Below are 230,686 nucleotides of genomic sequence, written 5' to 3'. Positions count from 1 at the left end.
AGCTTTCCGGCGATCGCGGCGAGGTGGTCGGCACGCTCACCGACCGAGGTCGCCGACCAGGCTCCGAAAGCGGCGCGCGCGGCCGCGACGGCGGCATCGACGTCGGCCGCGGTGCCGGCCACGACTTCGGCGATGACCTCGTCGTTCGCCGGGTTGATCACGGGTATGCGGGTCGTGCCACCCGAAACCGCCCACTTGCCGTCGATGTAGTTGCTGTCGTGGATCTGCATGGTGTCCCTTTTCCGGTTCAGTAGTCGGCGTCGGAGTAGACGATCAGACCGCGAAGGTTCTTGCCGTCGAACATGTCTCGGTAACCCTGGTTGATGTCCTCCAGGCGGTAGCGAGTCGTCACGAGCTCGTCGAGCTTGAGATTCCCCGAGCGGTAGAGATCGAGCAACCTGGGTATCTGGGTGCGGGGCCCGACGCCTCCGAACACGGCTCCTTGCACCCGCTTCTGCAGCAGCGTCAGCTCGAACAGGTTGAGGTCGACGGTCGACTGGGTGAAATCGCCCATGCCGGTGACGATCACCTGTCCGCCCTTACCGGTCAGGCTCAGCGCCTGCTGGATGTGTTCGCCTTTGATCTCACCGACCGTGATGATCGAAACCTGGGCCATTTTTCCCCAGGTGAGGTCGGGTAGTTCAGCGGCGGCCGCCTCGACGGACGCGAAGGTGTGGGTGGCGCCGAACTCGAGCGCCTTCTTCCGCTTGAAGTCGACCGGGTCGATCGCGACGACAAAACGGGCGCCCGCGAATCGCGCACCCTGCACGGCGTTGATGCCGACCCCGCCGATCCCCATCACGACGACGGTGTCCCCCGGCCGGGTGTCACCGATCTCGGTCGCCGAGCCCCAACCGGTGGAGACACCGCAGCCGAGCAGCGCAGCCACCTCCAGCGGCACGTCATTCTCGATCTTGACCACCGACGCCTCGCTCACCGTGACGTAGGGCGCGAAGGTGCCGAGCAGGCACATCTGGATGACGGGCTGACCGTCGCGGGTGACCCGATAGGTCTTGTCGGCGACGGACAGCCCGGTCAGCAGACCGGCGCCCTCGTCGCAGAGGTTCTGAAGCCCGGTGGCACACGACGGGCACGTGCCGCAGGCCGGGATGAAGGCGAGCACGACGTGATCGCCTTCAGCGAGCCCGGTGACTCCGGGGCCGACCTTGGTGACCACGCCGGCCCCCTCGTGGCCGCCGAGGACCGGCATGAAGGGCACCGGGCTGCTGCCTGCGACGACATGTGCGTCGGAGTGGCACAGGCCCGATGCCGCCAACCGCACCTGAACCTCGCCGGCAACAGGATCGCCGAGCTCGACCTCACAGATCGTCCAGGGGGCGTCGATCTCCTCGACGACAGCTGCCTTTACCTTCACGGAAATCTCTTTTCTCGTGGTGCCGGACACACTATCGGGCGAACTGAGATGTGAATCACTATTCGCACCGTAGAGGCACGGCGCCGACTCCCCGAGCCCGGGGTCGAGGTGGGCAGCCAGCGCCGATGACGACACTGCCGCTGGATAGGCTGATCCGGATGAACCTCGACGGCAATCAGACGTCCATCCGTGAGGCGATCGATGCCGGGCTGCTGGCCGGCGCGGTCACGCTGGTGTGGCAGGCGGGCAACTTGCTCCAAGTGAATGCCTCGGGTTACCGCGACGTCGACGCCCGGCTGCCGATGCAACGGGACACCATCTTCCGGATCGCCTCCATGACAAAGCCTGTCACGGTGGCGGCAGCGCTGGCCCTGGCCGAGGAGGGCAAGCTCGCTCTGAACGAGCCGGTGACGCAATGGCTGCCCGAGCTGGCCGACATGCGTGTGCTGCGGGAAGCGCGGGGCCCGCTGGATCGCACCGAGCCGGCGCTGCGGCCCATCACCTTCGACGACCTGATGACCCACCGCAGCGGGCTGGCCTATGTGTTCTCGGTGCTCGGACCTCTCGCGTCGGCCTACGGCAAGCTGTCGCTGCGTCAGGATCAGGACCGCTGGCTGGCAGAAGTGGCCGCATTGCCGCTGGCCCATCAGCCCGGGGAGCGCCTCACCTACAGCCACTCCACCGATGTGCTGGGCATCGCGCTGTCCCGCATCGAGGGCAAGCCGCTGTCACAGGTGCTGGCCGAGCGGATCTTTCAGCCACTGGGCATGGCCGATACCGGATTCTCGGTCGACGCGGCAGGCCGGCGGCGTACCGCGACGATGTACCAACTGACCGCCGACAACAAGCTCACCCACGATGTGATGGGGCCGGCACCGATCACCGATCCCCCGTTCTGTACCGGTGGGGCAGGATTGTTCTCCACGGCCGACGACTATCTGAAGTTCGCCCGAATGTTGTTGGGCGACGGCATGGTCGACGGTGTGCGGGTGCTTTCCGGGGAATCGGTGCGGTTGATGCGGACCGACCGGCTGACACCCGAGCAGAAGCAGTTCCAGTTCCTCGGTGCACCGTTCTGGGTCGGCCGGGGTTTCGGCCTGAATTTGTCGGTCGTGACCGATCCGGCGAAATCGCGACAGTTGTTCGGCCCGGGCGGGCCGGGCACGTTCAGTTGGCCCGGCGCCTACGGCACCTGGTGGCAGGCCGACCCGTCAGCAGACCTGATCCTCATCTATCTGATCCAGAACCATCCGAATCTGGGCGTGGATGCCGCGGCGATCAGCGGTAACACGTCGCTGGCGAAACTGCAGACCGCGCAACCCAAATTCGTCCGGCGCACCTATCAGGCGCTCGGGCTCTGAACGTCTGATCGATTCGGGGTCACAGCCGCTGCACATACGCTGTGGCGCATGACGCAGCCCACCGTTCTTGTCAGCGGCGCCGGGATCGCCGGACCCGCACTGGCCCATTGGTTGAGCGATTACGGGTACCGGGTGGTCGTGGTGGAATCCGCTCCCGGTATCCGGCCAGGCGGGCAGACCGTCGACCTGCGTGGCGCCGGTCGCGACGTGGTGACCCGAATGGGCCTGATGGACGAACTACAGCGCCGGTTGATCGAGCAGAAGGGAATCGCATGGGTCCGGGCCGACGGCACCCGTCGTGCCGAGATGCCGGTGACGGCGTTTCACGGCAACGGCGTGGTGTCGAAACTGGAGTTCCTGCGCGGTGACCTGGTGGACGTGCTCTACGAATACACAAGGGCACGCGCCGAATTCCGGTTCGACACCCGCATCACCGCGCTGCGCCAGACCGACGATGGAGTTGAGGCGACGTTGAGCGACGGCGCCATGGTAACCGCGGATCTGGTGGTCGGCGCCGACGGACCGCACTCCGCGGTTCGGCGGCTGGCGTTCGGACCCGAGGAGCAATTCGTCAAAATGCTCGGCGGTTACAACGCCTGGTTCACCGCCCCCGACACGGCCGGCCTGGACGGCTGGTACCTCATGTATCAGGCGCCCGGGCTCAACGCGTCGATGCGCCCGGCCCATGACCCGGCACTCTGCAAGGCCGGTTTGGCGTTTCGGTCCGGGCCCCTGTCGTTCGACCGCCGCGATCCCGACGAGCAACGAACGCTGCTGGCAAGACATTTCGCCGGCGCCGGCTGGCATTGCGAAACGCTGCTGGCCGCGGCGGCAGACGCCGGCGACTTCTACTTCGACGCCTTTCTGCAGGTGCAGATGCCCACCATCTCGAACGGCCGGGTGACGCTGGTAGGCGACGCCGGATACTGTGCCTCACCGTTGTCCGGCATGGGTACCAGTCTGGCGCTGGTCGGCGCCTACATCATGGCCGGCGAACTCGGTCCGGCCGAGTCCCTCGATACCGACAAGATCCCGGATGCACTGACGCGATACGAGGCACTGATGCGGCCTTACATCGACCGGTGCCAGGCCCTGCCGCAAGGCGTTGACGGATACCTCCCCAAATCGTCCAGCGATGTCGTGCTGACCGCTCAGGTGATGAACTGGATGCAGCGCCGGCCGTTCCGTGGGTTCGCCGAACGCAAATGGTTCACCACCGCCGATGCGGTCGACCTGCCCGAGTACCCGTAGCCGGCGCGCTGAGGCAACGCTAGGCGCCCGCCCGGTCCGCGGACGCCGCGGCCAACTTGGCCTCGGCGATCCGGTAGAAGCCGTCGAGCGCGGGCTCTTCGATGCTGAGGTATTCGCACACGACGTCGCGGGCGACCCCGGCGTCGCGCAGCCGCAATGCCAGCGAGTACGGCAACGGAAGCTGCCGGAGCGCCCGTTCGTGTTTCTCGCCCTCGTCGGCCATGCGATCCAGCATGCGACGGCTCAGCGGAGCCGGACCGAGTAACCCCCTACCCGAATCATCGGTGCCGTCGGGGTAGCAGGCCGATCAGTTCGGCCCGGGTGGACGCGCCGGTTTTCGCCATGGCGCGGTAGATGTGTCCCTCGACGGTGCGCACCGAAAGATGCAACCGGTCGGCGATGGCCCGGCTGGACAACCCCGTCCCGATCAGCATGGCGATCTCGCGTTCACGGTCGGTCAAGGGCAGATGCGCCGCGGCAGCGAGCAACGCCGGCGTGGCCGCACCGCCGCACGCCTCGGCCAGCGCTGTGGCCCGGCCCGCCGAAGCCATCGCCGAGCCGCGCATGTCCTTTCGCCGAAACGCCACCGCGGCCAGACCTGCTGCGTCGGCGGCTGCCACCAGATCGCCCAAATTCTCGAACTCGATTGAGGCCTTTGCCAACCCGTCGCCGTCATCGTGGGCAAGGGCGCGGCACAGCGCGGCCGCGGCACCTACCCGTGGACCCTCGACCAGCCTGGCCAACTCATCGAGCCGGTGCGTGCGGGTATGGTCTCCGAACTGCGCCGCGGTCTGCAGGCACCACACCTCCGCCGCCAGTTGCCCGTTGTCCCTGGCGGTGTCGGCGGCAGCGAGGGCGATCTGGACAGCCTCCGATACCGCGCCTTGGGTCGCAGCGACCCACGCCCGCACCAGGGAGTGTTCGTAGGTGAGGTAGCGCCAGCTGGCATGACGGCAGTCATCGAGTTCGGCCAGGGCGGCGTCGTCTGCCAGACCCGCGATGGCCAGTGCCGTGACCCTGGGCAGGTGAAACCGGTAGCCGAAGCCGTTCGACTCTCCGGCGGCCCGCATCATCTCGACCGCCGGGTCCAGATATCCCGACGCGACGGCAAGGTCACCGGCTCCGAAGGCGGCCCGGCCTGCCAGCGCGACACCGAACACCTGTGCCGCGCCGGGCCGTTCGGCGGCTCGACGGCTCAGCTGCCCGGCCTCCTCGCGCGCCTCACGGATGCGACCGGCCAGCAGCAGCGCGCCGATGTGGGCGTCGGCGATGACGAAGCGGGTATGTGCGGCATCGAAGGAGTTGTCCGTGATGCGGTAACCGACGTGCGCTGCGGCCACTGCGTCGTCGGTGCGCCCCGCGTCGCCGCACGACGCGGCCACCGCCCACGCGGTCACCGCGCCGACGATGGCGGGCAGCGTGTCCAGATCCAGGCCTTGGGATGCGGCCTTGGCGCGCTCAGGATCGCCGTGTGCGGCCCAGTGCACCGTGTAGAACGCGTCGATCGCGGCCCGCGCGTCCGCCGGGATGTCCGCCGCCGCATCATCGGCATGTCGTTTGGCGCCGGCCGGATCGGCAAGGGACCAGAGCATGTTGGAGGCACGCAGGAAAGCCAGCCGGGCGCGCCCGTCGTCGGTGAGCTCGGCGGTATCGATCGCGTCGAGCACCGCATCCGATTCCTCACCGCGGCTCAGCCATGACAATGCGTGCGCGCGAATGAATTTCGCCTCTGGGCCGGCGCCGGCGGTGATGGCTCCGTGGGCCAGCCGGTCGGCCAGTGCCAGATCGGACAGCCAGACGGCGCCTTGCGCGGCGCGGGTCAGCAACTCCGGATCGACCGGCAGATCGGAATCGAGCATCAGTGTGGCGCGCCGTACCAGCACCGGCATGGCGTCGCTGTCTCCGCGATCTCCGAGCGCGGTGGCCACCGACCCCCGCAGCCGACGCAATCGAGCGCCCGCCAAACGGTTTCGGCGGACCTCGGCGTAGAGCGGGTGAGCGACACGGACCTCGTGGTCGGCGGTGTCGATCGTGATCAGTCCGCGCGCCTCGGCCGCGGCCACCGAATCGGCATCGGTGATCGCTGTCAGCTGATCCAGCTGGATCGGCTCGGCGACCGCCAGCACATCGACCACTTCGCTGACCTCCGGAGGTAGCGAGCCGATCCGCGTCTCGATCAGTTCGACCAGCCCGGGCGGCATCACCGGATCCCCGGTCCACCGCCAGCTACCGTCGCGGCGGGCGAGCCGTCCACGGGTGACTTCCTGCTCGACGATGTTGCGCAGATACAGGACGTTGCCCCGCGTCAGGCGCCACAATCGTTGCGCTGCTTCGGGATCGAGCGGGCCGTCGAGCACTGCCGTCAGCAGCCGGGTCGACTCGTCGCGAGACAGCGGCTGCAGATCCAGCCGCTCGAACCGGCCGCGGTCCAATGCCGTGAGCACCTCGGCCGGTACCGCTGTACCGGTGCGCACGGTCAGCAACAGCTTGGCGGCACGACGCTGCACGATCTGCTGCAAGACGAAACCCGACAACCCGTCGAGCAGGTGCGCATCGTCGACCCCCAACAACACAGGCCGGCCGCTCGAATCGGAGGTCAGGCCGTCGATCACCCGGCTCACCAACTCGGCGCTGTCGGCATCCGAAGTGCCCACCCACCGGGCGAAGGTTCCCAAGGGCAGCGCGCGGCCGGCTGATGTGCCTACCGCCCAGCGCGTTTCCTCCCCCTTGGCGCCCGCCGCCGAGAGCGCCTCACGGGCGATGCGGCTCTTGCCAACCCCCGCACTTCCAAAGACAACCACCCCGGACAGCTCGGCGGAGGCCAGCGCGGCGTCGATGAGCCGGGTCTCCTCCAACCGTCCTGTCAGCGGCCAGGCGAGTCGCACGCATCGACATTAGGCCGAGGCGCTGTCGTTAGCAGCGGTAACGACGAACTTCGACGTCGCCACACACTGGGTGCGGCACGCGCGTGGTCAGCGGCCGGTGGTCCCGTCGATCAGTTCACGCAAAATGTCGGCGTGACCTGCATGGCGACCGGTCTCTTCGATCATGTGGGTCAGGGCCCAGCGGACACTGGCCGCGGGGCGCCCAGGCCTGGATCGGGGCAGCGGTGCCGCGAGGTCGGCGCAGTCGTCGAGCACCGTGTTCGCGCACTCAACGGCATCGCGATAGCGGGCCACCACATCGGCGACGCTGTCTGACGGTTCGACGGAGAACGTCGCCTGCCAGTCGGTGACGTCGTCCCCCAGGAAAATCCACCGTTCGACGTAGGTCAGGTGGTTCAGGAGGCCGAGCAACGTGGTCCCCGACGGCACCGAGAACGTCCGGGCCGTGGGCTCGGGCGCGCCGTCGACCTTGGCGGTGATGGACGTGCGGAGATAATCGAGAAATCCCCGCAGCACCTCGGATTCGCTGTTGCCCGTGCGCGGCGGCGGGCTGTCATGCCTGCGGTGCTGAGCTTTGTGCACGCTGCCCATTATCGGCACGGTGTCGCACCAGGGCACGAAACTTGCTGTTCCGGCAAGGTGGCAGCTCAACCAGCGACAGCGGCGGTGCCGCTCAACCAGCCAGCGCCTGGCGGGCGTAGGCGCGCACATCGGCGTCACCGTCCTCCAGGGCTGCGGTGAGTGCCTGGCGGGCCGTCGACTCGAAATCCGCCCATCGGCTCAGGCTCAGCACCGCGGCCTTGCGGACATCCAGGTGCTGGTCGTCCAGCGCCCGCGCCAGAATCGGAACCCCCACCTCGGGCAGCGCTCCGGCCAACGCCCGCGCCGCGCCCTGACGGATCTGCCAGGCGGACTCGGTGAGCGCCTTCTCGACGCTCACCACGTCCTCGTCGGTGCAGCCGACCGCGCCGAGTGAGGACAGTGCCGCCGCACGCACCAGCGGATCGGGATCGCCGAGCGTCACCCGCACCGCCTCGGCGCCGGCGCGCAGGGTCGCCAGTCCGCCCACCGCGGCGATCCGCACTTCCCGGTTCTCGTCGGTGGTCGCCGCCGCCACCCCGGTGTGGTCATCAACCGACACGAGGGCCCGCACCGCCTCGATCCGCACCCGGTGGTCGCGGTCGGTCGATGCCGCCCGGTACGCCTGGCCATCCCCGACGCGCCGCGAACTCAACAGGTACACCGTGACCGCGCGGACCACCGGATCTGCGGAGTCCAGCCGCTCGACGAAAGCCCCCGGATCGGGCAGGACCTCGACGAGTTCACGTACCGCGTCGGCGGTTTCCCGGCGCACCGCGGCATCGTCGTCGTCCAGCGCGGCCACCAGCGTGGGCTGGTACCCATCGGGCAGATGCTCGACGAGCGTGGCGACCGCGGTGCGCCGCACCCCTGGATCCGAGTCGGCCAGGTATGCGCTCAGGTCCTCCAGTGAAGGCTCCTCCATGGCCAGCACCGCGGCGATCCGCGGTGACGGCGGTTGCGCAGATCCGGCGGAGCGGACCCGGGAACGCTCGGCGGCCGGGGCCCGGCCACCGTGCAGGTGGGGCTGTTCGACGGTGGTCACCGGATCCTGCGAGGTCAGGTGGTCCAGCTCCGGCACTGCGACGAAATACGGTGCCACCGGACGCTTTACGAAGTTCATGGTGCCGTCGGCACCCTTGTAGAGGTTGAGGTGGTAGCGCCACTGCGCGTCGTCGCGCTCGGGCAGGTCGGCCCGCTCGTGGTACAGACCCCAGCGTGATTCGGTGCGGGTCAGCGAGGACCGGGCCGCCATCTCCGCGCAGTCGCGGATGAACGACACCTCCGCGGCGCGCATCAGCTCGTGCGGCGTGCGCGCCCCGATGCCCTCGACCTCGGCCACCATCCGTTCGAACGTCTGGACCGCGATCGACAGCTTGGTGGCGGTCTTCGGCGGTGCCACATAGTCGTTGACGAACCGCCGCAGCTTGAACTCGACCTGCGGTTGCGGCGGGCCGTCCGGGTGCCGCAGTGGCCGGTAGATGAGCTCGTGGGCCTGGGCGATCTGATCAGCCGGCAGGTCCTCGGGCGCGGCAACTTCCGATACCGTCGAGGCCGCGTGCTCACCGGCCAGATCGCCGTAGACGAAGGCACCGATCATGTAGTTGTGCGGTACACATGCCAGGTCCCCGGCCGCGTACAGACCGGGCACTGTGGTGCGGGCGTGTTCGTCCACCCATACGCCCGAGGCGGAATGCCCTGAGCACAAACCGATCTCGGAGATGTGCATCTCGATGTCGTGGGTGCGGTAGTCATGCCCGCGATTGGCGTGGAACGTTCCGCGGGTGGGGCGCTCCGTGGTGTGCAGGATGTTCTCCAGCGTGGTCAGCGTCTCATCGGGCAGATGGCTCACCTTGAGGTAGATCGGTCCGCGGGCCGATTCGATCTCCTCTTTGACCTCGGCCATCATCTGACCCGACCAGTAGTCCGAGTCGACGAATCGCTCCCCCAGCGCGTTGACCTGATAACCGCCGAACGGGTTGGCCACGTAGGCGCATGCCGGGCCGTTGTAGTCCTTGATCAGCGGATTGACCTGGAAGCACTCGATTCCGGAGAGTTCGGCGCCGGCGTGGTAGGCCATGGCATATCCGTCGCCGGCGTTGGTGGGGTTCTCGTAGGTGCCGTACAGATAGCCCGATGCAGGCAGCCCGAGGCGGCCACACGCTCCCGTGGACAGGATCACAGCCTTGGCGGCCACGGTGACGAATTCGCCTGTGCGCGTGTTGAATGCGGCCGCACCCACCGCCCTACCCTCATGGGTGAGCACACGCACCGGCATGAACCGGTTTTCGATCCGGATCTTCTCGCGCATCGAGCGTTGCCGCAGAACCCGATACAGCGCCTTCTTGACGTCCTTGCCCTCGGGCATCGGCAGCACGTAGGAGCCGGATCGGTGCACCCTGCGCACGGCATACTCGCCGTGCTCGTCCTTCTCGAACTTCACTCCGTAGCGCTCGAGCCGCTGCACCATCGCGAATCCGCGGGTCGCGGTCTGGTAGACGGTGCGCTGGTTGACGATTCCGTCGTTGGCCCGGGTGATCTCGGCGACGTAGTCCTCGGGCTCGGCCTTACCGGGAATGACGGCGTTGTTGACACCGTCCATTCCCATCGCCAGTGCGCCGGAATGCCGCACGTGGGCCTTTTCCAGCAGCAGCACCTGGGCACCGTTCTCGGCGGCGGTCAAGGCCGCCATGGTGCCGGCGGTGCCGCCACCGATCACCAGTACGTCGCAGTCGATCCGGACGGCGTCTGAAATATCGGGAATCTCGGTCAGTTCGGTCATGGTTGCTCCAGGGCGGCAATGATCTCGGCGCGCAGCGCGGATCGTTCGGGATGGTCTGTTCGGGGCCGGCTCACCTCGATGAGGGCGCGCAGCGGCTGCCCGGCCCGGCCGAGCACCGCGACGCGGTCGCCGAGAATGAGGGCCTCGTCGACGTCGTGGGTGACGAACACGATGGTTGTCGGATGGGCCTTCCACGTATCGATGAGCAACCGCTGCATGGCGGCGCGGGTCTGCGTGTCCAGGGCGGCGAACGGCTCGTCCATCATGACCGCCCGGGGCGCACCGGCCAGCCCCCGCGCGAGTTGAACCCGCTGCCGCATGCCGCCGGAGAGACTCTTCGGCAGGTAGTCGGCGAATCCGGACAGTCCGACTTCGTCGATCCAGCGGTCGGCCCGCTGCCTACGGCTGTTACGCGGCTCGCCGCGGAGCTGCAGTGCCAGTTCGATATTGGACCGCACCGTGCGCCACGGCAGCAGCGCGCTGTCCTGGAACACCATGCCGCGGTCCCGTGAGGTGGTGGTCACCGGGTCTCCGTCTGCCAGCACCCGGCCCCCGTCCGGCCGCAGCAGTCCGGTCAAGGCACGCAACACCGTGGACTTGCCGCATCCCGACGGGCCGGTGAGCACCAGGATCTCGCCTGGTTCGACAGTGAGGCTCAAATCGTCGATCACCGGAGCGCCCGTGTAGGACAACCGGATTCGGTCGAGCTCCAGTCGCATCCCCGTGCCGGCAAGTGTCGTGGTCATCGAACGCTCTCCCCACCGCGCGGCAGCCAGCGGGTGGCGCGCCGGCCGATCAACTCGACCGCCGCGGCGGTCACGAATCCCAGCACGCCGATCGTGATGATGCCGACGAACACGTCCGGGTAGTTCAGCACCGTGTAGGCCTGCCAGGTGCGGTAGCCCACTCCGAGGCGACCCGAGATCATCTCGGCCGAGATCACACAGATCCAGGCCACCCCCATGCCGACCGAGAGCCCGCCGAACAGGCCGGGCAGGATGCCCGGCAGCACCACCTGGCGCAGCACGTCGAGACGGCCGCCGCCGAGCGTGCGTACCGAGTCCTCCCAGATGGTGGGTAACGCGCGTACCGCATGCCGGACGCTGACCATGATCGGGAAGTAGGCGGCCAGGAACGTGATGAACACGATTCCTGCCTCGTCGCTGGGAAACACCAGGATGGCCACCGGCACCATGGCGATCGCCGGGATCGGCCGGGCCAGTTCGGTGAGTGGTCCGAAGACGTCGGCGATCAACGCGGTGCGCCCCAGCAGGATGCCGGTGACCACGCCGACCGCCGCGGCGATCCCGAAGCCGGTGAGGATACGGATCAGTGACTGGCCGAGGTCCAGCCAGTACTCAGGTGCACTCAGCCGGTTCCCCAGGGCCGCAACGATTTCGGTGACGGTGGGCAGCGTGTCGAACCGCAGCCCGAGCCGAACGTCATTGGCGGTCAGCAGCTGCCAGAGGATGACAGCGCTCACCACCGAGGCCAGGCGCACCAGGCGATGCGGCCACACCGACGGCGCACGGCGGGAACGCCGTGCTTCCGGCACGACCGGAACACCGCTGACCGTCAACGGGGCGGCATCGGTGGTGGTCATACCGCACCAGCCAGGGCTTGCCGGTAGTCCACGATCGCCGCACCGGGATGCGCGGCGGTGTAGCGTTCCGCACCGGCCGGGGTGCCGAACGGTAGGAAGCCTTCAGCACCCGGGCCCGGCAGGCGCACCCACACGGCCTTGTCGGCGAACCATCGGGTACCCAGTTCGGCGTCGCTGACATAGGCGGCGCGCACCTTCTTGCCCTCGCCTTCGGCCTGCCGGATCGCCTTGAGCAGGCACACCGGCGTCGCGGCCGCCGTGGTGGTGTCCGAACCGTCGAGCCACAGTTCGCCTGCGGTGGCGGGATTGTCGACGGCGGTGTGGCACACCGGGTCGGTACCGCTCAACGCCGACGGGTTGGTGTTCGAGCCCAGCGTCTTGTCGTAATCCTGGCCGCGCGCGGAGAACGCCGCCCGCAGCGGCGCGTCCTGCACGAAACCGGTGACGTCGAGGTCGGCGAAGTTGTCGATCGATTTCAGGTACGGCACATCACCTTTGAGCGCGTTCACCAGTGACGGCTTGAGCGTGGTGTCGAAGGACGTGCCCCCGGGTCCGTTGTAGAGGTAGACCACCTCCTGCGGTAGCCCGCTGCCCTCGGCGACGATGCGGGCTGCCTCCAACGGCTTGGTGTTGAGGAAGTCGGTGGCATCGAGTTGGGCCTGCAGGAACGCGTCGAGAACCTCGGGGTGATCGGCCGCATACGCCCGGCGGACCACCACGCCGTGCAAGGTCGGATAGTCGAGTTCGGCGCCGTCGTAGAGCAGCTTGGCCTTGCCCTGGTGCACCAGCAGTCCCGGCCACGCGACGAACTGCGAAAGCGCCTGAACCTGGCCCGATTCCAACGCCGACGCACCGACCTGCGGCTGCTGATTGAGCACCTCCACACCGGTCTTGGCGTCGATACCCGCCTTGCCCAGGGCTTGCACCAGCATGCCGTGGCCGGCCGACCCCACGCTGGCCGACACCTTCTTGCCGGCCAGATCGGTCAGTGTCTTGGCCGGCGAATCCGGGGGCACCACAACCATGTTGAGCGCGCCTTTGGGGTTGTACCCGGTGACCGACACGATCTCGGTCTTGGCGCGCTCGTTGGCCTGTGTCTTGGACCCGTTGATGAGCATCGGATAGTCACCCATCGAGCCGATGTCGATCTTCTCGGCAACCATCTGTGCCGTGATCGGGGCGCCGGTGTCGTAGTCCTGCCACGTGACGTTGTACTTCGTGCCGGTACGGGTGGTGATGTCGGCCAGGCGGTGTTCCAGGTAGCCCTGGGCGCGCAGCAATGTGCCGGCGGTGACGGTGTTGATGGTCTTGGACTGGTAGCCGACGACGACATCGACGGTGTCCGCCGATTTGGTCGCAGAATCGAGAGAGCATCCGGCCGTGGCGAAGGCCAGGCCGGCAGTGAGGGCGATCAGGGCTGATTTCACTTCGGTCCTCTAACGGATGAGGTAGGGCATGTTGACTGTGACGGCACCGGTGGGACAGCGGACCGCACAGGGCCCGCAGTACCAGCACTCGTCGACGTGCATGTAGGCCTTGCCGTTGTCGGGGTTGATGGCCAGCGAATCAAGCGGGCACACATCGACGCACAACGTGCAGCCCTCGATACACAGGGACTCGTCGATGGTCACCGGGACATCGGCTCGTTGATTGACCAGCGTCATGCGTCTCTCCTAATAAGGTTGCCGCGCATGGTGATTCGGTCACCACGCATCCGGATGTACTCGAGGTCCACGGGCCTGCCGTCGTCCAGACTGGTCAGTCGTTCGGCCATCAGCAGCGCCGATCCGGCGGGTAATTGCAGCGTCGCGGCGGTATGCGGGTCGGCCGAAACCGCTTCCAGGGCAAGGCTCGCCCCACCCAGCCGGCGCCCGCTGACCCGCTCGATGAGCGCGAACACGTCGTTGCTCTCCAATGGGTGGGCGATCACCTGTTCACCGATGTCGGGTGTCAGGTACGTCAGGTCCAATGACAGCGGCAGATCGGCGAGATAGCGCAGGCGCTCGATGAACACGACTTGGGCGCCCGGCTCCAGCCCCAGCTTGCGGGCCACTGCCGGCGGGGCTGAGAGGCGCTGCACGGCACGCACTTCATTACGGACGTCGCCGTAGTCCTTGAAGGTCTCCTTCAGGCCCACCAATGCGTCGAGGCCGTGATCGTACTTGCGGGCCGCGACATGGGTGCCCACCTTGGTGCCGCGGTCGATCAGACCCTCGTTCTTGAGCACCGCGAGGGCTTCCCGGACGGTGTTGCGGGAGACGAAGAACTCGGCGGCCAGTTCCGCCTCGGCGGGCAGGGCGTCGGAATACGCCCCCTCGTAGATCTGGTGACGCAGCACATCGGCCACCTGGCGCGCCTGGTCGGCGCGGGCGCGGCGATTCGGTAGCGCTATCGGGGCGGGGTCGGGAGAAGCTGCGGGCTGCGGCACGCACATCACGGTAAGTGCGGGTCGTGCGCCGTCGCGCGGCGGCGAATCCGGCCTCGAAGCACGTTAACTGATTGCGCCGCCCACCGGTGACCCGTACCAGGTCGAACCCGGTACCGGACGGTCATTGCGCCACCTGCGCCCGGCGAAGAATTTACAAATCGCGGTGATCGGAAGTCTGCCGCGCACTAGTGGCGGACCGCCAGGGCACGCCGCGCCGCCAGGTCGAGCAGGTAACCGAGCATCCCGATCACCACGATGACAGCGACCACCTGGTCATAGGCCAACTGGTCGCGGGCGTTGAGCACCTGATAGCCCAAACCGGAGCGAACACCCAGCATCTCGGCCGGCACCAACACGACCCAGCCGATACCGAGGGCGACCCGCATCCCGGTCAGCACATGCCCGCGCACCGCAGGCAACACGACCGCCCTCAGCAGCTCGATGCGGGTGGCATGAAACGAACGCGCCACGTCGAGGTAGCCGGGCTCGATGGTGTGCACACCGGCTGCCGTATTGATCACGACCGGCCATACCGCGGCCGCGGCGATCAGAAAGATCACCGGCTCGTTGCCGATCCCGAACACCGCGACAGCGATCGGCGCCCACGACAACGGTGAGATCATCCGAAGGAACTGGACAACCGGTGCACTCGCCCGTTCTGCCGCGGCGCTCATTCCGATCACTAGCCCCGCCGGTACCCCGATGACCGCCGCGACCAGCAACCCGATCAGCAGCCGCCAGAGGCTGATGCCGGTGTCAGACAGCAATACTCCTCGGCTGAGCAGATCCGCGAGGGCAGGAAGCACCCGCTGCGGTGCAGCCTGACGCAGCAACGATCCGGGGGCGCTGATCACCGCGGTGACCAGCCACCAGACCACAACAGCGACCGTGACCGCGCACAGCGGTGGCAGCACCCGTGACCACCCGGTCGATCGGGCCGCCGGTTCCAGAGATCCGACTTGGGTCATGGTCACAGTGGTTCCACCTGTTCGGTTCTGGTGAGGTCGACGGTCAGGCCGAAAGCTCCTGGACCACCTTGTGCAGCAAGGGATCTGCGGACGAATACGTCGTCGACGAGATCTGCGTGTACCTGGTCGCCGTCGATGCGGTCGAGAAAGCGCCGGTCACCGTCGACGACGGTCCCGTCCATGGCGTCGACGAGTCGGCGGGTGAAGCTCGGGAACGGGAACGGCTGGAAGCCGAGCCGCTGGGGCCGCCAGTCGGGATGCATCAGACGCCCGGGCGGCTCCGGATAGGTCAGCGCCAACCGAACCGCAGGCACCGGTTGTGGCAGGTAACGCCCACCGGCCAGATCGGCCGCCGCGGCGGCCCGGTTCGCATCGATCCAACGCTGCGCGGCCACGACGCCGTCGGTGAGCGCCTGCACGGCCTCCGGGTGCCGCGCGATGACGTCCTCGCGCGTGACCAGGACACAGCACGCGTGATCACGCCAGACGTCTCCGAGAAAGGTGTGGATCCGTCCGATCTTCTTGATCTGCGCCATGGCGTTGAAGGGATCGGCGACCACATATCCGGCGATTGATCGGTCAGCCAGCGCGGGCACCATGTCGGACGGGCTCATCACGATCAGCTCCACGGTGCGGTTGGCGCGGGATGCGCTGCGCCGCACCACGGGCCGCAACCCGTGTGCCCGCAACAACTGCTGAAGCACGATGTTGTGGATCGACCACCAGAACGGGATTGCCACCTGCGATCCGGCCAGGTCCGACAACTCAGCGATGTGCGGCGCCACAGTGAGCGACGATCCGTTGGTGTGATTCCAGCCCAGTACGCGCACCCCGCCGCCCAGGGTGTACCGCAATTGGACGGCCATCGGCATCAGCAGGTGGACGACATCGACATGGCCGGTGACGAACGCCTCGGCCAATGCGGCCCAGCTACGGAACAACACCGGCTTCCCGGGACTCACCGCGCCCGGCCGGTACAGACCCGCGCGGTGCGCCACGAGCAGCGGGGCAGCATCGGTGATCGGCAGGTAGCCGACCCGCAGACCCGCGTTGGCCCGGGCAGGTTCCCGAAGGGCGGCGTGGGCGAGGTCCGCCACCCCGAAGGCACCACCGGCCGCCGCCAGCCCGACGGCACCGTGAAAAAGTTGGCGCCGCGACAGCACCGTGCTCATCAGGACGCCTCGGTGGAGATCCGGTAATGATCGAGCACATCTCGGCGCAGCGTGTCAGCGTCGGCACGGTAGCCATCCGCTTGCCATTGCCGCCGGATGATCCCGTCGTCTCCCAGCAGCATCACCCGATGTGCGAGCAGCAGCGCCTCGTCGACATCGTGGGTTACCAGCACCACGGTGATGTCCAGTTCAGCCGCCAGTCCGGCCAGCCAGTGCTGCAGATCAGCGCGCGTGGCCGGATCGAGGGCGCTGAAGGGCTCGTCGAGTAACAGCAGCCGCGGCCGCGTCGCGACGGCCCGCAGGATGGCGACCCTTTGCGACTGCCCACCGGAGAGCTGGTCGGGATAACGGCCGGCGAGGCGCTCAAGCCCGAAGCGCACCATCAGCTCTCGCGCGTAGCCGACATCGAAACTGTCCCGGTGGGCGGCGAAGCGCTTGGCGTACGCCACGTTGGCGTCCACCGTGAGCCACGGCATCAACAGCGGTTGCTGGAACACCACGCCGGTCTGGGGCCGGGTGCCGTCGCCGGTCCAGCTGATCGTCCCACCATCGAGCTCCTCGAGGCCCGCCAGCACCCGCAACAATGTCGATTTGCCGCTTCCGCTACGGCCGAGAACCGCGAGAAACTCGCCTTCACTGATGATCAGGTCGATTCCCGCCAGCACAGCAGTCGACCCAAAGGTCTTGACGCCAGCCGCTATTCGTACCGCGTCAGTTCCCACCGCAATTGTCCTTCCGATGGAGATTGGATCGGCAGGAACGCCGCTTCACGCAACCGCCGGTTGGCGGCGCTGCTCACCGCATACCCGGCACCACCAGCCATGGCCGACTCGAGCCGAGTGGCGTCGACCGCCAGCACAGCGGTGTTCAATCGCAGCCGGATCAGCTCCGCGGCACCGGCGCTCGCCGGTGCGGCAGCCAATCTGTAGAGGGTTCGCCGCATCTGGTTCGCTCGGTCTGTCAGATCGCTGAGCTCGGACTCGAACTGCGCACCCAACCCGCCTCGCGCGTCGGCGGCACCGGTGAGTGCCGCGCGGGCGATACCTGCGCAGAACGCCGTCTGTAACAGCAGGAACGCCGGGCGGATACGCGCCACGAACCCCGACAGATCGGTACTGATGACGCGGCGCACCGCGACGCGATCGAGCCGCAGTGACGACGACGCTGTCGCACCCAATGCCATCAGTTCCGGCGGCGGGTCGATGGTCACGCCCTCCGAATCGGCGTCGACGACCGCGACCAGGGTGTCACCGTCGGCCTTCCGGGCAGGTACCACGATCAGTGCGCCGTCGAACAGGTTGGAGGCCCAGTGGATCGGTCCGCTCAACGCCACCCCGCCGGAGTGCGGCGTGGCGACGACCGGAAGGGCCGCCAGGCCGGCAACGTGTTTGAGGGCTGCGGCCATGGCCGTCACCCCGACACGTTCGCCACGTGACACCGCGGTGAAGGCTTCGTCGTCGCCGCGTTCGGCGTGATGCAGGTAGTGCAGCACCATTCGATGCGCCCACGCCGAAAAGCCCACTGCCAGGCTGTGTGTGGAGATCGCATCGATGATGTACACCATGTCGGTGAGGTCATCGCCGAACCCCGGTTCGAACAAGCCGGCCCGACCGAGTGCCGCGATCTCGGCTCGGACGTCGGCGTGTCCGGCATCGAGCGCGGACGCCCGCTCGGCGATGGATCGACCCACCTCGCCGAGGGCGGCGCGGATGTCCGCGGCCACCGGTGCCGTCATGGCTGAAAACTCTCCAACCCGTGCAACCGGTCGATGGGGGTGCTGACGGCTTGCCTGGCCCGTCGCACGGACGCCTCGTCGGCCGCGTCGTAGAGACACAGGCACTTGTCCATGTCTTCGCGCACATAGGTTCGCAGGAAGCTGACTTCAGGGACATCGGCGTACTTGGGCGCGTTGGCCTTCTTGCGCGCCAGGTAAGACTCCATGTCGAGCTCGGCGGGCAGATCCCATTCCACCAGGTATCCGGCTGAGGGCCGCGCGGCCTTGACTTCGGCGAGGTCCGCGCCGACGAGGCGCACGGCATCGGGGCCGGTGACCTCACCGTGGGCGAACTCGGCCGGCTCGAAAACCGCCGGGGTACCCGCGGCAAACTCGGCAATGACGAACAGCCGTTGACCGCCCCGGGTCACCTGGGCTTCGACCAGCTCGCCACCGGCGCGGTGGATGCCGGCGTCGACGTCTTTGAGGAGCTGCTCGACCGGCGCGGGTTCCGTTGCGCTCACGGCAATCTCATAGAGGTACAGCTTCGGTTCGGTACTCAGATCAGATGATGTCGCCACGTCAGCGACAGTGGCATAGACAGACAGGTCTGTCTATTGGTTCGCCGTCGGTTACGCTGCGCCCATGAGTTCCACCACTCGCCCGCCCGCCAAGGTGGCGGCTGATTCCGCGAGCCCTTCAGGACCCGCGCAGCGATTGCTCCGCACCGCGTCCAATCTCTTTGCAACACAAGGAATCCGATCGGTAGGCATCGATCAGATCCTGCGCGAGGCGGGCGTCGCGAAAGCCAGCATGTACAGCTCGTACGGCTCCAAAGAGGCGTTGGTGCTGGCCTACCTGAACGATTTGGATCACCGTGATCGCAAGCGATGGGCAGACGCCGTTACGGGCCTGGACGACGACATCGCCAAGGTGCTGATGTTCTTCGACCTGGCGATCGGCGCCGCCCGCACCCGTGACTTCCGGGGCTGTCTGTATGTCAATGCGGCCACGGAGTTCCCCGGTGCCGAGCTGGAACCCATCCGCGCCCACAGAGATTGGCTGCGCACCACCGTGGTCGAGCTGTTGACGGCCGCAGGGGTGGCAGACCCCGCCGCACGAGCCGATGAGATCCAGCTGCTGTACGACGGAGCGCTGGTGAGCAGCAAACTTCAGCGCTCGGTCGCGCCGATCGAACTCGCGCGCCGGCTGGCCCGAGCGCGCGTCGTCCCAGACTGACCGCGCAGGCTACGACTCGGCTGTACCGGCTCCCCGGACGGCCTGCGAGGCGGCCCGGATCTGCGGGGTCACCAACATCACCTGGCCCAGCACGCCGTTGACGAATCCCGGCGAGTCATCCGTGGACAGCTCCTTGGCCAGCTCGACGGCTTCGTCCACGGCGACGGGCTCGGGAACGTCCTCGGCGTGCAGCAGTTCCCACACCGCCACCCGCAGGATGGCCCGGTCGACGGCGGGCAGCCGTTCCAGCGTCCATCCCTGCAGGTGCGCGGAGATGAGGTCGTCGATGTGCGCGGCGTGTTCGGTCACCCCGCGGGCCACCGACACGGTGTACGGGTTCAATGGGCTGACATCGTCCTGGTCTTCGGCCAGCGCGGCGCGGCCATCGGCCACCGCCTCGGCCGTCAGACCGCGCGCCTCGGCCTCGAACAACAGGTCGACGGCGCGCTTGCGGGCCTGGTGACGGCCCCGGTCACCACGGCGGTCAGGCATGGTCAGCCATTCACGCGGCCGAGGTAGCTACCGTCGCGCGTGTCGACCTTGAGCTTGTCGCCGGTGTTGATGAACAGCGGAACCTGGATCTCGGCGCCGGTCTCCATGGTGGCGGGCTTGGTGCCGGCGCTGGAGCGGTCACCCTGCAGGCCCGGCTCGGTGTGGGAAACCTCGAGCTCGACGGACACCGGCAGCTCCAGATACAGCGGAACACCGTCGTGGAAGGCGATCTGCACCGGCAGACTCTCCAGCAGGAAGTCGGCCAACCGGCCGACGAGCGCCTCGGACAACGGATGCTGGTTGAAGTCTTCGGAGTCCATGAAGACGAAGTCGCTGCCGTCGCGGTACAGGTAGGTGGCGTCGCGCCGGTCCACGGTGGCGGTCTCCACCTTCACACCGGCGTTGTAGGTCTTGTCGACGACCTTGCCGGACACCACGTTCTTGAGCTTCGTCCGCACGAAGGCCGGACCCTTACCCGGCTTGACGTGCTGGAACTCGACGATCTGCCACAGCTGTCCGTCGATCTGCAGGACGAGCCCGTTCTTGAAGTCGGCAGTCGATGCCATGAGGGTGCAGCTCCTAAGCTTTTGTCACAAAATGGCCAGTTCCTTGGGGAACCGGGTAAGCAGGTCGGGTGCCGCCTCGCCGACGACCAGGGTGTCCTCGATGCGGACACCGCCGCGATCGGGCAAGTAGACACCTGGCTCAACGGTGACCGCAGAGCCAGCAAGCAGTGTACCGGCGGCGGCGGCATTGATTCCCGGCGCTTCGTGGATCTGCAATCCGACGCCGTGCCCGAGGCCGTGACCGAAGTTGTCGCCGTAGCCGGCATCGGCGATGACCTGGCGTGATGCGGTGTCCACCGCACTGAGCGAAACGCCGGGCGCCAGCGCTTCGCGTCCCGCCTGCTGTGCGGTGGCCACAAGGTCATAGATGTCGTGCTGCCACTGGGCCGCGGGGCCGAGGACGAACGTGCGCGTCATGTCCGAGTGGTATCCCTCCACCAGGGCACCGAAGTCGATCTTCACGAAGTCACCTTGCGCCAGCACCGCATCCGTGGGCCGATGGTGCGGGATGGCCGAGTTGGCGCCCGTCGCCACGATCGTCTCGAATGACGGCCCGTCGGCTCCGTGGGCGAGCATCAGCGCTTCCAACTCGTTGCGCACTTCCCGCTCGGTACGGCCGGGCCGCAGGCCACCCCGCTCGACCAGATCGGTGAGTGCCGCGTCGGCGGCCTCGCAGGCCAACCGCAGCATCGCGATCTCTCCGGCGTCCTTCACTTCGCGCAGGGCCTCCACGGTGCCCGCCGCGCGCACCCACTCCACGCTGTCGCCGGCCGCCTTTTGCAGTGCGGTGTAGGCGTCCACGGTCACCACATGGCTCTCGAAGCCCAGCCGCAGCGCCCCGCAGCGCGCGGCGCGGCCGGCCAGGTGTGAGCCGCAGGCCCGCTCGATGACCACCTCGGCGTCCGGGGACTGCTGTGCGGCCTGAGTGCGGTAACGCCCGTCGGTGGCCAGCACCGGTGTGGCGTCCTCGGCGAGAACCAGCAGCGCGGCGTTGGAACCCGTGAATCCGGACAGATAACGCACGTTGACCAGGTCAGTTACCAACAATGCGTCCAGACCGGAGTCGGCCATTCGACGCCGCAGCCGATCCCTGCGCTGGGAAATAGTCACGGTCTGTGACGCTACTCGCTACAGTGTGCCCCCATGAGCAAGTGGTTACTGCGCGGAGTGGTGTTCGCAACAGCGATGGTGATAGTTCGCCTACTACAGGGAGCACTGATCAACGCCTCGCCGGGTAACGCCACCTGGTTCAGCCTCGGCCTGGTCACGTTGTTCGGGATCGGGGTCTTGATCTGGGGTCTGGTCGACGGCCAGAACGACGCCCGCGCCAACCCGGATCCGGACCGGCGTGCCGATATGGCGATGATCTGGCTGATCGCCGGCCTGTTCGCCGGTGTCGTCAGCGGCGCCGTGGCGTGGTTCATCGGGTTGTTCTACAAGAGCCTCTACACCGACGCCCTGCTCAACGAGATCACCACGTTCGCGGCGTTCACCGCGCTGCTGGTGTTCCTGCTCGGGGTCGGGGGCGTGACCGTGGGCCGCTGGCTGGTGGACCGCAAGGCCCCGCCGATGCCCCGCCAACGCCACCATGGCCTGGCCGCCGACGAGCGTGCCGACACCGACGTGTTCGCCGCTGTCACCGCCAACGGCGCCTCAGAGAACACCGACGCCGAAACCACCACCCCGGTCGACTACCCCGACCAACCCAAGCAGTAGCGACGCCCGCCCGCGAGGGCGGAGCAGAATTCAGGCGCGAGTGGCGCGGGCGGTCAGGCCCGCGCCACTTCTGCGTATGCGGCCGCCAACAGGGACGGATCCGGGCCTTCCAGCCGGCCCGGCTTGGCCAGTCCATCGAGCACGACGAACCGCAACACCCCCGAGCGGTTCTTCTTGTCGCCCGCCATGTAGTCCATGAGTTGCGGCAGTGCGTCGCCGTCATAGGTGACCGGCAGCCCGAGCGCCGTCAGCACGCTGCGGTGCCGGTCGGCGGTCTCGTCGTCCAGGCGCCCGGCCAGCCGGCCCAACTCGGCCGCGAACACCAATCCCACCGACACCGCGGCGCCGTGGCGCCACTTGTAGCGCTCGCGGCGCTCGATGGCGTGCGCCAGCGTGTGCCCGTAGTTGAGGATCTCGCGCAACTGCGATTCGCGTTCGTCGGCAGCAACCACCTCAGCCTTGACCGCGATCGCGCGGCGGATGAGTTCGGGCAAGACCGTGCCGGTGGGATCCAGCGCCGCCTCCGGATCGGCCTCGATCAGGTCGAGGATCACCGGATCGGCGATGAAGCCGGCTTTCACGATCTCGGCCATCCCGGCGACAATCTCGTTGCGCGGCAATGTCTCCAGAGTGGCGAGGTCCACCAGCACCGCGGCCGGCTGATGGAAGGCACCGACGAGGTTCTTGCCGGCGTCGGTGTTGATCCCGGTCTTGCCGCCCACCGCGGCATCGACCATGCCGAGCAGGGTGGTGGGCACGTGCACGATGTCGACGCCTCGCAGCCAGGTGGCCGCAGCAAAGCCCGCGACGTCGGTGGCCGCTCCCCCGCCCAGGCTGACCACAGCATCCTTGCGGCCAATGCCGATGCGCCCCAGCACTTCCCAGATGAAGCCGACGACGGGCAGCTCCTTGCCGGCCTCGGCATCGGGAATCTCGATGCGGTGGGCTTCGATTCCCTTGTCCGCCAGGTGTTTCCGCACAACTTCGGCGGTCTGTGTCAGCACCGGCTGGTGCAGTATCGCCACCTTGTGCCGGCCCTCGAGGGTGTTCCCCAGTTCGCCGAGCAGGCCGGTTCCGATGATGACCGGATACGGCCGGTCCACCAGCACCTCGACGATTACCGGGTCAGTCATCATTACGCTCCGCGTGACGAGCGGCCAGGGCCGCGGGGGTGGGTATGGCGGTGGATCGGGTATCGGAGGTGGTCGTGGCGGCTTCACCGGCTTTGGCCTCCGAGCCCGAGGAGGCTCCGGATGCCGGACCGCGCCGCCACGGCGGGCGACGTCGGCGCCGCTTGCCCGCCCTCGGCTGTTGAGTCTGCTTCTGGGGCTGTTTCTGGACCTGAGGATTGTCCAGCCGCGTGACGATCGTGCGCACCACCGCGCCGGGGTTGCGCCGGTTGGTGTTGATCCGCATGGTCGCGACCCGACGGTAGAGCGGCACCCGCTCGGACATCAGGGCACGGAATTTCTCGGCCCGGTCCGGCCCGGCCAGCAGCGGCCGGACGGTGGAACCGCCGGTGCGGCGGATCCCCTCGGCCGCACTGATCTCCAGGTAGACGATGGTGTGCCCGGCCAGCGCGGCCCGCACGCCGGGGGTGGTGACCGCGCCGCCACCCAGGGACAGCACGCCGTCGTGGGTGGCCAGCGCCGAGCGGATGACCTCTTCCTCGATCCGGCGGAACTCCGCCTCGCCGTCAGTGGCGAAGATGTCGGCAATGGTGCGGCCGGTGGTCTCCTCGATCGCGGTGTCGGTGTCGAGCATCGTGAGGTTCAGCGCCTTCGCCAACCGGCGGCCGATGGTCGACTTGCCCGAGCCCGGCAGGCCGACCAGTACCGCCTTGGGGGCCATCAGCCCAGGGCCTGCGCCGCCGGCTCGCGCTCGGAGACGGCCCGCAGGTAGGCGTCGATGTTGGCGCGGGTCTCGCCCAGTGAGTCCCCGCCGAACTTCTCCAGCACAGCGCGGGCCACGACGAGCGCGACCATGGTCTCCACCACGACACCCGCGGCCGGTACCGCACACACGTCGGACCGCTGGTGAATCGCGACGGCTTCTTCCCCGGTCGCCATGTCGACGGTGGCCAGCGCGCGCGGGACGGTAGAGATCGGCTTCATCGCGGCCCGGACGCGCAGCGCCTGGCCGTTGGTCATGCCACCTTCCAGGCCACCGGCCCGGTTCGTCGAGCGCAGGACTCCGTCGGGGCCGGGGTACATCTCGTCGTGCGCGACACTGCCGCGGCGGCGCGCGGTCTCGAAGCCGTCACCGATCTCCACACCCTTGATCGCCTGGATGCCCATCACCGCGGCGGCCAGCTGGCTGTCGAGGCGGTTGTCGCCACTGGTGAACGAGCCCAAACCGATGGGCAGCCCGTCGACCACGACCTCGACGACACCGCCCAGAGTGTCGCCGTCCTTCTTGGCGTCCTCGATCTCGGCGATCATCAACGCCTCGGCGTCCTTGTCGTAGGCCCGGACTGGGCTGTCGTCGATCGCCTCCAGGTCGGAGAACCGCGGCGGCGGGCCGTCATAGGGCTTGGATGCGCCGATGGAGATGACGTGTGAGACCACCTCGACACCGAGGGCGGCGCGCAGGAAGGCCCGGGCCACGGTGCCTGCCGCCACCCGTGCGGCGGTCTCGCGAGCGCTGGCGCGCTCGAGCACCGGGCGGGCGTCGTCGAAACCGTACTTGAGCATGCCCGCATAGTCGGCGTGGCCAGGGCGGGGACGGGTCAGCGGTGCGTTGCGGGCAACGTCGAGTTCGGCGGGATCCACCGGGTCCGGAGACATCACGGTCTCCCACTTGGGCCATTCGGTATTGCCGATCTCGATCGCGATCGGCCCACCCAGGGTGGCACCGTGGCGGACCCCGGCCAGCACGGTGACCTGGTCCTGTTCGAACTTCATCCGGGCACCGCGGCCGTAGCCGAGGCGACGACGCTTGAGCTGTGCCCCGATCTCCTCGGAGGTGATGGGCACGCCGGCAACCATCCCTTCGAGCATGGCGACCAGGGCGCGGCCGTGAGATTCACCTGCTGTGGTCCAACGCAACACGAGTGTCATTCTCCCACGTCGGGCTTGGCCTCCCGAAATCCGTGGTCAAACGTGACGACTGCGACCTACTGCCGTTGCGGCTGTTGCGGTGTGTTCTGGTGCTGCCCGTACTGATACCACCACTGCGCGTAGGCCTCGGCCTCATGCACTTGCTTGCGCAAGGTGGCCCGTGCACCCGCGTTGCTCAGCAGCGACAGCCAGTTCATGAACAAGATCGACAGGAAACTCCACCAACCCAGGACGAGATTGTGGCGCTGGGCGCTGGTCAAAGCGGCCTCGCACTGTTCGGCAGTCCCGGTCACCACACGGGTCTGGTTGAACCACAAGATCAGCAAGCCGGTGTGCCGAGTCGCCTCCACGCGAAAGATCGGAATCGCGGGCGGCGGCGGATACTGCTGTGCGGCCTGGTGCCAATGCGGTTGTGACATGCGAAACCCCCCGGGCGACGTGTTGGCGGTGATGAGCGTAACCGCGGATTCCAGGTGGCCTCAGCACCAAATTCGTCGTGCGGCGCGGGCACCGCGACTAAGCCATCACCAGGGCCACCGCGGCCGCACTGGCCGCGCACATGGACGGACCGTGGGGCACGGTCGGGATACCCCGCACGGCAGCGCCCACCGCCAGAACCCCGGTGCACATCGGCGCGGCCAGAGCGGCCAGCAGCCACACGTCGACGCCGAACGCCCCGGTCATCGCGCCGAGCCCGACTGCGAGCTTGACGTCGCCGCCACCCATGGCCCGCGGCGAGACCGCGTGCACCGTCAAATAGAGCGCTGACAGCGCCGCGGCTCCCGCCAGTGCTGCCGGACCACGGCCGGCCAATGCCGCCACCACCAGAACCAGCAGCGCGCCGGGAAGCGTGAGCCAATTCGGCAATCTCCTGGCCCGAACGTCGAACACGCTCAGCGCCACCAGCCAGCCCACGCCGGCGGCAGCCATCACCCCCGCCCCCATCAACCGAGGCTAAGCGCGACCGGCGCCCCTCGAATGCGCTTCTTTGCCGCCTCAGTGCGTCCGCAACGCGCTCGCCACCTCACCCACGGTGTCGGCGAACCCGTCGAAATCGACGTCGGGGCCCAACGGTTGGAACACCAGCGTCTGGGCGGGGTACCCGGACGCCGCGGCAGCGATCTCATCGACCGTCCCGCCCACGCCGTATCCGCCGGCCGCCAGTCCCCGCTTCACCGCCTCGTCGTCGAGACGTTGCCGCCCGGCGGCTCCGGGCACGCACGCCAGGTACTGCACCGTCGCGAACTCCGCGGCGCTGTCGCGGTCGGCCCGTCCGGCAGCGACGTGACCGAACGATTCCCTGGCGGAATCCGGGGTGTTCAGGCTGTCGACGATGACGCCGTCGGCGATCTCGCCGGCAAGCCGCAGTGTTTTCGGCCCGGTGCCGCCGATCAGCACCGGAACCGGTTGGCGCGGAACCCAATCCAATCGCACGCCATCGAGCCGCACGAACCGTCCCTCGGTGCTGACCAACTCGCCGGCGAGCAATCTGCTCAGTGCACCGTGGTACTCGCGCAACAGCGTGAGCGGGGACGGCACGGCAGCGCCGGCCTGACGCATCCACTCCTGCACCCCGTGACCGATCCCGACGCGGAGCCGGCCGGGATAGATGGTGGCCAGAGTCGCGATCTCCATCGCCGTGGACACCACGTTGCGCAGTGGCGCCGGAAGCACACCGATCCCGACGGTCAGCGTCTCGCTGTTGGACAGCGCGACCGCCGCCTGGGCGATACCACCCTGCAGGAAACAGTCCTCCCACAGCCAGAGTTCGTCGATGCCGGCTCGTTGCGCGGCGGCCGCGGTGCGGGGCAGGGTCTCGGGTGAGCGGTCGGGACGAAACACCACCCCGACTCGGAGCCGGTGGTCGGACTGGGTCATGGTCGCCACCCTACGGTTGCCCCGGCGCCCGCCCGGAAATTCGCTTGCGGCGGTATGACACGGTCGAGTCGTGCGCACATTGGTCACCGGCAGTTCGGGCCACCTCGGTGAGGCGATCGTCCGTACCCTCCGCGCCCGCGGTGAGGATGTCGTGGGTATGGACATCCGGACCTCGCCATGGACGGACAGGGTCGGTTCTGTCACCGATCCCGAAGCGGTCCGGGCGGCGATGACAGGTACCGACGTGGTTTTGCACACCGCGACGCTGCACAAGCCGCAGCTGGCGTTCGTGCCCGGGCAGGCTTTCATCGACACGAATGTCAGCGGAACCCTGTCGCTGTTGGAGGCGGCCGTGGACTCAGGTGTGCACGCTTTTGTGATGTCTTCTTCCACAACGGTTTTCGGCGACGCGCTGGTACCCGACGCTGAGCGACCGGCGGCCTGGATCGACGAGTCCGTGACACCGGTGCCCAAGAACATGTACGGCGTCACCAAGGCCGCGGCCGAGGACCTGTGTCAGCTGGCCCACCGAAACCACGGGTTGGCCTGCGTGGTGTTGCGGGTGGCCCGGTTCTTCCCGGAAGGCGACGACAGGCCAGATGCCCATGAGGGCCGGACCGACGCCAACGTCAAGGCCGATGAGTACGCGACCCGCCGAGTTGCGTTGGAAGACGCGGTCGACGCGCATCTCCTGGCCGCGGCCGCCGCCGACCGAATTGGATTCGGCCGCTACATCGTCTCGGCCACCACCCCGTTCCTGCCACAAGACCTGGCGGGGTTGCGGACGGATGCGGCCGGGGTCTTCGCCCGGCGGGTTCCCCGCGTCGCCGAGGTCTCGACGCGGCGCGGCTGGCGTTTCCCCGCACGCATCGACCGTGTCTACGACAACACCCTGGCTCGTGCCGATCTGGGCTGGTGTCCCAGATACGACCTGGCGTCGATCGCCGAAATGGTGGACGCCGAGGGCACGGTCGAGACCCCGCTGGCCCGTCTGGTCGGATCCAAGGAATACCTCTACAGCCCCTACCACCGGGGAACGTTCGCCCCGTGACGACTCAGCCCAACGCGGCGCGCATCGCCTCTTTGGGAGCGGGCATCCCGGTGAACTGCTCCACCTGGGCGAAAGCCTGGTTCAGCAGCATCTGCAACCCGTTGATCGCCTCACCGCCCGCCGCCTCGACGGCTGCGGCCAGTGGTGTCGGCCACGGGTCGTAGATGGCGTCGAGCACGCGGGGCACCACCGCCAGCGTGTCCGCATAGGCGGCGGCCGCCTCGGCCGGGATGGTGCTGACCGCGGCATCGGCGGTGGCCGCCGCGTCGGCCAGGGCACTGGAGCGGATATCGCACCAGCTGCCCTGAGCTCCGCATCGGCCGGCCAACTCCACCAACCGCGACGCCTTGGCCTCATCGCGGGCCACGATGGTGATCCGCTGCGTACCGAGCTCCGCCAGGGCCACCACGGCAGCCGGGGCGGTGCCGCCCGACCCGATCACCAGTGCCGAGTCGCCGGCCGCGCCGAGCGCGCCCACCACCCCGTCGATATCGGTGTTGTCGGCCCGCCAGCCGCCTGTGGGCGTGCGGAGCAGAGTGTTGGCCGAGCCCACCAGCTCGGCGCGTTCGGTGCGTTGATCGGCGAACTCCAGAGCGGCGAACTTGCCCGGCATGGTGACCGAGAGGCCGACCCATTCCGGGCCGAGGGCACTGACGAAACCCGGCAGTTGTTCGGCCATGCACTCGACGCGTTCATACGTCCACGACGTCAGGCCCAGCGCGCGGTAGGCGGCCAGATGCAGCTGCGGAGAGCGTGAGTGCGTGATCGGGGAGCCCAGAACGGCCGCGCGGCGGCCTCCTCCGTCTTGCCTATCGTGCACTGTCCAGGACACCGTTGTGTTGCGCCTGTTCGATGTTGGCCAGGTGTTGGTCGTAGTCGCGGGTGAACAGCGTGGTGCCCTGCAGGTCGACGGTCACGAAGTACAGCCAGTCCCCCTCCGCCGGCCGCTCGGCCGCGGCCAGCGCATCGGTGCCGGGTGAACAGATCGGTGTCTGCGGAAGCCCTTGACTCATATAGGTATTCCACGGGGTGGTCTTGGCGCGGTCGTCATCGGTGGTCGCGACTTCCTGGCGATCCAGCGGGTAGTTGACGGTCGAGTCGAACTCCAGCTTGCGGTGTTCGGACAGCCGGTTGTAGATCACGCGCGCGACTTTGGCGAAGTCCTGCGGCTTGGCTTCGCGTTGCACCAGGGATCCGACGGTGAGGATCTGATACGGCGACATCTGCATCGCCGCTGCGGTGTCGAGCAGACCGCTCTGTGTGTAGAGCGTGGCACTGCCGGCGATGAGGGTGGACAGGATGTCCTGCGCCGTCCCTGCGGGGTCGACGTTCCAGGTGCCGGGTGCGATCAGGCCCTCAAGCCGCCGGTGGTCGTTGGGCATCGCCGAGACCGGAGCGATGGCCCAGTCGGGTACGGCCAGCGCGGCCGGCGGTGCGGATTGTGCGGCCGCCCGTAGCTCGTCGACCGGTATGCAGCGTTTTGCGCCGTCGAGTTCGACGCAGGAGGCCTGCGAGATCAGCGTGAAGATGCCGTCGGTGACCGACTTGGTCTTGACATCGGAGATGTCGTCGAGTTGGCGCCCTTCCGGGATCGTCAGCTTGCCCACCCGGCTGCCCGGATCAGCCAGGCGCTCAACGGCATTGGCTGCCGGTATCTCGGTGCGCACTTTGTAGAAGCCGGGCTGGATCGCCGAGATCGCCTCGTTCTTGTCCGCCGCGTCGACGAAGGCCTTGATCGTGGCGACCACTTTCTTGTTCTGCAGGGTCTTGGCGATGGCTGTCGTGGAATCGCCGTCGTGGACCTGGATGACGACATCGGCCACGCCGTCACCCGCGTAGTCGTCGGCAGACCCGGACATGCTGTGCCACAGCTTGGACCCCAGGAACACCGCGCCGATCACCACCACGATGAGTGCTGCGATGGACAAGCCCCGGGTCGCGCGTCGCTTACGGTCATTGCGCGCCTTGCGAGCCCGCTCAGCCTTGCTCAGCCCACGCCGCGGTGGTCCGATCGCCTCGGGCTTCGCTTTGTCGGCACCCCACTTCTCAGCCATCCATGCCCTCTCTGCGCGCAGCCAGAGCCGCACGTCGCTGATCCAGCCAGCTCTGCAGAATGCCCACCGCAGCGGCCTGGTCGATCATCGCTTTCTGTCCCTTTGCCCGAACCCCCGCTTCGCGCAATGCCCGTTGAGCCGACACAGTAGTGAGCCGCTCGTCGGCCAACCGCACCGGTATCGGGGCGATCCGGCGGGCCAGCAGATCAGCCAGATCGACGGCGTCGACGGCGGAGGTGCCGGCCCGATCGGCGAGCGTGCGGGGCAGTCCGACGACGACCTCGACGGCCTCGTACTGACCGATCAGCGCCACCAGTCTGCGCAGGTGCTTGCCCGAACGGTCTCGTTTGTCCCGCTGTACGGTCTCGACCGGGGTGGCCAGGATCCCGTCGGGATCACAACTGGCCACTCCGATCCGAACGGTCCCGACGTCGATGCCGATGCGCCGTCCGCGTCCGGGGTCGTCGTCCCCTGGGCGGTCCGGTAACCGGTCGTCGACCGTGTCGGACACGAAGCTAGCCCCGGCCGATCTCGGCGCGCAGCGCGGCCAATGCCGCGTCGATACCCGCCGCCCCCTTACCGGAACCTTGTGCCATGTCCGCCTTGCCGCCCCCGCGGCCATTGACCGCAGCGCCGAATGGTTTGACCAACTCGTTGGCCCGCAGCCCCAGATCCTGAGCTGCCGGGTTGACCGCCACCACGAAGGGCACCGCGTCGTTCTCGCCCTCGGCGATCAGTGCCACGACTGCCGGGTCCGAACCGAGCTTGCCCCGGATGTCGCCGACCAGGCTGCGCAGATCTCCTGCCGACATGCCGCCGGCCATCCGTTGTGCGACGAGCCGCACCTTGCCGATGGTCTCCGCGCCCGCGGCGGCGTTGGCCGCCGCGGCCCGCGCGTTGGCCAGCCGCGCCTTATCGAGTTCCTTCTCGGCCGCCTTGAGACGCTCGACCAGGTTGGCGACCCGGGCGGGCACCTCTTCGGAGGGCACCTTGAGCGACGAGGCCAGGCCCGCCATCAAGGCGCGCTCCTTGGCCAGGTGCCGGAAGGATTCCAGGCCGACGTAGGCCTCGACCCGGCGGACACCGGAGCCGACCGACGATTCCCCGAGGATGGTGACCGGGCCGATCTGGGCCGAGTTGTGCACGTGAGTGCCGCCGCAGAGCTCCAACGAGAAGGGGCCGCCGATCTCGACCACCCGAACCCGGTCGGGATAGTTCTCCCCGAACATCGCCATCGCGCCCATCGCCTTGGCCTTGTCCAGTGCGGTGACAAAGGTGTTCACCCGGTAGTCGGCCTCGACGGCCTGGTTGGTCACTTCTTCAATCTGTGAGCGCTGGTCGTCGGTGAGCGCGCCCTGCCAGTTGAAATCGAACCGCAGGTAGCCGGGGCGGTTCAGCGAACCGGCCTGAACAGCGGTGGGCCCCAGCACCTGTCGCAGCGCGGCGTGCACCATGTGGGTACCGGAGTGACCCTGGGTGGCACCGTGGCGCCACTTGGGATCCACCGCGGCGGTGACGGTGTCACCCTCGACGAACTCCCCGGACTCAACCGACACGCGGTGCGCCCACAAGGTTTTGGCGATCTTCTGCACATCGGTGACGGCCGCCTTGGCGGTGGCCGACGACCCGGTGCCGGTGATGGTGCCTTCGTCCGCGATCTGGCCGCCCGCCTCCGCGTAGAACGGGGTGCGGTCCAGGATGAGCTCGATCCGCTCGGCATCCAGCCCGTCGTGGGTCACCACCGGGACCCGCTTGCCGTCCACAAAGATACCGAGAATCCTTGCATCAGTGGACAATTCGTCGAAGCCGGTGAATTCCGTCGGGCCGGAGTCGACCAGCTCGCGGTACGCCGAGAGGTCGGTGTGAGCCTGCTTGCGTGCGGCGGCGTCGGCCTTGGCCCGTTGACGCTGCTCGGCCATCAACGTCCGGAAACCCTGCTCGTCCACCGACAGCCCGGCCTCGGCCGCCATTTCCAGGGTGAGGTCGATCGGGAAGCCATAGGTGTCGTGCAGGGTGAACGCGTCACTGCCCGACAGGACGGTCGCTCCAGATTTCTTCGTTGCGGCGGCGGCATCGTCGAACAGCCGCGAACCTGACACCAGGGTGCGGTTGAACGCCGTTTCCTCGGCCACCGCGATGCGCTGGATCCGCTCGAAATCGGCGACCAGCTCGGGGTAGGACGGGCCCATGGCGTCCCGCACGATGACCATCAGGTCGGCCATGATCGGCTGCTCGACCCCGAGCAGCTTGGCGGCGCGGATGATGCGCCGCAGCAGGCGGCGCAGCACGTACCCGCGGCCCTCGTTACCGGGGCTGACACCGTCGCCGATGATGATCGCCGCGGTGCGCGTGTGGTCGGCGATGATGCGGTAGCGCACGTCGTCCTCGTGGCTGCCCTCGCCGTACCCGCGGGGCGCCACGGCGGCGACGGCGTCGATCACCGGACGCAGCAGATCCGTCTCGTAGACGTTGTCGACGCCCTGCAGCAGGCAGGCGACGCGCTCGATACCCATCCCGGTGTCGATGTTCTTGCGGGGCAGCGGCCCGAGGATCTCGTAATCCTCTTTCGAGGTGCCCTCGCCGCGCTCGTTCTGCATGAACACGAGATTCCAGATCTCGATGTAGCGGTCCTCGTTGGCCACCGGGCCGCCCTCGACGCCGTATTCCGGCCCGCGGTCGTAGTAGATCTCCGAGGAGGGGCCGCACGGCCCCGGGATGCCCATCGACCAGTAGTTGTCGGCCATGCCCCGGCGCTGGATGCGTTCGGCGGGCAGGCCGGCGACCTCCTGCCACAGCTCGATCGCCTCGTCGTCGTCGAGATAGACCGTTGCCCACAGTTTTTCCGGATCGAACCCGTAACCGCCCTCGGACACGGGGTCGGTCAGCAAGCTCCAGGCAAGCTCGATGGCGCCCTTCTTGAAGTAGTCGCCGAACGAGAAATTGCCGGCCATCTGGAAGAAGGTGTTGTGCCGGGTGGTGATGCCCACCTCGTCGATATCGGGCGTACGGATGCACTTCTGGACGCTGGTGGCCCGGTCCCACGGCGGGGTGCGCGCGCCGAGGAAATAGGGCACGAACTGAACCATGCCGGCATTGACGAACAGCAAGTTCGGGTCGTCGAGGATCACCGAGGCGCTGGGCACCTCAGTGTGACCCGCCTTCACGTAGTGATCGAGGAAGCGCTTCCTGATCTCGTGTGTCTGCACGTCGCCTCTGTCCTCGTGTTCGTGGGTGGCTGAGGTTGCGCGGGCAACCACCAGTTCGACCGCCTTACATTACCGTTCTGCGCATTCGCCCCGAACAGGGCGACAAGCCTCACGCCCCCAGAAAGCTCAGCCGCACCGAACGTTGCGGGTTGTCGCGGTTGAGATCGACCAGCACCACGCTCTGCCAGGTTCCCAGCAGCGGGTTCCCGGCCTGGACCGGCAGGGTGACCGACGGCGACACCAGGGCGGGAAGGACGTGATCTGCGCCATGGCCTCGCGAACCGTGGCTGTGCCGGTAGCGGTCGTCGCGCGGCAACAACCGTTCCAGGGTATCGAGCAAGTCGTCGTCGGAGCCGGCGCCGGTCTCGATGATGGCCACACCGGCCGTCGCGTGCGGGACGAACACGTTGCACAGGCCATCGCGGTGCGCGCCGCAGAACTCGCGCACCGAATCGGTGAGATCGACGATGCGCCGCCGCGAGGTGTCCACGTCGATCACGTCGGTATCCATCGCCCCAGCCTACGAGGCTTCCGCCACCCCATTGCCACCTGCGACGCAGCGGAGGAAGGTGGGAGTGGAACCGGTGGCGCCGCCGGGGCGCCACCCTCTTCAGGGAAGAGGTGGATCGTGTTCGCACGTTCAACCACGATCGCAGCGCGCACCCATGCCATCAACGCCGGCATCGCCCATTGCCGCGACGAGGTCATGCCCGCCCTCGACGCCGTGGACGGTTGTGTGGGCTTGTCTCTGATGGTGGACCGGGAGTCGGGCGAGTGCGTCCTGACGACGGCCTGGCGGTCCCAAGATGCCATGCATGCCAGCGCGGCCGCGATAGCGCCGATGCGTCACCGGGTGGTGGAGATGTTCGCCGGCACCGCGGAAGTCGACGAATGGGAGATCGCGGTGGTGCATCGCGAGCAGTACTCCGGACCCGGAGCCTGTGTGCGGGCCACCTGGCTGCGGACCCGTCCCGAACTGTTCGACCGAGCGGTGGACTTCTACCGGACGTCGGTGTTGCCGGCGATGGAGGACCTCGAGGGCTTCTGCAGTGCCAGCCTGATGCTCGACAGGGCCTCGGGCCGCGCGGTGTCCTCGGCCACGTTCGACAGCGCGGAAGCGATGGACCGCAACCGCGATCAGGCCAGGGCATTGCGGACGGACCGACTGCGTGACCTGAGCGCCGATCAGCTGAACGTCGGCGAGTACGAACTCGCGCTGGCGCACCTACGGGTTCCCGAGATGGCCTGACCGAGTACAAGTCCCAGAATTGACGGCACCGTTTGAGCGGTGGTCGCCCGGGGTATCTCGTTGCAGTCCAACTCAGCCCTGGAGGAAAAATGACCATCACCGGCATCATCAGCGCGATTCTGATCGGCATCGTGGTCGGCCTCATCGGCCGGCTGATCGTCCCCGGCAGACAACCCATCGGGATACTGGTGACGATCCTGGTCGGCATCGTGTCCGCATTCATCGGCAGCGCGATCGCGCGTGCGCTCGGCATTCCGACGATGACCAACGGCATCGACTGGCTCGAACTTCTCGTGCAGGTCATCGTCGCCGCGATCGGGGTGGCGCTGGTCTCGGCGATGATGGGACGCAGAAAGACAGGCCTGCTGGGCGGCCGGCGCTCCGGCCTGCTCCGCTGACGTCGAGTCCGCAGTGCAAACGGTCCCGCCCGCTCTCCGCGGCCGGGACCGTTTGCACTGGGCACCGTTTCGTTCAGCGAGCGGCCAGCAGCGTGTCGAGGCGTTCGTACCCCTCGGTCATCCCGCCCTCCATACCCGAGGACAGCAGGGCATCACGAGCTTCGGTGTTGGGGCAGATCGAGCGTCCGCGCAGCTGACTGCGACCATCGCCCAGATCGTCGAACCACAGGTACTCGATGTTGACCATGTCTGGGGCGCCTTCGAATTCGAAGGTCTGGATGACGAGCTCATTCGGGCGTACCACGTGATAGACGCCGTTGAAAGCGTAGCTACCGGACGCGTCCGAGTGCTGATAGCGATAGCCGCCGCCGGTACGGAAATCCCAGTGCTCGATCCACATTTCCAGTCCGTGCGGTCCCAGCCATCGGGTGACCAGCTCGGGCTCGGCGTGGGCGCGGAACAGCGCATCCACCGGTGCGTCGAAAGGGCGGGTGAACTCCATTGCCAGGGTGTCGACAGGTGCAGTGAGATTGAGCGCGTTCGTCATTCCGGTTTCTCCTCGGGCTTGTCGGTCGGTTTCGGTGGCATTCCGGCGAGCAGGTCATCGAGCCTGCGGTAACTGCGTTCGGCGTCGAGCCGATAGCGGTCGATCCATGCGGTCAACCCCTCCAGCGCGGCCGCGTCGAGATGGACCGGCCGACGCTGTGCGTCTCGGGTCCTGGTGACCAGACCCGCCTGTTCGAGCACTTGAATGTGTTTGGAGACAGCCTGTTTCGTGATGGCGAAGGGTTCCGCCAATTCGTTGACGGTCGCCGGTCCACGGGACAGACGTGCCACCATCGCTCGCCGGACCGGATCGGCCAGGGCCAAAAACGCCCGATCCAGGTTTCCGTCGACATCCCCATCACGCTCCAATAATCAATCTTTCCGTTGATCAACCAATTGATTGACTACAAAGTTAGGGCTACCTTCAGTGCGTTGTCAAGGCCCGGACGGGCGGAACTCAGCGACGGATGCGGCGAATGATGGCGCGCAGCTTGTCGACCCGGCTGGTCAGCTCGCGCTCGAAGCCCCGACCGGTCGGCTGGTAATAATCCACACCCATCAAGTCATCTGGTGGATACTGTTGTGGGACAACGCCATCCGGATGATCGTGAGCGTATTTGTAGCCCACGGCGTTGCCGAGTTTCTGCGCTCCCGAGTAATGCCCGTCCCGCAGGTGCGGCGGCACCGACCCTGCCTTGCCCGCCCGGATGTCGTTCATCGCGGCGCCCAGGGCTGTGGTCACCGCATTCGACTTGGGCGCGGTGGCCAGATGCACCGTGGCGTGCGCCAGCGTCAACTGCGCCTCGGGCATCCCGATCAACTGCACGGTCTGAGCCGCGGCGACGGCGGTCTGCAGCGCGGTCGGATCGGCCATCCCGATGTCCTCGCTGGCCAGGATCATCAACCGGCGTGCCACGAACCGGGGGTCCTCCCCCGCCACCAGCATCCGGGCCAGGTAGTGCAACGCGGCGTCGACGTCCGATCCGCGAACCGACTTGATGAAGGCGCTGACGACGTCGTAGTGCTGATCGCCGTCGCGGTCGTAGCGCACGGCCGCCTTGTCCAACGACTGCTCGATGATCTCGACGGTGACGACGCCACCCGGCGCACCGGCTGTTTCCGCTGCCACCTCCAACGCGGTCAGCGCCCGCCGCGCATCACCGGCGGACAGTTGTGCCAGGAGGTCGACGACCTCGTCGGTGACCTCGACCGCGCCACCCAGACCTCTCGGGTCGGCGATCGCGCGGCGCAGCAGGAGCTGGACGTCCTGCGGGGCCAGTGGCTGTAGCTGCAGGATCAGCGAGCGCGACAGGAGCGGCGCGACCACCGAGAACGACGGGTTCTCCGTGGTGGCCGCGACCAAGAGCACGACGCGGTTCTCCACCGCCGCCAGCAGCGCGTCCTGCTGGGTTTTGGAGAAGCGATGCACCTCGTCGATGAACAGCACGGTCTGTTCACCGTGGTGAACGAGGGCCGTCCGCGCCTTTTCGATGACGGCGCGGACCTCCTTGACGCCGGCGCTCAACGCCGAGAGCGCCTCGAACCGTCGTCCGGTGGCCTGCGAGATCAACGAGGCCAGGGTGGTCTTGCCGGTCCCGGGCGGGCCGTACAGGATGACCGACGCCGCTCCGGACCCCTCCACCAGGCGGCGCAGCGGCGAACCGGCCTGCAACAGATGGGATTGGCCGACGACCTCGTCGAGGCCGCCCGGGCGCATCCGCACCGCCAACGGTGCCGACGAGCGCTCGCGCGAGGAGCCGACCAACCCCGTGCCGGGCGCAGCGAGCGCGCCGGGGTCACCCGGCCCCGGGTCACCTGGCACGTCGAACAATCCGTCGGACACGCCTTCTGCTTACCACGCCGCCACGACGGCCTACGCCGGTGCGGTGACGAAGTCGATCAGTTCCTCGACCCGGCCGATCAGCGCGGGCTCCAGATCGTTCCAGTCGCGAACGCGGCCGCGGATCCGCTGCCACGCTCGCGCGATGTCGGCCTGGTCCTGGTGCGGCCAACCCAGCGCCTCACAGATGCCGTGTTTCCACTCCACGCTGCGCGGGATGGTCGGCCAGGCCTTGATCCCGAGCCGTGCCGGTTTCACGGACTGCCAGATGTCGACGAACGGGTGCCCGACCACCAGCGTGTTCTCACCGCCTGGGCCCCGTCGCACCGCGTCGGCGATGCGCGCCTCCTTCGAGCCCGTGACGAGGTGATCGACCAGCACGCCGAGCCGGCGGCCCGGTCCGGGCGCGAATTCGGCCACGATGTCGGCCAGATCGTCGACTCCGCCCAGATATTCGACGACGACGCCCTCGATACGCAGATCGGCACCCCAGACCTGCTCGACGAGCTCCGCGTCGTGCCGGCCCTCGACGTAGATGCGGCTGGCCAGCGCAACCCGCGCCTTGGCCTTCGGCACCGCGACCGATCCTGACGCCGTGCGCGCCGGCGCCGCGGCCCGCTTGGGCACCACGAGGCTCACCGGCTTGCCGTCGATCAGGAAGCCCGGGCCCATCGGGAACGCCCGGACTTTTCCGCGCCGGTCTTCGAGCTCGACCCGGCCGCCCTCGACCCGTACGACCGCACCCACGTATCCGCTCTGAGCGTCCTCGACGACCAGGCCCTTCTCGGCGGGCTGTTCCTTCGATCGAGTCAGCTTGGGTGTGTGCGGGTTTCGGGACAGGATGTCGGAACCGTAGCGATCAGTCACGCCGCGATCCTAAAAACGCCCGCGGCGATAACGAGGTTGCGACATACGATCGTGATCGTGCTGTTAGATCGGCCGACCGCCGACGGCATCGCCGACGGAACCATCTCGCTGGTGCTGCGACGCTGGGACCGGCCCCGGGCCAAGCCCGGTGGAACCCAACGCACCCAGGCCGGCACGATTCGGATCGAGTCGGTCACCGAACGCGCGGGCGATTACCGGGTCACCTCCGCGCAGGCCCGCGCGGCCGGTTATCCGGATGCGGCGACGGCGCAGGCTCAGCTCGACCGCAGGCCGGCCGGACACACCTACCTCATCGGCGTCTCATACCTCGGGCCGGACGAACGACCGGACCTGGCGGCCGACAACGAGCTCACCGATGCCGACGTCGCCGCGATCTCTGCCCGGTTGGCGCGCTGGGACGCCGCCACCGAACCATGGACGCGTCAGTACCTGGAGTTGATCGCGGCCAACGAGACCGTCCGCGCACCCGATCTGGCGGCACGCGTAGGCCTCGAGGTACCTCGCTTCAAGCGTCGCGTGCGCCAGCTCAAGGGGCTGGGCCTGACCATCAGCCTCGACGTCGGCTACCGGCTCGCGCCACGCGGGCGCGCCTACCTGGCAGCCACCAGGCTCAGTCCGGATTCGTGAACCGGGCGAGCACGATCCCGCCGACGATCATGGCCAGCGCCAGCGTGCGGCCCGCGCCCAACGGGCCACGGTGGATCACCACACCCAGTGCGATGGCACCGACCGCACCGATGCCGGTGAAGACCGCGTACGCGGTGCCGACCGGCAGGCCGCGCATGGCCAACGACAGCAGATAGACCGACAGTGCCCCGATCGCCACGCAGATCACGGTGGGCAGCGGACGGGTGAATCCGTCGGTCGGCTTGATGCTCTGCGACCAGGCGATCTCGACTGCCCCGGCCAAACCCAGTAGCAGCCAACTCATCTCGCGTACTCCTCGGCGAGGTTACGCGCTTCGGTCAGTGCGACGGTCAGGGATCTGTCGTGTGCATCGCGGAACTGGGCCAGTGCCGGATCCACCCGCGCATTGGCCATCTCGGCATTGATGAACACGGTGTCGGTGACGGCGTAGTGGCCCGCGAAGAAGTCACGCAGGAACCGTTCCTGGTAATCGAATGCCGCCTTGGGCGACCCGGGCGAGTAGGCGCCGCCGCGGGCAGTTGCCACGACGAAGCGCCTGGGCGCCAGGGACATTCGAGGAAACGTCACTTGATCCAGCCACGCCTTCAGAGATGCCGGTATCGAGTAGTTGTACATCGGGGTGCCGATCAGGACGATGTCCGCCGAGCGCAGCTCGTCGAGCAGCGGCCGCACCACCGCCCACGCGTCCGCCTGTTCCGGTGTGCGCGCCAACTCGTCGAGCCGGTCCAGATCGGTACCGCCCGCGGCCAGCACCGCGTCACACAGTTCCGTCCAGCCCTCCTCGATGAACGGCACGGGATCACAAGCGACATCGCGGTAGAGGTATCGCCCGTCGGGCCGCGCGGCGCGCCATGCCCGGGCGAACTCGGCGCCGATCTGGCGACTGATGGAGCTACGGCGAGCGCTGGCATCGATGTGAAGAAGTGTGGTCATGGCAACCTCTGCGAAGTTAAGTGGACGGTTCGTCCGGTTCAGCATGCCGGTAACCGGACGATTCGTCCAATTATTTCGATCGTCGGTTACAGTGCAGTGGTGGACATCGGCGTAGACCTGCTGGCGACCGACAACGCCGGTGCCGAACGCGTCGGCACCGAGCGCGCGGATGCGGCACGCAACCGAGCCAAGATCCTTGCCGCGGCAGCCACGGTGTTCGCCACCCACGACCCGCGGACCGTGACCATGGACCACATCGCGACCGCCGCCGGGGTCGGGCGCGGAACGCTGTACCGGCGCTACCCCAGCACGGCGGCCATCGCGCTGGCCCTGCTCGACGAGCACGAGCGCGACCTGCAGCAGCAGCTGATCTCGGGAGACCCACCACTGGGACCGGGCGCCGCTCCCGCGGAGCGGCTCGCCGCCTTCTATTCGGCCATGGTCGGTCTGCTGGAAACGCACGCAGACCTGGCGCTGGGCGCCGAAGCCGGGGGCGCGAGGTTCACGACCGGCGCATACGGCTTCTGGGCAGCGCATGTGCGTGCCTTGCTGTTGGAAGCCGCTGTCACCGAACCGGATTCGCTCGTCGACGTTTTGCTGGCCCCGTTGGCGGCAGAGAATTTCACCCACCAACGCACACGTGGGCTCAGCGTCGAACAGATCGCCGCGGCACTGTCCCGGCTAGCTCACGCGGTGATCTCGTCCACGACGGTGTGAACGAACCGCATCTTCTCCAGCACGGCGGGTGCCAACACGAACGGGTACAGATCGTCATGCCCCATCGACCGGTTGACCATGTTCAGCGACCACGCCAATGGCAGCCACATCTCGATGAGGGTGTCGAAGCCGGCGGGTCCCAGCAGCCGCCGCCCGAACGTGGCCCCAGAGGGAGCGAACCCGAATGCCGCCGCGGTGTCCAGCGTGTCGCGAATGTGCAGATAATGCGCGAAGGTTTCGGCCCAGTCCTCGGCGGCATGCATCGTCGCGTACGACGAGACGAAGTCGTCCGTCCAGCCTGACGGAGGCCCGTCCCGGTAGTGCCGGTCGAGCGCCGCCTGGTAGTCGGCGTCGGCATCCCCGAACAGTTCGGTGAATCGCGCGCGGTAGTCCGCCGATGGCGCCACCAGACGATAGAAGTAGTAATGGCCGATCTCGTGACGGAAGTGGCCCAACAGAGTTCGGTACGGCTCGTCCATCGCGATGCGCAACTGCTCGCGGTGCACATCGTCGCCCTCGGCGAGATCCAGTGTGATGACACCGTTTTGATGGCCCGTGAACACCTTCTCGAACTCGCTGGAGAGCAGGTCGAAGGCCAGACCGTACTCATGGTCCTCATCACGGCCGACGATCGGCAGCCTCAGTTCGTACAGTTCGGCGATCAGCCTTCGCTTGGCCTGCTCGGCCTCGGCGAACGACGTCATCGCCACGGTATCGGTGTCGGCGGGACGGGTCCGGGTGAGCCTGCACGACACACAGAACGGGTTATCGCCGATGCGCACCAGCCAGTTGCATTCGGCCAAGTGCATATTCGCGCACAACCGGTACTGATCCTCATCGACCGCACCGGCGTGGCCGCCCCCTTCGGTGATCACGAGCAGCGCCATGTCATCGAGCGAGAAGCCCAGCCGACTGCGGCACGACAGGCACAGGGAATTCTCGAACGCCAGACGCTGGCCACACTTCGGGCAGTTGAAATCACGCATGCAGCAACCGTCCCCGATCGGGCGGGCACGGCGCCACGTCGACCGACACCTCGATCACGCTACTGTCAGAATCCGTGTAGATGATGCCCCGCAGCGGCGGTATGTCAGCGTAATCACGGCCGAATCCGGCCACGATGTAGCGCTCGTCGACCATCTGGTCATTGGTGGGATCCATCCCGAGCCAGACGTTCTGCGGCGTCCACACCGAGGCCCAGGCGTGTGTGGCGTCCACCCCGATCATCCGGTCCTTGCCGGGCGGCGGATCGGTGGCCAGATAGCCCGAAGCGTAGCTGGCGGCCAGGCCATTGGCCCGCAGACAGGCGACGGCCAGCCGGGCGAAGTCCTGACAGACCCCCTCACGGGCCGCCAGCACCTCGGCAACCTGGGTCGACACCGTCGTCGAACCCGACCGGTAGGTGAAGTCGGCGTAGATCCTCGACGTCAGGTCACGCAGCACCTCGATCAGCGGCCGGCCGGGCACGAAACTGGGTGCGGCGTAATCGCGGACCGCGTCGGTGATCTCCGGCGGTGAGAGGTCGAGGGTGAACTCGGCGGCCAGAGCGCCGTCGCCACCGACCGGGCGGGCCAGTTCCCATGGCGCCTTGGCCGACGCACCCGAGTAGTGTTCGGGCCCAAGCGGGTCCACCTCCACCACGGAATGACTGGTGATGGAGAGAGTGCGATGGTGTTCGGTGACATGGAAGTACGAGCTGATGTTCCCGTAGGCGTCGCGGCCGGTGGACATGTCGGCCGCATCCGGGTCGATCACCAGTTCGTGCGAGAGACAGCGCTGCCAGGCCAGATCACGCGGAGTGAGAAAACCGCGGCCGTAGGAACTGGTGACAACGTCGGAATAGCGGTAAACGGTGCGATGGGTGATCTCGTAGCACCGGGTTTGCGCGCCGCCGGTGAGGACGGTCATGGCACCACCCGCCGTTCGTCGGGCCCCCACAGCGGCTGCATCCCGCCGGGCAGTGACAGGTGCGCCGCGGTGATGACAACCGAGAGATCACGAAGACCGGTATGCACACCGTCGAGTAGACCGGCCAATTCGGTTCGGGTGCCGTCCTCCGCGATGCCCTCGAGGTCTGCCGGGTCGACCCGGCGCAGCCGGATGGCCAGTTCGTCGACCAGGCGTTCGGCACGCGACGAACCCGATGATCCGGGCAGGGGCTTGAGGTCCGAACGGATGCGCTCCAGCTGGAAGATCAACGATCTGGGGTTCTCCGCATCGAAGAGCAGCAGTTCGGCGACCGCGGCGACGCTGAACTGTCCGGGATTACGCCGCCGATAGATCACCGAGGATTCACAGACGACCAGGGACGACTCCGTCAGCGCACGCTCGGCCGCGGCGCCGCGCATCGTCGTCATGGTGGTCCGCAGCAGCGCGGTCAGCGCCAACCCCCGCTCGATCCGTTTGCCGAGATCCATCATGGTCCAGCCGATGTCGTGCACCATCGACTCCGCGGCCACCCCGGACAACGCCAACATCCCGGCCAAGGTGCGGCTGTGCGCAGTGGAGAGATAGCCGTCTGCGGCTGTGGGCGACTGGGGTGGGGTGACCGAGGATCGCAGCACCGCACGTTCGACGCCGGCCAGCACCATCCAGGTGTCGTTGGACATCTGGTCACGAACCGCCCGGGCCGCCAGTCCCAGGCTCTCCACCGACTGGGCGAGCGAGCCCGGCCGATGCCGGTCGGCGGTGGCCGACCACAGCGTGCTCGGCGCGATCGCGACCATCTCGTGGACATCGGCACGATCGCCGGTGTCGGTGCCCGTCATCGAGCCGACCGCGGCCAACAGCACCGGAACACACTGGCTTTCGTCGACATCCCGACGGTAGCGGTATTCGTGGTAGCGCTCCCGGGTGACGGTCAGCAGCCGCGCGGTGCCCTCGGCGCGCTCCGCGTACCGCCCCATCCAGAACAGGTCGGCGAGCACACGTGGCGAGCTGACCGCCCCGGTCGGGCTCGGCACCGCAGCCGGCGAGGCCAGCTCGACGGAGATCGTCGGGGTGCGCTCGGACGTGACCCGTTGCGGTGTCTGCACCCAGACATCTTTTCCGGCAAGGGTGTTCATCCGGTATGCGGCAGCACCCGGAGCCACGACGTAGCCGAGTCCACCGATCATCGGCGCGTAGCCGCCGCGCTGGGCCACGGTGAAAAGCCGCACGCCGACATTGCCTGCCGACAATCCCTTTGACCGGTAATTGGTTGGTGCGGTGGAGAACTGGGGCAGATCCTGCCCAACCCACTGGGCGGGATCCGATTCGATGCGCGCGGCCAGGTTGTCCCGATCCGCGGCCGAGAGCAGCGGCCCGACAATCGTGGCGCCGCCGTTCACCGGCCGGATCAGCAGTGACGACAGCTTGGTGAGCAGATGCGAGCGCTCGATGTCGATTCCGCCCCAGTACATCGGGGCGGTGGCCAGGTGCGGCGTCTCATCCAGCAACAGCTCGGCCAACTGTGGCAAAAACCTTGCCAGACCGGGACTTTCCAAAATTCCACTGCCCAGCGTGTTCACCACCGTGACCGAACCTCGGCGCAACGCCTCCACCAGACCGGTCACGCCGAGCCGAGAATCAGGACGCAGGTCCAGTGGATCGACATACTCGGCATCGACCCGACGCAGCACCACATCGACGCGTTTGAGGGTGCCCAGTGACCGCATCCACACGGTGCCGTCCCTGACCACCAGATCCGCACTCTCCACCAGCGGGAAGCCGAGCACCCCGGCCAGGTAAGCCTGGTCGAAGGCGGTCTCGGAATGGATGCCCGGACTGAGCACCACGACCGTGGGCTCATCGGCGGCCTCGGGAGCCGCGTCCAGGAGCGCCAGGCGCAACGCCTGAGCCCACGGCGAACACGGGCGCGGCCCGATGCGCTCGTACAGGTCTGGGGCCGCGTGCGCGATGACCCGGCGGTCGGCCAATGCGTAGCCGGCCCCGGAGGGCGCCTGTGTCCAGTCCGCATTCACCATGAACGCCCCGTCGCCGCCGCGGCTGACGTCGCAGCCGTGCAGGAACAGTTGGTGCCGTCCGGGGAGCACGATGCCGCGCGCGGCCCGGAGGTATCCGGGGTGGGCGAACAGCAACCGGGCCGGCAGGACCCCGCTGGTGATCGAGCGGCGGGCGCCGTACACGTCGGTGAGCACCGCGTCGAGTACCCGTGACCGCTGCACGAGGCCCGCTTCCAGGCAGTCCCAGTCTGCCGCCGAGATCACCAGGGGCAGGGCGTCGAGGTTCCAGGGGCCCGGCACCGCGGTGCCGTCGTCGTCGGTGACCACCTCTCCGTGGCGGTCCACCTGGATGTAGGTGATGCCGTCGTTGTCGACGAGGCCGCGCACCATGGCCCGAAGCCTGTCCAGCCCGTCACGGCCCCGTTCGCCGACCCCTTCGGCCAGCTCACGCCAGGTCGGCCTGACTTCGCCCGAGCTGTCGACCAACTCGTCGTAGCCCGCACCGAAACCGTCGTCGCGTACGTCGAACAACGGCCGCTGGGCCCTGGAGCGGCGGTAGGTGGCCAACAACCCGTCGACATCCGTCACGGCGGCGCGGTCGGGCACACCGGGAGCCAGGGCAACACCGGTGTCTTGAGCGGACTCCGGTGAGCCATTCGCGCGAAGAACCATCAGTGAAGAACGGTACGCACTCGACGCAGGTCCAGCCTGGCTGGCGCACCGAGACCAGCGGATCGCCGCCCGGATTCGGCCGGATTCGGCCGGCGCTGGTTGAATTCAGTGAACTGACCGACCGAAGGGATGTGGCCGCCCGCGATGTGGAGCACCGTGCTGGTGATGGCCGTCGTGGCCGCAGTCGATCCCCTGAGAGTCGGGGTCGTCGCATTCATGCTGTCGCGGTCTCGACCCCTGCGATTGTTGCTGCCCTTTTTCCTGTTCGCGTTCACTGCCAACATCGCGGTGGGTGCCGCGGTGGTGTTCGTGTTCAAGAACACCAGCGACGACGGCGGACGCACCACACCCCCTGCACTGGAGATCGGTATCGGCGTCGTCGCCCTGGCGATCGCCGTCCTGTCCGCGACAGGTGTGCTCGAACGCCTGGTCAAGCAGGTGCGTGCGCGGCGAGCCGTGCCGGCCACGGTAGGTGAGCACGGCACCGATCGTGATGCGCCGCTGACCGAGGACGCGGTGCCGGCGCTCTCGAAACTCCCGGCCGGGATGCAGTCCGCGCTGCGCGGCGAGGCGCCGTGGGCGGCCGCGCTCCTGGGCCTCATCAACGGCTTCCCCACCCCGTACTACGTCGCCGCGATGGCAGCGGCCCTCACCTCGGGCGCCGCCTTGGCCGAGCAAATGGCCGCCCTGGTCGTCTTCAACGTCGTGGGCTTCCTCGCGGCCCTGATCCCGATCATCAGCTTCTGGGTCGCCCCGGACTCCACCCGCGCGGCCGTGGAGCGGATCTATGCGTGGATGGGTACCCACCACCGACTCGTGGTGGCCGTACTCGCCGGGGCGGTCGGTGTGTTCTTCGTCTCGATGGGTGTCAGCCACCTGTGACGGCGCGTCGCGCCATGGTGCGCCGGTAGACCGCGAGGACGAGAACCCCGGCGACGGTGATTCCCACCAGGTTCACCACCAGCTGCAGGACCGAATTGCCGGCGACACGCCAGTCGCCGACCGTGGCCGCCACCACTGCGAACCCGGCGGCGGGCACCGTCGTCACCGAGATGAAGACACCGACCAGGGCCGCGGATTTCGCCGACACCAGCGAGAGCATCCCGGCCGCTCCGGCCAGCAGTGCGACCACGAACGAGAACGGGCCGACCTGGAAGATGAAGTCGACCTGGGTGAGTTCGCTGAAGCTGGTCAGCTGCACCCAGCCCAGCGCCTCGAAGCCGAGGGTGGCCAGGCCGGTGACCACCATGGCCAACGGGAAACCGATCAGCAGTGCCGCCCCGGCGCGGCGCGCCAGTGACATCCGGCGCTGCACGAGCGCGACCGCCAGTGCCGCCAGTGGCCCGAACTCCGGACCCACCACCATCGCGCCGACCACGGTGACGGCCGAATCGTTGATCACGCCGACAGCCGCGAGCAGACAAGCGATGCACAGGAACATCACGAACGTCACGTTGAGGCTGGATTCCTCGCGCGTCCGCGAAACCAGCTCGTCCCAGATCACGGCATCGCCCGCGTCCCCATCGGCGGCGTCCTCGGCGTGGTGGGCAGCGGTCGACAGCACGGTGTCGAGCGGTTCTATGGTGATGGCACCGAAGTGGTGCACATCAAGGGATTTCAGCCGCTCGACGACATCGTTGGCGGCTTCCCTGGCCACATCCGCGGTGATCTCGTCGCCCGCCGGGTCGATCGCGGCACCGGCGTGCACCACGACATGGGTGACGCCGGGTTCACCGTGCAGGACGTTGAGGACGGGCCCGCGCAGATCCGTCGGCGCTATGACGCGTAAGTGCAGCACCGGCCGAGAGTAGCGCCACCTGTCGTCACGAGTTGGGGCGTTCGACGCGCACGACGAGTTCCTCGGCCGGCACGTGGTGTCCCTCATCGCAACGGATCTCGACCCCGGCCAGTGCCCCGCACCCGTCGTGGGCAAGCCGCAGGCCGGTGTCGCCCAGATGTTTGCGTCCCCACTCGAACATGGCCCAGACCACCGGCATGAAGTCGGTTCCGGATTCGGTGAGTACGTACTCGTCGCGTTCCCGCTGACCGGGTTCGCGGTAGGGCTGCTTCGCCAGCAGTCCGGCCGCCACGAGGTCGGACAACCGCGCCGAGGTGGCCGCCTTGGTGATGCCGACCCGACGGGCGAAGTCGTCGAACCTGGTGGTTCCGTAGAACGCCTCGCGCATGATCAACATCGCCGACTTGGTACCCGCGAATGCCATGGTCCTCTCGATCGGACAGTGCCCAACCGCCGACCAGGCATCACGGTCGGCCAGCTTGCCCTGCAGCATTCCCACGGAATCAAACCCCATCCTGAGTTGTTCTAACTATACCCAGGTGCTATATCTGGGTAGCCATAACAATACTCAGCGTGGAGCATCAGGAGGCGGACATGACCGGATTTGCAGGCCGCGACGCAGTCATCGTCGGAGCGGTCCGAACCCCGATCGGCAAGGGCAAGGCCAACGGCGCACTGCACGGCGTCCTGCCGGCGGATCTGCTGGCCCACAGCCTGCGGGAGCTGATCACCCGAACCGGCGTCGACCCGGCACTCGTCGACGACGTGATCGCCGGAGCCGTCACCCAGGTGGGCGACCAGGCCGTCAACATCGCCCGCAACGCCCTGCTGGGCGCGGGCTTCCCGGAGAGCGTTCCCGGAACCACCGTGGACCGTCAGTGCGGCAGCAGCCAGCAGGCGATCAGCTTCGCCGCCCAAGGCGTGCTGGCAGGCGCCTACGACATCGTCATCGCCGCGGGCGTGGAATCCATGTCAAGGGTGCCGATGGGCACCTCGGTCTTGCCGGGCAGCGATCCCTTCGGCCTGGCGTTCGCCGAGCGCTACTCCGAAGGTCTTGTCCCGCAAGGGATCAGCGCTGAATTGATCGCGGCCAAGTGGGGTTTCTCCCGCGCCCAGCTCGACGAGTTCTCCGCAGGCAGCCACGAGAAGGCCGCCCGGGCCACCAAGGACGGATCGTTCGACACCGAACTCTCCCCCATCGCCGGGCTGAGCACCGATGAGATCATCCGCCCCGGCACGACGGTGGACACCCTGGCCGGGCTGAAGCCGGCGTTCTTCAACGAGGCGTACTCCGCGCGCTTCCCACAGATCAACTGGGCCATCACCCCGGGTAACTCGTCGCCGCTGTCCGACGGCAGCGCGGCCGTCATGATCACCAGCGGCGAGACGGCCAGGAAGCTCGGGCTCAAGCCGCTGGCCCGCATTCACACCACCACCGTGGTGGGCTCGGACCCGCTCTACATGCTCACCGGCGTCATCCCGGCCACCGAAAAAGTTTTGGCGCGTGCGGGTTTGACGCTGGCGGACATCGACCTGTTCGAGGTCAACGAGGCGTTCGCCCCAGTGGTGCTGGCCTGGGCCCACGATGTGGGAGCGGACCTCGCCAAGACCAACGTCAACGGCGGGGCCATCGCAATCGGACATCCGCTGGGCGCCAGCGGAGCACGCATCATGACCACCCTGGTCAATGCCCTCGAGCAGCGGGGTGGGCGCTACGGGCTGCAGACGATGTGTGAGGGCGGCGGCATGGCCAACGCCACCATCATCGAGCGGCTGGACTAGCCGAAAGTTGGCTTGCGTGCGAATTTCACGTGGAATCTCGCACACAAGCCGACATTCGGCTCAAGCGCGGACCAGTTCGAACAGCGGGATGGCCCGAGTGGTCTTGGACTGGTATTCGGCGAACACCGGCGCGGCCTCGATGATCTTGGGGTAGGCGGCGTCGCGCTCCGCATCGGGCAACTCGCGGGCGATGACGTCATACGCCTCGGTGCCGACCTCGATGTGCGCCTTCGGGTTGGCCCGCAGATTGTGCACCCACGCCGGGTCTTTCGGCGCCCCCGCGTAGGAGCCGACGATCAGCATCCTGCCGTCGACGTCGAGGTAGGCCAGCGGTGACAGTCGTGGCTGACCCGACTTGGCGCCGGTGGTCTGCAACAGCAGCAGGTTGCCGCCCTCGAACGCACCGCCCACCTTGCCGCCGTTGGCGCGGAATTCTTCTACGACATTCCGGTTGAAGTCATCGAGTGCCGCAGTATCGGTGTGGAACTTCTCTTTGTCGATCTCGGTCATGACGTGACAAGCCTCTCTGGTGGGATGTCTATTCCCGGCTACCGAGATTGCAGTGAGGGACAAACTCCGCGCTGTTCCTGTCCCTGAATACAATCTCGGCGATACACCGGGTCAGCGGGCCGGTTCGGGCGGCTGCGCTGCCTCTTTCGGCTTGGCGTCTATTCCCGATTCCTTGCGCTGCTGCGGGGTGATCGGCGCAGGCGCATCGGTCAGCGGGTCGACGCCGCCGCCCGACTTGGGGAACGCGATGACCTCGCGGATCGAGTCCACGCCGGCCAGCAGTGCCGTGATGCGGTCCCAGCCGAAGGCGATCCCGCCGTGCGGGGGCGCGCCGAAGGCGAAGGCGTCCAAGAGGAATCCGAATTTGTCCTGGGCCTCGTCGTGGTCGATCCCCATCATCGCGAACACCCGCTCCTGGATGTCGCGCCGGTGGATACGGATCGACCCGCCGCCGATCTCGTTGCCGTTACAGACGATGTCGTAGGCGTCGGACAACGCATTGCCCGGATCGGTGTCGAAGGTGTCCTCGGATTCGGGCTTCGGCGCGGTGAACGCGTGGTGCACCGCCGTCCAGGCACCCGAACCGACAGCCACGTCGCCCGAGGCCGTCGCCACATCGGCGGGCTCGAACATCGGGAAGTCCACGACCCAGGTGAACGCCCACGCGGTCGGGTCGATCAAATCGAGGCGCTTGGCGATCTCGATGCGGGTGGCGCCGAGCAGCGCACGCGCCGAGCGGGCCGGGCCCGCCGCGAAGAACACGCAGTCACCGGGCTTGGCGCCGACATGGGCGGCCAGGCCGTCACGCTCGGCATCGGTGAGGTTCTTGGCGACCGGACCGCCCAGCGTGCCGTCCTCTCCGATCAGCACGTAGGCCAACCCCTTGTGGCCGCGCTGCTTGGCGAATTCCTGCCAGCCGTCGAGGGTCCGGCGCGGCTGCGATGCCCCGCCCGTCATCACGACGGCGCCCACGTACGGCGCCTGGAACACGCGGAACGGGGTGTCCTTGAAGTACTCGGTGCACTCGATGAGCTCGACGCCGAACCGCAGGTCGGGCTTGTCCGAACCGAATCGGCGCATTGCCTCGTCATAGCTGATGCGCGGCAGCGGCAGCGGCAGCTCATGGCCCACCAATGCCCACAGTGCGCGCAGCACCTGCTCGGCAATGGCGATGACGTCATCGGCGTCGACGAAGCTGAGCTCCATGTCCAGCTGGGTGAACTCCGGCTGGCGGTCGGCGCGGAAGTCCTCGTCGCGGTAGCAGCGGGCGATCTGGTAGTAGCGCTCCATGCCCGCCACCATCAGCAGCTGCTTGAACAGCTGCGGGCTCTGTGGCAGTGCGTAGAAGGAGCCGGGCTGCAGGCGCGCGGGCACCAGGAAGTCACGCGCTCCCTCGGGCGTCGAGCGGGTCAACGTCGGGGTTTCGATCTCGACGAAGTCATGCTCGGCCAGCACACCGCGGGCAGCCGCATTCACCTTGGAGCGCAACCGGATTGCGTTGCCAGGGCCCTCACGCCGCAGGTCCAGGTACCGGTATTTGAGCCGGGCTTCCTCGCCCGCGGTCTCGTCGAGCTGGAACGGCAGCGGCGCGCTCTCGGCCAGCACGGTCAGAGAGGTGGCGTTCACCTCGATCTTGCCGGTAGGGATCTCGGGGTTCTCGTTGCCCTCGGGACGGGCCTCGACGACGCCGGTGACGGCGACGCAGAATTCGGCGCGCAGCCGGTGGGCGGCGGCGAGCACATCACCTTCGCGGAACACCACCTGCGACACGCCTGATGCGTCGCGCAGATCGATGAAGATGACGCCGCCGTGGTCACGACGACGCGCCACCCATCCCGCCAAGGTGACCGTTTGACCGGCATCCGCGGCCCGCAATGAACCAGCGGCATGACTGCGCAGCACGAAAACTCCTGAATGTTGAGATCAGACGGGTGGTGACGACTGACCAGTCTAGAGGGGGGCGCGTCGTCGGTATCTTGGCGATGTGGATGAGCGCTCGCGCGAAGACCCAGCAGCCCTGAACTCCCCCATCGCGGTCATCGGCCCGGGTGCCATCGGATCCACCCTCGCGGCACTGTTGCATGCGGCCGGCCGGCCGGTACTGCTGTGTGGACGGACCCCACGTGAGGGGATCGAGGTCCGGCCCGACGACAGAGAGCCCATTCGGGTGCCCGGCCCTGTTCACACCGATCCGGCTACGGTCGGCGGCCCGCTCGACGTGGTGTTTCTCGCCGTCAAGGACACCCAGAACGCCCAGGCCGCCGTCTGGCTGGACCGGCTGTGCGACGAGAACACCGTGGTGTGCGCACTGCAGAACGGCGTCGAGCAGGTCGAACGGGTCAGCGCGGCCGGCCGCAACACCGACCAGGCCCACGTGGTGCCCGCGGCGGTGTGGATCTCGGCGGAGCCCCAGCCCGGCGGATGGGTGCGGTTGCGCAGCGAGGCCCGGCTGGTGCTGCCCGACACCCCGGCAGCGGCCACCGTCGCCGATGCGCTGCGCGGCACCGCGATCACCGTGGAACGCGACCCCGATTTCCGCAGCGCGGCCTGGCGCAAGCTGCTGGTCAACGCCGTGGTCGGGTTCATGGTGCTGGCCCACCGCCGCTCGGGCATGTTCCGCCGGGACGACGTGGCCGCGCTGGCGCGACGCTATCTGACCGAATGCCTGGCGGTGGCCCGCGCCGACGGCGCCCGCCTGGGAGACGAAGTGGTCGACGAGATCGTCACGATGCTCGCGTCCTCGCCCGAGGACCTGACCACCTCGATGCTGACCGACCACCAGGCCGGCCGGCCGCTCGAGTGGGACATCCGCAACGGCGTGATCAGCCGTAAGGCGGCCACTCACGGCCTGCCCACCCCGATCAGTGACGTGGTGGTCCCGCTTCTGGCGGCTGCAGGCGACGGGCCGGGCTGAACCGCCAGTAGACACTCTCCCTTAGGGTGTCTACCCATGGCCCGGACCTACCAGTGCGAACGCGTCGAGTTGGACTTCATCGACAACGCGCCGTTCCGCTTCGTCAGCACCGTCGAGCTCGACATCACCCCCGAGCAGCTGTTCGAGGTGCTCAGCGACGAGACCTCCTGGCCGCATTGGGCCACCGTCATCACCAATGTGGAGTGGACCAGCCCCGAACCCCGCGGCGTCGGCACCACCCGCACGGTCACGATGCGCGGGCACATCGTCGGCGACGAGGAATTCCTGGCCTGGGAACCCTTTTCCCACATGGCATTCCGATTCAACACCAGCACCTCCAACGCGATCTCGGCCTTCGCCGAGGACTACCGCGTGGTGGAAACGGCCGAGGGTAGCCACCTCACCTGGGTGATGGCCATGAAACCCAGCGGACTGGCCGGCCGGCTCGGCATGACCGTGGCCCAGCCGGTGATGGCGTGGCTGTTCCAGCGGTTCCTGCACAACCTCCGCCGCTATACCGACGAGCGTTACGGCAAGTAGGCCCGTCAGCCCAACGCCTCCCACACCACGCGCCGCGTCGCGTCCGGATCGGCGACGGTCTCGTCGCGCGTGGACCGGATCACCCGGGTCAGCCGCTGCCCGACGTCGTATTCCGGCCAATCGGCGACCTCGGCCCGGGCGAAATCCAGCCAGGTGCGTTGCATCCGCCTGCCGACCGATGGCTGGACCCGGCGACCCAGCGGATGCAGCTTGCGCCCCAGATACGACCCGTAGCTGTGCTGGATGTGCACGATCTCGCTGCCGTGAGTGGCGCCCAACCCCAACACCTTCAACGTCCACGTGGTGTGGTCGAACCGGTACGCGTGCGTCGGCGCCTGGGAACTGTAGGCATCGGCGAACGCCCACGTCGGCGCACCGAACATGACGTCGGATCCGAACGCGATCAAGGCGCGGCGGCGCGGGAAATCCGGATAGGCCGCCAGTACACGGTCGCGCTCATTCGGGGCATGACGGCGCAGATAGTCCTCCACCCCGGCCAGTGTGGTCGGCAACATCGGCGGTTTGCCCCAGGCGAACATCGACGCCTCGTGACTGTTCGTGCCGATGATCAACGGCACCGCCGACACCGCACCCGTACGTGCCGCCTCGACGGGGTGCAGCGGCAACAGATCGACGCCGTGGGTCAGCCCGTAGGCCAATGTCGGAGTGTGCTGCGCACTCTCGAGCTGCAGCTGGCCCGCGGCGCGGCGCAGCTGACGTTGCGGCAGCACCTTGAGCTGCTCGGCCCCGACGCCGAGCAGCTGCATGAAGCGACGCGATTGACGGGCCCGATCTTCGCGGTCGGCGATCAGCGGCAACGCCGGACTCTGGGCGATGGCCCGGGCGAACAACCCGTCGGCCGCCGGGCTGGCCAACAGGGCCAACACCGATGTGGCACCGGCCGATTCACCGAATACCGTCACCTGCCCGGGGTCGCCGCCGAATGCGGCGATGTTGTCGCGGACCCACTGCAGCGCGGCGATCTGGTCGCGCAAACAGAGGTTGTCGTCGAAACCCTCACCCAGGTCACCGAGTTCGAATCCGCCGAACACGCCGAGCCGATAGGTCACGTTGACGACGACCACGTTGCCGTTGGCCGCCAGCCGCGAACCGTTGTACAGCTGCAACTGGCCGGCGCCGTAGACGAACGCCCCACCGGGGATCCACACCATCACCGGCAGTGATCCGCTCGTGTCCGGGGACCAGACCGTCACGGTCAGGCAAGCCTCGTCACGGACCTTGGGGTCGTCGCGGCCTCCCCCGACGAATGAACGGCCCTGTGGCGGCAACGGGCCGTGCTCGATGGAGTCGCGGACACCGGTCCACGGCACCACGGGCTGCGGCGCCATGAATCGCAGGGCTCCGATGGGCTGCTGGGCGTACTCGACACCCCGCCAAACGCTGACCCCACCTTCGCGGGTGCCGCGTAACCGCCCCAGCGAGGTGTGGGCGATGGTCGAATGTTCCGCAACGACGGACACGTCTGAATCGTAGTGTGAAAAGCTGAACGGGCTGTTGAGCACGCACCTACCGGCGAATGCGATGGAGTGACGGGATGACCTTCAACGAGGGTATGCAGATCGACACGAGTACCACTTCCAGTTCCGGGGGTGGCCGCGGCCCTGGTCGTGGCATCGCGATCGGCGGTGGGCTCGGCGGTTTGCTGGTCGTCGTGCTCGCGATGTTCCTCGGCGTGGACCCGGGCACCGTGCTTCCCCAGCAGCAGGAGATGCCCACCAACGGAGTCGAGGCCGAAGGCTTCGATCTGAGCCAGTGCAAGACCGGCGCCGACGCCAACTCCAAGGTCGAGTGCCGCGTGGTCGCCACCGGTAACTCCGTCGACGGGGTGTGGTCGCAACTGCTCAAGGGATACACGCGTCCGCAGGTCCGGCTGTTCAAGGGTCAGGTCCAGACCGGGTGCGGTCCGGCCACCAGTGACGTGGGGCCGTTCTACTGCCCGGTGGACAAGACGGCGTACTTCGACACCGATTTCTTCCAGGTGCTCGTCGACCAGTTCGGTTCCAGCGGCGGCCCGCTCGCGCAGGAGTATGTGGTGGCCCACGAATTCGGGCATCACGTGCAGGACCTGCTGGGGGTTCTCGGCCGGGCTCAGCGTGACCCCGAGGGCGCCACCGGCGCGGGGGTGCGCACCGAGCTGCAGGCCGACTGCTATGCCGGCGTGTGGGCGCACTACGCATCGATCACCCGACAGGAGGGCACCGACGTGCCGTTCCTGGAACCGTTGAGCGACAAGGACATCACCGACGCGCTGTCGGCGGCCTCCTCGGTAGGCGACGATCGCATCCAGAAGCAGGCCACCGGCCGGGTCAACCCCGAGGCATGGACCCACGGTTCTTCCGAGCAACGCCAGAAGTGGTTCACCGTGGGTTATCAGACCGGTGATCCGAACAAGTGCGATACCTTCGCCGCGAACAACCTTGGCTAGGGCCGCCACAGCCGTCGACACGGCAGCCGAACGCTATCTGGACACCTATGCGCGCCTGGACCCGTGTGCCGCAACGGAACTGGGTATCACCGGTCACGACGACGACATCACCGACTATTCCCCGCACGGAGTGACGGCGCGCGCCGAGGCCGCCAAGGCCACCTTGCGTGAGCTCGACGGGATCGAGCCCGTCGACGAGGTCGACGTGGTCACGGTGGCCGCCCTGCGGGAGCGCCTCGGCGCGATCGTCGACGTGCACGAGGCAGGTCTGGATCTGGGCGAGCTCAACGTCATCGCCTCGCCCCTGCAGACCATGCGCGACGTATTCGACCTGATGCCCAGCGAAACCGAGGAGGACTGGGCACTGATCGCGGCGAGGCTGGCGAAAGTGCCCGAGCGGGCCGCCGGTTACGCCGATGCATTGCGCGAAGCGTCCAGCAAGGACCATGCGCCGGCCCTGCGCCAGGTCACTCGCGGGGTGATCCAGGCCCGCCAGATCGCCGAGCTGTTCACCGAGATGGGTACGGGCGCGGTACCGGGAAACCGGCGACTTCAGCAGGAGTTGCGGCAACACGCCGACGCCGCGGCTGAGGCTTACCGGCAACTGGGCGATGTGCTGCGGGAGGACATCGCCCCGCATGCCCCGCAGTCCGACGCCTGTGGGCGCGACGCCTACGGTCTGATGTCACGGTTGTTCCTGGGCACCTCCGTCGACCTCGACGAGGCCTACGAGTGGGGTCTGGGTTTGCTCGATGCCGTTGTGGCCGAGCAGGAATCGATCGCCCAGCAGCTCTATCCGGGGGCCACGGTGGCCGAGACGCTGCGCCGGCTCGACCAGGAGCCGCGATATGTCATCAGCGGCACCGACGCGCTGCGGGAGTGGATGCAGGAACTGTCCGATCGCGCGGTGGAGTCACTGGCCGGCACCCACTTCGACATCGACGGTCCGCTCCGCACCCTGGAGTGCCGGATCGCGCCGACCCAGACGGGCGGGATCTACTACACCGGACCGTCCGAGGACTGGTCGAGACCGGGACGCATGTGGTGGTCGGTGCCGCCCGGGGTCGAGGAGTTCCACACGTGGCAGGAAACCACCACGGTGTTCCACGAAGGCGTCCCCGGACATCACCTGCAGATCGGCCGCGCCGTGGCGCTGGCCGACAAACTCAACCGGTGGCGGCGACTCGGCTGCTGGGTATCGGGCCACGGTGAGGGCTGGGCGCTGTACGCCGAACGGTTGATGGCCGAGCTGGGATGGCTCGACGATGCCGGCGACCGGATGGGAATGCTTGACGCGCAGCGGTTCCGCGCGGCCCGGGTGGTCATCGACATCGGTGTGCACTGCGGCCTGACCGCGCCCGACGGTGAGGTCTGGGATGCCGAACGAGCGTGGAACTTCCTGACCTCACACTCGGCGATGGCCGAGGAGAACCTGCGCTTCGAGCTGGATCGTTACCTCGGCTGGCCGGGGCAGGCACCGTCGTACGCCATCGGGCAGCGGATCTGGCACGAGCTCCGCGACGAGACCCTGCGCCGAGGATCGACGTTGCGGGAGTTCCACAGCCGCGCACTCGATCTGGGTGGCCTGCCGCTGGATGTGCTCCGATCGGCGTTGACCGCGGATTGACCGGCAGAGAGGCTGGTGCCATGGCATTGGAGCCCGACACCAAGGACTGGACGTGGGTGCTGTCACGGGCCTGTGATGAGTGCGGCTTCGACCCGACGGCAGTGCACCCAAGCGAGGTGGCCGGCCTGATCCGCGATGACGCGGCGTTGTGGATCCCACGCCTGCACGGCCCCGGGGTGTCGGTCAGGACCCGGGCGGACCGCTGGTCGGTCCTGGAGTACGGCTGCCACATCCGGGACGTGCACCGGATCTTCGAACACCGGGTACAGCTGATGCTCACCGAGGACGATCCGCGGTTCCCCAATTGGGATCAGGACGCCACCGCGATCGCCGACGACTACGGATCGCAGGATCCGGGAACCGTTGCCACCGAATTGTTCGAGGCGGCCGGCATCGTCGCCGAAACCTACGACCGCGTGCCGGCCGACGCCTGGTCACGTCGCGGGCTGCGCAGCAACGGCAGCGAGTTCACCATCTCGACCATCGCGATCTACCACCTGCACGACATCGTCCACCACGCGCACGACGTCGCCACCATGTGACGCGGTTCACAGCAGAAGGTTGTCACGGTTCTACCGGTCAGCGGTGTCTGAGAGGGTGACAACCGACGGCAGGGGGGGATCACCTGAACGCGACCGAGGTATTCGCCGAGCAGCGCCCGCTGCTCTTCACGCTGGCGTACGAGATTCTGGGCAGCGCGGCCGACGCCGAAGATGTGGTGCAGGAAAGCTACCTGCGCTGGATCACGGCGGGAGACGTCACGCACCCGCATGCCTATCTCGTCCAAATCGTCACGAGGCAGGCCCTCAATGCCCTGCGCACCGGCAAGCGCCGGCGCGAGCATTACGTGGGCAATTGGTTGCCCGAGCCGATCCGGACTGCCCCAGACGTGAGCGAGGATGCGGTCCTCGCCGAATCGGTGTCGATGGCCATGCTGCTGATCCTGGAGACACTCGGCCCCGACGAACGGGTGGTGTTCATCCTGCACGAGGTGTTCGGCTACAGCCATCCCGAGATTGCCCGCATGGTGGAGAAGTCCGACACCACCGTGCGCCAGATCGCCCATCGCGCACGCGAACACGTGCGTGCCCGGCGACGGCGGTTCATGCCCGAGCCCCAATTGGCGCGTGCCGCGGTCGACAGGTTTCTCATGGCTGCCCACACCGGGGACATCGACGGCCTGATCGCGGTGATGGCCCCCGGGATCGTTGCCGTGTCCGACGGCGGAGGTCACGTGGCCGCCGCGCGGCGTCCGGTCGTCGGCCCACAGCGCGTCGCACCGTTCATGGCAGGGCTGGGCCGGGGCGCCATGGCCGGTTCCGACGTCTCGTTCGGGAGCTACAACTCGATGCCGGCCGTGTTGTTCTGCCGCGCCGGGACACTGGACTCCGTGCTCCTCATCGAGGTGACCGACGGACTGATCACCGCCCTGTACGCGATCCGCAACCCCGAAAAACTGCGCGACGCAGGCTCGATCCGCACCCTGACCCGAAAGAAGGTGGACTGATGCAGACCGTCACCGTCGAACGCACCATCGCTGCCCCGCAGCACCAGGTATTCGACTTCCTGAGCAACGCAGCCAATTTCACGCGCTCGCCTCTGGTGATCCGGCAGCGATTGGCCGAGCCGGGCCGGCAAGCGCCGTATGGAGAAGGAGCGCTTCGCATCCTGCTCTGGGTGATCGGTTGGTTCCGGGAACGCATCACCGCTTACGACGCCCCTCATTCGTTCGACTACACGGTGGAGCGCAGTTTCCCACCGTCGGAACACCGGCACGGCCGGGTGGAATTCGCCGCGGTGGACGGCGGCACCCACGTGGTGTGGACGACGACGTTCCGGGTGAAGTTTCCGCTCATAGGCGGGATGCTGACCAGCTGGGTCGGCCGGCCCATGCTCACCCGCGTGTTCAACGACGTGCTGGATGCGGCCGCGGCGGATCTCGTCAAACGCTGACCAAATTGAACACATCTCGTTAATGTGTTCAAATGCCCCCGGCGGAACACACGGTGCCCGTGTCGCTGCTGAGTGCTGCAACTACCACGTTAAGACGTTATGGCCCAAGGCAGTTCAGCCTCACCGCAGTAGCCGAAGTCGCCGGTGTATCCCGCGGCACCGCCCACAATGCGCTGGGCAGTCGGGACAATGCCATCAAGGTCGCGCTCGATCATCTGTCATCCGGATTCATCGAGTCGATGGCCGCCGCGCTTGACCGGGAAAACACTCTGACCGATCAGGTGGCGGCCGCGGCGGTACTCGTCTGCGCCCATCGCCAGCACTCCGACTCGGTGGCGCCTCGCGGCATCAACGAGAGCATCCTGGTGTTACTGCTGCGCAATACCGGCGACGATCTGATGCGACGCTCGATCGAGCTGTGGAAGCCGCGGGTCCGGGCCGCCCAGAAGCGCGGCGAGGTCGGCGCGGGTGTCGCACCGGCGCGGGCCAGTGAATGGATCGTGCGCCTGCTGTTGAGCTTCGAACTTCTCCCACCCATCGGCGTAAATCTCGACAGTCCGCGTTCGGTGAAACGATTCGTGTCCGACCACATCGTCGTCGGCCTGACCGGAAGGCAGTAATGCGCACGCCCGATTACGAGGTAGCGATCATCGGCGCCGGACCCGGCGGCATATCCGCGGCACATCTCTTGCGTCAGAAGGGCATCCACGACTTCGTCATCATCGAACGCGGAAGCGACTTCGGCGGCACGTGGCGCGACAATCACTACCCCGGCCTGGCCGTCGACATTCCCACCCTGTGGTATCAACTGTCGTTCGCCCCGAACCCGAACTGGACCAGATTCTTCGCACCCGGCCCGGAGATCCAGCGATATCTTCAGGACACCGCGACCAGCCTCGGACTATACGAACGCCTGCGTCCCAACTCGGAGGTCGTCCGCCAGCAGTGGGACGACGATCAGGGCTTGTGGCGACTGCAGATCCGAAACGGCGTGTCGGTGACCGCACGTTTCGTCATCAGTTCGGTCGGCGGGTACGTCAACGCCAAGAACACCGTCGACATCGAAGGCGTCGAAGAGTTCACCGGAACCATCCTGCGCCCGAACGCCTGGGACGACAGCTACGATCCTCGCGGCAAACGCATCGCGGTGATCGGAACGGGATCCTCCGGCGTCCAGATCACCGCCGCGTTGTCCGCCGAAGCGGCCAATCTCGATGTCTACCAACGCACCCCGGCGTGGGTGCTACCCAAGGTCGACTTCGACATCACCCCGCGGATGCGCCGGCTGTTCCGGTTGCCCGGATTCGTCCCGCTCGTCAACGCGGCCGGACGGCTGGCGATGGACATCTTCATGGTCGCGCCCATCGTGCACATCTTCTCCCGACTGCCCGACAAGGTGCTGCACCGGATCATGCCGCTCTACGACGGGTGGTCGCGGCTGCTGTACCGGCTGCTCCTGCGCGCGGTCGTCGAAGATCCGGCGACCCGGCGAAAGTTGGTGCCGCGCTATGGCATCCTGGCCAAACGGCCGGTGATCTCGAGCGCGTTCCTACCGGCGCTGAACAATCCGCATACCAACTTGATCACCACACCGATCCAGCGGATCACCGCGACAGGGATTCGCACCATCGATGGTGTCGACCATCCGGCCGATCTCCTGGTCCTCGCCACCGGCTATGAGCTGTGGATCGACCCGGAGACGTATCGTCCGGACACGGTGCTGGGCGCATGCGGCTTCGACCTGGCGCAGTACTACCGGGCGCACGGACTGCGGAGTTACGCCGGCACGGCCCACCCGCGTCTGCCCAACCGGTGGGAGATCGTCGGCCCGCTCGGCTTCGTCGGCTTCGCCTGGCCGGATTATGTCGAGACCGTCGCCGCGCACGCCGTGCGGATCATCGATGAGACCCGGCACCGCGGCGCTCAGGTCGCCACCGTCAGCCAGGACGCGTTCAACCTGTGGAATGCCCGGATGCGCCGGGACGGCCGCGTCGCGCATCTGTACTACACCGCGGCCTCCGGCCTGAACACCTATTTCGTCAACTCGCAGCACGAAACCCCGTACTACCGGCCGCAGACGATCACCGGATCTCGCCAGTTCGCCCGGCATTCCCCACTGTCCGACTACGAATTCACCACTGTCCGCATCGCGGCATTACCCGAGGAGCAACTCGCATGACCACCCCATTGGCCGGTCGGGTTGCCTACGTCACCGGCGCCGCGCGCGGTCAGGGCCGCTCGCACTGCGTACGGCTGGCCCGCGCCGGCGCGGACATCGTCGCGCTCGACGCCTGCGCACCGGTCGCCGCACACAACGGATACGCTGCCGCCACCCCGGAGGACCTCGCCGAGACGGTGGCATTGGTCGAGGGCGAAGGACGCAAGATCCTGGCCCGTGAGATCGATGTGCGCGATGCCGAAGGCCAACAGCGCCTCGTGGCCGACGCGGTCGAACAGTTCGGCCGCCTCGACATCGTCGTGGCCAATGCCGGCGTGCTCAATTGGGGCCGGTTGTGGGAGATCTCGGCCCAGCAGTGGCAGGACATCCTCGACATCAATCTCACCGGAGTGTTCAACACCGTGCAGGCGGTGGTGCCACCGATGATCGCGGCGGGGAATGGCGGGTCCATCATCGCCGTCAGTTCGGCCGCCGGTATCAAGGCGGTGCCAGGCTGCGGTCACTACTGCGCCAGCAAGTTCGGTGTCGTCGGACTCACCAATTCACTCGCGGTCGAGCTGGGTGAGTTCGGCATCCGGGTCAACTCGATCCACCCGTACGGCACCGACACCCCGATGGGCAACGACCTGTCGATGTATCAGATGTTCGCCGACCATCCGAACTACATCCACAGCTTCTCCCCCGGCGCGCTACCGACGGATTCACTCGCCCCGCCCGACACCATTTCCGACATCGTGGTGTGGCTGGCCGGCGATGCATCCTCGTTGGTGACCGCCGCCCAGATCCCCGCAGACAAGGGCTATTTGAAGATCTGAGCGGCGAGCACCGGACTCACAACCGCGAGTGCGCCGAAATACTCGTGTCGGTGGTGCGCAGCGGACGGATCAGCCCGTCCTGGCTGAACGACGCGATGAGTTCACCTTCTTCTGTGTGCACCGCACCGCGCACAAACGACATGCCCGCCCCGACCTGGGTGCTCTCGTGGCTGTAGAGCAACCAGCCATCCCAGCGGGCCGGCTCATGGAAGCTGACCGTGACCGTCATCGGCGCGGTGGAGACGGTGAGATGCGCCTGAGCGGTACCGATGCCCTCGTGAGCGCGCATGGTCGTCGAAATACCCAGGTGCCCGGTGAAGTACGCGATCAGGGCCTTGGCCAGATCGTCACGGCTCGGGATGGGGTCGTAGTGCAGCCAGGCGTACAACTCGGGCGGGCCGACCTCGTCGGGACTGTTGACGTCCACGACGTCGACCAACCGAAGCTCGCGGCCGATCATCGGCATCGGCGAGAGGTTCGAGTCGGCGGGGCCCGCGACCTCCGGCCGGGGCAGGTGATGACGGATCACATCGCCGGAGGGCACATCGGTGAAGACCGTGATGGTGATGCAGCGCTTGCCGTTCTGCGACGCGGCGACCACCGCGGTGGCCGTCGAGCGGCCCTCACTGATCACATCGATGTCGAGTTCCACCGGCGGCCCGACCATGACCGCGCGGGCGAACACCGCGTGCGCCGAGCGGATCGACTTGTCCGGAAACCGTTTGGCCACCGCCACAATGGCGGCGCCCAGTATCTGGGTCCCTTCGACCACCTGGCGCTCGTCGACACCGGCGATGCCCGTCTGCACGGTGAAGCGGTTCTCCCCCGCGGGTTCCGCATCGAACAGATCGAGCAGCATCTGCAACGTCCACTGCGTGGGTTCCGCCTCTGTGGGTGCCTCAGATTCTGCGGTCATGTCCATCCTCTCTTTCACGCGTTGATCACTGTCTCGGCGAATTCCGAAATAGTTTGCGGTGCCGCGAAATCGGCGAACCACACGTAGAAGCGTTCGACACCCTGAGCCGACAGCCCGGCGAAATGGGCAACGAGTTCCGCGGCGTCGCCGCATACCAATCCGTCTCCGAGGTGCCCGAACAGCCGGGTGCTGCGTTCGGTCACCGCCGAGCGGTCAGCACCGCGGCCCACGAAGCCCACCATCTGTTGCAGGGAGACCCGCACCGAGCCCACTGTCGGCAGCAATGCCGGCAGTCGATCGAGCTGATGTGACGGAACGTTCCACCAATCGGCATGGGCACGCACCAGTTCCATCATGCGCTTCCCGGTTCCACCGAGTACCAACGGAATTGGATGGGCAGGCCGCGGGGTTTGGACTCGTTCGTCGTCGCCGTCCCAATACTGCTGCAGCCGCACCAGATTCTCACCGAGCCTGCGTACCCGCGCCGCGGCATCACCGGTCTCGATACCGAACCGCTCGAACTCCTGCGGCCACGAACCCGATCCCAGCCCGAGCTCGAACCGGCCACCGCTGGCCGCCGACAATGTGACGGCCTGCTTGGCCAGCAGTGCCGGATGCCGGAACGCGTCGCACAGCACCAGATGACCGATCCGCAGCCGCTCGGTGCGGGCCGCCACCCAGGTGGCGACAGTCATTGCCTCCCAGATGCTTTGGTTCGTCGCGCCAGGCGCTTCCAGATGATCGATGAACGCGATGCCGTCGAATCCACTGGCCTCGGCCATGCGCGCCCGCTCGACGACATCGTCGACGCCCAGCCGCACCTGCGGCAAGAACAAAAACCACTCACTCAATCGCAACCTGCCTACGGCTTCTACAAAAACGGTAACGTCATTCTCGCAAGTGCAGCATGACGGAGGTGATGGCGCAATGGCTAGGCCGGCCGAACGAACATCCGAAGGTGCGCGCGCCGAGGCCCACGCGGATCGGGCCCGCCGGTTCATGAAATCCGCACTCGCCATCCTGGGCGAGACCGGTCGTACCGACTTCACCGTGCTCGAGGTCGTGGAACGCTCCAAGACCTCATTGAGATCCTTCTACCAGCACTTTTCCACCAAGGATGAGCTGCTACTGGCCCTCATCGACAAGATCATGGCGGAGTCCACGCAGCGCTGGCGCTCCGATACCGATGGGCTGACCGGGCCCGAGGCACTGCGGGCGCTCATCGAGCGGATCACCATGCCGGCCTCATCGAGCACGCAGGACAGCATCAACCGCGGGTTGACCTTCTACAACGACCATCTCGCCGAGTCCCTACCCCGTGAATACGCCCGAGTGCTGACACCGTTGCACCAGCTCATCGGTGACATCATGCGGCGCGGAATGGACTCGGGGGCGTTCCGCTCCGACGTCGACATCCAGAGCACCGCTGCCCTGATCATGCAGTCGGTGCTGGGCGCGATGCGCCTACGTTCACTGGGCGTGGAACTCAACGGCGCACCGATCGACGGCGAGCACATCTACCAGTTCTGCCTGCGCAGCCTGCTGGCGTCCGATTCCCCGGCCTGACCTGCGCCTTCACCCTGTTTTGAGCGATCGCCCGAATGGGCTCGTCCACGCGGGCAATCGCGTGGTAACGTCATTACCAGTTTCGGAAACCACACTCTTCCAGGAGGCGAACATGCCGTCACGCGAGCTTCCCTATCCGGTGTTCGATGCCGACAACCACTTCTATGAGCCCAAAGAAGCGCTCACCAAGTTCCTGCCCGATAACCGCAAGGGCGTCATCGACTACATCGATGTCCGCGGTCGCACGAAGATCGTGGTGCGCAACCACATCAGCGACTACATCCCGAACCCGACGTTCGAGGTCGTCGCCCGGCCAGGCGCCCAGGAGGAGTACTTCCGCCACGGAAGCGGCGGCAAGAGCTACCGCGAGGTGATGGGCAAGCCGATGAAGGCCATCCCCGCCTTCCGCAATCCCGAAGCGCGCCTAGAGGTTCTGGACAGCCTCGGCCTGGACTACACGATCATGTTCCCGACGCTGGCCAGCCTGGTCGAGGAGCGCCTCAAGGACGATCCGGACCTGATCCTCGACATCATCCACGCGCTCAACGAGTGGATGTACGAGACGTGGCAGTTCAACTATTCCGACCGCATCTTCTCCACGCCGGTCATCAATCTGGGTGTCGTCGACCGGGCCCTGGAAGAACTCGAATGGTGCCTGGAACGCGGCGCGAAGACCGTGTTGGTCCGCCCCGCCCCGGTACCCGGTTACCGCGGCACCCGTTCGCTGGGATTCCCCGAGTTCGATCCGTTCTGGGACGCCTGCGTCAAGGCCGGCATCCCGGTGTGCATGCACGCCTCCGACAGCGGCTACGCGCAGTACCTCAACGATTGGGAACCGGCCGACGAGTTCCTGCCGTTCAAGCCGACGTCGTTCCGGATGGTCGCGATGGGCAAGCGGCCGATCGAGGACACCATGGCCGCCCTGGTCTGTCACGGCGCGCTGACCCGCAACCCGGATCTGCGCATCCTGTCGGTGGAGAACGGCGCCTCGTGGGTGCCATACCTCTTCTACCAGTTCAAGGACGTCTACTCGAAGATGCCCAACGAGTTCCCGGAAGATCCGATCGAGGCGTTCAAGCGCGGCGTGTACGTGGCCCCGTTCTGGGAGGACGACTTCAAGCAGATGGCCGACCTCTGCGGTATCGATCGCATCATCTTCGGTTCCGACTGGCCCCACCCCGAGGGACTCGCCGATCCGATCAACCTGGTCGACGACCTGCAGGCGCATGGCCTGGACGACGAAGGCGTGCGAAAGGTGATGGGCGGCAACCTGGTCGACCTGTTCAAGGTCGAGAACAAGAAGGTGTACCGGCCCGATGTTCCTGCGCTCGTCCTGAACTGATCTAGTCCTCCTCACAACATGAGAAGCTGAGCCGACTCCATGACCGATGTGGCAAATCCCGAACAGATGCTGTTCACCTCCACCGCGCAGGCCTTCCTGGAAAAAGAAGTGCCGCTGAGCCGGGTGCGTCAGTTGCATGCCGACGGCATCGCATTCGACACCGGGTGGTGGTCTCGCGCAGCGGAATTGGGTTGGGCCAGCCTGCTGGTACCCGAGGAACTGGGTGGTGGCAGCCCGTCAGGTGACGGCGTGACCGACCTCGCCCTGCTCGCCGAACAAGCGGGCCGGACGGTGGCTCCCGGTCCGTTGCACCCGGTAAGCACGGTGTTGGCCGGGCTGGTGGAAGCACCCGGCGGCCACGAGGAATTGATCGAATCGCTGGTGTCCGGTGAGGCAGTGGCGTCCTGGGCGGCCTATGAGCCCAACCGTCCGTTCGGAGCGTTGCAGTCCCCCACCGGTGTGGCCACCACAGCCACCCGCACCGGATCCGGCTATCGGATCGACGGTGTCAAGGACCGCGTCGAAGCCGGCGACCAGAGCGACACGGTATTGGTGGTTGCCGTCTGTGACGGCGAGATCCGTCAGTTCGTGGTGCCCACCGACGCACCCGGCGTGACGGTCACTCCCCAGAATTCGGTGGATCTGGTAAAGCGCTACGCCCGTTTGGTGTTCGACGGTGTCGAGGTCGGCGAATCCGCCGCGGTGGGTACCGCCGAGCAGACACCGGACATCATCGAACGGCAGCGCCAGGTGGCCCTGCTGCTGCAGTGCGCAGAAATCGTCGGAATCCTCGACGCGGTGCTCACGATGACCAATCAGTGGCTGGCCGATCGGCACAGTTTCGGCCGCCCGCTGGCCTCGTACCAGGCCCTCAAGCATCGCGCCGCCGACATGAAGATGTGGTTCGAAGCTGCGCGGGGCACCACCGCCGGCGCCGTCGCCGCGGTGGCCGAACGTTCACCGGAGGCGCCGAAGCTCGTCAGCGTCGCGAAAGCCTATGTGGCCGAGCGTGCTCCGGTGATGCTGCAGGACTGCGTGCAGCTCCACGGCGGCATCGGCGTGACATGGGAACACGACCTGCATCTGTATCTCCGGAGAGTCGCCCTGTACCGGGCGTTCTACGGCTCACCCGAGGACCACCACCGCGCGGTGTATGCACTGAGCCGCAAGACCCGCGCAGCTGAGGAGATTGGGGCATGACCGACACCGTGAGCACCACCGCGACCACAGAGTCTGTCGAAGAGTTCGCCCTGCGCGCCCGGACCTGGCTGGCCGAGAACATGCCACCCATCGACCCTGAGAATCCACCCTTTTCGGTGCGCGCGGAGACCGAATCCTGGGAACGCGCGAAGGAACTGCAGAAGCGACTGTACGAAGGTGGATTCGCGGGCATCTGCTTCCCGCGCGAGTACGGCGGTCTCGGCCTGGACTATGCGTATCAGAAGGCATTCAACGACGAGTGCCTGAACTACGAGATGCCGCTGATCCTCAACACTCCGTCGTTCACCATCTGCGGCGCGACGATCCTCGACATGGGCAGCGAAGATCAGAAGCGCCAACGCATTTCGGCGGCCATCCGAGGCGACGAGGTCCTCTGCCAGCTGCTCTCCGAGCCCAGCGGCGGTTCGGATCTGGCCGGCGTCATCACCCGCGCCGAACTCAAGGGCGACACGTGGATCATCAACGGCGCCAAGACGTGGAGCACCAGCGCGTTCGCCGCCGACTACGGGCTGATGCTCGCCCGCACCGATTGGAGCGTGCCGAAACACGAAGGCCTCACCATGTTCCTGGTGCCGCTCGACGCGCCAGGTATCACGATGCGCCGCATCACCGAGGTCAACGGCAACGAAGAGTTCTGCGAGGAGTTCTTCGACAACCTGGAGCTTCCCGCCGACGCCGTGGTCGGTGAGGTCAACGACGGCTGGACGGTCGCCTCACGCCAGTTGCACCACGAACGCCGGGCAGTCGGTGGCGGATCCGAGTTCGCCAGCGGAACGGGGGCCGAGAACGCGAACGAGATGCCGCCCGATCACGTCGGCCTGGCCGAGGCCACGGGGCAGGGAGACGACGCCAGGGTGCAGGACCTGGCGGGCCGTGCCCTGGTGCGACGCATCGTCAAGAAGCAGCTCATCGACCACGTCGGCAGCGCCATCGCGAACGGCTCGCTGCCACCGAATGCGGGCACCTTGATCCGGCTCTTCCACGCCGAGACCACCGAACTCGAGGTGGACACCGCGCTGGCCATCGCCGGCACGGCCGGGGTTGTCGACGAGGGCACCGATGATGTCCCCGGCCTCCTCGACATCGGGGTGCGCTACTTGTCCCGCCAGACCGGGTCATTGGGCGGCGGCAGCTCGGAGATGGCCCGCAACGTGATCGGCGAGCGGATCCTGGGCTTCCCCCGCGAACACTCGGCCGACCGCGGTGTGCCGTTCAATCAGGTCAAGCGCAACAAGACCTGACGTGTCGGGGCTCAGCCGTCAGAACAGCGTCGGCTGCGCGGCCGCCGGCTCCTGCGCGATCGGTGAAGCCGGCACCGGCATCATCCGCGCCGTCCGCGCCAGACCGTGACGGGCAACCATCGGAGCGACGCGCGCCCGCAGCATGTCGCGGTACTCCGCGGGCAGGTATGCCCCACGCCGATACAACCGCTGGTATTCGCCCACCAGGTCAGGGCGTGAGCGTCCCAGCCAGTCCATGAACCAGCCACGCGTGGATCCCCGCAGATGCAGCCCGAAGACGGTGACTCCGCTCGCGCCGGCCGCGGCGATCCGGCCTAGCAGCGCATCGAGATGCTCGACGGAATCGGTCAGGTGCGGCAAGACCGGGGCGACCATGACATGACACTGCAGGCCCGCGTCGCGGATCGCCGAGATCAGGGCGAGGCGCGCTTGCGGCGACGGGGTCCCCGGTTCGACATCGCCGTGCAGAGCATCGTCACCGACCGCCAAGGACACCGCCACATTCACCGGCACCCGGTGGGACGCGTCGACGATCAGTCCGAGATCTCGACGCAGCAACGTGCCCTTGGTGAGGATCGAAAACGGAGTTCCTGAATCTGCCAGCGCAGCAAGGATTCCCGGCATCAGCGCGTAGCGGCCTTCGGCACGCTGATACGGATCGGTATTGGTGCCGAGCGCCACCGTCTCGCGCGTCCAGGACCGGCGACGCAGCTCGCGGGCCAGCACCTCGGCGACATTGGTCTTGACGACCACCTGAGTGTCGAAGTCCGTGCCGTGGTCGAAGTCGAGGTACTCGTGGGTCGGACGGGCAAAGCAGTATCGGCAGGCGTGGCTGCAACCCCGATAGCCGTTGACGGTGAACCGAAAAGGCAGCATCGAGGCCGCCGGCACCTTGTTCAGCGCCGACTTGCACAGCACCTCGTGGAACGTGATGCCCTCGAATTGCGGTGTGCGCACGCTGCGGACGAAGCCGAGCCGTTGCAGACCGGGCAGTGCCCCGTCGTCGACATCGATACCCTGACCATCCCAGCGCACATCACCATCGAACGCTTGTTCGATGGTGATGTCAAGGTAATTCCACCCGTGTCGAACTCGGGAACCAGAGCGGAACAACCCCCGCCCCAGCCGGGTTGCCAGCAGTGGGCCGGCGAGCGACCGGCCACCGTGCACATCCCGGCAACTCGCGATTGGACTTGTACCACAATGACATTCACACAACCGCAACCCGGCCCGGTCGTGTTCGGCCGGGCCGGCGCGACGTTGAGCCATCAGGTCCGCCCCGGCACCGGAACTCCCCTGGTGCTCGTCCCGGGAGTCATGGCCGACGCGGCGACGTGGCAGCCGGTGACCGCCGCCATCGAGCTACCCAACCCGGTGATCACCCTCAACCGCCGTGGCCGGGCTCCCAGTGGCGCCGTGGGCGCCGGCTATGCAGTGGGCGTCGAGATCGCCGATCTGCGCCACGTCCTCGACAAGCTCGGCCATGCCCACCTGTTCGGGTGGAGCTACGGAGCGCTCATCGCCCTGGAAGCCGCGCTGGACACCACCCAGGTGCGGTCGGTGACCGCCTACGAGCCGGTCAGCCGCCCCTTCGCCCCGGATGTCGTCCCCCAGCTCCGCCGCGCCATCGCCGCCGGGGACCTCGATCAGGCGGTCACGCTGATCAACACGGAGGTCTCCGGATTCTCGGCCGACTACGTCTCCGAACTACGACGCAGCCCGGCTTGGCGGGTCCTCCGGCCGCTCGCCGCCCCATTGGCCGACGAACTGGGCGCGATCAATTCGCACCGACCGGCCTTCGGCAGCTATCGACACCTCGACATCCCGGTGACACTGCTTCTCGGGGCCCTGAACGAGAACCGAGCGCCGTACGGTACCGCCTTTGCCCCGTTCGCGGCGGCGCTACCTCAGGCGAATCTCGTGCGGCTGCCGGGGCAAGGCCACCTGGCGCACGTCGAAGCACCGGCAGCTCTGGCGCGCGCGATCACGGCTGCAGTACGGGAAGCCGAGGCCGGCAGCTGAGACTGGTGCACCGATGCCGCGGTTTCGGGTACGGCATCGGTGCGCGCCATGGGCGCGTGCCCAGTCAATCGCACTTCGGACCGGAAGCGGAACCGCCCGTCGTGCACATGACTATCGAACAACAGTTCGAGTGCGCCGTCAAGGCTGATCCCAGTGCGTGGGAACGTCGCGGTTGGCCGCTCGCTACCACTGACCGAGCTGGCAGCGCGGGCTGTAGGGATGGTCGTTCTGGACCGCGATCTGACCGTCGACGGCGATCTCGCAGTGCGCGTTGGGCTGGGCCTGGCCCCCGTGGGTCGTGCTCGCGACAGTGAAGATCGCCCACTGCGGGTCGGCAAGCGTGGTCTCGAAGACCCAGGGCGCGTCGGGACCGACGTTCACCGTCGCCTTCTGCAGGTACTTGTACGCGTCTGCGTTGTAGGCGTCTTTGCTCGCAGGCTGCGTCGTCAGGTAATAGAGATCGAATTCGTAAGGCGCGCCGGATGTGAGCGTGTACTTCACCTGATGGCCTTGGGCCGCCGGTTCCGCATACGACGTTGCGTTGGAGACCGCCATACCCGCAGCCGCCAGAACCAGCGCTGCACCGACCGTGGTTGTCGCTTTTCGCATGTTCCTCATATCCGTCATATCCCAGCAGGCTACCGCCTTGTTACAGGTGCGACTAACGGGTCTGATGACACCCCGTCAACGGCAAACCAACTCGGTCTAGCTTGAGGTTAATTTGTTTGTCACACACAGACATTTCCCAGTAACAGCGGCGTTCTAACGTCCCGACTCGACACCTGCACTCCGGTGTCAACCTCTTGCACGCTGCGGACCGCGATCGGCCGAGAAGCGCTGCCATTCAAGGGAAAGGTCGCCAATGCGAGTTCCAGGACGTGTCCCGTTGCGCCGGTCAACGTTAGCCGCAGGGAGTTTGATCGCGATAGCGAGCCTGCTACTGGCCGGTTGCGGCAGTCGAGCGAGCGATACCGACACAGCAAACGCAACCTCCTGCGTGGACACCTCCGGCCCGAAGATCAAGGTCGGATCCTTGAACTCCCTGTCGGGCACGATGGCCATTTCCGAGGTGACGGTGCGCGATGCGATCAAGCTCGCGGTCGATCAGATCAACGCCAAGGGCGGCGTCCTGGGCAAACAGATCGAGCTGATAGGCGAAGACGGGGCCTCCGAGCCAACGGTGTTCGCCGAGAAGGCCGAGAAGCTGATCAGCAGCGATTGTGTCGCAGCGGTGTTCGGGGGTTGGACCTCCTCGAGCCGCAAGGCCATGCTGCCGGTCTTCGAGAGCGCCAACGCACTGCTGTACTACCCGGTGCAGTACGAGGGCCTGGAGTCGAGCAAGAACATCTTCTACACCGGCGCCACCACCAATCAGCAGATCGTGCCCGCGCTGGACTACCTCAAGGAAAAGGGCGTCAAGTCGCTCTACCTGGTGGGCAGTGACTACGTGTTCCCGCAGACCGCCAACCGCATCATCAAGGCCTACGCAGCGGCCAACGGCATCGAGATCAAGGGCGAGGACTACACCCCGCTGGGCTCGACGGACTTCTCCACCATCGTCAACAAGGTCCGCTCCGCCAATGCCGACGCCGTGTTCAACACGCTCAACGGCGACTCCAATGTCGCGTTCTTCCGTGAGTACAAGAACGTGGGCCTGACGCCCCAGGAGATGCCGGTGGTCTCGGTGTCCATCGCCGAGGAAGAGGTCGGCGGTATCGGCGTGCAGAACGTCACCGGCCAGTTGACCGCGTGGAACTACTACCAAACCATCGACACCCCGGTGAACAACGCCTTCGTCAAGGCGTACAAGGACTTTGTCAAGGATCCGAAGAAGCCGACATCGGATCCGATGGAGGCCGCTTATGTCTCCGTCTACCTGTGGAAGAACACCGTCGAGAAGGCCAGGTCGTTCGACGTCGCGGCCATTCAGGACAACGCAGGCGGCGTCAGCTTCGACGCGCCGGAGGGCAAAGTGACCATCAATGGCGAGAACCACCACATCACCAAGACCGCTCGCATCGGCGAGATCCGCCCCGATGGCCTGATCTACACGATCTGGGAGTCGAAGGGCCCGATCGATCCCGACCCGTACCTGAAGTCCTATCCATGGGCTGCGGGGCTGTCCGGCTAGACAAGCATGGATATCCTCATCGGCCAGCTGGCAACGGGATTGAGCCTCGGCTCGATCCTGTTGCTGGCCGCACTTGGCCTCTCACTGACCTTCGGCCAGATGGGCGTCATCAACATGGCGCACGGCGAGTTCATCATGGCCGGTTGCTACACCGCCTACGTGGTCCAGCAGCTCATCACCAATGCCGGCGCATCACTGCTGATCTCGCTCGTGGTCGGCTTCCTGGTCGGCGGCGCGATGGGCGCACTGCTGGAGGTGACGCTCATCCAGCGGATGTACGGCCGTCCGCTGGACACGCTGCTGGTCACCTTCGGCGTCGGCCTGATCCTGCAACAGGTGGCCCGCGACATATTCGGCGCGCCCGCGGTCAACGTCGTTGCTCCGCAATGGCTCTCGGGTGGCATCGAGATCTTCGGCGCCGTGGTTCCCAAAACCCGGATCTTCATCCTGGTTCTTGCCGTCGTGTGTGTCGCCGTCCTTGCCGCCGTTCTCAAGACCAGCCCGATGGGGCGCCGGATCCGGGCGGTCGTGGCCAACCGGGATCTGGCTGAGACCAGCGGCATCTCGTCACGCAAGACCGACATCACCACGTTCTTCATCGGATCGGGTCTGGCGTCGGTCGCCGGTGTGGCGCTGACGCTGATCGGCTCTACCAGTCCGACCATCGGCCAGAGCTTCCTGATCGATGCGTTCCTGGTGGTCGTGGTCGGCGGTCTCGGCCAGATCAAGGGCACCGTGATCGCGGCGTTGACCCTGGGCTTCCTGAACTCGTTCATCGAGTACAGCACCACAGCGTCGCTGGCCAAGGTGATCGTGTTCGTCATCATCGTGATCTTCCTGCAGGTGCGCCCGCAGGGGCTGTTCACCGTTCGAACGAGGAGTCTGGTGTGACGAGATTCTTGGGACGTTGGCAAACCTGGGCGGGTTTCGCGGTCGCCGCGGTGCTGCTGTTCGGGGTCGCACCGGTGGCCCTGTCCGACTTCCGGCTCAGCTTGCTCGGCAAGTTCCTGTGCTTCGCCATCGTGGCGGTGGGTATCGGATTGGCTTGGGGCCGTGGCGGAATGCTGGTGCTCGGGCAGGGCGTGTTCTTCGGCCTCGGGGGCTACCTGATGGGTATGCACCTCAAGATCGCGGATGCCCAGATCCGTGGCCATGACGTGCCGGACTTCATGCAGATCGCCGGCGTGCGCCAACTACCCGGCTACTGGGCACCGTTCGCCTCCCCGGCCTTCACGCTGTTCGCGATCCTGGTGATCCCGGCGGGTATCGCGGCCCTGCTCGGGTTGGGCGTGTTCAAAAGACGCGTCAAGGGCGCCTATTTCGCGATCCTGTCGCAGGCGCTGGCTGCGGCGCTGGCGATCCTGCTCGTCGGCCAGACCAGCCTCGGCGGCAGCAACGGGTTGACCAATTTCCGTACCTTCTTCGGGTTCAACCTCAATGACCCGGCCAACAAGCGAATGGTGTACTTCATCGCGGCGGCCACGCTGCTGATCGTGGTCGCCTTGGTGCGCCAGTTGATGTACAGCCGTTACGGCGAATTACTGGTCGCCGTGCGCGACGGCGAAGAACGCGTCCGGTTCCTCGGGTACGACCCGGCCAACATCAAGGTGGTCGCCTACACCTTGGCCGCGTTGTTCGCCAGCATCGCCGGTGCCCTGTTCGTGCCGATCGTCGGTTTCATCGCGCCGTCACAGGTCGGCATCGTGCCGTCCATCGCGTTCCTCATCGGTGTCGCGATCGGCGGACGGACCACCTTGCTCGGCCCAGTCCTGGGCGCCATCGGCGTGGCCTGGGCGCAAACCCTGTTCTCCGAACGGTTTCCGTCGGGGTGGATCTACGGCCAAGGCCTGCTGTTCATCGTCGTCGTCGGGTTCTTCCCAGCCGGCCTGGCAGGTCTCGGTGTGCTGTTGAGCCGGAGGCGCCGCGGTAAGCCGAAATCGGCGCCGCCCGAGGACCCGCAGACCGCGACGGACACCGACCCCGAGAAAGTGGGTGCCACCACGTGACCGAGCCAGATCAGACTCCGGAGCCCGTGGCGGGCGGCAATGCCGGCATGGGCGCTCAGTACCTCGAAGTACGTGGTCTCACAGTTGATTTCGATGGTTTCAAAGCGGTGACCGACGTCGACCTGACCCTGTTCCAGGGGGATCTACGCTTCCTGATCGGACCCAACGGCGCGGGCAAGACGACCGTCATCGACGCCATCACCGGGCTGGTGGGTGCCACCGGTTCGGTGAACAAGTCGGGAGTGGAACTGCTCGGCAAGAAGGTGCACAAGATCGCCCGGGCGGGCGTGGGGCGCACATTCCAGACCGCGAGTGTGTTCGAACAACTGACGGTGTTGCAGAACCTCGACATCGCCGCGGGTGCCGGTCGTTCGCCGTGGACCCTGCTGCGCCGGCGGAGCGGCATCCTGCCCGCCATCGAGGAGGCACTGGACACCACCGGACTGACCGCCTTGGCGGACAAGCCTGCCGGCGTACTGGCTCACGGACAGAAGCAGTGGCTGGAGATCGGCATGCTGTTGGTGCAGAACGCCGATGTGCTGCTGCTCGACGAACCGGTGGCCGGGATGAGCCACGAAGAGCGGGAGGAAACCGGAAACCTGTTGCGCCGCATCGGCGGAAAGCGCACCGTGGTCGTGGTCGAGCACGACATGGACTTCATGCGGGCGTTCGCGACCTCGGTGACGGTGCTGGCCCGGGGCCAGGTGATCGCCGAGGGTTCGGTGGCCGAGGTGCAGGCCAACCCGAAGGTCCAAGAGGTCTATCTCGGCACGGCCGCGGCCGGCGTGGAAGGAATCTCCTGATGCTCGAACTGCTCGATGTCCGAACCGGTTACGGCCGCTCCGAAGTGATCCACGGCGCCAGCATCGCGGTGCCCTCCGACGGGGTCGCGGCGGTGATGGGTCACAACGGCGCGGGCAAGACGACCCTGCTGCGGGCCGCCGTCGGACTCCTCAAATGCACTGCGGGCAAGGTGCTTTTCGATGGTGACGACATCACGAAGCTGCGCCCGAGCGCGCGCGTGGCCCGCGGCCTGGCGTACGTGCCCCAGGGACAGCAGTCGTTCGGCCAGTTGACCACCGCGGAAAATCTGCAGGTGGTCGCCGATGGCCGTCGCAACGGGAAGGCGCTGATCGACGAGCAGCTGGACCTGTTTCCCGCGTTGAAGGAGCTGCTCGGCCGGCGCGCCGGGCTGCTGTCAGGCGGACAGCGTCAGCAGCTCGCGATCGCCCGCGCGTTGATCACCACGCCCAAGTGCCTGATCCTCGACGAGCCGACCGAGGGGATCCAGCCGTCGGTCGTGGCGGAGATCGAAGCCGCGATCACCTCGTTGACCTCCCGCGGCGATCTGGGCGTGTTGCTGGTGGAGCAGCACATCGGGTTCGCACTGGAATCCGCTCAGCGCTACTACATCCTGGAGGCCGGCCGCATCACCTCGAGCGGCACCGGTGGCACGACGTCGGAAGCCGACGTGCGCGCCGCGATGGCTATCTGATCACCCTCGGGCGGTCAGGCGAGGCGGGAAAGGATCTCGGCGACAACGGAATCGGTGGATACATCCACCTGCTCGCCCGTCGAGAGATCCTTGAGCCCTACGGTGCCGGCCTCGATGTCGCGGTCGCCGGCCACGAGCGCGTACTTGGCGCCCGAGCGGTCGGCCGCCTTCATCGCCCCCTTGAGCCCGCGGTCGCCGTAGGCCAGATCGACCCGCACGCCGCCGGCCCGCAGCCGCGCGGCCAGCTTCGCCAGTTCCAACTTGGCGGCCTCACCCAGGGGCACGCCGAACACCTCGACACCGCCGACGCCGGTCACCGATTTGCCCTCGGCCTGCAGGGCGAGCAGCGTGCGGTCGACGCCGAGCCCGAAGCCGATGCCCGAGACGTCCTGCCCGCCGAGCTGACTCATCAGACCGTCGTAGCGGCCACCGCCGCCGATGCCGGACTGGGCGCCGAGCCCGTCGTGTACGAACTCGAACGTGGTCTTGGTGTAGTAGTCCAGCCCGCGCACCATCCGCGGGTTGATCACATACGGCACGCCGAGGGCATCGAGGTGCGCCTGTACCACCTCGAAGTGGGCCTTGGCGCTGTCCGAGAGGTGGTCCAGCATCAACGGCGCGTCGGCGGTCATCTCCCGCACGTGGGGTCGCTTGTCGTCGAGCACCCGCAACGGGTTGATCTCGGCGCGGCGCCGGGTCTCTTCGTCGAGGTCGAGCTTGAACAGGAACTCCTGCAACAGCTCGCGATACGCGGGCCGGCAGGTGTCATCGCCCAGCGAGGTGAGCTCGAGGCGGAAACCGTCCAGGCCCAGCGAACGGAAACCCGCGTCGGCGATCGCGATCACCTCGGCGTCCAGCGCCGGATCGTCGACACCGATGGCCTCCACCCCAACCTGCTGCAGCTGGCGGTAGCGGCCGGCCTGCGGACGCTCGTAGCGGAAGAAGGGCCCGGAGTAGCAGAGCTTGACCGGCAGCGCGCCCCGGTCCAGCCGGTGCTGGATCACCGCACGGATCACCCCGGCGGTGCCCTCGGGGCGCAACGTCACCGACCGGTCGCCGCGGTCGGCGAACGTGTACATCTCCTTGGAGACCACATCGGTCGACTCGCCGACACCGCGGGCGAACAGCGCGGTGTCCTCGAAGATCGGCAACTCGATGTCGCCGTAGCCGGCCCGGCGCGCCGCGGTCAGCAGGCCGTCCCGGACCGCAACGAACTGTGCCGACTCCGGTGGTAGGTAATCGGGCACGCCCTTGGGCGCCTGGAATGCAGATGTCACAGAGTCAAACCTTCGAGAAACGGGTTGGTGCGGCGTTCGTGCCCGATGGTCGTGCGCGCGCCGTGTCCTGGTAATACCACGGTGTCGTCGTCGAGTACCAACAGCTTTGTCACGATCGACTCGAGTAGGTCACGTCCGCTGCCGCCGGGCAGGTCGGTGCGGCCCACCGAGGACCGGAACAGCGTATCGCCCGTGAACACGGTCTGGGCGGCCGATGCTTTCTCCGGCCCGCCGGAGACCCGGAACACCACCGATCCCCTCGTGTGGCCCGGCGTGTGGTCGACGGTGACCGAGACTCCGCCGAAACCGAGTACCTGGCCGTCGCGGTCCAGCTCGACAAGCTGTTTGGGCTCGGAGAACAGCACACCGAACGCCAGTTGGGCGAGGCGCGGACCGAACCCCTTGATCGGATCGGTCAGCATGAAGCGGTCCCCGGGATGGATGTAGGCGGGGCAGCCATAGGTGTCGGCCACCTTCTGCGCCGACCAGATGTGATCGAGGTGCCCGTGGGTCAGCAGGACGGCTGCCGGCGTCAAGCGGTTCTCGTCGAGGATCCGGCGCAGCCGGTCCATGGCCCGCTGACCCGGGTCGACGACGATCGCGTCGGCGCCTGGCCGCTCAGCCAGGACATAGCAATTGCATGCCAGCAGCCCTGCCGGAAATCCGGTGATGAACACAATTGCCAGTTTTCCACGTGGCCGTCGCCCGGTACCGCACCGCGACCTGGCAGACTCGTTACCGATTCCGACCGCCCACAAGGAGGACTGCTGCGGTGCCGACCAACGAAGAACGGCGTGAGACCGCCAAGCGCAAGCTGGAGGAACAACTGGAGCGCCGCGCCGCCCAGGAACGCAAACGACGCATCCTGACCATCGCGGGCTCCACAGTCGCGGCCCTCGTCGTCATCGGGGCCGTCGTGGCCACATTCGTGTTCACCAGCAAGGACTCGGGCAGCACCACCGCCTCGGCCGAGACCACCACCGCAAGCTCCGGAGCGCCGGCCCAGCCGGCCGCCAACGGTCAGCTGCCCGCCTTCGTCGCACCCGCCGACCTCGGTGCCAACTGCCAGTACCCGGCCGCGGGCGCGGCCAGCAAGCCGACCACACCGCCGCATACCGGCAAGGTCCCGACCGATCCGGCCACGGTCAGCGTCAGCATGGTCACCACCCAGGGCAACATCGGGCTGCAGCTCGACAACGCCAAGGCACCGTGCACGGTCAACAGCTTCGCCAGCCTGGCCGGGCAGAACTACTTCAACGACACCCCGTGCCACCGCCTGACCACGGGCGGCCTGTCGGTGCTGCAGTGCGGTGACCCGACCGGCCAGGGCACCGGTGGCCCCGGCTACCAGTTCGCCAACGAGTACCCGACCAACCAGTACCAGCCGGACAACCCGGCGCTGCAGCAGCCGGTGCTCTACCCCCGCGGGACGCTGGCGATGGCCAACGCCGGGCCCAACACCAACGGCAGCCAGTTCTTCCTGGTGTACCAGGATTCGCAGCTGCCCCCGGGCTACACCGTGTTCGGCAAGATCGACGACACCGGCCTGGCCACACTCGACAAGATCGCCGCTGCCGGTGTCGCCGGAGGCGGACCGGACGGCAAGCCGGCACTCGATGTCCAGCTGAAGTCTGTGGCCCTGGACTAGATCCGCGACCGTTGACATTCCCGCCCCCTTACGGCGGCCACCAGCCGGCCGGGTATCCGGGGCCCGCCCAGACGAACACCATGGCGGTCGTTTCACTGGTGTGCGCAGTCCTGTTCGCACCGCTGGGCATCGTCTTCGGACACATCTCGCTGTCGCAGCTCAAACACAGCGGTGAGCAGGGCCGTGGCATTGCGATCGCCGGACTGGTCATCGGCTATGTGATGACGGCGCTGACGATCGTGGCGGTGGTGCTGGCAGTGGTGTTCGCCGTCGTCGTCGTCAAAGCCGCGGAGAACATGCCCCGGCAGGACCGCCACACGGGCTCCCCCAGCTCGGGTGAGCAACTGCCCGCGTTCACGCCTCCGCCGAACCTCGGCGCCAACTGCCAGTACCCCGCCACCACCGAACCGGCCGTCACGCCGACCACCCCGCCGCACTCCGGCATGGTGCCGACCGAGCCGGCCACGGTGGACGCAGGCCTCGTCACCGATCGCGGCAGCATCGGGCTCAAGCTGGCCAACGGCAAAGCGCCGTGCACCGTGAACAACTTCGCCAGCCTGGCCGCGCAGGGATTCTTCGACGGCACCCGATGCCATCGCCTGACCACCGGTGACTTGGCAGCACTGCAGTGCGGCGACCCCTCGGGCACTGGAACCGGTGGGCCCGGATACCGATTCCCCAACGAATACCCGACCAACCAGTACCGGCTCTCCGACCCCGCGGTGCAGCGCCCGGTCGTATATCCGCGCGGCACGGTGGCGATGGCGAACCATGGGCCGGGCACCAACGGCAGCCAGTTCTTCCTGGTGTACGAGGACTCCCTGCTGCCGCCGACCTATACGGTGTTCGGCACCGTCGACAAGACGGGCCTGGCCACTCTCGACGCGATCGCCGCGGGAGGGGTCGCCGACGGGAGCAGCGACGGCAGGCCCGCCACAGCGGTCACGATCACATCGGCGAGCGTCGGCTGATCCGGTAGCCGTTACGCCGCGCTGGTGACGCGGTAGACGTCGTAGACGCCTTCCACGTTGCGCACCACGCTCAGCAGGTGGCCCAGGTGTTTGGGGTCGCCCATCTCGAAGGTGAACCGGCTGATCGCCACCCGGTCGTTGGAAGTGGTCACCGATGCGGACAGGATGTTGACCTTCTCGTCGGCCAGCACCCGCGTGACATCGGAGAGCAGGCGGTGCCGGTCCAGGGCCTCGACCTGGATGGCCACCAGGAACACCGAGGACGGCGACGGCGCCCAGTTCACCTCGATGATGCGTTCCGATTGTTGTTGCAGGGACTCCGCATTCGTGCAGTCGGTGCGGTGCACGCTGACCCCGCCACCGCGGGTCACGAAGCCCATGATGGTGTCGCCGGGCACCGGGGTGCAGCACTTGGCCAGTTTGGTCAGGGTCCCGGGCGCCCCGGGTACCGCGACGCCGGTGTCGTCGGTGCTGCGTTGGCGCACCGGCATGGTCAGCGGAGTGGACCGCTCGGCCAGTTCGTCCTCGGCCGCGTCGTCGCCGCCGAACTGGGCGAGCAGACGTTGCACGACGTGGCGCGCCGAGACGTGGCCCTCGCCGACCGCGGTGTACAGCGCGGAGACGTCGGTGTAGCGCAACTCCCGGGCCAGAGCTCCCATGGAGTCGGCATTGATCAAGCGCTGCAACGGAAGTCCGCCACGGCGGACCTCCCGCGCGATGGCGTCCTTCCCGGACTCCAGCGCCTCTTCGCGACGCTCCTTGGCGAACCACTGCCGGATCTTGGCCTTCGCCCGCGGCGATACCACGAAGGTCTGCCAGTCCCGCGACGGCCCGGCATTCGGGGCCTTCGAGGTGAACACCTCGACGACCTCACCGTTTTCGAGCTTGCGCTCCAGCGCCACGAGCCGGCCGTTGACCCGGGCACCGATACAGCGGTGCCCCACCTCGGTGTGCACCGCGTAGGCGAAGTCGACCGGGGTCGAGCCGGTGGGCAGGTTGATCACGTCACCCTTGGGGGTGAAGACGAAAATCTCTTGTACCGCAAGGTCGTAACGCAACGACTCGAGGAACTCGCCGGGGTCGGCGGCTTCCCGCTGCCAGTCCAGCAGCTGACGCATCCACGCCATGTCGTCGATCTCGGTGGCCGCGTGGCTGTGCGGAACCCCGTTGCGGCCCTTGGCCTCTTTGTAGCGCCAATGCGCCGCGATGCCGTACTCGGCGGTGCGGTGCATGTCCCGGGTGCGGATCTGCACCTCCAGCGGCTTGCCCTCCGGGCCGACGACGGTGGTGTGCAACGACTGATACACGCCATAGCGCGGCTGGGCGATGTAATCCTTGAACCGGCCCGCCATCGGTTGCCACAGCGAGTGCACCACACCGACCGCGGCATAGCAGTCGCGGATCTCGTCGCACAGGATCCGCACGCCGACCAGGTCGTGGATGTCGTCGAAGTCGCGTCCCTTGACGATCATCTTCTGGTAGATCGACCAGTAGTGCTTGGGCCGGCCCTCGACGACCGCGTTGATCTTCATCGCGCTCAGCGCCACGCCGATCTCGGCCCGCACCTTGGCCAGGTAGGTATCGCGTGACGGTGCCCGGTCGGCGACCAGCCGCACGATCTCCTCGTACTTCTTCGGGTGCAGGATCGCGAACGACAGGTCCTCAAGCTCCCACTTGACCGTCGCCATGCCGAGACGATGGGCAAGCGGCGCAATCACTTCCAGCGTCTCGCGGGCCTTGCGCGCCTGCTTCTCGGGTGGCAGGAACCGCATGGTGCGCATGTTGTGCAGGCGGTCGGCCACCTTGATCACCAGCACCCGCGGATCACGCGCCATGGCGATGATCATCTTGCGGATCGTCTCGCCCTCGGCGGCCGAGCCGAGCACCACCTTGTCCAGCTTGGTGACCCCGTCGACCAGATGGCCCACTTCGGCGCCGAACTCGGCCGTCAAGGCCTCCAGGGTGTATCCGGTGTCCTCCACCGTGTCGTGCAGCAACGCGGCGACCAGTGTGGTGGTGTCCATACCGAGCTCGGCCAGGATATTGGCCACCGCCAGCGGGTGCGTGATGTAGGGATCGCCGGACTTGCGGAGCTGGTCGGAGTGACGCTGCTCGGCAACGTCGTAAGCGCGCTGCAGCAACTGCAGGTCGGCCTTGGGGTAGATCTCGCGGTGAACAGCGACCAGCGGCTCCAGGACCGGATTGACCGGACTGCGCTGCGCCGTCATCCGGCGGGCCAGCCGCGCGCGTACCCGGCGTGAAGCGCTGGACTTGGTCGTATCAGGAAGCTTCGTGGCGTCGAGAGTCTTACCGGCGTCGGTGGACGGTGGCAGCGTCGGGGGCAACTTGACCGTCTGGCCCGTACCTGTGTCCGTAACCGGATCGCTGGCCATCGTCACCTCCCGCTCAACATCTGAGAGTTCGAGGATATCCCTCACACCGTGTGGAGGCTGCTGACCGTCAGCGGTGCCACCACGTCCCGCCCACCCAGGGCCGCCAGCTCCAGCACCACGGCGGCGCTCAGCACATTGGCACCACCGGCCTCGAGCAGCCGCATCGCCGCGGCCAGGGTCCCGCCGGTCGCCAGGACATCGTCGATGATCACAACGTTGCGCCCGGCGATATCAATCCCGTCGGCCGGGATCTCCAGCGTCGCGCTGCCGTACTCGAGCTGATACGTGACGCTGTGCACGGGCGGCGGCAGCTTCCCGCCCTTGCGTACCGCCAGGACGCCGACGCCGAGCCGCGTCGCGACGGCGGCCCCCAGCAGGAAACCACGTGCATCCAATCCTGCGACCAGATCGGCGTCGGCCGCCGTGGCGGCCAGCGCGTCCGTCACCGCGCGCAGGCCCTCGGCGTCGGCCAGCAACGGCGTCAGATCCTTGAACTGCACGCCCGGCTCCGGGAAGTCGGGGACCTCCCGGATCATCTTCTCGACCAGCTGGGAGACCCTGGCAATGTCGCTCACGTCGACAGCTTCCAGCGGTCCATGTTCCAGCCTGCGCCCCACCGGGTCGGATTACTGCTCACGGCGTACATCTTCGTCGAAGTCAGCACGGTCCGCTGCTGGCGGTACAGCGGCAGCGTCGGCATGTCGTTCCACAGGATCGGTGCGCCCTCCCCCGCCAGGCGGGCCAGTTCCTTCGGGTCGCCCGTCACGGCCTGGGCATCGATGATGCCGTCGACGCGCTCGTTGACGTAGCCCGGCAGATTGTTGCCGTTGCCGGAGTGGAACGCGTAGGCGTCGATCGCCGAAGAACCCGAGGAGCCGCTGCCCGCGGCCCCGCCGGTGCCTGCCAGCAATCCGTCGAACTCGTTGTTGCGCAACGCCACCGGCCCGGCGGTCGCCGATCCGGCGTCCTGCACGGTGATGCCCGCCGCCGCACATGATTTCGCGATCGCGCCGACGGTCGCTGCCAGCCTGGCGTTGGGCGTCTGATATCCGATACGTACCGTGAGCGGCTTGTTGTTGATGGCGGCACGGGCCGCGTCGGGATTGGCTACACCGAATTGTGCTGCCTCACCGACATTTTCGGCCGCACTGAACGCGTCGTCGCTGACGGGACTGAGCCGCGAGTTGATGATCGGCGTCGCGGCGTTACGCGCGATCACGTCACGCGGGGTGCACAGTGCCACGGCCCGCCGCGCCGGCGGGGCGGCCAGCGGGCCACCCGGCGCGAAGATCAACTGCTCGATACCGGCGGACGGGCTTTCCGTGCTGACATAGTCGTCGGGCAGGTTGAGCAGGCCCGACGATCCCGACTCGATGTCGACGACGTCGAAGGATCCCTGGTTGACCCGCTCCTGGATGTCGGCCCCACGGGGCCACACCGCGATCCGGTTGGTGATCGCCGGGGTGCCCCACCACTTGTCATTGGCGACCAGGACCACCACGCCGTCCTTGGACACCGAATCGATCCGGTACGGGCCCGACGACGGGAATCGCTTGAGGTCCAGATCGGGCTTGAGGTCCCAGACCGTGTTCCAGGCCTTGGCGATCCGGTCGATGGTCGGCTGGTCACCGTTCTGCAGCGCGGTGGCCACGCCGCCGTCGCCGAGGCCGAGCTCGTCGGCGATGACGTGGGCCGGCATCAGCGCGGTCGCGGCGAACAAATGGCCGTAGTCGAGGAACCCGCGGTCTTGCGCGAAGGACACCCGGGCCCGCTTCTGGCCGGGCTCGCAGTCCACCGACCCGATGTCGCGGTAACCCGCGCGGCTGGCGGCGTCGAATCCGGGGAATCGGCCGGACTGTGCGCCCCATGCCAGCACCATGTCGTCACAGGTGATCGGCTTGCCGTCGGAGTAGACGGCCTTGTCGCTGATCACGTAATCGAGGATCAGCGGGGCGCGGCCGACGACGGACACCGAGCCGAAATCGTTGTCGGCGACCACCTGGCCCTCTGGGCCGTGATAGGCGAATCCGGTCAACGCCCGGGCGAACGCCTGCGGTCCGGCAGATGCGGCTCCGGCCACCGTGTTGGTGTTGTAGGTGGTCAGGGTGCCGTCGACGGCATAGTCGATCTCGTCGGCCGGGCTGTCCGAACACGCCGCCAGACCCATCGCGGCGACCACGGACAGCGTCGCCGCTGTCACCACTGTCCGTGCCCGGGCGAGGGCCCGCCACTGAACCATTCGATTTACCGCCGAGTGTTCCGCTTGCCCGACGGACGTCCGGTCCGCGGGGCCGGACGGGCACCCGGTGCCGGCTTCGCAGGTGCGGGTTCGCGGGTGACCGACGCCGTGACCTTCTCGGCACCGGTATCGGCGTCGGCAGCGTCGGAGGCGTCGCCGGCATCCCTGGTGGCCGTCGACGCCTTGGCGCCTGCGCCCTTCTCCCGGCGGTTGAGCACCCGCTTGGTGTGCTTGCGCACCAGGTCGGTGCGCTCGCGCAAGGTCACGAGCAGCGGCGTGGCGAAGTAGATCGACGAGTAGGTGCCGACGATGACGCCGACGAGCTGAACCAGCGCCAGATCCATCAGGGTTCCGACGCCGAGCAGCCACACCGCGATCACCATCAGCGCGATGATCGGCAACACCGAGATGAGGCTGGTGTTGATCGAACGCATGAAGGTCTGGTTCACGGCGAGGTTGGCCTGTTCGGCGAACGTTCGGCGAGTGGTGTGCTCGAACCCGTTGGTGTTCTCCTCGACCTTGTCGAACACGATCACCGTGTCGTACAGCGAGAAGCCCAGAATCGTCAGCAGACCGATGACGGTGGCCGGGCTGACCTCGAATCCGACCAGCGAGTAGACGCCGGCGGTGACGACGAGGTCGAAGACCAGGGTGGCCATCGCGGCCATCGCCATGTAGCGCTCGTAGCGCCAGGCGATGTAGATCGACGCCAGCACCAGGAAGACCACCAGCGCGATCAACGCCTTCTGGGTGATCTGTCCGCCCCAGGTCTCCGACACCTTCGAGTCGCTGATCGTCTGCTTGCTCGGCTGGCCGTCGCCGCCCTTGGGGTGGAACGCGTCGAACAACGCGGTCCGCAACTGCTCGATCTCGGGTTCGGACAGTGTCTCCGAACGGATCTGGACCGTGGCCGAGGCGCCGCTGCCGACCAGCACGACCGACTCGGGCGTCCGGTTGAGGGTCTTGCTGTAGACGTCCTCGACCTGCTGTACCGAGACAACGCCCTGGGAGCCGGCCGACGGCATCGACACCTTCGTGCCGCCCTCGAAGTCGATGCCGAAGGTGAACCCGCGAATCACCATGCTGGCGATGCAGATCGCGACGATGACGCCGCTGATCGCGTACCAGAGTTTGCGGCGGCCGATCACCTCGAAGGCACCGGTACCGGTGTAGAGCCTGACGAAGAACCCGTGCTTGGGCAGCGCCGCTGACGTGGACTCGAGGCTCGGCGCCTCCACCGAGGTGTCCGTCACGTCCTCGGCGGTGGTGTCGTCGGCCGAGTTGTTCTTTTCGGTGCTCTTTGCAGCCATGTGCCTATCCCCGTCCCGCGGTCGCATGCGAAGCCTCCCGGCGTTCCCGCGCGATCTGCTGTACCGCGCCGAGGCCGTTGAGGGCAGGTTTTGCCATCGTCGGGGACTTGGACGCCAGGTACACCAACGGCCAGGTCACCAGGAACACCACCACGATGTCGAGGATCGTGGTCAAGCCGAGGGTGAACGCGAAGCCCTTGACCTGGCCGATCGCCAGGAAGTACAGCACCGCGGCGGCCAGGAAGGTAACGGCGTTGCCTGACACGATCGTCTTGCGGGCGCGCGCCCAGCCTCGGGGTACGGCCGACCGGAAGGACCGGCCTTCTCGGATCTCGTCCTTTATTCGCTCGAAGAACACCACGAAGGAGTCCGCGGTCGTACCTATACCGATGATCAGACCGGCGATACCGGCCAGGTCCAGCGTGTAGCCGATGTATCTGCCGAGCAGCACGAGGATCGCGAAAACCATTGCGCCCGCGGCGACGAGCGACAGCGCCACCAGCAGGCCGAGCACGCGGTAGTACAGCAGCGAGTACAGCAGCACCGCGGCCAGGCCGACGGCGCCCGCGATCAGGCCGGCCCGCATCGAAGACAGACCCAGGGTCGCCGAAACGGTCTCGGCCTCCGAGGATTCGAACGACAACGGCAGCGAGCCGTACTTCAGCACGTTGGCCAGTTCCTTGGCCGTGTCCGAGTTGAACTGGCCGGTGATCTGGGTGTTGCCGCCGGGGATGGGTTCCCGGATCTCGGGCGCGCTGACCACCTGCGAGTCGAGGGTGAACGCTGTCTGCGTGCCCACGTTGGCCGCGGTGAAGTCGGCCCAGGTCTTGGCTCCCCCGCTCTTGAAGGTGACGTCGACGACGTACTGGCCCTGCTGCTGGTTCAGGCCCGAGGTGGCGTCGGCGATCTCCTCGCCGCTCATGATCGACTTGCTCAGCAGGTAGACCGTCTGGCCGTCCTGGGAGCAGGTGATCAGCGGCAGATTCGGGTCGTCGTTGCCGGCCAGCACGTCTTCGTCACCGCACCGGGTGGCCTGGTACTGCAGCGCCAGAATCTGGATCGACGGGTTGGTGCTCTGCCGCAGTTCCTTCTCGTCGGAGATGCGCTGGGCCAGAGCGGCCTTGGCGTCACCCGGCTTGGGCGGCGCAGGGGCCGGTCCCGGTGCCGGCGCCGGGGCAGGTGCACCCGGGACAGGAGCCGGGGCGGGAGTCGGTTCGCCCGGGGTGGGCGGGGGATCCAGCGGATAGGGCCGCGGCTGGGGAGCCGGAGCCGGCTCACCCGCCGGAGGTGCGGGCTGTTCGCCTGCAGGCGGTGCCGCCGGTGCCTCGCCCGGCGCACCCGGTGCCAAGCCGGGGATCTGCCCGGGCACGCCCGGTACCCCGGGTGCTGCGGGCGCGCCTGGCGCTGCAGGGGCACCCGGTGCGCCTGGCTGCTGGCCCTGCTGGGCGGGCGGCTTGGCCGGCATCGAGTGCACGACCGGCCGGATGTAGAGGCGGGCGGTCTGGCCCAGGTTGCGGGCCTCGCTGCCGTCGTTGCCGGGAACGGTGATCACCAGGTTGTCGCCGTCGATGACGACCTCCGAACCCGAGACGCCGAGACCGTCGACGCGGGCACTGATGATTTGTTGGGCCTGGTTGAGTGCCTCTCTGGTCGGCGTCGAGCCGTCCGGGGTGCGCGCTGTCAGCGTCACCCTGGTACCGCCCTGCAGGTCAATGCCCAGTTTGGGCTTGGCCTGCTTGTCGCCGGTGAGGAACACCAGCAGATAAACGCCGATCAGAAGGACCAGGAAAAGTGTCAGGTAGCGCGCAGGATGCACCGGCGCCGAAGACGATGCCACGTTTCTAGGGTCTCCTCGAGATCAGTTCGTCAGCACCGCAAAGGGTACGTGCTTGTCCTGGGTGCTCTGCGGTCAGTCTTTTTTGAGACCGTCGGTGTCGATGACACCGGTGCTCTCGGTCAGTTCGGTGGCAGATGTCGACTCGTCGGCATCGTCAGCGTCCTCGGTGTCGGCCTCGACGCGGTCGCGCACCGCGAGCTTCATCCAGGTGGTGATGACGCCGGGGGCGATCTCCAGGTCGACGTTGTCGTCGGTGATGCCGGTGATCGTGGCCTGCAGGCCCGAGGTGGTGTGCACGCGATCGCCGACCTTCAGCGAGTTGTGCAGGTCGATGGTCGCCTGCATGGCCTTGCGCTGACGACGCGACGCGAAGAACATAAACGCGCCCATGACGATCAGCAGGGGCAGGAAAATGACGAGATCCATGTCAACTATGTCTTTCGTGTCGGGTCATATGTCAGGGCGACCGAGGCCACGATACCGCCGCCGACCCGGACCACCTCATTCGCCGCCGACAGGCGGTCGACGCGGCTAGGCTCGGTAAGCGTTCTTTCCGGTGCCGCCCTCGCAGTCTTCAGGAGGCAGTGTTGAGCCATCCCGAGCAGAGCCGCCATCTGGCCACCGCCATCCCGGGCCCCGAATCGGAGGCATTGATCGGCCGGAAATCGGCTGCGGTGTCGCGCGGTGTGGGCACGACAATGCCGGTGTACGCCGCCCGCGCCGGTGGCGGCATCGTCGAGGACGTCGACGGCAACCGACTCATCGACCTGGGCTCCGGTATCGCCGTCACCACCATCGGCAACTCTTCTCCGCGGGTGGTCGAGGCGGTTGCGGCCCAGGCCGCCGAGTTCACCCACACCTGTTTCATGGTGACGCCGTACGAGGGTTACGTCGCCGTGTGCGAGCAGCTCAACGAGCTGACGCCGGTGCGTGGCGAGAAGCGCTCGGCGCTGTTCAACTCCGGCTCCGAGGCCGTCGAGAACGCGGTCAAGATCGCCCGGTCCTACACCCACAAACCGGCCGTCGTCGCCTTCGACCACGCCTATCACGGGCGTACCAACCTCACGATGGCCCTGACTGCCAAAGCCATGCCCTACAAGCACGGCTTCGGCCCCTTCGCGCCAGAGATCTACCGGGCGCCCTTGTCCTACCCGTTCCGCGATGCCGAGTTCGGCAAAGAGATGGCCACCGATGGCGCGCTCGCAGCCAGGCGCGCGATCGACGTCATGGAGAAGCAGGTGGGTCCCGACAATCTGGCGGCCGTGATCATCGAACCCATCCAGGGCGAGGGCGGGTTCATCGTCCCGGCCGACGGGTTCCTGCCGGCGTTGTTGGGCTGGTGCCGCGACAACAACGTGGTGTTCATCGCCGACGAGGTGCAGACCGGGTTCGCCCGGACCGGTGCGATGTTCGCGTGTGAGCACGAGGGCATCGATCCCGACCTCATCGTCACCGCGAAGGGCATCGCCGGTGGTCTGCCGTTGTCCGCGGTGACGGGCCGGGCCGAGATCATGGATTCGCCGCACGTGTCCGGGCTGGGCGGCACCTACGGCGGCAACCCGATCGCGTGTGCGGCCGCGCTGGCGACCATCGCGACGATCGAGGCCGACGGCCTGGTCGCGCGGGCGCAGCAGATCGAGCAACTGATGAAGGACCGGCTCAGCCGCCTGCAGGCCGAGGACGAGCGGATCGGCGACGTGCGCGGTCGCGGCGCGATGATCGCCGTCGAACTGGTCGAGGCGGGCACCACCACGCCCGACCCCGCGTTGACCAAGGCGCTGTGCGCCGGCGCCCACGCGGCCGGGGTGATCGTGCTGTCCTGTGGCACCTACGGCAACGTGTTGCGCTTTCTGCCGCCGTTGACGATCAGTGACGAACTGCTGATCGAGGGCCTCGACGTGCTCGAACTGATCCTGCGGGATCTCTGACGCATCAATGAGCGTGGGTGTGACGCCGGCCGAACAGTCCGCCCCACGAACGGTGTTCGCGTGCGGGGATGGCCTCGGTCGGCTCTGCGTCTGCGACCACGGCGGGCTCGGCCGGCGTGGCGGACGCGACGGGCCGCTGCGCGTATTCGACGTCACGCAGGCTGCGGACCGACAACCGGCCCACCGCCATTGCGCCGAGGAACACGATCAGCGCGCCCAGCCCGGAGAAGTAGGCCAGCTCCAGCGTCACCCGTTTGGCGTCGGTCACGGCTATCGGCATGCCGGGGTCACCGATGCCCAACGGACCGGCCAGTGCGCGGCCGATCACGAACCAGGCTCCGGCCAGTATCGCCAGCCACCCGCCGAACACCGCGGTGGCCCGGTTTCCGGAGCCCAGCAGCAACAGGCCGCCGACCGCCGTGGCAGCGCCCGGAAGCACCTCCAACCAGCCCCGCGCCGTCGTCCAGACCCAGCTCTGATCCGGCGTGAACGCGAAGTCGAAGTACGGTCCGACGAACGGGATGAGTGCACCCCAGATTCCCAGCAGCACGAGCAGGAACCCACTGGTGGCGCCGCGGCTGCGCGGCATGCGCAGACGACCGCCGCGGGTATCGAATTCGGTCATGATGCCTCCTTTGACACCCGGGTGGGTACCCCGAACCAAGCAGGACTAAAGCTCCTACCCTGAGCGGGTGCGTCTTGTCGCGAATGCCCTGTGCGATGCGTTGGCCGACGCATGGGAACGATGGGCGCTCCGGTGCGCAGACCTCACCGCGACGCAGTGGTGCACCGCGACACGGTGTGAATCGTGGGATGTCCGGGCACTGGTGGCCCACGTGTGTCCAGAGGCCACGACGTTCGCCTCACTGGTGGCGAGTCGAGCGGAAGGCCCAGCCGCGGTGACAGACGCCGCCGAGATGCTGCGCCTCTTCAACCGGCCTGACGGCGTGGCCAATACGACCGCGGACCGGATCGCAGAACAAGCCGCGACGCAGGCCCCCACCCTGACCCAGGCAGCAGCGGCCGCGCGATTCTCCGAAGCAGCCGCCCGGATGCGGCGCATGCCGGAGATGACCCGTCCCGGCGACGTGGTGATCCGCTATCCGATCGTCGGGAGCACGACCCTGGCCGTGGTGGCGGAGGTGGCCCTGCTGGAAGCCACCGTGCATTTGCTCGACCTGGCAGATGCCGTCGGCGGCGTCACGCCATCGGATGCCGCCCTGGCCGCTACGCGCGACCTGCTGATCGCGATACCCGATCCCGCCGCTGCGGTGGAGGTCCTCGCCGGACGAAAGCCCGCGCAGGGGGTTGTTCCAGCGATCCGTTGACCTCTATCAGGCGTGCCGGGCCCACACAGACGAATGGCCAGACTCACAGCACATTGACAGCGGCAAACCTGGTTTTCAGGAAATAAGTTTAGTTTCACTAACGTAGTACCTCGGTAGCGCAACGTCGCGCCGGTGAGTAATTCCGCTATCTGCAAAGAGGGTATTTGATGTCGTTTGACACTCGTGATGAGCAACTGGCCAGCCGTATCGCCGATCTGACCGCCAATGATCCGCAGTTCGCCGCCGCGATTCCCAGCGACACCGTGACCGCCGCCGTCGACGTGCCCGGACTGCCCTTACCCGAGATCGTCCAGACCCTGTTGCAGGGCTATTCCGAGCGGCCCGCACTCGGCGAACGCGCGCTCGAGTTCGTCGCCGACCCCGCCACCGGACGCACCACCGCGCGGCTGCTCCCCCGGTTCGACACCATCAGCTACGGCGAGCTCTGGGACCGGGTCAGCGCCCTGGCCGCGGCATGGCACGCATCCGGCGTCGCCGCCGGTGACCGGATCGCCATCCTCGGATTCACCAGTGCCGACTACACCGTGATCGACACGGCACTGAGCCAGATCGGCGCAGTCTCGGTGCCACTGCAGACCAGCTCCTCACCCGAGGCTCTCGCGCCGATCGTGACAGAGACCGAACCGTACGTGATCGCCGCGAGTGTCGACCACCTCGCGGATGCCGTCGAGCTGGCGCTGACCGCGCATGCTCCGGCCACCGTGCTCGTCTTCGACCACCACCCCGAGATCGACGATCATCGCGACGCCGTGACTGCCGCCGCCGCACGCCTGGCCGCGGCCGGCGGCTCGGTCTCACTCGACACCCTGGCCGATCTCCTGGACCGCGGCCGCGAGCTGCCCGCTCCCCCGGCCCCCAAGGCCGATGACACCGACCCGCTCGCGTTGCTGATCTACACCTCCGGCAGCACCGGCGCCCCCAAGGGCGCGATGTACCTGCAGAGCGCGGTCGCCAAATTCTGGCGACGCAACAGCAAGGCCTGGCTCGCACCGACCAGCTCGGCGATCAACCTGAGTTTCATGCCGATGAGCCACGTGATGGGCCGCGGCATCCTCTATGCGTCACTGGCCGCCGGCGGCACCTGCTACTTCGCCGCCCGCAGCGATCTGTCGACCCTGCTGGAGGACCTCGCGCTGGTGCGGCCCACCGAGCTGAATTTCGTTCCGCGCGTGTGGGAAATGATCCACAGCGAGTTCCAGAGCCGGGTCGACCAGCGCCTCGCCGAGGCCGGCGAGGACGACCGTGCCGCAATCGAGGCCGAAGTGCTGGCCGAGGTGCGCGACCACGTCCTCGGCGGACGGTTCGTCGCGGCGATGACCGGCTCTGCCCCGATCTCGGCCGAACTCAAAACCTGGACCGAGGACATGCTCGGCATCCATCTGCTGGAGGGCTACGGCTCCACCGAGGCCGGGATGGCGCTCTTCGACGGCGTCGTCCAGCGCCCGCCGGTGATCGACTACAAACTCGTCGACGTCCCGGATCTGGGCTACTTCTCCACCGATCAGCCCCATCCGCGCGGCGAGTTGCTGATCAAGACGGAGAATCTGTTCCCCGGCTACTACAAGCGCCCGGAGGTCACCGCATCGGTGTTCGACGAGGACGGCTTCTACCGCACCGGCGACGTCGTCGCGCAGATCGGGCCGGACCAGCTCCGCTATGTCGACCGGCGCAACAACGTGCTCAAGCTCGCCCAGGGCGAGTTTGTGACATTGGCCAAACTGGAAGCGGTCTTCGGCAACAGCCCACTGGTGCAACAGATCTACGTCTACGGCAACAGCGCCCAGCCCTATCTGCTGGCCGTTGTGGTGCCCACCGACGCCGGCGTTTCGAAAGAAGCGATCAGCGATTCTCTGCAAGAGGTCGCCAGAGAAGCCGACCTTCAGTCCTACGAGATCCCGCGCGATTTCATCGTGGAGACAACACCTTTCAGCCTCGAGAACGGTCTGCTGACCGGCATCCGCAAGCTGGCTTGGCCGAAGCTGAAGGCCCACTACGGCGATCGGTTGGAACAGCTCTACGCAGAACTCGCCGAGACCCAGGCCAATGAATTGCGCGCGCTGCGCAACGGTGCCGCGGATGCTCCGGTGCTGGAGACCGTGAGCCGGGCCGCCGGCGCCCTGCTGGGTGCCGCGGCGGCCGACCTGGCACCCGACGCACACTTCACCGATCTGGGTGGAGATTCGTTGTCGGCGTTGACCTTCGGCAATCTGCTGCGCGAGATCTTCGACGTCGACGTGCCCGTCGGCGTGATCGTCAGCCCGGCCAACGACCTGGCCGCGATCGCCGGCTACATCGAAACGCAGCGCGGCGGCTCCAAACGCCCCACCTTCGCTTCGGTGCACGGTAGGCACGCCGCCGAGGTCAGTGCCGCCGACCTGACCCTGGACAAGTTCCTGGACGCTGAGACCCTGGCCGCCGCGCCGAGCCTGCCAAAGGCTCCGACCGAAGTTCGCACCGTGCTGCTCACCGGCGCCACCGGCTTCCTTGGTCGTTACCTGGCCCTGGAATGGCTGGAACGCATGGACCTGGTCGACGGCAAGGTCATCGCCCTGGTGCGGGCCAAGTCCGACGAGGAGGCCCGGGCCCGGCTCGACGCCACCTTCGACAGTGCTGGACCCAACAGCGGCGGCGACGCGAAACTGCTTGCCCACTACCAGGATCTGGCCGCCGACCACCTCGAAGTGATCGCCGGCGACAAGGGCGAGGAGAACCTCGGCCTGGACCAGCAGACCTGGCAGCGGCTGGCCGACGAGGTCGACCTGATCGTGGACCCGGCCGCCCTGGTCAACCACGTGCTGCCCTACAGCGAACTGTTCGGGCCCAACGCGCTCGGCACCGCCGAGCTGATCAAGATCGCGCTCACCTCCAAGATCAAGCCGTACACCTATGTGTCGACCATCGGCGTGGGAGATCAGATCGAGCCCGGGAAGTTCGTCGAGAAGGTCGATGTCCGGGAGATGAGCGCGGTCCGCAAGATCAGCGACGGCTACGCGAACGGCTACGGCAACAGCAAGTGGGCCGGTGAGGTCCTGCTGCGCGAGGCCAACGATCTGTGCGGCCTGCCGGTTGCGGTCTTCCGCTGCGACATGATCCTGGCCGACACCACTTACTCGGGTCAGCTGAACCTGCCGGACATGTTCACCCGCATGATGTTCAGCCTTGTCGCCAGCGGTATCGCGCCGAAGTCCTTCTACGAACTGGACTCTGAGGGCAACCGCCAGCGCTCGCACTACGACGGGCTGCCGGTGGAGTTCATCGCCGACGCGATCTCGACGCTGGGCGGGCAATCGGTGGAGAGCTTCGAGACGTACCACGTGATGAACCCGTACGACGACGGCCTGGGCATGGACGAGTTCGTCGACTGGCTGATCGAGGCCGGCTATGCGATCGAGCGCATCGCCGACTACGGCCAGTGGGTCCAGCGCTTCGAGAGCACCCTGCGCGCCCTGCCGGACAAGCAGCGCCAGGCCTCACTGCTGCCGCTCCTGCACAACTACCAGAAGCCCGAAAAGCCGATGTTGGGCGCGCTGGCCCCGACGGACCACTTCCGGGCCGCAGTACAGGAAGCCAAGATCGGGCCGGACAAGGACATTCCGCACGTCAGCCCGGCGATCGTCGTCAAGTACATCACCGACCTGCAACAGCTGGGCCTGCTCTAGAACCGACGTGCGCTCGTCCCACACCGACGTGGGGCGAGCGCACGCCGGGCGTGACGCATCTCGCACCGTCTGAGCTGGCATCTCGAAATATAATTAGTTTTACTAACGTAGTAGTTAGTAGATGCGGCAAACGCGTCGACACTAGTTAATTTGATTGCTCAGGGGACCGATATGACCACCGAAACACGCGAGGACCGGCTCCAACGCCGGATCGCAAACCTGTACGAGACCGATTCGCAGTTCGCCGACGCCCGCCCCAGCGACGCCGTGAACGCTGCCGTCGCTGCGCCCGACCTTCGGCTACCCGCCGTCGTCAAGGGACTGTTCGCCGGCTACGCCGACCGCCCCGCGCTCGGGCAGCGCGCCGTCGAGTTCGTCACCGACGCCGATGGCCGCACCATCGCCGAGCTTCAGCCCCGGTTCGAGACCATCACCTACCGCCAGCTCGGCGACCGCGTCCAGGCCGTGACCAACGCCTGGCACAACCATCCGGTGAAGCCCGGCGACCGCGTCGCCATCCTCGGGTTCACCAGCGTCGACTACACCACCATCGACACCGCCCTCATCGAACTCGGCGCGGTGTCCGTGCCGCTGCAGACCAGCGCCCCGGTGAGCACGCTGCGGCCCATCGTCGCCGAGACCGAACCGACGGTGATCGCGGCAAGCATCGACTTCCTCGACGACGCAGTCGAACTCGTCCGGTCGGGCCCCGCACCCCGCCGCCTGGTGGTCTTCGACTACCGGCCCCGGGTCGATGCCCAGCGTGAGACCTTCGAGGCCGCCAAGGCCGCACTGTCCGGTACCGATGTGGTCGTCGAACCGTTGGCCGACGTCCTCGACCGCGGCCGGTCACTGGCCGACGCGCCGCTGTACACGCCCGGCCAGGCCGACCCGCTGACGATGTTGATCTACACGTCCGGCAGCACCGGCACCCCCAAGGGGGCGATGTACCCGGAGAGCAAGGTCGCCAACATGTGGAAGCTGGCATCGAAGGCCACCTGGGATGAGAACCAGGCCGTGCTACCCGCGATCACCCTCAACTTCATGCCGATGAGCCACGTGATGGGCCGCGGCCTCCTGATCGGCACGCTCAGCTCGGGTGGTACCGCGTATTTCGCTGCCCGCAGCGACCTTTCGACCTTCCTGGACGACCTCGCGCTCGTCCGGCCCACTCAGCTCAGCTTCGTGCCCCGCATCTGGGACATGCTGTTCCAGGAGTACCAGAGCCGCCTCGACCGCAGTGGGGCGCCGGAGGACGAAGTCCTGGCCGAGGTACGCGAGAAGCTGCTGGGCGGCCGCTTCGTCTCCGCGATGACCGGTTCCGCACCGATCTCGGCGGAGATGAAGACGTGGGTCGAGCGCCTGCTCGACATGCACCTGCTGGAGGGCTACGGCTCGACCGAGGCCGGTTCGGTCTTCGTCGACGGCCATATCCAGCGTCCGCCGGTGATCGACTACAAGCTGGTCGACGTTCCGGACCTGGGTTACTTCCGTACCGACCGGCCGCACCCGCGTGGTGAGCTGCTGGTGAAGTCCGAGCAGATGTTCCCCGGGTACTACAAGCGTCCGGAGATCACCGCCGAGATGTTCGACGAGGACGGGTATTACCGCACCGGTGACATCGTCGCCGAGCTCGGTCCGGACCACGTCGAATACCTCGACCGGCGCAACAATGTACTCAAGCTCTCGCAGGGCGAGTTCGTCACTGTCTCCAAGCTGGAGGCGGTCTTCGGGGACAGCCCGCTGGTGCGGCAGATCTTCATCTACGGCAACAGCGCCCGCTCCTACCTGCTGGCCGTGGTGGTGCCGACCGATCTCGACGCATCCAAGCAGGAGATCAACGATTCACTCCAGGAAGCCGCGCGTGTCGCCGGCCTGCAGTCCTACGAGATCCCGCGGGATTTCATCGTAGAGACAACACCTTTCAGCTTGGAGAACGGTCTGCTGACCGGTATCCGCAAGCTGGCCCGGCCCAACCTGAAGGCCTACTACGGCGACAGGCTGGAGCAGCTCTACACCGAGCTGGCCGAAGGGCAGGCCAACGAGCTGAGTGAACTGCGGCACAACGGTGCACAGGCACCGGTGCTGGACACCGTCGGTCGCGCGGCCACCGCCCTGCTGGGCGCCGCGAGCTCCGACGTCGAACCGGATGCACATTTCACCGATCTCGGCGGAGACTCGTTGTCCGCCTTGACCTTCGGCAACCTGCTGCAAGAGATCTTCGACGTCGAGGTCCCGGTGTCGGTGATCGTCAGCCCGGCCTCGGATCTTCGGACCATCGCCGAGCACATCGAGGCTCAGCGCTCGGGCGCCAACTTGCGGCCGACCTTCACCTCGGTGCACGGCCGCAACGCCACCGAAGTCCACGCAGCCGATCTGACTCTCGACAAGTTCATCGACGCCGCAACGTTGGCCGCCGCGCCGAGCCTGCCGGGTCCGGTCAGCGAGATCCGCACCGTATTGCTCACCGGCGCAACCGGCTTCCTGGGTCGTTACCTGGCCCTCGAGTGGCTGGAGCGCATGGACCTGGTCGACGGCAAGGTGATCTGCCTGGTGCGCGCCAAGTCGGACGAGGAGGCCCGCGCGCGGCTCGACAAGACCTTCGATGGCGGCGACCCGAAGCTGCTTGCCCACTACCAGGATCTCGCCGCCGACCACCTCGAAGTGATCGCGGGCGACAAGGGCGAAGCCGATCTGGGGCTCGATCCCGAGACCTGGCAGCGCCTGGCCGACACCGTCGATTTCATCGTCGACCCGGCCGCCCTGGTGAACCACGTGCTGCCCTACAGCGAACTGTTCGGCCCCAACGCACTCGGTACCGCCGAACTCATCCGCATCGCGCTGACCACGCGGATCAAGCCTTTCGCCTATGTGTCGACGATCGGCGTGGGTGGGGGCATCGAGCCCGGAAAGTTCGTGGAGGATGCCGATATCCGCGAGATCAGTGCCGTGCGCAAGGTCGACGATGGCTACGCCAACGGCTACGGCAACAGCAAGTGGGCCGGTGAGGTCCTGCTGCGCGAGGCGCACGATCTGGCCGGCCTGCCGGTGACGGTGTTCCGCTGCGACATGATCCTGGCCGACACCACCTATGCCGGACAGCTGAACCTGCCGGACATGTTCACCCGCATGATGTTCAGCCTCGTCGCCACCGGTGTCGCGCCGCGCTCGTTCAACCAGCTCGACGCGGACGGCAACCGCCAGCGCTCGCACTACGACGGCCTGCCCGTCGAGTTCATCGCCGAGGCGATCTCCACCCTGGGTGCCCATGTGCAGGACGGCTTCGAGACGTACCACGTGATGAACCCGCACGATGACGGCCTGGGTATGGACGAGTTCGTCGACTGGCTCATCGAGGCCGGTTACCCGATCCAGCGCGTCGCGGATTACCAGGAGTGGCTGTCCCGCTTCGAGACCACGCTGCGGTCGCTGCCGGACCGGCAACGGCAGGCCTCACTGCTGCCGCTGCTGCACAACTACCAGCAGCCGGGCATGCCGGTGAACGGTGCGATGGCACCGACCGACGTGTTCCGTACCGCGGTACAGGACGCGAAGATCGGTCCGGACAAGGACATTCCCCATGTCACCCCGGAGATCATCGTCAAGTACATCAGCGATCTCAAATTGCTCGGATTGCTGTAACAGACTTCCCCACAAGGGAAGGTCCCCCTGAGCGGCCGCGGTCCTTACCAGGACCGCGGCCAATCAGCATCTGCGGCGTCCTGCGATCGGTACCGTGGCAAAATGCGTCGCACCAGCGTCTCGGGCCACGTCAACGCATCGCGCTCTGATGTCTATCGGGCACTCGTCGATGCCAAAGCCATTGCGGCCTGGCGGGTCCCGGACGGCATGCGTAGCGAGGTGCACGAGTTCGATGCCCGTGAGGGCGGCACATTCCGGATCTCCCTGCACTACAACTCGCGGGACGCCATCGGAAAGACCAGCAGCCACACCGACACCTATCGCGGCCGCTTCGCAGAGCTGGTGCCGGATGAGCGCGTGGTCGAAGTGTTGGAGTTCGAGAGCGACGATCCCGCCCTCCGCGGTGAAATGACGATGACGACGACGTTGAGCGATTGCGGACACGGCACCGACATCCTCATCGAGCACGACGGAATCCCCGAAGCGGTGAATCCGGCCGACAACGAAGCGGGCACTCGCATGGCGCTGGCCTCGCTGGCCAGATGGGTGGAAGGCCACAGCTAGAGGCACCTTTTCCCGGATTGTCAGACCCGCCGCGTAACATCGAACACATGTTCGAACAGTTTACGTATGTCGACCCCGACGCCGGTGAAGCGGCGCTGCGGGATCGCATCGCCGAACTCGAACGGCTCAAGTCGGCCGCCGCGGCCGGGCAGGCCCGCGCCACCGCAGCCCTGGACTCCGCCCGCCGTGCGAGGGAGGCCGCCGCGGGAGTCGCCGCCTCGCGTCGCGGACGCGGGCTGGGTTCGGAAATCGGATTGGCTCGCCTGGATTCACCCGCCCACGGCAACCGCTACCTCAGCGACGCCCGCATCCTCGTACGCGACATGCCGTACACGCTGGCTGCCTTGGAAACCGGCGTACTCACCGAATCCCGCGCCCGGCTGATCGTCCGGGAAGCGGCGTGCCTGTCCCCTGCCGACCGGCGCCGCCTCGACGCACAACTCTGCGCCGACCACAGCACGCTCATCGGCCTGGGCGACAACCGCCTGACGGCTGACGCCAAAACCATTGCCTACCAGCTCGATCCGCAAGCGGTCATCGACAGGGCCACCAGGGCACCTGAGGATCGCGCCGTCACCTTCCGTCCCGCCGCCGACAATATGGCCATCGTCACAGCCCTGCTGCCCGCCGGCGACGCGGCCTGCGTGCGCTCGTCACTCACCAATGCGGCCGACCGCTGCGCCGACGGCCGCAACCGCGGCCAGGTCATGGCCGACACCCTGGTCTCCCGTGTCACCGGCCGCGATGTCGCCAAGCCGGTCCCTGTCGCGGTCAACCTCGTGCTGTCCGACGACACCCTGTTCGCCGGCAGCACGCAGCCCGCGTACCTCCAGGGCCATGGACCCATTCCGGCTGCGACGGCACGGCGCATGATCCATGACGCGGCGCTGCACGAAGACTCCTGGGCCACCCTGCGTCGCCTCTACGCCGCGCCCGACACCGGCGCACTCGTTGCGATGGAATCCCGTTCGCGGCGATTCCCGAAAGGCCTCGCCCGGTTCATCGCCACCCGGGATCAGACCTGCCGCACGCCGTACTGCGATGCCCCGATCCGGCATATCGACCACGTGAAGCCGTATCACCGGAACGGACCGACTTCCACGGCCAATGGTCAGGGGCAGTGCGAGCATTGCAATTACGTCAAAGAGAGCCCCGGCTGGCAGGTGGTGGCCGGTGTCGACGAATTGGGTCGTCACACCACAGAATTCATCACGCCGACCGGCGCCACCTACCGGTCGACCGCACCACCGTTGGCCGGTGGCCTCCGGGTGTTCACCCGCGAGATCCACGTCGTGATCAACAGGCGCGCCGCCTAGAGCAGGCCGATCGCGAGCAATACCACCGCGATGAGCGGGAAGATGCCCTGGGTGATCGCTGCCCGCGCCTTGTCCGGCGAGCTGGTCAGCAGCACGGCTGCGGCGGCCAGCATGGAGCCGGCACCAGCGAACACGAGGGCGGCGCCAACCGCGCAGTGCCCCAGGCCGATTGCAGCAATTCCGACGATCGTGACGATGGCCAGGAACAGGTTGTAGAAGCCCTGGTTGAACGCCAGCTCCTTGGTGGCCCGCGCCTCCTCCTCGCTGATGCCGAAGGTGGCGCGGGTACGCGGTGAAGTCCAGGTCAGCGACTCCATCACAAAGATGTAGACATGCAGGACCGCGGCGAGCGCGGCGAACACCAAACCGGCGATGACCATGAGGTCTATTCAAACAGGCCGGGCTGCCCCAGTCCGGTAACTGGCGGTTGCATACCCAGATGCGTCCACGCCAGTGGCGTGGCCACCCGGCCCCGCGGCGTGCGGGCCACCATTCCGGCGCGCACCAGGAACGGTTCGCACACCTCCTCGACCGTGGTCGCCTCTTCTCCCACCGCCACGGCCAACGTCGAGACCCCGACCGGGCCGCCGCCGAAGCTGCGGGTGAGCGCCGACAGCACGGCGCGGTCCAGCCGATCGAGGCCCAGCTCGTCGACGTCGTAGACCTCCAAGGCGGCCTTGGCGATATCACGGGTGATCACGCCGTCGGCCCGAACCTCGGCGTAGTCCCGGACCCGGCGTAGCAACCGGTTGGCGATGCGCGGCGTACCGCGGGAACGCCGGGCGATCTCCGTGCCGGCTTCGCCTCCCAATTCGATGCCGAGGATTCCTGCCGACCGAGCCAGCACCCGCTCGAGTTCGACCGGCTCGTAAAAGTCCATGTGGGCGGTGAAACCGAACCTGTCGCGCAGCGGACCGGTCAGCGCGCCGGACCGCGTGGTGGCGCCCACCAAGGTGAACGGTGCGACTTCGAGCGGAATCGACGTGGCGCCGGGCCCTTTGCCGACCACCACGTCGACGCGGAAGTCCTCCATCGCCAGGTACAGCATCTCCTCGGCGGGCCGCGCGATGCGGTGGATCTCGTCGATGAACAGGACGTCGTGCTCGACGAGATTGGACAGCATGGCCGCCAGGTCACCCGCCCGCTCCAGGGCCGGGCCGGACGTGAGCCGCAGCGAGGAGCCCAACTCGGCGGCGATGATCATCGCCAGCGATGTCTTGCCCAACCCCGGTGGGCCGGACAGCAGGATGTGATCCGGTGTGCCACCGCGGTTCTTGGCGCCCTCGAGGACCAGCGACAGCTGTTCGCGCACCCGCGGCTGACCGATGAACTCCCCCAGTGAGCGCGGGCGCAGGCTGGCGTCGACGTCGCCCTCACCGACGGTCAGTGCCGGTGAGACCTCGCGCTCGTCGGGTTCTTCGGTGTCGTCGAAACGGCCCATTACTTCTTACCCAACATCGAAAGCGCCGCACGCAGCGCGGAAGCCGTCGTCGCCTCGGGGTCGTTGGCCAGCACCTTGTCGGTGGCCTCCTCGGCCTGTTTGGCCGCAAACCCAAGTCCCACAAGCGCTTCCACGACGGGTGCGCGCACCGCGTGACCCGTGAAAGCAGAGCCCGCACCGGCCGTGACCGGACCAATCTTGTCGCGGAGTTCCAGCACCATGCGCTCGGCGCCACGTTTACCGATGCCGGGAACCCGGGTCAACGCGGTCACATCCCCATCGGCCAGCGCCTGACGCAGCGCCTGCGGGTCGTAGACCGCCAGCGTCGCCAGCGCGATCTTGGGGCCGACGCCGGACACCCCCAGCAGCGTAAGGAACAGATCGCGGGCATCGCCGTCGGCGAACCCGTACAGCGTCATGGAATCTTCTCGCACGATCATCGCGGTGATCAGCCGGGACTCGGCACCCCGGCGCAGGTTCGCCAGGGTCGACGGGGTCGCCATCACCTTGTATCCCACGCCGGCGGCCTCGATGACGGCATGGTCCAGGGCGATGTCGATCACTTCACCGCGCACCGAGGCGATCATGCCCGGGCCGCCTTGAGTTTCGCTGCGTACTTGCGGCGCTGTTCGGCGGCCATCGCCTCCGCGGCAGCCATGCGCGCGATCATCGGGGCGCGCCAGCAGTGACAGATGGCCAGGGCCAAGGCGTCGGCGGCATCGGCCGGGGTCGGCTTGGCTTGCAGGGCAAGAATTCTGGTGATCATCTCGGTGACCTGGGCCTTGTCGGCACGGCCATTGCCGGTGACCGCCGCCTTCACCTCCGAAGGGGTGTGAAAATGCACCTCGATGTCGCGCCGGGCTGCGGCCAGCGCGATGACTCCGCCGGCCTGGGCCGTACCCATCACCGTCGACACGTTCTGCTGAGCGAAAACCCGCTCGATCGCGATGACGTCGGGCCGGTGCGTATCCATCCAGTACTCGGCCACGTCGCTGATCTCCAGCAGCCGCTTCTGCAGCGGTGCATCGGCCGGGGTGCGGACCACGTCCACGTCCAGCGCGGTGACCTGCCTGCCTTTGCCGCTCTCGACCACCGACAGGCCGCAGCGCGTCAACCCGGGATCCACTCCCATCACCCGCACACGAACCCCTTCGTCAGAACATCTGTTCGAGAGCCTAGCGCGAGGCGCGGACAGCTCCCGGCAGGGACACGCTCACATCCGTAGGGTCGAACCTATGCGCGTAGTGATAGCGGGCGGACACGGCAAGATCGCCCTGATCCTCGAACAATTGTTGTCCGCACGCGGCGACGAGGCCGTCGGCCTCATCCGCAACCCGGCCCAGGCGACCGATCTGGAAGCTGCCGGCGCGACCGCCGTCGTGCTGGACCTGGAGCGGGCGACCGTGGCCGAAGTGGCCGACGTGCTGAGCGACGCGGACGCCGTGGTGTTCGCCGCCGGCGCCGGGCCGGGCAGCGGCGCGGCCCGCAAGCAGACGGTCGACCGGGATGCCGCGATCCTGCTGGCCGATGCCGCCGAGGCCGCGGGCGTGGGCCGCTACGTGATGGTGTCGGCCATCTCCGCCGACGACCGGTCGCTCGACGAGAACTACGACGAGGTGTTCCTGGCGTACATCCGCGCCAAATCGGAGGCCGACGCCAACGTGCGGGCCCGCAGCGGATTACGCACCACGATCGTGCGCCCGGGCGGACTCACCGACGAGCCCGGCACCGGGCAGGTGACGATCGCCGAATCCACGGGCCGCGGCACCATCCCCCGCGACGACGTCGCACGCGTGCTGTTGGCCGTCCTGCACGAGCCGGAAACCGCCGGCCGGACGTTCGAGGTGATCTCCGGCCAGACACCTATCGACGCGGCGCTGCACTGACGGCTCATTCACCCACATCGGTGCTGAGCGGCCCGCCGGCCGAGCGCCAATGGATCAGGCCGCCGCTCATGTTCACCGCATCGAAGCCGTTCTCCACCAACAGGTTCGCCGCACCGGCAGACCGGATTCCGCCGGTGCAGAAGGTGATGATCAGACGGTCGTCGGGGAGTTCGACGCAGCGCTCGGGCAGCGCCTCGAGCGGCATGTGCACCGCGTCGGGGATGTGTACCCGATTCCACTCGAATGCGCGACGGACGTCGACGACCAGAGCATCCTCCGCCACGAGCCGGACCGCCTCAACGGCGCTGACCGCCGGCGGCCGACGCAGGTAATGCCGGAAACTCATGCGCTCTTCGCCTCTCGCCGCACGGTGGCGAGTACGGGGCCGATGACCGGAACCGCAATCGCCAGAACCGCGTAGACGCGGGTGATGGACAGCAACACGTTCTCCATAACCTTCAGGCTAACTGAAGGTTATGGAGAACCTGACATGATCCGCGTCATATACGCGTGCAGCGCTTCGGTCAGTTCGGGGTACTGAACGGCGAATCGCGCATCCAGCTCGGCCACGACCTCGGTAGCCCGGTCCAGTAGCGCCTCGCCCTGGGAGGTGACCTGCAATGTCGACGCCGCGCCGGCATGCGCGGTCGCGTCCTCGACCAGACCTGCCTCCACGAACGACGCGACAGCCGCATGGGCACTCTGCACGGTGATGCGCGAGCGCCGGGCCAGCTCACTGAACGAGATGCCCGGATTTCCGCGAACGTGCCCCAGCAGTCCGAATTTGCGCGTGGTCAGCCCGAGCGGTTTGAGGGCCTCGACGAACGCGGATTCCCAGGCCCGGCTGATCGTGAGCAGCCCAACGGTCGGGCTGAAGGGTGGCGGCCCGGGCAGCTGCTACTCCTCGTCGAGCTGCGCGGCGACATCGTCGGGGATGTCGATGTTGGTGTACACCTCTTGCACGTCGTCGCTGTCCTCCAGCGCGTCGACGAGCTTGAGCACCTTGCGCGCCCCGTCGAGGTCGACCGGCACGCTCACCGAGGGCTGGAAGCTGGCCTCGGCCGAGTCGTAGTCGATCCCGGCGTCCTGCAGCGCGGTGCGCACCGCGACCAGGTCGGTGGGCTCGGAGATGATCTCGAAGGAGTCGCCCAGGTCGTTGACTTCTTCGGCACCGGCCTCCAGGACGGCCATCAGCACGTCATCCTCGGTCAGGCCGTTCTTCTCCAGCGTCACCACACCCTTGCGGGAGAACAGGTAGGCGACCGAGCCCGGGTCGGCCATGTTGCCGCCGTTACGGGTCATCGCGACGCGGACCTCACCGGCGGCGCGGTTGCGGTTGTCGGTCAGGCATTCGATGAGCACGGCGACACCGTTGGGGCCGTAGCCCTCGTACGTGATGTTCTGCCAGTCGGCGCCACCGGCCTCTTCGCCGCCGCCACGCTTGCGGGCCCGCTCGATGTTGTCGTTGGGTACCGAGCTCTTCTTGGCCTTCTGGATGGCATCGTAAAGGGTGGGGTTACCGGCCGGGTCTCCCCCGCCCACACGTGCCGCGACCTCGATGTTCTTGATCAACTTGGCGAACATCTTGCCGCGCTTGGCGTCGATGACGGCCTTCTTGTGCTTGGTGGTGGCCCACTTGGAATGGCCGCTCATGCAGGTACGCCCCTTTTCCGGTCAAAACTCCGGTTCTCGAGTCTACGTGGCCGGTCCCACCCGGCTCGATACGACGCCTACAGTGCCTGCAGCAAGACCAGGGTCGTCGCCGCCGCGGCGCTGCACAGCACCGGCCAGTACCAGATGTGCCAGTGCCGCCAATGTCCGATCGCCATGCCGATCGGCGCGAGCACAACAGTCGCCAGGGTGAGCGTCGCCCATCCGGCCAGGGTCGCGGCCTCATCGGCTTGTCCGGGGGCCGCACCACTGAAGCCCACGGGAAAGATCGCGGCGAACGCCAGCAATACGGCGATCAGGCCGACCAAGGCCCACACAGCCCAACTGATCACCGACTCGACGACACCTGGCCGCCGGACCGACGTTGACAACGACACAGACATGCACGGAGCGTACGCCGACATCCGGGCGTCAACCGGTAGCTACGGGCAGCGTCGTGGTGGCACTGTGATCAACCACGGCCGACCGAAAGAGGCGCATGGATCAACACACATATGACAAGGGACTGGCAATTCGCACCGCGGTACTCGGTGAGGAGTACGTTCGCAAGGCTGCCGGCAACGTCGACGCATTCTCAAAACCGCTGCAGGACCTGGTCACCGAATACTGTTGGGGCGCGGTCTGGGGCCGCGAGGGCCTGGAACTGAAGACCCGCAGCATGCTGAACCTGGCGATGATCGCAGTCCTGAACCGGCCGAACGAGCTGAGCACACACATCCGCGGTGCCCTCACCAACGGCGTCACCCGCGAGGAGATCTGTGAGATCTTCCTGCAGGTGGGTATCTACGCGGGCATCCCGGCCGCGGTCGACAGCTTCCGGCTGGCCCGGGCCGTGTTCGCCGAACTCGACGAGAGCCCGGCAGCCGATGAGTGACCCGATCGGCTTCATCGGCCTGGGCAACATGGGATTTCCGATGATGAGCCGGCTGCTGACGGCCGGCCATCCGGTGGTGGTGTTCGACGTACGCGAGGACGTGCGCACCGAGGCGACGGCACTGGGCGCCCGGGCGGCCGAATCGGTCCGCGCGGTGGCCGACCAGGCCGAGACGGTGCTGGCGAGCCTGCCCACCCCGCAGGTTTCCGAAGCCGTGGTGGCCGACATCGCCGCAGGCTCGGCGATCCGGCGCTTCATCGACCTGTCGACAGTGGGAGGCCAAGCCGCACAACGTAATCACGCGGTTCTCGATGCAAAAGGCATCGCCGCACTTGACAGTCCGGTCAGCGGTGGTGTGCACGGCGCCCAGGCAGGCACGCTCGCAGTGATGGTGTCCGGGCCACGCAGCGAGTTCGCCACGCTGGCACCAGTTTTCGAGGTGCTCGGCCGGGCGATCTTCGTGTCCGAACAGCCGGGGGCCGCGCAGACCATGAAGCTGATCAACAATCTGATGGCCGCCACCACCCTGGCCGCGACCGCCGAGGTGATGGTGATGGGCGTCAAGGCCGGCCTGAGCGCCGACGTGATGATCGACGTGCTCAACGCCGGGTCAGGCGGTACGCATGCCAGCCGCGACAAGTTCCCGCGGGCAGTCCTCCCCCGCACCTTCGACTACGGGTTCGCCACCGGCCTGATGGCCAAAGACGTGCGACTGTACCTCACCGAGGCCGCCTCCCTCGGCCTGCCGGTGGCGATGGCCGAAGCGGTGCAAAACATCTGGGAACACACGCTGCACGCCGAGGGGGCCGAATCCGACTTCACCTCGGTGATCAAGCCGATGGAGAGGACCGCCGGCGTGATCGTGGAGGGCGAGGCTCGCTGAGCGCCGCGGTCATTTCTTGAGCGGCGCGCGCAGGTCGTACACCGTATCCGAGCCCAGTTTGGTCGACATGAAGTTGGCTTTCACCCAGTCGGAGATGTCGGTGTGTGAATTGTGGCCGAAGAAGCCGCCGTGGTCCTTATCTTTGGGCTCCGGGAGGACGTAGTAGGTGATCTGCCGGTCGGCGACGTAGGTCTGGAACTGCTCCAGCGTGGGCACCGGATCGGTTCCGGTGAAGCCACCGATCGCCATCACCGCTGTGTCGGTGGACAATTCGAGGCTCGCCGCAGCTCCGGAGCGGTTGATCGCCGCCGACCAGGTGGTGTGGGTGGCCCTCAGCATCGTGTTCACCCCGGGATCGTCGGACGTCCAGCCATGCCCGTGGTCGTCGTCGGGATCGGCCGGTCCGACGCTCGGCCCACCTCCGGTGTGCGGCTGTCCCAGGGTGGCCACGGTGTAGGCCGTCGTCCCCGCCAGCGCGCCGGTCAGGGCGACCGCCAGCGCGACGATGGCCGCCGCCCGGCTGCCCCTGCGTAGCGACCACAGCAGGGCCGCGGCGGCCCCGACGGCGACCACCAGGATCGTCCACCGCAGAGGTGGAAGCCACGACGCGTTGCGGCCCAGGACCCAGAAACTCCACACCGCGGACCCGAGAAGCATTGTGGTCAAACCGATCTGGCCCAACCGGTCATCGCGCCGACGCCACATCTCGGCGACGCCGATCGCGAACATCGCCGCCATCGCCGGTGCCAGCGACAGGCAGTAGTACGGGTGGACCATGCTCTTCATGAAGCTGAGGACCACGCCGTCGATCAACAGCCAGCCGCCGAACAGGATGGCTCCGGCACGGACCATGTCGGTCCGTGGCGTACCGCGCCGCGAGATCAACACCAGCACCATGGCGAGCAGACCGGCCGGCAGCAGCCAACCTATTTCGAAGCCGAACTCTCCGGTGAACAAGCGCGGCAGGCCGTGGGACTGGTTGCCGAATCCGCCCACATGGCCGGCGTGTTCGGCCGCGCTCGGAAGCCCGATCGCCTCGGCTGCCGTGGGCCCGCCACCGCCCATGTGGTTGTGGCCGAGCACCCGACCGAATCCGTTGTAGCCCAACACCAGATTCATGAAGTTGTTGTCGGTGGACCCGGCGAGGTAAGGCCGCGACGAAGCCGGCCACACCAGGGTGAGCACCACGAACCATCCGGCGGACACCAGAAACGCCGCCAGCGAGCCGGCCAGGTGCAGCAGGCGCCGACGCATCGGCACCGCGGCCGCGACCAGGTACACCACGGCGATGGCGGGCACGGCCATCAGGCCTTCGAGCATCTTGGCCAGGAACGCGAACCCCAATGCCACGCCGGCCAGCATCAGCCAGCTCGCACCCGAACCCTGGAGGGCGCGGACCATGCAGTACGCCGCGGCCGTCATGAGTAGCACCATCGCGGCGTCGGGATTGTTGAACCGGAACATCAACGCGGCCACCGGCGTCAGCGCCAGGACCGCACCGGCCAGCAGGGCCGCCTGCGGACCGCTGATCCGGCGGACCGCAGCGTAGAGCAACGCGACCGAGCCGACAGCCATCAGTGCTTCGGGGACGAGCATGCTCGCGCTGCTGAACCCGAACAGCTGACCGGACAGGCCCATCACCCACTGGGACACCGGCGGCTTGTCCACCGTGATGAAATTTGCCGGATCCAGCGATCCGAACAGCAGGGCCTTCCAGTCGGAGGACCCGGCCCAGGCCGACGCCGCGTAGAACTGATTGCCCATGCCGTTGACGGTGATGTTCCAGAGGTAGGCCAGCGCGGTGGCGGCCAAAAGAACAGGCAGTGCCAGGCGCCGGCGGACAATCCGCGACGTGCTCGGCGGAGCGTGGAGGGCAGGCTCGGCGGAGGTGTCCTCCAGCGTCGTCGTCACATCACCATTAAGTCGGCGCCACCTTTGTCTGAGCTATGTCTGCGCCGTGGGTTTGCTGAAGTCAGAGCGAATCGACGAAAAGCTTGTGGATGCGGCGGTCCCCGGTCATCTCCGGGTGAAACGACGTCGCCAGCATCGAGCCTTCGCGCACCGCGACGATGTGGCCGGCGGCGCGAGCCAGCACTGTGACGTCCGCGCCGACCCGCTCGACCCAGGGCGCCCGGATGAACACGGCATGCACCGGGGTGTCGAGGCCCTCGAAGTCGACGTCCTCCTCGAAGGAATCGACCTGACGACCAAAGGCGTTGCGCCGCACCGTCATATCGATGCCCTTCAAGGGAACCGCCGCGCGGCCCTCGACACCGGCGTCCTTGATCTCGGTGGCCAGCAGGATCATGCCGGCGCACGATCCGTAACAGGGCAGGCCATCGGCGATGCGGGCCCGCAACGGTTCGAGCAGTTCGAACTCGCGCAGCAGGTGGCTCATCGCGGTGGACTCCCCGCCCGGGATCACCAGGGCGTCGACCGCATCGAGTTCGGAACGCCGCCGCACCGTGCCGGCTTCGGCGCCGGCCTCCCGCAGCGCAGCCAGATGTTCGCGGGTGTCGCCTTGCAGTGCGAGCACCCCCACGCGAGGGCTCACGAGCCCTCCGGCGGGGTGAAGTTGCGCTGGTAGCGCGTCAGCCCCTCTTGCATCACCGCGGCCACCAGCTCGCCGTACCGGTTGAAGATCCTGCCCTGGGTCAGCGAACGCCCGCCGCAGGCCGACGGCGAGGACTGGTCGTAGAGCAGCCACTCGTCGGCACGGAACGGCCGCATGAACCACATGGCATGGTCGAGCGAGGCCACCATGAGGTGCTTGCGCACCTCGAGATGGTTGACCTGGGCCGAGCCCAGCAGGGTGAGATCGCTCATGTAGGCGAGCGCGCAGATGTGCAGCACGTGATCGTCGGGCAGCGGGTCGCGATGACGGAACCACACCTGCTGCTGGGAGGCCTTGCCGGGAATGCGGGTGACCCGGTCTCTCGGCACGATCCGGACGTCCCATTCGTCGAACTGGGCGAAGCCGGCGTCGTCGAACGCTCCGCCGGACCGAAATCCCGGCAGGTCGTCCGGTGCCGGGGCCTCCGGCATGGCGTCCTGGTGTTCGATGCCGGTCTGGTCGGTCTGGAAGGACGCCGACATCGTGAAGATCGTCTCGCCGTGCTGGATCGCACTCACCCGGCGGGTGGCGAACGAACCGCCGTCGCGGATGCGTTCGACGATGTACACCGACGGCGCCCGCGCATCCCCCGGCCGTAGAAAATAGCCGTGCAGGGAGTGCACCTGAAACGCCGGCTCGACCGTGCGCACTGCCGAGACCAGCGATTGACCGGCCACATGACCGCCGAAGGTGCGCTGCAGGAAACCCGACTCGGGGCTGAATACCCCACCGCGATAGATGTTGACCTCGAGCTGCTCCAGGTCGAGGATCTGTTCGATCGCCATAGGAGGTTGTTACCAGCCGCGTTCGGCGAGCCGGTGAGGCTGGGCGATCTCCTCGACGTTGATGCCGACCATGGCTTCGCCGAGCCCGCGCGACACCTTGGCCAGCACATCGGGATCGTCGTAGAAGGTGGTGGCCTTCACGATCGCCGCGGCCCGCTGCGCCGGGTTGCCCGACTTGAAGATTCCCGAGCCGACGAACACCCCCTCAGCACCGAGCTGCATCATCATCGCCGCATCGGCCGGGGTGGCGATCCCACCCGCGGTGAACATCGTCACCGGCAGCTTGCCGGCCCGCGCCACCTCGACCACCAGGTCATAGGGCGCCTGCAGTTCCTTGGCCGCCACGTACAACTCGTCCTCGGACATCGAGGTCAGCCGACGGATCTCACCACCGATCTTGCGCATGTGGGTGGTGGCGTTGGAAACGTCCCCGGTACCGGCCTCACCCTTGGAGCGAATCATCGCCGCGCCCTCGGTGAGACGACGCAACGCCTCGCCCAGGTTGGTCGCACCGCACACGAACGGGACCGTGAACTTCCACTTGTCGATGTGGTTGGCGTAATCGGCCGGGGTCAGCACCTCGGACTCGTCGATGTAATCCACACCCAACGACTGCAGGATCTGCGCCTCGACGAAATGCCCGATCCGCGCCTTGGCCATCACCGGGATGGTGACCGCCGAGATGATTCCCTCGATCATGTCGGGGTCACTCATGCGCGACACCCCGCCCTGGGCGCGGATGTCGGCGGGAACCCGCTCCAGGGCCATCACCGCCACCGCACCCGCACCTTCGGCAATCTTCGCCTGTTCGGGGGTGACGACGTCCATGATCACGCCGCCCTTGAGCATCTCAGCCATCCCGCGCTTCACGCGCGCGGTACCGGTCTGGTTGCTAGAGCCGTTCTGCGCCGCGGTATCCACTGGTATCTCCTCCAAATTGCTACTGATTCAGTGTAGTGGAGCCGCCAAATCCATTGAATCCGCAGTCACCGGATGGCTTGCAGCTCGCGATACGCAGACTCCCGCGTATTCGCCAGCGTCGCTGTCGACTGTTCGGCCAGGTCATTGGCCTGAGCCAGCAGCTCACCCAGTTGAAGCGGATACACGGCCTCCCCGCCGGCAACCAACTCGGCGATCATTGTCGCATCGCACCAGCGGTGCCCGTGAATGTAGTGCCGTTCCAGGGTCGTGCGCCCCGTTGCAGACGGCTCGAACCGGGCCGTGCGGTAGATGAAGAAGAATTCCTCGCTGCGGATCACCGACGCGTTGAAGTCGATGACGGCGTCGCGCCGCCACACCGGACCGATGAAGTCCTGCGGCGCCGCCTGCAAGCCCGTCTCCTCGGCAAGCTCACGGGCCGCGGCCGCCGGCAGGTCCTCGCCGGGCTGGACGGCGCCACCGACGGTGAACCACCAGCGCGGGGCGGGCTTGTCCGGGTCGTCGAGCGCGGGGTCACTGCCACGCAGCAGCAGCACCGCGCCGGTCTCGTCGAGCAGCACCACGCGTGCCGAGGTCCGGCGGCTCACCGGGTTGGCCCCCAAGTTGGGCACCGCCTGGGCATCGGGGCTCTCCACGATCTCGAAATAGGTTGGCAGCGCCGCGGTTCCACCCAGCCGCAGTAGCCGCACCGCGCGGCGCTCCCGCAAAGCAAGGGTGTCGCGGACGGCATCGTTGTGGAAGCGCCTGGCCAGCAGCACCCGGGCCTCGGCATCGGCCAGTTCGGCGACCAGTGCCACCGGCAGATCCGTCGGGTCGACCGCCGACAGTGCGGCCGAGAGGTCATTCTCGGCGGCCTCACGCGCCGGGCGCGGGGCCCGTTCGGCGGCAGCGGCCAGCGCCGCGAGCCGTTTTCCCTGAGGAGCACCGGCATAGGCATCGACCGCGACGGCGCGGGCCACCACGGCCCGGCGGGCCAGGGCGCTGTCGAGCGCCTGCCACGACAGGTCATACCGCACGTGCAGCCGGTCGAGCCGGTTGGCCGTCTGGAACGCCCACATGCCGACCAGCAGCAGGACCACCAGGACGGCCAGTGACGTGATCACCAACCAGGTAGGCATTCTCAGTCACCCGCCTGAACTTTGACCCCGGGGCTGGCCACCGTCTCGTACACCCGCATGATCTGACCGGCCACCACCGACCAGTCGTAGCGCGCCACACGCTCGGTGGCCTGGTCGATGTACTGCTCGCGCAACGCCTCGTTGTCGAGCACCTCGATCAGCGCGTCGGCCAGGGCCTCGGCGTCGCCGACCGGCACCAACCGGCCGGCCTGTCCGCCGTCGAGCACGCGGTTGAAAGCGTCCAGTTCACTGGCCACCACCGGTGTGCCCGCCGCCATCGCCTCGACCAGCACGATGCCGAAGCTCTCGCCGCCGAGATTGGGGGCGCAGTACACGTCGGCGCTGCGCATGGCGGCGGCCTTGGCGTCGTCGTCGACCTGGCCCAGGAAGCGGAGGTGACCGGCCAGCTCGCCGGCCTCGTCACGCAGCGCGTCCTCGTCGCCGCGGCCGACGATCAGGATCTCGACGTCGGCGAAGCGGCGCACCAGTTTGGGCAGCGCGCGCAGCAATACCGGCATGCCCTTACGCGGCTCGTCGAACCGGCCGAGGAACAGCACGCTGCGGCCGGGCCGCGGATACCCTTCCAGCCGAGGCGCATTCGCGAACGACGGCACGTCCACCCCGTTGGGGATCTCGACGGCATCTGAGCCGAGCGCTTCCATCTGCCAGCGCCGGGCCAAGTCCGACACCGCGATGCGGCCGACGATCTTCTCGTGATACGGGCGCAGAATTCCCTGAAAGACGCTGAGTGTCAACGACTTTGTGGTCGAGGTGTGGAACGTGGCCACGATCGGCCCCTCGGCCGCCTGGAGCGCCAGCATGGAAAGGCTGGGCGCATTGGGCTCGTGCAGGTGCAGTACATCGAATTCGCCCTCGGCGATCCACTTCTTGACCTTGCGGTGGGTGGCCGGCCCGAACCGCAGGCGAGCCACCGAGCCGTTGTAGGGAATCGGGACGGCCTTGCCGCCCGACACCACGTAATCCGGCAGCTTCACGTGCGGCGATGACGGCGCCAGCACGCTGACGTAATGTCCGCCGGCACGCATCACCTCGGCCAGTTGCAGCACATGGGATTGCACACCGCCCGGCACATCGAACGAATATGGGCAGACCATCCCGATCCGCATGGCTAGCTCCGTCGCCTCTTCGCGCAAGCGCTCATCAGGTGGTACCCAGTCGGGCACGACGTTCTGCGGACAGGTCGGCCGGCCACTGCGGCTGCAGCATGTGCCAATCAGCAGGATGAGCGGCGATGTTCGCCGCGAACCGGTCGGCCAGCTGCTGGATGACCATGGGCACATCCCCTGACGAGGTGTCGAGCGCGTCGAAGATCTCGACCACGCAATCCTCCCCGTCGTAGTGGACGTGTGCCGGATGTAGCGGGGCGCCGGTTTCGATGGCCAACTTGGCCGGACCGGCGGGCATCCGGGTGGGCTCACCGAAGAAGTCGACCTCGACACCGTTGCGGGTGAGATCGCGGTCGGCCATCAGGCACACGAACATATTGTCCCGCAACCGTTCCGAGAGCACCTCGAACGGCGGACGCTCACCCCCGGACAGTGGGAACACCTCGAAGCCCAGGCTCTCCCGGTATTCGATGAAACGGCGGTAGAGCGATTCGGGTTTGAGCCGCTCGGCCACGGTGGCGAAAGTGCCGAACTGCTGAGCCAGCCACACCCCGGCCATGTCCCAGTTACCGCTGTGCGGCAGAGCCAGCACAGCCCCGCGGCCCGCCTCTTGAGCGGCCCGCAGTTTGTCCGCGCCGACGAACACCTCGTCGAGACGCTTGGCCACAGCGATCAGATCCATCGAGGGCAACCGGAACGCCTCCCGCCAGTAACGGGCGTAGGAGGCCAGTGAAGCACGCATCAGCTCGTCGGGCACGTCGGCCGGAGCGACCCCGGTCACCCGGGCCAGGTTCTTGCGCAGCTGCTGTGGACCACCGCCGCGGGCGGCGTAGAGCGCACCCGCGTCGAACAGATTGCGGGCCACCACTTCCGGCATCGCGCGGACCAGCTGCCAGCCCGCCGCATAACCCAGATCGGTCACCTGCCCGGACAGCGGAATGTTCACGAGGCCCCCGGGGGTTGGATCGGGTCCATGGCACCCGGCGACGTGCGCACCGCGTGGATTCGTTGCGCCACCGTGATGACGCTGGCCACCGCCAGCACCCAGGCGGCGACCTGCAGCAGCCATGATGCATGCAGGAACGGCACACCCGAAAGCCCCGCGCCGACCAGCACGATCACCAGGCGCTCCGGGCGCTCGATGATGCCGCCGTCGCCGCGCAGCCCGCTGGCCTCGGCGCGGGCCTTGATGTACGAGATCACCTGTGAGGTGACCAGACAGATGAGGAGCGCGACCACCAGCGACGGGCTGTGGAGGCCGAACGCCGCCCACCACAGCAGGCCGGCGAATATGGCACCGTCGGCTATCCGGTCGCACGCCGCGTCCAGCACTGCGCCGAAGCGGGTACCACCACCCCGTTCCCGGGCCATCGCCCCGTCGAGCATGTCGGCGAGGACGAAGAGGAACACCGCGAACGCTCCCCACCAGAGTTGCCCTATCGGGAACAGGGTCAGCGCGGCGGTGACCGACCCGGCGGTGCCGATGATCGTGACGATGTCGGGAGTCAGGCCCGCGCGCAGCGCCGCCTTGGCCACCGGCCGCGACAGTTTGGCGTAGGCCGCCCGGCTCATCAGGAACAGATTGCTCACGGCTGGCGGGCCCATTCCGTAGCCAGCAGCTCCCGGGTCTCGCTCAGCAGCTGCGGAATGACCTTGGCGCCACCGATGATGGTGATGAAGTTCGCGTCGCCGCCCCAGCGCGGCACCACGTGCATGTGCAGGTGCTCGGCCAGCGATCCGCCGGCCGAGACGCCCAGGTTCAGGCCGACGTTGAACCCGTGCGGGCGGGAGACGGTCTTGATGACGCGGATCGCCTTCTGCGTGAACGCCATCAGCTCGGCGCTCTCGGCCTCGGTGAGGTCCTCCAGCTCGGACACCCGCCGGTAGGGCACCACCATGAGATGGCCCGGGTTGTACGGGTAGAGGTTGAGGACGGCGTAAACCAGTTCCCCGCGGGCGACCATGAGCCCGTCCTCGTCCGACATCTCGGGGATGTCGGTGAACGGCTGTGACGACCCGGCCGAGCCGATCTTGTTGTCGCTCTTGACCGCATCCACGATGTAGCTCATCCGGTGCGGTGTCCACAGCCGCTGCAGGTGATCCGGCTCGCCCACGCCATGGTCGATTATGGACCGCTCGTCCCCGGTCATTCGGTCGCGCCCACCTTCACCAGGTCGGCCGTCGGCACGACATTGTTGCGGTCGGCGATCCACTTCACGATGGCCTCCACGGCCTCGTCGCGGGGCACACCGTTGATCTGGGTCCGGTCACCGAACCGGAAGCTGACCGCGCCCGCCGCCAGATCCTTGTCACCGGCCAGCAGCATGAACGGCACCTTCATGTTGGTGTGGTTGACGATCTTCTTCGCCATCCGGTCGTCACTGCCGTCGACCTCGACCCGCACGCCACGCGACTTCAGCTGGGCGGCAACGTCATACAGGTAATCCAGGTGCGCGTCGGCGACCGGGATGCCGACCACCTGGACCGGTGCCAGCCAGGCCGGGAACGCGCCCGCGTAGTGCTCGGTGAGCACTCCGAAGAAGCGCTCGATCGAGCCGAACAGGGCGCGATGGATCAGCACCGGGCGCTGACGGCTACCGTCCGCGGCGGTGTACTCCAGCTCGAACCGATCGGGCATGTTGAAATCCAGCTGGATGGTGGACATCTGCCAGCTGCGGCCCAGCGCGTCTTTGACCTGAACGGAGATCTTGGGTCCGTAGAACGCCGCGCCGCCCGGATCCGGCACCAGATCCAGGCCGGAGGCCTCGGCCACCTCACGGAGCGTCTGGGTCGCCTCCTCCCAGACGTCGTCGTCGCCGACATACTTCTCGGGATCCTTGGTGGACAGCTCCAGGTAGTAGTCGTCCAGGCCGTAATCCGAGAGCAGGTCGAGCACGAACTGCAGCAGCGAGGTCAGCTCGTCGCGCATCTGCTCACGCGTGGTGTAGATGTGGGCGTCGTCCTGGGTCATGCCGCGAACCCGGGTCAGCCCATGCACCACACCGGACTTCTCGTAGCGGTACACCGAGCCGAATTCGAAGAGCCGCAACGGAAGTTCGCGGTACGAGCGGCCCCTCGCCCGGTAGATCAGATGGTGCATGGGGCAGTTCATCGGCTTGAGGTAGTAGTCCTGCCCGGGCTTGCGCACCGTGCCGTCCTCGTTGTACTCGGCGTCGATGTGCATCGGCGGGTACATGCCGTCGGCGTACCACTCCAGGTGTCCCGAGGTGATGTAGAGCTGTTCCTTGGTGATGTGCGGGGTGTTGACGAACTCGTAGCCGGCCTCGGAGTGCTTGCGCCGCGAGTAGTCCTCCAGCTCCTTACGGATCACGCCGCCCTTGGGGTGGAACACCGGCAGGCCGGAACCGAGCTCGTCGGGGAAGCTGAACAGGTCCAGCTCGACGCCGAGCTTGCGGTGGTCGCGGCGCTGCGCCTCCTCGATCAGCTCGAGGTGACGGTCGAGGGCCTCCTGGGACTCCCAGGCCGTGCCGTAGACACGCTGCAGGCTGGCATTGTTCTGGTTGCCGCGCCAGTAGGCGGCACTGCTGCGGGTCAGCTTGAACGCCGGGATGTACTTGGTGGTCGGGATGTGCGGGCCGCGGCACAGGTCACCCCAGACCCGTTCCTTGGTGCGGGCGTTGAGGTTGTCGTACGCGGTCAGCTCGTCGCCCCCGACCTCCATGACCTCGGGATCGTCCGCGCCCGACTTGTCGTCGACCAGCTCGAGTTTGTAGGGCTCGCCCGCCAACTCCTCGCGCGCCTGATCCTTGGATTCGTAGACGCGCCGCGAGAACAACTGACCGTCCTTGACGATCTTGGCCATCCGCTTTTCGAGCTTTTCCAGATCTTCTGGGGTGAACGGCTCGGCGACGTCGAAGTCGTAGTAGAAGCCGTCGGTGATCGGCGGGCCGATACCGAGCTTGGCCTGCGGGAACAAATCCTGCACGGCCTGGGCCAGCACGTGGGCACAGGAGTGCCGGATCACGCTGCGGCCGTCATCGGTGTTGGCGGCGACCGGCGTCACCTCGACATCGGTGTCGGGGGCCCAGGACAGGTCCCGAAGTCGCCCGTCGGGGTCGCGCACGACGACGATCGCGTCAGGGGTTCCGCGACTGGGCAGATCCGCCTCGCGCACCGCCGCGCCGGCGGTAGTCCCGGCCGCAACCCGGATCGGGGCAGCGGGGGCTGGGCTGGGGGCGGCGCTCATCGGGGAGTCTCCTACCATGCGGGATCTAGTGCGAACGCTGTCATGTTATCGGTGGCCCTGATCAGGAGCCGAGCCCGATGGGACTCTTGAGCCACGGCTGCTCGAACCCCACCAGACCTGCCGCGAGGCCGATCGCACCGAACAGCCACAGCGTGGCCACCACGATCAGTGCGGTGAACGCGGCACTGAGTCCCTTGACAGCGATGTGCTGGCGATCGAACCAGGCCATCACAGCGTCGTAGCGGGCGCGGACGTAACGCAACGCCCGCTTGGCGAAGTCGAATTCACTGGCCAGGATCGCCAATCCGAGGAAAACGATCGCCCAGCCGGGACCGGGGTAGGGAATGGCGATGATGCCGACCGCCAGCACGAGCGTGCCGACGACGCCGACGACGATCCGGTAGGCGAAGTCCGCGGCAGGGCGCGAGCGCAGCCGTTCCCGCCAGCTCGTCCAGCGCTGTTTCGCCTCGGCGAGGTTGTCGGCCAGACTCATGGCTGCCCCGGCTTGAGCCTGACGAACAACGCCTCGGCATCGGCGAGCACGTCGTCGCCGTCGAGCAGCCGGCCTGCCACGAAGATCTTGCGTCCCTCGATCCGGTCGATGCCTGCCCGCACCTGTAAGTCCTTCTCGATGGGGACGATCTGGCGGTAGTTGACGTGCAGATACGCGGTGCGCTGATACATGCTGCCGGTCAGTTTGGCCGCGGTGTAGCCGAGCAGCGAATCGAACAGCAGGGCCAGCGAGCCGCCGTGTACCGCGCCGTTGCGACCCAGGTGAAAGCGGCGGAAATGAGCGGTTCCGGCGATCCGGTTGTCGGCGGTCCGTTCCAGATGCACCGGCACGTTGTTGACGTTGCCACGGTTGGGCAGGTCCATTCGCCGACCGGACGGTGAATTCCATTCGTCGGCTTCGTATGGCGCCAGCAGTGCTGACACCTTCTCGATCAGGTTGGCGGCCTCGGTGATCACCTCGTCGGGGGCGTCGGCGCTGCGTGCGTGGTCCTGCAGCGTGCGCACCGCTTCGATGAACCGACCGTAATCGGGGCCGCCGCGATCGGTGGGATCGGGCGGGTTGAACCCTCCGCCGGGGTGGTTGCCGGCGGTGTCGATGTCTGGGGCCACACCGCCACCGTATTGGTGCCATGGTGGTGACGTGAAACTGCACGACCTGGAACGGCTGTCGTTGACCTATCCGGAGGTCGGCGCCACGGCCGGCGAGATGCCCACCGGATACCACCACACGCGGGCCTCGGCGGTGATCGGCACCGGCCGCGACCGCTTCGAGCGGGCCGGAGCGGACGTGTTGCGTTGGGGCATGCAGCGCGGCGCCGGTCTGCGGGTGCGGGCCACCTCTGAAGTCGCCGCGGCGGGCACCGAACTGATCGTCCGGCTGGGTCCGGTACCGGCGCCCTGCCGGGTGGTCTACGTGCTCAACGAGACCGATCGCCGCGGCTTCGCCTACGGCACGTTGGCCGGCCATCCCGAGTCCGGTGAGGAGTTGTTCTCCGTCCGCTACGACCCGGCGACCGAGCAGGTGCATGCCGAGGTGGTCGCATTCTCCCGGCCTGCGACGTGGTGGAGCCGGTTGGGCGGGCCGGTGACGCGGCTGCTCCAGCGGGTGGTCACCGACCGTTATCTCAAAGCGGTCTGACGGCGTGCCGACGCCGCCCGTAATGCGGCGGCGACAGCCCGGCGTTGACTAGGCTCCTATCTGCCCGGCGACGGGGAGCTGCCGTCCCCGGGTAACCGACTGGAGGCGCTGCGTCGTTCATGGGCTTTTTCGAGTTTGTACGAGACCGCTGGTCGGTCCTGTCCTTTCTCGCCTATCAGCACATGAGCCTGGTGGTGCAGACGCTGCTCATCGCAACCGTGGCCGCACTGTTGGTCGGGGTTCTGATCTACCGCTCGCCTTGGGGCAGCGCGCTCGGGAACACCCTGACGTCGGTGGGCCTGACCATCCCCTCGTACGCGTTGCTCGGCGTGCTCGTCGGCATCGTCGGCATCGGGGTGCTGCCGTCGGTCCTCATGCTGGTGTTCTTCGGCTTCCTGCCGATCTTGCGCAACGTGCTGGTCGGCCTGGCCGGTGTGGACCGGACCCTCATCGAGTCAGCCCGCGGGATGGGCATGGGCCGCTTGGCCACCCTCGTCCGCCTCGAACTGCCGCTCGCCTGGCCGGTGATCATGACCGGGGTGCGGGTGTCCGCGCAGATGCTGATGGGCATCGCCGCCATCGCCGCGTATGCCCTCGGCCCCGGCCTGGGCGGCTACATCTTCTCCGGCATCTCCCGCACCGGCGGTGCCAACGCGACCAACTCGATCGTGGCAGGCACTGTCGGCATCCTCGTCCTGGCAGTCATCTTGGACACCGTCCTCAACGTCATCACGCACCTGACCACACCGAGGGGTATTCGTGTCTGAACCGGCGACCAATGATTCCGAAACCGTCGAGACAAGTGGCGTGCGCATTCTGCTCGACGGCGTGACAAAACGCTACGACGCGAAAACCGCTCCTGCAGTGGACAACATCACGATGGAGTTCCCCGCCGGTGAGATTGTGATGCTGGTCGGCCCGTCCGGTTGCGGCAAGACCACCACGATGAAGATGATCAACCGGCTGATCGAACCGACCAGCGGACGCATCCTGATCGGCGACGAGGACGTCACCCGCCACGACCCCGACCAACTCCGGCGCCACATCGGCTACGTGATCCAGGGGGCAGGACTGTTCCCGCATTACACCGTCGGGGACAACATCGCGATCGTCCCGAGGCTGCTGAAATGGGACAAGGAGCGGATCTCCGCCCGTATCGACGAGCTGCTCGAGCTGGTGAATCTCGATCCGGCCCAGTACCGCGACCGCTACCCGCGCGAGCTGTCCGGCGGCCAGCAGCAACGCGTGGGCGTGGCACGGGCGCTGGCCGCTGACCCGCCGGTGCTGCTGATGGACGAGCCGTTCGGCGCGGTCGACCCCATCACCCGCCAGCGACTGCAGGACGAACTGCTGCGCCTGCAGGATGAGCTGCGCAAGACGATCGTCTTCGTCACCCACGATTTCGACGAGGCGGTCAAACTCGGCGACAAGATCGCGATCTTGCAGCAGGGTTCGGAAGTCGTGCAGTACGACACACCCGAACAGATCCTGGCCAATCCGGCCAACGATTTCGTCCGCGGCTTCGTCGGACACGGTGCGGCGCTCAAGCAGCTCACGCTGACCCGGGTCCGCGATGTCGAGTTGCACGAGGCGGCCGTCGCCCACGTCGGCGGTGATCCGGCCGAAGCGATCCGCGCCGCGCGGGCCATCGAACGCGAACACGTCATCGTCTTGGACAGCCAAGGTCGCCCGCTGCGCTGGATGTCGCTGGCCGAGCTGGACGACCCGCGATCCCTTCAACAGGTAACGCGGGACGAGGATCTCGAAAAGGTCAGCCTCGCTTCGACACTCAACGATGCGCTGGACGTCATGCTGACCTCGTCGCACGGTGTGGTGGTGGTGACCGGACGGCGCAACGTCTACAAGGGCGTGATCCGGGTGGAGACCATCATGGACGCGATGGCCGACGTGCGCAGCGCGGCAAACTCAGCGAAGCCGACCACATGACCACCGCCACACCGGAATTCGAGGCCTCGGCCCTGCCGGCCGAGCCGTCGGCACGGTTGGGGCTCGGACGCTGGCTGGTGCAGCCGCTGGCCTGCGTTGCGGCCGTGGTGGGTTCACTCGCCTACGTCAACGTCGCGCACGTGTCGGAATCCGAGCAACGGCCACTCGGCATCGGCCAGCTACTGACGCTGCTGCGCCAGCACATGGCGATCAGCGTGGCCGCGACGGTGCTCACGTGCCTGGTGGCGATCCCGCTCGGGATCGCACTGACTCGAGGGCCGATGCGGCACTACGCCAAACCGATCATCACCGTCGCCGGATTCGGTCAGGCGGCCCCCGCCATCGGGCTGATCGCGCTCGGCGCGGTGCTGTTCGGCATCGGCAGTGTTGGCGCCATCGTCGCGCTGACGGTCTACGGCGCGCTGCCGATCGTCGCCAACACCGTCATCGGCCTCGACGGCGTCGATCGGCGACTGGTCGAGGCGGCGCGCGGGATGGGCATGTCGGCGTTCGCCACGCTGATCAAGGTGGAGCTGCCGCTGGCGCTGCGGGTGATCGTCGCGGGTGTGCGCACGGCGCTGGTGCTCATCGTCGGAACTGCGGCGCTGGCCGCGTTCACCGGCGGCGGCGGGCTGGGCCAGCTCATCACCACCGGCATCAAACTGCAGCAGACCGTGACCCTGGTGGTCGGCGCCATCCTGGTCGCGGCGCTGGCGCTGTTCATCGACTGGTTGGCGCGCATCGTCGAAATCGTGGCCGCACCAAAGGGACTCTGATGCGAGCTGCCCTGCGCCTCCTTCTCGCCGTGGCCCTGATGGTTGCGGTGGCGGCGGGGTGCGGGCTGCGGTCGGCGAGCGGCGCGGTGCTCGAAGCGAAACCAGGGACCATCCAGCATTACGACTCGCTGGAGGGCGTACCGATCACGGTCACCGCGAAGGATTTCACCGAGCAGCTGATCCTGGGCAACATGGTGTCGATCATCCTCAACGCGGCCGGCGCCGATGTCACCAACATGACCAACACCCCGGGCAGTTTCGGTGTGCGCCAGGCGATGCTGGACGGCACCGCGAATGTCTCACCGGAGTACACCGGCACCGGATGGATCAATTACATGGGCAACGAACAACCCATCAAGGATCCGGTGGCGCAATGGCAGGCCGTCGACGAGGCGGACAAAGCCAACAACCTGACCTGGCTGCCGCCGGCGCCGATGAACAACACCTATGCCTTCGCGATCCGCGAATCGGAAGCGCAGCGGCTCGGGGTGACCACACTCTCCGACCTCAAGCGGCTCCCCCGGCACGACCTGACGTTCTGCGTGGAGAGCGAATTCGCCAACCGCAACGACGGATTCGTGCCGATGCTGCAGACCTACGGGCTGACCCGCGGCGACCTCGGCCGGGTGACCCACCTGGACACCGGCGTCATCTACACCGCAACCGCCGACGGTGACTGCAACTTCGGAGAGGTGTTCACCACCGACGGTCGCATCCCCACCCTGAACCTGCGGGTGCTGGAGGACGACAAGCAGTTCTTCCCGCTGTACAACCTCACCGAGGTCATCGCCACCGACCTGCTCGACGCCCATCCCGAGCTCGCAGACATCTTCGCCCAGCTCAACCCGCGGCTCACCAACGAGACCATGATGATGCTCAACGCGAAGGTGGACAGCGACGGAGACGACCCGGCCATCGTGGCGCGCGAGTGGCTGATCGCCGAGGGGCTGCTGACGTAGCCCGATTTCTCCGACCGCCGTACACCGCGACGCAAAATGGCTAGCCTGTCGAACTATCGCACTGCGGCGACATCGAAGGCGGAAAACGTATGGCATACCGGGTAATTCAATGGGGCACCGGCGCGGTGGGCGTGGAGACGCTGGGGGCGATCCTCGACGACCGCCCTGACCTGGAGCTGGCCGGGGTCCGGGTGTACTCGGAGGACAAGAACGGACAAGACGCCGGTGAACTGCTGGGCCGGGCTCCGGTCGGTGTCACCGCCACCACCGACGTCGCCGCGATCCTCGCGCTGGACGCCGACTGTGTCGTCTACACGCCGCGGCTCACCAGCCTGGATGATGTCTGCGCGATCCTGGCCGGCGGCAAGAACGTGGTCACCACGGCATTCCTGTTCCACCCGCGGCGTCTGCCCGAAGCCGACCGGGACCGGTTGCTGGCGGCCTGCGCAGCAGGTGGGACGACGGTGCACGGCAGTGGGCTCAATCCGGGCAATCTCTCGGGTGCGTTGCCGTTGGTGCTGTCGGGCATGAGCCGCACGATCGACAAGGTCACGCTGCAGGAACGTGCCGACTGGTCGGATTACGACAGCACTCACATCACGTTCGACAACATGTCGTTCGGGCAGCCGGTCTCCGACATCGGGGTGGACGCCACCGAGTTCCTGGCGTTCAACAACGAGATCTTCTCCCAGCAGGTGTGGCTGCTGGCCGACGCGCTCGGCGCCGACATCGACGAGGTCACCACGTCGGTGGACGCCGTCGCGGCCCGCCACGATCACCAGATCTTCGACCATGTGCTGGCCGCCGGGACCACTGCCGGGCAGCGCTGGAATTGGGTGGGTGTGCGTGACGGCGAACCGCTGATCGAGATCGAGACGCTGTGGACCGTCGGCAACGAGTACCCCGATCATTGGCCGCGGCCCAAGCATGGCTGGACGCTGAGCATCGAAGGCGATCCGTCCATGCAGGCTCACTTCGTCAGCCTGGCCAGCTTCACCCGCGAGGCCACGATGGCCGAGCACGTCCGGGCGGCCAACGTCGCCACGGCGATGCAGGTCCTCAACGCGGTGCCCGAGGTGTGCGACGCCGAGCCCGGTTTCGCCACGCTCGCGACGCTGCCACTGATCCGCAGCCACACCGGTTTTCGGCGGCGCTGACTACCTGACGATGGCCGAGCTGGGTTCCCTCGGCGCCCCCAGCATGTCGCGGTGGGACGGCGGCACCCGCCCGCCTTCGTCGGTGATGCCGTAGCGGGTCGCCAGTTCGGCACCGATCACGGTGTGACCGGACGCCTGCGCCAGCTCCGGATCCCGATACAGCGCGTCGATCAGATACCCGGTGAACTCGGGAGTTTCGGCGTGCTCCGCAGTCTTGGCGAGCGCGTCGGGATGCCCGGCGAACGCCGCCTTGAACTTCTCGGTCAGCAGGATGCCCATCCAGATCGACACCGTCGACACCCCGGTGCCGCCGAAGTCGACAGCCATGTCGGCGGCCAGCTTGTCCACACCGGCCTTCTGAGCTCCGTAGGCGGGTCCGTGCATATAGGCCACCGATCCGGGTGACGACGTGAACGCGATCAGACCGTGCTCGGCGGCCAGCAGCAGCGGCGCCGCATACCAGGACGCCACGTACGACGACCGCAACCCGACGTCGAGCACGTCGGCGAGTTCAAGAGGTTTCTCCCAGAAGGGTTTCGGGTTGACCAAATCGTCGTGAACCGCGGCGGCGTTGTTCACCAGGAGGTCCAAATGGCCCTCCTGCTCGCCGATACGCTCGAACAGCGCCGCCACTGCAGCGTCGTCGGAATGGTCGAGCTGCACGGGAATGCCGCCATCGGCATCGGTGACGGTGCGGCCGGTGACGTACACCCGCCAGCCCTTCGCGATCAGGGCCACGGCAATCCCGCGCCCAGCTCCGCGACTTCCTCCCGTGACGACGGCAACCGGTGTGTCCACGGGTATCAACTTACGGGGCGCTACCGCGCCCGTGACGATCAGGCGAGCTGGGCCCTCACCAGGGTCGGCACACCGCCGGAATGGGCACGGCCGGTGAATCTCTCGCGCAGGGTCGACTCCGCGTACTCGGTGCGGAACAGGCCGCGAGCCCGGAGCAGCGGTACCACCTCGTCGACGAAGATCTCCAGGCCATCGGGGAACACGTCGGGCATCAGGTTGAATCCGTCGGCCGCACCGGCCAGGAACCACCGCTCGATGGTGTCGGCCACATCGACCGGCGACCCGACGATGACGCGGTGCCCCGCCCCGCTGAATTCGCGCACGGCTTCGCGCAGGGTGAGTTCACGGCTTTCGATCAATCGAACCACCGATTCCCGGAACCCCAGGGACGCACCGAATTTCGCCGGATCGGCGACTTCTCCCAGCAGATGCGCGGGTACCGGCCCATCCAGCGGATAGTCGGCCAGATCCTCCCCGAGGACCTGCGACAGCCGCTCCAGGTCGTGATCGCGCGGCAACAGGGCGTTCTGTTCGGAGAACCGGCGCTCGGCCTCGGCCTTCGTGCTGCCGATCGTGGTGATCAGGCCGGGCAGGATCTTGACGTCGTGTCGGCGGCGCCCGTAGGCGACCGCGACGTCCTTGACATAGCGGTAGTGGTCGATTCCGGCACCCAGGTCGAGTTCGGCGCTGAACACCGCATCGGCGACGCGGCCGGCGAGCTCGCGGCCCTGCGGTGATCCGCCGGCCTGCACCAGCAACGGGTGGCCCTGCGGGGACGGTCCCTGCGGGAGTCCGCCCACCACGGTGAAGAACTCGCCGTGGTGATCGATTCCGCGGCCGCTGAGGTCGGCAGCGTCGCGCCACAGCGCCCGGACCACGTCGACGAATTCGGCGGCCCGCCGATACCTGACGTGCCGGTCCGGATAGTCGGCGACGCCGAAGTTCGCGCCGGCCGGAACCGAGTACGTGGTGACGACGTTCCAGGCCAGGCGACCGCCGGAGAGCTGGTCGAGAGTGAGCAGACGGTGCGCCAGCTCGACGGGATCGTTGAAGGTGGACGACAACGTCCCGATCAGGCCCAGGTGCTCGGTCTCGGCGGCCACCGATGCCAGGATGACGCTGGGCTCCAGCGCCTGCGACGGGCGCAGCGCGGGGTGCTCACGCAACGCGGGACCGTCGGCCAGGAACAGTGCGTCCAGTTTTCCGCGCTCGGCGAGCTTCGCCATCCGCACGTAGTAACCGGGGTCGGCGAACGCGGTCGGCGGCTCGCTGGTGCGCCGCCACGCGCCGGTGTGAATACCGAGGTTGAGCACGTTCACGTTCAGGATCACGTGGCCTGTTTGGGTCACAGTCGTCCTCCGGGGTTGGGTACGGTTTCGAATGCCGTCGGATTGCCGCTCAGATCGGGCGCGACGGGTATCGGCACGCCGAGCCGTTCCCGTAATGTCCCGGTCCCCCGGTCGCTCAACAGTCCCCGTGTGCGGGCCGCAGGCAGCACCTCGCGCAGTACGTGGTCGAGCTCGGATCGGTCGAGCCGCAGCAGCACTCCCGATACCGATGGGTGCCGGGCGATCCGCTCGAGCGCGGCGACGACGGAATGGGCGGATCGCAGCCGCACCACGACTCGGCCCTTCGGCGGGATCGGGTCGCCGTCCTCCACGATCAGGTAATCGGCGGACTCCGCGGAACTGTCCCGATGAAACCCGGCCCGCCGCCACACCGGCAGATCTCCCTGCACCGATCCGGGCACATTGAGCGGACCGGCGATGTCATAAGCGTTGTGTACGTCGGCCCGGCGGATTCTCGACACGTCGGAGAACACCCCGGTGTCCAGATCCCCCACCACCGAGTCCAGTGGCCAGGTTCGCCACAACGCCCGCACCGCGACGATGGCGTCGTCGGTATGCGCCGCGTCGAGGCCCGCACCGGTCCAGGTGTCGATGGTCGAGTTGAGCGCGATGCTGTGATCGAAGTCCAGCGCCAGCCAGCCGACCCGGCCATGTGCGGCATGGTCCACCGAAACCAGCCTCCGGGCCAGGTTGTACGGATGATCCCGGTGTGCGGCGGCGGCGACAACCAACCCCAGATGGCTGGTGTGCCGCGCCGCGATGGTCGCGAGCAAGGAGGGGTCGACGCCTTCTGCCGTCACATCGTTGCCCTCACCACGCTCGGCACCGATCACCCAATACGAGACCCCGGCCGCCTCCAGCCGCCCGGCCAGACCCGCGATACCGGCAACGCCGACATCTGGCCGGCCGATACCGTCGCCGGCCACCTCAACTCCAACTGTGAGTGGTACCCCCATGCGCACCACCGTGATCCAACGACCCGCGCACGGCAACGGTTGCGATCACGGGTACTCCAAATGCCGGGGCAACGGTTAAGCCGAACTGAACAGTCGGCTTAAAGTTCCTAAAGGTGCGAATCATTGCCGCCGCCGCGCGGCCCCTTTAGCGTTCGGCGGGTGTTCAACTTCACCCTGCGGCGGATCGGCCAATCGATCATTGTGATCGTATTGGCGTATACCGCAGTGTTTTTCGTTCTCAATGTGTTGCCAGGGGATCCGATCGAGACCCAGATATCGAACCCCGAGAATCCGCTGTCCGATTCTGACGCACAGGTGCTGCGCGACTATTACCGGCTCAGCGATCCGGCGATCGTCCAGTTCGGTGTGTCGGTACAGCGGCTGTTCACCGGCGATCTCGGGTACTCGCTCAACAGCGGACAGTCCGTCGCACGGTTGATGGCGCATGCACTGCCCTCGACGCTCGCATTGGCGGTCGTCGCGTTCGTCCTGGCCGCGGTGCTCGGGTTCGCCATCGCCCTGGCAGCGGTGTTCGCGCCATGGTCACCCGTGCGCGAGTTCGCCCGGGTCTTGCCGCCGGCCTTCCTGTCGATCCCGGTGTTCGTCACCGGACTGGTTGCGCTGCAATGGTTGTCGTTCAGCTTGGGGTGGGTATCGGCAGTCCGCGACGAGGGGCTGCGGTCGACGGTGCTGGCCGCCCTGCCGCTGGCACTGCCGGTCGCCGCGCCGATCGCACAAGTGCTGATCCAGGGTCTGAGCAATGCGGCCACCCAACCCTATGTGGAAGTCCTGCGCGCCAAAGGGCTTGACGACAAACAGATCATCTTCGGTCACCTGGTCAAGAACGGATCCATTCCGACCGTGACCATCGTGGCCATCACCGTCGGCGAGCTGCTGGCCGGATCGGTGATCACCGAAACGATCTTCAACCGCACCGGGATCGGCTATCTCACCGAAACCGCGGTCCGCAACCAGGACACCCCGATCATCCAGGCGGTGGTGATCGCGGTGTCGGTGACGTTCGTCGTCGTCAATCTCGTGGTCGATGTGATCTATCCGCTGATCGACCCCCGGATCGAGCGATCGGCCACTCCGAGAGGCGCGGTGGTACCCGCATGATCCTGACCGATGCACTGTCCGCGGTGCCCGTCCCCCGCCTGAGCCGGCGGGTCAGGGTGAACCCCTGGGACATCCCACCTGTGCTGCTACTGCTGCTGGTCGCGGCGATGATCGTCGCGCCCGCGGCCATCGCCCCCTACGATCCGCTGCAGGAGAATCCGGATCTGCCGCTCGCCGGGCCCAGCTTGTCGCATCCGTTCGGCACCGACTACATCGGCCGCGACCTGTTCAGCCGGGTTGTCGCCGGTACCGCGGCGACCATTGCCGGGTCGTTCATCGCCGTGCTGATCGGACTGCTCGTCGGCACGATCCTCGGACTGCTGGCCGCGTACTTCGGTCGTGTCACCGACAGCATCGTCGGCCGGATCATCGATGTGCTGCTGTCGATCCCGACGCTGCTGATGTCGATCACCATCATCATGGCACTCGGCTTCGGCACCGTGAACGCAGCGATCGCCGTGGGCATCTCGTCCATCGCCGTGTTCGCCCGGCTCGCGCGATCAGAGGTGCTGGCGGTGCGGAACCTGCCGTTCGTGGAGGCGAGCGCACACCTGGGCGCAGGCCACCTCACGCTGTTATTCCGGCACATCCTGCCGAACTCCTACTCCTCCGTACTGGCCCTGGCCGCGCTGCAGTTCGGAGCGGCGATCCTGGCGATCGCGTCGCTAAGCTTCCTGGGTTACGGAGCGCAGCCGCCCGAACCCGAATGGGGACTGCTGATCTCAGAGGGCCGCAACTACATCAACTCCGCCCCGGGCTTGGTGTTCTTTCCCGCACTGGCGATCGTGTTGACGGTCATGAGCCTGTCCCGGCTCGCCCACATCATCCGAGAGAGGGTCGGCTGAATGAATTCCCCTGTACTACTGTCCGTTTCCGGGCTCACCGTCGAGTTCGCCGGCCGCGACGTGGTGCGCCAGGTCTCGCTCGACGTCGGCGCCGGTGAGATCGTGGCACTGGTCGGCCAGTCGGGATCGGGCAAATCCACCATCGCGCGAACCGCCCAGGGCCTGCTGCCCGCCGGCGGCCGGGTCACCGCGGGAGACATCCTCGTCGAGGAACGCGTGGTCACCCACCTGCCGCAGCGCCGATGGCGCGAACTACGGGGTGGCACGATCGGTTTCGTGCCGCAGGACCCGCTCGGGTCACTGGATCCCTTGAAGCCGGTCGGCGATCAGATCGCCGAGGTCCTGCGGGTGCACCGAATCGCCGACCGGGCCGGCGCGCGCCGGCGGGCGGTAGAACTGCTCGAGCACGTCGGTATCGCCGACCCGGCGCGCCGGGCGGGCGATTACCCGCATCAGCTTTCCGGCGGCCAGTTGCAGCGCGTGTTGATCGCGATCGCCATCGCCGGTGAACCCCGCCTTCTGATCGCCGACGAACCCACCTCTGCCCTCGACGTCACCGTGCAGCGGCGCATCCTCACGTTGCTCGACGAGTTGCGCGTCGAACATGGGCTGGGCGTCCTGTTCATCACCCACGACCTGGCCCTGGCCGAGCAGCACAGTGACACCGTGGTGGTGTTGCGTGACGGCGATGTTCGCGAAACGGGGCGTACCGCAAGCGTGCTCACCGCTCCGAAGGACGACTACACCCGGCAGTTGATCGCCGCGGCCCCTGCCCTGTCCCCCGACAAGTACGCAGACCGGCCTGCTCCCGCCGCTACCGCAGAACCGATCCTGCGAGTGGACCGGCTGGTGAAGCGCTACGGCAACGCATTGGCGCTGGACGCCATATCCTTCGAGGTTCTGCCCGGGTCCATTCACGCCCTGGTGGGCGAATCCGGGTCGGGCAAGACCACCGCGGCCAGGGTGCTGGCCGGACTCACCGAATTCGACTCGGGTGAGGTTCGGGTGAACGGATCGGTACGGGCCGCGCAGTCACGTCTTCATCCTTCGGAACAGCGCGCGCGGGCCCGGGAACTGCAGTTGGTGCACCAGAATCCGCTGGCCGCCCTCGATCCACGGTTCACCATCGGGCAGGCGATCGCAGAGCCGTTGAAGATCAACCGCATCGGATCACGCGCGGAACAACGCCGAGAGGTCACCGCGGCTCTCGACCGGGTCGGATTGCCCGCCGGTCTGGCCGACCGGAAACCGAGAGAGATCTCCGGGGGCCAGCGACAGCGAGTGGGCCTGGCACGCGCGTTGGTACTGCATCCGCGGATCCTGGTGCTCGACGAGCCGACCTCGGCACTCGACGTCCAAGTACAGGCACAGGTGGTGGATCTGCTGGTCCGACTCCAGCAAGAACTGGGGCTCACTTACGTATTCATCTCCCACGATCTCAGCCTCGTCCGGCAGATCGCCGATCACGTGAGCGTGCTCGAACGCGGCCGCCTGGTCGAAACCGGACTGACGGCACAGGTTTTCGCCGATCCAGCCGCGACCTACACGCGTCGGCTGCTCGACGCGATCCCCGGCGCACCGGCCCACGCGGCATGACCGCCCCACGGTGGGCGGCGGTCACGCTGGCCGCACTGCTGGTCGCCGGCTGCGGGTCCGATGTGCAGCGCGGCACCGCTGTCGGCCACGACCGCGGTGGCGATCTGACCTACCTGGATGCCGAGGCGCCCGCTTCGCTACAGATCCAGGTCGGCTACTGGCAGAACAGCCTGCTCAAGGACCAGATGCTGGACCGGCTGGTCTACCAGGATCCCCAGACCTTCGAATTCGTGCCGTGGATCGCCGAGAAGTGGACAGTCGACCCGTCAAACCGCTTGTACGAGTTCACCATCCGCGAGGGAGCCTCCTACAGCAACGGCCAGCCGGTCGACGCCGAGTCGGTGCGTCGCAATCTGGACTGGGAAGCCAACGGCGACAAAGCCAAGGGCATCACCCGCAACATCTATTTCCCGGAGGTCGACTCGGTCACGGCCGATCCCACCCGCCGCACCGTCCGGGTCGCTCTCGCCAAACCGTATGCACCTTTCATCGCGGTGTTGTCGTTGAACACCTCGGGTCTGGTCGCCGACGCCACCATCGACGCCAGCAAGGAAAAGCAGTCGGTGGTCACCAATCTGATCGGTTCCGGCCCGTTCGTCGCCACCTCGGAGATCCCCGACAAAAAGATCGTCCTGTCCAAACGGCGCGGATACAACTGGGCACCGGCCACCGCACCACACCAGGGTGAGGCCTACCTGGACACCATCACCGTCATCCCGGTGACCGAGGACAGTGTCCGCGTCGGGGCGCTGCGGGCCGGGCAGGCCGACGCGATCCGCTACTCCCAACCCCCGGATGAGAGCCTGCTGACCCGGGAGGGTTTCGACGTGCGTGGACTGCGCACGCCCGGGCTGGCCAACACGCTCGATGTCCGCCAGACCGCGCCGTTCATGCGGGACATCAACGTACGCAAGGCGATCGGATTCGGCATCGACCGCGCCGAGATCCTGCACACCCTCTACACCGACAACTGGAAGCCGGCGCAGAACATCGTCACGCCCGGCTTTCCCGGCTACACCGATCGCAGCGACGCCGTGCGTTACGACCCCGCCGAGGCGATACGCCGGCTCGAAGCCTCCGGGTGGACCCACGTCAACGCCGACGGCTACCGGGTCAAGGACGGCAACGAGTTGGCGGTGAAGATCTACGTGGACGTCTACGACCACACCGCCAAGCCGATGTACGAACTGATCCAGCGACAGCTCCGGCGCATCGGCATCCGGTTGGTGATCCGCCAGACCGATTTCGCCAACTACCCGTCGGCAAGCATCGAGGATTCAGTGGGCCTGCGGCGCAACGGCTGGCCTACCGCCGACCCGGTCCGGTTGTGGCAGAACTACGACAGCAAGGGTGGCGATCTGTACGCCCTCGACGGCTCTGACCCGGCGATCGATCGCATGCTGCACGCCCAGATCGAGGCGACCGACCCGGCCCAACGGCTGAAAGTGCTGCAGGACTACAACAACTATGTCATCGACAACGCGTATTCCATTCCGCTTCTCGAAGACACCCAGATTTTCGCCGTCGCCCCACGGGTGCGGGGATTCGCAAACGCGGCCAACTCGGTCCCCTGGTTCTACAACGCCTGGATCGACGACGCGCCGGCCGCACACAACGGAAGGGATTGACATGACCACCGACTCGGTACTGACGGCTCACACCGTGCCACGTGGACAGCAACTGCAGGAAGTGCTGGATGCGATCGCGGCCGATTACCGGCGTCGCCTCGACGAGGGCGGGCACGAACCGCCAGGACTCGGGCTCCAGCTGATCCGGGAGCACCGGCTGGGCGCGGTACGGCTGACCGGCGACCTCGGCGGTGGAGATTTCACGGTGCCCGAGTTCTTCGACCTGATGATCAGGCTGGCCCAGGCCGACCCCGACCTGACCCACATCCTGCGCGTGCACTACGCGACAGTTGAGGAGTTACAACGGGTTCCGGGCAGCACAGCCAAGGACCGATGGCTGTCGGTGGTGGCCGACGGACACCTGATCGGTGGCGTGAGTTCCGAACTCAGCAGCGCCCGGGTGGGTGGTCAGGCCTACGACACCAAGCTGATCCGCAACGCTGATGGTCTGCGACTGACCGGCCGCAAGTTCTACAGCACCGGCGCCCAATTCTCCGACTACGTTCGCGCCACCGCCGAGGACGCGGCCGGGGCGCCGGTTGCCGCGGTGGTGCCGGCCGACCGGGCGGGCATCATCCACGCCGACGACTGGGACGGAATCGGTCAGCGCCACACCGGTAGCGGGACAACCATCTTCGAGGACGTCGCGGTAGCCGACGACGAGGTGCTGCCGATCGGCACCAATGTGGGCGTGGACCGGGCGCGCGGCGCACTGGTACAGCTCTACCTGCACGCGATCGCCGCCGGAATTCTGCGCACGCTGACCACCGAGGCCGCCGCACTGGTCCGGGATCGCCGCCGCACCTACACCTTTGCCACCACCGACGCCCCGTCGGCCGATCCGCAGTTGCTGGAGATCGTCGGTGAGATCGACGCGGTGGCCTATACGGCCGAGGCGCTGGTACTGCGCGCGGCGGCAGAACTGGCACCAGCCTTCGCGGCCGCCCGAATCAGTGGGATCGATGCCCGGTTGGAGGATCAAAGCGCGGTTGCGGCCGCACGGGTCAAGGTGGCGATCGAGGAACCCGCGCTACGGGCCGCATCACGCATCTTCGATGCGGGTGGCGCATCGTCTGTGCGGGCGGCGTCGCACCTGGACCGGCACTGGCGCAATCTCCGCACCCTGTTCTCCCACAACCCCACCGTCTACAAAGCGCGGGTGCTCGGGGACATCGCGGTGAACGGCGCGGCACTGCCCGACACCGGTTTCTTCTGAGCAGCTGTCGACGAAACGGGCCGCTGAGCATTTCTGCTCAGCGGCCCGTTTCCCGCCACCGCTCAGCGCGAGGGCAGGCCGAGGCGCTCCAGTTGCTCGCGCAGCCGATGTCGCCCGGACAGAGAGTGCGGGCCGGCCAGCCGGCTCAGCACCCGCTCACTCCAACTGCCCGACAGGCCGTAGCGGTTGTTGTACACCGCGAGCCGTTCGTCGTAGGCGGGCACATGCGAATCCGCCGCCTGAGCGTCGTACTGCTCGCGGTGCAGCACCGCGTCGCGGGGCAGCCGCGGTTTGATCCCGGCGTTCTCCGTCGGGTCGGGTGTACCCACCGCGAGGCCGAAGGTGGCCACGGCGTGGGGTGGCAATCCCAGCTCTGCCGCCACCTCCTCGGGGTGGTTGCGGATGGCGCCGACGAAAACCGTTCCCAGACCGAGTGATTCGGCAGCCACCACGGCATTCTGGGCTGCCAGGGCCGTGTCGACGAACCCGATGATGGTGGTCTCCAGGTAGTCCGCACCGTCCAGCGCGGCTCCGGACCGTTGCGCCAGCCGGCGCGCCCGGCCGAGGTCGGCCACCCAGACCAGGAACAGCGGTGCCTCGTTGATGAACTGCTGATTGTTGGCCAGGACGGCCAGGCGCGCCTTGCGCTGCGGATCGCGGATGGCGATCACGCTCCACGGCTGCAGATTCGAGCTGGTCGCCGCCGACTGCGCGGCGGCGACCAGCGCCGAAAGTTGCTCATCCGTTACCGGTTGCGCGGTGAACTTGCGCACGGATCGGTGAGCCAATTGCAGTGCGAGGGTTTCGTTGTGCACCGCCAGCGCCGCATCGACGTCACCGTAACGGGCGATGACCGTCACGAGACAGCCGCCACCGGGGCTTCGACCCCGAGGTGCTCGGGGCGAATCGAACGGTGCCCACCCACCTGATCGGCGATGGTCTCCAGACGCGCGACCTGTTCGTCGCTCAATTCCACGGCCAGGGCGCCGATGTTCTCCCGCAGGTAATCGACATGTCGTGTCCCGGGAATCGGCACCACGTCCTGGCCACGCGAGAGCACCCAGGCCAGGGCCACCTGGCTGGGCTGGACGCCGATCTCCGTCGCGATTTCGGCCACGGTGTCGGCCAGCGCCCGGTTGCGGTCGAACACCTCGGCACCGAAACGTGGATGCCGGCTCTGCACGCCCTTGACGTCCTCCGCGCTGCGTACCCGTCCGGTGAGCCAACCGCGCCCCAACGGTGAGTACGGCACGATCCCGATGCCGAGCTCGCGGGCAATGGGCACCGTGTCAGCTTCGATATCCCTGGTGAACAAGGACCATTCATTCTGGATGGCCGCGATCGGATGCACCGCGTGAGCACGGCGCAGAGTCTGCGGGCCCGGCTCTGACAGGCCGATGTGACGGACCTTGCCCGCCTCGACAAGCTCTTTGAGCGCGCCCACCGTGTCCTCGATGGGCACGTCGGGATCGACCCGGTGCTGGTAGTACAGGTCGACGTGGTCCACCCCGAGACGACGCAACGAGCCTTCGAGTGCGCTACGGACGTATTCGGGCCTGCCGTCCAGCGCCCGGCCGTCGGGATTGGTCTCACGATCGAGCGCGTTGCCGAATTTCGTGGCGATGGTCAGCCCGTCGCGCCGGCCCCGGATCGCCTTCCCGAGCAGGATCTCGCTGAACTCTGGACCGTATACGTCGGCGGTGTCGAACAGGGTGATGCCCAGATCGATCGCTTCGGCCACGATCTCATGGGCATGCTTTTCGTCCTCGGGACCGGCACCGGTCCGAAAACTCATGAAGCCCAGGCCGATTGCCGAGACTTCTGGACCGTCGGCGCCGAGCCGGCGCCGGGCAGTGCTCAGTGTCATGAAAGGGTCACTTTCCGTAGAACGGGTTACCGGAGACCGATTCGGACTCGCGGCCGTCGACACCCTTGGGGATGTCGCCTTCGAGGGTGACGCGGTAGAGCACCCGGTCGTAGTCGAGGTGCCCGGCGTCGGGAATTGCCAGGTGTGCGGTCGCCCGGTTGTCCCAGAACGCGATGCTGCCCGGGGCCCAGCGGAACCGGACGGTGTACTCGGTGCGGGTGGCCTCGTCCCACAGCAGTTTGAGGATCGCCTCGCTCTGCGCCGGCGTGTAACCCCGGATCTTCCGCGCACCCCGGGTGAAGCCAGGGCTCACGAACAGTGCCCGCTCGCCTGTGACGGGATGCACCCGGACGGCCGGGTGGTAGGACACCAGGTTCGCTTCGCGCACCTTGCGATCGCGTTGGCTGCCCTCGACTGCCTTGGTGTTGAACTGGTGCTTGATGTCGAGTTTGTCGGCGAAGTCGCGAAGCTCCTTGGGCAGGTTCTCGTACGCCGCGACAAGGTTGGTCCATGCGGTGTCACCTCCGTACGGGGGCAGGATGTGGGCCCGCAGAATCGACGCGGCCGGCGGATTCACCAGTGCGGTCACATCGGTGTGCCAGCTGCTGTCGTAGGACGTGCGCTTACGGCCTAGCTGACGCTCGTAGCGGCGGCTGTCGATCGGAAGGATCTCGGGGAAACCCTCCGGCGGCTCCTCCTCGTGCGGGTGAGCCGGGGTCACCTTGCCGAACTGCCGGGCGAATGCGATCTGCTCGGCGTGGCCGATCTGCTGATCGCGGAAGAAGACCACCTTGTAGGTGTGCAGCGCGGTGCGGATCTCCTCGATCACGCTGGGCTCCAGCGTGTTACGCAGGTCGACTCCGCGGATCTCGGCACCGATGTAACCGGCTTGTGGCACGACGTCCAGACCGGTGCCGGTCCGTTCGATGAGTTCGGTCATGGCTGACTCCCCTGGGTAGATTTTTTGCACGCAGTGGTCAGCGTCGGTTCAGCGGTGGGCGCAAACAACACTCTCTTGCTACCGGAACAATTCAGTGCCGCTTAAGTCCCTACGTAGCTGCCCGTCATTGATCTCGGTCACCGTCGCCGGTCACCATCGACGATGCAAGCCCGCAACTGAAGACTTCGAAGGAGTACCCGTGAGCGATCTGCAGCGACGCCGGCTCGGCGAGGACGGTCCGGAGGTGACCGTTCTGGGATTCGGTGCGATGGAATTGCGCGGCACTCCGCACCGCAACCCGCGTCCGCTGGAGGAATCGGTGGCCGCCGAGGTGCTGAACACGGTGCTCGACGAGGGCATCACATTCATCGACACCTCTGTCGATTACGCGCTGAGTGAAGAACGGATCGGTGCGCACATCGGTTCACGACGCGATGAATACGTTCTCGCGTCGAAGGCAGGCTGCCCCTTGGGTTTCCATCCTGACGCGCCGCCCGGGCCGCTGCCGCACGACTATTCCGCGGCGAACATCCGCGCCGGTGTGGAGCAGAGCCTGCGGCGGCTGCGCACCGACCGCCTGGATCTGGTTCAGCTGCACATCAGCCCGTCGCTGGAGGTACTGCGTCGCGACGGTGCGGTGGAGACCTTGGCGGCGCTGCGCGACGAGGGCAAGATCCTGGCTTTCGGTGTCTCCTCGACTCTGCCCGAGATCGACGATCACCTGCGGATCAACGAATTCTCGGCGTTTCAAGTGCCGTTCTCCGCCCTCGAACGCGACCTCGAGAGTCGCATCGAGCTCGCCGGCCGGCTCGGCTTCGGCATCATCGTTCGGGGCGGCGTGGCCCAGGCCGGCAAGCGCGAGAAGGCTACAGCCGACGGCCGCCCGGTCGTGTGGGACGACACCGGCCTTGACGAACTGCGCGACGGTGAGACCCAGCAGGGTTTCCTGTTGCGGTATGCGATCTCCACGCCCGGGGTCAGCACCATCATCGCCGGCACTGCGAACCCCGAGCATGTCCGCGCCAACGCCGAGGCCGCGCGGCGCGGCCCACTGCCTGACGATGTGTACGCCGAGGCACGGCGCCGCCTCGATGACGCGGGAATTACATCCGCCGTGATTCCTGCGGAGATCTCGACATAGTCGCAGCTCACAAGGCCGGGACCACCGCCGGTGGGCGCAACCGTTCTGCGCCCACCGGTCGAGGTCTGTCAAGATCTGGATGTGAACTCGACGGATCTCACCGCTCGGCGCCACATCGACCTCATGCCTGGTTGTCGCGCGAACTGTTGTCGCTGAAGTCCTGCCGCGTACCAGTTCTGCCGCACATCTCGCGCCCCAAGCTGATGAGGTCCACATGTCTGTTATTTCTCAGCCCGCCGTCCACTCCGAGGTAGGGATGGTCTGATGCTGGATCTGCGTCGCATGATGTTGTTGTCCGACCTGGCCGACCTGGGTTCGGTCACTGCTGTCGCCGAACGTCGAAGCATCACCAGTTCCGCAGTGTCCCAACAGCTTCGCGTGCTCGAAGAAGAGGCCGGCGCGGTACTTTTCCGGCGTGACGGCCGGACCCTGGGGCTCACCCGCAGCGGCCAGGTGCTCGCCGAGCACGTGCGCCGGGTGCTGGTCGCGGTCGACGAAGCCATGAGCGCGGTGGCCGAGACCAGAGACCATGTCGCCGGCCAGGTCGCCATCGCGGCATTCAACATGGGGATTCCGACACTGGCCGCCCCCATGATGCATCGGCTGAGCCTCGAAGAGCCCAATCTGCGAGTGCAGGTGCAACAGGAGACCAGCACCGCGGCTTTACGGCTGCTACGCCAGGGTGAAGTGGACATCGCCATCACCTGCCAGTACGACTTCGTCGGGGAGGACGCGCCGAGCGGTCTGAGTGCCACACCGCTGCTGTTCGAGCCGCTGGTGCTACTGGCACCGACGCACTCGCACTTGAGAATCCGCAAACACGGGCTGGGGGCACTGGCCGACGGTCCGTGGGTGACGGGACCGCAGAACTCCGGACTCGGGATCGCTGTCATGCGCGCCGGTGAAAGCGCGGGTTTCACACCGCAGATCAAACACCGCCTCATCGGCGCGCAGAACATCTGCGATCTGGCCGCCACCGAGATCGCCTCGGCGATCGTGCCGCGCCTCTCCGTCCCGGCCAAACTTGAGGGCTTGATCGTGCCCGGTCTACAACTCGGTGGACGAACCATCAGCGCGGTGGTCCGGGCCGGACGTCATCGCGATCCGAATATCGCCCTCATGCTGCGCACGTTGCGTGCCATCGCGGCCGATGCCTTGCCCGACAAACCCACCGAGGCGCTCAGCGTCGCGTCCTGAGCCGATCGGCTCCGTGGCGCTAAAGGGTTCCCGTAGCGAAAGTTCGCTGTTTTCTTTGCGATCGGTGGATAGCGTTCGAGTGATCATCTTCTGGTCGACTCGAATTCCTATGTAGGAGGTCCGTTTTCGTGGGCGAACGTCAGCTGCACCTGAACGCGTTCCTGATGAGCACCGGGCACCACGAAGCGTCGTGGCGACTGCCCGAGAGCGATCCGTTCGCGGCGACCAGTGTGGCGCACTACGTCAACGCGGCCAGGGTCGCCGAACGCGGCACCTTCGATTCGCTGTTTCTGGCCGACGGACCACAACTCAACGGTGATGTCGGACGGCGCCCGCTGGGCGTGCTCGAACCGCTGACCTTGTTGACGGTCCTGGCCGGGGTGACCGAACGGATCGGGCTCATCGCGACGGCCTCGACGTCATACAACTCGCCCTACAATCTCGCTCGCCGGTTTGCCTCCCTCGATCACGTCAGCGGAGGCCGCGCCGGGTGGAACATCGTCACCAGCGCCACCGTCGAAGCGGCCCGCAATTTCGGCTTGCCGGAGCTCCCCGATCACGCTACCCGGTACGCACGTGCCGACGAGTTCGTTCAGGTCGCGCAAAAGCTCTGGGACAGTTGGGAAGACGATGTCATTCTGGCTGACAAATCAGCAGGTGTGTGGGGCGACCAATCCAAGATCCACCCGCCCGCCCATCACGGCGAGCACTTCTCGGTCGAGGGCGCACTGAACATTCCCCGCTCCCCCCAGGGCTATCCCCTACTGGTGCAGGCCGGCTCATCCGAAGACGGCAAGCGACTGGCCGCCAAATACGCCGAGGCGGTGTTCACCGCGCAGCAGACGCTCGAGGAAGGGCTGAGCTTCTACGGCGACCTGAAGGCCCGGGCGGTCGCGGCCGGCCGCGACCCCGACACCATCAAGATCCTGCCGGGCATCGTGCCGGTCATCGGCAGCACCGAGGCCGAGGCCGCGGCAAAGGATCGTGAGCTCGATGAGGCGATCGTGCCCGAGTACGCGCACCGTCAACTCGCCAACACGTTGCGGATTCCGGTCGAAGAACTCGACCTGGACAAACAACTGCCGGCCGACCTGCTGCCCGAGGACGCGATCGAGGGGGCCAAGAGCCGCTACACATTGACCGTCGAACTGGCCCGGCGCGAACGGCTCACGGTGCGGCAGCTCATCGGGCGCCTCGGCGGTGGCCGTGGCCACCGCACCTTCACCGGCACGCCCGAGCAGGTGGCGGACACCATCGAGACCTGGTTCCGCCGCGGCGCGGCCGACGGGTTCAACATCATGCCGGCCACCCTGCCGTCCGGGCTGGAGCTGTTCGTCGACCACGTGGTGCCGATTCTTCGAACCCGCGGCCTGTTCCGCACCGAATACACAGCGTCGACGTTGCGTGGTCACTATGGCCTGGCGCGGCCCGCCAATTCGAACCTGCTCGCCGAGGCGGTGGCCCGATGACCGCAGAGTTCGACGCCCGGGAGTCCTTGCGGTTGCTCGGCCTCGACGGCCACAACTGGATCGCGGCCCGTGACGACATCCACCACGACGTCGCGGTCATCGGCGGCGGGCAGAGCGGTCTGACGACAGCACACGCCCTGCTGCGCGCCGGTGTCGAGAAGGTGACCGTGATCGATGCGGCACGCGACGAATCCGACTTGGCCTGGCAGTCCCGTGCCCGGATGCGTACCCTGCGCACGGCCAAGACCATCTCGGGCCCCGAGCTCGGCAATCCGGCGTTGACATTCCGTGCCTGGTTCGAACACCGCAACGGCACAGCGGCTTTCGACGCCATCGGGCGGATCTCGACTGCCGACTGGGCCGAATACCTGAGTTGGTTCCGTCGGCAGGTCGGTGTAGACGTCCGGCGCGGAGTCCGGGTCACCGACATCGAGCCGGCCGGGGCAGCCTTGCGCCTCACGCTCGAACAGGACGGCAGGCGCTGGACCGAAGATGCCCGGAAAGTGGTTCTGGCCGGTGGCGTCTCGGGGACGGGTGGCCCGAACATTCCCGCCGAACTACGCGACCTGCCCGGATCGTTGTCGGCACATACCGCCGATGCCATCGATTTCGCCTCGCTGCACGGCAAATCGGTCGCAGTGCTGGGTGCGGCGGCCTCGGCCTACGACGCGGCGGCGACCGCGCTGGAGGCCGGTGCCGCGGACGTGCATGTCTACACACGCCGACCCGCCGTGGTCGTCGCCAATCCCGCGAACCGTCCCAATCCCCTGGTGCAGGACGTGTTCCACCTGTTGCCAGATGCCGACCGATGGCAGCAGCGCTGGCAAGCCGCCGCCAACGGCGCCAATGTCCCCGAAGATTCGGTTGCCCGCGCGGCCGCTTTCCTCAACTACCACCTGCATGTGTCGGCGCCGTGGTCGTCGGTGACCGAGCACGCCGGACGGGTACGGGTCGACGCCGCCGACGGTACGCGCACGTTCGACTACGTGGTCGCCGGCACCGGATACCAGCAAGATCCGTACACCCGGCCCGAACTCGCCACGATCGCGCCGTATGTCGCCCGCTGGAAGGACGTGTACGCGCCACCAACCGACCAGGAGAACGACATCCTCGGCGTCGCACCGTATCTGGGACACGGGTATGAGTTCACCGAGAAACAGCGCGGCACGGCACCGTGGCTGGCAGATATCCACGTGTTCAGCATCGGCGCCAACGTGAGCTTCGGCCTCCCGGTCGGCGACATCCCGAGCCTGCGGACCGGCATTCCCAGGTTGGTTCAGGCGATCACCCGGGACCTGGTCCTGGCCGATCTCGACCGCACCCTGCAGGTCACCGCGGGAGCCACGTCATGACGGCGGCCGTAAACCGCCAGTTCCTCTGGTATATCCCCAACACCGTCGAGCCGGGCCATCGCGGCGACGACACGGTGCATGGTTGGGGCACGCTGGACTACTCGGTGAATCTGGCCCAGCGGGCCGAGCAGCACGGCTGGGGCGGCGCGCTGATCGGCACCGGGTGGGGACGGCCTGACACCTTCACCGTCGCCACCGCCGTCGCGGCCCGCACGACGACATTCACTCCGCTGGTCGCGATCCGGCCTGGATACTGGCACCCCGCTCATTTCGCCAGTGCCGCAGCCACCCTCGATCAACTAAGCAAGGGCCGGCTGTTCGTCAACATCGTCAGCGGCACCGATGATCTCGCAGCCTACGGTGACGGCGAGTTCGACAAGTCCCGGCGCTACGACCGCACACTGGAGTTCTTACAGGTGGTGCGCCGGCTGTGGCGCGAGGAAGATGTCACCCACCGCGGCGAATTCTTCCAGGTCGAGCATTCGACCGTCGCACCGCGGCCGTTCGGCTCCGAGCAGGGCCGCCATCCACGGCTGTATTTCGGCGGGGCCTCTGCGGCAGCCGAGCGGGTCGCGGCGGCGGAAGCCGATGTACAACTGTTCTGGGGCGAGCCGCTCGACGGGATTGCCGAGCGCATCGACCGGCTGCGCACGTTGTCCGTAGCCGTGGGCCGCGAACACGCACCGCTCGAATTCGGTTTGCGGGTGACCACTTTGGTTCGTGACACCTCGGAGGAGGCCTGGCGCGACGCCGAGGCGAAGATCGCCGCGATCGACGGGAAGCCCGATCTGCACGGACGCAAGCAGGGTGCCGCCGTGGGGCAGCAACGCCTACTGGATCTGGCCGAACGCGGTGAGGTACTGGATTCCTGTCTCTACACCACTCCGGGCCGCTACGGCGGTGGTGGGGCCGGAACCACCTGGCTCGTCGGGTCGGCGGCCGAAGTCGGTGCTGCCCTGCAACGCTATGCGGATCTCGGTGTCACCCATTTCGTGTTGTCCGATACGCCGTACCAGACCGAGGTCGCCCGGGTCGGCGACCAGCTTCTCCCACTGCTTGGCCAACCGGTGGGTGCTCGGTGACATCACCTTCCGCGCGTCCGATCGTCGTCTACGGGGCCGGCGCCGTCGGTGGTGTCATCGCCGCCCGGCTGCGACTGGCCGGATACGACGTGGGCGTCGTGGCACGCGGCGAACACCTTCGGGTGATCCGGACCGAGGGTCTCACCCTGCTCACCCAGCAGAGTGCCGATACGGTGCGGTTACCGGCCTCCTCCGACGCGCGCGACATCAACTGGAGGGCCCGGCCCATCGTCGTGCTGGCGGTCAAGAGTCACCAGACTGCGGCCGCCCTCGCCGATCTCACGGCACATGCACCGGCGGACACCCCGGTGTTCGTCGCACAGAACGGGGTGGCCAACGAGGCCGCAGTATTGCGCAGGTTCGCCGATGTCTACGCGGTCAACGTGATGCTCTCTGCCGCGCACCTCGATCCCGGCGTGGTTGTTCAGCAGACCTACCCGGTGGCGGGCATCCTCGATGTCGGGCGGTACCCGGGCGGGCACGACGACCTCGCCGAGCGCGTGTCCGCGACCTTGCAGGTGGCGCACTTCCACTCCGAGGTCCGCGACGACATCATGGCGTGGAAGCACCGCAAGCTCATCGCGAACCTCGCCAACGGGGTGACGGCCACCTACCGTCCCGGACCCGACGCCGACGAACTCGTCGCCCGGGCTCGCGCGGAGGCCGAGGAGGTGCTGACCGCGGCGGGCATCGCCTTCGTCTCCGCACAGGCCGACGCCCGGCGCCGGGGAGACGTGTTGCGGGGCAGGGTCCGCGACGACTACTACGGCTCCACGTGGCAAAGCGTCGCGCGGGGCCATACCAATGTCGAAACCGACTGGTTCAACGGTGAAATCGTGCTGCAGGCACGTCTGCACGGCGGTCACGCACCGGTGAACGAACTCATCCAGCGGGTGACGGCCGACCACGCCCGGCGCGGCCAGGCGCCACGCACATTGGATGCCGCTGCAGCCCTGGCGCAGCTGACCTCAGCCACGGCGCCGGTGCAATCCCCAAGCCTGGCTTAAGTGTTTCGGTAGCCGATATTGCTTTGTCGCCCAGCCGTTCTCACTCAACGTTGAAGCCTACCAATCTACGGAGGGTCAGAATGCCCACGCAATATTTTCGGGTACGGGCCGGCGCGGTGTTCGCGGCCGCGGCCCTGGCGATCACGTCGTTGGTGGCGTGCTCGCCCAGGGACTCGGCGCAGTCGCAGTCCGAGGAGATCGTCCCCGCCGATCCGAACAAACCGGTGTCCTTCAAGTGGTCCGAGGACCCCAAGGCACCGTCGCTGGTCAAGATCGCCGACGAGTTCGGTCTCTGGGACAAAGCCAGCATCCGCCCCGAGTATGTGGGGGCGATCGACTCCGGTCAGCTTCCGGCACTCCTGGGCACCGGTGACATCACCTTTGCCTCGTTCATGTTCAACCGTTCTCTGTCGGCGATCGCGGCAGGCGTCGACCTGAAAGTCATCGCCTCACGCACGTACACCACCAAGGACGAGCCGCACATGGAGTACTTCGTGCGCAAGGACTCAGACCTCAACGAGTCCAATCTCAAAGAGCTCGAAGGCAAGACGGTCGGCCTGGCATCTCTCAAGGGCTGCGCGGAGTTCATCCTCAAGGACTACCTGGTCAAGAACCACGTCGATATCACCAAGGTGCGATTCCTGACCCAGTCCGAGAGTCTGCTGCCCCAGTCCCTGCAACAGGGCGACATCGACCTCGCGGTCATCCACCCGCCGCTCAACGGTGTGCTGCGCACCGATCACGACGTCAAGGTCGCCTTCTCGGATTTCAACAATTCCGGCAACGACGGCGGCCTGGCGCCGATCAGTGCCAGCGGCAAGTTCATTCGCAAGTACCCCGAACAGACGCGGGAGTTCATCGGGATCCTCGCCAAGGTCGCCAACTGGGGCAACGCCCACCCCGAGGAGTACCGGGACGTCGTGGCGCGGCTGACCGGGCTGCCCAAGGAGCAGATCACCAAGTACTACTACGCGAACAATCTGATCCTGGACAAGCAACAGACCGGCTTCTGGTGGGGGCTGGCCGACCGGGTCGGCACCCTCACCCCTGAGGAGGCGAAACTCAAGCCCGAGGACGTCGCCACCAACGAATACAACCCGTACGCCAAGTCTGCCGCGCTGATCGACTCGCAGGCCGACAACACCGAAGTACTCACCGACGGCGAGATCTGATCGTGTCGGACAACGGGCAGGCGGACACCGTGAAGATCCGTTCGGCGGGCCTGCGCAAGGAGTTCCCGGACGTGGGCAGGGGCCTCGCCAGTGGGGTCACCGAGGTGCTGGAAGGGTTCGACCTCGATGTTCGCGACGGGGAATTCCTTGCCCTGCTCGGCCCCAGCGGCTGCGGCAAGTCGACATTCCTCAACATCCTCGCCGGGCTGGAAAGCTATGACGACGGCGAGTTACTGCTGGATGGCACCCCGGTTCGCGGGGTGAGCAAGAACGTCGGCGTCGTCTTCCAGAGCTACGCGCTGTTCCCCTGGCTGTCGGTGCAGAAAAACGTCGAAGTCGGTCTCAAGGTGCGGTCGGTGCCGGCCGATGAACGCCGCTCGATCTCCGAGCGGATTCTGAAAACGGTTGGGCTGGACAACTTTGCTCACCAGCTGCCACACCGGCTGTCCGGCGGGATGCGGCAGCGGGTGGCGATCGCCCGCTCCCTCGCCTACGACCCGGACGTGCTGGTGCTCGACGAACCGTTCGCCGCGCTGGACGCCCAGACCCGGGAGTTCCTGCAGAACGAGCTGTTGCGAATCTGGGAATCCGGATCGAGCAGGAAAACCATTGTGTTCGTGACCCATTCGATCGACGAGGCCATCTTCCTGTCGGACCGCATCGCGGTGATGACGAAGCGCCCCGGTGCGGTCAAGGCGCTGATCGAGGTGGACCTGCCGCGACCGCGTGACGACGATGCGCGCGCCAGTGCCGAGTTCGGCCGGATCCGCGGGCAGGTCGCCCAGATCCTCAAGGAGGAGGTCGAAGTTGGTAACAACTGAGCCCCGCACCGCATCGGCACCCGAAGCCTCGGCTACGGGTGCGGGTACGCGCCCGAGGCACACCCGCTCGCTGCGACGCGCCCGGCTACGCACGTACGACAAATACCTCTACGGGTTGCTGGGCGTGGTGTTGCTGCTTGCGGTGTGGTGGGTCGCCACGGCCACCGGAATACTGGACCCGAAGTTCCTCACACCGCCACAAACCGTCGTCGCGAAGTTGGTCGAAGGACTCTCCGCGGACGGAGACCTGCGAGCACAGGTGTGGCCGAGTCTGCGCCGCGGTCTCTCCGGTTTCCTCGTCGGGGTAAGCCTCGGCGTGGTTCTCGGCATCCTGGTCGGTTCGATCCGCGTGCTGGAGAAGGCTTTCGATCCCGTGCTGCTGTTCTTCCGCAGCCTGTCGATCCTGGCGCTGTTTCCGGTCTTCCTGCTGTTCTTCGGAATCGGCGAGCAATCGAAAGTCGCCATCGTCACCTGGGCGGCCTTCTGGCCGGTGTTCATCAGCACGGTGAATGCGGTCAAGGGTGTCGAGAAGATCCTGATCAACGCCGCGCGCACGCTCGGCGCCGATCGGGCCTATGTCTTCACCAGGGTGGTACTCCCGGCGTCGATCCCCAACATCTTCCCCGGCATCCGCCTGGCCGCGTCCTATGCGTTCACCGCACTGGTCGCGGCGGAGTATCTCGGCGCCACCGAGGGCATCGGCATCTATATCCGTTCCAGCCAGGAGAGTTACCAGATACCCGCGATGTACGCCGGGATCGTGGTGCTCGGAATCATCGGTGTGACACTCAACCTCTTGCTGGCCGGAGCCGAAAAACGGCTCACTGCCTGGCAACTCGGGATCACCAGCAAGTAGACAGGACCCTCCCATGTCGAGAACACACCTCCCCCGCCGCCTACTCGCCCTCTGCGGTGCCGTGACGGTGAGCGCGGTGCTCACAGCCGCTCCCGCCGCAGCCCATGTCCGGGCCGACGAGGGACATCAGCCGCCGAAGGGTGGGTACGGGATCGTCAGCCTGATCGTGCCGACCGAATCGCAACAGGCCTCCACCGTCGCTCTGACTGTCACGCTGCCCGATGACGTCGATCTGACCTCGGCTCGCACGCTGCCGATTCCGGGCTGGACCGCCTCCGTCGAGACCGAAGGCGCCGGCGACAGCGCTCGCGTAGCCCGGATCACCTGGCGAGCGGTGGACAAGGCCGGCGGCGTGAAACCGTCCGAGTTCGGGGAGTTCACCTTCTCGGCCGGGCCGTGGCCGGAGAACGTCGACTCGGTCTCGCTGCCGTCAGATCAGACGTACAGCGACGGTTCGGTGGTGTCCTGGAACGAGATCGCGATCGACAAGGACACCGAACCGGAACATCCCGCCCCGGCCGTGGCCCTGTCCGCCCCCGACCACACGCACGGTCACGACGGACACGGTGCGCAGGGCGGGCCGGCGCCGGTCGACACCACGCTGGTTGCCGCCGCGCCTGCCGTCGGAGAATCGTGGTGGTGGCGCGCCACGTCGCTGGTCAGCCTGCTGGTGGCGCTCGGCACCGCGGCCGCACTTGCGGTGGTGCTGCGGCGCAGGTCATAAGGACGTGTGGCGCTGTGTCGCGCTGTGGGCACTGGTGATGGGCGCCGTCACCGCGGGCCTGATCTCCACGGCAGCACCGGCGTTCGCGCACGCCACCGTCATCGCGAGTACGCCTCGCGACGGCGCCCGGCTGGACGCTTCACCACCGGTGCTGTCCTTCGATCTCAGCGAACCGGTCACTCTCGTCGAGGGTTCCACCCAGCTCATCGACGTCGACGGGAAGCGTCATCCCCTGGCCGCACCGCTTCTGGAAAACGGACGGCAACGCATCGTGGTCCAGTTGGCCGAAAAACTGCCTGACGGTGCTTATCTCGCCACCGCGCGGGTGGTGTCGGCCGATACCCATGTCGTGTCACTGTCCATCCGGTTCACCGTCGGAGCGGTGACCGAGCAGGGGCACTGGTCCGAGGCAGGTGGGCAGTCCGCAATCGACCGCACGGTGCTGCTGCCCATCAAGTTTCTGGTGTACCTCGGCACCGTCGGGTCGGCCGGACTGTTCCTGGCTGCTCGCTGGGCCTGGCCGGACACACCGGGCACGCGACGCTTCCGCTGCCTCTACCGGTGGGGCGCCGGGATACTGACTCTTGGCCTGCTCGGGCGCTTCATCGTGCTGGCCGCCGAACAAGCCGGCGAATTCTCCGGCATCTCACCGTCGACCATCACGACGGTGCTCGGCACCCCGTTCGGCGCGGCCCTGCTGGTCGCTGCCGCGCTCAGCCTCGTCACCCTCGCCCGGCCTCCGTGGGGCCGGACACCCGTGGGCTTTCTCCACGCGGCGGCGATGATCACCGCCGTCACCCTGGGCGGGCATGGCGGCTCAACCAACCTGTGGCCGTTGCCGTTTGCGCTGACAGCGGTCCACGTATACGCGGTGGCGGTCTGGTTGGGCGGACTGGGCATCCTCACGTTCATCCCGCCGGCCGCTGCCCAGCTGCGTCGCTGGCACCGGGTGGCGGTGGGCCATGTGGCGCTGCTGGTGATCGCCGGCATCGGTCTGGCCCTTCTCCAGGTGAGCCCGTTGGCAGCGCTGGTCACCACCACCTACGGCGTGACGCTCGTCGTGAAGGTCGGTCTGGTGCTGGCCGCACTCGTGGCCGGATACCTGTTGTACCGCACCCAGAGTCCTGGCCGGACCCGCATCCTGCTGGTCGAGACCAGCTTGGCACTGCTGATCATCGGCGCGACATCGACATTGTCGTCGCTGACCCCGGCCCGCGACAGCTACACCACCGATGTCGCCACCCGACTCGACTTCGGCCGGTCGGAGGTCCTTGAGGTCGCGATCGACACCGTCCGCCGGGGCTCGCAGGTCGTCACGGTGTCCTATCCGCGCAGTGGAAACACTGCACCCGAACTCGACATCGAATTGTCGTCGGCACAAGCCAATGTCGCTCGGCTTCCGGTGGAGGTCGCTGCCACCAGATCCGCCGACGGCACGGTGACCTGGCGCAGCGACGGCCTCATCGTCCCGTCGCCCGGGCGATGGAAGGTGACGGTCCGCTTCGACGACGGGACCGGCCCGAAGCTGGCGTCGTTCTACTACCAGGTGCTGTAGGAGATTCAATGAGGTTGTCACGCAGGCTCTTCGCCGTTGCGGTGCTGGCGGCGGCGTTGGCCGGTTGCTCGGACCACGTGCCCGTCAGCTACTCCGAGAACGCATCAGGCGATGCGCTGCGTGTCCAGGCCGGCGACGAGGGCTATCGCGACGTACTGGAATTCGTCTCGAAGTCCAAGTTGGCCGGCGAGGTCAAACTGGAACTCGTCGACGCTGCCGACAATGCCAACACTCAAGTGACAGAAGGCAAAGCCGATCTGGCGTTCTATCAGACCCAGCCGGCGTTTCTCGGCAACCAGCAGGCCAACAAGCTCGACACCCTCAGCATCGTCTCCAAGGTGGACGTCGCGCCGTACGCCCTCTACTCGTCGAAGTGGAAGGACCTGGCGCCCACTGACGACTGGGTGAATTCGAACCTGGTGGCCGACAAGGTCACCGGCACGAGCCTGCCCCACGGTGCCGAGGTTGCCGTGCCTGCGAGCAAAGCGGGATTCGCGCGCAGCCTCTATCTGCTGCAGTCCGTGGATTTGGTGAAGCTGGACCGCCCGTTCGGCGGCCTTACCATCGCCGATCTGTCGGTGTCGGAAGCCAATGTCACAGAATCACAACGCCATCTGGCCATCCGCGGCCTCGACTTCAGCGAGTACGCCGAGGATGTCTATCACAACTACGACGCCGTGGTCCTCGACCCGACCACCGCGACATCGATCGGACTGGTCCCGGCCAAGGATGCGCTGGCCATCGAGCCGGGGCCCGGCAATCCCTACGCACGCGTCCTGGTCGCCCCGTCTCGGCTGGCGGGTGATCCCCGCGTTTCAGCGCTCGCGCATGCCCTGGAAAGCAAGGAGGTGGCCCAGTACCTGCAGACCACATATCACGGCACGTTCATTTCGGCGCAACTGCCGTTCCAGCCCTGAACCCGCACGAAAGGATCAACTATGACGATCACCGAAACCGCGACAGATTCCGCCCAAACATCCATCCAGGTACCACCTTTCGATGCTCCCGTGCGTTTCGGATCACCACAGCTCGGCGAGCTGTTGACGTACATCGACGCCGGTGTCGTCGATCGTGATCAGCAAGACCGGCACCCGTTCGAGGAGTTCGAGGTGATCCGAGCCGCGCGGCTCGGGGCACTGCGACTGCCGGTCTCCGACGGAGGCGGTGGGGCCACTCTCCCCCAGCTGTTCGAAACCGTCATCGCGCTCGGCGAGGTGGATCCCAACGTCGCCCACAGCGTCCGCAATCATTTCAACTTCACCGAAAGCCTGCTTCGGCAGCCCGGGGTGGACGCCCGCTGGCTCGACGAGGTGAAGGCAGGCAAGCTGTTCGGAACCTCGACCACCGAGCTGAGCCGGAAGCAGGCGGGCCGGCGCAACCGCGACTTCGAGACCGCGATCACCGATGGGCCCGACGGCTTACGGCTCAGCGGCACCAAGTTCTACAGCACCGGAAACCTGTACGCCGACTTCCTCGTCGTCAGTGCGACAGGCCCCGACGGCGAGACGGTACGGGTGGTGGTCCCCGCCGATCGTGACGGCGTGTCCGTGGACCGCGACTGGGACGGCATCGGCCAGCGCTTCACGGGAAGCGGGACCACCAGCTATCAGAACGTGGCAGTCCAGCGCGAGGAGTTCCTGCGCCGGGGCACGCTGTACGGCGAACTGCCATACTCGGCGACCTTCCCGCAGCTGTACCTCACCGCCGTGATCGCCGGCATCCTGCGCCGCGTGACGCGTGATGCGGCCAACCTGGTGCGCACCAAGCAGCGCACCTTCTACCACGCCGCATCGGACGTTCCGGCCGAGGATCCGATTCTGCAGCAGACCGTCGGCCTGTTGTCCAGTCAGGCCTTCGCCGCCGAGGCATTGGTCCTGTCGGCCGCCGAAGCGCTGTCGGATGCCTACGCCGCACACGGCACCGCCGCCGAGCCCGACCTGTCGCTGCGCGCCGCATTGCGCGCCGCGAAGGCGAAAGTCGTCATCGACGAACTCGCCTTGCGCGCAGCCGGTGACCTGTTCGACGTGGGCGGCGGCACCGCCGCGCGGCGCAGCTCTCACCTGGACCGGCACTGGCGCAACATCCGCACCCTGGCCGCACACAACCCGAAGCACTACAAAGCCAGGGCAATCGGTGCACATGAGATCACCGGTGCGGCACTTCCGAACGGCGCCTTCTTCTGAGGCGGCGCGGCTTCGACCCAGAGAACACGAAAGAGAGATGACATGGATCTACAACTGACCGGCAAACGGGCCATCATCACCGGCGGCAGCAAGGGAATCGGTCTGGCCGTGGCGCACGCGCTGGCCGCCGAGGGCGTCGACGTGGTCCTGGCCGCGCGAACCAAGGCGACGCTGGAAAAGGCCGCCGCCGAGGTGGCCGAGCGCAGCGGACGCCGGGCCATTCCCGTCGTCACCGACACCGGCGACGACGAGTCGGTCAAGGCGCTGGTGGCGCATGCCGTCGAGGAACTCGGCGGTGTCGACATCCTCATCAACAATGCGTCCAATCAGGCTGTCGGCGCGGTCTTTCCCGATCTCGCGGGCACCAGCGACGAAGCGTTCTGGGCCGACGTCAACATCAAGGTGGTCGGTTATCTGCGGACCGCACGCGCGGTGGCCCCACATCTGGTGGCCCAGGGCTGGGGCCGGATCATCAACGTCAGCGGTCTCGGCTACCGGCAGACCCACTCGATCGTGCGCAGCATCCGCAATGTCAGCGTGGCAGCGCTGACCAAGAACCTTGCCGATGAGCTTGGGCCGCACGGGATCAACGTCACCGTGGTGCATCCGGGCCAGACCCGGACCGAGACCAAGACCCCGCAGTACGAGGCCGCCGCCAAAGCCGCCGGAATCGAGGTGGCGGCCTACGAGAAGCAGATCGCCAACAACGCGATCGGACGTGTGGTCGACGCGACCGAGGTGGCCGACGTCATCGCCTTCCTGGCCTCGCCGCGCAGCGTGAGCATCACCGGTGATGCCGTCGCTGCCGGCGGTGGGCTGCTCGGCACCGTGAATTACTGAGCATTCCCGCGATGAGGGCCAAGCTGTGCTCACGCTGAATTAATCCGTAGCTGGTAATTGCCGGGAAGCTTAGCGTCGCAATTGAATTGGCTGGGCTCCCACTCAGACCACCGCGAAATGAGGGTGACGTGAGCGCACAAACACACCGAAAGGCGCAAAAGAATATGACTTTTACCCGTATGCGCCTATTCAGGAAATCGTCCATCGCGCTGGGGGTGGCAGCCCTGGTCACCCCGGCGCTCCTGGCCGGGTGCGCCGGCACCGATGACAACGGGGCGGTCCGATTCCGCTTCGCAAAATCGACCACCGAGCTGTCGCTTGTCCGTATCGCCGACGAATTGGGCTATTTCGAGAACGCCGGCGTCCGCCCGGAGTACGTCGGCCCTGCCACGGCTGTGCCGGCCGTGCAATTACTCGATCAGAACGCCATCGATGTCGCGACCGGCATGTTCAACAGCGATATCGACGGGAAAGTAAAGGGTTTCAAATTCACGGCGATTGCTTCCAGCATGCTCGACCTGCCGAACGAGCCACACATGGCGTATTTCACCAAGGCCGGGTCGGCAATCACCAAGTACAATCTCAAAGCCCTGGAGGGCAAGACGATCGGCATTTCCAACCACAACAGCTGCACCGATCTGGTGATCAAACGCTATCTGCTCAAGAACGGTGTGGACCTCGACAATGTGACGTTTCTTGAGCTCAAACCGGAACTGATCGCTCCGGCGATCGAACGGGGCGAGGTCGATCTCGGCGTCTTCCATCCGCCACTGGTCGGGGTGCTTCTCAGCCAGAAGGACAAGTTCACCCAGGCGTTCACCTCTTATGACGACTGGGGTCCGCTGGGAGGCCAGGCGCCGTATATCGCGAGCAACGCCTGGCTGCAGAAACACCCGGACGCCGCGCGTGAACTCGTCGGCATCATCGCGAAGACGGCCAACTGGGCCAACGCCCATCCGAAGGAGTCGGCCGAAATCGCAGGCAAGACAACCGGTTACCCGGTGGAGCAGACCACCAACTGGCACTACGCCCCCAACGCGCTGCTCGACAAGGCCAGTCTGCAGCTGTGGTGGGATCTGGTGAACGAAGTGGGCGAACCACTGCCCGGCTCGGAAAAGCTGAAGCCAGAAGACATCGCCACCAACGCCTTCAACCCGTATGCCAAGTCCGCCGAGCTGCTGAACTCCCAGGATCAGAACACCACCATCCTCGAACAGGAACAGAACGCCGGCATCTTCAAGACGCATCTTGTCGACATCTCCGGCCTCGAAGACCAGAAGTGATCGGCCCGAGGAGGGTTCTGACATGACCCAGCACGTTCTCACCAAAGCCCATCCTGGGCCCAGCGCTGCCGAGGCAGGCGGCACTGTTTGGAAGATCGACGCCAAACGAATCACCAAGCGCTATCCCAGAGCGCGGTCGGCATCGGCCGCGGAAGTCGCCACCGTCCTCGACGGGTTCGACCTCCAGATCAAGGCCGGCGAGTTCGTCTCGCTACTGGGGCCCAGCGGTTGCGGCAAATCCACCTTCCTCAACATCCTGGCGGGACTGGACACGTACAACAAGGGTTCGGTCCTGATCGACGGCAAGCGCGTCGACGGTGTGAACAAGACCGTCGGCGTCGTCTTTCAGGCGTATGCGTTGTTCCCGTGGTTGACGGCGCAGAAGAACGTGGAAGCCGGGCTCAAGATCCGCGGGGTGCCCAAGGCCGAGCGCCGTGAGCGCGCCGCCACGGTGCTGCGCACCGTGGGGCTGGAGGCGGCCGCACATCGGCTCCCCCATCAGTTGTCCGGCGGCATGCGTCAACGCGTCGCGATCGCACGTGTCCTGGCCTACGAGCCCGAGATCCTGGTGTTCGACGAACCTTTCGCCGCTCTGGACGCCCAGACCCGTGAGTTTCTGCAGGGCGAGTTGCTGCGGATCTGGGAGGTGGGCGAGACGAAGAAGACGATCCTGTTCGTCACCCACTCGATCGACGAGGCCATCTTCCTGTCCGACCGCATCGCGGTCATGACCCAGGCCCCCGGCAAGGTCAAAACGCTGTTCGATGTCGACCTCCCGCGCCCACGGGACAGCGCCGCGAGGAATTCCGAAGACTTCGCCCACATCCGGGCGCGGGTGGCACGAATCCTCGAAGAGGAGGTGCGAATTGGCAACCACGTTTGACGAACCCGCGAAAGCGGGCAACGACTTCGACGAGGACATCGCGACGCCCAATCCCTGGCTCGCCAAGTACGGCAGGTTCATCGGCGGTGCGATCGGACTGGCGGGATTCCTGTTCGTCTGGTGGCTGGTCGTCGCGTCGGGCTATGTCAGCGACATGTACCTCGCGACACCTCAGGACACGGCCGAGGCGTTCGTCGACGGGCTCGTCGACGGGACTCTGCGCTCGGAGATCTGGCCCAGCGTGCAGCGGGCGCTGATCGGATTCGTCATCGCGCTCACGGTGGGTGTCACCCTCGGCATCGTGGTCGGATCCGTTCGGATACTTCAGACGCTCGCCGAGCCGGTCCTGCTGTTCTTCAGAAACCTCTCGCTGCTGGCGCTATTGCCGGTGTTCGTGGTCTTCCTGGGGATCGGCGAGGCGTCCAAGATCGCGATCGTCGTCTGGGCCTGCTTCTGGCCCATATTCGTCAACTCTGTCGGAGCGGTCGGTGGGGTGGAGCGGCAGCTGTTGAACTCGGCGCGCGCGCTCGGAGCTGGGCGCTGGTACACGTTCGTCCACGTGGTCCTGCCTGCGGCGATCCCGGCGGTCTTCCCCGGAATCCGGCTGGCCTCGGCCAACGCGTTCACCGCGCTGGTGGCCGCCGAACTCGTCGGCGGCGCGCAGGGCATCGGCATCTACATCAACAATGCTGCGTTGCGGTACCAGACGCCGCAGATGTATGCCGGCATCCTCGCTCTCGGCTTGATCGGTGTGCTGGTCAACGCGGTGATGACCGGCATCGAGTGGCGGCTCACCGGCTGGCAGCGTGGCCTGACCAACAAGTGATGAGGACTAAGACGCGGACGACACGCGTTGAACCGCACATGCTGGTCCGATTCGCCGGGGCGGAGTGCCGTCGACCATGAAGTTCCTGCTGCTCACGCTGATCGCGCACCATCCCGACCCCGTCACGGGTGAGAAGAAGAGTCCCGCGGAGAGGCTGCGCGACGTCGTGGACGCCGCGGTGCTCGCCGAGGAGCTGGGTTTCGACGGCTTCGCCGTCGGTGAGCGTCACGAGGACCCGTTCATCTCGTCCTCGCCGCCGGTGGTGCTGAGCAACATCGCGGCCCGCACTTCGCAGATCGGGTTGTTCACCGCGGTGACGACGTTGAGCCTGCTCGACCCGGTACGGGCATTCGAGGACTATTCGACGCTGGACAATCTGTCGGGCGGACGCCTGGAACTGATCATCGGAAAGGGGAACGGTGCTGCCCAAGCCGAGTTGTTCCACGTGACCACCGCCGATCAGTGGGACCGCAACCGCGAAGGCTACGAATTGTTCCGCGCGCTGTGGGACAACGAGCACGTGACGTGGTCCGGCCGGTTCCGCCCGTCCCTCGTCGACGCCAAGGCGCTCCCCCGGCCGCTGCAGCAGAAGATCCGCATCTGGCACGGCAGCGCGACGAGCACAGATTCCGTGGATCTTGCCGCACGGCACGGTGATCCGATCTTTTCCGCCAATGTGACGTATCCGGTGGAGCCCTATGCGGAACTCGTGCGGTACTACCGCCGGCAGTGGGAGTTCTACGGACGCCGCCCCGAAGACGCCTTGGTGGGCGCCGGGACCGCTGGCTTCCACATTGCCCCGACGTCGCAGCAGGCCATCGAGGAATACCGACCGACGTTCGAATCCCGGCTCGCCTTCGCGCGGCGGGTCGGGCTTCCGGTGGTGTTCGAGTCGATCGAGGATTTCGTCGCCCGCAGCTCGGCACTGGTCGGCAGCCCCCAGCAGGTGATCGACAAGGTGGGGCGCTACCACCAGCAGCTCGGTCACGAAGTGATCCACCTGAGTGCCGACACCGACGGTGTGACGCCGGCGCAGAAGCGTCGCAGCCTGGAGCTGTTCCAGTCCGACGTCGCCCCGGTCTTGCGCGAGGCGTTTCCGAGCCGCCCACTGGCCGCACAACGTCTGATGGAAGGAGTAGCTGGATCATGACCACAGCAACGACATTCGAGACTTCCTGGAAGGAATGGCACCAGGAGCGTGAACGCTACTACGGAGACCCGTTGGGCTGGGTGAGCCTGACCGGGTTGTACTGGCTGTCAGACGAATTCGAGACCGTCGCCGACCTGCCCGGGCGCTGGCGCGCGGACGCCGATGCGGTATACGTCGAGGGCATCGACGGGACCGAACGGCTGGAACCCGTCGAGGGTGCACCGGGACTTCTCGTCGAGGACGGTGATCGCCGTATCGAAGTGATCCGCCGTACCGGGTCCGTCGCCCTGCGGGTGCATGACCCCAAGTCGCCGCATCTGGGGGCGTACAAGGGAATTCCCACCTATCCGGCCGATGAGCGCTGGCGGGTCACGGGCACGTTCACGCCGTACGGGCAACCGCAGAAGGTCACGACGGGTGCCGTGGTGGAGGGACTCGAGCACCATCACGACGCCGTCGGCACCATCGACTTCGAACTCGGCGGCGCCGCCCGGCAGCTGGTTGCGTTCGGTCGCCCCACCGGTGAGTTGCAGGTGCTGTTCACCGATGCCACCAGCGGGGTCACCACCTACCCCGCCGCCAGATCCCTGTCGCTCGCCGCACCCGACGCCGACGGGACTGTGACCCTCGACTTCAACCGCGCCTCGAATCTGCCGTGCTCGTTCACCGACTACGCCACCTGCCCGGTGGCTCCCGCTGAGAACAGGCTCGCTGTCGCCATCGAGGCCGGCGAGAAGAATCCGCGATAATCGCACTACGGAGGACGCAATGGAAACGTGGGATGCGATACGCGCCCGCCGAAATGTACGGAACTACCTCCCAGACCCGATCGCCGATCATGATCTGAACCGGATCGTCGAGGCGGGCTGGCGGGCACCGTCGGCATCAAATCGCCAGCATTGGGACTTCGTCATCGTCACCGATCGCGGCCGACTCCAGGAACTCTCGACGGTGTGGCGCGGCGCCGGCCACATCGCGTCGGCGCCCGCGGCGATCGCGTTGGTCGTTCCCCAGCCTCCTGACGAACGCACCAAACTCATCGACCAATACGACCTCGGGCAGGCGACGCTGGCAATGACCATCGCCGCAACCGACCTCGGCATCGGCACCGGGCACTCGTCGGTGGGTGATCAGGACAAGGCACGCGAAATCCTCGGAGTTCCCGACGATCACCTGGTCTCTTACCTGCTCGGGGTCGGATACCCCGCGGACCGCCCGTTCAAGCCGATCGACAGGCCCGATCGTCGTCCTTTCGAAGAGGTCGTGCATCGAGGTCGCTGGTGACCGGCCCGTCAGACACCGTGGTGAAAGTCCTTGTCCCCGATGATCTCGGCGTCAAGGCGTTGGAAACCTCGACCAACCTCGAGGCAATCCGATACGTGCCCGGCCAGCCGTGGCCGGCCGGGCACGCGGACGTTCCCGTGGTCGTCGTCGGCTACGAATCAGCCGCCGCGGTCGGCGCCCGGTTCGTCGAGTTGCCCGACCTGCGTCTGGTCCAGACCCTCAATGCGGGATACGAACAATGGTTGCCGTACCTGCCCGGAGGCGTCATGTTGTCCAACGCGCGTGGGGCGCACGGCGGCTCGTCCGCCGAATGGGTGGTGGCTGCGCTCCTGGCCATCTACCGCGATCTGCCGTTCTTCAAAGAAGCACAATCCCAGGGGATCTGGCGGGCCAAGACGACTGAGACCTTGATCGGCAAGCGGGTGGTCGTGCTCGGTGCCGGCGACCTGGCGGTCAACCTTGCATCGCGCCTGACACCGTTCGAGACCGAGGTGACACTCGTGGGCCGGCGGGCCAGGCCGGGCGTCCACACGCTGGCGGACATCGACCCGCTACTCAGCGCTGCGGACGTGGTCGTCGCGATGTTGCCGGCAGACGAATCCACCTACCACATCATCGATGCAGTGTTTCTGGCCAAGCTGCGCGATGGCGCGGTGGTGGTCAATGCGGGCCGGGGCGGTGCCGTAGACACCGACGCGTTGCTTGCGGAGTTGACGGCCGGACGCCTGCGTGCGGCTCTCGACGTCACCGAACCCGAGCCGTTACCACGGGAGCATCCCCTGTGGTCGGCACCGGGCCTACTGCTGACCCCGCATGTTGCCGGGAGCACCAGCGGGGCTTGGGAACGGGCGTGGGCGATCGCGCTCCAGCAGATCAGCGTCTACGCCGACGGTGGCGTCCCCCCGAATCTGGTGGCCGGGTGGCTCAGCCGTTCGTGATCCCGTCCTGCCAGCCGGTGAGACGTCGTTCCACCAGCACCAGCAGATAGTTCACGGCGAGGCCCAAGATGCCGAGTAGAAGAATGCCCGCGTACATCTGCGGAATTCGGAAGGTCTGTTGCATTGTGAGGGTGAAGATGCCCAGGCCGGCCGGTGCTCCCACCATCTCCGCGGCAACCAGGACGGTGATCGCGTAGGCTCCGCCGATTCGGATTCCTGGCAGGATGCGCGGGATCGACGCAGGCAGAACCACTTTCGTGAAGATGAACCAGCTGCTGGCCCCCATGCTCTTGGCCGCGTCGATCTGCAGCTTCTCCACGCTTTTCACTGCAGAGATCGTGGTCAACAGGATCGGCCAGAGCGCCGCCCAGGTCACGATCGCGTACTTCGACGGTTCGCCGAGGCCGAAGAACAGCAGGAAGACCGGGAACAGTGCGAGCGCTGAGAGCTGCCGGAAGAACTGTAGTACCGAGTCGATGATTTTCTCGAACGGTTTGAACCAGCCGATGGCAATCCCGAGCGTCACGCCGATGACGATGCCGAGACCGAAACCCACTAGTGAACGACGCAGACTGGGCAGGACATGCCGCCGGATGTCACCGCCGGGAAGGAGTCCTTCGACCAAGGCCTGCACCACCTCATGGGGAGGGGGTAGATAGTGCTCCTTGGCGACACCGGCCCAGATCAGGATGTACCACAGCAGGATGAACCCGGCCCATCCCACGGCAGGGCCCACTAAAAGACCAGAGCCCCAACGAAACCGGGACCGTGGTGACGTGGCGTGTGAGACGTCGTCCTGCCGTTGTGCGACGTGCGGCGGGGCGTCCCGCACCGGGGAGGAGGCTGCATCAAGCGACACCACGCACCTCCTCGCGCAAGATCTCTGACACAGTGCGCCGGATCTCGACGAATTCCGCGGAGTTGCGGATCTCCTCGGTGCGCGGTCGGGGCAGATCGATGTCGACGGTCGCCTTGACGCGGCCGGGCCGCGCGGTCATGATCGCGACCCGGTCGGCCAGGAATACCGCCTCGTCGACCGAATGCGTGACGAACAGAACCGTTTTGCGTTTGGCGCCGTCCTCCTGGCTCAGTCCCCAAATCCGCAGCAGCTCGAGCTGAAGCAGCTCACGCGTGTTGGCGTCGAGCGCGGCGAACGGCTCGTCCATCACCAGAACGCTGGGGTCGTAGGCCAGTGCGCGGACGATCGCCACCCGCTGCCGCATGCCGCCAGAGAGCTGGTGAGGATAGCTCTGCAGGAACCCGCCCAGGCCGACCTTCTCCAATAGCTCCGTGGCGATCTGTCGTCGTTCGGCCCTCGATACCCCCCGAATTTCCAGGCCGGTCTCGACATTGGCCAGGACCGTACGCCAGGGATAGAGCGCATACCCCTGGAACACCACACCGATGTCTCGGTTCACTCCCCTCAGAGGCTCACCGCCCACGAGCACCTCGCCGTCGGAGACGGTCTCCAGCCCGGCGAGGATGTTGAGGAACGTTGACTTCCCACAACCACTCGGACCGAGCAGCGCGAGGAACTCGCCATCCGGGATGGCCAGTTCGAACTCTGTCAACACGGTGAGTTCGCCGGTCCTCGCCCGGCCGGTTTTGCGTGGCGGGAAGGTCTTTGCCACCCGGTGTGCCACGATCGTGTCTGTTGACCCGCGGGCGGGCAGGGTCATTTCTCGCCCTTGGCCAGATCGGTCAGGTCGACCTGGTTCTCCGCCTGGGTGTCGATCAGCTCGTCACTCTTGGCGTAAGGGTTGTATTTGTTGGTGGCGACATCGTCAGCGGTCAGCGCACCGTCGGGGATCTGACCGAACTTTTCGAGGGTATCGATCCAGTACTGGATTTGCTTGCGGTCAATGATGGCGTTGTTGACGTAGGAGTACCGGGTGATGTCCTTGACGTCCTGTCCGACGCGCTCAGCGATGAACTGGCGAGCTTGGTCGGGATTGCGGTTGACCCAACTCTGGGTCTTGCCGAGGATTTTGACAAACTCCTCCGTCTGCGCCGGGTACCGCGCGATGAACTTGCCGTTGCCCGTGTACGGCTGGCTGCCGCTCGCCCCGCCGTCGAGATCGAAATCGCTGAACAGGCTTGTCAGGTCGGGATTGTTGAGTGCGTGACCGGAGAACGGGGCGTGGATGATGGCAAGATCAGCGCCGCCGGTCTCGACCGCCTGCTCTGACTGAGCATCCGGTGTCGGCACCCAATTGATCGCATTGACGTCCACACCCTTGGAAGTCAGATACTGCTTGGTGACGTACTCCGCGCAGGCACCGAACCCGTTCATCGCGATCGTCTTGCCCTCGAGCTTGTTCAGGGTGCTGGGGTTGATCCCGGAATCCTTGCGCACGAAGTAGTTCATGTGCGGCGCGTCCGGCAGAGTCCGGTTCGAGGCCGCAATGATCTTCAGGTCGGCACCACCGTTGATCGCCGAGATCGTGAGCGAGGCCATCCGCGTGGAGAAGTCCAAATCGCCGGTATCGGTCAGCGGGATCAACTGATTACCGTCCACCGCGCCCACGTACTTCGGCTTGATACCGGCGTGCTCGAAGTAACCCAACCTGTCCGCGAGGTAAACGAGATCGAAGCTCGGATTGTCGGCGTACTTGAAGTAGACGGGGTTATTCGGGTCGGAGATGTCACCGGGAGGGCCGGCGGTGTCTTCGGAACCGCCACAGGCAGCGGTCCCCAGCAGCAGAAGGGTGGCGGCCAGCGTCGTCAACGACTGTCTCACTGTCTTTTTCACAATCTTCCTCAGTAGGTTCGCAGCGCACGCACAGCGGTGGACCACACCGCTTCAATCCAAACCAGCCGAACGCGCACCGTCACGGCTTCTGTTCACCGTGATCAAATACGACGCCCCACTCTGCGCACGGAGGACGCCGTAGGCGCGACCCGCAGTTGTCAGAGGTTCAACCCGGTTCCATGCACGCCGTATTCGTCGATCAGCGATAGCTCCTCGTCGGTGAAAGGCGGGAAATCGAGCGCCTTCACATTGTGATCCAGTTGCCACGTCGAACTCGCGCCCACCAGCGCCGAGGTCACAGTCGGGTTCCGCAACACCCACTGCAGTGCGAGCTGCGCCAGCGATTGCCCGCGCGATTCAGCGATCTTGTTCAGTTCGGACGTGCGCTGCCGGTAGGTGTCGGTGATGACATCGGGTTTGAGGAAGGTGCTATTGGCTGCACGTGCACCGTCGGGAATGGACTCCAGGTACTTGTTCGTCAACAAACCCTGTGCCAGCGGCGAATACACGACCAACCCGAAACCATCGTCAGCTGCCAACTGCAGCAGGCCGTTCTGTTCGATACGCCGATCGAAGATCGAATACCGCGGCTGGTGGATCAACAGCGGTACACCGGCGTCGGCCAGTAGCACGGCAACCTCGTGTGCCCGGTCCGGCAGGTAATTCGAGAGGCCAACGTACAGAGCCTTGCCCTGACCGACGGCCGAAATCAGCGCGCCGACGGTTTCCTCGATCGGTGTCGCGAGGTCAGGGCTGTGACTGTAAAAAATGTCGACGTAATCGGTCCCGAGGTCACGCAGACTGTGGTCGAGCGAGTTCAACAAGGACTTGCGGGACCCACCTTTGAGGTACGGGCTCGGCCCGATGGCGTTTCCGGCCTTCGTGGAAAGTATGAGCTCGTCGCGATATCGCGCCAGATCCTTGGCGAGCACCCTGCCGAAATTCTGCTGTGCGGCGCGGTGCGGCGGACCGTAGCGGTCGGCATTGTCGAAGTGGGTGATGCCGAGATCAAAAGCGTGCAAGATGATTTCACGTTGAGTCTCAAACGGATAGTCGGTTCCGAATTTCTGCCACAACCCGAAGGAGAAGGCCGGCAGGTCGAGACCCGACCTGCCTGGCCGCCGATATGCAATGTTGTCGTACCGCGCTTCGGCCGCGGCGTATGTGGTTTCGAAAGTTCCGTAGGACATGTGCGTCCAGGCAACCAGCCCGGGGCCGGCGCGTCACCGTTTCGGTTCACGCTGATCACAAGCACATCAACAGGATTCGGTTGCGGAACCTTCCTTGTCAGCCGTAAGGCTCGAGTCCGAGGTTTCCCCGCAGCGTCTCGGCCTCGTACTCCTGACGGACCAAGCCTTTGTCCCGGAGCAGCGGGATCACCTGATCGGTGAGGCGGTCGAAGGAGTTGCCTCCGTGCAGGGTAAACCCGTCACTGGCCCGCACCGTGAACCATTCGGCGAACACGTCAGCGACCTGTTCGGGAGTGCCGATCACATCCAAATGTCCACTACCACGGATACGTTGGAGAAACTGCCGGAGCGTGACGTTGTCCACCTCGGTGAGCAGGTCACGCAACAGCAGCCCGCGGCTGACCCGGCGTTGACTGGCCGCGAGTGTCTCTTGCGACGGAATCCGTTCAGCTGGGATGACTTCGTCGAGATCCAGACCGTCGAAATCGAAAAACGGGGCCTCGCGCTTGAGGAACTTCAGCCGGTCGGTGTAGAAGTTCGGCTCGGCGAACACCTGCCGGTACTCGTCGAGCGCCGCCTCCTCGGTGTCGGCGATGTAGGTCCGGATCCCGGGCAGCACCCGCAACGAATCAGGGTGGCGGCCGGCGGAGGCCACCAACCCTTTGATGGTGTCGTAGTAGGACCGTGCGTGCGCGAGGTCCGGCGTGGCCACGAAAACCGCCTCACCGAACCGGGCCGCGAACCGGATCCCGTCCTCCGAGGCACCAGCCTGAAACACCACCGGCAGGTCCTCGACCAGACGGGATACGTCGAGTGCCTGTTCCACCGAGTAGTACGTCCCGGCATGGCCGATGTTGCGAATTAGCGCGGAATCCACGGCGGGCGCTTGACCGTCGTTGAACGACAAGGCATCCGGAGCCCAACTGTTCCAGAGCTTGATCACCACCTCGATGAACTCGGCGGCCCGCGCGTAGCGTTCCGCCGGAGGAAGCAGCGTCCTCGGCCCGAAGTTCACCTCGCCGTTGAACGAGGTGACGGCGTTCCAGCCGGCCCGTCCCCCGCTGACATTGTGCAGCGTAGCGATCTGTCTGGCGACGTTGTACGGCTCGAAGAACGACGTGGAGGCCGTGACCACCAACCCGATCCGCTCGGTGACCGACGCCAGGGCCGCTGACACCGCCATAGGTTCACCGAGCAGGCTCGGGTCGTTGATGATGTTGTCCTTGTCGAACCCCAGGAAGTCCGCCTTGAAGAACGCGTCGATTTTCGCGCGTTCGGCCTGCTGCGCGAACTCGACGATGCGCGAGAACGCCGAAGCCGGGGTCGAACCATGAGCCTGCTGTTTGTCCGTCCAGCCACTCGGCCGGTCGAACAGGACCAGGTTCAGATACTCTCGTCGGGGCGCCATCAGAAGAAGCCGCCACGCGGTAGAGGTTCACCGGTGATCTCGTGAGCGCCAATGGCTTTCGCCTTGTAGGTCTTGGGGTTGTGTGCCGCCAGCGTCCGGATGTTGCGCCAGTGACGGTCGAGGTGCGCGCTGCGGCGTACCGTCGATCCGCCGCCGACGTCGAACAGCTCCGACGCGGCGCGGTTCGCGAGTTCGTCGACCACCACCTTCGCCTTGGCCGCGCGCAGGGTCGCCTCCAGCGACAGTGCCTCTTCCTCATCGGGGCGGCCGTGGGCATCGGTGGCCGCGCCGAGCGCCTCCGCTGCCGACAGCACGAGCGCTTCGGCGGCGAATGCCTGACTGGAGAGCAGGCCGACACTCTGCTGCAGGATCGGATCGTCGACCGGACTGTCGGAAGCCGCGTGATAGAACGTCCGCTGCTTGGAACGGACGATCTCGGCCGCGTCCCGCACGATGCGGCGCAGAATCCCGGCGATGACGGCCGTGAGGTGCAGTTGTGGGAACGTGCCCTTGTAGGGCAGGTCGCCCCCGAACCCGCCGGGGGCGAAGAAGTCGTCGCCGGTCACCTCGACGTCGACGAAACGGGTTGTCCCGCTGCCGGTGAACCGCTGACCGATGCCGTCCCAATCATCCTCGATGACGACGCCGGGCCGGTCGGTGGGAATGATGAGCCGGACGGTGTCGCCGTGCTGGTCGGCGGTGGCGACCACCAGCCAGTCGACGTACTGGTTGCCGGTGCTGTAGAACTTCGTGCCCGAAAGTCGCAGTCCGTCGGGTGTCTCGGTGATGGTGGTGGCGTACCGGTAGTCGGGGCTGCCGGCCTGGGCGGTACCCAATTCGGTTGCCGAAACCCCGAACAGGTCGCCGTGGCGGATCCGCTCGAGCCAGCGCTCATCCTCCGGACGGGGGCGGCGGATGAGGTTCTCGACCGTACCCAGATGATTGCGAACGCTGTGCGCGACATTGGGATCGGCCGCACCGAGAGCGATGATCACCTCGAACAGTTCGCGCAGGGTGGCGCCGCCGCCACCGGCGTCCAGCGGCAGGCGCAGTGCCCCGAGCCGTGCCTCACGGATCAGGTCGAACTTGGCGTACGGCGGCTCACCCCGCTCGTCGCGGTCGACGACGCCGTCACCGATCTGCTCGATGAGTTGGCGCAACTCTGGTGAGCCGAAGGTGACCGGCGCAGAATCGACCCGGGCTGGAGTATCGATGGTCATGCGCTGAGCCTGCGGGCAATGCCGTGCGTGAACAACACTGCCGATCTACGTGATTCGTTCAACTCCGGCTTAACTATGGCAGCGAAGGCACGTCTGCGATCAGCCCGTGTGACATCTAGTCGAAACTCCGGAACGGCACGGTGTCGTCCTGCTCAAGCTCGGCAACCAGGCCGAGTTCCCATGACAGGTAACGGCGGAATCCGGCCTTGCGGAGTTCCGGATCGGTTTCGCGCCAACCCGAAGCCACGACGTCGTCGGCTTCGTGCAGCCAGCTCTCGACACCGGATTCCAAGACGAAACCGGCCTCTTCCCAGACTTTCGTGCCGCCGCCGAGCACCTGGATCGGGCGATCCGTGGCCGAGGCCAGTTCAGCGGCGGCGAAGCGGGACAGGACATCGTCCTCCGACGTCAACACGATGGGGCCGGCGCCGGGTAGGTCGGCGACAGAGCCAGCCAGCCTGGATCGGATGGCGAACCGGGCGCCGGGAATGTGTCCGGTGCGGTAGGCCGGGCTCGGCCCGAGATCGAGCAGCACCTTGTCGCCGGGCGGGGCGTTCAACTCATCGACGTCGATCACCGTGTAGCCGGCCTGTGGAACGTCGAAGTCTGCTGGAGTAGCCCCGGTTTCGAGTTGTTCGTCCTCGAGAGCGTTCTCGAGGACGAACACCTCGCCCCAGCCGATCTGGATAATCCAGGAGGCGGCGACGGTCGCACGCACGGTGTCGTTGTCGACGAGCACGATGCGGGCATTGTGGGTACCCACATGGCGGAACGTCCATGGTGCGATGTCCCAGCTGGGGGCCGATCGAGACCCGGCGAGGTGGCCGGCCTCGTACTCCTGCGGGGTGCGTACGTCGAGCACATAGAGGGACCGCGCATCGGCTTCGCCGCGGAACTGCTCCAGCGTCGCCTTGTCGATACGCGTGATCGCGAAACGTTCGGCGAACCGAGCGGCGGCCTTCTTCGCAGCGTCGAATGCCGAGCCGCTCGGAACCGGGGCCGCAACGGATTTGCCGTGGTCGAGGTCGTGTCCCTCGAGCACCCACGACTGCGTGCCGCCTTCCAGCGACACGACCCGGTTGGGCAGTCCGGCGTTGATCAGCACCTGCGCACCGAGGATGCTGCGGGTCCGTCCGGCGCAGTTCACCACGACCAGCGTGTCGGGTGACGTGACCACCTCGGCGGCCCGGTAGACCAGTTCGGCACCGGGAATCGAGGTACCGCCCGGCAGACTGTGGTTCTCGAACTCACCGATCGGACGACTGTCGAGCAGGACGATGTCCTCCCCCGCCTCGACGCGCTCGCGATAGTCGGCCACGCTGATGTGCGGTGTGGCGTAGACGTGTTCAATCCACTCGCCGAAGGCCTGCCCGATCACATGGTCACCACCGGACTGCACCTTGTACCCGGCCTCCGCCCACCCCCGCAGGCCACCGTCGAGGATGCGTACGTCGGTATAGCCGAACTCGCCCAGCCGAGCCGCCGCACGCTCGGCCAGGTGCTGATCGTCATCCCCGCCGTCGTAGACGACGACCGGGGTGGACAGCCGAGGAATCCGGGTACGCACCCGCAACTCCAGGACACTGAGCGGTATCGACACGGCCAGCAGGATCGAACCCTGCGCTGCGGTGACACCCGCCTCACGCACATCCACGAGCGCGTATTCGTTTCCTGCACCGATCAATTCGTGCAGATTCCCGGCGGTGAGCGTAGCGGTCTCGACTGTCGTCATCGGCCGAGTATCGATTCGGCCCGAGCCGCGAACAATCGACTTCGGCTACGGGAACACCGCGCTCTGGCTTAACTGTCCGAGGTCATCGGTTTCGCTCACCAAGATTCCATCCTGCGGGGATACCCAAGCGACACAACACTTCCGGTAGAGGTAGTTTGCTCCTGTGCCACCTGCCCTGGAAGTCCGAAAACTACGCAAGACATACCGCTCGGGTTTCACCGCGCTCCACGATCTGGATCTCGACATCCCCGACGGCGCGTTCTTCGGACTGCTCGGCCCCAACGGTGCCGGCAAGTCCACCCTCATCTCGGCGACGTGCAACCTGCTGCGCCCGACGTCCGGTGAGATCCGGATCTTCGGACACCCGAACGGTTCTCGCACCGCACGGTCTCTGGTGGGTCTGGCCGAGCAGGAGGTCAACCTGGATCGGTTCCTGACCAACGTCGAAGTGCTGATCTACCACGCCGGCTACCACGGGCTGGGCAGACGCGAAGCCACCAGGCGGGCCTACGACCTGCTGGAGCTACTCGGACTCGCGGACAAGGCGCACGGGCGTCCGCTTTCGCTGTCCGGCGGTATGCAACGTCGGCTGCTGGTGGCGCGGGCACTGATTCACCGGCCGCGGCTGCTGATCCTCGACGAGCCGACTGCGGGCGTCGACGTCGAGTTGCGGGCCGATCTGTGGGGTTATATGAGAGACCTGCACCGGATCGGACACACCATCCTGCTCACCACCCACTACCTCGAAGAGGCCGAGGCGCTGTGCGACGAAGTAGCGCTGATCAGGTCAGGACGGGTGATCTCGCGCGATACGGCCGCCGGATTGCGGGCCGAGTTCGGCGCCACCGATCTGGCCGAGGTGTACAACCGCGCCATGACCGTGCCGTCAGGTGGCACGCAGTGAGTGAAAACTGGTTGGCCTCAGCACCATTGACGCCCTATGACCGGCCCTACCGGGCACAGCGGCCGGCCTTCACGTGGCTGCTGCAGCGCGAGATCGTCCGTTACCTGAAGGTCTGGTATTACACCGTGGCCGGTCAGGTCCTCGCGGCGCTGCTGTTCATCTTCGTCTTCGGCCTGGCGCTGGGCAGCCGCATCTCGCCCATCCGTGGGGTTCCGTACGACCAGTTCATCCTCCCCGGGCTCGTGGTGCTCGCGGTGGTCACCGCCGGATACATCCAGGGCTCCGCGTCACTGTTCGAGGCCCGCAAGGACCGATTCATCAACGCCGTTCTGGGTAGTCCGCTGCGCTGGTGGGAGATCAACCTCGCACTGGTACTGGGGTCGATCGTGCGAGGGATTCTGATCTCGTCGGCGATCCTGCTCATCGCGATGCCGCTGACCGGTTCGCACATCGCCAAGCCCGGGTACGCGATCATCGCCTTCGCCGCGGTGCTGATCTTCGCGGCGCAGGCCGGGATGATCGCCGGGATGTACAACCAGACCCAGGAACACGTTGCGGCGATCCAGGTGCTGATCGTGCAGCCGCTGTGTTTCTTGGGCGGCGTGTTCTACTCCGTGAACGACCTGGCGCCGGCCTGGCAGACGCTGAGTCACCTCAATCCGGTGTTCTACGCGGTGCAGGCGATGCGCTACGGCATGTTGGGTGCGGCCGACATCCCGGCCGCGCGGGCCCTGCTCACCGTCATCGGCGCCGCCGTCGCGGTCGGTGTGTTCCTCGCCCACAAGTTCCGGACCGGGGCCCGTCTCAAGCCGTAGCAGGTCAGGCGAACGCCGCCCGCGAACCGGTTTCGCCGTACTCACGCTTGTAGATGCCCTTGTCCTGCAGCAGCGGGATCACCTGGTCGACGAAATCGGTCAGACCGGTGGGCGTGATGGCCGGGTTGACGTTGAACCCGTCGACCGCGCCCGCGGTGAACCATTCCTCGATCTGATCGGCCACGTGCTCGGCGGAGCCGACGAAACGCAGGTGGCCGTTGCCGGAGTCGGTGATCCGCAGGATTTCCCGCAGGGTCGCACCGGCGTCTGCGTGGCTGCGCACGATCTCGTGGAAGCTGCGCTCCCCGGCCAGACTCGCGATCGGTGGCAGGCGGTGCACCGGGAACGGCTCGTCCAGTGCGACACCGGTCAGGTCGACCTTGAGCCGCTCTTCGAGGATCCCCACTGAACGCTCCGGCGGGTTCAATGCGCTGATCTCGTCGTGCAGTTCGTGCGCCTCGGCATCGGTGCTCACCACAATCGGAATGAGGCCGGGCAGCACCTTGACCAGCGGTCCGGTCCGGCCCAATGCACGCTGTGTGCGGTGCAGGTCGTCGCGGAACGCCTTGGCTTCCTCGATCGTGCGTTGCGCGGTGTAGACCGCGTCGGCGTAGGCAGCGGCCAACCGCCGGCCCGGTGCGGACTGTCCGGATTGGAAGACCAACGGCCGGTCCTGCGGAGAGCGCGGCACGTCCAAGGCCCCGTGCACGGCGAAGTGCTTGCCGCGGTACCTGATCGGCCGGATGCTGTCCGGTTTGGCCTGCACACCAGCCGCCTTGTCGACGATCAGCGCATCGGCATCCCAGCTGTCCCACAGTTGGTAGAGCACATCGAGGAACTCGTGCGCCCGTTCGTACCTGTCGTCGTGACCGGGAAGTTCGTCGAAGCCGAAATTACGTGCCGCATCGAGAGATCCGGAGGTGACGATGTTGACGCCGGCACGGCCTCCGCTGAGGTGGTCGAGCGTGGCGATCTGGCGGGCCACGTTGTAAGGATGGTTGAACGTGGAGGACAGCGTGGCGATCAACCCGATGTGGGTCGTGGTGGGCGCGAGCGCTGACAGCAACGCGACGGGCTCCAGTGGGGAGAACAGTGTGGTCCAGTCATTACTGCGGGCGGCGGGCGTGTTCGCCACGAACAAGCCGTGGAACAGCCCGCGCTCGGAGAGCTGTGCGTATTCCTGGTAGTAGTCCAGATCCAGGGCACGTTGGGGCGTCGCAGCCGGATGGCGCCAGCCGCCCTGGGTGAAGCCGATCGCCCGGATCACCGAGTTCAGTACCAGTTTCGCATTACTCACCGGGTGAGCGTCGACGCTCGCGCCGCGATGAGCAAGGCTCCACCGCTACCGGAACCCTTCAGCGCTACTTAATCGGGTCGCGACGCGATTCTTAAGTTCAGGTCAACCATTCGCGTAGCGGGACCCGGTTGGTTGACATCGATCCGGTCGGAAGACTGTCGACCGTGACCGGTTCATGTTGTGGTGCCTGCTGTTCGTGTCTCTGACGCAACCGACCGACCACCACACAGACGAGGATGACCGATCCGATGACCAACCGCCTTGACCGCCGCGGCTTCTTCGGGCTCAGCGCTGCCCTGCTCGGATCGGGATTGCTGGTGGCGTGCGGCGGACCAGGCACCGGCGCGCCGGCTGTCAGCCCCTCCGGGCCGACCGGTGACCCGGTTCGCGGTGGGACACTGATGTTCTCGGATACCGAAGCGGTCACCAGCTGGCAGGCCCAGAAGCTCGGCACCTACAGTGCCGGAAACCTCACCTTCCACACCAACGCGTTCCTGCTGTACTTCGACCCGTACAAGAAGCAGCTTCAGCCGTGGGTTGCCGAATCCTGGACGAAGAACGACGAGAACACGCGTTACAGCTTCAAGATCCGCAGGGGCATCACCTTCAGCGACGGCACCCAGCTGACGCCGGAGATCGTCGCCCAGAACTACGAGCTGTACGGGCGGGGCAACGAGAAGCTGCGGATTCCGGTGCACCCCAACATTTCCCGTGGATACGACCACGTTGAAGTGGACGGCGACACGGTGACCGTGGTGCTGTCCACGCCCAATCAGCAATTCCTGATCGACACCACCCGGCTGAACTCCCCCATTCTCGGCGCCAAGACCATCGGCTTGGAACTGGAAGAGGCCGGCCGGCCCGACAACCACGTAGGTGCGGGTCCGTTCGTGTTCAAATCCCAGGTGCCCAACCAGTCGGCGGTCCTGGCCCGCCGCCCCGGCTACCGCTGGGCTCCCGCCAGTTCACCGAACCAGGGCGAGGCCTACCTCGACGAGATCGTCTGGAAGGTACTGCCCGAAAGCGGTTTGCGCACGGGCGCTCTGACCTCCAACCAGGTGGATGTGGCCCGCGGCATCCAGCCATCCGATGAGGCCGCAATCCAGGCCGCCGGCTATCAACTGTTGGCCTACCGCCCGCCATTGGGCACGGCGAATTATGCGGGGCTGCGCGTGGACAACGAATTCACGAAGGACCCGTTGGTCCGGCGGGCCCTGGTGCTGGGCATCGACCGCGACGGACTGAGCCGCGATGCGCTCACCCCGAGCTACCCCCCGCCGATCTCGATCCTCAATGTCAACAACGCCAACGTCGTCGATCTGGCCGGCGACTTCATCTACAACCCCGACACGTCGCGTGATCTGCTGGAACAGGCGGGCTGGCGTCAGGGTTCCGACGGGATCCGCGCCAAGGACGGCAAGCAACTGCACCTGGCCGTGCCGCAGAGTGCGCAGCAGGTTGCCCTGGGACCCGCGTGGGAGTACATCGCCCAGCAGTGGCGCAAGGAACTGGGCGTCGTGCTCGACGTGCGCAACGATCCGTCGTTCGCCGCGGCAGCCAACACCGACGTCACCGTTCCGATCGTGGTGAGCCGGACCTCGATCATCTCGCTGGGCCAGAGCTTCGGCGGTAAAGGCAATACCGCTCTGCTCGGCTCACCGCCGGAGCTCACCGCGCTCTACACCCGGGAGCTGGAGGCCAAGGACGACGCCGAGTTCAAAGCCGTTCAGGCAGAACAACAGAAGGCGCTGATCAAGGGCTCCTATGTGATCGCCTACTTCGAGGAGGCGCAGACGTTCGGCGCGTCGCCCGACGTGCATGTCACCTTCCAGACACAGACCTATCCCGATTTCTACAACGCCTGGAAAAAGCCGTGAACCGCTACGTCGGTGGTCGGCTGTTTCAGGCCGTCGTCGTGCTGTGGCTGGCCTACACACTGACCTTCATCGCGATCACGCTGCTTCCGTCGAACCCGATCGACATGTTCGCCACCGACGACAGCGGGGTGATCGACCCGCAGACCGTCGCACAGATGAAGCTGTATTACGGGTACGACCACGGGGTCCTCCAGCGGTACTTCATCGAACTCGGGCATGTGGTTCGTGGCGGGCTCGGCTACTCCATGAGTACCGGGCAGACGGTGGCGCAGGCGATCGGTGACGCCGCACTGCCCACCCTCCGTCTGACGTTCACGGCATTCATCGTGGCTCTGCTCATCGCCGGAAGCATCGTCACCACAGCGTCATTGGCCAGCTGGCGCTGGCTTCGGTCCTCGGTCGTAGCACTGCCACCACTGTTCGCGGCCGCACCGGTGTTCTGGGTCGGCATCGTCGTGCTGAACGTGCTGTCATTCCAACTGGGTTGGATCTCGGCCTTTCCCGACGGCACCTTCCTTTCCATCCTGGTGCCGTCGCTGGTGCTCGGCCTGCCGTTGTCGGCCACCCTCGCGCAGGTGCTGCTCAAGAGTGTCGACACCGTGCTGGCCAGTGACTTCATCGACGTCGTGCGCGCGAAGGGGGCGGACAAACACTGGGTGTTCTGGCGGCACGTGGTCCGCAACGCAGCAGGGCCGGGCCTCACGGTCGCCGGCACCGTACTGGGAACCCTCGTCGGTGGCACCGTCGTCACCGAAACCGTGTTCGCCCGGGCCGGTATCGGCCGCGTGCTTCAAACCGCGGTGTCCTCGCAGGACGTGTCGCTGGTCCAGGGGTTCATCTTGATCATCGCGGGCGTCTATGTGGCGGTGAACCTGGTGATCGACCTGCTCTACCCGGCCCTGGACCGGCGGATACTGCTCACCGCGGGCGGAGCACGGGAATGACGGCCACCCTGACGCCTGCCATTGCGCAGTCGCGCCCTCGGATTCAGCTCAGTCCCAGCAGTATTGCCTCGACGGTCACATTACTGGTGCTGACGACGATGGTGCTGTGGACGTTCTTTCCCGGCTGGTTCAGCAGCCAGGATCCCCTCATCGGTGACGGTGCGAACAAGTTCCTGCCACCGAGCTTCGACCACTGGTTCGGCACCGACCGGGCGGGCCGGGACACTTTCACCCGCGTCGTCCACGGCACCCGCAACACCGTCTACGGCGCGGTCATCGGAACATCCATCGGCTTGGTGATCGGGACAGTGCTCGGGGTGACTGCCGGACTGGTGCGCGGAGCGGTCGACGCGGTGGTGATGCGCCTGGTCGACGTGCTGCTCGCCCTGCCGGGATTCCTGCTGGCGCTGTGCGTGGTGGCGGCGTTCGGCCCCGGCACCACCCACGTGGCCATCGGAGTGGGCATCGCCGCGATCGCGCCGTTCGCCAGGGTGGCCCGCGGCGAGGCCCTGCGTGTCGCCGCACTCGAATACGTCGATGCCGCACGGATTTCCGGAGCACCACCGTCGGCGGTGTTGTTCCGCCATGTCCTGCCGAACTCTGCCGGGCCCATCGTGGCCCTTATCCCCACCGAGTTGGGATCGACCGTCCTGAACATCGCCGGGCTCGGCTTCCTCGGCTATGGCGCGCCACCTCCCACACCGGAGTGGGGCACCCTGCTCTCCGAAGGGCGCGACTATCTGGCGAACGCGTGGTGGCTCACCACACTGCCCGGCGTGGTCGTGCTGGTGGCGGTACTCGCCGTCGCGCGGGCCGGTCATCTACTCCAGCGCCGATTCAGGATCTGACGAGAGGCTGAAATGACCACCACCCTGCCGACGGCAAAAACGCCCGCTGCCGCGTCCGCCGACAGCCCTGCGCTCGAGATCCGGAACCTCACCATCACCTACCGCGGTTCGGCCCATCCCGCGGTGCGCGGTGCGGACCTCACCATCCGTCCGGGTGAGGTCGTCGCCGTGATCGGGGAATCCGGTTCCGGCAAATCGACGTTGAGCAGGGCCGCGATCGGTCTTCTGCCGGACACCGCGCGTATCGAGAGCGGATCGATCCGGGTCGGCGGCCGGGAGCTCACCGGACTGACCGAACGGGAACTGGTCAAGCTGCGTGGCAGGGTCGTCGCGCTGGTGCCGCAAGATCCTGCGACGTCGCTGGATCCGGTGCAGCCCATCGGACGTCAGCTCACCGAGGTCTTCCGCCTGCACTCCCGGGGACAGCGCCTGTCCCGCAGAGCATTACGCACCAAGGCGATCGAATTACTCGATCTGGTCGGGATCGACCACCCCGAGCAGCGGCTCCGGCAGTACCCGCACGAGCTGTCCGGCGGGATGAAACAGCGGGTGCTGATCGCCATCGCATTCGGATTACGTCCCGCGCTGCTGATCGCCGACGAACCCACCTCCGCACTGGATGTCACGGTGCAGAAGCAGGTCTTGGAGGTTTTCGACCGGCTGACCGAACAGACCGGCGTCGCAGTGCTGTTCGTCACCCACAATCTGGCGGTGGCAGCCGACCACGCCACCCGGGCGATCGTGATGCGCAGCGGAGAAGTGGTCGATGACGGCCCCATCGACAACCTGGTGTTCACCCCCCGGCACGACTACACCAGCCAACTCATCACGAGCGCCTTTGGACTTTCCGAACGCGAAGCTCGACAGCAAGCCCCTGCCGACGGTCCCGCCGTGATCGAGGTGAAAGGCCTGACAAAGACCTACACCCGTGGTCCGAACGGACATTTCAGAGCCGTCGACGACGTCACGTTCGCCCTCGCCCCCCACAGCACCTTCGCCTTGGTCGGCGAGTCCGGCTCGGGCAAGTCGACGACGGCGCGGCTGATCCTCGGACTGACCCGCCCGGACGCTGGTGAGGTGTACCTGCACGGCAGGCGGGTCAGCGGGTTGAGCGGGCGGTCCAAGCGTGACGTATGGCGCGAAATCCAACTGGTACAGCAGAATCCGCAGGTAGCACTGGACCCGCGGCTGACCGTGGAGCAGATCGTGGACGAGCCGCTGCGCTCGTTCCGGCTGGGTGATCACGCCGCGCGCCGACGCCGCGTCGCCGAACTGCTGGACCGGGTCGGGCTGCCAGGGGCGTTCGCGAGCCGTAAACCCCGTGAGCTGTCCGGTGGGCAGCAACAGCGGGTCGCGATCGCGCGCGCCCTGGCGCCGCGGTCATCTGTCGTCGTTCTCGACGAGGCGTTGTCGGCACTGGATGTAGTGACGCAGGGACGGATCCTCGATCTGCTCGACGAGGTGCAGCGCGAACTCAAGCTCACCTATCTGTTCATCTCGCACGACCTGGACCTCGTTCGGTCGATATCCGACTACGTGGCGGTGATGCGCCGCGGCCTGGTGGTGGAGACCGGGCCCATCGCGCAGATCTTCGGTGCGCCGGCCGAGGACTACACGCGCGCGCTGCTCGCCGCCACGCCTGGGCGCCGGTTACGCAGCCAACTCGCCGGCCTGTCCGAGCGGAGAATCTCATGACCCAGAGACGACTGTTCCTCAGCGTCGCGGTCAACAGCACCGGCTCGGCCGGACGGTCGTGGGCGTGGCCCGCAACCACATGGAACCGGTTCAGCGAGTGGGACCATTACCTGCGCTCCGCGCAGCTGGCCCATGACGGGGTGTTCGACATCGTGTTCGTCTCCGATCACCCGGCACTGCAACGTGACAACACCTCTCGTCCGCTGCACAGCTTCGACCCGACCGTGCTGTTCAGTGCCATCGCCGCGGCCGTGCCCGACATCGGTTTTCTGCTCACCGCGTCCTCCTCGTACAACTCCCCCTACAATTTGGCGCGCCGGCTGGCGACGCTCGACCACATCTCCGGCGGCAGGGTGATCTGGAACGTGGTGTCCAGTTTCAACCCGGATATCGCGTCCAATTTCTCCGCGGCCCCGTTGCCGCCGCGGGCCGAAAGATACCGTCGCGCTGATGAATTCCTCGAGGTGGTCAAGAAGCTATGGCTCAGCTGGGATCCTCCGGGCGATGCGGCGCCGACGGACACCTTGTGGGATGAGACGACCGCACGGCGCATCGATCACCACGGCGAATTCTTCGACGTGGCAGGGCCGTTGAACGTGCCGATCGGGCCGCAGGGCCACCCGGTGATCTCACAGGCCGGAGCATCACAGGCCGGAGTGGACCTGGCAGCCAAACATGCCGACATCGTCTACGCATCGCTGCTGCACAAGCAGGCCGCGTTCGATTACAAGGCGCAACTGCGGGACAGGGCCCTCGCCCATGGCCGCGATCCGGACGCGATCCGGCTCATGCCGGGTCTGACAGTCATCGTCGGCGCCACCCGCGACGAGGCGTATCGCAAACATGAGGCGTTGCACGGACTCCAGGGCGAGGACGGACTGATCGCCGACTTCTTCACACGGGCAGCGTTGTTCGATATCGGTGAGCACCTGGACCCGGACCGCCCACTGGATTCGAAGTTGTTCGACTACACCGAGGACCAGTCGCGCCCCGTCGGTTTCGTACGCTCCTTCGCCGAACTGACTGCTGCCGAAGAGATCACCCCACGGCAGCTGGTGCGTCGCGTCGAGGGCGGGCACCGGCTGGCCATCGGCACATCACAGGACGTGGCCGACACCATCCTGGATTGGTGGGCCGACGGTGCTGTCGACGGGTTCAACATCCACATCCCGGTGCTTCCCGACGGCATCGCCGAGTTCAACCGCGACGTCATCCCACTGCTGCAGGCCTCGGGCGCATTCCCCACCACCTATGACGGATCGACTATCCGTGAACGGCTCGGATTACAAGATCCACGGACGTCTCACGAGGTCTCGGGCGTGGCCTGAAACCCACTCGTATCCAGAATTGCCAGCCACCGAATCGAGAGGGGCCCCGTGTCCGCCACATTCCAAGTCAGCCTTGCCGAGTTCCGCAGGATCTTCGATCAGCTGGCGGGCAGGGCCGCTGCGCGAAGCCGCAGCGACGAGCCGGTGCATGACGAGATCCAGGCGCTCGCCGCCGCCGGATTCGGCAGGCTGCGCGTGCCTGTCGAGCACGGCGGGTTCGACGTCGATCTGCCGACCTTGTTCGAATTGCTCGCCGAACTGGGTCGAGCCGATTCCAATGTGCCGCAGATACTGCGGGGCCACTTCACCACCGTCGAGATCCTGCGGCAGTCACCGTCTGCCGAACAACGCACGCATTGGCTGCGCAGGATCGCCAACGGCGCGATCTTCGGCAACGCGCAATCCGAACCGGCCGCCACAAGCCCGGACTTCCTGCCTACCACCACGCTGCACCGGGCCGGCGAACGGCAGGTGATTTCGGGCGTCAAGTACTACTCGACCGGGTCGCTGTACGCCGACTACATCCGGGTCGCCGCCACGATCGACAATCCGGGCGGGCAGGACGACGGACAAGTCACCTTCGCCGTCGTCTCCGCGCGTGATCCCGGCGTGACCCACGCCGACGACTGGGACGGTATCGGCCAGCGGCTCACCGGCAGCGGGACAACGCATTTCGATGCAGTCCCGGTTCAAGACAACGGAAACCTGAGCCGCTCGACGGAGAACCTGCGCCCCATCCAGGCATTCGTACAGCTGGTGCATCTGGCCAACCTGGCCGGCATCGCACGCAATGTCGTCGACGACGCGGTCGGGCTGGTCAGGTCCCGGGTTCGAACCAACCTGCATGCACGGTCCGAACGGGCCACCGACGACGCCGAAGTCCTGGCGGTGATCGGCCATCTCTACCGGCACGCCCGGGTGGCCGATGCACTGCTGGTGCAGGTCGCGACCAGTCTGGAACGCGCGAACCAGTTGGCAGAGGCAGGATTGGACGCCGAGGACGCCTACGCCCGCAATTTCATCGATGTGTCCGCCGCTCAGATCACCATCATCGAATCGGTGCTCGAGGCAGGTGCCCAGATCTTCAACGCCGGCGGCGCCTCGGCGATCCGCGAAGGCAGCAGCCTGGACCGGCACTGGCGTAACGCGCGCACTCTCGCCTCCCACAATCCGGTGATCTACAAACCAAGGATCATCGGCGATTCCGTGCTGAACGGCACGACGCCAAAGTCGTTCTACGACCGTCAACGTGAGGCCAGCGCGGCCGGCGCACCCTGAGCCGCGGATGGTTTTGCGCAGTGCAAACTAAACCATTGATCCACACCAGGCCGCGCCCTAGCGTTCCGGCTACCTACGCGCGAGTGAGATCCGTTGTGTTCCTTTGGTTCCGACGCCCCACGCGATCGATCTCGAAAACAACGACGCCCGACCACGAAGGACACCAATGCGCCGAATGTACAAGCTGATTGCCGGCGCGCTCGCCGTGGCAGTGTTCGCCGGATGCTCCGGCCAGCAGCAGCCGGCGAGTACGGGTCCTACTGGGCAACCCACACCCGGCGGCAGCCTCACCTTCTCCGACGTCCAATTTGTCACCGATGCCCTGAGCACCAACTACACCACCGCCAACCTGTTGTTCCAGGTAGTCGACCGGCTGGTCTACCTCGATCCGAAAAGCGGCGAGGTTCAGGGCTGGTTGGCACGGGAGTTCTCCCGCAACGACGATGCGACGCAATACACCTTCACCATCCGCGACGGCGTCACGTTCAGCGACGGATCACCGTTGACCGCTGATGTGGTGAAGGCGAACTTCGACCAGCTCGGCAAGGGAGACCCGTCCAAGAAGATCCCGCCGTTCAGCGACTTCGTCGGCTATGACCGCAGTGAAGTCACCGGCAACACCATCACGGTGTTCCTCAACCAGCCGAACAGCAACTTCTATCGGGTCGCCGCCAACGGCCGGGCCGGAATCCGCGGTCTGAAGACCCTCGCCCTGGACTACGACGGCCAGGCCAAGATCGCGAATGTGGTCGGCTCCGGCCCGTTCGTCTACGAATCACAGGTCCCAGACCAGGAGGTCACCCTCGTCAAGCGCGCGGACTATGCCTGGCCACCAGTGTCATCGCCCAATCAGGGCGCGGCCTACCTCGACAAGCTCGTAGTGCGGGTGATCGGTGAGCCCGGACTGCGCGCGGGCGCGGTCCAGTCCAAGCAGGTGGACCTGGCCCGCGGTATCCAGCCGACCGACGAACCGGCCCTGCAACAGGGCGGATTCCAGGTGATCCCAGTGGCCGCGCCGGTGCTCACCGCCAACCTCGTCGGATTCCGGGTCAACAACGAACTGGTCAGCGATCCGCGGGTGCGACGTGCGCTGCAGCTCTCCGTCGACCGGCAGGCAGTGGTCGACACCGTCCTGTCTCCGAGTTACCGGGCCAGTAATTCGGTTCTCGGACAAGATGATCCGCTGTTCAAGGATGTCAGTGCCCAGATCGGCTACGACCCGGAGAAAGCCAAGAGCCTGCTGGATGAAGCCGGTTGGAAGGTCGGCGGCGACGGCATCCGCGAAAAGGACGGCGAGAAGCTCAATCTCACGCTCGCCGCGTCCAACCAGAGCGTGGTGTTCCGCCCCGCATTCGAATTCATCGAAGCCGGCTGGCGGGACCTGGGAGTCGCGTTGCAGAACCGTGCAGGTGACACCACACTGTTCAACGCCGCCAACACCGACCCGTCGACTCCGCTGCTGGGAACCCGGACCGGTTACAACAACGGGCTCGGGCTGCTGTTCGGACGCGAGAACGGCAACCTCACGTTCGCGAAAAATGACGAGCTGATCGCGCTGTCCAAGGAGGAGCTGCGGGCCACCGACCCGACACAGCTCAAAGACGTCGTCGGCCGAATCCAGCAGAAGATCATCGACGATCAACTGGCGCTGATCTTGTGGGACGAGGTGCAGGTGCACGCGGCGGCCCCGAACGTGCACGTCGACTTCACCAACTACACGGAACCGTTGTTCCAGAGCGCCTGGAAGAACTAGTCGACGTGATCAAGTACGCCGCCGCACGAATCGGCCAATCGCTACTGGTACTGATCCTGGCTTTCACGGTGATCTTCTGGGGCGTCAGCATCCTGCCGAACGACCCGGTGTCGATCTTCGTGGCAAAAGGTGACGGGTACTTCAACCCTGACATCGTCGCGCAGGTCAAGGAATTCTACGGTTACGACAGACCGGTTTACGTGCAGTACTTCTCACAACTGAATCAGTTGCTACACGGCCAATTCGGCTTCTCGCTGTCCAGCGGGCAGGCCGTCACCGAGCGGATCGGCAGCGTCATCGGCGAAACGCTCAAATTGGCCTCGACGGCCACCGTGCTGGCCCTGGCTTTCGCACTCGGCATCCTGCTGCTGTCCTCGACCACCCGGTTCCGGTGGCTGCGGACGTTCATCCGCACCATTCCCCCGCTGTTCAGCGCCGTACCGACATTCTGGCTGGGCCTGGTTGTCCTGCAGATCTTCTCGGTGCAACTCGGACTGTTCTCGTTGTTCCCGGACGGCTCGGTGGCATCGCTCCTGGTCCCGGCTCTCGTCCTGGCGGTACCGATCTCGGCACCCATCGCGCAGGTGCTGCTGAAGAACGCCGAAGCGACACTGACTCTCCCGCACATCAACACCGCGCGCGCCAAAGGTGGTAGTCCCACCTGGGTGATCCGCAAACACGTCCTGAAGAACGCGGCGGGACCTGCGCTGACGGTGACCGCGACGACCATCGGGGCGTTGCTGGCGGGATCCGTGGTGACCGAGACGGTGTTCTCCCGGTCCGGGCTGGGCACCGTGCTGCTTCAGGCGGTCTCCAACCAGGACATCTCGTTGATCCAGGGCCTGGTGCTACTCACCACGGTGGTCATCGTCGGGGTGAATCTGTTGGTGGACCTCGTCTATCCGATCCTCGACCCCCGGGTCACCAAACTGCAGCGAGAGGGTTTCAACACCCGGTTGGGCAGGTTCCGTTGACGATCATCGCCGCGTCCCCGGTCATCTCGGCGGTCAGAGGCGCGCCCTGGTCGGTGCGGATATCGGGTGCCGTCCTCGTCGTGGTGGTCGCCTGGGCCGTCGTTCCCGGCTTGTTCACCAGTCGGGACCCGCTCAACGGCAACCGCCTGGACAAGTTCCAACCGCCGAGCTGGGCCCACTGGTTCGGTACCGACCATCTCGGCCGGGATGTGCTGACCCGCGTCATCTACGGCACCTCACACACGATCCTCACCGCAGGTCTGGCTGTGGCAGTCGGACTGATCGTCGGCAGCATCATCGGCATCGTCGCAGGCGTGGCGGGTCCGGTCGCCGACGCTGTCGGCATGAGGTTCAGCGATGTGCTGTTGGCGCTGCCCGGTTTCCTGGTGTCGATCTGGATCGTCACCGCCTACGGCGCAGGCCCGTTGTCCGTGGGTGTCGGGGTCGGGATCGGGTCGATCGCCATCTTCGCCAGGGTATTTCGTGCCGAGGTGATGCGGGTGCGCGCTCTCGACTACGTCGAGGCCGCCTTTCTGTCCGGTGAGAGCCGATGGTCGGTGATCCGCCGTCACATCGTGCCGAACGCGGTCGGTGCCGTGGTGGCGCTGGCCGTCATCGACCTGAGTACCGCCATCCTGGCCATCTCGGCGCTGGGTTACCTGGGGTACAGCGCCCCGCCACCGACACCTGAGTGGGGCCTTCTGGTCGCGGAGGGGCGCAGCTACCTGGCCACCGCGTGGTGGCTCACGTCCCTGCCCGGCGCGGTCATCCTCGTGGTGATCGTCGCCTTGGGCGTGGTCAGCCGGCGCGTGCTGAAGTCCAACAACATCTGACCTGGAGCATCTGACATGTCTCTGCTCGAACTTGCCGATCTCACCGTCACCTACCCGGCCGATACCGCCACCGCCGAACGAAAGGTCGCCCTCGACGGGGTCAGCTTGAGCCTGTCCGCGGGCGAGTTCGTTGCCGTCGTCGGTGAATCTGGCTCGGGAAAGACGACTTTGGCCAACAGCGTGATCGGGTTGCTGCCGGAGACCGCGGCACTGACCGCCACCTCGCTCACCCTTCGCGGCACCAGCACAGTCGGATTGACCGAGCGCGAATGGAGCCGCATCCGGGGTACCACGGTCGGGTTGGTCCCCCAGGATCCCGGCGCGTCGTTGAACCCCGTCCGCACCATCGGATCCCAGATCGGCGAGATCTTCGACCTCAAAGGCGAGAAACTCAATCGGCGAGAACGCCGGCAACGCTGCATCGAGCTGCTCGAGCAGGTCGAGATCGACCACCCCGAGCAGAGACTCGACCAGTACCCCGGGGAACTGTCCGGCGGTACGCGCCAACGCGTACTCATCGCCATCGCATTCGGGCTCAACCCTGAGTTGCTGGTCGCCGACGAACCGACATCGGCGCTCGACGTGACCGTCCAGGCCCAGGTCCTACGGGTGTTCGACCGCCTGGTCGCCGAGCACGGCACCACAGTGCTGTTCGTCACCCACGACATCGGCGTCGCCACCGACCATGCATCGCGGGTCGTGGTGATGCGCCACGGCACCATCGTCGAGGACGCTCCGGTTGACGAGATCATCAGCCAACCCAAATCGGACTACACCGCCACCCTCGTGCGCGGCACGGTCGGACGTCCGCCTGCGCCAGTTGAACAGTCGGCTGCCGAGGAAGTCATCCGGGTCACCGGCGTCACCAAAGAATTCCGGGTCAGCCGGCGTAACCGCCACACCGCCGTCGCCGACGTGAGTCTGGAGGTGCGTCGCGGCGAGACGCTGGCCCTGGTCGGCGAGTCCGGATCGGGCAAGTCGACGACGGCGAAGATGATCATCGGTCTGACCGAGCCGACCTGTGGATCGATCGAGGTGCTCGGCCGTGACATCACACGACTCGACCACCGGGGCCGCCGCACGCACTGGAAGAACATCCAGTTCGTCTACCAGAATCCCGATTCCGCCCTGGACCCACGCTGGACCGTACGGCAGATACTCGAAAGCCCTTTGCGTTCTTACGATCTGGGTGACCGATCGACCTACGCGCAGCGGATCGGCGACGCCCTCGACAACGTCAACCTCACCCGGGAGAAGCTCGACCGGCGCACCTCGGAACTCTCAGGTGGTGAGCGCCAGCGCGTGGCCATCGCCAGGGCACTCGTGGTGCAACCGGAGATCATCCTGCTCGACGAGCCGTTGTCGGCTCTCGATGTCGTGACACAGGACCAGATTCTGCGCCTGTTACTGAAACTGCAACACGACCTCGGACTGACCTATCTGTTCATCTCCCACGATCTGTCCGTCGTGCAGCGATTGTCTCACCGCGTCGTAGTGTTGAAGGCAGGACAAGTGGTCGAAACCGGTGATACCGCAACCGTATTCTCCTCTCCTGCCTCGCCCTACACCCGAGCCATGATCGATGCGGTTCCCGGGCGCCGTCTCGCGCAGTTGGCACTGGCCTCATGACACCAGGTCTGCACCTGAACCTCAATCTGCTCGCCAGCGGACGGCACGACCATGCGTGGCGGACGCGGGCGGACAGCGAGGACGTCTCGGTCGACATTTCACACTTCCGCGAGATCGCCACGATCGCCGAACGCGGGTTGTTCGATTCGCTGTTCCTCGCCGACAGTCTCGCTCTGGAAGACGAGGCCTACCGCAGGCCGTGGCGGGCGCTGGATCCGATAGTCCTGTTCAGTGCACTGTCCCAGGCGACCGAGCGCATCGGGTTCATCGCGACCGTCAACGCCTTGTTCACCGAACCATTCACGATCGCTCGCCAGATCGCCAGCCTCGACCACATCAGCGCCGGCCGCGCGGGCTGGAATATCGTCACCAGTCTCAATCCGGCAGCGCAGGCGAACTATTCGCAGGTGGCCTCGATCGCCCCTCAAGACCGCTACCGCAAAGCACAGGAAGCGGCGGCGGTGGTCCGGGCGCTGTGGGACAGCCTGGAATCCGGTGCCATACGCGGTGATCCGCACACAGGGGTCTACCTGGACCCGGACAAGGTCCACGCGATCGACCACCGCGGTGACTTCTTCTCCGTCGCGGGTCCGTTCGTGCTGCCGCCGACACCACAAGGGCGACCGGTGATCGTGCAAGCTGGTGACTCCGAGCAACTGCGGGAGATGGCAGGACAATGGGCCGACGCCATCTTCACGGTCCAACGCGACATCGTCGGGGCCCGTGAGTTCGCACGTGATGCCAAACGACAGGCTCGGTGCCACGGCCGCAGCTCCGGCGAGATCAGAATCCTGCCGGGCCTGTTCATCGTGGTGGCAGGCACAGAGGCCGAAGCGCACGCCCGCAAAGCCGAGATCGACGCCTTCGTGGACGTCGAGTCCGAGCGGGACCGGCTGGCCCAGCGGATCGGTGCGGATCCCGGGCTGCTCGTGCTGGACAAACCCGTGTCCGCGGCGGTGTTGGACAGACCGCGCACCGCCTCAGCTGTCAGTCCGGCATTTGCGAAAGCACTTGTGACACAGTCCCACAATGAAGGGCTGACGGTGCGCGACCTGCTCACCCGCAACCCGGGCGGACACCGGTACCTGGTGGGTTCGCCAGAGTCCGTGGCGGACGATCTGGAGCTGTGGTTTCGCTCCGGTGCCGCTGATGGATTCAACCTCAACATCGACCGGCTGCCCGATGGGCTCGAAGCCTTTGTCGATCATGTGGTGCCGATCCTGCAGAAGCGTGGGCTCTTTCGCCGCGAATACGCCGGAACCACGCTGCGGGAACACCTCGCGCAATGATCTGCTCACTTCCAACGGGAGAAGGAACACCATGACTCGACCGCGGCTGATCCTCAATGCCTTCACCATGAACACTGCCACCCACGTGTCCTACGGGTCGTGGCGTAACCCGCAGACCCGCAGCCTCGAGTTCGATCAGCTCGACGTCTGGGTGGATCTGGTGAAACTGCTCGAACGCGGCAAGTTCGATTCGGTGTTCTTCGCCGACGTCGTCGGGCTCTATGACGACTACCGCGGCGGCTGGGAAACCTACGTCCGCGAGGGCCTGCAGATCCCGAATCACGATCCGTCCGCGATCATCTCGGCGCTGGCCCTGTCCACCGAACACCTGGGCCTGGTGATCACCAGTTCGGTGCTGCAGGATCACCCGTTCTCGTTCGCCCGCAAGATCTCCACCCTCGACCACGCGTCGAAGGGACGCATCGGCTGGAACGTCGTCACCAGTGCGCTACAGAACTCGGCCCGCAACTTCGGACTGACCGAACGCGAAGAGCACGACGAGCGCTACCAGTGGGCCGAGGAGTACACCGAGGTCGTCTACAAGTTGTGGGAAGGGTCGTGGGAGGACGGCGCACTGGTCCGGGACCGGGAACGCGGCATCCATGCCGACCCCGACAAGGTGCACAAGATCCATCACGTCGGCAAGCGATACCAGGTCGAGGGCCCACACCTGAGCTTCCCGTCGCCACAACGCACTCCCGTCGTCTTTCAGGCCGGAACATCGACTGCAGGAAGGACATTCGCCGCGCGCCACGCCGAGGGCGTGTTCATCAACGCTGCCTCACCCAAAGGTGCGGCCGTCGTCATCGACGACACCCGGGACCGCGCGGTGGCCGCCGGCCGGCTCCGCGAGGACATCAAGTTCTTCCAGGGGTTGTCGTTCGTGGTCGGATCCACCGAGGCCGAGGCCAAAGCCCGCGCAGCCGAACTCGACGAGTTCCTCAGCGTCGACGGTCTGATCGCGCACCGCAGCGGCGGCATCGGCGTCGATCTGGGCGGCCTGGATCACCACACCCCGATCGGCGACCTGGCCCCCACCATTCAGGGCACCCGCAGCACCATCGAGTCGCTCATCGCGGCCGCACCGCCCGGCACGAACCCGACCATCGCCGACCTGGTCCGCCAGCAACAGGAATCGACCCGGATCATCGGTACCCCCGAGCAAATCGCCGATGCCTTGGAGCAGTGGCAGGACGCCGGGGTCGACGGGGTGAACATCCGTTACATCACCACACCGGGCAGCTTCGAGGATTTCATCGACCACGTGGTGCCCGAGCTGCAGACCCGCGGTCTGGCACAGACCGAGTATGCGCAGGGGACGTTGCGCGACAAGCTCTTCGGTGCCGGTCCGGCGCTGCCCGACCGGCACCCGGCCCGGCAGTGGCGGGGCAAGTTCAGCCGAGCTCGGGTCAAAACTCCCTAGGCCGTGGTCCACGCAACCGGCAGATGTTTGACGCCGTGCACGAATGCCGAACGCAGGATGGCGGGTTCACCGATCGCCACGATGTCGGGAACCTGGCGACGCAGTTCGTCGAACGCCACCCGAATTTCCCGCCGGGCAAGATTGGCTCCCAGGCAGAAGTGCACGCCGCCACCACCGAACCCGAAGTGTGGATTAGGGTTTCGCGACACGTCGAACCGCCACGGGTCGGTGAAGGCGTGCTCATCGCGGTTGGCCGAGTTGTACCACATCGAGACCTTGTCGCCCGCCTTCATCTGAACTCCGCTGCGCTCCACGTCCTGGGTGAGCGTGCGCCGCATGAAGATGATCGGTGACGCCCACCGCACGATCTCCTCGACAGCAGTCGGCGATACCCCGTCGAAGTCGTTCCACCATCTGGACCGTTCCTCGGGATAGCGACTCAGCGCCACCATGCCGTGACTGATCGCGTTGCGGGTCGTGTCATTGCCCGCGGCGGTCAACAGAATGAAGAACGACGCGATCTCGTTGGACGACAACCGTTCTCCGTCGACTTCAGCCTCGACGAGGCTGGTCGTCAAGTCGTCACCGGGATGCTCGCGGCGCCGCTCGGCCAGTGCGACGCCGTATCCGGCCAGCTCGGTGGCCACCTGCAGATACGCGTCGAACTTATCGGTGGACACCTCGTCGTCCCCGGCGCCCATGAGCACAGAGGTCCAGTGGAAGAGCTTGGCCTGGTCTTCTTCCGGAACCCCCATCATGTCGCAGATGATCTGCAGCGGCAGTGGCGAAGCCAGCTCTTCGACGAAGTCCGCGGTGCCATCTGGATGTGCGTCGACCATCTCCGACACCAGGCGACGCGCACGGTCTCGCACGCTCTGCTCGATCCGCGCGATCACCTTGGGTGTGAAGGCCCGATTGACGATGCACCGCAGCCGGGTGTGGCGGGGGTCGTCCAAAGTGATCATCGACCCGAAGAACTCGGCGATCTCGGCGGGAACGTCGTTGAGCGTCGTGCTCGTGGGGCTGGAACTGAACAACTCGGGATGGCGGCTGGCGAAGTGCACATCCTCGTGGCGCGTCAATGCCCAGTGTCCCGCACCACCGGGAAATCCCGCGTACTCCGCCACCTCGAAGAAGGAGACCGGGGCGCTGTGGCGGAGTGTCGTGAAGGCGCCGTCGCGCACATCGTCGTCACGCCCCCAGAACTCGAGCGATGCGAGATCGATGTCGGCGAGAGGCACGACCGGTGGCGGTGTGCCGTTGCTGCGACTGGCGATGCCGGTGACAGCTGTCATCGTGGGCCTCCCGGAGTTCGCGACACGCGGGCCTCAGGGTTTCGGCCCTGTGGCCCTATCGCAGTGTGACACCACTCACAGTGCCGGTCCAGGATTGCCGGGCCAATCGCGCTGTAGCTATTGGCGTTCGCAATCAATCCGCCACGTGGCAGCGATCTCGTCGCTGGTGGTCAACCACGCGTCGGGCTGCGCCGAAAGGTACTCCAGCACCTGCTCGAGGTACTTGTGCCGGAAGGGTTGCCCGATCACGAACGGATGCAGCGCCAACGCCAACACCCGGCCACTGGTCGCCGAGTCCGCACGCAGCTGCTCGTACTGGTCGATCACCATCTGCACGAACTCGGCTCCGGTGAAACCTTTCCCGAAGATCAGGAGGTCGTTGAGCTCCACCGAGTAGGGCACGCTGAGCATGCCGGGAACGGTCAGCGGATAGGGCTGATCGTCGTTCGTCCAGTCGAGGACGTAATGAAAACCGAGTTCGGCCAACAGCTCCGGGGTAGACACGGTTTCGGTCAGGCCGGGACCCATCCAGCCGCGCGGACGCCGGCCGGTCGCGTCGGCGATGTCGTCGGCGATCGCGGTGAGAATCCGACGCTCCTCGTCGACGCCGAAACCGGTGTGCAGTATCGAATTGGTCTGCCCGTGCGCCAGCCATGTCCAGTTCCGTTCCAGACCAGCCTTCACGATCTGCGGATGGTGTTCGATGACAGCCGAATTGAGCAGCACACTGGGTCGCACGCCGTACCGGTCGAGAGCCCCGATCGTGCGCCAAATGCCCACTCTGGCGCCGTAGTCCCGCCAACCGTAATTGAGTGCATCGGGGGTGAGCTCCGCGGTACCCGGCCAGATGCTGGTCGAGGGTCGGTCGGCCAGGAAGTGTTCGACGTTGAGCCCGATGTACACCGCGACTCGGGCACCGCCGGGCCAATGGATCGGCGCGCGTTCGGTGATCGGGCTGTAGCTGAAAGGCGGTTGCGATGTGGTCATGGCCAACGTTACGAGCTGACACCAATGTCAGGGGCAAGTCGCGCCGGTATAACAGGCATATGCGTATAGGCGAACTCGCACGCCGCACCGGGGTCAGCCAGCGGTCGCTGCGCTACTACGAACAGCAGGGCCTGTTGACGTCCGACCGCACGCCCGGTGGGCAACGCGAATATTCGGAGGCCGCAGTCGACCGGGTGATCCGCATCCAGGAACTCTACGCCGCCGGGCTGCACAGCCGCACCATCTCATCACTCCTGCCCTGTATGCGCGACGCCGACGGCGGTCCTGCCGCTGAGGCCACGCCCCGCCTACTGGGCGCGCTTTCGGCCGAGCGCGACCGGATCGAGCAGGCCATCCGGGAGTTGTCGACCTCACGCGAGATTCTCGACGGCGTGATCGACGCGGCGTCCGGGTGAGGTCTGGTACGGGAGAATCGTGGCCGCCATGACAGACGACGACTCCCCCGCCACGAATCGGCGGCCGCACATCCTGCGGCTCGTCGCCTTCGCGGCATTCCTGTTCGGCCTGTTCTATCTGGTGGCCGTGGCCCGCGTCATCGATGTCGACGACGTGCGAGGGCTGGTCGCCTCGACGGGCCCTGCCGCACCGCTGGCCTACGTCGTGGTCTCAGCCGCCCTCGGAGCGCTTTTCGTGCCCGGCCCCATCCTCGCCGCGGGCAGCGGGGTGCTGTTCGGCCCGGTGTTGGGCACCTTTGTCACCTTGGGCGCGACCGTCGGCACCGCGGTGGCGACCAGTCTCATCGGCCGGCGCGCCGGACACGACAGCGCCCGTGCCCTGCTCGGCGTGCAACGAGCAGATCGGCTGGACCACCAGATCCAGCGGGGCGGTCTGTGGGCGGTGGTGGGGCAGCGTTTCGTCCCCGGCCTGTCCGACGCCCTGGCTTCCTATGCCTTCGGGGCGTTCGGCGTGCCGCTGTGGCAGATGGCGGCCGGAGCCTTCATCGGCTCGGTGCCACGCGCATTCGTCTACACCGCGCTAGGGGCGTCGATCGGTGATCTGTCGGCGCCGTTGGCCTACACCGCGATCGGCGTCTGGTGCGTCACCGCCGTCATCGGGGCGTTCGCCGCCCATCGCGGCTACCGCTCGTGGCGCCGACGCGACTCCGGGGCCGATCAGGCCCCGGAGCAAACCTCGTAGCCGCTACTTGCCGAAGCCGGCGTTTCGCAGGGCCTCGGCCATCGAGCCCATCGGCTGGCTCGCCTCCCTGCGACCGGAGTTGTTGCCGCGGTTCTGGTTTCGCCGGTCCCCGCCCCGGCTCTGATTACCGCCGCGGTTCTGGCCACCCTGGCCACCCTGACTGCCCCGGTCGTTGCGGTCGGTCCGCTTGCCCTGCTGCGGGGTGTCGTTGAGTCGCAGCGTCAGCCCGATGCGTTGGCGCTCCACGTCGACCTCGACGACCTTGACCTTGACCACCTGGCCGGACTTCACCACCTCGTGCGGGTCGGAGATGAACCGGTCGGCCATCGCCGAGACATGCACGAGACCGTCCTGGTGCACGCCCACGTCGACGAAGGCGCCAAAGGCCGCCACATTCGTCACCACGCCCTCCAACACCATGCCGGGCTTGAGATCGGCGACCTTCTCGACGCCGGCGGCGAAGGTGGCGGTGGAGAAGGCCGGGCGCGGGTCGCGCCCCGGTTTCTCCAGTTCGGCCAGGATGTCGGTGACGGTGGGTATGCCGAACCGCTCATCGGCGAAGTCGGCGGGCTTGAGGGTCCGCAGGGTGCGCTCGTCGCCGATCAGCTCCGCCAGCGTCACGTTGGAGCGGTCCAGGATGCGCCGCACCACCGGATACGACTCGGGGTGCACACCCGAGGCGTCCAGCGGGTCTTCCCCGTCACGGATGCGCAGGAAGCCCGCGCACTGTTCGAAGGCCTTGGGGCCGAGGCGCGGAACGTCCAGCAGCGCCTTGCGACTGCGGAAGGCGCCGGCGCTCTCGCGGTGCGCCACGATGGCCTCGGCCAGGGATTCCGTAACCCCCGACACCCGGGCCAGCAGTGGCACCGAGGCGGTGTTGAGGTCCACGCCCACCGCGTTCACGGCGTCTTCGACCACCGCGTTGAGGCTGCGCGCCAGCGAGCCCGGTGTCACGTCGTGCTGGTACTGCCCGACGCCGATCGACTTGGGATCGATCTTCACCAACTCCGCCAGCGGATCCTGCAGCCGGCGCGCGATCGAGACCGCGCCGCGCAGCGTCACGTCGAGGTTCGGCATCTCGCGGGCCGCGTATTCGGATGCCGAGTACACCGACGCACCCGCCTCACTGACCATGGCTTTCACCGGAGCCTTCGCCCCTGCCGAGCGAATGTCGGCGATCAGCTCCGCGGCCAACGCGTCGGTCTCGCGCGAAGCGGTGCCGTTGCCGACCGCGATCAGCTCGACGTTGTGCCGGGCGACCAGCGCCGCCAGGGTGGCCTTGGCCTGATCCCACTGCTTCTGCGGCTGGTGCGGGAAGATCGCGCACGTATCGACCACCTTGCCGGTGGCGTCGACGACGGCGACCTTGACCCCGGTACGGAAACCCGGGTCCAGACCGAGAGTGCTGCGGGTGCCGGCGGGCGCGGCCAGCAGCAGGTCCTTGAGGTTGCGGGCGAACACCGCGACCGCTTCTTCCTCGGCACGCTGACGCAGCCGGATACGCGCGTCGACGGCGGCCGAGATCATCAGCTTGGCGCGCCAGGCCAACCGCACGGTGGTGGCGAGCCACGGTGTGGCCGGCGCCTTGACGGTCATGTCGATACCGAGGGCTTGGGCGATCATCGCCTGGTACTGCTCGTCCTCACCGCCGTCGAAGTTCAGCGACAGCGCTTGCTCCTTCTCGCCGCGCAGTACCGCGAGCACCCGGTGCGACGGCATGTTCTCCAGCGGTTCGGAGAACTCGAAATAGTCCCGGAATTTCTGCGCGGCAGGGCTTTTCGCGGCCTCCTCGGACCACGGAGCGGTGCGAATCGAGCCGTCGGCCCAGAACTTCTCACGAGTGGCACCCACCAGCTCGGCGTCCTCGGAGGCCCGCTCGATGATGATGTGGCGAGCACCTTCCAGTGCCGCGGCCGCGTCGGCGACGTCCTCGTTGAGGAACTCACCGGCCGCCTCGTCGGGAACCAGCGTCGGATCGGCCAGCAGACGCTCGGCCAGCGGTTCCAGGCCGGCTTCCTTGGCGATCTGGGCCTTGGTGCGCCGCTTGGGCTTGTACGGCAGGTAGATGTCTTCGACGCGGGCTTTGGTGTCGGCCGCCATGAGCGCGGCCCGCAACTCATCGGTGAGCTTGCCCTGCTCCTGGATCGAGGCCAGCACGGCCTCGCGACGCTGGTCGAGCTCGCGCAGGTAGCCCAGGCGTTCCTCAAGGGTGCGCAGCTGGCCGTCGTCGAGGCCACCGGTGGCCTCCTTGCGGTACCGCGCGATGAACGGCACCGTCGACCCCTCGTCCAGCAGTGCCACCGTGGCGGCGACCTGCCCCTCACCCACGCCGAGTTCCTCGGCCAGGCGGGCGGTTACGGATTTGATGGTTCCAACGGTCACGCTCTGAGTCACGTCGGAGGACCCTACCGAATCGGGCGGACAACACCCCGTCACGGTGAAGTGTGTGTCCTGCCACGAAAAAACGGCTTCGGAAACTCCGAAGCCGCCTGAGGTGATGGTGGTCCCGGCTGGGTTCGAACCAGCGACCTTCCGCGTGTGAGGCGGACGCTCTCCCACTGAGCTACGAGACCGTGGGAACGACGTCGAACACTAGCACGCATGCCCGGTAAGGCCCGAATCGGTGTCCGCGCGATGGCGCAGGGGCCGTCGCGACCGGCAGTTCAGCGTTTTCGACACCTGGGTCGTGGTTCTTCGATGGGCACGACCCAGCCGTAGAAACGGCGAGCGGCAAGTCGCGAACAGCGCGCCTCCCGATCGACTTGTTTGATTTGCCAAATATGCACGCCAATGCGGGCGTATGGTCTCCCGTCATGGTTCACCTGCGGGTCCGTTGGCCGGCGGTCAGCGGCGCCGTTTTTGCTGCTAGTGCCCTGTTTTCCGGATGCCACAGCGCTCCGGCCCCCATGACAGATCACGCTGTTGCCGTAACGCCCGAGATTCGGGTCGCCTCCCGCCTGGTGAACCGGCAGGTCACCGAGCTGACCGGCTTCACCTCCCCGTCCGGCAACGTCGGGTGTTACCTCGACGCCTCGACGGCCCGCTGCGATATCCGCGACCGTAGCTGGGCCCCACCGCTGCGGCCGGCCAGTTGTGAGTTCGCTTACGGCCAGGGCGTGACGTTGAGGCGGGGCCGGCCCGCCGCCTTCGTCTGCGCAGGCGACAGTGCGTTGGGCGCGGGCGCCGAACTGAGCTACGGGGACTCGATCACCGCCGGAACCCTGCGATGTGAGAGCGCCGACAGCGGGATCACCTGTCGCGACACGAAAACCCGCCATGGATTCGCACTTTCGCGGCAGGCCTATCACCTGTTCTGAAACACGGTTGTTGGCCGCGCGTTGCCCTGCCGTCATGGGGATTTGTGTCTGCGCGCATCGGTGGACTAATGTTCTGCTTCGCGACGGGCGACGATCTCGCTCGTGGCGCGCGGATGTAGCGCAGTTGGTAGCGCATCACCTTGCCAAGGTGAGGGTCGCGGGTTCGAATCCCGTCATCCGCTCGAAGGTGCGATTGTGGCATCAACCCCAGCGGTGGAGTGGCCGAGTGGTGAGGCAACGGCCTGCAAAGCCGTGCACACGGGTTCGATTCCCGTCTCCACCTCCAAGGAACAGTTTCAACCCGCGCGATTAGCTCAGCGGGAGAGCGCTTCCCTGACACGGAAGAGGTCACTGGTTCAATCCCAGTATCGCGCACCACATTCATTGCAGGTCCGGCCCGGTAACCCCGGGCCTTTCTTGTTCTGCGCCCAATTCGTGCCCAACCACCGCGCGAAAGATGACCGTCAACGAGGCGGCAGCTGGCCTGTGGCCGGGATCGTCCAGCGGCGCCGAGCATCGGCGGGAATATGCATCAATCCATACATATGCTTGTTTTCGAGCATTGCGCTGATCAGCGACGTATGCCCGACTTTCCTTGCAAGCCTTGATAATTCCAGATAACGATGGTCAGCTTCGGTGCCACGACAACCACCAGCACGCGCCAATCCTGAAACCGCGCGCTTATGTCCTGTCATCCGTCGTCTACAGCCTGCGGTCTGAGCCGTCGCACGAACGTCTGTCAGCATCGTTCCAATGCCTGGCAGTGCTGGGCCGCCGCGCGCAGCTAAGGCCAGCACCGTCAAGGTAATTTTGCGCAGAGCGAGATCCTGCGGTTCATCGAACCGCCGAGAACCACCCTGATCGGACATCCCGTCACCGCACCCGCGGCCGATCAACCAGAACCGGGCCCCTCGCAGCGCGGATACCCGAGTCTGGTCGTCTCAGCGTCCCCAGCGATCCGGTCGCCCGCTGCTGGCGTGGCGAGCATCCATAATTGGCACGGTCATCGCTCAGTCGAACCCTAGACTCCCGCGCCGAAGTCGCGTAGGTCGCCGAATTGACGACTGGCACTGGACCGGTTTCCGTCCCACACAACTCGCCCAGCTGGGCGAGTCACCCACTACAGACGCCCCACAGGTGGCTCGCTAACCCCGTCAGCTTGAGCCCTCTGGGGCATATTTTGCATTTGCCCGGTAATGCGCGGAGTAGACGGCTGCCGCAGGCAGGTAGCCTGGCCATGTAGCTAACACTGCTTGCTGAGGGGGAAGCAATGTCGCAGTCGCTGAAAGTCGATCCGACGCACCTGTTCATGTCCGCTGATCACCTAGATATGCACGAGGCCGACCACACCCAGGCGCAGCAATCGGCAAACGTCGACATCACAGCGGCCAGCTCGGGATGGGTCGGATCATCAGGCGAGGTACTCAAGGGCAAGTTGGACCACCTTCAAACCGTCGCCGATCACATCAGCAACGAACTCACCCACCACCGTGATGCATTCCGCCACATCGGCAACAAGTACGAGACCATCGACCAGGACTCCGCTGTCGACTTGCTCCGCATCCGCCAGAACCTCTGATGTCCCTGACGCTCGCCGACGTCGAACGGTGGAATGCGGGACAGGTCCGGGAAGTATCGACGGCACTAGACGCCAGCTCCAGTTCGATGGATGGCGTCAAAAACGGTCTCCGGGATCTCCCGATCCTCGGCACCTGGAGTGGTCAGGCCGCGGACGCTGCAAATGACAGCCTCGACAAACTTGGCACCTATCTGTCTAGCCACGTCGCTGCCCGCCAGGAGGCATCGAAAGTCATCTCCAAGGCCGCCGATGAGATCGACGGTCTCAAATCGTTCCTGCACAACGTGCAGGAAATGGCCCGCGGTAAGTTCGACATCAACCTCGAAACCGGCATCGTGACGCCGCTGACCGACGACGTCAACCAAGCCGACCTCGACTACATCACCACCACGCTCAAACAGCTTCTAGCCTCTGCCGAAATGATCGACCGCGAACTCGCGCACGGCCTCAACCTGCTTGACGGCACCGACGAACCCGGCAATCCGCCCACCATCCCGATCAACCAGAACGACGAGCGGTCGCGCCATCAGATCGAAGCGTTCAAGAAGGTCTACGGTCGTGAGCCGGTCAGCGCCAACGATTGGCGGATGGCCGCTGGACTGGACCCCCACAGCTACGACCCGAAGAATCACGGGGAGCCGCCCAAGATCGTGGCGGGCCGATTCACCCCGCAGCCAGGCAAAGGCGTGGTGCGCACCAATTGGTTCATCCCCGCCGAGTGGGTACAGAACACGTTCAAGGACGGGCAGGACCTCGCAGACCTGCGGCTGTTCCCACAGAACTTCGGAGACAATCGCGGTCCGAGCGCTACCGCAGACCCCGAACACTCACGGGTGTCCCTGTTCGTCGATTACGAAAATGGCGTTGTAGCCATCCGGCAAAACCCCACCACGACAGTCGACGGTGAACGGGGCGGTGCAGCGACCGCACCACCCGAGATCCACGTGGTCCAATCTCCCGACGGGCGAATGACGATCGACTACAACGCCTGGGACGCCTACGAGAACCCTGCTGGTGTAGCAATGGATTTGACCGTCAACGGACGGATCACGTTCGACCCGCAAGACAATGGCACGGTCAATCTTGGTGGCAACACAACGATCTACCCCAGTATGGAGACGTACCAGTACCGCGAAGGAATACCTCCGCAAGTACTGCAATGGACGCCGGCAAACTCCGGTAGCGAATGGGGTCCGGGGACTAGTCTGATGCGGAGCCACTGGATCGGTGACGCCACTATCCCGCCCGTTCGCCCCGACATCCCGGACTGGCGATGGCAGCTGGAGAACGCGATTCCGTTCGCGCCCGATCCGTTCACACAGCACACTACGAAGCTCGAGGACCCCTTTCGGGATGGTATCCCGACCGTAGGAACAGGACGATGATGCGATTCAACAAGCCGTCTAAGTGGCGATGGTTCTGGTCAACTGTCGGGGCGGCATTCCTGGTCTACATAGCGACCGTGATCGTTGTTTATGCCTTGGCGCTCTCTCCGGATTCCGGTGTCAAGACGAAGTCCTCGGACAGTTACATCGGCCTTCTGATGTGGGACCTAGTCTTCGCAGCGCCGGTATTCATGTTGTCGTTCTGGTTCATCACCGTCCCCCTCGTAGGCGCCATCGGTGCGTGGTGGGCATGGACGCATGATGGCGAAAACCACTCCGGACCTCTGTCTAGCGGACCAACGCCTGGTGACGCGAATAGCGCACTGCCGCAAGATGATCACGAGCAATAGTTCGAAAAATCGCCTTAACGTGGCCACGTGTACTCCGTCGACTCGGATCTACGGAGAGCGCTAGCGCCTTCATAGATCGATGACGACCGTTTCGGAGGGGCGTGAACAACAGATCAGAATGTTGCCCTCGGCGGGGGGTTCCAAGGGCTCTGGGTCATAACGGACTGTCCCAGACAAAAGTGCAGTCTCGCAGTTGTGGCATACCCCGGTGCGGCACGACCACCGGGTCGGGACGTCACACGTTTCGGCGAATTCGAGCAGGCTCGTACTGGGCGGACCCCACGGCGCTGAGACGCCGCTGCGGGCGAACTGGACCTCAGGACCCGGTCCGGACGGTCCCTTAGGTGGGTGCGGGGCGATTGCCGTCGCAGCGATTCCGGGAGTGAGGGCGGCTGCGGCGCCGAACAGTTCGGAGTGCACGCAGGAGGGATCCAGTCCGTATGTCGCGAGGCCGGAGCTGAGCTCGTTCATGAACGTCGACGGTCCGCAAAGATAGGCGTCTGCGTCGCGTGGCAGGCCGAGTGTGCTGATCACTTCGCGGGACAGCCGACCCTGCTCGGTGTAGTCGACTCCGAGTCGGTCGGCTGCCGTTGGCTGGCTGTAGAAGATGTGGGAATGACTGCCAGGCAACTGTTTCAGTAGATCGCGGCTTTCCTCGGCGAATGGGTGTTCCTCTCCGTTGTGGGCGCCGTGCAGCCACCAGAGCTCACGTTGTGAGCGTGTCGCGGCGAGTGAGTGCAGCATCGAGAGCACCGGGGTGACTCCCACTCCGGCGGAGAGCAGGATCACAGGCGTGACTGTGTCGGTGAGGAAGAAGGTGCCCCGTGGTGCGGCGACGTCGAGGAGATCGCCGGGGTGGACGCGAGCGTGAATGTTCCCGCTGGCCAGGCCATGTGGCTCTCGTTTGACGCTGATCCGGTAATCCGCGGACCCTGGCGGGTTGGACAGCGAGTAGTTGCGGATCAGCGGCGCGCCGCTCAGCTCGGGGTAGAGCCGCAACGTGATCGACTGTCCAGGAAGCCATTTTGGGAGTGGCGCGCCGTCGGGGTCGGCTAGCGAGACGGAGCGCACACGTCGACTTTCGTCGTGGACAGCACTGACACGCAGTGGGCGAAACCCGGTCCATGCCGGCGGCGGGCTACCCGCAGCGGCTGTCAGCCCGACGTTGCCTGCTGATCCCGCCGGGCTCTGGGCCTGCTCCGCCAGGCTCCGTAGGGACGTCTGCCAGCCGGGGCTGAGCGCCGGGATGCGCAGTGCGCGTTGTAGGGCGTCGCGGGGATGCCCAGGCAGGTAGAGCAGTGCGTCGATCTCGGCGACCGACACCTGCTCGGGTCCAGAGCTGATCTTCACGATCTCTTGCCCGGCCTCGACTTCACCTTCGGTGATCACCCGGCAGTAGAACCCCGGTCGCCCGTGCGAGACCAGCAGTGCCGCCATCCGTGGTTCGCCGATGCGCATGCCGGCGCGGTAGCAGGTGACCCGCGGCTGGGTTACCTCCAAGACCGCCTGCCCAATTCGGTATCGGTCACCGATGCACACCTCGTCGTCGGGAAGCCCGTCGACGGTGAGGTTCTCCCCCAATAGCCCTGGTACCAGGTCATCACGGTCGAACACCTGCGCCCAGTGCCGGTAGGAGTCGAGTTGGTAGATCAGGACAGCGCGGTTCTCCCCGCCGTGGCCGCCCAGGTCACCTTGTCCGTCGCCGTCGACGTTGAGCCGACGCACCATCCGGGGCCCGGTCACCGGTTGTTTCCACGCGCCGGTGTAGACGGTGCGATGGTTCCATTCGACACTCCTGGGCATGCCGACATTCACTGACGTCAGTGTCGCCATCACGGTTCCTCTCTGGGGACGAAGCGATTATCGATCGGATCTCAGCCGAAGCCGGGAATGACAGACAGCACGGCGACGATCGTCGCGGTGGACGCCGCCATCGAGGCGACGTTGCCGACGAACGGGTGAAAGTCCGGGGGGTACCTCGCTGCGGGATCCGAGCGGGTGGGACGTGGCAGGACGGGCGAGCTTGCCACGTCACCGTCGTGGGTGGGCGAAGGCGAATTACTCACGGCGGTCGAGCTTGTCGCGTAGTCGGGCGTTCTCGGCGTGCAACTCGGCGAGTTGGTGGCGCAGCGGTGCGAGGTGTGTTTCGAGCTCCTCCAAGGTGAACCGCGCGGTGATGTGTTGAGGACAGTTCCAGTCGAAGGCCTCGACGGCGACCAGCACGGCGCGCTCGACGGTGGCGTCATAGGCGGGATCGGCGAAGCTCCCGACCAGGGTGGGGTCCTGTTCCTCGGTGACGATGCTGGCGCGACCATAGATCTTGAGCCGGCGCTTGTGCAGGTAGTCCATGGCGATCAGGGCGACCCGGTTGTCGCCGGCGATGTTGCCGGTGCTGATGTACTGCAGATTGCCGCGGAAATCGGCCCACCCGATGGTGTGGTCGTCGACGACGCGCAGGAAACCGGTTGGGCCGCCGCGAAATTGGACGTAGGGCCAGCCCGTTTCGCTGACACTCGCCAGGTAGAAGCTGTCCCGCTCGGCGAGGTAGTCCTTCTCGTCCGCGGTGAGCGCGTCGGTACCGGATACCGCAGTGCCTTGAATGCGTTTGCGGTCGTAGAAGGCGTGGCTGCCGTGGTCGCGCTGGACGTCGCGGACCGCTTCGGTGAACGCGATGGCGCCGTAATGTTTGCTCACGAGAATGCTCCTTCAGAAGATGGTGCCCAGGGTTCCTGCCGACCGGGCTCAGTGCGCGAGGAACGTCAGTAGTTCGTGGTTGACGTCCTCGGCGTAGGTCCACAGCAGACCGTGTGGCGCTCCAGGGATCTCGACGTATTCGGCGCGGGGAAGCAGTGCGCGCAACTGACGTGCGGTGGCGTCGATGGGCAGGATCCGGTCGTGGGTCCCGTGGACGATCAACACACCGATGTCGTATCCGGCAATCCTGGCTACGTCGGCCCTGAAGTCGGTGGTCCAGGTGATCACCGCGGCCACCAATGCGTACGCTGACCCCGAACATGCTGCTTGCCAAGAGCTTTCGATGACCTCGCCGCTGATACGGCTGCCGAGAGTCTCGTCCGTGTTGTAGACGTTTTCATAGAACTGACGGAGGAACGCGTAGCGGTCCTTGACCACGGCGGCCAAGACCGAGGCGAAGACCGCGCCGTCCAGACCCGACAAGTTGGTGTCGGTTCGCAGTAGGTAGGGCTCCAAGGCGGCGATGAAGACGGCCTTGTCGATCCTGGCCGGCCCATAGGTGCCCAGGTACCGGCCGATTTCACCCGTGCCCGTCGAATATCCCGCCAGGACGACGTCGGTGACATCGAGGACCTCCAGCAACGCGTTGAGGTCCGCAGCAAAGGTGTCGTAGTCGAAACCGATTGTGGCCCGTCCTGAGCGGCCGAATCCGCGCCGGTCATAGGTGATCACGCGGTATCCGGCGGCCAGCAATGCGGGAACCTGCTTGTCCCAGGCATGTCCGACGACAGGGTGGCCATCGATCAGGACGACGGGCTGACCGTTTCCGTGGTCTTCGTAGTAGAGGTCGATGTCGGTGGTGTTTTCCTCGTCGACCGAGATGAAGGGCATGGCGATCGCCTTTCAGCACGATGAGGGTTGCCAGGGCGCCGTTCGCGCTCAGAGCGCGTGGTTCGATCAGCACATCACAGTGTCGCCACGCACGAATCATGGGAAAACCCCAGTCGGTCCTCCGGTCACGGGGCCGTATTGCCACCGAAATCCCCCTGCAGGCCCGTAGAGAGGGCGGACGCGAGTTGCCGGCGCGACGTCACGCCCAGTTTTCGGAAGACCTTGCTGAGGTGGTATTCCACGGTGGACACCGTGATGAACAGCCGACTTGCGATCTCGGCGTTGGTAGCCCCGATGGTGGCTTGGCGTGCCACCTGTGCCTCTTGCGGTGTCAGACCGAACGGGTTGTTTACGCGCGGCGGATCAGCCGTCGACTGGCCGGCTGCGCGCCGCTCGGCGCCTGTGCGACCGGCGAACGCGGCGGCTCCCATCGCTGTGAACATTTCGTAGGCCGTCCGCAGCTGAATCTGCGCGTCGCGGCGACGTCTCCTACGGCGCAACCATTCGCCGTAGAGCAGGTGCGCACGGGCGAGTTCGGTGCGCATCGCGGTCTCCGCCAGCTGCTTGATGGCCTCCAGGTAGTACATCTCGGCGTCAGCGTCGGAGGCCATCAATGCCCGCGACCTCGCCAACATACCCAACGCCCACGGGGTGGCCGCGGCGGTTGCGCGTTCGGTCAGCCGCGCCAGCGCGACCTCAGCGGAGGCTCTGTCTCCGCCACGGACACCGGCCTCGATGACCTCTGGTAGCACCCGGTTTCCGAAGCCGGGCGGATCATCGTGGAAAATCTGTAATCCCCATCCGAGCGCCTCCGGGTACCTGCCCAGTCCGAGTTCCAAGACGGTCAAACCCATGAGCGCGAAGATCTCCAGAATCGAGGCGCCCTTCTGACGACCCCAGTCCGCGGTCGAGGATGCCACCGCGCGACTCTCGCTTTCGCGACCCTGCCAGGCGCGAACTTCCAACAACACGCCGGTGGTCGCGGGCGGCGGCACCCCGATCAGCGCCGAGATCTCGGCGGCCTCGCCGTAGCTGTTCTCGGCATCGTCCATTTCTCCTGCCCAGGCCTGGCTTGTCGAGAGTCCGGCCAGGGTGATCCGCATCGCTCCCAGGGCTCCCTGACGGCGCTCGACGACTTCGGCGCGCTCGAACATCGCTCGACGCCCTTGCTCGTCCCACACGTCGTCGGCGGCGAACCAACCCAGAATCGTTGACGGGATGTCGACGTGGGCAGCCGCCTCGTCGGTGAACATCATCGCCACCGCAGCTCGCAGCAGCGGCACCGCATCGGCATAACCGCTGGCGATTCGAGTGGCGAAACCATCCAGCAGTAGATCGTTGCCGCTCGGCGGCCGACTCGGGTCGCGAGCGGCACCAAGCACTGCGTGCGCCACCTCTTCGAGAGTCGTGCCGGCGGTGTACTGGCGGGCGACGATCGCGGCCTGCATGGCATCGAACAGAATCTGCCGGACCAGCGACACGTCGGCCGGCTCGACCCTCGTCACCGCCTCCAACAGAATGGCGGGGGCGTCTTTGTGCCGGGAGAAGAACACCGAGATCGCTGCGCGCAAGCGGTTCACCGCGACATGCATACCGGCGTTGTCGAGTTCCGGAGTTGCCAAATCCAGTAATGCCTCGGCCAGAGCGCCGTCACCGCTCGCCAGATATGCCTGCGCGGCAGCCAGATACCGCAGCGCGCGGTCGCGGGAATCGGGCGACAACTCGGCGGCGCGCGTCAGGAACGCGGCCTCCATGGTGTAGCCGCCCCGCCGCTGCGCGCGCGTCGCCGAAGTCTGCAGATCAGCGGCGATCGTCTCCTCAGGAGTAGTCACGGCGGCCGCCCGATGCCACGCAGCCTGGTCGTCATCGCCGTCACGGTTGGCCACCGTGGCCAGCGCGTCATGCACTCGCTGTCGCTCCTCGGATGTCGCACCGTCGTACACCGCCGACCGGATGAGGGGATGACGGAATGTGATGCGCGGCTCCACAGCCATAATGCCTTGCTGCACAGCATGATTGGCCGCGTCTGCGGCGACGCCCAGCAACGCACTGGCTCTCCACACTGTAGATGGCTCATCGTCGGGGCAGGCCGCGGCGACGAGCAGAACAGTGCGCGCCTCCGATGACAGCGTGGCGACCTGTGCAAGGAAGTGAACGTCGACTCGACGCCCGACCGGCAGGCGGCGTGGCAAAGGGAACCGCCCGGCCAACTGTTCGGCGGTGAGTTCACCCACCAGCTCCAGCATCGCCAGTGGGTTGCCGTCGGTCTCATCGATCACGCGCGCTGACACTCGCCGATCCAGTGACCCGGACACGGCTTCGGCGAGCAGAGTGTGGGCCGCCGCCGGATCCAGCGCAGATATCCGGCGGGTCGCCAATCCGTCCAACGCGGTCAGGTCTCCGGCATGCTCTCTGGCGCTGAACACCATGCAGATTGGATCGGCGTACAACCGACGCGCTATGAATCCCAGCACCAGGCGCGATTCCTGGTCCAGCCACTGGGCATCGTCGATCAGGCAGACCAACGGACATTCCGCAGCAACGTCGGAGAGCAACGCCAATGCGCCCAGGCTCACCAGAAGTCGGCTCGGCGGCGGCCCGCCGGTGAGACCGAAAGTCACCTCCAGCGCATTGCGGTGCGGGCCAGCCAGTCTGTCCAGGCGATTGAGATAGGGCAGGACGAGCCGGTGCAGGGCAGCGAAGCCCAGCCGCAACTCCGATTGCGCTCCGGTGATCCAGCGGATCGTCGCATCGGCCGCCGCGCCCGCCATGTACTGCAGCAAGCGCGTCTTGCCGACGCCGGGTTCACCGGTGAACACCAGCGAGCCGCTGAAGCCGCCGCGGACGTCGGTCGCGAGCTTGTCGAGCATCGCGCACTCCGCAGCCCGCCCGAGGAGGGTATGGGTCACGCCAGCAGGGTTCAACCAACCATCGGTCAAGCGACCCTCCACGCCCATCGCCGGTGCAGGCAACTGACGCGGCCCACTCCGACGGTGCAATCTAGTGAGAACAGAGAATAGACCTGACCAGCGCATTCTGACAGCGATGCGCGAGCTTCGTGTTATCGAACGACACCACATCGTCGGGCGCCGATTGCGTGCCAGACGTCAATCCGTCAAACCCCATCGCCCCGGACTCCGCAATCACTGGGGTTCATCCCGGATTCGCGCGAGCCCGGCTCCGTGGTCGGCTCCTGTAGTCGGCGGTGCCGACACGCACACCACGCCCATTGCCCTGCCGGCCCGAGCACGGGACGGCAGCTTCCGAACAGGTGACGTCTATGAGTGCTTTTGCCACCCGGTACAACACAGCGACGATCGACGGACTCGAGGTCTTTTACCGCGAGGCCGGCGATCCGAACAACCCCACGCTCCTGCTGTTGCACGGGTTTCCATCCAGCTCGCACATGTTCCGCAACCTGATCACCTCCCTGGCCGACGAATACCACCTCGTGGCCCCGGATCACATCGGCTTCGGGCGCTCTGCCATGCCCACCACCACCCAGTTCACTTACAGCTTCGACCGCCTCACCGAAATCACCGAAGGTCTGATCGAACACCTCGGCCTCGACCGGTTCGCCGTTTACATCCACGACTACGGTGCCCCGATCGGCCTACGCATCGCCAGTCGCCGCCCTGAACGAATCACCGCCTTGATCACCCAGAGCGGCAACGCCTACCTCGAGGGCTTCACACCGTTCTGGGACATCCTGTTCGCCCACGCCCAGGACCGCGCCGCCAACGAGGACGGCGTGCGCGAAAAGTTCACGCCCGAAACCACGTACTGGCAGTACACCCACGGCGTGCAAGCGGATCGGCTGGACAGGATCGCACCAGAAACCTGGCAGCTCGACCAACTAGGCCTGGACCGCAAAGACAACGACGCCATTCAGCTACAGCTGTTCTGGGACTACCAATTCAACCTCGACGGCTACCCCGCCTTCCAGGAGTACTTCCGCATCCACCAGCCGCCCTTGCTCGTTACCTGGGGCAAGAACGACGAAATCTTCGGCGCCCCGGGCGCCGAAGCGTTCCGCCGCGACTTCCCCAACGGCGAATTCCACCTCCTCGACGCCGGCCACTTCGCGTTGGAAACCCACGGCGAGGAGATCAGCGGGTACATCCGCGACTTCATGCCGCGAGCACTGGCCACCGCGACGACGAATTGATCGGACACTGCCCGCCGGCCCATGAGCCCACTGTCGTCCTTACGAAACCCGTAACCCATTCCGCTCGCTCGACACCACCATCGGAGGACACCACTATGACCGTGTTACAGGGCAAGACCGCGCTGGTAACCGGCGGGACATCGGGTATCGGCTTGGCCGCCGCACAACGCATCGCCGCCGAGGGCGCCCATGTTTTCCTCACCGGCCGCAATCAACCCAGCGTCGACACCGCAGTCGCCTCCATCGGACCCAGCGCGACTGGAATCCGCAGTGACATAACCGATTTAGGTGATCTCGACGCAGTCGTCGCAAAGATCACCGACCACGGGCATGGTCTGGACGTGCTCTTCGCCAACGCGGGTGGCGGGGAGTTCGCCGCCCTGCCCGATATCACCCCGGAACACTTTCTCGACACCTTCAACCGCAACGTCGGCGGAACACTGTTCACCGTTCAGAAAATGCTGCCCATACTCAACCGCGGCGCTTCGATCATCCTGTCCGGCTCCACAACTGCCTCCAACGGCACACCCACCTTCAGCGTCTACGCTGCATCCAAGGCCGCCATCCGGTCCTTCGGCCGAACCTGGGCAGCCGAACTGGTCGGCAACGACATCCGGGTCAACACCATCGCCCCTGGGCCGGTGAAGACACCGGGGTTGGCCGGTCTCGCGACTCCCGGCAAGGAACAGGAACTGCTGGACGATATCGCGTCGGGCGTTCCGATGGGCAGGCTCGGCCGACCAGATGAAATCGCCTCCGCCGTCGTGTTTCTCGCTTCCGATCAGAGTAGCTACATGACCGGCGCCGAACTATTCGTCGACGGCGGACAAGAGCAAACCTAACTTCGCCCGCCACACCACGCGATGCCGCCGGACGAAGGTAAGCATGCCGCGAGGCGAGACGATCTGAATATCCATGTGGTACCCGTAGAAGGAGATTCTCGATGGAGTACGACAACAACGACACTGCAGTTGTGATCATCGACCCACAGAACGACGTCCTCAGTCCCACCGGAAAAAACTGGGACGCAGTCGGAGCCAGCGTGACCGAGAACAACACAGTCCAACACTTGGTCGACATCCTTGCCGCCGCCAAGGCCACGGGCTTCGGCGTGTTCATCTCACCGCACTACTTCTACCCCACCGACAGCACTTGGCTGTTCAACGGGCCGCTCGAATCAGACGAGTTCCGCACCCACAGCTTCGCCCGAAGCGGCGCGCTCACACTGGAAGGATTCGTCGGCTCTGGCGCCGACTGGCTCGACGAATTCAAGACCTACATTGAGGACGGCGAGACGATCGTCGTCAGCCCACACAAGGTGTGGAGCCCGCAATCGAATGACCTTATCCTGCAACTCCGTAAGCGGGGTATCGCCAAGGTCATCCTGTGCGGAATGTTGGCGAACATGTGCGTGGAGTCGCACTTGCGGGACCTGCTGGAGAATGGTTTCGAAGTGATTGTCGTTCGTGACGCCACGGCCGGCCCACGGCACCCGACTCGTGGGGACGGTTACCAGGCAGCATTGGTCAATTATGCGTTTCTCGCCCACTCCGTCGTCACCACAGGTGAGGTAGTTGCTGCCATTACCGGAGCGTGACTACGAGAGCGGTCCCGATTGCTCATCGCCTGTGTCGAGAAACTACGCCGGTGGAAGCGGTGGCGGAGCCGACGGCACGGGTCCAGCGGGCGGGACAGGACTCGGCACGATCGGGCCGATTGACGGCGGCGGGAGCACCGGAGGAACCGGCAGCGGCGGTGCAGGAACTGGAGGCCCGGCCGGAACCGGTGGTGGCAGCTGAGGAGCCGGCGGCAGCAGATCCGGGATCGCGACAGGATCGGCGACCGGGCTGCCCGGCGGAACGTCTTCGAGCCGGGTGGCGTGCACGGGCACGGTGATCACCGCGCCTTGCAGCCCGCACTCGTTGGATTGGATGGTGGTGGTCTGCGCGCCGGCCAGCATGCCGTCAGGTTGTGGCGTCAATGCCAACGCCGTAGCCATCGCCTGAGATTGCCCGACGATGGGCGCCTCGCAGGGCAGTGAGCCTGTCCCCGGATCGGCCTGCCAGGAATTGTTGAGGAGGCGGAATACGGCTGTCATGCCGCCGGATTCGGCGTAGGGGACGGAATGGTTGGAGCCATCCATCCGCGTCGACGTCGCAACACACCCCGACGGTTTGCAGGCCGACCGGAATGCCCACCAGTAGCTTGCGATTTGGTTGCCCGCGCCCGGCCAGGGGTTGCCGTTCAGCGTGGCGCGGGGATTGTCGTAGTCGAGCCGGTAGAGGCCGTCGAAGACCGGGGCAATGGGCGGTGGGGCGATCGCCACATTTGAGACAGTCGCCGTGTCGGTGCTCGGCAGTGAGCTGGGTTGTTCACTCGCTGCGGCGTCAGGGGACGGCCACAACTGCCACAGCCCGAGGCCGACGACGCCAACCGCGGCGATCGCTGCTGCGGGCACCCAGCCTGGTTTCGCAGGTAGCCGGTACCCGCGCTCGGGGGCCGGTGCGGCCGGGGCCGACGCCAAAGTCAGTGCAGGCACGGGAGTTTCATCGGCCAACGCGTGCGCGAAAGCGCCACAGCTGACGAATCGATCTGCCGGGTTCTTGGCGAGAGCTTTGGCCAGCGCCGGGTCGAGGTCGGCCAACTCGGGCCGAGTGTCGGCCAACGCCGGCGGCTTCGAGTTGACGTGGCGGCTCACCACGACCGCGGGATTGGCGTGCGCGAACAGCTGCGCCCCCGTCAAAAGGTGATACGCGGTGCATGCCAGGGCGTACTGGTCGGCGCGACCGTCGACGTCCTCCCCCACCATTTGTTCCGGTGCTGCGTAGCCGGGGTTGTCCACGGCCACGACGTCGCGCGCGATGCCGAGTCCGGCAAGAACCGCGCGCGGCTCCGCATCGCTGTCCACGTCAGTGAGGATGATGTTGGCCGGCCTGACGTCGCGATGCAGCAATCCATGCTTGTGGGCGTAGTCGAGCGCCCCGGCAACCGCGAGGATGATGCTGAAAACCTGTTCGCGCGGTAGGCCGTCGGGGTATCTCTGATCAAGGAGACCGGCGAGGTCCGCGCCGTCGACGAAGTCGGTCGATATCCAGAGGTGCCCTTCGTGTTCTCCACGACCGCGGACCCTGGCGATGCTGGGATGCCACAACGCGGCGGCCAGATCCGCCTCACGAAAGAACCGCTGCGGGTACCCGGGTTCGGCGGCCCATTCCGTGGGCAGCACCGTCAACGCGTCACGGCCGGAACGCCGGGGGTGCTGAGTGAGGTACGTCTCCCCCAGCCGGCCTGAGCTCAGCAGTCGAATGATCGGGAACATGGCGAACGTCTCACCGACGTTGAGCGGCATCCAGGAATACTACGAACTGCACTCTGCCCCTCGCCGTCGGCATCCCGTTCAGCGGCGCCTGGGCCCCACCGGCCGGAGGCTCGGCGTACTTACATTGCCCCACATAGCAAATCAGGCTGAGGGATTTGTGTCTGCGCGCATCGGTCGGCTAATGTCCTGCATCGCGACGGGCGACGATCTCGCTCGTGGCGCGCGGATGTAGCGCAGTTGGTAGCGCATCACCTTGCCAAGGTGAGGGTCGCGGGTTCGAATCCCGTCATCCGCTCAAAGGTGCGATTGGGCTCAGTCCGGCAGATCGCTCTCCGCAATCGCGTCCTGGATCCGCTCCGTCAACGCGGGATCCCAGCCGCCCGGCGCCAGGATGTCGACCCACAGGGCAGCCGCATCCGGGCCGAAAGCATGCCCGTACCCGTAAGGCACCTCGGCGGAGAAGATCATGTCGAGCGTCACCTGCCAGAACGTGACGAACGGCAGCCACCGCATCCCCGGGTCCACATCAGGTCCCAGCGGTTCCCGCAACCAGTCCGGGCGGTGCAGCATCAGGTCGAACGACCACCACGTAATCGGGTCACTGGCATGCTGCCAGAACACCACGCGCGGAAACTCCCACCGATCAGGCAAATTCACATCGGACGTGCGGGATGCGAAGCGGATGTGGCGGCCGCCGTCGACCACCGGCAGTCGCTCCAGCGAGCCAGGATCCCGGTAGGCGGTGATCCTGGCCCATGGCTGTGCGAAGTTGGGTGTGCCGACCAGGAGTGCACCGTCGGTGCGGGCGACGATATCGGCACCGGAGGCAAACGCCGACTGCCCGCCAAAGGAGCCCAGGCTCTCCCCGAACACCACCAACTTCGGCCGCGTGGCGTGCGGCAGTGCGGCCCAAACCCGGTGCACCTCTTCGAACAACGCCTGGCCTGCCAACGGAGGGGTCTCCCGGTCGGCGATGAAGGACAGCGCGCTGGGCAGGAACGAGTACTGCATGGACGCGATCGCGGTATCCCCGCCGTTGACGTATTCGAGCGCGGCGGCCACGTTGGGGTTCACCCAGCCCCGGCCCGTCGTCGTCACGACGGCCAGCACCTTGCGCTCGAAGGCATGGGTGCGGTGCAGTTCGGCGATCACCTGCTCGGCGGTGCCTTGGACGCTGTCCGCGGACATGCGGCCGGCGTAGACGCGGATCGGGGTGAGCGCCGGAGCGCCCGTCACGGCCGAGATCTGTTCGGCGCTGGGGCCACCGGCCACGAAGGTGCGGCCTTCCCGCCCGAGGGTGTCCCACGCCTGCGCCGAAGCCGGCGAACCCGAGCGCTCTGGCGCACCAGGTCGCTTGACTCCCTCCGCGGTGCTCTTGTCAGCCACCTTCGCGGATCGTTCGGCCATACCCAGCAGGCCGCGATGCAGCGCGCCGTCGAGCCCCATCACCAGGAGTGTCACCACGATCACCACCGCGGCCAGCCGGGCCACCGGGGCGGGCACCACGCGCCCGCCCACCTCAGTCAAACGATTGGTGGCCCAACGTAATCCATGCCCGATGGCGACGAGCGTCGCAGCGATCGCCACCGCGAGAAACAACACCAGGATGTAGAAGGACCGCTCGGTGCGCGGCATGCCGATCAGATCGCGCAGGATCTGCTGCCACCACGACCCGAGTACCAGAAACGTCGGGATGACCGCGACAGCCGTCCCGGCCAGCGTCCACCACCCGATTCTGCGGGTGCGCGCCGACCATTGCGGGCTGACCCCGCACCGGCGCACCACCCACGCCACGGCGCACCCCAACCCGTACCCGATCCCGACACTGATACCAGTCGCCACTCCCTGCAGATACCAGGCCCGCGGCAGCAGTGACGGGCTCATCGACCAGGCGAAGAACAACAGGGCCACCGACAAACCGACCGGATGCAGTGTGCGCGCCGCCGCGGCCACGCGCGACGGGATGGCCAGACCACGCAAGGCACGCAGCACGAGCACCGTCCTTCATTCAATTGGGTACCGAGACTGTAGAGGACCGCGCGATCACCGGCCGATTGCCAAGGCTGGACCAACAGCTTCGGATTCCGTGGCGGGCGTTAGAGTCGAGCGTGCCCAGGATCAGCGCCTCATCGGTCGAAGAACACCGCGAGCTGGTCCAACAGCGCGTCTTCGAGGCTTTCTCCGCGCTGATGGCCGATCACAGCTTCGACGCGATCACCATGGCCAAGCTCGCGGCCGAGGCCGGTATCGGGCGGACGGCGATCTATCACCACTTCCCCGACAAGGAATCAGTGGTGATCGCGTTCGCCTCGCACGAGACGACGCGCTACCTCGACGGGCTGCGGGCCGCCCTGTCCGAAGTCGACGATCCGGCCGAACGGCTGAAGGTCTACATCCGCCACCAGCTTGAGGCTGGGCAGGAATTCCACATGGGCATGGGCATGCAGCTCTACGGCGCGCTGTCGACCGAGACGATGCTGGCGATCCGCGAACATGTCGTGGCCGTCGAGGACGTGCTGCGCGAGATCCTGGCCGCGGGCGTCTCCGCGGGCCAGTTCGTGGTCGACGACGAACCCGCCACCATGTCGTTGATACATGCGTGCCTGGCACCCCGCCATCTTCCGGTCGAGGCCATCGAACGGTTCGTGCTGCGCGCCCTCGGCGCCACGCTCTAGCCGCGACCCGCTCCCTCGATCACGTAGCTCCCCGAACCCGCCGGCACCGTGTTAGGTTTCCGACAGCTTGTCAGCATCATGCTGACAAGCTGTCAAAGTTGAGCCCTACCAAGTGGAGCCGAGTATGCCGCCGAGCGCCGTCGCAGCCGAGTCCGTCCGTTCGCTGTCCGCCGCCATGCGTCAGGACTCGACCGACCAGCACGAGGCCGCCGAGCAGTCGCCATTCGTCACCGAACTACTCAGCGGCCGGGTCAACGAGCAGGGCTACATCGACTATCTGCTGCGGCTGCGGGCGATCTACGCCGCGCTGGAGGCCGCCGTCCGCGAGCACCGCGACGACCCGCTCGTCCGCGCCGTGTACGACCCCGCACTTGAGCGGTTGGACGCCATCGACGCCGATCTGGCTCATTGGGCCCCCGGCGCGGATCGCGACGTCGACTCACCCGCGATACGCGCCTACTGCGCTCGTTTCACCGAATCCCCTTGGGGCGGTGCGCTGGTGGCACACCACTACACCCGCTACCTCGGTGACCTTTCCGGCGGCCAGGCCATCGGTCGCATCTTGGCGCGCTCGTTCGACCTCGACGGCGAAGGTCTGGCGTTCTACGACTTCCCGATGCGTCCCAAGCCGTACAAGGACGCCTACCGCGACCGCCTCGACGGACTCGGCCTCGAGGCCGATGAGATCGACCGCGTCGTCGCCGAGGTGAAACTGGCCTTCGGCCTCAACCAGCGCGTGTTCAACGAACTCGCCGAGAAGCTGCCCACTTACGGCCGCTGACCTCAGCCCACCCAAATTGACGATTCCGCCAAAACATAGGAAGTTCATACCCCAATTCGGTTGAAGTTAGCTTATGCTAACCATACTTGCTAGGTGGGGGAGCAAAGCGATCGAAAGGAGACGCCGGCGCGATGACCGCCCCCGTCTGGATGGCCGTACCCCCCGAAGTCCACTCCGCCCTGCTCAGCAGCGGCCCCGGCGCCGGACCGCTGCTGGCAGCCGCCGGCGCATGGAGCTCGCTGAGTACCGAATACTCCATGGCGGCAATCGAATTGACCGCCTTGATGGGCACCGTGCAGGCCGGCGCCTGGGAAGGTCCGAGCGCCGAGCGGTACACGGCGGCGCATGTTCCCTACCTGGCCTGGCTGAGCGAAACCAGTGCGAGCACCGCCGGGGTGGCCGCCCAGATCGAGACCGCGGCGGCGTCCTACACCGCGGCCCTCGCGGCGATGCCGACGCTGGCCGAGCTGGCCGCCAACCGCGTAACCCTCGGTGTGCTGGTGGCCACCAACTTCTTCGGGATCAACACGGTCCCGATCGCCGTCAACGAAGCCGACTACGTGCGCATGTGGATCCAGGCCGCGACCACGATGACCGTCTACCAGGCCGCCTCTGAGGTCGCGGTAACCACCGCACCGCCGTCCACTGCGGCCCCGCTGCTGATGGCGCCGGGCGTCGGCGAAGCGGGTGCGGCGTCGGCCACGATGATGCAATCCGCGACCACAGCCAGGGCCACCGAATCTGGCTCTTCCCTCAGCCTGAGCGACTTGATCAGTTCGTACGAGGAGTTCGTCGAGTGGGTCAAGGCCAACGATCCGATCGGGAACTGGCTGGCCGGGGAGTCCGAGCACTTCTATGGAATGTACGACCAGCTCAGGGAATTCATTCTCGAGCCATGGCGGATTCCGCAGGTCCTCGCCGAGATCATCGCCGATCCGTCGTTGTTGTTCACCACCTACATCAACGTGTTCTTCCTCGGTGCCTACACGGCGGTGTTCGCCGTGCTGGGAACCCCGCTCTATGCCGCGGCGGTCGCTGCGGCCTCCCCCGCGATGCTCGGCATGCTCGGGCTCATCGGACTGGCGCAGGCCTACGATATTCCGATCGACGCGCCCGCCCCCGAGGCCGTCGCCGAGCCGACCGAGCACCCCGCGATCGCCGCACTCCCCGGCCCCTCCGCTCCATCGGTGCCCGCAGGCGCACCGACCGCGCCGACACCTGGTTCAGCGCCGGTCACGCCGGCGCCGTCGCCCACGCCGATGACCGCAGGCACGGAAACCAGCATCTATGCAGTCCCCGGCGGCGGATCCGGATTCGGCTTCGGCCCCACCATGCGCCACAGCGCCACCGCCCAGGCCTCCGACTCCGTCGGAGCAACCGCGGCGGCCGCCGCAACCGCCGCCGCCATCAACAAGCGACGGGCGCAGACCCGTAAGCGTCGCGGCGGGACCGCCAAGGACCGTGGATACCGTTACGAGTTCCTGACGGCCGACGGTGACCCCGCCACGCCACCAGCCGAGCAACACGTCACCACCACTGCCTCCGGCAGCGGTGCCGGAAACCTCGGATTCACCGGCACCGCTGAGAAATCCGCCATTGCCGGACCGGCCGGGCTGACCACACTGGCCGACGACACATTCGGCAGCGGCACCGCGACCCCGATGATGCCGGGCAGCTGGCAGACCGAGGCGGACGCGAAGTCCACCACGGAAAAAGAGAGCGGCGCCTAACCGATCTGTGTTGAGGCGGTGAACAATTCGTGAGAGTTGGCGCCGCGGCCGTCCGTGACGCCCAACATCCGGCATCTCGTGGCAATACTGGTGACTCCGAGCGAAGGGAGCACCGCATGACCGCCGATACCGCGCAGCAGCCCGGCAGCTGGGAAAGTTCGCTCCCGCACTTCTCGACCGTGGAGAAGCACAGCGGCATCACGGTGCCGACCTCCCAGCCGTCGGAAAGGCTGCGGTTCTTCGCCGTGCTCACTTTCATCCTGTGGGTTCCGGTCGCCGTCGGAGCGGCTTTCTGGTTTCACAGCATGCAGAGTCACCATCCGTCGACGTGGTTGGGCGTCGCGTCGATCGTCGGTTCGTTTCTCCCCGCCATCCTTGCCGGCATCGTCGCCGACGAGGCCCGCGATACGTTCGGGCAACGCAGGACCGGCAATTGGATCGCATGGATACCCGCATTGTCGGGTGCCGCGGTCGGGTTGCTCGGCGCCGCCGTCTGGTTCAGAGATTTCACCGGCGGGGTGTTGGCCATGGTCAGCGTCGTGTGCTCGGCCGGCGCGGCGATCGCCACACTCGCGGCCTGGCGGGGCATCCGTTACACCCGCCGCCGCCGGGACTGGTTGACGGCGCTACGCCGGCACGGCGTGCGTTCGCAGGGAGAGCTGCGCACCGTGAAGTTCCTGAAACGCTGGACCGCGGACGACCCTCAGTTCACCGTCACCGTTGCGTTCGACGGGCCGAACGGACGCCGGGTGGTGACCGCGAACATGGTCGCCGATCCCACCCGGGTCCCGTTGGCGGGATCCCGCGTCGTCGTCTTCAGCGCGCCCGACGACACGGGCGATGTCCTCATCGAACTCGACCCCGCAGCACCGCCCACGTTCGACCGTGATCCCAGCGGCCAGTACCGCAAGCCGAGCGGAAACTAACCTTCGCGCTTGGCCAGCTCCCGCAGCACCAGATCGGTTGCGTCCCAATCCATGCACTTGTCGGTGACCGACTGGCCGTAGGTGAGCGGGCGAGCCTCGGGCGACTGGGCACCGGCGACCAGGAAGCTCTCCAGCATCACACCGCTGATCGGCAGTCCATCGCGAACCAGCTGAGCCACTTCGCCGGCCACCGATGCCTGGCGGACATGATCCTTACCCGAATTGGCGTGGCTGCAATCGATCACGACCCGACCGGGCAATCCGGCACCAGCCAGCTTGGCTGCGACATCGGCCACCGCGTCGGCGCCGTAATTGGGTCCGTCGGTGCCTCCGCGCAGGATCACATGGCAGTCCTCGTTACCTTCGGTGCTCACCACCGCGCCGCGGCCCATATCGTCCATGCCGAAGAAAACATGCTCGGCGGCAGCGGCTTTCACGCCGTCGACGGCGACCTGGATATTGCCGTCGGTGCCATTCTTGAACCCGACGGGCATCGACAGGCCGGATGCCAGCTGGCGGTGCACCTGCGACTCGGTGGTCCGGGCACCGATCGCGCCCCAGGCGACGGCATCGGCGATGTACTGCGGGCTGGTCGGTTCGAGGAACTCACAGCCGACCGGCAGGCCGATGTCGATGATGTCGAGCAGCAGCTGACGGGCCACCCGGAGGCCACGTGCGACATCGTAAGTGCCGTCCATGCCGGGGTCGTTGATCAGACCCTTCCAGCCGATCGTGGTGCGCGGCTTTTCGAAGTACACCCGCATCACGATCTTGAGCTGGTCTTTGAGCTCGTCGGCCACCTTGACCAGCCGGCTGGCGTATTCCAGCGCGGCCGCGGGATCGTGCACCGAGCACGGGCCGACAACGACCAGCAGGCGGTCGTCACGACCGGCCAGGATGTCGGCGATCTCATCGCGGTCGCGGGCCACCCGCTCGGCGCGGCGCGCCCCCAGCGGGAATTCGGTCAGTACATCGTGCGGGCTGGGAATCGCGCTGAAGCTGCGAACCCGGCGATCCGATGTGGCCGGGGCGTTGGCGATCTGCGCCAAATTCATTTTTCAGGTGCCTTCCTGGTGGTGGGCACCTGGCTATGGATCCGGCGCCCTGTAACGACGAAAGGCAGCGACCGATGGTCACTGCCTGGGCTCCGGGTGGATGCGTGCTTAGTGCTGCGCTTTATCGGCTCCGCCCGGAGCCTTGATAAAGCGCCAATAGCTGGCACACACACCGATAGTCACGTCGGCCAGGCTACACGACGACCCTCGCCTGGTCACAACCGGTGCGTTCACAAGCGTGGTTTGTGGCCACGCCCTACGATCCTGGGCATGCCGCTCAGTGCACGGATGCCCGAGCTGGCAGCGTTCGAAGTGCTGCTGGCGATCGCCCGCACCGGCAGCCTCGGAGCCGCAGGCCGGGAGCTCGGGCTCACCCAGCAGGCGGTGTCCTCGCGGCTGGCGTCCATCGAGGCGCAGACCGGGGTACGGCTGGTGCAGCGCGGCCCCCGAGGATCGCGGCTGACCGCAGCGGGCGTGGTGGTCGCCGAGTGGGCCGATCAGTTGCTCGACGTCGCGGGACGCGTGGACGCCGGGTTGGCCGCGATGCGCAGCGAAAGCCACAGCCGGATCACCGTTGCGGCGAGCCTGACCATCGCCGAGCAACTCATGCCGCGCTGGTTGGTGTCGCTGCAGGCCGACGCGGCGCGCCGCAACGCGACGGCACCGCAGGTCATCCTCACCGCGGCCAACAGCGATCAGGTGATCGCGGCGGTGCACGACGGGGCGGCGGACCTGGGCTTCATCGAATCCCCCGGCGCGCCGGCGGGTTTGGGTAGTCGGGTGATCGCCCATGACGAACTGGTCACCGTGGTGCCGCCGGAGCACAAGTGGGCCCGCCGATCAGCTCCGGTCAGCCCGGCCGACCTCAACGACACTCCGCTGGTGTCACGCGAAACTGGTTCGGGCACAAGGGATGCGCTCAGCTCCGCGCTGCGGTCCGTGCTGGGTCCGTCGAGCCGGCAGGCCGAGCCCGCGATCGAACTGTCCTCGGCCGCGGCAATGCGCGCCGCCGTGCTGGCCGGCGCCGGGCCCGCGGTGATGAGCCGGCTGGCCGTCGAAGTCGATCTCACCCTGGGCCGGCTGCGGGAGGTGCCCATCGCTGGACTGGACCTGCGCCGCGAGTTGCGTGCCATCTGGCCGGGAGGCCGCACTCCGCCGGCCGGCGCGGTGCGAGACCTGCTCAGCCACATCGCGTCACGTCGGCACCGCCCACCGTCAGCCGCGCAGTAGCCGACCCGACTTCACACCGCGCAACGTGTTGGTGGCGACCGTCGCCCAGGCACCGAGCAGTACCACGTACAACGCAACAGCGAGCCAGGAGATCACGACCGCGCCGGTGGCGGCGCCCAGCGCGGACGCACCCGTCACACAGGTGCCCACCGGGAAGGTGAAGCTCCACCAGGTCAGGCTGAAGGACAGCCCACGCCGCGCCCCGTGCACCGTCAGCGCCGTCGCGAGGCAGAACACGAACGCCCCGAAGCCACCTATCACCAGGCCGTACACGATGCCGAAGGCATGCAGCGCCGAAAGCGTCGCGGCGTCGGTGAGCACCGAACCGGCATGGGCGGCCAGCAGGTTGGCCGCCGTGATCGACTGGCCCACGACACCGAGCACGATCCAGACGGTGGGAATCGCCTGCACCTGGCTGAAACCGCCGTGCATGAGCCGCGAGTACACCATGGTCGTGGTGATCAGACCGGCCAGCAGGCTCAGGCCGAACATCGCATAGCAGACCACCAGCAAGGTCATCCCCGCCTGTCCCGGGCCGAGGTGTGACAGCAGCAGTGCGCCGGTGGAGGCCGACACCATGGGTGACACGACCGGCATCATCCAGGCCGGCACCGCCTCCACATCGGTGTGGTCCTCACGGGTGATCATCGCGAACGGAAGCCACAGGGCGACAACCAGTCCCAGTGCCGAACCGGCCGTCCACAGCACCACGTCGACAGCCAGCGCCACGGAGGGGCCGATGACTGCGGGGCCGAGCAGCAGCGCCCCCGCCCCGACGGTCAGCAGTGCCATGGCCGGCGCCCCGTAGAACTGCCCCATCACGTGGTGCGCGGCATAGGCTTTCGCCTGATCGCGATACCGGATCCAGTGCGTGGCGAACGCCCCGGTGAGCACTGCCAGGACAGACGCGGCGAGAATCCATACCGCGGTGGCGAATTCGTGCAACCCCGGCATGTGCAGCGGCAGCGTGGCTGCGGCCGTCGCGACGATTCCGGTGCCCATCACCGAGGCGAACCAGTTGGGCGTGATGTGCCGGAAGGCTGACCCCGCGCTGTCCAATTCGGCCAGCAGAGCGGTGTGGAACGGCCTCTCCGCTGTATAGGCGGCTGCGTAGGTGGTCACCTCACCAATGGTGGTGGGCAGAGCCTCTCACCGGTAGGCGTCACGACGTTGTGGCATCACAAGCCAAGCTTGTGGCTCAGACGTAGCGGTTACGGCCGGCGAGCGCGCCGGCCACCATCTGCACCAGGTAGACCACGAGCACCATGACAAACGGCACGGTCCACCCCGCGGTCATGTCGTGCAGCAGCCCGAACGAGAACGGACCGATACCGGCCAACAGATAGCCGAAGCCCTGCGCCATCCCGGACAGCCGGGCGGTGTCCTCGGCGTTGCGGGCGCGCAGCGCGATCACGGTGAGCGCCAGCGAGAACACGCTCATCCCGATACCGATCAGGAAGCTCCACAGCAGCGGCGCCGCACCGGGATTCACGAGCAGGCCGACGGTGCCGACGATCCCGATCACGCCGAGACCGACGATCCAGCCGCTCTGGTTCTTCTGCTTGGCGGCCAGTGGGGGCACGATGAGGCTGATCGGCACCGCGAGGATCGACACCAGTCCGAGCAGAAGCCCGGCATCGGTCTTACTGACCCCGCTGTCGATGAACACCTGGGGCAGCCAGCCCATGGCGACATAGGCGAGGAACGACTGGCAGCCGAAGAACAAGGTGACCGTCCAGGCCAGCGGGCTACGCAGCAGCGACCGCCCGGACCCACCCGAGGCCGCGTCGTCGGTGCGCGCCTGGCTGATGCCCCGTGCGCCCACCACCCAGAACAGCAGCGCGAGTAGGGCCACCAGAGCCCAGGAGCCCAGGGCCCCGCGCCAGCCGCCGAGCAGCGGCTCCAGGGGCGGGGTGACCGCGGATCCCAGTGCCCCGCCACCCTGCAGGGCAGCGGTGTAGACGCCGGTCATCAGGCCGATCTGCGCCGGGAACGACCCCTTGATCACGACCGGGATGAGCACGTTGACCAGGGCGATCCCGCCGGTGGCCACGAGCGTTCCACCGATCACCACGTACGGACCGTCGAGCACGCGCACGACCAGGCCGATACTGAGGATGACCAGGCCGACGGAGATCGCCCGGCCCAAGCCGATTCGGCGGGCCAACCACGGTGCCGTCAGGCCGGCCGCGGCAAAACACAACCCGGGGAGGGTGGTCAGCACGCCGGCCCAGACAGCCGAGGCGCCGAGCGATTCACGCATCTCGCCGAGGACGGGTCCGATGCTGGTGATCGCCGGGCGCAAGTTCAGTGCGGTCAGGATCACCGCGACGATCAGTAGGGCTCCGCCTGCTGCCATCGTCCCGGGACGGACCTCTACGGCACCGTCCAGCTCGAGCTCCAAATCGTGCTCGTAACCGTTCCGGGATTCGCCGCGCAGAGTCCTACTCACCCGGCTATAGTGCCATACATCCCATGATTGGATGAAAGGATCGTTGAGTGCCGCTCGCCACAACGCGACGCGCCGGCCTGGTCGACCAGGTCATCGAGCAGCTGCGCACCCTGGTCACCTCCGGCGAATGGCCGGTCGACAGCCGGATACCCACCGAGCCCGAACTGGTCGCAGCGCTCGGCGTCGGCCGCAACACGGTGCGCGAAGCCATTCGGGCACTGGCGCACAACGGCATCTTCGAAGTTCGCCAGGGCGACGGCACCTACGTCCGCGCCACCAGCGAGGTATCGGCAGCGCTGCGCCGGCTCTGCGGATCCGAACTGCGCGACGTGCTGCAGGTCCGGCGCTGCCTCGAAGTGGAGGGCGCCCGCCTGGCCGCCACCGCGCGTACCGACGAAGACGTCGCCGAGCTACGTGCCCAGCTGGCGCACACCGACATCACCGACCACGCGCAGTTCGCCCACTCCGACACCGAATTTCACCTGGCCGTCGTGCGCGCATCGCACAACCCCGTGCTGATCGAGATCTACCGGGGCCTACTCGAGGCGATCACCGCCAGCGTCGCGACCACGAGCGCCACTTCCGGTGGCATCTTCCCGCATGACCAGCTGGTCGACGCGATCGCCGCCGGCGATGTGGAGCGCGCGGGACACGAAGCCGCGGGCTTCCTCGACGAGCTGCTCGCCCAATTACCGGTTCAGGACTGCTGAGCGTTCCCTGCTTTCCAGGATTCCGACCAATCCCACAATCCGGACAGTGCCTGACCCAGCGCAGCGCCGGCGACGGTGAGTTCCCATGCCCCGGTGTCGTTCTTGACTACCAGCCCCGCGGCGACAAGTTGCTGCAGCCGCTCTGACAACATGCTCGACGAGCAATTGCCCATGCGTCGCCGCAGCTCCAGGAAGCCCAGGGCCCCAGGCTCGAGTTCCCAGATCACCCGCAAGACCCAGCGCTGGCCCAGCAGTTCCATGATCGCGAGCATGGGCGCATTTGCCGGGTCCTCACCACGGCGCACAAACTCAGGTCCACTTGCGCTTCTCATTTAGAACCATCATATTGGTTCTAAATCAGAAGCATGGAGGCAAGGCATGCCAGTCGCACTCGTCACCGGCGCTTCGCGTGGGATCGGCGCCGAGGTGGCCCGCCAACTCGCCGCGTCAGGCGTGCACGTGATCGTCAACTACCGCGAAAAAGTCAAGCGGGCCAACGCCATCGTCGACGCCATCACGGAAGCCGGCGGGCAAGGATCGGTCGCCGGTGCCGACATCAGCGATCCGTCCGCAGCGGCCGACCTGATGAGGCACGTCGCCGACTCGTTCGGCCGGCTGGATGTATTGGTACTCAACGCTTCCGGTGGCCTCGAACTCGGTGCCGACGCGGGCTACCCGATGCGGATCAACCGCGATGCCCAGGTCCGCCTGACCGAACTCGCGCTCCCGCTGCTCTCGCCCGGTGGCCGCATCGTGTTCGTCACCAGCCACCAGGCCCATTTCCACGGGCAGCAATCGGTACCCGACGACTACCTGCCGATCGCCGAGAGCAAACGGGCCGGCGAGGACGCCCTGCGGGCGATGCAGTCGAGATTCGCCGACGCGGGCGTGTCCTTCGTCGTAGTCTCCGGAGACATGATCGACGGGACGATCATCGTGCGCCTTCTGGCCCGACGCGATCCGGATGCGGTCGAGGCGAGACGCTTACATGGATCGCTGCCGACCGTCGAGGAGTTCGCCGGAGCGATCGCCGGCGCGGCGCTCGACCCCAAGGCGTCCGGCGACACTGTGTACGTCGGCGGCTCCGATTACCTCGCCGCCGACTCAGAACGGCGCGTCCTCCACCCGAGCCCGGGCCCGCGTCAGCGGCAGCCGTAACAACAGGCGCGCACCGCCCAACGGGCTCTCCAGCAAAGCGGCTGTGCCGCCGTGCAATTCGGCCTGCTGTGCCACCAGAGCCAGGCCGAGCCCCGATCCTGAACGCGACGCGGTAGAGCCGCGGGCGAACCGCTCGAAAACCTCGGCCCGCTCTGCCTCAGGCACCCCGGAGCCGTTGTCGTCCACGACGATCTGCACGTCATCGGCCGAACTGACTGCGCTGAGCCGGATTTCGGTCGCCCCACCGTGCTTGACGGCGTTGGCGATGGCATTGTCGATCACCAGCCGCAGGCCCGCGGGCATACCGAGCATCAGCACCGTCGGCGAAGGCATCAGGGTGGCCCGCAGGCCCGGATAGGTCCGTAGCGCGTCGTGTGCCGCCCGATCGAGCAGCTCGGTGACATCCATCGGCACGAAATCCTCGACCGTGGTCAACTCGCCCTGAGCCAACCGCTCCAGGGCGGTCAGCGTGCCCTCGATGCGGCTCTGCGTGCGCAGCACATCCCCGATCACCTCGTCGCGCTGCTCAGCGGTCATGTCCAGGGTCGACAGCACTTCCAGGTTGGTGCGCATCGCGGTCAACGGGGTGCGCAGCTCATGGGAGGCCACCGCGGCGAAATCGCGGGCCGACTCCAGCGCGGCCTTCGTGCGCTCCTGCTCATTGCCGATGCGCGCCAGCATGCCCTCGACGGCCTCGGCGATCTCGACCGCCTCGCGCACCCCACGCACCTGTACCTCGTCGGGATTGGACTGGGCGTTGATGGCGCGGGCCTGCTGTGCGAGCAGCCGGAAAGGGTTGATCATCACCAGTGAGATCACCCAGCCGACCACCACGGTCGCGCCGATCACACCCGCGCACGTAAAAAAGACCCGCCGGTGGATTTCGTCGATGTGGCGTTGGGTTTCGGCCAGTGGCGCACCAAGGGCGATCGAGGCCGGACCCGCGGTGAACGTCCGTACGCGGTACTCGACTCCGTCGATCGTGGTGTTGGCGTAACCGTTCTCCAGCTTGGGCAGCACGATGTCGCTGGGGACCGAGACACTCACACCGCCGATGTGGGCGGTGCGGACCAGGCCGCCGTCGTCGGGCATCATGCCGGCGCTTGCCTGCCGTGTGTTGTTGAGCAGTGTGCTGACGTCGCCCAGGCTGCTCAACGAGTCCAGTCGCCGATCCAACTGGCTGTACTGATCGTTGGTGACACCGATCCATACCCAGGTGCCCAGAATGATGGTGAAACCAACGACGCCGAGCGCGGCCACGATGACGATGGTCCGCAACGACAGCACGCGCATCACCGGCCGCAGCACGGGCCGCAACAGCTTGATCACGCGCTCTTCGAGATTCACCGGCGCTATCTTGCCCGATCAACGCGGGCGGGTGCCCGGCGCTCCGCCACCGGTCTGCCGCCATCGTCAACTTTTGGTTGACGATGGCGCGTCGTCAACCTAGAGTTGACGCATGAGCCAACCCGTCAGCATCACCAACCCCGTCCGCCTCGACGACCTCATCGGCGCGATCAAGAAGGCTCACACCGAACCTCTTGACCAGTTGATCGACGCCGTCATCGCCGCGGACGCCATCGGCGAGATCGCCGACCACCTCATCGGACACTTCGTCGACCAGGCCCGGCGCTCGGGCGCCTCCTGGACCGAGATCGGCAAAGCCATGGGCGTTACCAAGCAGGCAGCCCAAAAGCGCTTCGTGCCAAAGGTTCCCGATTTCAACCCGTCCACAATCGACCCCAACGCCGGATTCGGCCGATTCACCCCCCGCGCCCGCAACGTCGTCGTGGTCTCCCAGAACACCGCACACGCAGCAGGAAACGGCGAGATCACCCCGGAGCACCTGCTGCTGGCGCTGTTCGCCGAACCGGACGGACTTGCCGCCAAACTCCTTGCAAACCAGGGCATCACCGCCGAATCAGCGCGGGAGGCCATCACCCTCCCGCCGCCCGCCGCGGAGGTCCCGGCACTGATCCCGTTCAACGCAGGCGCCAAGAAGGCGCTGGAATTGACCTTCCGCCAAGCACTTCGGCTCGGCCACAACTACATCGGCACCGAACACATCCTGCTCGCCCTGGCCGAGGCCGAAGACGAGGACGGACCGCTGCACCGCCTCGGCGCCGACCTGCCACGATTCGAGACCGAGCTGGCCGCCGCCCTGGCACCGTTCGCCGCAAAGGGCCAGGACAGCTCCGGGGAATGAAACCGGCCCCGCGCTCGTAGAACACAGCGTGAAACTCAATGACGCCGCACGGGAACTGATCGGCGCGGGCGCCGACGCCACGCTCGTCACGCTCAACCCCGACGGCAGCCCACAGGTCTCCTTGGTCTGGGTGGCGTTGCAAACGACCCCGGACGGCGACGAGCTCGTCATCGCCCACCTGTCCGAACACCAGAAGGTTCGCAACGTCCGCCGCGATCCCCGCGTCGCGGTGACGATCGTCGATCCTGGCCGCGTCGGCGAGGTGATGCGCCCGTATCTTGCGATCACCGGCACGGCCCGCATCGTCGAAGGCGGCGCGCCGGAACTGCTCAAGGAACTGGCACAGACGCTGGCGGCCCCGGATGTTCCGTTCCCGCCGAAGGACGCGCCGCCCGGTTGGCTGACCCGCATCCGGATCGACAAGGTGGGCGGCGTCGGGCCCTGGGTGTCCTGACCCAACCGGCTGTAACACGTTTCACTTTGTGCGATCATGCCTGGCATGCCTCGCTGGTTTGCACTCATGTTCACGGCCATGGTGGTGTCGGTCGCCACCCTCGTGGCCCCGCCGGCGGCGTCGGCCGAAGGCGCACCGATCGGCAACATCGGCGAGACGCTGCGCGTCCAGACCGACAACGGGATCGTCGCCGACGTCACGGTGCACGACGTGCTCGCCAGCGACGTCCCGCCCGGCTGGGGCTGGAACGGCTCGCCGCGGTGGCGCGCCCAGGGCGGGCCGTGGCGGGTGCCGATCACAGTGACCGCCATCCAGGCGCCCAATCCGTATGCGATGGCGCTGGCGTTCACCTTCAACGGCGTGACGCCGTACGCCGACGCGTACGCACCCAAGCACACCGACGCGCCCAACCGGCTCGAAGCGGCGCTGCGCAACGCTCCCCCGGGATCCACTGTCAACGGCGACGTCTACTGGGACGTCTACCGCGCACTGGTCACCAACGTGGTACTCACCGACACCCGGTCGGGCAAGCACCTCGCGCAGTGGAATCTGTGGCAGCCGGGCGCGCCCCTGCCTTGATCACGCGCGCCACGGCAGCTGAACTTCCCGAACTCGCCGCGGTGGCCGCCGCCACCTTCCCCCTGGCCTGTCCTCCGTCGGTGACGCCCGACAACGTCGCCGCATTCATCGCCGAGAACCTCACCGAAGAGCGCTTCGGCGAGTACCTCACCGACCCGAACCGGATCGTGCTCGTAGCCCGGGAAACGTCAATAGCCGGATACGCCATGCTGATTCACGGTGTGCCGGACAACCCCGACGTCCAGCGGGCGGTGCTTCAGCGGCCCGCCCTCGAGCTGTCCAAGATCTATGTGCTGCCCGACCGCCACGGCAGCGGCGCGGCGCAGGCGCTGATGACCGCCGCTCTGCACGCCGCGTCGGAATCCGAAGCCAACTGCGTATGGCTGGGCGTCAACCAGGACAACCAGCGGGCCCAGCGGTTCTACACCAAGAACGGCTTCACGATCGCCGGCACCAAGACCTTCCGGCTCGGCACGCGCATCGAGAACGACTACGTGATGGTCCGACCGGTCTAGACGGTCTTCTGGGCAGCGGCAGTCAGGGCCAGCAGACGCGACGTGGCCCGCAGATACTTCTTCCTGAACCCGCCGGCCACCATCTCCGGGCTGAAAATCGTGTCCAGCTTGGTGCCTGAGGCCAGCACCGGAACACCGGCGTCGTACAGGCGGTCGGTCAGCGCCACGATCCGCAGCGCCACGCTCTGGTCCTCGATCGGGTGCACCCCGGTGATGAACACCTCGGTGACGCCCTCGATCAACGCGTGATAGCGCGACGGGTGCATGGTGGCCAAATGCGCACACAGCGCGTCGAAGTCGTCGAGGGTCGCGCCGGTGACCCCCTCGGCCCGACGTGCCACCTCGTCGTCGGACAGCGGCTCGGGGGCCGGCGGCAGATCGCGATGCCGATAGTCGGGCCCCTCGATCCTGACCGTGGTGAAGATCTGGGCCAACGTGTTGATCTCGCGCAGGAAGTCCTGGGCGGCGAACCGGCCCTCCCCCAGCTGTTCGGGCAGGGTGTTCGAGGTGGCCGCGATCGACACCCCGCGTTCCACCAACGCCGAGAGCAGCCGCGAGATCAGTGTCGTGTTGCCCGGGTCGTCGAGTTCGAACTCGTCGATGCACACCACCACGTACTCCGAAAGCAGGTCGATGCACTCGTTGTAGCCGAACACACCGGCGAGCTGAGTCAGCTCACCGAACGTGGCGAACGCCGCCGGATACCCGGAAGCCGCCTCACCTTTCGAGAGCGTGTAATAGGTCGAGGCCAACAGGTGGGTCTTGCCGACGCCGAACCCGCCGTCGAGGTACAGCCCCACCCCGGGCAGCACCTCGCGTTTGCCGAACAGCTTCTTCTTGCCCGCGCGCCGCACCGCAGCCTGCTCGCAGAAGCTGCGGCAGGATTCCACCGCGGCGGCCTGGGACGGTTCGGCGGGATCCGGGCGGTAACTGTCGAAGCTGACGTCGGCGAACGTCGGCGGCGGAACCAACTGTGCGACCAGCCGCTCCGGCGTGACGGTGGGATGACGATCGGCGAGTTGAGCGACGCCGCTGGACCCGTGCATGCAGGCAGCGTAGCCACGTGCTCCAATTCAGTTCATGTCCGATGACACCGCCGGGACAACCCTGACCGTGCTGGGAAACGTCGACAAGATCGCCGACGGACAACTGGCCGACTACTACGCATATCCCGATGACCTGCAGAGATGTTGGGTGCGCGGCAACATGATCAGCAGCTTGGACGGCGGGGCCACCGAGGACGGCAAGTCCGGCGGGCTGGGCGGTCCGGGTGATCGGGCTGTGTTCAATCTCATGCGGCAGGCCGCCGACGTCATTGTGATGGGCGCCGCGACCGTGCGGATCGAGAACTATTCGGGTGTGCAGCTGTCGGTCGCTCAGCGGCAGGAACGCCAGCGTCGCGGGCAGGCCGAGGTACCGCCCATCGCCGTCATCACCGCATCGGCCGAGCTCGATCCCGAAGCGAAATTCTTCACCCGCACCGAGGTTCCGCCGCTGATCCTCACCACGACCAAGACCGTGGCCGACGCCCGGCATCGGCTGGGCGCGGTCGCCGAGGTGCTCGACGCCTCCGGTGCCGACCCGACCCGCGTGGACGCGGCGGTGGCGCTGCGGATCCTGGCCGAACGCAAGCTGTTCCGGGTGCTGACCGAGGGAGGCCCCGCGCTGCTCAGCCAGCTCATCGAAACCCACCTGCTCGACGAGTTGTGTCTGACCGTGGCGCCGATGCTGGTCGGCGGAGTGGCCCGGCGCATCGCCACCGGTCCCGGCCAGGCGCACACCCGGATGCGGCCCGCGCACCTGCTCACCGACGACGAGGGCTACCTGTACACGCGCTACGTCCGCGGGTAGTGGTGCCGACGAGCGCTCGCGCGAGGAGCATCGAAACAGCTGTCGCTACTGTGGTCAGCATGCGTCATCAGCTGGTGAAAGCCTTGAGAAGGTCGGCCGTCGCCGTGCCCATCCTGTCACTGGGGTTACTCACCGCTTGTTCACCGCTGTTCGCCGCAGATCCGCGTTATGCCACCAACTCGGGCGCCCACCCGCAGGGACAGCCCGTGACCAGCTCTGCTGCCCCGCCCGGTCCACCCGGCATCGAAGCGCCCAAGAACGACCTGTCCTGGCGCGACTGCACCCCCCGGCTGTTCAGCGGCGCCGGTGTCCAGCCGCCCGCCGACGTCACGCTGGATTGCGCGACCTACGACGCCGATCTGGACTCGATCAACGGCGCCACCGGCACGGTCAGCATCGGCGTGGTGCGGGCCCGGTCGCCGCAGACACCGCCCGACGCGGGTCCGCTGGTGATGACCACCGGATCCGACATCCCGTCTTCGGTACAGCTGCCGACCTGGCTGGCCCGCTCCGGAACCGACATTCTCAAGACCCATCCCATCGTCGCCGTGGACCGGCGCGGCATCGGCATGTCCGGCGCACTCGATTGCCGCGACGTCTATGACCGCCAGGAGATGCTGGACCAGACGCAGTTTCAGGCCGGTGACGATCCAGTGGCCAACCTGGGCGCGGTCACCATGACGGCCACCACGAGTTGCACCGACACGATCGCCCCGGGCGACTCGGCTTACGACAACGCGCACGCCGCCGAAGACCTGGAACGGCTGCGCAGCACCTGGGACGTGCCCTCGCTGGCGCTGCTCGGCATCGGCAACGGCGCTCAGGTGGCACTGGCCTATGCCGGCTCTCACCCGAACAAATTGTCACGGCTGGTGCTGGACTCTCCGCTGCCGCTGGCACTCGGCGCCGAGGCCGCCGCCGAACAGCGCGTGAAGGGCCAGCAGGCCGCGCTCGACGCGTTCGCCGCGCAGTGCGTGGCCACCAACTGCCCGCTGGCCCCCGATCCGAAGGGCGCCGTCGACGCGCTGCTGGCCGACGCCCGCGCGGGACGCGGACCCGGCGGCGTCTCGGTGGCCACGCTGGCCGACGCGATCACCACCGGAATGGGCTTCCCCCAAGGCGACCGGGTGGCCGCCACCAACAATCTGGGGACCGTCCTGGCCGCGGCCCGCGCCGGTGACGCCGGCCCGATCTCCAACCTGATCACCCAGGCCGACAACCTGCGCCAGACCGACGGCCAGTTCGTCAACTCGTGCAGCGATGCGCTGAACCGGCCCACGCCGGACCGGGTCCGCGAGCTGGTGGTCGCGTGGGGCAAGCTCTACCCACAGTTCGGCACGGTCGGGGCACTCAACCTCGTCAAATGTCTCAACTGGCCCAGCGGCACGGCATCAAAAGACCCGCAGGACCTCAAGATTCCGGTGCTGCTGCTCGGTGTGCACAACGACCCGATCGTCGGCAACGAGGGTGTCGCCGCCGTCGCCGCGACCATCATCAACGCCGGGGCAAACAATCGTCGGGTGATGTGGCAGGGCATCGGGCACGGCGCCAGCATTTACACCGCATGTGCGCTGCCGCCGATGACGGGGTATCTCGACAGCGGCAAACTGCCGGAGACCGACACGTACTGTCCCGCCTGACGCCGGGCCAGATCGGCGTCGGTATAAGGTTCGCTGGTGGCCGAAGCGGAATCCCCGACCAAATCAGTCAGAGTCGGTCTTCTGAACTCGTTCCGTCCCCGCACCTCTCCGCCGAGCATCGCCTCGGTGCTGCGTTCGGTGCTGTGGCCGGTCGCGATTCTGTCGATCATCCATCGCAGCTACGTATTGGCCACCAACGGCTACATCACCGACGACTTCGGTCCGGTGTACCGCGCGGTGATCAACTTCAAGCTCGGCCTCGACATCTACAACGAGCACTTCGACTACGTCGACCCGCACTACCTGTACTCGCCCGGCGGCACCCTGCTGCTGGCCCCGTTCGGCTATCTGCCGGTGGACGCCTCCCGATACTGGTTCGTCTTCTTCAACACGGTGGCGATCATTCTGGCCGCCTATTTTCTGGTACGGCTGTTCAAGTTCTCGTTCAGCTCGGTGGCCTTCCCCGCGCTGCTGCTCGCGATGTTCTGCACCGAGTCGGTGACCAACACCCTGGTGTTCACCAACATCAACGGATGCATCCTGCTGTGCGGTGTGCTGTTCTTCCGCTGGATGCTCGCGGGCACGGTGAACGGTCAGCTGTTGGCCGGCGTGGCCATCGGCCTGACTCTGGTGATCAAGCCATCGCTGGCACCACTACTGTTGCTGCCCTTGCTGAACCGGCAGTTCTACACATTCATCACCGCGATCGGTGTGCCACTGCTGTTCAACGGCGTCGGCTGGTTCATGGTGTCGGACCCCATGGGCTTCATCCGCAACACCGTGCCCTACATCTTCTCCACCCGCGACTACTTCAACAGCTCGATCGTGGGCAACGGCATCTACTACGGACTGCCGATCTGGCTGATCTTGTTGCTGCGCATCGTGTTCCTGCTGCTTGCCGTCGGCAGCCTGTGGCTGCTGTACCGGCACTACCGCCTGCGCGATCCGCTGTTCTGGATGCTGACCTCGTCGGGCGTGTTGCTGATCGCCTCGTTCCTGGTGCTGTCCCTGGGCCAGGGCTACTACTCGATGATGCTGTTCCCGTTCCTGATGACCGTGGTGCTGCCGAACTCGGTGATCCGCAACTGGCCGGCCTGGCTGGCGATCTACGGGTTCATGACGATGGACCGCTGGCTTCTCGTGCACTGGCCGACGACGGGGCGCTTCCTGGAGTACATGAAGATCACCTACGGCTGGTCGCTGATGCTTGTGGTCGTGTTCTGCGTGCTGTACTTCCGCTACCTGGACGCCAAGCAGGACGGCAGGCTCGACGAAGGCATCGACCCGCCTTGGCTGAACCGTCCCCGGGAAGCCGAATCAGTCTGAGGTGAACTGCATGACCTGACCCGCCAGGCGGGTCCGGGTCTGCATCTGAAGGCCGTGCCGCGCGCAGACCTCGTCGAGTTCGTCGGGATTCACCAATCGGAACGGCGACCGGTCGAGCCGGTGGACCGCGGTCGCCAGCGGGGTGCGGGTCAGGTCGTAGCCGGTGAACACGCCGCCCGGCCGCAAGACCCTGGCGATCTCTGCGACGGCCTTCTCCCACTCCACGATGTGGTGCAGCATCAGGCAGCTGAGCACCGAATCGAAGGAATCGTCGGCGAACGGTAGGTCGGTGGCATCGGCCCCGCGCACAGTCACGTCGGGAAACGCCTCCAGCCGCCGGGCCGCGGTGCGCACCATCGCCGGGTCGAAATCGGTGGCGGTGATGGCCAGTTCCGGATCGACCTGATGCAGCCGGGCCGCGATATCACCACTGCCCGAGCCTATTTCGAGAACGTCGTGCCCCAACCGATCGACCGGGAGGCTGCCGAGCACGGCCTGCCCCGTGCCACCCCGCCACAGCGCGGTCTTGCAGAAGGCGCGTTCGATCTGCGACATTGCCGGCATTGGAGCTCCCTGTCAGTACGTGAGTCGGTGTGGCTCCAGCATGACCCGCCACGGCACACCAGAGCTTGTACAGATCCGTCGTGTGAGACGTCCTGTGAGACGTCCTGTGAGACGTCCTGTGAGACATTGTGCGGATGAGCGAAGATCGCGCCGGTGCCGCGCCCTGGTCGGGCGCACTGGCGATCGTGGCCGGCGCGCTCTGCTACAGCGGGTCGCTGTCGGATGCGAAGGAACATCACCACGTCGCCACGCAGGTGGTGCGCGCGTGGACAGGCTCGTTCGAGCTGATCGACGGACGCGGGCGCCGGGCGGTCGCCTCCGCCGCGATCATTCCATCGGGTCAGCGGCACGCGATCCGCATCCCCGATCCCAGCACCGGGGTGTTGATCTTCCTCGACCCGAGCGCGTTCACCCGAGCCGGAACCGACAGCGAGGACGTGGCCGAGTGGGTGCTGGCCGGCGACGAATTGTCGTGCTGGACAACAGCGCTGCCACCCGAACAACTGCTCGAGACCCTGATGGCCCGGCCACCGAAGGGCTACTGCAGGCCGAGCGCCCACACCTGGCATCCCAGCGTGTTCGCTGCCGTCGAACTGATCCCACGACTGCTTCCCGGTCCCGTTCGCCTCACCGACGTGGCGCGCGGGGTCGCATTGTCACCGAGTCGGCTCGGCAGGCTCTTCAATGAACAAGTGGGGCAGTCTTTTCCGACGTATGTACGGTGGGCGCGGCTGCGCTGCGCGGTCGAAGCCGTGCGCACCGGAGCATCGCTGACCGACGCCGCCCACGCGGCCGGCTTCAGCGACAGCGCCCATGCGAATCGCGTCTGTCACGAGATGTTCGGTATGTCGCCCAGCGACGCGAGCCGGGACCTGGTGTGGGCCTGAGTCCGGTTGCATCCGGATCTGGACGGGAGAGGCCGGGCGGCACCTGGCGCACATCGGCGGACAGCACGTAGCGTGGAAACATGACGACCCCGGGTCCCAAGCTGGAACTGACCGACGACGAGTGGCGCGCCAAGCTCACTCCCGAGGAGTTCGCGGTCCTGCGCAGGGCCGGCACCGAACGCCCGTTCACCGGTGAGTACACCGACACGAAGACCGAAGGCGTGTACGAGTGCCGCGCCTGCGGTGCCGAGCTGTTCCGCAGCTCCGAGAAGTTCGAATCCCATTGCGGCTGGCCGTCGTTCTTCGACCCCGCCGATTCGGCCGCGGTGATCCTGCGGTCGGACACCACGCTGGGAATGCGCCGGGTAGAGGTGCTGTGCGCCAACTGCCACAGCCACCTCGGGCACGTGTTCGAGGGTGAGGGCTATCCCACGCCCACCGACCAGCGCTACTGCATCAACTCGATCTCCCTGAAGCTGGTGCCCAAGACCGACTGATCAATCGACCCGGGTGGCGTGCACCTCCCAGAACGGCATGTGCACCCGGCCGTCGACAAGCCACGGTTCGATCACCCGCAGCCGCTCCAACAGCGGAGTCATCTGGTCGGCCATGTCGGGGTTGCGGGCAGCCATCGTCTCGAATACCTCGACGCTGATGTTGCCCTGATACGTGGTCGTCCCGAGATAGGTGATCTCCCAGCCGGCATCGGGAAGCACCTCTCGGAAATCTCCGGCGGTCATCGAACGCGGCATCTTGAACCCGTTGACGGTGTGCTCGCCGAACTCGTACATGTACAGACGCGCACCGGGTTTGGTCGCCCGGTGCAGAGCCCGCACATAGGAGTTCTGCAGCTCCGGCTCACCGGCGAACACGTGGTAGAACGCGGTGTCGACGACGGTGTCGAACCTGCCCTCGAACCCCTCGAGCTTCGTGGCGTCGGCCACCCGGAAATCCACCGTCACGCCGGCCTTCTCCGCATTCTGCCGAGCCCGCTCGATCGCGGCCGGTGATGCGTCGATACCCGTGGCCGACAAGCCTTTCGACGCATAGTGGATGGCATGGTGGCCGGGTCCGGTGCCGGGATCGAGAACTTCGCCCGTTACCGCACCCAGCGCGACCAGCTGCTGCACGACGGGCTGCGGGCCCCCAATGTCCCACGGTGTGGCGGCGGGCAACCCGTGCGCCGTCCGCTCGTCGCGGTACATCTCCTCGAAGCGATCGGATTCTTGCGGAGCAGTCATGCCCGCGAGGGTAGACCCGCGAGCTGAAAGCCCAGGTCAACTCCCACGCCGAGCAGACGCAAAACTGCTCATTTCACCGGAGATGAAGTGGTCCCCAGAAGTTGGACTCTGACGTTTGGAGCCTAAGCGGCAAGGGCCTGGGCCCGGTATTGGACCGGGCTCAGGCCCTTGAGCTTTGTCGAGATTCGTTCGATGTTGTACCAGTGGATGTAGGTGTCGAGGGCAGCGGCGAAGTCCTCGACAGTGTCGAACCGGTTGTGGTGGAACATTTCTGACTTCAGGTGGCCGAAAAAGTTCTCCATGACCGCGTTGTCATAGCAGTTGCCTTTGCGCGACATCGACTGCACCGCCTCAACGTCGCCGAGCAACTTACGCCAGGACCAATGCCGGTATTGGAAGCCCTGATCGGAA

General features: G+C 66.5%; 222 protein-coding genes, 5 tRNA genes and 1 pseudogene (1 of these 228 cut by a window edge). 116 read left to right on the top strand and 112 right to left on the bottom strand.

Going from position 1 to position 230,686, the window contains the following annotated elements; translation table 11 throughout:
* Both H977_RS0108770 and H977_RS0108765 read right to left on the bottom strand, forming a co-directional pair.
* Window positions 1-230 carry the beginning of an aldehyde dehydrogenase family protein gene (locus H977_RS0108770; protein WP_029107508.1) on the bottom strand. It extends 1,183 nt beyond the left edge of the window, so only the first 230 of its 1,413 coding nucleotides appear in the window; its start codon is at window positions 228-230; its stop codon lies off the left edge, out of view.
* A 17-nt stretch (window positions 231-247) separates the two neighbouring features.
* A complete protein-coding gene (locus H977_RS0108765) occupies window positions 248-1,375 on the bottom strand; it encodes an NDMA-dependent alcohol dehydrogenase (protein WP_029107507.1) in 1,128 nt (375 codons plus the stop codon).
* Between the two features lie 158 nt (window positions 1,376-1,533).
* On the opposite strand from H977_RS0108765, the gene H977_RS0108760 reads away from it, so the two are divergent.
* Window positions 1,534-2,736, top strand: coding sequence for a serine hydrolase domain-containing protein (locus tag H977_RS0108760; RefSeq protein ID WP_029107506.1), 1,203 nt, complete (start codon window positions 1,534-1,536; stop codon window positions 2,734-2,736).
* A gap of 48 nt (window positions 2,737-2,784) precedes the next feature.
* Complete coding sequence (locus tag H977_RS0108755) at window positions 2,785-3,987, top strand: FAD-dependent monooxygenase (protein WP_029107505.1); 1,203 nt, start codon at window positions 2,785-2,787, stop codon at window positions 3,985-3,987.
* A gap of 19 nt (window positions 3,988-4,006) precedes the next feature.
* Here H977_RS0108755 and H977_RS0108750 read toward each other — a convergent pair whose 3' ends face one another.
* The 14 genes from H977_RS0108750 to H977_RS0108685 form a co-directional block, all read right to left on the bottom strand.
* Window positions 4,007-4,210 (bottom strand): hypothetical protein, encoded by a 204-nt coding sequence (locus H977_RS0108750; protein WP_029107504.1) that lies wholly within the window; start codon window positions 4,208-4,210, stop codon window positions 4,007-4,009.
* Window positions 4,211-4,265: 55 nt separating this feature from the next.
* The gene (locus tag H977_RS0108745) at window positions 4,266-6,872 is read right to left on the bottom strand and encodes a helix-turn-helix transcriptional regulator (RefSeq protein ID WP_029107503.1); all 2,607 of its coding nucleotides are present in this window, start codon (window positions 6,870-6,872) and stop codon (window positions 4,266-4,268) included.
* Between the two features lie 87 nt (window positions 6,873-6,959).
* Entirely contained in the window at window positions 6,960-7,454 is a 495-nt protein-coding gene (locus H977_RS0108740) for a DinB family protein (RefSeq protein ID WP_502691150.1), read from the bottom strand.
* A 91-nt stretch (window positions 7,455-7,545) separates the two neighbouring features.
* A complete protein-coding gene (locus H977_RS0108735) occupies window positions 7,546-10,233 on the bottom strand; it encodes a fumarate reductase/succinate dehydrogenase flavoprotein subunit (protein WP_036475478.1) in 2,688 nt (895 codons plus the stop codon).
* Window positions 10,230-10,979: an ABC transporter ATP-binding protein gene (locus H977_RS0108730; protein ID WP_029107500.1), complete on the bottom strand. Its 750-nt coding sequence runs from the start codon at window positions 10,977-10,979 to the stop codon at window positions 10,230-10,232. Before H977_RS0108730 ends, H977_RS0108735 begins: the two co-directional genes overlap by 4 nt.
* Window positions 10,976-11,836, bottom strand: a complete 861-nt coding sequence (locus H977_RS0108725) for an ABC transporter permease (RefSeq protein ID WP_029107499.1) — start codon at window positions 11,834-11,836, stop codon at window positions 10,976-10,978. Before H977_RS0108725 ends, H977_RS0108730 begins: the two co-directional genes overlap by 4 nt.
* Complete coding sequence (locus tag H977_RS0108720) at window positions 11,833-13,230, bottom strand: ABC transporter substrate-binding protein (protein ID WP_502691156.1); 1,398 nt, start codon at window positions 13,228-13,230, stop codon at window positions 11,833-11,835. The genes H977_RS0108725 and H977_RS0108720 overlap by 4 nt, the downstream gene beginning before the upstream one ends.
* Before the next feature lie 42 nt (window positions 13,231-13,272).
* The gene (locus H977_RS0108715; RefSeq protein WP_029107497.1) at window positions 13,273-13,500 is read right to left on the bottom strand and encodes a 4Fe-4S dicluster domain-containing protein; all 228 of its coding nucleotides are present in this window, start codon (window positions 13,498-13,500) and stop codon (window positions 13,273-13,275) included.
* Window positions 13,497-14,228 carry a UTRA domain-containing protein gene (locus tag H977_RS0108710; protein ID WP_029107496.1) on the bottom strand — a complete coding sequence of 244 codons (732 nt, stop codon included), beginning with the start codon at window positions 14,226-14,228 and terminating at the stop codon, window positions 13,497-13,499. Before H977_RS0108710 ends, H977_RS0108715 begins: the two co-directional genes overlap by 4 nt.
* A gap of 221 nt (window positions 14,229-14,449) precedes the next feature.
* Window positions 14,450-15,232, bottom strand: a complete 783-nt coding sequence (locus H977_RS0108705; RefSeq protein ID WP_036475474.1) for an ABC transporter permease — start codon at window positions 15,230-15,232, stop codon at window positions 14,450-14,452.
* A gap of 2 nt (window positions 15,233-15,234) precedes the next feature.
* Entirely contained in the window at window positions 15,235-16,404 is a 1,170-nt protein-coding gene (locus tag H977_RS0108700; RefSeq protein WP_029107494.1) for an ABC transporter substrate-binding protein, read from the bottom strand.
* The gene (locus H977_RS0108695) at window positions 16,404-17,126 is read right to left on the bottom strand and encodes an ABC transporter ATP-binding protein (protein WP_029107493.1); all 723 of its coding nucleotides are present in this window, start codon (window positions 17,124-17,126) and stop codon (window positions 16,404-16,406) included. The genes H977_RS0108700 and H977_RS0108695 overlap by 1 nt, the downstream gene beginning before the upstream one ends.
* Window positions 17,102-18,139 carry an acyl-CoA dehydrogenase family protein gene (locus tag H977_RS0108690; protein WP_029107492.1) on the bottom strand — a complete coding sequence of 346 codons (1,038 nt, stop codon included), beginning with the start codon at window positions 18,137-18,139 and terminating at the stop codon, window positions 17,102-17,104. Before H977_RS0108690 ends, H977_RS0108695 begins: the two co-directional genes overlap by 25 nt.
* Window positions 18,136-18,699: a DUF4242 domain-containing protein gene (locus H977_RS0108685; RefSeq protein WP_081681662.1), complete on the bottom strand. Its 564-nt coding sequence runs from the start codon at window positions 18,697-18,699 to the stop codon at window positions 18,136-18,138. Before H977_RS0108685 ends, H977_RS0108690 begins: the two co-directional genes overlap by 4 nt.
* A 64-nt stretch (window positions 18,700-18,763) precedes the next feature.
* Between H977_RS0108685 and H977_RS0108680 the strand changes: the two genes are divergently transcribed.
* A complete protein-coding gene (locus H977_RS0108680; RefSeq protein WP_029107490.1) occupies window positions 18,764-19,357 on the top strand; it encodes a TetR/AcrR family transcriptional regulator in 594 nt (197 codons plus the stop codon).
* A 9-nt stretch (window positions 19,358-19,366) separates the two neighbouring features.
* On the opposite strand, the gene nusB is transcribed toward H977_RS0108680, so the two are convergent.
* The 3 genes from nusB to H977_RS0108665 are packed head-to-tail and all read right to left on the bottom strand — an operon-like array spanning window position 19,367 to window position 21,525.
* Entirely contained in the window at window positions 19,367-19,849 is a 483-nt protein-coding gene (nusB, locus tag H977_RS0108675; RefSeq protein ID WP_029107489.1) for a transcription antitermination factor NusB, read from the bottom strand.
* 2 nt (window positions 19,850-19,851) lie between these two features.
* A complete protein-coding gene (gene efp / locus H977_RS0108670; protein WP_029107488.1) occupies window positions 19,852-20,415 on the bottom strand; it encodes an elongation factor P in 564 nt (187 codons plus the stop codon).
* Window positions 20,416-20,439: 24 nt separating this feature from the next.
* A complete protein-coding gene (locus H977_RS0108665; protein ID WP_029107487.1) occupies window positions 20,440-21,525 on the bottom strand; it encodes a M24 family metallopeptidase in 1,086 nt (361 codons plus the stop codon).
* A 33-nt stretch (window positions 21,526-21,558) separates the two neighbouring features.
* On the opposite strand from H977_RS0108665, the gene H977_RS0108660 reads away from it, so the two are divergent.
* Entirely contained in the window at window positions 21,559-22,131 is a 573-nt protein-coding gene (locus H977_RS0108660; protein ID WP_029107486.1) for a B-4DMT family transporter, read from the top strand.
* A 53-nt stretch (window positions 22,132-22,184) separates the two neighbouring features.
* Here the strand turns inward: H977_RS0108660 and aroB are convergent, their stop codons facing one another.
* From aroB to H977_RS32780, 6 genes and pseudogenes are all read right to left on the bottom strand, one after another.
* Window positions 22,185-23,264, bottom strand: coding sequence for a 3-dehydroquinate synthase (aroB, locus tag H977_RS0108655; RefSeq protein ID WP_029107485.1), 1,080 nt, complete (start codon window positions 23,262-23,264; stop codon window positions 22,185-22,187).
* Window positions 23,265-23,475: 211 nt separating this feature from the next.
* Window positions 23,476-23,982: pseudogene (locus H977_RS0108650) on the bottom strand (shikimate kinase); the annotation flags it as partial.
* Complete coding sequence (gene aroC, locus H977_RS0108645) at window positions 23,982-25,181, bottom strand: chorismate synthase (protein WP_029107483.1); 1,200 nt, start codon at window positions 25,179-25,181, stop codon at window positions 23,982-23,984. The pseudogene H977_RS0108650 and the gene aroC, both read right to left, overlap by 1 nt.
* 65 nt (window positions 25,182-25,246) lie before the next feature.
* The gene (locus tag H977_RS0108640; protein WP_051288751.1) at window positions 25,247-25,609 is read right to left on the bottom strand and encodes a hypothetical protein; all 363 of its coding nucleotides are present in this window, start codon (window positions 25,607-25,609) and stop codon (window positions 25,247-25,249) included.
* A 97-nt stretch (window positions 25,610-25,706) separates the two neighbouring features.
* Complete coding sequence (locus H977_RS0108635) at window positions 25,707-26,123, bottom strand: prepilin peptidase (protein WP_029107481.1); 417 nt, start codon at window positions 26,121-26,123, stop codon at window positions 25,707-25,709.
* A 63-nt stretch (window positions 26,124-26,186) separates the two neighbouring features.
* The gene (locus tag H977_RS32780) at window positions 26,187-27,068 is read right to left on the bottom strand and encodes an LLM class flavin-dependent oxidoreductase (protein ID WP_051288774.1); all 882 of its coding nucleotides are present in this window, start codon (window positions 27,066-27,068) and stop codon (window positions 26,187-26,189) included.
* 70 nt (window positions 27,069-27,138) lie between these two features.
* Between H977_RS32780 and H977_RS0108625 the strand changes: the two genes are divergently transcribed.
* The gene (locus tag H977_RS0108625) at window positions 27,139-28,119 is read left to right on the top strand and encodes an NAD-dependent epimerase/dehydratase family protein (RefSeq protein WP_029107480.1); all 981 of its coding nucleotides are present in this window, start codon (window positions 27,139-27,141) and stop codon (window positions 28,117-28,119) included.
* 4 nt (window positions 28,120-28,123) lie between these two features.
* Here the strand turns inward: H977_RS0108625 and H977_RS0108620 are convergent, their stop codons facing one another.
* From H977_RS0108620 to H977_RS0108600, 5 genes are all read right to left on the bottom strand, one after another.
* Window positions 28,124-28,939, bottom strand: coding sequence for a shikimate dehydrogenase (locus H977_RS0108620; RefSeq protein WP_029107479.1), 816 nt, complete (start codon window positions 28,937-28,939; stop codon window positions 28,124-28,126).
* Window positions 28,929-30,173: an endolytic transglycosylase MltG gene (locus H977_RS0108615; protein ID WP_029107478.1), complete on the bottom strand. Its 1,245-nt coding sequence runs from the start codon at window positions 30,171-30,173 to the stop codon at window positions 28,929-28,931. The genes H977_RS0108620 and H977_RS0108615 overlap by 11 nt, the downstream gene beginning before the upstream one ends.
* Window positions 30,166-30,684, bottom strand: a complete 519-nt coding sequence (ruvX, locus tag H977_RS0108610) for a Holliday junction resolvase RuvX (RefSeq protein ID WP_029107477.1) — start codon at window positions 30,682-30,684, stop codon at window positions 30,166-30,168. The genes H977_RS0108615 and ruvX overlap by 8 nt, the downstream gene beginning before the upstream one ends.
* 4 nt (window positions 30,685-30,688) lie before the next feature.
* Window positions 30,689-33,379: an alanine--tRNA ligase gene (alaS, locus tag H977_RS0108605; RefSeq protein WP_029107476.1), complete on the bottom strand. Its 2,691-nt coding sequence runs from the start codon at window positions 33,377-33,379 to the stop codon at window positions 30,689-30,691.
* A 109-nt stretch (window positions 33,380-33,488) separates the two neighbouring features.
* On the bottom strand, window positions 33,489-33,878 hold the full coding sequence (locus tag H977_RS0108600) for a secondary thiamine-phosphate synthase enzyme YjbQ (protein ID WP_196808201.1): 390 nt from the start codon (window positions 33,876-33,878) through the stop codon (window positions 33,489-33,491).
* A 129-nt stretch (window positions 33,879-34,007) separates the two neighbouring features.
* On the opposite strand from H977_RS0108600, the gene H977_RS0108595 reads away from it, so the two are divergent.
* Both H977_RS0108595 and H977_RS0108590 read left to right on the top strand, forming a co-directional pair.
* The gene (locus H977_RS0108595) at window positions 34,008-34,628 is read left to right on the top strand and encodes an antibiotic biosynthesis monooxygenase (RefSeq protein WP_029107474.1); all 621 of its coding nucleotides are present in this window, start codon (window positions 34,008-34,010) and stop codon (window positions 34,626-34,628) included.
* 89 nt (window positions 34,629-34,717) lie between these two features.
* Window positions 34,718-35,026, top strand: coding sequence for a GlsB/YeaQ/YmgE family stress response membrane protein (locus tag H977_RS0108590; RefSeq protein ID WP_029107473.1), 309 nt, complete (start codon window positions 34,718-34,720; stop codon window positions 35,024-35,026).
* Window positions 35,027-35,099: 73 nt separating this feature from the next.
* Here H977_RS0108590 and H977_RS0108585 read toward each other — a convergent pair whose 3' ends face one another.
* The 4 genes from H977_RS0108585 to H977_RS0108570 form a co-directional block, all read right to left on the bottom strand.
* Window positions 35,100-35,573: an SRPBCC family protein gene (locus tag H977_RS0108585; RefSeq protein ID WP_029107472.1), complete on the bottom strand. Its 474-nt coding sequence runs from the start codon at window positions 35,571-35,573 to the stop codon at window positions 35,100-35,102.
* Window positions 35,570-35,941, bottom strand: coding sequence for an ArsR/SmtB family transcription factor (locus H977_RS0108580; RefSeq protein ID WP_029107471.1), 372 nt, complete (start codon window positions 35,939-35,941; stop codon window positions 35,570-35,572). The genes H977_RS0108585 and H977_RS0108580 overlap by 4 nt, the downstream gene beginning before the upstream one ends.
* Window positions 35,942-36,029: 88 nt before the next feature.
* Window positions 36,030-37,337, bottom strand: coding sequence for a replication-associated recombination protein A (locus tag H977_RS0108575; RefSeq protein WP_502691155.1), 1,308 nt, complete (start codon window positions 37,335-37,337; stop codon window positions 36,030-36,032).
* Between the two features lie 108 nt (window positions 37,338-37,445).
* Window positions 37,446-38,279 (bottom strand): DUF3097 domain-containing protein, encoded by an 834-nt coding sequence (locus H977_RS0108570; protein ID WP_029107469.1) that lies wholly within the window; start codon window positions 38,277-38,279, stop codon window positions 37,446-37,448.
* A gap of 57 nt (window positions 38,280-38,336) precedes the next feature.
* On the opposite strand from H977_RS0108570, the gene H977_RS0108565 reads away from it, so the two are divergent.
* Window positions 38,337-38,927, top strand: a complete 591-nt coding sequence (locus H977_RS0108565; protein ID WP_029107468.1) for a hypothetical protein — start codon at window positions 38,337-38,339, stop codon at window positions 38,925-38,927.
* Here the strand turns inward: H977_RS0108565 and H977_RS0108560 are convergent.
* The gene (locus H977_RS0108560) at window positions 38,911-39,231 is read right to left on the bottom strand and encodes a DMT family transporter (RefSeq protein WP_029107467.1); all 321 of its coding nucleotides are present in this window, start codon (window positions 39,229-39,231) and stop codon (window positions 38,911-38,913) included. The genes H977_RS0108565 and H977_RS0108560 overlap by 17 nt on opposite strands.
* Window positions 39,228-39,881: an FMN-dependent NADH-azoreductase gene (locus tag H977_RS0108555; RefSeq protein ID WP_029107466.1), complete on the bottom strand. Its 654-nt coding sequence runs from the start codon at window positions 39,879-39,881 to the stop codon at window positions 39,228-39,230. Before H977_RS0108555 ends, H977_RS0108560 begins: the two co-directional genes overlap by 4 nt.
* A 99-nt stretch (window positions 39,882-39,980) precedes the next feature.
* Between H977_RS0108555 and H977_RS32775 the strand changes: the two genes are divergently transcribed.
* Window positions 39,981-40,598 (top strand): TetR/AcrR family transcriptional regulator, encoded by a 618-nt coding sequence (locus tag H977_RS32775; RefSeq protein WP_036475601.1) that lies wholly within the window; start codon window positions 39,981-39,983, stop codon window positions 40,596-40,598.
* Here the strand turns inward: H977_RS32775 and H977_RS0108545 are convergent.
* From H977_RS0108545 to H977_RS0108535, 3 genes are read right to left on the bottom strand one after another with little or no spacing between them, the layout of a single operon-like run.
* Window positions 40,568-41,584 (bottom strand): zinc-binding metallopeptidase family protein, encoded by a 1,017-nt coding sequence (locus tag H977_RS0108545; RefSeq protein ID WP_029107465.1) that lies wholly within the window; start codon window positions 41,582-41,584, stop codon window positions 40,568-40,570. The two genes, H977_RS32775 and H977_RS0108545, sit on opposite strands and share 31 nt — an antisense overlap.
* Window positions 41,577-42,506 (bottom strand): transglutaminase family protein, encoded by a 930-nt coding sequence (locus H977_RS0108540; protein WP_029107464.1) that lies wholly within the window; start codon window positions 42,504-42,506, stop codon window positions 41,577-41,579. Before H977_RS0108540 ends, H977_RS0108545 begins: the two co-directional genes overlap by 8 nt.
* A complete protein-coding gene (locus H977_RS0108535; protein WP_029107463.1) occupies window positions 42,503-45,214 on the bottom strand; it encodes a circularly permuted type 2 ATP-grasp protein in 2,712 nt (903 codons plus the stop codon). The genes H977_RS0108540 and H977_RS0108535 overlap by 4 nt, the downstream gene beginning before the upstream one ends.
* A gap of 144 nt (window positions 45,215-45,358) precedes the next feature.
* Between H977_RS0108535 and H977_RS0108530 the strand changes: the two genes are divergently transcribed.
* Complete coding sequence (locus H977_RS0108530) at window positions 45,359-46,096, top strand: GAP family protein (protein ID WP_029107462.1); 738 nt, start codon at window positions 45,359-45,361, stop codon at window positions 46,094-46,096.
* On the opposite strand, the gene H977_RS0108525 is transcribed toward H977_RS0108530, so the two are convergent.
* Together H977_RS0108525 and H977_RS0108520 are read right to left on the bottom strand one after the other, a co-directional pair.
* Window positions 46,083-47,012 (bottom strand): DUF389 domain-containing protein, encoded by a 930-nt coding sequence (locus H977_RS0108525; protein ID WP_029107461.1) that lies wholly within the window; start codon window positions 47,010-47,012, stop codon window positions 46,083-46,085. The genes H977_RS0108530 and H977_RS0108525 overlap by 14 nt on opposite strands.
* Window positions 47,013-47,037: 25 nt before the next feature.
* Window positions 47,038-47,526, bottom strand: coding sequence for a winged helix-turn-helix transcriptional regulator (locus H977_RS0108520; protein ID WP_231395910.1), 489 nt, complete (start codon window positions 47,524-47,526; stop codon window positions 47,038-47,040).
* Window positions 47,527-47,606: 80 nt separating this feature from the next.
* Here H977_RS0108520 and H977_RS0108515 point away from each other — a divergent pair, with 80 nt between their 5' ends.
* Window positions 47,607-48,794, top strand: coding sequence for a thiolase family protein (locus tag H977_RS0108515; protein ID WP_029107459.1), 1,188 nt, complete (start codon window positions 47,607-47,609; stop codon window positions 48,792-48,794).
* Between the two features lie 60 nt (window positions 48,795-48,854).
* Here H977_RS0108515 and H977_RS0108510 read toward each other — a convergent pair whose 3' ends face one another.
* Window positions 48,855-49,304, bottom strand: coding sequence for a nitroreductase family deazaflavin-dependent oxidoreductase (locus H977_RS0108510; protein WP_029107458.1), 450 nt, complete (start codon window positions 49,302-49,304; stop codon window positions 48,855-48,857).
* A 111-nt stretch (window positions 49,305-49,415) separates the two neighbouring features.
* Window positions 49,416-51,206 (bottom strand): aspartate--tRNA ligase, encoded by a 1,791-nt coding sequence (aspS, locus tag H977_RS0108505; RefSeq protein WP_029107457.1) that lies wholly within the window; start codon window positions 51,204-51,206, stop codon window positions 49,416-49,418.
* A 115-nt stretch (window positions 51,207-51,321) separates the two neighbouring features.
* Here aspS and H977_RS0108500 point away from each other — a divergent pair, with 115 nt between their 5' ends.
* Window positions 51,322-52,218 (top strand): oxidoreductase, encoded by an 897-nt coding sequence (locus H977_RS0108500; protein ID WP_029107456.1) that lies wholly within the window; start codon window positions 51,322-51,324, stop codon window positions 52,216-52,218.
* 36 nt (window positions 52,219-52,254) lie between these two features.
* The gene (locus H977_RS0108495) at window positions 52,255-52,758 is read left to right on the top strand and encodes an SRPBCC family protein (protein WP_029107455.1); all 504 of its coding nucleotides are present in this window, start codon (window positions 52,255-52,257) and stop codon (window positions 52,756-52,758) included.
* A gap of 5 nt (window positions 52,759-52,763) precedes the next feature.
* Here H977_RS0108495 and H977_RS0108490 read toward each other — a convergent pair whose 3' ends face one another.
* Complete coding sequence (locus H977_RS0108490) at window positions 52,764-54,239, bottom strand: carboxylesterase/lipase family protein (protein WP_029107454.1); 1,476 nt, start codon at window positions 54,237-54,239, stop codon at window positions 52,764-52,766.
* 74 nt (window positions 54,240-54,313) lie between these two features.
* Here H977_RS0108490 and ypfJ point away from each other — a divergent pair, with 74 nt between their 5' ends.
* The 8 genes from ypfJ to H977_RS0108450 all read left to right on the top strand — a co-directional run bounded on the left by ypfJ (window position 54,314) and on the right by H977_RS0108450 (window position 61,778).
* On the top strand, window positions 54,314-55,204 hold the full coding sequence (gene ypfJ / locus H977_RS0108485) for a KPN_02809 family neutral zinc metallopeptidase (RefSeq protein WP_029107453.1): 891 nt from the start codon (window positions 54,314-54,316) through the stop codon (window positions 55,202-55,204).
* A complete protein-coding gene (locus H977_RS0108480; protein WP_029107452.1) occupies window positions 55,197-56,831 on the top strand; it encodes a DUF885 domain-containing protein in 1,635 nt (544 codons plus the stop codon). The genes ypfJ and H977_RS0108480 overlap by 8 nt, the downstream gene beginning before the upstream one ends.
* 20 nt (window positions 56,832-56,851) lie before the next feature.
* A complete protein-coding gene (locus H977_RS0108475) occupies window positions 56,852-57,373 on the top strand; it encodes a DinB family protein (protein ID WP_029107451.1) in 522 nt (173 codons plus the stop codon).
* 83 nt (window positions 57,374-57,456) lie between these two features.
* Entirely contained in the window at window positions 57,457-58,338 is an 882-nt protein-coding gene (gene sigJ / locus H977_RS0108470; RefSeq protein ID WP_029107450.1) for an RNA polymerase sigma factor SigJ, read from the top strand.
* A complete protein-coding gene (locus H977_RS0108465; protein ID WP_029107449.1) occupies window positions 58,338-58,784 on the top strand; it encodes an SRPBCC family protein in 447 nt (148 codons plus the stop codon). The genes sigJ and H977_RS0108465 overlap by 1 nt, the downstream gene beginning before the upstream one ends.
* A 32-nt stretch (window positions 58,785-58,816) precedes the next feature.
* Window positions 58,817-59,404 (top strand): TetR/AcrR family transcriptional regulator, encoded by a 588-nt coding sequence (locus H977_RS0108460; RefSeq protein WP_029107448.1) that lies wholly within the window; start codon window positions 58,817-58,819, stop codon window positions 59,402-59,404.
* Window positions 59,404-60,963, top strand: coding sequence for a flavin-containing monooxygenase (locus H977_RS0108455; RefSeq protein WP_029107447.1), 1,560 nt, complete (start codon window positions 59,404-59,406; stop codon window positions 60,961-60,963). The genes H977_RS0108460 and H977_RS0108455 overlap by 1 nt, the downstream gene beginning before the upstream one ends.
* A complete protein-coding gene (locus H977_RS0108450) occupies window positions 60,960-61,778 on the top strand; it encodes a mycofactocin-coupled SDR family oxidoreductase (RefSeq protein WP_029107446.1) in 819 nt (272 codons plus the stop codon). Before H977_RS0108455 ends, H977_RS0108450 begins: the two co-directional genes overlap by 4 nt.
* Before the next feature lie 16 nt (window positions 61,779-61,794).
* On the opposite strand, the gene H977_RS0108445 is transcribed toward H977_RS0108450, so the two are convergent.
* Window positions 61,795-62,694 (bottom strand): acyl-CoA thioesterase, encoded by a 900-nt coding sequence (locus tag H977_RS0108445; protein WP_029107445.1) that lies wholly within the window; start codon window positions 62,692-62,694, stop codon window positions 61,795-61,797.
* A gap of 14 nt (window positions 62,695-62,708) precedes the next feature.
* Window positions 62,709-63,545, bottom strand: coding sequence for an LLM class flavin-dependent oxidoreductase (locus H977_RS0108440; RefSeq protein ID WP_029107444.1), 837 nt, complete (start codon window positions 63,543-63,545; stop codon window positions 62,709-62,711).
* Between the two features lie 76 nt (window positions 63,546-63,621).
* On the opposite strand from H977_RS0108440, the gene H977_RS0108435 reads away from it, so the two are divergent.
* From H977_RS0108435 to H977_RS0108420, 4 genes are all read left to right on the top strand, one after another.
* Window positions 63,622-64,260: a TetR/AcrR family transcriptional regulator gene (locus H977_RS0108435; RefSeq protein ID WP_029107443.1), complete on the top strand. Its 639-nt coding sequence runs from the start codon at window positions 63,622-63,624 to the stop codon at window positions 64,258-64,260.
* A 112-nt stretch (window positions 64,261-64,372) separates the two neighbouring features.
* Complete coding sequence (locus H977_RS0108430) at window positions 64,373-65,602, top strand: amidohydrolase family protein (RefSeq protein WP_029107442.1); 1,230 nt, start codon at window positions 64,373-64,375, stop codon at window positions 65,600-65,602.
* 39 nt (window positions 65,603-65,641) lie between these two features.
* Window positions 65,642-66,802, top strand: a complete 1,161-nt coding sequence (locus H977_RS0108425; protein ID WP_029107441.1) for an acyl-CoA dehydrogenase family protein — start codon at window positions 65,642-65,644, stop codon at window positions 66,800-66,802.
* Window positions 66,799-68,064: an acyl-CoA dehydrogenase family protein gene (locus H977_RS0108420; RefSeq protein WP_029107440.1), complete on the top strand. Its 1,266-nt coding sequence runs from the start codon at window positions 66,799-66,801 to the stop codon at window positions 68,062-68,064. The genes H977_RS0108425 and H977_RS0108420 overlap by 4 nt, the downstream gene beginning before the upstream one ends.
* Before the next feature lie 18 nt (window positions 68,065-68,082).
* Here H977_RS0108420 and H977_RS0108415 read toward each other — a convergent pair whose 3' ends face one another.
* Window positions 68,083-69,099: an Rv2578c family radical SAM protein gene (locus tag H977_RS0108415; protein WP_029107439.1), complete on the bottom strand. Its 1,017-nt coding sequence runs from the start codon at window positions 69,097-69,099 to the stop codon at window positions 68,083-68,085.
* Window positions 69,100-69,267: 168 nt separating this feature from the next.
* Between H977_RS0108415 and H977_RS0108410 the strand changes: the two genes are divergently transcribed.
* Window positions 69,268-70,086 (top strand): alpha/beta fold hydrolase, encoded by an 819-nt coding sequence (locus H977_RS0108410; RefSeq protein WP_029107438.1) that lies wholly within the window; start codon window positions 69,268-69,270, stop codon window positions 70,084-70,086.
* A 183-nt stretch (window positions 70,087-70,269) separates the two neighbouring features.
* On the opposite strand, the gene H977_RS0108405 is transcribed toward H977_RS0108410, so the two are convergent.
* A complete protein-coding gene (locus H977_RS0108405) occupies window positions 70,270-70,695 on the bottom strand; it encodes an Rv2576c family protein (RefSeq protein WP_231395909.1) in 426 nt (141 codons plus the stop codon).
* Between the two features lie 253 nt (window positions 70,696-70,948).
* On the opposite strand from H977_RS0108405, the gene urtA reads away from it, so the two are divergent.
* The 5 genes from urtA to urtE are packed head-to-tail and all read left to right on the top strand — an operon-like array spanning window position 70,949 to window position 75,718.
* Window positions 70,949-72,217, top strand: coding sequence for an urea ABC transporter substrate-binding protein (gene urtA / locus H977_RS0108400; RefSeq protein ID WP_029107436.1), 1,269 nt, complete (start codon window positions 70,949-70,951; stop codon window positions 72,215-72,217).
* Between the two features lie 6 nt (window positions 72,218-72,223).
* Window positions 72,224-73,108, top strand: coding sequence for an urea ABC transporter permease subunit UrtB (gene urtB / locus H977_RS0108395; RefSeq protein WP_029107435.1), 885 nt, complete (start codon window positions 72,224-72,226; stop codon window positions 73,106-73,108).
* Complete coding sequence (gene urtC, locus H977_RS0108390) at window positions 73,105-74,223, top strand: urea ABC transporter permease subunit UrtC (RefSeq protein WP_029107434.1); 1,119 nt, start codon at window positions 73,105-73,107, stop codon at window positions 74,221-74,223. The genes urtB and urtC overlap by 4 nt, the downstream gene beginning before the upstream one ends.
* Before the next feature lie 47 nt (window positions 74,224-74,270).
* A complete protein-coding gene (gene urtD / locus H977_RS0108385) occupies window positions 74,271-75,026 on the top strand; it encodes an urea ABC transporter ATP-binding protein UrtD (RefSeq protein WP_196808199.1) in 756 nt (251 codons plus the stop codon).
* Entirely contained in the window at window positions 75,026-75,718 is a 693-nt protein-coding gene (gene urtE, locus H977_RS0108380) for an urea ABC transporter ATP-binding subunit UrtE (protein WP_029107432.1), read from the top strand. Before urtD ends, urtE begins: the two co-directional genes overlap by 1 nt.
* Window positions 75,719-75,732: 14 nt before the next feature.
* Here the strand turns inward: urtE and hisS are convergent, their stop codons facing one another.
* On the bottom strand, window positions 75,733-76,995 hold the full coding sequence (hisS, locus tag H977_RS0108375) for a histidine--tRNA ligase (RefSeq protein ID WP_029107431.1): 1,263 nt from the start codon (window positions 76,993-76,995) through the stop codon (window positions 75,733-75,735).
* Window positions 76,992-77,672, bottom strand: a complete 681-nt coding sequence (locus H977_RS0108370; protein ID WP_029107430.1) for an MBL fold metallo-hydrolase — start codon at window positions 77,670-77,672, stop codon at window positions 76,992-76,994. The genes hisS and H977_RS0108370 overlap by 4 nt, the downstream gene beginning before the upstream one ends.
* A gap of 95 nt (window positions 77,673-77,767) precedes the next feature.
* On the opposite strand from H977_RS0108370, the gene H977_RS0108365 reads away from it, so the two are divergent.
* Together H977_RS0108365 and H977_RS0108360 are read left to right on the top strand one after the other, a co-directional pair.
* Window positions 77,768-78,643, top strand: coding sequence for a peptidylprolyl isomerase (locus tag H977_RS0108365; protein ID WP_029107429.1), 876 nt, complete (start codon window positions 77,768-77,770; stop codon window positions 78,641-78,643).
* 11 nt (window positions 78,644-78,654) lie between these two features.
* Window positions 78,655-79,614 carry a peptidylprolyl isomerase gene (locus H977_RS0108360; protein ID WP_029107428.1) on the top strand — a complete coding sequence of 320 codons (960 nt, stop codon included), beginning with the start codon at window positions 78,655-78,657 and terminating at the stop codon, window positions 79,612-79,614.
* 11 nt (window positions 79,615-79,625) lie between these two features.
* Here H977_RS0108360 and H977_RS0108355 read toward each other — a convergent pair whose 3' ends face one another.
* The 6 genes from H977_RS0108355 to yajC all read right to left on the bottom strand — a co-directional run bounded on the left by H977_RS0108355 (window position 79,626) and on the right by yajC (window position 87,819).
* Window positions 79,626-82,007, bottom strand: coding sequence for a RelA/SpoT family protein (locus tag H977_RS0108355; protein ID WP_029107427.1), 2,382 nt, complete (start codon window positions 82,005-82,007; stop codon window positions 79,626-79,628).
* A 41-nt stretch (window positions 82,008-82,048) separates the two neighbouring features.
* The gene (locus tag H977_RS0108350; RefSeq protein WP_155946588.1) at window positions 82,049-82,573 is read right to left on the bottom strand and encodes an adenine phosphoribosyltransferase; all 525 of its coding nucleotides are present in this window, start codon (window positions 82,571-82,573) and stop codon (window positions 82,049-82,051) included.
* Window positions 82,574-82,578: 5 nt separating this feature from the next.
* On the bottom strand, window positions 82,579-84,246 hold the full coding sequence (locus H977_RS0108345; RefSeq protein WP_029107425.1) for an ABC transporter substrate-binding protein: 1,668 nt from the start codon (window positions 84,244-84,246) through the stop codon (window positions 82,579-82,581).
* A 5-nt stretch (window positions 84,247-84,251) separates the two neighbouring features.
* A complete protein-coding gene (secF, locus tag H977_RS0108340; RefSeq protein ID WP_029107424.1) occupies window positions 84,252-85,556 on the bottom strand; it encodes a protein translocase subunit SecF in 1,305 nt (434 codons plus the stop codon).
* A 4-nt stretch (window positions 85,557-85,560) separates the two neighbouring features.
* Complete coding sequence (secD, locus tag H977_RS0108335) at window positions 85,561-87,393, bottom strand: protein translocase subunit SecD (RefSeq protein ID WP_029107423.1); 1,833 nt, start codon at window positions 87,391-87,393, stop codon at window positions 85,561-85,563.
* Between the two features lie 72 nt (window positions 87,394-87,465).
* On the bottom strand, window positions 87,466-87,819 hold the full coding sequence (gene yajC, locus H977_RS0108330; protein ID WP_029107422.1) for a preprotein translocase subunit YajC: 354 nt from the start codon (window positions 87,817-87,819) through the stop codon (window positions 87,466-87,468).
* Window positions 87,820-87,980: 161 nt separating this feature from the next.
* On the opposite strand from yajC, the gene gabT reads away from it, so the two are divergent.
* Window positions 87,981-89,321, top strand: a complete 1,341-nt coding sequence (gabT, locus tag H977_RS0108325; RefSeq protein WP_029107421.1) for a 4-aminobutyrate--2-oxoglutarate transaminase — start codon at window positions 87,981-87,983, stop codon at window positions 89,319-89,321.
* Between the two features lie 4 nt (window positions 89,322-89,325).
* Here gabT and H977_RS0108320 read toward each other — a convergent pair whose 3' ends face one another.
* Window positions 89,326-89,946 carry a hypothetical protein gene (locus H977_RS0108320; RefSeq protein ID WP_029107420.1) on the bottom strand — a complete coding sequence of 207 codons (621 nt, stop codon included), beginning with the start codon at window positions 89,944-89,946 and terminating at the stop codon, window positions 89,326-89,328.
* Window positions 89,947-90,013: 67 nt separating this feature from the next.
* Here H977_RS0108320 and H977_RS0108315 point away from each other — a divergent pair, with 67 nt between their 5' ends.
* The 5 genes from H977_RS0108315 (at window position 90,014) to H977_RS0108295 (ending at window position 99,851) form a co-directional block, all read left to right on the top strand.
* Entirely contained in the window at window positions 90,014-90,649 is a 636-nt protein-coding gene (locus H977_RS0108315; RefSeq protein ID WP_029107419.1) for a maleylpyruvate isomerase N-terminal domain-containing protein, read from the top strand.
* A 167-nt stretch (window positions 90,650-90,816) separates the two neighbouring features.
* Window positions 90,817-94,329 carry a carboxylic acid reductase gene (gene car, locus H977_RS0108310; RefSeq protein ID WP_029107418.1) on the top strand — a complete coding sequence of 1,171 codons (3,513 nt, stop codon included), beginning with the start codon at window positions 90,817-90,819 and terminating at the stop codon, window positions 94,327-94,329.
* Between the two features lie 171 nt (window positions 94,330-94,500).
* On the top strand, window positions 94,501-97,971 hold the full coding sequence (gene car, locus H977_RS0108305) for a carboxylic acid reductase (protein WP_029107417.1): 3,471 nt from the start codon (window positions 94,501-94,503) through the stop codon (window positions 97,969-97,971).
* 102 nt (window positions 97,972-98,073) lie between these two features.
* A complete protein-coding gene (locus tag H977_RS0108300) occupies window positions 98,074-98,535 on the top strand; it encodes an SRPBCC family protein (RefSeq protein ID WP_029107416.1) in 462 nt (153 codons plus the stop codon).
* Between the two features lie 47 nt (window positions 98,536-98,582).
* Entirely contained in the window at window positions 98,583-99,851 is a 1,269-nt protein-coding gene (locus H977_RS0108295; protein ID WP_029107415.1) for an HNH endonuclease, read from the top strand.
* On the opposite strand, the gene H977_RS0108290 is transcribed toward H977_RS0108295, so the two are convergent.
* From H977_RS0108290 to ruvC, 4 genes are read right to left on the bottom strand one after another with little or no spacing between them, the layout of a single operon-like run.
* Window positions 99,848-100,231, bottom strand: coding sequence for a DUF1304 domain-containing protein (locus H977_RS0108290; protein ID WP_029107414.1), 384 nt, complete (start codon window positions 100,229-100,231; stop codon window positions 99,848-99,850). The two genes, H977_RS0108295 and H977_RS0108290, sit on opposite strands and share 4 nt — an antisense overlap.
* A gap of 5 nt (window positions 100,232-100,236) precedes the next feature.
* Complete coding sequence (ruvB, locus tag H977_RS0108285; RefSeq protein WP_029107413.1) at window positions 100,237-101,292, bottom strand: Holliday junction branch migration DNA helicase RuvB; 1,056 nt, start codon at window positions 101,290-101,292, stop codon at window positions 100,237-100,239.
* Window positions 101,292-101,879 carry a Holliday junction branch migration protein RuvA gene (gene ruvA, locus H977_RS0108280; protein ID WP_029107412.1) on the bottom strand — a complete coding sequence of 196 codons (588 nt, stop codon included), beginning with the start codon at window positions 101,877-101,879 and terminating at the stop codon, window positions 101,292-101,294. Before ruvA ends, ruvB begins: the two co-directional genes overlap by 1 nt.
* Window positions 101,876-102,433 carry a crossover junction endodeoxyribonuclease RuvC gene (ruvC, locus tag H977_RS0108275; RefSeq protein ID WP_029107411.1) on the bottom strand — a complete coding sequence of 186 codons (558 nt, stop codon included), beginning with the start codon at window positions 102,431-102,433 and terminating at the stop codon, window positions 101,876-101,878. Before ruvC ends, ruvA begins: the two co-directional genes overlap by 4 nt.
* Window positions 102,434-102,527: 94 nt before the next feature.
* Here ruvC and H977_RS0108270 point away from each other — a divergent pair, with 94 nt between their 5' ends.
* On the top strand, window positions 102,528-103,178 hold the full coding sequence (locus H977_RS0108270; protein ID WP_029107410.1) for an NAD(P)H-binding protein: 651 nt from the start codon (window positions 102,528-102,530) through the stop codon (window positions 103,176-103,178).
* Between the two features lie 4 nt (window positions 103,179-103,182).
* Here H977_RS0108270 and H977_RS0108265 read toward each other — a convergent pair whose 3' ends face one another.
* From H977_RS0108265 to H977_RS0108245, 4 genes are all read right to left on the bottom strand, one after another.
* Window positions 103,183-103,524, bottom strand: a complete 342-nt coding sequence (locus H977_RS0108265) for a rhodanese-like domain-containing protein (RefSeq protein WP_029107409.1) — start codon at window positions 103,522-103,524, stop codon at window positions 103,183-103,185.
* 128 nt (window positions 103,525-103,652) lie between these two features.
* Window positions 103,653-104,072: a MarR family winged helix-turn-helix transcriptional regulator gene (locus tag H977_RS0108255; protein WP_029107408.1), complete on the bottom strand. Its 420-nt coding sequence runs from the start codon at window positions 104,070-104,072 to the stop codon at window positions 103,653-103,655.
* A 3-nt stretch (window positions 104,073-104,075) separates the two neighbouring features.
* A complete protein-coding gene (locus H977_RS0108250) occupies window positions 104,076-104,831 on the bottom strand; it encodes a YebC/PmpR family DNA-binding transcriptional regulator (RefSeq protein ID WP_029107407.1) in 756 nt (251 codons plus the stop codon).
* 77 nt (window positions 104,832-104,908) lie between these two features.
* Window positions 104,909-105,232: a hypothetical protein gene (locus H977_RS0108245; RefSeq protein ID WP_036475597.1), complete on the bottom strand. Its 324-nt coding sequence runs from the start codon at window positions 105,230-105,232 to the stop codon at window positions 104,909-104,911.
* 95 nt (window positions 105,233-105,327) lie between these two features.
* Between H977_RS0108245 and H977_RS0108240 the strand changes: the two genes are divergently transcribed.
* Window positions 105,328-105,723: a carboxymuconolactone decarboxylase family protein gene (locus H977_RS0108240; RefSeq protein WP_029107405.1), complete on the top strand. Its 396-nt coding sequence runs from the start codon at window positions 105,328-105,330 to the stop codon at window positions 105,721-105,723.
* The gene (locus H977_RS0108235; protein WP_029107404.1) at window positions 105,716-106,606 is read left to right on the top strand and encodes an NAD(P)-dependent oxidoreductase; all 891 of its coding nucleotides are present in this window, start codon (window positions 105,716-105,718) and stop codon (window positions 106,604-106,606) included. The genes H977_RS0108240 and H977_RS0108235 overlap by 8 nt, the downstream gene beginning before the upstream one ends.
* 9 nt (window positions 106,607-106,615) lie before the next feature.
* On the opposite strand, the gene H977_RS0108230 is transcribed toward H977_RS0108235, so the two are convergent.
* The 12 genes from H977_RS0108230 to H977_RS0108175 all read right to left on the bottom strand — a co-directional run bounded on the left by H977_RS0108230 (window position 106,616) and on the right by H977_RS0108175 (window position 118,518).
* Entirely contained in the window at window positions 106,616-108,517 is a 1,902-nt protein-coding gene (locus H977_RS0108230) for an ArnT family glycosyltransferase (protein ID WP_029107403.1), read from the bottom strand.
* Window positions 108,518-108,578: 61 nt separating this feature from the next.
* A complete protein-coding gene (pdxT, locus tag H977_RS0108225) occupies window positions 108,579-109,160 on the bottom strand; it encodes a pyridoxal 5'-phosphate synthase glutaminase subunit PdxT (protein WP_029107402.1) in 582 nt (193 codons plus the stop codon).
* Complete coding sequence (gene tesB, locus H977_RS0108220) at window positions 109,157-110,005, bottom strand: acyl-CoA thioesterase II (RefSeq protein WP_029107401.1); 849 nt, start codon at window positions 110,003-110,005, stop codon at window positions 109,157-109,159. Before tesB ends, pdxT begins: the two co-directional genes overlap by 4 nt.
* A 9-nt stretch (window positions 110,006-110,014) precedes the next feature.
* Window positions 110,015-110,926, bottom strand: a complete 912-nt coding sequence (gene pdxS, locus H977_RS0108215; protein ID WP_029107400.1) for a pyridoxal 5'-phosphate synthase lyase subunit PdxS — start codon at window positions 110,924-110,926, stop codon at window positions 110,015-110,017.
* A gap of 65 nt (window positions 110,927-110,991) precedes the next feature.
* Window positions 110,992-112,062 carry an NUDIX hydrolase gene (locus H977_RS0108210; protein ID WP_029107399.1) on the bottom strand — a complete coding sequence of 357 codons (1,071 nt, stop codon included), beginning with the start codon at window positions 112,060-112,062 and terminating at the stop codon, window positions 110,992-110,994.
* A 2-nt stretch (window positions 112,063-112,064) separates the two neighbouring features.
* A complete protein-coding gene (locus H977_RS0108205; protein ID WP_029107398.1) occupies window positions 112,065-113,189 on the bottom strand; it encodes a glycosyltransferase family 4 protein in 1,125 nt (374 codons plus the stop codon).
* Window positions 113,190-113,223: 34 nt separating this feature from the next.
* The gene (locus H977_RS0108200; RefSeq protein ID WP_029107397.1) at window positions 113,224-114,135 is read right to left on the bottom strand and encodes a phosphatidylinositol mannoside acyltransferase; all 912 of its coding nucleotides are present in this window, start codon (window positions 114,133-114,135) and stop codon (window positions 113,224-113,226) included.
* Window positions 114,132-114,779 (bottom strand): phosphatidylinositol phosphate synthase, encoded by a 648-nt coding sequence (pgsA, locus tag H977_RS0108195; RefSeq protein WP_029107396.1) that lies wholly within the window; start codon window positions 114,777-114,779, stop codon window positions 114,132-114,134. The genes H977_RS0108200 and pgsA overlap by 4 nt, the downstream gene beginning before the upstream one ends.
* The gene (locus H977_RS0108190) at window positions 114,776-115,339 is read right to left on the bottom strand and encodes an ATP adenylyltransferase (protein WP_029107395.1); all 564 of its coding nucleotides are present in this window, start codon (window positions 115,337-115,339) and stop codon (window positions 114,776-114,778) included. Before H977_RS0108190 ends, pgsA begins: the two co-directional genes overlap by 4 nt.
* Entirely contained in the window at window positions 115,336-117,396 is a 2,061-nt protein-coding gene (gene thrS / locus H977_RS0108185; protein WP_029107394.1) for a threonine--tRNA ligase, read from the bottom strand. The genes H977_RS0108190 and thrS overlap by 4 nt, the downstream gene beginning before the upstream one ends.
* Before the next feature lie 61 nt (window positions 117,397-117,457).
* Entirely contained in the window at window positions 117,458-117,889 is a 432-nt protein-coding gene (locus tag H977_RS0108180; protein WP_029107393.1) for a TIGR02611 family protein, read from the bottom strand.
* Window positions 117,886-118,518 (bottom strand): PaaI family thioesterase, encoded by a 633-nt coding sequence (locus H977_RS0108175; RefSeq protein ID WP_029107392.1) that lies wholly within the window; start codon window positions 118,516-118,518, stop codon window positions 117,886-117,888. The genes H977_RS0108180 and H977_RS0108175 overlap by 4 nt, the downstream gene beginning before the upstream one ends.
* 31 nt (window positions 118,519-118,549) lie before the next feature.
* Here H977_RS0108175 and H977_RS0108170 point away from each other — a divergent pair, with 31 nt between their 5' ends.
* The 6 genes from H977_RS0108170 to H977_RS0108145 all read left to right on the top strand — a co-directional run bounded on the left by H977_RS0108170 (window position 118,550) and on the right by H977_RS0108145 (window position 123,886).
* Window positions 118,550-119,047: a DUF1990 domain-containing protein gene (locus H977_RS0108170; RefSeq protein ID WP_029107391.1), complete on the top strand. Its 498-nt coding sequence runs from the start codon at window positions 118,550-118,552 to the stop codon at window positions 119,045-119,047.
* Between the two features lie 119 nt (window positions 119,048-119,166).
* Window positions 119,167-119,814, top strand: coding sequence for an ABC transporter permease (locus tag H977_RS0108165; protein WP_029107390.1), 648 nt, complete (start codon window positions 119,167-119,169; stop codon window positions 119,812-119,814).
* Complete coding sequence (locus H977_RS0108160) at window positions 119,807-120,994, top strand: ABC transporter ATP-binding protein (RefSeq protein ID WP_029107389.1); 1,188 nt, start codon at window positions 119,807-119,809, stop codon at window positions 120,992-120,994. Before H977_RS0108165 ends, H977_RS0108160 begins: the two co-directional genes overlap by 8 nt.
* On the top strand, window positions 120,991-121,770 hold the full coding sequence (locus H977_RS0108155) for an ABC transporter permease (RefSeq protein ID WP_029107388.1): 780 nt from the start codon (window positions 120,991-120,993) through the stop codon (window positions 121,768-121,770). Before H977_RS0108160 ends, H977_RS0108155 begins: the two co-directional genes overlap by 4 nt.
* Window positions 121,770-122,729: a glycine betaine ABC transporter substrate-binding protein gene (locus tag H977_RS0108150; RefSeq protein ID WP_036475462.1), complete on the top strand. Its 960-nt coding sequence runs from the start codon at window positions 121,770-121,772 to the stop codon at window positions 122,727-122,729. Before H977_RS0108155 ends, H977_RS0108150 begins: the two co-directional genes overlap by 1 nt.
* 89 nt (window positions 122,730-122,818) lie before the next feature.
* Window positions 122,819-123,886 (top strand): NAD(P)H-dependent amine dehydrogenase family protein, encoded by a 1,068-nt coding sequence (locus H977_RS0108145; protein WP_036475459.1) that lies wholly within the window; start codon window positions 122,819-122,821, stop codon window positions 123,884-123,886.
* Here H977_RS0108145 and H977_RS0108140 read toward each other — a convergent pair whose 3' ends face one another.
* The 3 genes from H977_RS0108140 to H977_RS0108130 are packed head-to-tail and all read right to left on the bottom strand — an operon-like array spanning window position 123,887 to window position 126,989.
* A complete protein-coding gene (locus H977_RS0108140) occupies window positions 123,887-124,684 on the bottom strand; it encodes an SDR family NAD(P)-dependent oxidoreductase (protein WP_029107385.1) in 798 nt (265 codons plus the stop codon). It lies immediately after the preceding gene.
* A 38-nt stretch (window positions 124,685-124,722) separates the two neighbouring features.
* The gene (locus H977_RS32770) at window positions 124,723-125,997 is read right to left on the bottom strand and encodes an NtaA/DmoA family FMN-dependent monooxygenase (protein WP_051288770.1); all 1,275 of its coding nucleotides are present in this window, start codon (window positions 125,995-125,997) and stop codon (window positions 124,723-124,725) included.
* Window positions 125,998-126,029: 32 nt separating this feature from the next.
* Window positions 126,030-126,989 (bottom strand): LLM class oxidoreductase, encoded by a 960-nt coding sequence (locus tag H977_RS0108130; RefSeq protein WP_029107384.1) that lies wholly within the window; start codon window positions 126,987-126,989, stop codon window positions 126,030-126,032.
* A gap of 159 nt (window positions 126,990-127,148) precedes the next feature.
* On the opposite strand from H977_RS0108130, the gene H977_RS0108125 reads away from it, so the two are divergent.
* Genes H977_RS0108125 through H977_RS0108105 form a run of 5 tightly spaced genes read left to right on the top strand, consistent with a single transcriptional unit; the run spans window position 127,149 to window position 133,393 of the window.
* Window positions 127,149-128,108 carry an ABC transporter permease gene (locus tag H977_RS0108125; protein WP_029107383.1) on the top strand — a complete coding sequence of 320 codons (960 nt, stop codon included), beginning with the start codon at window positions 127,149-127,151 and terminating at the stop codon, window positions 128,106-128,108.
* Window positions 128,105-128,953 (top strand): ABC transporter permease, encoded by an 849-nt coding sequence (locus H977_RS0108120; protein WP_036475457.1) that lies wholly within the window; start codon window positions 128,105-128,107, stop codon window positions 128,951-128,953. Before H977_RS0108125 ends, H977_RS0108120 begins: the two co-directional genes overlap by 4 nt.
* Window positions 128,954-130,549, top strand: a complete 1,596-nt coding sequence (locus H977_RS0108115) for a dipeptide ABC transporter ATP-binding protein (protein WP_029107381.1) — start codon at window positions 128,954-128,956, stop codon at window positions 130,547-130,549.
* Window positions 130,546-132,177, top strand: a complete 1,632-nt coding sequence (locus H977_RS32765) for an ABC transporter substrate-binding protein (protein ID WP_051288750.1) — start codon at window positions 130,546-130,548, stop codon at window positions 132,175-132,177. Before H977_RS0108115 ends, H977_RS32765 begins: the two co-directional genes overlap by 4 nt.
* A gap of 1 nt (window position 132,178) precedes the next feature.
* Complete coding sequence (locus H977_RS0108105; RefSeq protein ID WP_051288749.1) at window positions 132,179-133,393, top strand: acyl-CoA dehydrogenase family protein; 1,215 nt, start codon at window positions 132,179-132,181, stop codon at window positions 133,391-133,393.
* A 62-nt stretch (window positions 133,394-133,455) separates the two neighbouring features.
* On the opposite strand, the gene H977_RS0108100 is transcribed toward H977_RS0108105, so the two are convergent.
* The 3 genes from H977_RS0108100 to H977_RS0108090 are packed head-to-tail and all read right to left on the bottom strand — an operon-like array spanning window position 133,456 to window position 136,200.
* On the bottom strand, window positions 133,456-134,253 hold the full coding sequence (locus H977_RS0108100; RefSeq protein ID WP_029107379.1) for an NADPH-dependent oxidoreductase: 798 nt from the start codon (window positions 134,251-134,253) through the stop codon (window positions 133,456-133,458).
* Window positions 134,250-135,260, bottom strand: coding sequence for an aldo/keto reductase (locus H977_RS0108095; RefSeq protein ID WP_029107378.1), 1,011 nt, complete (start codon window positions 135,258-135,260; stop codon window positions 134,250-134,252). The genes H977_RS0108100 and H977_RS0108095 overlap by 4 nt, the downstream gene beginning before the upstream one ends.
* Before the next feature lie 7 nt (window positions 135,261-135,267).
* The gene (locus tag H977_RS0108090) at window positions 135,268-136,200 is read right to left on the bottom strand and encodes a TauD/TfdA dioxygenase family protein (protein ID WP_029107377.1); all 933 of its coding nucleotides are present in this window, start codon (window positions 136,198-136,200) and stop codon (window positions 135,268-135,270) included.
* 199 nt (window positions 136,201-136,399) lie between these two features.
* On the opposite strand from H977_RS0108090, the gene H977_RS0108085 reads away from it, so the two are divergent.
* The 21 genes from H977_RS0108085 (at window position 136,400) to H977_RS0107985 (ending at window position 157,963) form a co-directional block, all read left to right on the top strand.
* A complete protein-coding gene (locus H977_RS0108085) occupies window positions 136,400-137,341 on the top strand; it encodes an aldo/keto reductase (RefSeq protein ID WP_029107376.1) in 942 nt (313 codons plus the stop codon).
* 264 nt (window positions 137,342-137,605) lie between these two features.
* Window positions 137,606-138,538, top strand: coding sequence for a LysR family transcriptional regulator (locus H977_RS0108080; RefSeq protein WP_029107375.1), 933 nt, complete (start codon window positions 137,606-137,608; stop codon window positions 138,536-138,538).
* A gap of 128 nt (window positions 138,539-138,666) precedes the next feature.
* A complete protein-coding gene (locus tag H977_RS0108075) occupies window positions 138,667-140,007 on the top strand; it encodes an LLM class flavin-dependent oxidoreductase (RefSeq protein WP_029107374.1) in 1,341 nt (446 codons plus the stop codon).
* Window positions 140,004-141,359 (top strand): flavin-containing monooxygenase, encoded by a 1,356-nt coding sequence (locus tag H977_RS32760; RefSeq protein WP_051288748.1) that lies wholly within the window; start codon window positions 140,004-140,006, stop codon window positions 141,357-141,359. The genes H977_RS0108075 and H977_RS32760 overlap by 4 nt, the downstream gene beginning before the upstream one ends.
* Entirely contained in the window at window positions 141,356-142,441 is a 1,086-nt protein-coding gene (locus H977_RS0108065) for an LLM class flavin-dependent oxidoreductase (protein WP_029107373.1), read from the top strand. The genes H977_RS32760 and H977_RS0108065 overlap by 4 nt, the downstream gene beginning before the upstream one ends.
* On the top strand, window positions 142,438-143,448 hold the full coding sequence (locus tag H977_RS0108060) for a ketopantoate reductase family protein (RefSeq protein WP_029107372.1): 1,011 nt from the start codon (window positions 142,438-142,440) through the stop codon (window positions 143,446-143,448). The genes H977_RS0108065 and H977_RS0108060 overlap by 4 nt, the downstream gene beginning before the upstream one ends.
* Window positions 143,449-143,528: 80 nt before the next feature.
* Complete coding sequence (locus tag H977_RS32755; protein WP_051288747.1) at window positions 143,529-144,620, top strand: ABC transporter substrate-binding protein; 1,092 nt, start codon at window positions 143,529-143,531, stop codon at window positions 144,618-144,620.
* Between the two features lie 2 nt (window positions 144,621-144,622).
* The gene (locus H977_RS0108050) at window positions 144,623-145,441 is read left to right on the top strand and encodes an ABC transporter ATP-binding protein (RefSeq protein WP_231395908.1); all 819 of its coding nucleotides are present in this window, start codon (window positions 144,623-144,625) and stop codon (window positions 145,439-145,441) included.
* Window positions 145,428-146,297: an ABC transporter permease gene (locus tag H977_RS0108045; protein WP_196808192.1), complete on the top strand. Its 870-nt coding sequence runs from the start codon at window positions 145,428-145,430 to the stop codon at window positions 146,295-146,297. The genes H977_RS0108050 and H977_RS0108045 overlap by 14 nt, the downstream gene beginning before the upstream one ends.
* Before the next feature lie 13 nt (window positions 146,298-146,310).
* Window positions 146,311-147,021, top strand: a complete 711-nt coding sequence (locus tag H977_RS0108040; RefSeq protein WP_029107369.1) for a YcnI family copper-binding membrane protein — start codon at window positions 146,311-146,313, stop codon at window positions 147,019-147,021.
* Window positions 147,022-147,025: 4 nt separating this feature from the next.
* Window positions 147,026-148,576 carry a copper resistance CopC/CopD family protein gene (locus H977_RS0108035; RefSeq protein WP_029107368.1) on the top strand — a complete coding sequence of 517 codons (1,551 nt, stop codon included), beginning with the start codon at window positions 147,026-147,028 and terminating at the stop codon, window positions 148,574-148,576.
* Window positions 148,577-148,584: 8 nt separating this feature from the next.
* Window positions 148,585-149,493, top strand: a complete 909-nt coding sequence (locus H977_RS32750; RefSeq protein ID WP_051288744.1) for a MetQ/NlpA family ABC transporter substrate-binding protein — start codon at window positions 148,585-148,587, stop codon at window positions 149,491-149,493.
* A gap of 21 nt (window positions 149,494-149,514) precedes the next feature.
* Window positions 149,515-150,759 (top strand): acyl-CoA dehydrogenase family protein, encoded by a 1,245-nt coding sequence (locus tag H977_RS0108025; RefSeq protein ID WP_051288743.1) that lies wholly within the window; start codon window positions 149,515-149,517, stop codon window positions 150,757-150,759.
* A gap of 42 nt (window positions 150,760-150,801) precedes the next feature.
* Complete coding sequence (locus H977_RS0108020; RefSeq protein ID WP_029107366.1) at window positions 150,802-151,599, top strand: SDR family NAD(P)-dependent oxidoreductase; 798 nt, start codon at window positions 150,802-150,804, stop codon at window positions 151,597-151,599.
* 128 nt (window positions 151,600-151,727) lie between these two features.
* On the top strand, window positions 151,728-152,882 hold the full coding sequence (locus H977_RS0108015) for an ABC transporter substrate-binding protein (protein WP_231395907.1): 1,155 nt from the start codon (window positions 151,728-151,730) through the stop codon (window positions 152,880-152,882).
* 22 nt (window positions 152,883-152,904) lie between these two features.
* Window positions 152,905-153,765 carry an ABC transporter ATP-binding protein gene (locus tag H977_RS0108010; RefSeq protein ID WP_029107364.1) on the top strand — a complete coding sequence of 287 codons (861 nt, stop codon included), beginning with the start codon at window positions 152,905-152,907 and terminating at the stop codon, window positions 153,763-153,765.
* Window positions 153,749-154,591 (top strand): ABC transporter permease, encoded by an 843-nt coding sequence (locus H977_RS0108005; protein ID WP_051288742.1) that lies wholly within the window; start codon window positions 153,749-153,751, stop codon window positions 154,589-154,591. The genes H977_RS0108010 and H977_RS0108005 overlap by 17 nt, the downstream gene beginning before the upstream one ends.
* A gap of 76 nt (window positions 154,592-154,667) precedes the next feature.
* The gene (locus H977_RS0108000; RefSeq protein ID WP_029107362.1) at window positions 154,668-155,741 is read left to right on the top strand and encodes an LLM class flavin-dependent oxidoreductase; all 1,074 of its coding nucleotides are present in this window, start codon (window positions 154,668-154,670) and stop codon (window positions 155,739-155,741) included.
* On the top strand, window positions 155,738-156,490 hold the full coding sequence (locus H977_RS0107995; protein WP_029107361.1) for a DUF1684 domain-containing protein: 753 nt from the start codon (window positions 155,738-155,740) through the stop codon (window positions 156,488-156,490). The genes H977_RS0108000 and H977_RS0107995 overlap by 4 nt, the downstream gene beginning before the upstream one ends.
* A 19-nt stretch (window positions 156,491-156,509) precedes the next feature.
* Entirely contained in the window at window positions 156,510-157,025 is a 516-nt protein-coding gene (locus H977_RS0107990) for a nitroreductase family protein (RefSeq protein ID WP_029107360.1), read from the top strand.
* Window positions 157,022-157,963, top strand: coding sequence for a 2-hydroxyacid dehydrogenase (locus tag H977_RS0107985; RefSeq protein WP_036475453.1), 942 nt, complete (start codon window positions 157,022-157,024; stop codon window positions 157,961-157,963). The genes H977_RS0107990 and H977_RS0107985 overlap by 4 nt, the downstream gene beginning before the upstream one ends.
* On the opposite strand, the gene H977_RS0107980 is transcribed toward H977_RS0107985, so the two are convergent.
* From H977_RS0107980 to H977_RS32735, 7 genes are all read right to left on the bottom strand, one after another.
* Window positions 157,950-158,699 carry an ABC transporter permease gene (locus H977_RS0107980; protein ID WP_029107358.1) on the bottom strand — a complete coding sequence of 250 codons (750 nt, stop codon included), beginning with the start codon at window positions 158,697-158,699 and terminating at the stop codon, window positions 157,950-157,952. The genes H977_RS0107985 and H977_RS0107980 overlap by 14 nt on opposite strands.
* A gap of 112 nt (window positions 158,700-158,811) precedes the next feature.
* Window positions 158,812-159,642 (bottom strand): ABC transporter ATP-binding protein, encoded by an 831-nt coding sequence (locus H977_RS0107975; protein ID WP_029107357.1) that lies wholly within the window; start codon window positions 159,640-159,642, stop codon window positions 158,812-158,814.
* A complete protein-coding gene (locus H977_RS32745) occupies window positions 159,639-160,715 on the bottom strand; it encodes an ABC transporter substrate-binding protein (protein ID WP_196808191.1) in 1,077 nt (358 codons plus the stop codon). The genes H977_RS0107975 and H977_RS32745 overlap by 4 nt, the downstream gene beginning before the upstream one ends.
* A 158-nt stretch (window positions 160,716-160,873) precedes the next feature.
* Window positions 160,874-161,905 (bottom strand): aldo/keto reductase, encoded by a 1,032-nt coding sequence (locus H977_RS0107965; protein WP_029107356.1) that lies wholly within the window; start codon window positions 161,903-161,905, stop codon window positions 160,874-160,876.
* Between the two features lie 97 nt (window positions 161,906-162,002).
* The gene (locus H977_RS32740) at window positions 162,003-163,313 is read right to left on the bottom strand and encodes an NtaA/DmoA family FMN-dependent monooxygenase (RefSeq protein WP_051288741.1); all 1,311 of its coding nucleotides are present in this window, start codon (window positions 163,311-163,313) and stop codon (window positions 162,003-162,005) included.
* Window positions 163,313-164,533 (bottom strand): acyl-CoA dehydrogenase family protein, encoded by a 1,221-nt coding sequence (locus H977_RS0107955; RefSeq protein WP_036475451.1) that lies wholly within the window; start codon window positions 164,531-164,533, stop codon window positions 163,313-163,315. Before H977_RS0107955 ends, H977_RS32740 begins: the two co-directional genes overlap by 1 nt.
* Before the next feature lie 115 nt (window positions 164,534-164,648).
* Complete coding sequence (locus tag H977_RS32735) at window positions 164,649-166,265, bottom strand: rhodanese-like domain-containing protein (protein ID WP_036475449.1); 1,617 nt, start codon at window positions 166,263-166,265, stop codon at window positions 164,649-164,651.
* 163 nt (window positions 166,266-166,428) lie between these two features.
* On the opposite strand from H977_RS32735, the gene H977_RS32730 reads away from it, so the two are divergent.
* Together H977_RS32730 and H977_RS32725 are read left to right on the top strand one after the other, a co-directional pair.
* Window positions 166,429-167,169 (top strand): ABC transporter ATP-binding protein, encoded by a 741-nt coding sequence (locus tag H977_RS32730; RefSeq protein WP_051288740.1) that lies wholly within the window; start codon window positions 166,429-166,431, stop codon window positions 167,167-167,169.
* A complete protein-coding gene (locus tag H977_RS32725) occupies window positions 167,166-167,984 on the top strand; it encodes an ABC transporter permease (protein ID WP_051288739.1) in 819 nt (272 codons plus the stop codon). Before H977_RS32730 ends, H977_RS32725 begins: the two co-directional genes overlap by 4 nt.
* Before the next feature lie 4 nt (window positions 167,985-167,988).
* Here H977_RS32725 and H977_RS32720 read toward each other — a convergent pair whose 3' ends face one another.
* A complete protein-coding gene (locus H977_RS32720; RefSeq protein ID WP_051288738.1) occupies window positions 167,989-169,281 on the bottom strand; it encodes an LLM class flavin-dependent oxidoreductase in 1,293 nt (430 codons plus the stop codon).
* Window positions 169,282-169,529: 248 nt separating this feature from the next.
* Here H977_RS32720 and H977_RS0107930 point away from each other — a divergent pair, with 248 nt between their 5' ends.
* From H977_RS0107930 to H977_RS0107875, 12 genes are all read left to right on the top strand, one after another.
* Window positions 169,530-171,158, top strand: coding sequence for an ABC transporter substrate-binding protein (locus tag H977_RS0107930; RefSeq protein WP_196808190.1), 1,629 nt, complete (start codon window positions 169,530-169,532; stop codon window positions 171,156-171,158).
* Window positions 171,155-172,102, top strand: coding sequence for an ABC transporter permease (locus H977_RS0107925; RefSeq protein ID WP_029107353.1), 948 nt, complete (start codon window positions 171,155-171,157; stop codon window positions 172,100-172,102). The genes H977_RS0107930 and H977_RS0107925 overlap by 4 nt, the downstream gene beginning before the upstream one ends.
* Window positions 172,103-172,200: 98 nt before the next feature.
* Complete coding sequence (locus H977_RS32715) at window positions 172,201-172,950, top strand: ABC transporter permease (RefSeq protein ID WP_502691154.1); 750 nt, start codon at window positions 172,201-172,203, stop codon at window positions 172,948-172,950.
* A 12-nt stretch (window positions 172,951-172,962) separates the two neighbouring features.
* Entirely contained in the window at window positions 172,963-174,645 is a 1,683-nt protein-coding gene (gene nikE / locus H977_RS0107915) for a nickel ABC transporter ATP-binding protein NikE (RefSeq protein WP_051288736.1), read from the top strand.
* Window positions 174,642-175,973, top strand: coding sequence for an NtaA/DmoA family FMN-dependent monooxygenase (locus tag H977_RS0107910; RefSeq protein WP_036475445.1), 1,332 nt, complete (start codon window positions 174,642-174,644; stop codon window positions 175,971-175,973). The genes nikE and H977_RS0107910 overlap by 4 nt, the downstream gene beginning before the upstream one ends.
* Window positions 175,974-176,021: 48 nt before the next feature.
* Window positions 176,022-177,251 (top strand): acyl-CoA dehydrogenase family protein, encoded by a 1,230-nt coding sequence (locus H977_RS0107905; protein WP_029107350.1) that lies wholly within the window; start codon window positions 176,022-176,024, stop codon window positions 177,249-177,251.
* Window positions 177,252-177,417: 166 nt separating this feature from the next.
* Window positions 177,418-179,004 (top strand): ABC transporter substrate-binding protein, encoded by a 1,587-nt coding sequence (locus H977_RS0107900; protein ID WP_029107349.1) that lies wholly within the window; start codon window positions 177,418-177,420, stop codon window positions 179,002-179,004.
* A gap of 5 nt (window positions 179,005-179,009) precedes the next feature.
* Window positions 179,010-179,978, top strand: coding sequence for an ABC transporter permease (locus H977_RS0107895; protein WP_029107348.1), 969 nt, complete (start codon window positions 179,010-179,012; stop codon window positions 179,976-179,978).
* 2 nt (window positions 179,979-179,980) lie between these two features.
* Window positions 179,981-180,811 carry an ABC transporter permease gene (locus H977_RS0107890; protein WP_353587639.1) on the top strand — a complete coding sequence of 277 codons (831 nt, stop codon included), beginning with the start codon at window positions 179,981-179,983 and terminating at the stop codon, window positions 180,809-180,811.
* Between the two features lie 15 nt (window positions 180,812-180,826).
* Window positions 180,827-182,440, top strand: coding sequence for an ABC transporter ATP-binding protein (locus H977_RS0107885; RefSeq protein ID WP_029107346.1), 1,614 nt, complete (start codon window positions 180,827-180,829; stop codon window positions 182,438-182,440).
* Window positions 182,437-183,729 (top strand): NtaA/DmoA family FMN-dependent monooxygenase, encoded by a 1,293-nt coding sequence (locus H977_RS0107880; protein WP_029107345.1) that lies wholly within the window; start codon window positions 182,437-182,439, stop codon window positions 183,727-183,729. Before H977_RS0107885 ends, H977_RS0107880 begins: the two co-directional genes overlap by 4 nt.
* 31 nt (window positions 183,730-183,760) lie before the next feature.
* Complete coding sequence (locus H977_RS0107875) at window positions 183,761-185,152, top strand: LLM class flavin-dependent oxidoreductase (RefSeq protein ID WP_029107344.1); 1,392 nt, start codon at window positions 183,761-183,763, stop codon at window positions 185,150-185,152.
* Here the strand turns inward: H977_RS0107875 and H977_RS0107870 are convergent.
* Window positions 185,149-186,447, bottom strand: a complete 1,299-nt coding sequence (locus H977_RS0107870; RefSeq protein WP_029107343.1) for a cytochrome P450 — start codon at window positions 186,445-186,447, stop codon at window positions 185,149-185,151. The genes H977_RS0107875 and H977_RS0107870 overlap by 4 nt on opposite strands.
* A 117-nt stretch (window positions 186,448-186,564) precedes the next feature.
* Complete coding sequence (locus H977_RS0107865) at window positions 186,565-187,434, bottom strand: polysaccharide deacetylase family protein (RefSeq protein ID WP_029107342.1); 870 nt, start codon at window positions 187,432-187,434, stop codon at window positions 186,565-186,567.
* Window positions 187,435-187,493: 59 nt separating this feature from the next.
* Here H977_RS0107865 and H977_RS0107860 point away from each other — a divergent pair, with 59 nt between their 5' ends.
* Window positions 187,494-187,850 (top strand): MerR family transcriptional regulator, encoded by a 357-nt coding sequence (locus H977_RS0107860; RefSeq protein WP_029107341.1) that lies wholly within the window; start codon window positions 187,494-187,496, stop codon window positions 187,848-187,850.
* A gap of 28 nt (window positions 187,851-187,878) precedes the next feature.
* Window positions 187,879-188,592 carry a TVP38/TMEM64 family protein gene (locus H977_RS0107855; RefSeq protein WP_036475570.1) on the top strand — a complete coding sequence of 238 codons (714 nt, stop codon included), beginning with the start codon at window positions 187,879-187,881 and terminating at the stop codon, window positions 188,590-188,592.
* Between the two features lie 3 nt (window positions 188,593-188,595).
* Here H977_RS0107855 and H977_RS0107850 read toward each other — a convergent pair whose 3' ends face one another.
* Together H977_RS0107850 and H977_RS0107845 are read right to left on the bottom strand one after the other, a co-directional pair.
* Window positions 188,596-190,986, bottom strand: a complete 2,391-nt coding sequence (locus H977_RS0107850) for a Tex family protein (protein ID WP_029107339.1) — start codon at window positions 190,984-190,986, stop codon at window positions 188,596-188,598.
* A 104-nt stretch (window positions 190,987-191,090) separates the two neighbouring features.
* Window positions 191,091-191,165: transfer RNA gene (locus tag H977_RS0107845), tRNA-Val, on the bottom strand.
* Window positions 191,166-191,498: 333 nt separating this feature from the next.
* Between H977_RS0107845 and H977_RS0107840 the strand changes: the two genes are divergently transcribed.
* From H977_RS0107840 to H977_RS0107825, 4 genes are all read left to right on the top strand, one after another.
* Window positions 191,499-191,909 (top strand): DUF6636 domain-containing protein, encoded by a 411-nt coding sequence (locus H977_RS0107840; protein WP_231395906.1) that lies wholly within the window; start codon window positions 191,499-191,501, stop codon window positions 191,907-191,909.
* A 109-nt stretch (window positions 191,910-192,018) separates the two neighbouring features.
* A tRNA-Gly gene (locus H977_RS0107835) sits at window positions 192,019-192,091 on the top strand.
* Window positions 192,092-192,121: 30 nt separating this feature from the next.
* Window positions 192,122-192,195: transfer RNA gene (locus tag H977_RS0107830), tRNA-Cys, on the top strand.
* Window positions 192,196-192,212: 17 nt separating this feature from the next.
* A tRNA-Val gene (locus H977_RS0107825) sits at window positions 192,213-192,287 on the top strand.
* An 86-nt stretch (window positions 192,288-192,373) separates the two neighbouring features.
* Here H977_RS0107825 and H977_RS35200 read toward each other — a convergent pair.
* Complete coding sequence (locus tag H977_RS35200; protein ID WP_155946563.1) at window positions 192,374-192,778, bottom strand: hypothetical protein; 405 nt, start codon at window positions 192,776-192,778, stop codon at window positions 192,374-192,376.
* A gap of 401 nt (window positions 192,779-193,179) precedes the next feature.
* On the opposite strand from H977_RS35200, the gene H977_RS0107820 reads away from it, so the two are divergent.
* Together H977_RS0107820 and H977_RS34390 are read left to right on the top strand one after the other, a co-directional pair.
* The gene (locus H977_RS0107820; RefSeq protein WP_029107337.1) at window positions 193,180-193,488 is read left to right on the top strand and encodes a WXG100 family type VII secretion target; all 309 of its coding nucleotides are present in this window, start codon (window positions 193,180-193,182) and stop codon (window positions 193,486-193,488) included.
* Entirely contained in the window at window positions 193,488-194,873 is a 1,386-nt protein-coding gene (locus tag H977_RS34390) for a WXG100 family type VII secretion target (protein WP_051288734.1), read from the top strand. The genes H977_RS0107820 and H977_RS34390 overlap by 1 nt, the downstream gene beginning before the upstream one ends.
* Window positions 194,874-195,292: 419 nt before the next feature.
* On the opposite strand, the gene H977_RS0107805 is transcribed toward H977_RS34390, so the two are convergent.
* The 5 genes from H977_RS0107805 to H977_RS32705 form a co-directional block, all read right to left on the bottom strand.
* On the bottom strand, window positions 195,293-197,056 hold the full coding sequence (locus H977_RS0107805; RefSeq protein WP_029107335.1) for an MOSC and FAD-binding oxidoreductase domain-containing protein: 1,764 nt from the start codon (window positions 197,054-197,056) through the stop codon (window positions 195,293-195,295).
* A 41-nt stretch (window positions 197,057-197,097) separates the two neighbouring features.
* Window positions 197,098-197,289 carry a hypothetical protein gene (locus tag H977_RS35195; RefSeq protein WP_155946562.1) on the bottom strand — a complete coding sequence of 64 codons (192 nt, stop codon included), beginning with the start codon at window positions 197,287-197,289 and terminating at the stop codon, window positions 197,098-197,100.
* Window positions 197,282-197,917 (bottom strand): pyridoxamine 5'-phosphate oxidase family protein, encoded by a 636-nt coding sequence (locus H977_RS0107795; protein WP_029107334.1) that lies wholly within the window; start codon window positions 197,915-197,917, stop codon window positions 197,282-197,284. Before H977_RS0107795 ends, H977_RS35195 begins: the two co-directional genes overlap by 8 nt.
* A gap of 48 nt (window positions 197,918-197,965) precedes the next feature.
* Window positions 197,966-198,808 (bottom strand): alpha/beta fold hydrolase, encoded by an 843-nt coding sequence (locus tag H977_RS0107790; RefSeq protein WP_029107333.1) that lies wholly within the window; start codon window positions 198,806-198,808, stop codon window positions 197,966-197,968.
* Window positions 198,809-198,933: 125 nt separating this feature from the next.
* Window positions 198,934-201,717, bottom strand: coding sequence for a helix-turn-helix transcriptional regulator (locus H977_RS32705; protein WP_051288733.1), 2,784 nt, complete (start codon window positions 201,715-201,717; stop codon window positions 198,934-198,936).
* Window positions 201,718-202,088: 371 nt separating this feature from the next.
* Here H977_RS32705 and H977_RS0107780 point away from each other — a divergent pair, with 371 nt between their 5' ends.
* The 3 genes from H977_RS0107780 (at window position 202,089) to H977_RS0107770 (ending at window position 204,573) form a co-directional block, all read left to right on the top strand.
* Window positions 202,089-202,976, top strand: a complete 888-nt coding sequence (locus H977_RS0107780; RefSeq protein ID WP_029107332.1) for an alpha/beta fold hydrolase — start codon at window positions 202,089-202,091, stop codon at window positions 202,974-202,976.
* A 95-nt stretch (window positions 202,977-203,071) separates the two neighbouring features.
* Window positions 203,072-203,818, top strand: a complete 747-nt coding sequence (locus H977_RS0107775) for an SDR family oxidoreductase (protein WP_029107331.1) — start codon at window positions 203,072-203,074, stop codon at window positions 203,816-203,818.
* Window positions 203,819-203,919: 101 nt separating this feature from the next.
* On the top strand, window positions 203,920-204,573 hold the full coding sequence (locus tag H977_RS0107770) for a cysteine hydrolase family protein (RefSeq protein WP_029107330.1): 654 nt from the start codon (window positions 203,920-203,922) through the stop codon (window positions 204,571-204,573).
* A gap of 42 nt (window positions 204,574-204,615) precedes the next feature.
* On the opposite strand, the gene H977_RS35585 is transcribed toward H977_RS0107770, so the two are convergent.
* The gene (locus H977_RS35585; RefSeq protein WP_051288732.1) at window positions 204,616-206,325 is read right to left on the bottom strand and encodes a serine/threonine-protein kinase; all 1,710 of its coding nucleotides are present in this window, start codon (window positions 206,323-206,325) and stop codon (window positions 204,616-204,618) included.
* 192 nt (window positions 206,326-206,517) lie between these two features.
* Here H977_RS35585 and H977_RS0107760 point away from each other — a divergent pair.
* Window positions 206,518-206,590 (top strand) — tRNA-Gly (locus H977_RS0107760).
* A 17-nt stretch (window positions 206,591-206,607) separates the two neighbouring features.
* Here the strand turns inward: H977_RS0107760 and H977_RS0107755 are convergent.
* A complete protein-coding gene (locus tag H977_RS0107755; RefSeq protein ID WP_502691149.1) occupies window positions 206,608-208,287 on the bottom strand; it encodes an alpha/beta hydrolase in 1,680 nt (559 codons plus the stop codon).
* A 116-nt stretch (window positions 208,288-208,403) separates the two neighbouring features.
* Here H977_RS0107755 and H977_RS0107750 point away from each other — a divergent pair, with 116 nt between their 5' ends.
* The 4 genes from H977_RS0107750 (at window position 208,404) to H977_RS0107735 (ending at window position 212,407) form a co-directional block, all read left to right on the top strand.
* On the top strand, window positions 208,404-208,970 hold the full coding sequence (locus H977_RS0107750) for a TetR/AcrR family transcriptional regulator (protein ID WP_029107328.1): 567 nt from the start codon (window positions 208,404-208,406) through the stop codon (window positions 208,968-208,970).
* Between the two features lie 124 nt (window positions 208,971-209,094).
* Complete coding sequence (locus H977_RS0107745) at window positions 209,095-209,751, top strand: biliverdin-producing heme oxygenase (RefSeq protein WP_029107327.1); 657 nt, start codon at window positions 209,095-209,097, stop codon at window positions 209,749-209,751.
* A 131-nt stretch (window positions 209,752-209,882) separates the two neighbouring features.
* Window positions 209,883-211,481 (top strand): PPE family protein, encoded by a 1,599-nt coding sequence (locus H977_RS0107740; RefSeq protein ID WP_029107326.1) that lies wholly within the window; start codon window positions 209,883-209,885, stop codon window positions 211,479-211,481.
* Between the two features lie 116 nt (window positions 211,482-211,597).
* Window positions 211,598-212,407, top strand: coding sequence for a hypothetical protein (locus H977_RS0107735; RefSeq protein ID WP_029107325.1), 810 nt, complete (start codon window positions 211,598-211,600; stop codon window positions 212,405-212,407).
* Here H977_RS0107735 and H977_RS0107730 read toward each other — a convergent pair.
* Window positions 212,404-213,462, bottom strand: a complete 1,059-nt coding sequence (locus tag H977_RS0107730; protein WP_029107324.1) for a 3-deoxy-7-phosphoheptulonate synthase — start codon at window positions 213,460-213,462, stop codon at window positions 212,404-212,406. The genes H977_RS0107735 and H977_RS0107730 overlap by 4 nt on opposite strands.
* Window positions 213,463-213,732: 270 nt before the next feature.
* On the opposite strand from H977_RS0107730, the gene H977_RS0107725 reads away from it, so the two are divergent.
* Window positions 213,733-214,692 (top strand): LysR family transcriptional regulator, encoded by a 960-nt coding sequence (locus H977_RS0107725; protein ID WP_029107323.1) that lies wholly within the window; start codon window positions 213,733-213,735, stop codon window positions 214,690-214,692.
* On the opposite strand, the gene H977_RS0107720 is transcribed toward H977_RS0107725, so the two are convergent.
* The gene (locus H977_RS0107720) at window positions 214,678-215,814 is read right to left on the bottom strand and encodes a TDT family transporter (RefSeq protein ID WP_029107322.1); all 1,137 of its coding nucleotides are present in this window, start codon (window positions 215,812-215,814) and stop codon (window positions 214,678-214,680) included. The two genes, H977_RS0107725 and H977_RS0107720, sit on opposite strands and share 15 nt — an antisense overlap.
* Before the next feature lie 76 nt (window positions 215,815-215,890).
* Entirely contained in the window at window positions 215,891-217,051 is a 1,161-nt protein-coding gene (locus tag H977_RS0107715; RefSeq protein WP_051288767.1) for a CynX/NimT family MFS transporter, read from the bottom strand.
* Between the two features lie 140 nt (window positions 217,052-217,191).
* Between H977_RS0107715 and H977_RS0107710 the strand changes: the two genes are divergently transcribed.
* The gene (locus H977_RS0107710) at window positions 217,192-217,854 is read left to right on the top strand and encodes a FadR/GntR family transcriptional regulator (protein WP_029107320.1); all 663 of its coding nucleotides are present in this window, start codon (window positions 217,192-217,194) and stop codon (window positions 217,852-217,854) included.
* Here the strand turns inward: H977_RS0107710 and H977_RS0107705 are convergent.
* Entirely contained in the window at window positions 217,842-218,186 is a 345-nt protein-coding gene (locus H977_RS0107705; RefSeq protein ID WP_029107319.1) for a winged helix-turn-helix transcriptional regulator, read from the bottom strand. The genes H977_RS0107710 and H977_RS0107705 overlap by 13 nt on opposite strands.
* Window positions 218,187-218,232: 46 nt before the next feature.
* On the opposite strand from H977_RS0107705, the gene H977_RS32695 reads away from it, so the two are divergent.
* Complete coding sequence (locus H977_RS32695) at window positions 218,233-219,012, top strand: SDR family oxidoreductase (RefSeq protein WP_051288730.1); 780 nt, start codon at window positions 218,233-218,235, stop codon at window positions 219,010-219,012.
* On the opposite strand, the gene H977_RS32690 is transcribed toward H977_RS32695, so the two are convergent.
* On the bottom strand, window positions 218,959-220,305 hold the full coding sequence (locus H977_RS32690; protein WP_036475553.1) for a sensor histidine kinase: 1,347 nt from the start codon (window positions 220,303-220,305) through the stop codon (window positions 218,959-218,961). The two genes, H977_RS32695 and H977_RS32690, sit on opposite strands and share 54 nt — an antisense overlap.
* A 166-nt stretch (window positions 220,306-220,471) precedes the next feature.
* Here H977_RS32690 and H977_RS0107690 point away from each other — a divergent pair, with 166 nt between their 5' ends.
* The 4 genes from H977_RS0107690 to H977_RS0107675 are packed head-to-tail and all read left to right on the top strand — an operon-like array spanning window position 220,472 to window position 222,766.
* Window positions 220,472-221,218, top strand: a complete 747-nt coding sequence (locus tag H977_RS0107690; RefSeq protein ID WP_029107318.1) for a Clp protease N-terminal domain-containing protein — start codon at window positions 220,472-220,474, stop codon at window positions 221,216-221,218.
* A gap of 28 nt (window positions 221,219-221,246) precedes the next feature.
* On the top strand, window positions 221,247-221,672 hold the full coding sequence (locus H977_RS0107685; protein WP_029107317.1) for a PPOX class F420-dependent oxidoreductase: 426 nt from the start codon (window positions 221,247-221,249) through the stop codon (window positions 221,670-221,672).
* Between the two features lie 45 nt (window positions 221,673-221,717).
* On the top strand, window positions 221,718-222,251 hold the full coding sequence (locus H977_RS0107680; protein WP_029107316.1) for a hypothetical protein: 534 nt from the start codon (window positions 221,718-221,720) through the stop codon (window positions 222,249-222,251).
* Complete coding sequence (locus tag H977_RS0107675) at window positions 222,224-222,766, top strand: GNAT family N-acetyltransferase (RefSeq protein WP_051288766.1); 543 nt, start codon at window positions 222,224-222,226, stop codon at window positions 222,764-222,766. The genes H977_RS0107680 and H977_RS0107675 overlap by 28 nt, the downstream gene beginning before the upstream one ends.
* Here H977_RS0107675 and zapE read toward each other — a convergent pair.
* Window positions 222,763-223,812: a cell division protein ZapE gene (gene zapE / locus H977_RS0107670; RefSeq protein WP_029107314.1), complete on the bottom strand. Its 1,050-nt coding sequence runs from the start codon at window positions 223,810-223,812 to the stop codon at window positions 222,763-222,765. The two genes, H977_RS0107675 and zapE, sit on opposite strands and share 4 nt — an antisense overlap.
* A 34-nt stretch (window positions 223,813-223,846) precedes the next feature.
* On the opposite strand from zapE, the gene H977_RS0107665 reads away from it, so the two are divergent.
* The 3 genes from H977_RS0107665 to aftC are packed head-to-tail and all read left to right on the top strand — an operon-like array spanning window position 223,847 to window position 227,583.
* Window positions 223,847-224,617, top strand: a complete 771-nt coding sequence (locus H977_RS0107665) for a pyrimidine reductase family protein (protein WP_029107313.1) — start codon at window positions 223,847-223,849, stop codon at window positions 224,615-224,617.
* A gap of 59 nt (window positions 224,618-224,676) precedes the next feature.
* On the top strand, window positions 224,677-226,257 hold the full coding sequence (locus H977_RS0107660; protein ID WP_196808189.1) for an alpha/beta hydrolase: 1,581 nt from the start codon (window positions 224,677-224,679) through the stop codon (window positions 226,255-226,257).
* Window positions 226,258-226,290: 33 nt separating this feature from the next.
* Window positions 226,291-227,583: an arabinofuranan 3-O-arabinosyltransferase gene (gene aftC / locus H977_RS0107655; RefSeq protein WP_029107311.1), complete on the top strand. Its 1,293-nt coding sequence runs from the start codon at window positions 226,291-226,293 to the stop codon at window positions 227,581-227,583.
* Here the strand turns inward: aftC and H977_RS0107650 are convergent.
* Complete coding sequence (locus H977_RS0107650) at window positions 227,575-228,147, bottom strand: class I SAM-dependent methyltransferase (protein ID WP_029107310.1); 573 nt, start codon at window positions 228,145-228,147, stop codon at window positions 227,575-227,577. The two genes, aftC and H977_RS0107650, sit on opposite strands and share 9 nt — an antisense overlap.
* Window positions 228,148-228,281: 134 nt before the next feature.
* Between H977_RS0107650 and H977_RS0107645 the strand changes: the two genes are divergently transcribed.
* Both H977_RS0107645 and msrB read left to right on the top strand, forming a co-directional pair.
* Window positions 228,282-229,034, top strand: coding sequence for a helix-turn-helix transcriptional regulator (locus H977_RS0107645; protein ID WP_029107309.1), 753 nt, complete (start codon window positions 228,282-228,284; stop codon window positions 229,032-229,034).
* Between the two features lie 80 nt (window positions 229,035-229,114).
* Window positions 229,115-229,531: a peptide-methionine (R)-S-oxide reductase MsrB gene (gene msrB, locus H977_RS0107640; protein WP_029107308.1), complete on the top strand. Its 417-nt coding sequence runs from the start codon at window positions 229,115-229,117 to the stop codon at window positions 229,529-229,531.
* Here the strand turns inward: msrB and H977_RS0107635 are convergent, their stop codons facing one another.
* Both H977_RS0107635 and H977_RS0107630 read right to left on the bottom strand, forming a co-directional pair.
* Window positions 229,532-230,275 carry a class I SAM-dependent methyltransferase gene (locus tag H977_RS0107635; protein WP_029107307.1) on the bottom strand — a complete coding sequence of 248 codons (744 nt, stop codon included), beginning with the start codon at window positions 230,273-230,275 and terminating at the stop codon, window positions 229,532-229,534.
* A gap of 122 nt (window positions 230,276-230,397) precedes the next feature.
* Window positions 230,398-230,686, bottom strand: a 289-nt coding sequence (locus H977_RS0107630; protein WP_029107306.1) for an IS3 family transposase, incomplete at its 5' end; no start/stop codon positions are given.

This window comes from Mycobacterium sp. URHD0025, from assembly GCF_000426065.1.
GTDB lineage: Bacteria > Actinomycetota > Actinomycetes > Mycobacteriales > Mycobacteriaceae > Mycobacterium.
This window is presented reverse-complemented; position numbering and strand designations above follow the sequence as displayed.

Coding starts and splice junctions, on each gene's coding strand:
- H977_RS0108760 (WP_029107506.1), top strand. CDS start 1,534: ATGAACCTCGACGGCAATCAGACGTCCATCCGTGAGGCGATCGATGCC.
- H977_RS0108755 (WP_029107505.1), top strand. CDS start 2,785: ATGACGCAGCCCACCGTTCTTGTCAGCGGCGCCGGGATCGCCGGACCC.
- H977_RS0108750 (WP_029107504.1), bottom strand. CDS start 4,210: ATGGCCGACGAGGGCGAGAAACACGAACGGGCGCTCCGGCAGCTTCCG.
- H977_RS0108735 (WP_036475478.1), bottom strand. CDS start 10,233: ATGACCGAACTGACCGAGATTCCCGATATTTCAGACGCCGTCCGGATC.
- H977_RS0108730 (WP_029107500.1), bottom strand. CDS start 10,979: ATGACCACGACACTTGCCGGCACGGGGATGCGACTGGAGCTCGACCGA.
- H977_RS0108725 (WP_029107499.1), bottom strand. CDS start 11,836: ATGACCACCACCGATGCCGCCCCGTTGACGGTCAGCGGTGTTCCGGTC.
- H977_RS0108715 (WP_029107497.1), bottom strand. CDS start 13,500: ATGACGCTGGTCAATCAACGAGCCGATGTCCCGGTGACCATCGACGAG.
- H977_RS0108705 (WP_036475474.1), bottom strand. CDS start 15,232: ATGACCCAAGTCGGATCTCTGGAACCGGCGGCCCGATCGACCGGGTGG.
- H977_RS0108700 (WP_029107494.1), bottom strand. CDS start 16,404: ATGAGCACGGTGCTGTCGCGGCGCCAACTTTTTCACGGTGCCGTCGGG.
- H977_RS0108690 (WP_029107492.1), bottom strand. CDS start 18,139: ATGACGGCACCGGTGGCCGCGGACATCCGCGCCGCCCTCGGCGAGGTG.
- H977_RS0108680 (WP_029107490.1), top strand. CDS start 18,764: ATGAGTTCCACCACTCGCCCGCCCGCCAAGGTGGCGGCTGATTCCGCG.
- nusB (WP_029107489.1), bottom strand. CDS start 19,849: ATGCCTGACCGCCGTGGTGACCGGGGCCGTCACCAGGCCCGCAAGCGC.
- efp (WP_029107488.1), bottom strand. CDS start 20,415: ATGGCATCGACTGCCGACTTCAAGAACGGGCTCGTCCTGCAGATCGAC.
- H977_RS0108660 (WP_029107486.1), top strand. CDS start 21,559: ATGAGCAAGTGGTTACTGCGCGGAGTGGTGTTCGCAACAGCGATGGTG.
- aroB (WP_029107485.1), bottom strand. CDS start 23,264: ATGACTGACCCGGTAATCGTCGAGGTGCTGGTGGACCGGCCGTATCCG.
- H977_RS0108640 (WP_051288751.1), bottom strand. CDS start 25,609: ATGTCACAACCGCATTGGCACCAGGCCGCACAGCAGTATCCGCCGCCG.
- H977_RS32780 (WP_051288774.1), bottom strand. CDS start 27,068: ATGACCCAGTCCGACCACCGGCTCCGAGTCGGGGTGGTGTTTCGTCCC.
- H977_RS0108615 (WP_029107478.1), bottom strand. CDS start 30,173: ATGGCTGAGAAGTGGGGTGCCGACAAAGCGAAGCCCGAGGCGATCGGA.
- H977_RS0108590 (WP_029107473.1), top strand. CDS start 34,718: ATGACCATCACCGGCATCATCAGCGCGATTCTGATCGGCATCGTGGTC.
- H977_RS0108585 (WP_029107472.1), bottom strand. CDS start 35,573: ATGACGAACGCGCTCAATCTCACTGCACCTGTCGACACCCTGGCAATG.
- H977_RS0108560 (WP_029107467.1), bottom strand. CDS start 39,231: ATGAGTTGGCTGCTACTGGGTTTGGCCGGGGCAGTCGAGATCGCCTGG.
- H977_RS0108555 (WP_029107466.1), bottom strand. CDS start 39,881: ATGACCACACTTCTTCACATCGATGCCAGCGCTCGCCGTAGCTCCATC.
- H977_RS0108545 (WP_029107465.1), bottom strand. CDS start 41,584: ATGCGTGATTTCAACTGCCCGAAGTGTGGCCAGCGTCTGGCGTTCGAG.
- H977_RS0108540 (WP_029107464.1), bottom strand. CDS start 42,506: ATGACCGTCCTCACCGGCGGCGCGCAAACCCGGTGCTACGAGATCACC.
- H977_RS0108535 (WP_029107463.1), bottom strand. CDS start 45,214: ATGGTTCTTCGCGCGAATGGCTCACCGGAGTCCGCTCAAGACACCGGT.
- H977_RS0108530 (WP_029107462.1), top strand. CDS start 45,359: ATGTGGAGCACCGTGCTGGTGATGGCCGTCGTGGCCGCAGTCGATCCC.
- H977_RS0108520 (WP_231395910.1), bottom strand. CDS start 47,526: ATGGGGTTTGATTCCGTGGGAATGCTGCAGGGCAAGCTGGCCGACCGT.
- H977_RS0108515 (WP_029107459.1), top strand. CDS start 47,607: ATGACCGGATTTGCAGGCCGCGACGCAGTCATCGTCGGAGCGGTCCGA.
- H977_RS0108510 (WP_029107458.1), bottom strand. CDS start 49,304: ATGACCGAGATCGACAAAGAGAAGTTCCACACCGATACTGCGGCACTC.
- H977_RS0108495 (WP_029107455.1), top strand. CDS start 52,255: ATGGCCCGGACCTACCAGTGCGAACGCGTCGAGTTGGACTTCATCGAC.
- ypfJ (WP_029107453.1), top strand. CDS start 54,314: ATGACCTTCAACGAGGGTATGCAGATCGACACGAGTACCACTTCCAGT.
- H977_RS0108475 (WP_029107451.1), top strand. CDS start 56,852: ATGGCATTGGAGCCCGACACCAAGGACTGGACGTGGGTGCTGTCACGG.
- H977_RS0108465 (WP_029107449.1), top strand. CDS start 58,338: ATGCAGACCGTCACCGTCGAACGCACCATCGCTGCCCCGCAGCACCAG.
- H977_RS0108460 (WP_029107448.1), top strand. CDS start 58,817: ATGCCCCCGGCGGAACACACGGTGCCCGTGTCGCTGCTGAGTGCTGCA.
- H977_RS0108455 (WP_029107447.1), top strand. CDS start 59,404: ATGCGCACGCCCGATTACGAGGTAGCGATCATCGGCGCCGGACCCGGC.
- H977_RS0108450 (WP_029107446.1), top strand. CDS start 60,960: ATGACCACCCCATTGGCCGGTCGGGTTGCCTACGTCACCGGCGCCGCG.
- H977_RS0108445 (WP_029107445.1), bottom strand. CDS start 62,694: ATGACCGCAGAATCTGAGGCACCCACAGAGGCGGAACCCACGCAGTGG.
- H977_RS0108435 (WP_029107443.1), top strand. CDS start 63,622: ATGGCTAGGCCGGCCGAACGAACATCCGAAGGTGCGCGCGCCGAGGCC.
- H977_RS0108430 (WP_029107442.1), top strand. CDS start 64,373: ATGCCGTCACGCGAGCTTCCCTATCCGGTGTTCGATGCCGACAACCAC.
- H977_RS0108425 (WP_029107441.1), top strand. CDS start 65,642: ATGACCGATGTGGCAAATCCCGAACAGATGCTGTTCACCTCCACCGCG.
- H977_RS0108420 (WP_029107440.1), top strand. CDS start 66,799: ATGACCGACACCGTGAGCACCACCGCGACCACAGAGTCTGTCGAAGAG.
- H977_RS0108410 (WP_029107438.1), top strand. CDS start 69,268: ATGACATTCACACAACCGCAACCCGGCCCGGTCGTGTTCGGCCGGGCC.
- H977_RS0108405 (WP_231395909.1), bottom strand. CDS start 70,695: ATGCGAAAAGCGACAACCACGGTCGGTGCAGCGCTGGTTCTGGCGGCT.
- urtA (WP_029107436.1), top strand. CDS start 70,949: ATGCGAGTTCCAGGACGTGTCCCGTTGCGCCGGTCAACGTTAGCCGCA.
- urtB (WP_029107435.1), top strand. CDS start 72,224: ATGGATATCCTCATCGGCCAGCTGGCAACGGGATTGAGCCTCGGCTCG.
- urtD (WP_196808199.1), top strand. CDS start 74,271: ATGGGCGCTCAGTACCTCGAAGTACGTGGTCTCACAGTTGATTTCGAT.
- urtE (WP_029107432.1), top strand. CDS start 75,026: ATGCTCGAACTGCTCGATGTCCGAACCGGTTACGGCCGCTCCGAAGTG.
- H977_RS0108355 (WP_029107427.1), bottom strand. CDS start 82,007: ATGGCCAGCGATCCGGTTACGGACACAGGTACGGGCCAGACGGTCAAG.
- H977_RS0108345 (WP_029107425.1), bottom strand. CDS start 84,246: ATGGTTCAGTGGCGGGCCCTCGCCCGGGCACGGACAGTGGTGACAGCG.
- secF (WP_029107424.1), bottom strand. CDS start 85,556: ATGGCTGCAAAGAGCACCGAAAAGAACAACTCGGCCGACGACACCACC.
- yajC (WP_029107422.1), bottom strand. CDS start 87,819: ATGGATCTCGTCATTTTCCTGCCCCTGCTGATCGTCATGGGCGCGTTT.
- H977_RS0108320 (WP_029107420.1), bottom strand. CDS start 89,946: ATGACCGAATTCGATACCCGCGGCGGTCGTCTGCGCATGCCGCGCAGC.
- car (WP_029107418.1), top strand. CDS start 90,817: ATGTCGTTTGACACTCGTGATGAGCAACTGGCCAGCCGTATCGCCGAT.
- car (WP_029107417.1), top strand. CDS start 94,501: ATGACCACCGAAACACGCGAGGACCGGCTCCAACGCCGGATCGCAAAC.
- H977_RS0108300 (WP_029107416.1), top strand. CDS start 98,074: ATGCGTCGCACCAGCGTCTCGGGCCACGTCAACGCATCGCGCTCTGAT.
- H977_RS0108295 (WP_029107415.1), top strand. CDS start 98,583: ATGTTCGAACAGTTTACGTATGTCGACCCCGACGCCGGTGAAGCGGCG.
- H977_RS0108290 (WP_029107414.1), bottom strand. CDS start 100,231: ATGGTCATCGCCGGTTTGGTGTTCGCCGCGCTCGCCGCGGTCCTGCAT.
- ruvB (WP_029107413.1), bottom strand. CDS start 101,292: ATGGGCCGTTTCGACGACACCGAAGAACCCGACGAGCGCGAGGTCTCA.
- ruvA (WP_029107412.1), bottom strand. CDS start 101,879: ATGATCGCCTCGGTGCGCGGTGAAGTGATCGACATCGCCCTGGACCAT.
- H977_RS0108270 (WP_029107410.1), top strand. CDS start 102,528: ATGCGCGTAGTGATAGCGGGCGGACACGGCAAGATCGCCCTGATCCTC.
- H977_RS0108265 (WP_029107409.1), bottom strand. CDS start 103,524: ATGAGTTTCCGGCATTACCTGCGTCGGCCGCCGGCGGTCAGCGCCGTT.
- H977_RS0108250 (WP_029107407.1), bottom strand. CDS start 104,831: ATGAGCGGCCATTCCAAGTGGGCCACCACCAAGCACAAGAAGGCCGTC.
- H977_RS0108245 (WP_036475597.1), bottom strand. CDS start 105,232: ATGTCTGTGTCGTTGTCAACGTCGGTCCGGCGGCCAGGTGTCGTCGAG.
- H977_RS0108240 (WP_029107405.1), top strand. CDS start 105,328: ATGGATCAACACACATATGACAAGGGACTGGCAATTCGCACCGCGGTA.
- H977_RS0108235 (WP_029107404.1), top strand. CDS start 105,716: ATGAGTGACCCGATCGGCTTCATCGGCCTGGGCAACATGGGATTTCCG.
- tesB (WP_029107401.1), bottom strand. CDS start 110,005: ATGGCGATCGAACAGATCCTCGACCTGGAGCAGCTCGAGGTCAACATC.
- H977_RS0108210 (WP_029107399.1), bottom strand. CDS start 112,062: ATGCCTACCTGGTTGGTGATCACGTCACTGGCCGTCCTGGTGGTCCTG.
- H977_RS0108205 (WP_029107398.1), bottom strand. CDS start 113,189: ATGCGGATCGGGATGGTCTGCCCATATTCGTTCGATGTGCCGGGCGGT.
- H977_RS0108190 (WP_029107395.1), bottom strand. CDS start 115,339: ATGACCGGGGACGAGCGGTCCATAATCGACCATGGCGTGGGCGAGCCG.
- thrS (WP_029107394.1), bottom strand. CDS start 117,396: ATGAGCGCCGCCCCCAGCCCAGCCCCCGCTGCCCCGATCCGGGTTGCG.
- H977_RS0108180 (WP_029107393.1), bottom strand. CDS start 117,889: ATGAGTCTGGCCGACAACCTCGCCGAGGCGAAACAGCGCTGGACGAGC.
- H977_RS0108165 (WP_029107390.1), top strand. CDS start 119,167: ATGGGCTTTTTCGAGTTTGTACGAGACCGCTGGTCGGTCCTGTCCTTT.
- H977_RS0108155 (WP_029107388.1), top strand. CDS start 120,991: ATGACCACCGCCACACCGGAATTCGAGGCCTCGGCCCTGCCGGCCGAG.
- H977_RS0108150 (WP_036475462.1), top strand. CDS start 121,770: ATGCGAGCTGCCCTGCGCCTCCTTCTCGCCGTGGCCCTGATGGTTGCG.
- H977_RS0108145 (WP_036475459.1), top strand. CDS start 122,819: ATGGCATACCGGGTAATTCAATGGGGCACCGGCGCGGTGGGCGTGGAG.
- H977_RS0108130 (WP_029107384.1), bottom strand. CDS start 126,989: ATGGGGGTACCACTCACAGTTGGAGTTGAGGTGGCCGGCGACGGTATC.
- H977_RS0108120 (WP_036475457.1), top strand. CDS start 128,105: ATGATCCTGACCGATGCACTGTCCGCGGTGCCCGTCCCCCGCCTGAGC.
- H977_RS0108115 (WP_029107381.1), top strand. CDS start 128,954: ATGAATTCCCCTGTACTACTGTCCGTTTCCGGGCTCACCGTCGAGTTC.
- H977_RS32765 (WP_051288750.1), top strand. CDS start 130,546: ATGACCGCCCCACGGTGGGCGGCGGTCACGCTGGCCGCACTGCTGGTC.
- H977_RS0108105 (WP_051288749.1), top strand. CDS start 132,179: ATGACCACCGACTCGGTACTGACGGCTCACACCGTGCCACGTGGACAG.
- H977_RS0108095 (WP_029107378.1), bottom strand. CDS start 135,260: ATGACACTGAGCACTGCCCGGCGCCGGCTCGGCGCCGACGGTCCAGAA.
- H977_RS0108090 (WP_029107377.1), bottom strand. CDS start 136,200: ATGACCGAACTCATCGAACGGACCGGCACCGGTCTGGACGTCGTGCCA.
- H977_RS0108080 (WP_029107375.1), top strand. CDS start 137,606: ATGCTGGATCTGCGTCGCATGATGTTGTTGTCCGACCTGGCCGACCTG.
- H977_RS32760 (WP_051288748.1), top strand. CDS start 140,004: ATGACCGCAGAGTTCGACGCCCGGGAGTCCTTGCGGTTGCTCGGCCTC.
- H977_RS0108065 (WP_029107373.1), top strand. CDS start 141,356: ATGACGGCGGCCGTAAACCGCCAGTTCCTCTGGTATATCCCCAACACC.
- H977_RS32755 (WP_051288747.1), top strand. CDS start 143,529: ATGCCCACGCAATATTTTCGGGTACGGGCCGGCGCGGTGTTCGCGGCC.
- H977_RS0108040 (WP_029107369.1), top strand. CDS start 146,311: ATGTCGAGAACACACCTCCCCCGCCGCCTACTCGCCCTCTGCGGTGCC.
- H977_RS32750 (WP_051288744.1), top strand. CDS start 148,585: ATGAGGTTGTCACGCAGGCTCTTCGCCGTTGCGGTGCTGGCGGCGGCG.
- H977_RS0108025 (WP_051288743.1), top strand. CDS start 149,515: ATGACGATCACCGAAACCGCGACAGATTCCGCCCAAACATCCATCCAG.
- H977_RS0108020 (WP_029107366.1), top strand. CDS start 150,802: ATGGATCTACAACTGACCGGCAAACGGGCCATCATCACCGGCGGCAGC.
- H977_RS0108010 (WP_029107364.1), top strand. CDS start 152,905: ATGACCCAGCACGTTCTCACCAAAGCCCATCCTGGGCCCAGCGCTGCC.
- H977_RS0108000 (WP_029107362.1), top strand. CDS start 154,668: ATGAAGTTCCTGCTGCTCACGCTGATCGCGCACCATCCCGACCCCGTC.
- H977_RS0107995 (WP_029107361.1), top strand. CDS start 155,738: ATGACCACAGCAACGACATTCGAGACTTCCTGGAAGGAATGGCACCAG.
- H977_RS0107990 (WP_029107360.1), top strand. CDS start 156,510: ATGGAAACGTGGGATGCGATACGCGCCCGCCGAAATGTACGGAACTAC.
- H977_RS0107975 (WP_029107357.1), bottom strand. CDS start 159,642: ATGACCCTGCCCGCCCGCGGGTCAACAGACACGATCGTGGCACACCGG.
- H977_RS0107965 (WP_029107356.1), bottom strand. CDS start 161,905: ATGTCCTACGGAACTTTCGAAACCACATACGCCGCGGCCGAAGCGCGG.
- H977_RS32740 (WP_051288741.1), bottom strand. CDS start 163,313: ATGGCGCCCCGACGAGAGTATCTGAACCTGGTCCTGTTCGACCGGCCG.
- H977_RS0107955 (WP_036475451.1), bottom strand. CDS start 164,533: ATGACCATCGATACTCCAGCCCGGGTCGATTCTGCGCCGGTCACCTTC.
- H977_RS32735 (WP_036475449.1), bottom strand. CDS start 166,265: ATGACGACAGTCGAGACCGCTACGCTCACCGCCGGGAATCTGCACGAA.
- H977_RS0107930 (WP_196808190.1), top strand. CDS start 169,530: ATGACCAACCGCCTTGACCGCCGCGGCTTCTTCGGGCTCAGCGCTGCC.
- H977_RS32715 (WP_502691154.1), top strand. CDS start 172,201: ATGGTGCTGTGGACGTTCTTTCCCGGCTGGTTCAGCAGCCAGGATCCC.
- nikE (WP_051288736.1), top strand. CDS start 172,963: ATGACCACCACCCTGCCGACGGCAAAAACGCCCGCTGCCGCGTCCGCC.
- H977_RS0107910 (WP_036475445.1), top strand. CDS start 174,642: ATGACCCAGAGACGACTGTTCCTCAGCGTCGCGGTCAACAGCACCGGC.
- H977_RS0107900 (WP_029107349.1), top strand. CDS start 177,418: ATGCGCCGAATGTACAAGCTGATTGCCGGCGCGCTCGCCGTGGCAGTG.
- H977_RS0107885 (WP_029107346.1), top strand. CDS start 180,827: ATGTCTCTGCTCGAACTTGCCGATCTCACCGTCACCTACCCGGCCGAT.
- H977_RS0107880 (WP_029107345.1), top strand. CDS start 182,437: ATGACACCAGGTCTGCACCTGAACCTCAATCTGCTCGCCAGCGGACGG.
- H977_RS0107875 (WP_029107344.1), top strand. CDS start 183,761: ATGACTCGACCGCGGCTGATCCTCAATGCCTTCACCATGAACACTGCC.
- H977_RS0107870 (WP_029107343.1), bottom strand. CDS start 186,447: ATGACAGCTGTCACCGGCATCGCCAGTCGCAGCAACGGCACACCGCCA.
- H977_RS0107865 (WP_029107342.1), bottom strand. CDS start 187,434: ATGACCACATCGCAACCGCCTTTCAGCTACAGCCCGATCACCGAACGC.
- H977_RS0107860 (WP_029107341.1), top strand. CDS start 187,494: ATGCGTATAGGCGAACTCGCACGCCGCACCGGGGTCAGCCAGCGGTCG.
- H977_RS0107855 (WP_036475570.1), top strand. CDS start 187,879: ATGACAGACGACGACTCCCCCGCCACGAATCGGCGGCCGCACATCCTG.
- H977_RS0107840 (WP_231395906.1), top strand. CDS start 191,499: ATGACAGATCACGCTGTTGCCGTAACGCCCGAGATTCGGGTCGCCTCC.
- H977_RS35200 (WP_155946563.1), bottom strand. CDS start 192,778: ATGTCCGATCAGGGTGGTTCTCGGCGGTTCGATGAACCGCAGGATCTC.
- H977_RS0107820 (WP_029107337.1), top strand. CDS start 193,180: ATGTCGCAGTCGCTGAAAGTCGATCCGACGCACCTGTTCATGTCCGCT.
- H977_RS34390 (WP_051288734.1), top strand. CDS start 193,488: ATGTCCCTGACGCTCGCCGACGTCGAACGGTGGAATGCGGGACAGGTC.
- H977_RS0107805 (WP_029107335.1), bottom strand. CDS start 197,056: ATGGCGACACTGACGTCAGTGAATGTCGGCATGCCCAGGAGTGTCGAA.
- H977_RS0107790 (WP_029107333.1), bottom strand. CDS start 198,808: ATGCCCTTCATCTCGGTCGACGAGGAAAACACCACCGACATCGACCTC.
- H977_RS0107780 (WP_029107332.1), top strand. CDS start 202,089: ATGAGTGCTTTTGCCACCCGGTACAACACAGCGACGATCGACGGACTC.
- H977_RS0107775 (WP_029107331.1), top strand. CDS start 203,072: ATGACCGTGTTACAGGGCAAGACCGCGCTGGTAACCGGCGGGACATCG.
- H977_RS0107770 (WP_029107330.1), top strand. CDS start 203,920: ATGGAGTACGACAACAACGACACTGCAGTTGTGATCATCGACCCACAG.
- H977_RS35585 (WP_051288732.1), bottom strand. CDS start 206,325: ATGCCGCTCAACGTCGGTGAGACGTTCGCCATGTTCCCGATCATTCGA.
- H977_RS0107745 (WP_029107327.1), top strand. CDS start 209,095: ATGCCGCCGAGCGCCGTCGCAGCCGAGTCCGTCCGTTCGCTGTCCGCC.
- H977_RS0107740 (WP_029107326.1), top strand. CDS start 209,883: ATGACCGCCCCCGTCTGGATGGCCGTACCCCCCGAAGTCCACTCCGCC.
- H977_RS0107735 (WP_029107325.1), top strand. CDS start 211,598: ATGACCGCCGATACCGCGCAGCAGCCCGGCAGCTGGGAAAGTTCGCTC.
- H977_RS0107730 (WP_029107324.1), bottom strand. CDS start 213,462: ATGAATTTGGCGCAGATCGCCAACGCCCCGGCCACATCGGATCGCCGG.
- H977_RS0107725 (WP_029107323.1), top strand. CDS start 213,733: ATGCCGCTCAGTGCACGGATGCCCGAGCTGGCAGCGTTCGAAGTGCTG.
- H977_RS0107715 (WP_051288767.1), bottom strand. CDS start 217,051: ATGGCAGCAGGCGGAGCCCTACTGATCGTCGCGGTGATCCTGACCGCA.
- H977_RS0107705 (WP_029107319.1), bottom strand. CDS start 218,186: ATGAGAAGCGCAAGTGGACCTGAGTTTGTGCGCCGTGGTGAGGACCCG.
- H977_RS32695 (WP_051288730.1), top strand. CDS start 218,233: ATGCCAGTCGCACTCGTCACCGGCGCTTCGCGTGGGATCGGCGCCGAG.
- H977_RS32690 (WP_036475553.1), bottom strand. CDS start 220,305: ATGCGCGTGCTGTCGTTGCGGACCATCGTCATCGTGGCCGCGCTCGGC.
- H977_RS0107690 (WP_029107318.1), top strand. CDS start 220,472: ATGAGCCAACCCGTCAGCATCACCAACCCCGTCCGCCTCGACGACCTC.
- H977_RS0107680 (WP_029107316.1), top strand. CDS start 221,718: ATGCCTCGCTGGTTTGCACTCATGTTCACGGCCATGGTGGTGTCGGTC.
- zapE (WP_029107314.1), bottom strand. CDS start 223,812: ATGCACGGGTCCAGCGGCGTCGCTCAACTCGCCGATCGTCATCCCACC.
- H977_RS0107665 (WP_029107313.1), top strand. CDS start 223,847: ATGTCCGATGACACCGCCGGGACAACCCTGACCGTGCTGGGAAACGTC.
- H977_RS0107660 (WP_196808189.1), top strand. CDS start 224,677: ATGCGTCATCAGCTGGTGAAAGCCTTGAGAAGGTCGGCCGTCGCCGTG.
- H977_RS0107650 (WP_029107310.1), bottom strand. CDS start 228,147: ATGCCGGCAATGTCGCAGATCGAACGCGCCTTCTGCAAGACCGCGCTG.
- H977_RS0107645 (WP_029107309.1), top strand. CDS start 228,282: ATGAGCGAAGATCGCGCCGGTGCCGCGCCCTGGTCGGGCGCACTGGCG.
- msrB (WP_029107308.1), top strand. CDS start 229,115: ATGACGACCCCGGGTCCCAAGCTGGAACTGACCGACGACGAGTGGCGC.
- H977_RS0107635 (WP_029107307.1), bottom strand. CDS start 230,275: ATGACTGCTCCGCAAGAATCCGATCGCTTCGAGGAGATGTACCGCGAC.